Below are 230,686 nucleotides of genomic sequence, written 5' to 3'. Positions count from 1 at the left end.
CTTCAAAAGTTATTCCCATAGCTGTAAATACTACAGCAAAATTACCACCACTTAATACTTTTGCTTGTCTTGCAATCTGAGCTGCAAGTTGGTTGTGGGGAAGACCTGCTAGTGAAAATATAGGAAGTTTTTGTCCACGCACTAGGGTATTTAACCCATCAATAGATGAAATTCCTGTTTGAATAAATTCTTCCGGATAATCACGGCTTACAGGATTTATTGGAGTTCCATTTATATCTATTTTTTTCTTAGCTATAATTTTTGGACCGTTATCTATAGGATTTCCTAGACCATCAAAAACACGCCCTATCATATCAGGGCTTACGCCAAGCTCAAGTGGTTTTCCTAAAAATCTAACTTTGGTTCTTGTAAGATTTATTCCGCTGGAGCCTTCAAAAATTTGTACCATTGCCTTGTCCTCATCAATTTCAATTACACGGCCACGTCTTTTTTCTCCAGTTTGTAATTCTATATCTACTAATTCTTCGTAGTTAACTCCCCCAACGCCTTCAACAACCATTAGAGGTCCCACAACTTCAGCTATTGAGTTATATTCCTTAAGCATCTTCTTCGGTACCTCCTCTTTCTAATGATTTCATTTCTTTTGCTATTTCCTCTTGCAAAGAATCTATATTTGAAATATTTTCTTCAGCTATATATTTCATTCTTGCTATCTTATCAATGACAGGAGATTGTTCAATCTCTTTTAGATAAGCTCCTTTTTCTAAAGCTTTTAATCCTGCATCATAGAATTTTAATATAGTATCAAGCATTTTATATTGTTTATTTAATGAGCAGTAGGTATCAATGTCATTGAAGGCATTTTGTTGCAAAAAGTCTTCACGCAAAGATTTTGTGATGTCGAGCTTTAGTTGGTCCCCATCTGATAAGGTATCTCTACCAACTAATCTTACTATTTCAAGAAGTGATGATTCTTCTTGCAAAAGTCCTATTGCTCTTCTCCTATGCTTTGAAAAATTCTTATCTATGTTTTCATCTAAATATTTATCTACCTTATCTTGATATAAGGAGTAAGAATCAATCCAATTTATCGCTGGGAAGTGACGTTGATATGAAAGGTCATAATCAAGTTTCCAGAATATTTTTACAATACGCAAAGTGTTTTGAGTTACTGGTTCTGAAATATCTCCTCCAGGAGGTGATACTGCACCTATAACTGATAAGGCTCCTTCCCTTTCATCAGTTCCTAAACACATTACACGTCCTGCCCTTTCATAAAATTGTGCAATTCTTGATGATAAATAGGCTGGATAACCTTCATCACCAGGCATTTCTTCCAAACGTCCACTCATTTCACGAAGAGCTTCTGCCCAACGTGATGTAGAATCTGCCATCATTGCTACTGAATATCCCATATCTCTGAAATATTCAGAAATTGTTATTCCCGTATAAATACTTGCTTCACGGGCTGCAACAGGCATATTTGATGTGTTGGCGATTAAAACTGTTCTTTTCATTATAGATTCCCCTGTTTTTTGGTCAATCAATTCAGGAAATTCCATAAGTACATCTGTCATTTCATTACCACGTTCGCCACATCCTACATAAACTACAACTTGAGCATCTGCCCATTTTGCAAGTTGATGTTGTACTACAGTTTTACCACTTCCAAAGGGACCTGGTATAGCTGCAGTTCCTCCCTTTGTAATCGGGAAAAATGTATCTATTACTCTTTGTCCTGTAATTAAAGGAGCCCTAGGATCAATTTTTTCTTTGTAAGGTCTGCCTCTTCTTACTGGCCAGCGTTGAATCATATTTAATTCTTTATCTCCATTTTCAGTTTCTAAAATTGCTATAGTATCAGCAACTGTGAAAATGCCTGATTTAATTTCTTTTACCTTACCTTTTACTCCATAAGGAACCATGATTTTGTGGGTTATTACTGAAGTTTCCTCAACTGTACCCAAGATATCGCCAGCACCTAATATATCTCCAACTTTAGCTTGAGGTTTAAATTCCCACTTTTTTTCTCTATCTAGATGTTCAAAAGTTCCCCCTCTTACTAAGAAATCACCATTTGAATTTTTCAAAGCTTCAAGAGGTCTTTGAATACCATCAAACATCTGCTCTAAAAGTCCGGGGCCTAATTCTACTGATAAAGGAGAACCTATTGATACAACTTCATCTCCCGGCCCAATTCCTGTAGTTTCTTCATAAACTTGAATAGAGGCTCTATCTCCTCTCATTTCAATAATTTCACCAATTAATTTATCTTTAGAAACTTCCACTACGTCATAAACATTGGCATCTTTCATACCATCTGCTACAACAAGTGGACCAGATACTTTTAATATTTTACCTTTACTTCTCATTGCCCCTCCTTACAATATATTAGCACCAACGGCCTTTTCAACATTTTTATTAAGATTATTAATCCCTATACCTAAAGTACCTTGATTAGAAGGAATTAAAATGATGGCAGGGATAATTTTTTCATCATATCTTTTAATTGTAGCTGGTATTTTAGCTGCAAGCTGTTCTGTAATGAAAATTACTCCATAATCTTTTCGAGAAAGTTTATCCACAATATCTCTTGTTTCTTCTTTTTCATAGGCAATAAAAACATCAATACCTAAAGCCATAAATGCAAGAACAGAATCCTTATCTCCTATAACTGCAATTTTATACATAAGTATCACGTAACCTTTCTCTAATAAATTCACTTGACAAGCCATTTTGTTTAGCTACAAAAATTATTCTTAAATTTCTAAGTTCAATTTCTTTAGCTATAACATGAGCAAAAATAACTTCGGGTCCATAGGTGATTTTTTTTGCATCTTTTATCAAATCGACCATTTCATTATCTACTAAAAGTTCAAAACGAGATAAAGACCTTCCCTTTCCAAAAAATTCAGTTCCCTGTTTTACATATTTATAGATATTTGAATATTTGAAAAGTTTACTATCAGGCTCAATTTTAGTATTTAAGTAGTTATAAAAATTATCCTTATAAATATTTCCACCATCAATTAAAATGTCTGTCAAAAACTCCAAGTCAGCACCTTCAGCATTAGCTCTCATTAAAGACCTTATATTTTTGAAATCTATTGTATCTTTTACATAAGAATAAAATATGTCTTCATCTGCCTCATCTGCAAGTTTCAAAAGAGATTTAAAATAACATCTATCAAGGTATATATCAATATCTGATGGCCTTTTTGTTTTTTCATATAGTCTTATAGTTTCTTTAACTTCTCTTAAGTATTCATTTTTAGCTGAGGTGTTTTCTTGTAAAAGTTTTCTCAATCCAAAAATGTCAAGATTACCCAAAGGTATATAAAGATGAGATAAATCTTCTTTTTGTACATATTCTTTTGCCATCACCTTTAAATTATGGTAATAATATTTTAAGACAGTAAAATCTATAGGTATGTTTGAAGGACTAATCTCATACATTTCTTTATAAAACCTTAAAAGTTCTTGAGAAAGAGCTTTTTCATAATCAGTATCTTTTTCTAACTTTGATATAGAAGTTTGATAAATTGTGTCATTAAGCATCCTCAAAGCATCTTTTAGACTAGGAGCATCTGCTAATCTCAAGAAAAATTGATGGCTAAGTAATCTTTTTTCTAAAACACGAATCCAAGAAGAACTTTGGATAAACTTACTTCTATCCATCTACTCACCTACTTTTTAAAAAGTTCATCTGATATCAAAGGCATAAGGTCCTCTCTCATAGAATCCACTATGCTGGAAAAATCACCATTATAAATCAAATTGCCCTTCTTAACAAGAAAACCACTTTCTATAAATTCTGATGAAATATTTAAATCCAAATCTGCTTTTTTAATATCTTCATAATATTTTTTTGGAATTTTAACTTCATCTTTTGAGGTCAAATTTAAATTTTTTGTCGAAGCCTTTAAATATTTTATAAAATCTTCAGAAGTCAAATCGTTAAGTTCATCTTTTACCAAATTAAGAACTCTCTCAATAATTTCTTCTCTAGCAAGAAGGATAATATCTCTAGCTTTTAAATTAGCTGTAGAATTTGCCTTTTCAATAATTGATTTACTTTCTTCATCTGACTTTGTAAGAATTCTTTTTTTAATTTCTAAAGCCTCTTCGGTCTTTTCGCCTATAATAGCTTCTTTCTTTTTATCTGCTTGGTTTTCTATGTTTTTTGCCCTTTCTTTTGCTTCATCAGTAATTTTTTTAATAATATTATCTATTCCGGGCATAAATACCTCCTAGGCTCTAAATAGTATGAAGAATGCAGTTGCAAAGGCTAGAATTGCATAAAGTTCTACCATTACTGCATAAATTATACCTTTTGTTTGTTGTTCTTCATTCTTTGCTAAAATATTAAGACCTGCAACTGAAACTTTACCTTGAGCTATAGCTGAGCATAGTCCTCCAAGACCAATTACTCCACCAGAAACCATATACATAAAACCACTTTGTGCTGCAAGGTCTGGGCTTATTTTAAAAAGAATAAAAAGTCCAATTACAAAACCATAAAGTCCTTGAGTACCAGGTAACAACTGAAGTACAAGAGATTTACCGAATTTTTCCGGTTCTTCAATTACAATTCCTGCTGCTGCTTCACCTGCAAGACCAACTCCAATAGCTGAACCTACTCCAGCTAATGCTACTGCCAAAAAAACTCCCAAAGATGCCAGGCAAAGACCTGGGTATTGTGTAAATAATTCTTTCATATTCTCCTCCTAATTAGTCTATATTAAAATATTTTGAATCTTCTACCATTTTTTTGAAGGGGATTCCTCCACCTTCATAAAATTTGTTAAACATTTCTACATATGTCAATCTTGCTGTATGAACATAAGCTGATAAGTAGCATAAAAAACAATTAAATGCTTGAAATACTAAAAATATTACTATTGCAAATAATTTTCCTATTATAGAACTTCCAAAAAGCATACCGGCAATCATATTTACTGCAAGACCTATAAATGACCCACTCAAAACAAGTGCCATAAGTCTTAAATATGAAACAAAATCTCCTATATAAGAGCTTATTCCATAAAGAGCATAAACTCCCCATCCAAACTTTGCTAGGGTTGTTTTTTCGCTCCTACCTCCTGTAAGAACTATTCCTACCATTGCAATAATCATCGCATAAAACAAAATTTTTACAACAATTGGATTCATGGAAACTGCTTTTGATAGACCAAATCCAATTGCTCCAATAAGTGCCATATACCATAAGCCTACATCATAAAAAGCATCTTTTGGTTTATTATCACGAATATCCATATATGCTTTTATGCCGAGTGCAAAAAATATATGAACTCCTCCTAAAAGCAACGATAACATAAGCATTTCCATAATATCTTCTGCTGGATTTATAAGTGTTGGTAGAGGAATAATTCCTCCGAAAAATGAACCAAATACCAATCCAAATATCATAGCCGAAATACTTAGATAATTAAAGAAAGTCATAAATCTTTTTGTAGCTTTATCGAGATTGAAAAACTTTAGAGTTAGTAAACTTCCAATAAATACTAAGAGTCCATATCCTAAATCACCAATCATTATTCCTGCAAATATAAAATAAAATGGTGCAAAAAAAGGTGTTGGATCTATTTCATTGTATTTTGGCATTGAATACATTTCAGTAAGCATCTCAAAAGGACCAACAAATTTATTATTTTTTAACATAATTGGAACTTCATGGGAATTTCTATCGGCTTCTTTTTTATATAAATAGTAATCATCACCGCAAATTAATTGTATAGCTTCTTCAAAAGATTTTAAAAATTTACTTGGTACATAGCCCTCTATCAAGTCTAAGTTTTTAGTTCTCAAAAACTTTTCTGATGAAATAACTTTAAGTTTTTCATTGGACTGATATTCGTAATATATTTTAAAATCATCAAGATATTTCAAATAATTTTTTAATTCTTTATTCAAAGTATCTATAGAATCTAAATTTTGTGATTTTCTTTCACGTAAAGAATTAATGTTTTCATTAATTGTGCCTTTTTCCTTGAAATTAACTAAGGTAAAGCCCATTTTTCTAAAAGCATCAATAACATCCTCATCATCAGATTTATGACAAATAATTAAATAATATGCATAATTCTTATCTGTATGTAGAACATTAAAATAAACTGAATCATTTTCCTTTAAAAGCTCTTCAAAATTTTCCTTATATCTTTGAGGAATTGTCCCCAAATAAATTTTTGAAAATTTTGTTAATTTTAAATCTTCCAAAGGAAGGTCTATTGCCTTATAGGGCAAAAGTTCACTAACCTTATTTAAAATTTCCTGATTCTCGGCTTCTTTTTTTTCAATCTCATCTATTATTGATGAGATTTCCTTATATATTTGCGAAAAGTTAAATTTTCTTGCCCTATTTTTAATTTCCTCATAGGTAAAATGTTTTTTTCCCTCTTTTAAAGCTTCTAGGGCAGGTTTTTTATCTTCTATTTTTTCAAGCCTTTCGATTACATATTTGGATTTATTTAAATAGTCATCTATATCTATAAGCTCCTCTGATCTTGAAACTGCACTTAAATCTTCTTTTGAAAAGTCATTTCCCGAATCAACCAGATGCACATATTTAAACTTTTGTAATTCCTTTAAAAGGCTTTCCCTTTTCTCCTTAAAGGCTAGAAGATAAAATTTACTCATATCAACTATTGCCATTCTATCACGACCTTTTCTACAATCGATTTCACAACTTTTTTCAAAGAGCCCTCATCAACGTTTTTTATTTTTTCTGCTTCTTTTTTAGCATTTTCAACAATAGGGGCTGAGTCCTCTTTTCCTTTTTGTAAAGCTTCTTGTCTTTTTGAACTAGCTTCTTCCTTCGCTTTTTCAATTGTAGTTTTATAGATTTCTTCCGCCTCAATTTCTGCATTTTCAACAACTTTTTTAGCATTCTTTTTAGCTTTTTCAACAATCAAAGAAGCCTCCTCTTCAGCTTTTTTAACTTGAGAAATTGCATCAACTGACATAAAATCACCCCCAAATCTATAATAGATTTTATAAATCTATTATATCATCAATCTAGATAAAGTTTTAGTGTTTTTCAATAATTTTCTTTTAGTTATTAATCACATTAGACAATTATAATTTAAGTGGTTATAATATTAATAAGGAGGAGCATATGAAAAAGTTTTTTATTATTTTAATTATCATTTCAACCCTGGTTGCCTGTGGCAAAAATCAAAATACTACAGAAAATCAAAACGATAAAAATAAAACCAATGTAAAGGAATCAACGCAAATTTCTGTTCCTGAATCTAAAAAATTAACTTTTAATGAATTTAATTTTGATACTATAGATATTGATGGCAATAGAATAAAATCTAGTGATTTTTACAAGGATTCAAAAATAAATGCTTTAATTATTTGGGCTACTTATGGGAATGACTGTAAGGATACTCTTGTAAGTATAAATAATCTTTCTAAAAATTATGATGAAAAAGATTTAAAAGTTTCGGCTTTTATTCTTGACACTTCCGCTGATACATCAACAAATATAGAAGAGGCTCAAAATATAATTAAAGAAAATAATTTGAATTTTAAAAATCTTTTGCCAAATCCAACAACAGAAGATGCTTTAAAAACTGTAGAAAAAATTCCTTTACTCCTAATAATGGATTCACAAGGAAAAATTTTAAATGCTTATGAAGGAAACTTATCTCAAGAAGTTATGCAAAAGATTATTGATGACCATTTAAAAAAATAAACAAAAAATCTGAGAGGATGATAAATTTTATCTTCTCAGATTTTTTTATTATAAAATTTATATATTTAGTTATTTCCTGATAATTTTTTATATCTTTCTATATTTGAATCATTTAAAAATTCATAGGCTGAATTAATTTTTTGGAATTTTTCAGTAGCCCCTTCTTCCTTATTTATATCTGGATGATATTTTTTTGCCATCTTTCTATATTGAAGCTTAACTTCATATTTATCTGCACTGTAATTTACTCCTAAGGTGTCACAGGCATCCTCATATTGCTTTTTAAAATTTAGACCCATACTCGGTCCGTAAGAATTATCTCTATAATTTCCTTGGTTTTCTCCATAATTACCATAATTATATGAGCCTGACTGAGCATTTCTAAAAAAGTCTTCAAAATCATCAAAAGTTGTCCAGGTAAATCCTCCAGTGAAATTTTCAAACCTTCTGTTCCATTCCTCTTCCTCTTGTTTTCTTCTTTCTTCTTCTCTTTTTAACCTTTCTTTTTCAAGTTTATCAATGTATTCTCTTGAGTAAGATGAAAAATCCTTATGACCATAATTTTTTCCAAGTAAATAATAATCAGCCCTATCATAAAAATATTCAGTTGCCACATAATGCAGATATTTTAAATAAGATAGGGAAATTTTACCTAAAAATGGTACTATAACTATAAGTACAATTAAAGTAAAAAGAAAAGGATTAAGTATTACCCCATATAAAAAATAAGGATTAAAAATAAAAACTAAAAATAGACAACCACCCATTGAAATAAGAAGACCGATGGCATGTCTTATAGTTGAAAATATATCTACAAGAAAATTCACTAGGCTTATAACAATTTTCAAAAATACGTCAATTATAGTGCCTAGTCCCTTATAAAAATATCCTTTAATCTTCATAGTCTTTCCACCTTTTCCTATAATCTTCCATAAATTCCTCATCTTCTATCTCTAAATCATAATTTCTAGCCAAAAATTCCAAATGATGAGTAAATTCATGAAAAAGAACATGACGTAATTTATCTTTTAAATCTTCCCTGTCTAAATATCCATACATTAAATAAACTGAACCGTAAAATATGGTTATAGATAAACCTAAAATAGACCTTTCATATTGTCCTAAAATAAGAAGGTCTTCATTATGGGATTCGGGATGATATTTCACCTCTTCAGACAAAGTTATACCCCCGTTCAAATGCTCAAAGGCATAAGAAGGCAGCTCCTCGCATATTTCATCTAAAAGTTCATTTACTTCGTCAATTCTCTCTAAAGAAACCATAAATACCTCATTTCTATTTTTATTATACAGAAAATTTTTAAAATAAAAAAGTTTTTCACTAAAATTTCCTATTCCTTAGAAACTATTTGTGTAAATGTCGTATATGATTTTTAAAATTTATATTTGATAATGTTCACTTCTAGTTTGACAAAAGATTTCATGTCTTATATAATCCCTCTCATAAGGAATGATTAAATGAAAAGATTAAAAAGTATTTTTTTTGTTGTTTTAAGTTTTCTTATTGTAGCTACAACTACAATACCTATTTATGCTTTTGAGAAAGACATAGTTATTGATAATTCTAAAATCAAGGATGAAACAGTTTTAAGAAATAACAGATACTATTATATTACAGAAAAAGATTATCCAAAAACTTATTATAAAGAATTATCTAGTTCCGACCCTAGTTTATCTAATACCATCCAAATATTTTTAGATATTATAATTTCTAAAGCTTATTGGTCAGCAGGTGTGTTTGCAACTATTATGAATATAGGTAATTCAATTTATAATTTTAATATGGATGGAGAACTTAAAGTGACAACTGTAGAGCATAATGTTTATAGGGTAGATAGATTAACAAGTGAAAAAATTTATATCCATGACAAAAGCTATCAAACTATTTTGTTAGAGCTTTTTAGAAGAACAAGTAGTGGGCTTGAATATGTAAGAAGTTACTCCCATACTATTTATTACTAAATTTTATTATGTTAGAAAATTATTCAGCATATATCCATCCTATTGAATTATCCTATATTTTAATCGAATTTCTAAACATTGTTTTAATAAATATAACACTAAGCACAGAAAAACATATATATGAGTTTATAGATAAAAAAACTTATAGAGCTAAATATATAACATATATGTTAATACTTATTCCAGCCGCTTTTTATACTTATATAAAAGTATATACTAATTTTGACAAAGTCTTCTTACTACCATATCTACTACTTGTATTTTTAATATTTTTATGGTGCAGAAAAACAAAGAAAAATTTAAAAAAATATAGAGATTGTTATAAAGATAAATAAAAAAATACGGTGTTCAAAATTAATTTTGAACACCAGTCATTATTAAAAATATTATAATCTTATATAAGCATAACCTTCATTTTCTAACTTAGCTATTTTTGTGATTACAAGCTTTTCAACTTTTACAAAATTTGGAAGCTCTTCTTCCTTGATATTATTATTTTCTAGGGCAGCCTTACCTATAATAAATTTAACCCTAGGACTATCTATAAGTCCATGAAAATCAATTCCCGAATATTTTTTAAAAATTTCTGCAGCCTTAGACATGCATACTATTGCTACTTGAGCATCAGGAATTTCGTTTATAATATCCCTAGCATTTGATAAGGTATCTTCCCATTTTTCAACTTCTACAACGTGGAATAAAACTTTCATAATAACACCTCTTTATCAAATTAATTTGTTATCTTATATGTTTTATACCCACCTTAAGCTTATTTATTAAACTTTTTTAGTAAAATCTTAACTTCTTTAACCCTTAAAATTATAAGCATAATGCCATAAATACAAGCAGCAAAAATTATTGCCAATAAAAGAGAGAGATTTGACCCTAATTTTAACTTTAAAATATTAAATACTAAATTTGAACCAGCCGCCATAATTAAAGACGCAAGTAAAATCTTTCCTAAATTTAATAGAAGATTTTTATCGAAAATTTTACCTATAAGTTTTGTTGAAGAAATTGCAAAAAATCCTCCTCCAACAACAAAAGATATGGTGGTGGCAAGTCCTAAACCTACTATACCCATAAATTTCGCCAAGACAAAGGATAAGACTATATTTACCCCTACAATTACAAGGGAATTTATGACAGGTCTTTTTGTATCATCAAGAGAATAATAAATTCTTGATAAAATTTCCCTAATCCCTATGGCAAAAACACCAAATGCATAATATCTCAAAACATTAGCAATGCTTGTAGCATCATCAAGATTTAGCCTACCTCTCATAAATAAAAGTTCCACTATTGGAAGAGCAAAAGTAAATAAGCCAAAAGTTGCCGGTATTACTAAAATAGACATAGTTGAGAGAGCATCCCTTGTTGAAATTCTTAATCCCTTAAAATCTTTAAGGCTTCCATACTTAGCCATCTGCGGATATACTGCAGTAATTATAGAAGTAACAACTATTCCCGTTACAAATGATTGAAGTTTATAGGCATAATTTAATATAGAAATTCCCCCATGAGAAAGTTCTGATGCCAAAGATTTTGAAATCATAAAATTAATTTCTATAGCTGAAGAAGATATCAATATAGGTAAAATTATCCTAAGAAGTTTTTTTATATCTTCATTTTTAAAATCAATTATCCACTTGTGCTTATAAGATGTTTTTTTGACATACGGAATAAAAATTATATATTGAAAAGTAAAGGCAAGTAAAATCCCTATACCTAAAAACTTTATTCCAAACTTGTAGGTAATTGCCAAAAACAAAATAATTATTAGATTCATTATAATTGCATGGATTACTGAAACTACAAATCTATCATGAATCTGTAAATAAGCCTTATAAATTGAGAATACAGCAGTAGCAGAAACTGATAAAAGTGCAATCCTTGTAACAAGAATTGCTGTATTAAGTTTTGAACCAGTAAAACCTTGAGCCATAAGCTTAACAAGAGGACTTGCAAAAATTATTGCCACAATAGAAATAATAAGAAAAATTATAGCTAAAATATTTGAAAGATTTGCCGTAAATTCATTCGCCTTTTCTTGTCCACTTTTAGCTTTAATGCTATTAAACATTGGTATATAACCATTTGCCACAGCTCCAGAAATTACATTAGTAATCATCATAGGTAAAGAAAAAGCCACCAAAAAAATATCAGCAAGCTCTCCCCTTCCAAAGAAATAAGCTAAAGTTTGTTCTCTAACAAGACCGAAAACCTTAGCAAGTATTGTTATTATCATTAAAATATAAGAAGTTTTCATTTTTTTCACCTAATTAATTCTACCAAAAATATCATATAAAATGAAGAAATAAATAATTTGTTAAAAAAATCCCAATTGGCTAAAGCAATTAGGATTTAACATATTTTTTAATCATTATCTCTTTGCATCAACAATAATTCTTCTTTATTCATTTTATTAATAGCAATAATTGAAGATATTGGACCTAATAAGGTGCCTAAAATTATTACTATTATTAACATTAAAAGCATAAGGAATATATTTGGTCTTAAAAAAGGCATATTCAAAAGTGATGAAAAAGCATTGTTAAATGTTATACTTAATACAAAGGAAACCACAGAACCTATGACTGCCCCTGTTCCATTAATCAGTATGGATTCACTAAGAACTATTTCACTGAGTTTTTTCTTTGTTGCTCCTAATACCCTTATGGTTGCAAATTCTCTTTTCCTTTCCTTAACTGATAAGGTATTTACAAGACTTAAAATAAAGAAAGCTAGTATCCAAATCAAAGCTATCAATATATATACATATACAAGCATATTTTTTGCTGAATCAGAAACTTCTGTCATTATATTTCTTGGCAATAAGGGATAAACTTTTTCTTTTTTAAATTCCTCATTAATAAGTTTTTGAATTTTTTTAGGATCTTTATTTTTTTCAACTTTTACTAAAATAGAAGATATATCATCTTTTTTTGCCACTGGATGATTAATAATCTTTTCATATTCCTTAGCTAATCTATGAGTTTCTTCTATTGTCATAAAAACTGAATTGTCAAAACCCATGCCGGTTTTTGCTAGCCTACCTCTTATCTCAAATTCTTGATTGAAAAATTTAACCTTATGATTAATAGTCCCCACAATATTAGCACCTACAACAACTTGTCCAGCTTTAATTGGAGATTTGATCTGTTTTTCAAGCCATGGTTTAACGCTAAAGTCATCAGAAAAGTCAATTCCTATAACTTGAATGGGAAAAGAGCAGCATCCAGCAGAAAGTGTAGCTAGATAAACTTGGCCACAAGCCTTTTCAACTCCCTGTATTTTTTTTACTCTATTTAATATATCCTTGTCAAAAAAGAATGTATTAGGTTCTCCCCTTAATATTGCGCCTGTAATTTTGGAATCATAACCTTCTGGAACTACTATAATGTCTGCTCCCATCCTATCTGATAGAGATTTCATGCCGTTTTTAAGAGAAAAAATTATAAATGATGACATGAATAATATAAAAGTTAATATTCCTACAAGAAAAATTAAGGTAATTGACCTTGCTTTTTTATTTTCTATATTCTTTTTTGCTAAATTAACTGTGTATAAATCTTTCATTATTTTGCATCAGCAAGGGCATTGTTGCAAGCTTCTATAAATTGCTTGTAGGTTTCTGTTGCCCCCGAAATAACGTCCACTCCTTCAGGACTTCCTTTTTCCACTAATCTATCTGGGTATGACTTTGCAAGATTTATAGCTTGTTGGGCTATCTTATATAGTCCTTCATTTTGGCTTTGACCATAAGATTCATCCTTTTCTTTTCCATCTCCGTCAATGTTTTGCATTGTGCAAGATTCAATCTTATTGTCTTTAACACTTATATCCACCTTTACAAGTCCGCCTCTTTCATCTTTAGCAGATTCTCCTTGATATGTGCCGTCTTTATAGCTTACGCTTGGAGCTTCTTCTTTTTTATCTCCTCCACAAGCAACTAGGACAAGCCCCAAAGATAAAATTATTAATACATTTAAAATTTTTCTCATATAAACTCCTTAAGTTTTTCGTCTTTTATTGTAGAATCAAGAACAGGTCTTTTTCTTTTCATTTTTTCTTCTTTTGTAATCTTACCATGTTCAAGAGTTATCATTCTTTCAGATTCTTCACCGACTTCAGGATCGTGAGTTACAACAATAATTGTTGAACCTGCATTGTGAAGTTTTTCAAATATGTCAAGAACTATATATTCATTCTTTTCATCCAAATTTCCCGTAGGTTCATCAGCTAAAAGTATAGCAGGATGATTAATAAGAGCTCTAGCTATACATACTCTTTGTTGTTCCCCACCTGATAATTGGTTGGGTAAGTGCTTGGCTCTTTCAGCAAGACCTACTGCAGCCAAAGCTTCCATTGCTTCTTGTGCATCTGGCATAGAATGATAGTATTGTGACATCATTACATTTTCCAAAGCACTTAAATAATTAACTAAATGAAATTGTTGGAAAATAAGTCCTATCTTATCCCTTCTAATAACTGTTAATTCCTTAGGTGATTTTTTTGCTATATCTTCCCCATCCAAAATAACTTCGCCAAATGAAGGTTTATCCATGGCACCGATAATATTCATCATTGTTGTTTTACCAGAACCTGATGGACCCATTATAGAAATCCATTCACCCTTTTCTACACTTAAATTAATTTTGTCAAGGGCTTTAAGTTCACCATAAATTTTTGAAACATCTACAAGTTTTAATATATCCATAAAATTCCTTTCTATTCTCCACGAAGCACTAAAGCCGGATCAATATCAACAGTTTTAGATACCGGTATTAAAGATGCAACTATAGTTATTACTACACAGACAATAATTGTCATAGGTACCAAAAGAGGTAAGAAACTTACCTTTCTAGCAAATACCGAAATACTTACTCTATTGGCAAATATATATCCCAACACAACGCCTAAAAGTCCACCAAAAACCCCTAAAAATGCTCCTTCACCTAAAAAGTCAACAATTACTGAGGAATTTGTGGCACCCAAAGCTTTCTTAAGACCTATTTCTTTACGCCTTTCAGTTACAACAGCCATCATTGTTGTGGATACACATATCATCATTATGAATAATACTATTATCGTTACAATGAAGACAAGGGCTTGTAATTTGTTCAAAACTATATCTTGTGATGCGGTAACTCTTTTTACCATTTGTGGAGTTAGAGATGCATCCTTTTGTGAAATATTTGATACTATTTTTGAAAGTTCATTTTGTTCGGCTTCTATTGAATATTCTACGACATCAAAATTTTTATCTTTTACAAGCTGTGAAATATCATCAATACTCATAAAAATTAGATCTTCTTCTTTACCACCTGTTGTTACAACTCCTGAAACAACAAAATTAGTATCTATAGAACCTTCCCCATGAACCTTGGGAGTATTTATAATAATTTTATCTCCCTCTTTTAATTCCAAAGCCTTTGAAACTTCATTACCTATTAAAACTTCTCTGGATTTTTCAGGCCATGAGCCGTCAATTAGCCAGTATGGAGAGTTTTCTTTCGCTCCCTTTAAATCTGTACCTGCAAGCATATAAGGTTGTTCATTAATTTTTGCGTTTGTATAAATATAGGGTGCCTGACCGACTAACTTTCCTGATGGAATTAAAGATTTAATTTCATCTAACTGGTCATTGGTAATTTTTTTATCAGGATTAGTAGGAATTACCAACATATTTGCACCATAGGACCTGAATTCCTTACCCATTTGTCTAGGAATATCATAGTAAATAGTAACAAGTCCTGAGAGAATTGTTGCTCCCATAGCTATAGCAAGCAGTGCTGTTAACATTCTTGCACGTCTTCTTGCTAGGGAAGTCATTATCATTTTTAAATAAAATTTATTTTTACTTTGTTTACCTGCCATGTAGCACCTCCGTTGGATTTAAATTCAAGAGGTATCTTATAGCTGGTATTGAGCCCAATATTGTTACAAGGATAATAAGAATTGCTACAATTGGAACTACCATAGCTGTTGGAGCTATTGCTGAACCAAAAACTGTCAGACCAATAATCTGAGTAAGAAGCAACCCAACTCCATAACCTATAACTGTTCCAAATATCGCTGTCAAAATAATTTCCACAAGAATTATACCGATTATTCTTCCATTTGACGCTCCTATAGCTTTTTGAAGTCCAATTTCATTTGATCTTTCCATTACAGATGCTGTAATAAGATTAGAAATACCAAGTCCTGAACCAATCAAAGTTAATACTGTAATTAAAACCATAAGAAGAGTTGTCTTATTTAAAATATCTCCTTCACTTTCTGCAACTTGACGAATCGGCTTAGCTACAGAATCAGTCATTACTTCTGTTATTTGATAGCAAATAGCTGAAACATAAGCTGTGCAATACCATACTTCCCATTCCTTAACGGTTAATGATAGTGGATTTTTTGCAGCCTTTCTTGCTAAATCATTATCTGGTGTAGTAAGAGCTGATACTTCAACTTTATTTACAACTCCAGTAACTCCAGCAAAATCTTGTGCAGTTTTTAAAGTGGAATATATAAATGCATCTTCATCAGAGCCTGATGAGAAAATACCCTTAACTTTTAATTTTTTGTCTAAATTATTGCTCTTTAGCTGGATTTCATCACCAACTTTAAATCCATTTCTGTCAGCAAAAATCTTTCCAAGCATAACTGAGTCCTTATCATCTTCTGATAACCACTCACCTTGAACTTCCCACCAATTTTTTAGTCTAATCATACCAGTATCAATTGACTCTCCAGTAGGCAAATCCATATGCTTATTAAACCATGTTCCTACCATCTTAGTATGCTTAGAATCATTATTACAAGAAACCCAAGTATTAAGATAGGGCGTATAATCTACAATATTGTAAGCCCAAAAAATAGTTTTAATATTGGGAAGTTCTGATTCCTTTAAATATTTTTGAACCTGCCCCTCTTTTTCTTGCATGCCATACAAATCATCAAGAAGGGAAGCTTCCTTAGGCAATACGTTAATATTTGCTCCATAAGTCTTTAATTCTTGATTAACTTTATCTCCAACACCGAGCATTGTGTTTAACATTGAAGTGGCAAGAGAAGCTCCAAGGGCAACTGTAAATGCAATAAGAGCCATCTTTCCTTTTTGTCTAAAAAGTGCTCCTTTAACTATTCTCCAAAACATAAGCCCTCCTACTTAAATACATAAGACAATGCGTCAAGATCTTTTGGCGCAATCTTTATCTTTTTATCATGGACAATGTATGGGAAAGGTATTGGGTTACATCCACCCTTAAAACCTATTGTACCTCTATTCATTACAACGTCGCACAACTTACAAATAATATCATCGCCTCTTTCAAAATATCCTGATGGACCACATATCTCGCAGGCATCAAGTACAACTCCATAAGAACCTTCTGATTTTTTAATACAGAAAAATCTCATTTGTACACCATCTTTTGCCTTATACAAATATCTGTGCAAATGCATATCCTCTAAGCTGCTTAAAGGAATAACAATCATTCCATTTTCAGTTTGATAATCTTCTGGTGGTGAAAGAGCCTGTTCCTTATTAGCATATGCCTTTCCAGCCGTTAATGAAAAAGTATTAATAAATAAAATGACAAGGAAAAAAATTGCCCAACGTCTTTTATTCTTCATTATATACTTTATTTTTCTTAACTGAGCTCTATTGCTATATTCTTCATTAACTTTAATATTTTGCTTATATAAAATTACTGGAATAGCTATCATAATTAACATTGTTGCAAATAAAAACACATTTTCATGATTAGCTATAAATGCAATAACTCTAAAAAAGTTAACATTTCTAGGAATGATTCCTTTAGAATAAAATCTTTGAATTATGACGTTAAATTGGCTGATACCTGAACATATCAAGCTCAAAAAAACAATAACCTTTAAGTTTTTACCTTCAAGTTTAACTGAAGACTTATATATGGCAAGTCCTGATAAAATCATCATGATAATCCCAAAAACAAAGCCTAAAATCCTAAAAAGTACAATAGTAGAAACAGCACTTTCGCCATAATATACAAATTTGTTTGATTGGTTAAATACATATGGTAAATAATAAAAACAAATTCCTACAAGATAAACAACAACCGATGCTGAAATGAAATTATCATAAATTTTAGCATTTATCTTATCTTCAAATATCATAAAAATTAATATTAAAAATACTGAGATAACAATGGGTACCATAGACCAGAAATTCAATTCTGTTCTATTAATAAAATTAGGTATATTTCTTATAATTATTGAAACAATTGCTGCAATTACCCCTAAAACTAAAGAAATTATAATAACATACTTTTTATATTTGCTCTCTTTAGTTGTATAATAGGCAAGTATTAAAGAAATCATTAGAGAAAAGGCTATTCCCGCCTCCATAACTTTAATAAAAATTTTTAAAATAATTTCACCCCCCATAAATGCATATAAGGGGAACGTGAATTCCCCTTCAAAATATTAAAAATTTTCAAAATTTTACCATTGTGGTCCATTCCATTCGAAATCAGTCCATTCTGCAACAATTGGTTCTGTCCAGAATCTACCTGTTACACCAGTTTCTTTATCTACGTGTAGTAAGTAGTCATTGCCTGGTGCAGCTACTTCGAATTTTACATCATAAACGCCAACACCTTCGTCAAATTTAATATTTGCACCATAGTGTGGACCATCAGATGCGTTCATTGGCATGAAAGCAACTTCTTGAACATGGTCTGAACCTTTCTTTTGTAAATAAGCTTTTACTTGTAACCATGGAACGAAATCACCAACACCGTAACCTAATGTTGAACCTTCTTGTGATGCTGTAATATCAGCTTCAATATGGCAGTCAGCTTCTTCTTTTGGAATTGAGTTTCCTGCTGGTTCCATATCAACTGGTTGGAAATATACGCCAGAGATTACTAGAGGTCCCTTAGTTTGGTCATCACCAATTGGGAATTCTTCAAATCCTGCATCTTCTCCTGGAGCTGCAGCTTTAGCATCTCCTGCTTCTTCTTTGTTTGCTTCAGCTGGTGCTTTTTCTTCTGTAGAAGTATTAGCTGTGTTATTAGCTTTTGCTTCTTCTTTTTTACCACAAGCTGTAAATGTTAATGCACATACAAGTGTCATAGCAATAAGAAATAAATTTTTCTTTTTTAACATAATACCCTCCTATTTTTTTTCTTGGCCGGCTTCAAGCTCAGCTCTGATTTTTTTGTTTCTACTACTTTGATATATAACAGAAACAATAGTTACTACTAATAGAATAATTTGTGGAATAAGATTTTCATACCTATCGTATATTCCTATAGCTTCAGCAGACCATCCATTCATCCAAGAAACTACAGTTCTGCCAATTACATCGGCTTCTTGTAATTCTCCTATGCCCTTTCCTAAGAAAGACAAGCAAAGTATAAACATTAACCAAGAAGTAAATGTAAAGAATGGTTTTAATGGTAGCCTTACAGAAACTTTAGCAATTAAATAATATACAATTGCAAGTATTATGGCAGCAACCAAAAGTCCAACCCACATATGCATTGGATTGTCAGAAATGCTTGTTCTCATACCTTGGAAGAACAAAATAAGTTCAGCACCTTCTCTTGCTACTGCTAAGAATGAAGTGAAAGATAAGGCAAAATAATTACCCTTTGAAACAGATTGTTCAACTTTGTTTTTAATGTATCTATTCCAAACTTCAACTTCAGCTTTAGAAAGCATCCAATTAGATACATAAAATAGTACGATAACGGCAAGAAACATCGCAATTCCTTCGAATATTTCTTGTCCCATTCCAGACTCAACTTCTCCCACTGTATTGGCGACAATATTAAATACTCCAGCTAGGACTGCTGAAAAAACAACACCTAGCAAGGCTCCAATATATACACCTTTTAAATAAGTTCTATTATTAGTCTTTGATAAATATGCAGCAATGGCAGCTACAACTAAAATGGCTTCAAGTCCTTCACGAAGTGTAAGTCCAAGAACTGCAAAAAATGTACCAAATCTTTTTAGCAGCTCTCCCATCAATTGACCCGTTGAAAGGCTATTGGCATCTTCTTGACTTTGACCGCTGGACTTAGAATCTCCAGAGGTTCCATCAAGAGTATGAGCATCTTCATGAAGATAAGTTATAAGTGCATCAATTTCATCTTTAACTTCTTTTGGGTCTGCATCTTCTTTAATAGAATTTTTTGCTCTATAAAATTGATGTTCAACCATTGAACCCCTTTGACCTGAAATTGCAGACATAGTTGTTTTTTCAAATCCAATTTTTTCATAGAATTTAAAGTAAGCTACGTTAACTGCATCTGTGGCTGCTTTTTTAGCATCCTTATCTCCAGGCTTGTAAACTTCCACAGCTTTTTGTAAATGTTCTGACATAGCATCAGCAACTTCAACCCAGTTAGCATACTTTGTTTCTGCTGCAAAAGCAGACATAAAAGTTAAGCTAATCATGATTACTATCATTGCAAAAATGCTAGTCCTTTTCTTTAATAAATTCATCTCTATCCCCTTTTCTTTATTAAACTTCCATCTTCCATTTGGTAAAGTATATTACCATATTTTAATATATCAAGTTCATGAGTAACTATAATAAGTGCCGTACCCTTAGAATTTATTTTTTTTAATAAATCCATAATCTCCACAGTGGTATTTTTATCCAAATCACTTGTAGGCTCATCTAAAATCAAAAGCTCAGGCGAATTAATCATGGATCTGGCTATAAGCACTCTTTTTAACTCTCCTCCAGATAAATTTCTAGGGAAATCATCTTTCAGATGCAAAATCCCCATCATATCAAGAAGCATAGCTGCTTTTTCATAAGCAGATTCATCTCTTTTAAATAGATAATAAGGAAGAGATACATTCTCTAAAACATTTAAATTTGGAAGTGTTCCTAAACTTTGTGGCACAAAACCTATGGTTTCATTCCTATATTTGCTAATTTCTCTATCAGAAAAATCACCTATATTTTTGCCCTTAGCAAAAATTTTACCTTCCGTAGGTTTTAATAAACCGGACAAAAGATTTAAAAAAGTTGACTTTCCGGAACCACTTCTGCCAATTATATTGACAAACTCTGCCTCATTCAAGGTAAAGTTTACATTTTTAACTGCAAAGAATGTATTAGAACCTCTTTTAAAACTCTTACTTAAATTTTCAGTTTTAATTATTGATTCCATTATGAATTTCTTTCTTTCATACAATAATAAATATTAACTAAAACCAATATTCCTGCCAACAATGTGCAAAATGGAATGGTTTTTGCCCTGCATGCCATATCAGCTTTCATACATCCACCGATAAGCACGTGAGCATTTAGTATCTCTAAAATACCAATTGCTATATTTGAAATAGATAATCCTAAAGATATTTTTGAATCTTTAACTATAATAAAAATGATTGCTAACACTAAAATAACTGCACCAATACCCATAGTCATATTTCCCATCCAATGGCATTTCATAAACATACCATTTTCCATAGGAGGACAAACAGGTGTTATAAATTTTGGTGCAAGCACTAACAAAAGACCTATAATAGCAGAAATATATCCAAAAATTTTCTTTCTACTCATTTTAGTCATCCTTTCTACTTATCTTTACAAGTAATATTGTAATATAAAAAGGTATTTATGTTTTTTAAAAATTACATTAATTAAATGTAAATTGTTAATTGATATCACTTAACAAGAATTCTCAATTATAATATATGATTTTTTAAATTTTTGCAATAATTTTTTAAATATATTTAATAAAATTCAAAAGCTCTTGGCAGGCTTAAATGTTAAAAATTAATAATTATCATCATAGAGAAGTGAAATAACCCTTAACTATTATGTATTATTTTTTAATTTTTTCACGAGTACCAAGAGCAAATTATATTTATAAGTATTTAATTTATTCTAAAATAAATTATAATAATCTTCTGATAAAATATATTTTATACATTTTAATATTCATAAATTCCAATTTTCACCTATAGGCGATAAAAATTAAAGAGGTAGGATTAAACCTACCTTCTTTAAAATTCACCCAAAAGTTTTCCCTGTAAATTTTCATCTAATTGAAGCTCATGGATTGAGCCTCTTGAAACAATGACATCAACCTTGCAAAAATCTCTTATCCATGTGGATATAAATGGTTCGTGGCTGATGATAATATTTATTTTATCTCTTTCAAAACCTTCTATAAAATCTCTAATATTATAATTTAGAACTTCATTATTTATAGTGAAATCTGTTTTTAAGATTTCTGACAAAATCTCAGCACTTTGACAGGCTCTTTTTAAGGGTGATGAATAAATTTTAATTTTCTTATCTTTAGGCAAAGATTTGCTAAATTCTTTATATTTATTATAGAGTTCAATCTTTCCTTGTGTTGTTAATTCTCTGGAAAAATCATCCCCGAAAACTTCTGCTTTTCCATGCCTTAGGAAATATATAATCATTTTATATTATAAAACCCATCCATTCCTGCATATTTTCCTGCACCTTCAAGCTCATCTTCTATTCTCAAAAGTTGGTTATATTTTGCCATTCTTTCACTTCTTGCTGGTGCACCTGTCTTTATGAAACCGGCATTTGTTGCCACTACTAAATCTGATATAGTTGTGTCTTCAGTTTCTCCAGACCTATGAGAAATTATAGCTGTCATATTATATCTTTTAGCTAGTTCAATAGCATCAAGAGTTTCTGTTAGTGTTCCTATTTGATTTAACTTAATAAGTATTGAGTTTGAAACTTTTTCATCTATCCCTTTTTTAAGTCTTTTAGTATTTGTAACGAATAAATCATCACCAACTAATTGAACCTTATCTCCAATTAACTCTGTTAAATATTTCCAGCCTTGCCAATCATCTTCAGACAAACCATCTTCAATTGATACAATAGGATAAGTTTCCACTAGGGTTTTATAATATTGTGAAATTTCTTTAGAGTCATAAGAAATCCCTTCACCTTTTAGTTCGTATTTATTGTCTTTTTCCTTATAAAATTCTGAAGCTGCTGCATCTATTGCAAGAACAATATCTTTTCCCGCTTTGTATCCAGCACTTTCTATTGCTTTTACAATAATATCAAGTGCTTCTTTGTTTGAAGATAAATTTGGTGCAAACCCACCTTCATCACCAACGGAAGTTGAAAGCCCCATAGATTTTAATTCTTTTTTTAGAGCCGCATAAGTTTCAGCTCCCATTCTCAAGGCTTCTTTAAAGGATTTTGCTCCCACTGGTAGAATCATAAATTCTTGAATATCAACATTATTATCAGCATGAGCCCCACCATTTAATATATTCATCATTGGAACAGGTAAAGTTTTTGCATTTACACCACCTATATAAGAATATAGGGGAAGACCTAACTCATCTGCTGCTGCACGAGCTACTGCAAGAGAAACTCCAAGAATTGCATTGGCTCCTAATTTTGATTTATTTTCTGTTCCATCTAAATCTATTAAAAGTTTATCTATTGAAACTTGATCAAAAACATAAGCATCTAAAAGTTCTTCAGCTATAATGTTATTTACATTATCTACAGCTTTTTCTACTCCCTTGCCATTATAAAATTTTCCTCCATCACGAAGTTCGCAAGCTTCATGTATACCTGTACTTGCTCCTGATGGAACAATAGCTCTACCAAAGCCTCCTTGGTCTGTCAAAACTTCAACTTCTACTGTGGGATTTCCTCTTGAGTCTAAAACTTCTCTGGCATAAACATCTTTAATAAAACTCATTTTAATACTCCTCTTTATTTTTCAATTAATGACTTTCCTGTCATTTCCTTTGGTTGTTTTATATTTAAAAGTTCGAGAATAGTTGGAGCAATATCGCACAAAGCTCCTTCACTTCTCAACTTTACATTTTCCACTCCATATAAAATAAATGGAACCTTATTTGTGGTATGGCTTGTAATAGGCTTGTTATCTTTAGTAAGCATCATATCACAATTTCCGTGGTCTGCTGTTATAAGTAGGGCACCACCTAATTTTTTTATTTCCTTTAAAATTTTTCCTATGCAATTATCTACAGTTTCCACCGCCTTTATTGCAGCCGGAATTACACCTGTGTGCCCAACCATATCTGGATTTGCAAAGTTTAAAATTATACAATCGTAAATACTTTCCCTCAATTTTTCGATCAAGTTTTCTGTGATTTCCGGTGCACTCATTTCAGGTTTTAAATCATATGTTGCAACCTTAGGAGATTGAACCAAAATTCTGTCTTCTCCTTTAAACATAACTTCACGACCACCGTTGAAGAAAAATGTTACATGGGCATATTTTTCTGTTTCAGCAATTCTAAGCTGTCTTAAATGATTTTTTTCTAAAATTTCTCCAAGTGTATTTGTAGGCCTATTTTCTGGATAGGCAATATTTGTATGTGGAATTGTATCATCATATTGAGTCATTGTTACAAGAAAAATATTTTTTTCTTTTCTGGGAAATCCATCAAAATTTTCATCAACTAAAGCCCTTACAATTTGTCTTGCTCTGTCCGGTCTGAAATTGAAAAATATTAAGGAATCTCCATCCTTTATTTTGCCCTCACAATCAATTTCCACAGGTTCTATAAATTCATCTGTAACCCCATTATCATAGGAAGATTTTATTGCATCAAGAGCATTAGGATTTGAATTATCATATTTTTCCGTAACTAAGTCAAAATATTTTTTTATTCTTTCCCATCTCTTATCTCTGTCCATAGCATAATATCTGCCTGAAATATCAGCAATCTTACCCACGCCAACTTTTTTTAAGTAATCTTCAAGTTCTTTTACATCTTCTAAACTAGCATCTGGAGAAACATCACGTCCATCAGTAATTACGTGTATATATACTTTTTTAAGTCCTTCTTTTTTTGCTAAATCTATAAGTGCAAGCAAGTGTTTGAAGTGGGAGTGAACACCGCCCTTTGATACAAGACCCATCAAATGAAGGCTTGAATTATTCTTTTTCGCATTTTCAACAGCCTTTAAAAACATTTGATTATGATAGAAATTTCCATTGTCTATTTCATTTCCTATCCTTGTTAAATCTTGAAAAACCACTCTTCCAGCTCCAATATTTAAATGACCTACTTCGGAATTTCCCATTTGTCCCATGGGAAGTCCTACCCATTTTTCGCTGGCATATATTTCTGTATGAGGACAAGTTTCATAAAGTTTATCAAGATTTTCAGTCTTAGCAAGACTTATTGCATTTCCAGGATAATCTTTATATAATCCAAATCCATCTAATATCATAAGTAATACAGGTTTCATATATTCTCCTTGTAATTAATAATCTTCAAAAACTCTTTAGCTTCTAAAGATGCTCCACCAACTAAAGCTCCATCAATATCAGGACAAGCTAGCAAATTTTTAGCATTTGAGCCTTTCACAGAGCCTCCATATAAGATTCTAATAAATTCACTTTCATTTTTATTTAACTTAGAAAGAGTATGTCTTATGAATTTACACATATCTTGAGCATCTTCAGAAGAGCAAGTCTTACCTGTTCCTATTGCCCAAATCGGTTCATAAGCTATCGTCAAATTATCTCTATTAAAATCTAAATTTTCTAAAGCTGCAAGAATTTCTTCTTTTACAAAATCATTTTGCTTATTATTCTCACGAACTTCGGCCTCTTCACCTAAACAAAGTATAACTTTTAAATTATTTTCAAAAGCTCTTAAAATTTTTTCTCTTATTGTTTGGTAATCTTCGGAGAAAATAGTACGTCTTTCGCTGTGTCCTATAATTACATAATCACAAAATTCTTTGAGCATTTTCCCTGAAACTTCACCAGTATAAGCTCCATCATTAAATTTACATATATTTTGACTTCCTATATAGATTTTGCCATTAGAATTTCTTTTAACAGCATCTAAAGAAGTAAAGGGAGGTGCTATTAAAACATCAACATCCTTAAAATCATTTTTTACAAGGTCTTTTATAAATTCTTCTGCTTCTTTTGCGGTTTTATTCATCTTCCAGTTCCCGCATATAAACTTAGTTCTCATTTGCTTCACCTAAAGCCTTAATTGCAGGAAGAACTTTTCCTTCAAGCAGTTCTAAGCTTGCTCCACCACCTGTAGAAATATGGCTTATTTTATCTTCCACACCAGCTTTTTCTACAGCAGCGACAGAATCTCCACCACCAACTATAGTTAAAGCATCTGAATCAGCCAAGATTTTAGCAATTCCCACAGTACCCTTTGAAAATTCATCTACTTCAAAAACTCCAGCAGGTCCATTCCAAACAATTGTCTTGGCATCTTTTAAAACCATCTTAATTTTTTTCAAACTATTTGGTCCTATATCTAAAACCATCTTATCTTTGTCTATGCTTGAAGCATCTACCACTTGACCCTTTGCATCATCAGAAATTTCTCTCGCTTCAATAAAATCTTCAGGCAAAATTAAATTTACACCTTTTTTTGATGCTTGATCAATAATTTGACGAGCAAGGTCGAGCTTATCATCTTCAACTAAGGATTTTCCTACTTCCTTACCCATAGATTTTATAAAGGTGTTAGCCATAGCTCCTACAATAACTATGGAGTCAATTTTGTCTAAAAGATTTTTAATAAGATTGATTTTATCAGAAACCTTAGCTCCACCAAGAATTGCTACAAAAGGTCTTTTTGGATTTTCTAAGCTTTCTTTTAAATATTTAATTTCTTTTTCTAACAAAAATCCGGCTGCAGAAGGTAAAAATTTGCTTACACCTACATTAGAAGCGTGGGCTCTGTGTGCAGTACCAAAAGCATCATTTACATAAATATCTGCAAGTGAAGCTAAATCTTTTGAAAAAGATTCTTCATTTTTTTCTTCTTCAGGACGGAATCTTAAATTTTCTAAAAGAGCAATCTCTGCGTTTTTAAGATTTTTAACCTTATCCTTAACCTCTTTATTAACAACTTCTTTTTCATCAATAAAAAGAATATCTTCTCCTAAAATTTCACTTAGTCTTTGTGCCACAGGTCTTAGAGATAAATCTTTATTATATTTTCCCTTTGGTCTTCCTAAATGGCTCATAAGAATGATTTTTCCACCTTGTTCTTTTATATATTTGATAGTGGGAAGGCTTTTTTTGATTCTATCATCACCTTTTACTTTTCCATCTTTAATAGGAACATTAAAATCAACTCTTACAAGAACAGTTTTGCCATTAAAATTAAAATCTTCTAATTTTTTAATCATTTTCCACCTTACTTTAAATTATTTAAAACTTTTTGAGCCCTTTGGACTAATTTATCTTTTCCTAAAAGATATATAATATTTGACATTTCAGGTCCATGAACATTGCCTGAAATAGCAGCTCTTACAGGCATATATAAGTTTTTGCCCTTTACACCTGATTTCTTTTGAACTTCTTTCATTAATCCATTTGCAACTTCAAGTGAAATTTCGTCATGGCTATTTACAACTTCAATAAAAGTTTTAAGTAAATCAGGAACATGTTCTTTATTTATTTCTTCCATAGCTGCATCTTCAGTTATTTTTAAATCGCCAAACAAAAATCCTATATGTTTAGGAATATCTTCCAATTTATCAATCGCTTCTTTAATTGTATCTATTAAAACTTTATACCATTCAAAATTTTCTCTTATATAAGCTTCTTTCAAAAGTCCTGAATCAACAACATAAGGAATAGAAAGCTCTGCCAATTTTTCTATGGGATATTGTTTAATATAGTGAGCATTAACCCAGTTTAATTTATCAGTATCAAAGATACCGCCACTTTTGCCAACCCTATCAAAATCAAATTTTGAAACAAGCTCATCCATATTCATAATTTCATCGCCATCTTCAGGTGACCAGCCAACAAGAGCTAAATAATTAATAATACCTTCTGGCAAATATCCTCTTTCCTTAAAATCTTCAACAGAAACATCGCCTTGTCTTTTTGAAAGTTTTTTTCTATCTTTATTTAAAACTGTAGGAAGGTGAACATATTCTGGACTTTCCCAGCCTAAAGCTTGGTATAAGAAAACATGTTTAGGAGTTGAAGAAAGCCATTCTTCTCCTCTAACAACATGAGTAATGCCCATTAAATGATCATCAACAACTACAGCCATGTGATAAGTTGGAAATCCATCTGATTTCATAAGTACTTGGTCATCAATTTCATTGGTATTAATAGTAACCTTACCACGAACCAAATCATTAAAAGTTATATCTTTGTTGTGAGGAAGTTTAAGTCTAACTACATATTCTTCTCCACTAGCAATTCTTTTTTTTGCTTCATCTAGAGGAATTTCTCTGCAAAGTCCATCATATTTTGGCACTTGTCCTTTAATTCTTTGTTCTTCACGCAAATGGTCAAGTCTATCTTTACTGCAGAAACAATAGTAAGCATAGCCATTTTCAATCAGTTGATCTACATATTTTTTATAGATATCTAATCTTTGAGATTGAATATATGGACCATATTCTCCCTTTTGAACAATTTTTCCATCTTCAACGAAGACACCTTCATCATAAGTGATTCCTGCCCATTTTAAAGAATCTATTAAATTTTCAATAGCTCCTTGAACAAATCTTGTTCTGTCAGTATCTTCAATTCTTAAAATAAATTTTCCACCCTTATTTCTTGCGAATAAGTAGTTATATAAGGCAGTCCTCAAACCACCTATATGAAGAAAACCTGTCGGTGACGGTGCAAATCTTAATCTAACTTCTTTCATTAAATAACACTCCCAAATAATGTAATTCTACATTATAGTATAGATAAAATTGGAAATTTTGTAAACTGAATAAATAAAAAATCAAGACTTAATAAGAAACTCCATGAGAGCTTTAAATTTTCTTATAATTTTTAGTAAATAAAAAAGGATAGACTTGCTATCCTTAAATTTAATATTCAAATAAATCAACTGCTTGGTAATTTTCAATTTTTTCTTCATTTTCTACATCATTTATTTGATTTTGTTGTGTAACTTGTGGTTTTTCTACAGCTTTATCCTTTTCTACTTTTGAAAATTGATATAGCCCCCAAGATTCAAGCTCAGTATCTGTACCAATCCAAACTGGATTGCCAATTTTCATCTGTGGAAAAACTGCCTCTTCTATATCGTAGTTAAACATTCTTATGCAGCCATTTGAATAATAACCTCCGATTTGATGCGGCTTTATATTTCCATGAATTCCGTAGCCAGAAAATCCTTTTAAACTTAAACCCATCCATCTTTCTCCCAAAGGATTTTTAGGATCATCAGCAGCTACTGGTTTATATTTCCCGTTCATTCCTCCCCAAGCTGGATTTTTATGCATATTTCCAATTTTACCCCTGCCCGATGGAGTTTGTGTTGCAGATGTTCCTAAAGTTACTGGATATTTTCCTAAAGACTTATCTCCCATATACATAGTCAAAATTCTTCTTGATTTATTTACAGCGATCCAATAACCCTTACTTGGTGGATTTGTTACCATATCCCAAACTTTATAATCCTTATTATATAAGGCCTCTTTAGTTTTATTGTCCAAAGTTCCGCTAATAGGAATATTCATAGTTGCTTGAAATTTTTTTATATTTGCTGTTCTTTCTGCACCTTTTTTATCTACAAAATTATTTTCCCTCACAAACTGAGCAAAAGTCATCTGCGGAACAAGGCTTATTAATAAAAATAAAATTACTGTTTTTTGTATAAATTTTTTCATAATCATAATTATAGTATGTCCTTTAAAAATTTTCCAGTATAAGATTTTTCGCACTGACAAATTTCAAGAGGTCTTCCTGTGACTAAAACTTCTCCTCCTCCATCTCCGCCTTCAGGTCCTAAATCTATTATATAATCTGCAGTCTTTATAACATCTAAATTATGCTCTATAACTACCACAGTATTACCCTTATCTACTAATCTATTTAAAACTTTTATCAATTTTAAAACATCATAAGAATGAAGACCTGTTGTAGGCTCATCTAAGATATAAATTGTAGAACCAGTAGCTTTTTTTGAGAGTTCTGTTGCAAGCTTTATTCTTTGTGCTTCACCGCCAGAGAGCTGAGTTGATGGCTGTCCAAGTTTTAAATAAGATAAACCAACATCTTTTAATGTTTCCAATTTTCTTATTACTCTTGGATGATTCTTAAAAAATTCAAGAGCTTCTTCTACTGTCATATCTAAGACCTCAGAAATATTTTTACCCTTGTACTTTACCTGTAAAGTTTCTCTGTTATATCTTTGACCCTTACAAACTTCACAAGGCACATAAACATCAGGCAAAAAGTGCATTTCAACTTTTATTATTCCATCACCCTTGCAGGCTTCACATCTTCCACCTTTTACATTAAAAGAAAATCTTCCTTTTTTATAACCACGCATCTTTGCTTCGTTAGTCATAGCAAAAATATCTCTAATTAAATCAAAAGTTCCAGTATAAGTTGCAGGATTAGACCTAGGGGTCCTCCCAATAGGACTTTGGTCAATGTCTACAACCTTGTCAAGATTTTCAAGCCCTGTAATTTCTCTATAAAGTCCCGGTTTAATTCTTGATTTATTAATTTTTTGCCCAAGAGCTTTAAATAAAATTTCATTTACAAGAGATGACTTACCTGAACCTGAAACTCCTGTAACAGCAATGAATTGTCCCAAAGGAAATTCCACATCAATATTTTTTAGGTTATGCTCTCTTGCTCCTTTTACAAAGATAGACTTTCCTGTATAGGGTCTTCTTTCTTTAGGCACTTCAATTTTTTTCCTACCTGACAAAAAATCACCAGTTATAGATTCCTTAGAATTAATTATATCTAAGACACTTCCTTGACCAACAATTCTCCCACCATTTCTGCCTGCAAAGGGGCCAATATCAACAATCTCATCACAAGATCTCATGGTTTCTTCGTCATGTTCCACAACAATTAAAGTATTTCCTATATCTGTTAAATTTCTTAAAGCTCCCAAAAGTTTTTCATTATCTCTCTGATGAAGTCCTATGGAGGGTTCATCAAGAACATAAATTACTCCCACCAATTGAGAACCGATTTGTGTTGCAAGTCTTATTCTTTGAGCCTCTCCTCCCGATAGAGTGCCAGCCATTCTTGAAAGAGTTAAATATTCTAGCCCAACAGTAAATAAAAATGAAAGTCTGTCTTTTATTTCTTTCAAAAGTTCTTTTGCAATAATTTTTTCCTTATCAGATAATTTTAAATTTTTAATAAATTCTAGAGTTTTTGAAATTGAAAGCTCTGTGAGTTCAAAAATATTCAATCCTCCAACTTTTATTGATAGAGATTCTTCCTTAAGTCTTGAGCCATGACACTTGTGGCAGGGAGAATCAATTAAAAATTCATCTATTTTATCAATCATTTTGTTTGAAGAGGTTTCTAAATATCTTCTCTTTAAATTTTCCTTTATTCCTTCAAAAGAGCCTTCATAATCCTTAATACCGGAAAAATATGAGTCAAAAGTAAAGTTTAGATTTCCTTCATATCCATTAAAAATGGCATCAATAAATTCTCTAGGTGCTTCTTTAATAGGTTTTTTTGTAGAAAAATTAAATTTATCTGCCACAGCCTTTATCATCTCATAATAGTAAGTTCCCTTAGATGAAGAATAACAAGCTATTGCCCCCTCTTCTATAGATAAGTCTTTGTTGGGAATAACTAAATCCTCATCAACTTCTTTGGAAAATCCAAGTCCCTTACATTCATCACAAGCCCCTAGGGGTGAATTAAAGGAAAATGAACGTGGGGAGATTTCTTCAATTACAATACCACATTCAGGACAAGCTAATTTTGTAGAAAAAATTAAATCTTCTCCATCAATTACATTCACCTTTACTATGCCATCAGATAAGCCGCTGGCAAGTTCTAAAGACTCAAATAATCTCGATTCTATCTTTTCTTTTATGATAATCCTATCTATTACAACATCAATATCGTGATTTTTATTTTTTTCAAGTTCTAAATCTTCAGAAATATCATGGGCTTGTCCATCTACAAAAATTCTCAACAATCCTTCTTTTCTTATTTTTTCTAAAACTTTTTTATGAGTTCCTTTTCTGTGACGCACAATTGGTGAAAGAATCTGAATCTTTTGTCTTTCTTCAAGTCCCATAAGCTTATCTACCATTTGATCAATTGTAAATGCTGTTACTTCCTTACCACACTTGGGACAAAAAGCATGACCAACTCTTGCATAAAGAAGTCTTAAATAATCATAAATTTCTGTAACTGTACCCACAGTTGAACGTGGATTTTTGGAAGTGGTTTTTTGGTCGATAGAAATTGAAGGGCTCATCCCTTCTATATAATCAACTTCCGGCTTATCCATCTGTCCCAAAAATTGTCTTGCATAGGAAGATAGAGATTCAACATATCTCCTTTGACCTTCAGCATAAATTGTATCGAAGGCAAGGGAAGATTTTCCTGAACCTGAAAGTCCAGTAAAAACTATAAATTTATTTCTCGGTATAGTTAAATCTATATTTTTTAAATTGTGTTGTCTTGCTCCCTTTATTTTTATAAATTCTTCAGTCAATATATCACCTAAACTAACGCTTCTTTTTTCTTCTCTTTGAGTTCTTTTATCTTATCTCTAATTTCAGCAGCTTTTTCAAAATCTAAAGCTTCTGCTGCTTCATACATTTGTGGCTTTAGAGCATCTATCATAGCTTGAATTTCATCCTTTGTGAATTCATCTTCAAAATCTTCTTCTTTATACGAAACATCCGATTCGGCAGCAAGTGTTGTATTTAGAACATCTCTTATATCTTTAATAATGGATTTTGGAACTATACCATGTACTTTATTATAGGCATCTTGAATTTTTCTACGCCTATTTGTTTCATCTATTGTCTCCTTCATAGATTCAGTAATATTATCAGCATACATTATTACTTTTCCTGAAACATTTCTTGCCGCACGTCCAGCGGTTTGAATTAGAGAAGTTCTAGACCTCAAAAATCCCTCTTTATCTGCATCTAAAATTGCTACAAGGGAAACTTCCGGCATATCCAAACCCTCTCTTAAAAGATTTATGCCAACTAAAACATCTATTTTTGCCTGTCTTAAATCTTTAATTATCTGCATTCTTTCTAAAGTTTCAACATCAGAATGCATATAAGTTGCCTTAATTCCTATTTCCTTAAAATGCTTAGTTAAATCTTCTGCCATTCTTTTAGTTAAAGTTGTAACTAAAACTCTTTCTTTTTTTTCAACAGTTTTATTTATTTCACTGATCAAATCATCAATTTGATTTTTAACAGGTCTTACAAAAATTTGAGGATCTAAAAGTCCCGTAGGTCTAATAATCTGTTCTGCAGAATTTTCTTCATGCTCTCTTTCATAAGGACCTGGAGTCGCAGAAACATATATACATTGCTTCATCATTGATTCAAATTCAAAAAATCTTAAGGGTCTGTTATCAAGAGCTGATGGAAGTCTAAAACCATATTCAACTAAAGTTTCTTTTCTTGACCTATCTCCATTAAACATACCTCTTATTTGAGGAATAGATTGGTGAGATTCATCAATAATTGTGATAAAATCATCAGGAAAATAATCTATTAAGGTATAGGGTCTTGAACCAGCTGGTCTTTGAGAAAGATGTCTTGAATAATTTTCTATTCCATTACAATATCCCATTTCTTCAAGCATTTCCAAATCATATCTTGTTCTCTGTTCAAGCCTTTGCGCCTCTAAGAGTTTATCTTGGTCTTTTAAAACTTTAAGCCTTTCTTCTAATTCTTCCTCTATAGTTACAATAGCCTTTTCGACTTTAGTTTTTGTTGTTGCATAGTGGGATGCTGGAGTGATATAAGCGTGAGTCAAAAGTCTTAAAACTTTTCCTGTAAGAGCATCTACTTCAGAAATTCTATCTATTTCATCTCCAAAAAATTCCACTCTTATAGATTTTTCAGAAGATGATGCTGGAAAAATCTCAAGCACATCTCCCCTGACTCTGAAAGTTCCTCTAGAAAAATCAAAATCATTTCTCACATACTGAATATCTACAAGTTTTGACATTATTTCATTTCTATCCCTAATCATGCCAGGTCTTAAAGAAATCGCTAGATTTTCATAATCTATAGGGTCCCCTAAACCATATATGCAAGAAACTGATGCGACAATAATAACATCACGTCTTTCGAATAAAGACATAGTAGCAGAATGTCTTAATTTATCTATCTCATCATTTACTGACGAATCTTTTTCTATAAAAGTATCAGTCATAGGAACGTAGGCTTCCGGTTGATAGTAATCATAATAAGACACAAAATATTCTACTGCATTTTCCGGAAAAAATTCCTTTAATTCTGAGCAAAGTTGATAGGCAAGAGTTTTATTGTGAGCTATAACAAGAGCAGGTCTTTGAACTCTTTCAATGACATTTGCCATTGTAAAAGTTTTACCAGAACCTGTAACTCCCAAAAGAGTTTGGTGCTTATAGCCCTTATTTAAACCCTCCACCAATTTATCAATAGCCTGAGGTTGGTCCCCAGTCGGTTTATAATCTGAATGAATTTTAAATTTCACAGTATCACTTACTTTCTTATATGACAAAAAGGCAACACACGTTGCCTTAGATTTTTACCCAATATAAATATTATAAAATAAAAATATGTAAAAATAAAGTTCACGAAATATATTAAAGTTATCTTATTCATTTTTACTAGAAAATATGTAAGAAAAAACAGTAAGCTTAAAAATAAGCAAACTGTTTTTCTATAATAGGAATATTTAATTATTTTTATGCAGCTTGAGCTCTTAAAACATTTATAGATTGTTTTGCAAGAATATTTCCATTCATATCTCTTAAAGATAATACATACTTATCTTTACTTGAATTTTCAGGAATTTTAACTAAAACACTAGCTTGTCCAAGGTTATCAGTTTTAACATCAGATATTTTATTTTCATCAAGATATAAAGCATATGTTGTATTAGCTTTAGCATTCTTAACTTTTGCAAAGATGCTTTCCCCAGCTTTAGCAACTTGAGGTGCTTGTAAAATTATTTCTTTTTCAGAAACTCGTGAGACAATATTTGAACTTGAACCACCCTTTAAAGTTTCAGTTACTTTATTATCATTTTCTCCTGGTTTAACAGGTTCTACAGGATCAGTTGGGTTTTCTGGTTCTTCTGGGTTTGATGGATTTACTGGATTTGTTGGATTTGCTTTTTTATAAGTTGCCTTTGATGTCATAAGGAAAGTATTTCCATAAGCATTTGTTATGGTAAGATTTACTTGAACTTCTCCTTTAGGGTCTAAAGCTTTAATTTGATCAGTTATGTTATCAGTACCCTTTAAGGTCTTTACTACTTTTCCATCAACAAGAATATCAACTTTTTCAATCTTATAATCTTTTGCAATGTCTCCACTTAATTCAAATTTTCCATCTTTTTCATTGAAGCTTGCTCCATCTTTTACATCTGAAGAATAAATATAAGAAAATTCTCCCTTGCTATCTGGTAGAAATTTATAATTATAACCCGCTGCATTTTCATCCGTCATACCATTTACAACGCTAATTGCTGCTTGGTTTATAGTGTCTCCACCAAGTTTTTTTGCTAAGGAATTAAGCATATCTTTAACAGGTCCAAGTCCCAATAATTTATTTACTATAAAAGAGCCTTCAACTTTTTCATGCTTCTTTTTATCTTTATAAATTAAGCCAGCAACCATTTCTTTTGATAATGTATCATTGACATTTTTACCTGTAATAGCTGGTGCAAAGCCAATAATAAAATTAGCAGCCCCATTATCTGGATCTTCACTCTCAATTAAATATTTTACAAATTTAGCTTCATCATTTGCTTTTAATTTTCTCAAATCTTCTGGCAATTTTTCATCAGGAATTTTATAAGCAATTTTTGAAGTTATTTCTTCAAATACTTGATCAATTGTATCTTTAGAATATTTTAAAATATCTGCAGTAAGGTCATTTTCTTTCTTACTATATTTTTCTACAACTTCTTTAATGTAAGGAGCTTGTTCTTCATCTCCTCTTAAATAAGAATTATAAGAATCATTGGCAAGGTCTTTAAGAGTCTTTACTTGACCATTTTCTTGACCAACTGGAGTTTGCATCATTTTATCAATAATTCTGTACAGCCAACCTCTAACATTTTCTCTAGTAACAATTTTTGTGTCAACTTGTTCTAGAATTGAATCAATAGCTCCTTCCAATCTTTCAGGTCTTATCATTAAAGGTGCTTTTCCAAATGCTGATTCAACATCTATAGCAATTTTTCTTCCTTCTCCATATTTTTCTTTGTTTTCTATATCCTTAACTTCTATGGTTACTTTACTTACCATATTATTACCTGTTTCAATTTCTTTCTTTCCAAGTAAACCAGCCACTATATTTAATACAGCATCTCCATAACCATTTTCAGGAAGGTCTATTCCTTTATCTTTTAACAGACCAAATATTAATTTTTTGGAATTAAAGTTATTTAAATCATATTCATCGAGATAGTACATAGCTAAGTTTGAAACAAGTTCTGCTGTTAACGAATTTTTGTGAGAATATTGTGTTGCATTATCAACTGTTACCATTTCACCTGTATCAGGGTCTTTATATTCAAACTTTTTAATTAATTCGCTAGTAATATGGGCATCAAAACCAGGTTGGTCTTTGTCAAAATTATTTACAAATGTTACGTGGCGAACTGGAAGTGGATATGTTACTGTTGAACCTGTTTGAATGTCAAAGAAATCATTTCCTTTTGCAGTTTTTGTGTGAGCTATATCATGAGCATGAAGATGACCTGTAAATAAAAATTTAACCCCTAAGTCAGCTAAAATTTCAGATGGTGTCTTACCATTTATAGCTTCATCATCATCTTTGAACTTAGTATCCCATTCATGAACAATGTAGGGGTTTAAAAATTTTTCTTGATTTTTGAAATGGGGTAAAAAGGCATGGTGGCATACAACTGCGACAATATCATTTTTAGCTTGAGCCTTTCTTACTTCATCTACCATCCATTTCATTTGTTCAAGAGTAACAGAACCGTCTGTTTCTTGATAGCCGTCTTTATGATTTTTTGTAGATTCTATTGTATAAATAGCTGTATCAAGACCAATAATAGTTAAGCCATTTCTATCTTCATACTTATTGTCATATCTTTTTACATAAGATGTATATCCGTGGGCAAAATTCTTATATTCTTCTTCTCTTTTATATTTTTCATTCACTGCTGCAAGATATGCCTTATAAATATCACTATCTCTATATTGAGAAATTATTTCTGAGTTTTTATAAACTAAATCTCCATAGATATTAATAAAATCATCAGGGCTAGTTCTTTCTGCTTCTACTCTCTCACCTGAAGAAAAATCATAAGCATTGTGATTATAAATGTCATGATTACCAGGAACTACGATAACTGACCTACCTGGTTTTTTTTCTTGCCATTCCTTTAATTTTTGCGCAAGATATTCATGACTGAGCTTTTCTCCATCTTTTGTTAAATCTCCAGAGATAATTAAAATTTGACTTCCCTTTTCTTCAATAATATTTATTGCTGAATCTAAAAGTCCAGTACTTTCAACAAAAAGCTTTCTATCTGAATTCTTTGCATTTGTAAAATCTTTATTGTCTTCTTTACCTTGCATAGATTCAGGAAGTACGTGGGTATCACTGATTATTGAAATATCAAATTTATTTTCCCCTTCATTTTTAACTTCACCATTATCTTTTTTTGCATCATCAACTTTCACTGTGTCTTCAGATGCTTCCTTATTTTCAGAATCCTTATCATTTTTTGTATCTTCATTTTTTTTAATTTCATTATCAGACTTTTTTTCATCAGATTCTGGCTTTATTTCTTCATCTTTTTTTGAATCCTCATCATCACTAACTGAAGATTTTTCTTCACCTTCATTTGAAGTATCAGTTTCAGGTTCATTGGATTTTTCACCAGAAGAATTTTCTTTTAATTCTTCCTTTTCCTTATCATCTTTTAAAGCTTCTTTAGCTTCAGTGTTTTCATTTTTTTCAGGATTTTTAACTTCTTTATTTTCTTTTTCAAGCTCAATTGGAGCTTTTAAAGAAGTCAATTTTTCATCCTCACTAACTTCAACATTCTTAATTTCTTCCTTTAAATCTTCTTTTGCTTCTTGACCAAATACGCCAATAGGTCCAAAAACAAGGAACAAGGCAATAAAGCCGAGTAAAAAAAGATTTTTTAAGCAAAATTTTTTTCTCATAAACTCCTCCCTCTAAGAATATTCCTACAGGTGAAGTATATGATTAAAAAGTAAATTACGTATTTATTTAAAGAATACTTAGTGTAAAATTATAAAAGCTTAGTTTTTTAAAAAAATAACCAAGTCCCCAAATATTAGAGGGCTTGGCTATTCAAATTTTAATATATTAATAAATAGGATTTTAGACTAATTTATTTAGCTCCCAAAGCAGCCATTGTTATATAATTATATGGCTTATTAAAATGAGGTAGGAAGAAAATATCAAGAAGTTTTAGCTCATCAATTGTTACTTTCTTATAAATTGCCAAGGAGAACATATGAATTCCCATAGACATATCATAATGTGAAGCCATTTGAGCCCCTAAAATTACTCTTGTCTTCTTATCATAAACTATTCTTATTTTTACTTTTGGATTGTCATGTTCCATAAATTCTGGTTTTTGCAAATCTTCAAAATCTGTACATTCTACATCTAAGCCAAGTTTTTTAGCTTTTTTAAGACTTAAACCTGTAGAAACCATTTTTAAATCAAAAATACAAATTCCATTAGAACCTTGAACTCCAAGAGATTCTACATCTTTTCCTAAAATATTAAAGGCTGCAACAAGTCCTGATCTAACTGCATTTGTTGCTAAAGCTATATAATTTTTATTTTCAATTGTGTTATCAAAAATTGTAGCACAATCACCAATTGCGTAAACATCTTTCACAGAAGTTCTTTGATGCTTATCAACAACATATGCTCCATTTCTGAAAAGTTCCAAATCATCTTTGCCTAGGCTTGTGTTTGGTCTAAAACCTATAGCCATAAGAACCATATCTGTTTCATATTGACCCTTATCAGTTTTAACAGCCTTAACCTTATTATTTTCATCTCCAATGATTTCCATAACTGATTGACCCAAATGAAGATTTACACCATTTTCTTTTAAATTTTCCTTCATAGCTTGGGAAAATTCTTCGTCATAATAACTTGAAAGTACAGTGTCTGCCAAATCAATAAGATCAACTTCTCTACCATTTCTTACAAAAGCTTCAGCAAGTTCTACACCAATATAACCCGCTCCTACTACTGTAACTTTTTTAATTTCTGGATTTTTTAATTTTTCAATAACTTCCTTGGCATTTTGATAAATTTTTACTCTTTGAACATTTTCAAGATCGATTCCAGGAATTTTTGGAATTATAGGTAGGGATCCTGTTGCTAAAACTAATTTGTCATAAGAATCTATAATTTCTTTTCCACTTTTGTCTTTTGCATAAATTTTTTTAGCCTTAAAATCTATCTTAGAAATTTCAGTTTCCATATGAACTGTAGCACCATTTTTTTCAAAAGTTTCCTTATCGCAATAAAATAATTTATCTCCATTTGAAATTTGTTTGCCTATCCATAGAGCCATACCACAACCTAAGAATGATAGATTATTGTTAGCTTCATAAACTACTACTTCATTATTTCCTTTTTCAGCAAGTATTGTGTTTATACAAGCTGTACCCGCGTGATTAGCGCCAACTATTATAATTTTACTCATAAAATCCTCCCAATAAAAATTATCTCATAACTATTATCCTATATAATCTATACAATTTTTATATAGATTAAAGATAATTTATTAAAAAAATCCGCCGATATAAAATCAGCGGAAATTTTCACATTTTTAAATTTTTAGATGATAGATACCATATTTGAATAAAATTAAATATGTTGACAAAAATAATAATTATAATCCATGATAGAATCCTATTATTTTTAAATAATATATTTGAAATCAGAAAACTGATTAAAACCATTAAACCTATTATAAGTTGAATAAGAAGTACCGAAAACTTTCCTTTAACAACTTCTTTAGAATTAATCCAATTTATATTTAGGGTATTTATATCAAATATTAGTCCCAATAGATTAGCAAACAAACTATAAGAAAAAGCTGCAATTATTAAAAGTAGAAAAGCTAAAAATCCTAAATTAAATTTAAGACTTAAAACAAGACTTGTAAATATCAGAGGAATTGATATAAGTATGATTCCAAGCTTAAGCTTAGCTTTAAAAACATCCCAAGCCTTTATAGGTAGAGTTTGCATCAAATAATAATTTCTACCCTCAATAGAAAGTGAACAATATGTCGTCTGACCCATTGCTGCAAAAGCAGTAACAACAAGAATTGAATTTGTTGTAAATAACTTTTCCACATCAAAATCCATCATATTTTGCAAGTTGGCCATGCCTGTAACTAGAGGAGCAACGCCTAAAATCAAAAGAAGAATCGGGCCAAGAATTGTATTTAAAATATAATTATTATATGAAAAATATAGACCAATTTCTTTTTCTAATAATGACCTCGATTTATTTTTTGTGACCATTTTCAAAGCTTTATTGGACGACTTCTTAATTTTATTAGCTTTTCTATAAAAAATTTCCAGATAATTTTTTGATAAAAATACTGATACAAGCCCAAAAAATAAGATTGAAATTCCCATAAAGATAAGTCCCTTGAGATAGTTTCCTTCAATAAAAATTTGTCCAAATGTTTTTAAAAGGCTTATTTTTGAGAGTTTTTCGATAATAATTGCCAAAATATTCAAACTTCTATCAGAAAAATAAAGCATTATATAAAAAAATATCACAATAGAAAAAAATATTATGCCGCCTATTATCTTCACAATCTTGTTAGTAAAAATTTTCCCAAAAAAAGCTGTTGCTAGTAAAGACAGGCAAAGAGGTATCATAGGAAAGCTAAGAAGCATGAGAATAGTAAACAAAGTAAAAGGAAAACCACAATTATCATAAGTCACATATAAAAAAGGAAAAATAACCATACATGCAACAATTCCTAAATTATAAACATAAATACCTAAAATTTTTGAACTAATTAATTCAAGACTTGTAAAAGGCATAGGCAACAAATTTTCCAACTCTCTTTTTTCAAACAGAGAATTATTTGAATACAAAACATTGCCCCAAAAAATCATTAAAAATACAATAACTGTTGAAGTAACGATCACCTTCAGAGGGTTTCCCTTATAAAAGGAACGAGTTAAACTGGCTGAATAAAAAATAAACATAAAAGCCATAAAAACATTGGCAGAAAGTCCAGTTAAAAATTTTTTCTTCCCCTGATTATTATTATTTAAAAGTCTTAAAATTTCAAGTTTTAATAAGATTATTTCTTTATTTATCCTTAGCATTTACAAGCTCCATAAAAATATTTTCAAGAGATGAATTTGAAATCACATCCTTGGTGTTTCCAGAAATTACAATTTTCCCATCCTTCAAAATAGCAAGTTTATTGCATAAATTTTGAGCAACTTCAAGAACATGGGTAGAAAAGAAAATAGCACTTCCTTCTTTTACCATATTTTTAAACTCTTCTTTCAAATAAAATGTCGCTTCTGGATCAAGACCCACAAAAGGCTCGTCTAAAATTAGAAGTTTGGGTTTATGGATAAGACTAGCAATTATACTTAACTTTTGCTTCATACCATGAGAATAAGAAGATATAGGTTCGTATAAAGCATCTGTAAGATCAAAAGTTTTAATCAAAAAATCTGTTTTTTCTTTGACTTCTTCCATATCAACCTCATAAACAGAAGCAATAAAATTTAAGTACTTAATGCCTGTCATAAACTCATAAAGTTCGGGATTGTCAGGAATATAAGCCGTTATTTTTTTACATTCAATTGGATTTTTCACAACATCCATACCATCAATCTTAATCAGACCTTTTTCAAAATCATTAATCCCAACAATACACTTAATAGTAGTCGTTTTACCAGCACCATTCTTGCCGATAAAAGCAAAAATATCACCAGCAAGAACTTCTAAATTAATTCCTTTTAAGATATTTTTATTTCCATAAGATTTATATAAATTTTTAATCTCTAGCATAATCACCCTCCTTTTTAACATGTTAATATATAGATAAACAAAAGTAAATGTATTTTCTCCAATTCTATTATCATTTTCTCTTTGCCAATAAAAAATGCCCTGATTTTATCAGAGCATTAATATTACAGATTAAAATTAATCAGCAATTATTAAGTTTAGAAAAGATTATTTACTTTTCTTTTCTTGTGAAGCTTTATTATTTCCCTTGTTTTGATTTTTTTCAGCGTTTTTTTCTTGTGCATTTGTTTCTTTGTTTGCACCTTCAGAGGCTTGTGAATTTTCTTTTGTGGCATCTTGTTTTACTTTGCCATAATTTTTAAATTCATCAGGAATTTTAATTTCGTCTTCAGCTTTTACATATTTTTTAACTTTTGCCTTGCTAACTACTTCTTTAATAGCTTTTTCATATTTTTCTTGAGTTAGTTTGCTCTTAATTTCATCTTTAACTTCATCAAAAGTTCTAGGTTTTCTTTCTTTTAGCTTTATTATATGGAAACCAAAATCAGATTTAATTGGGTCAGAAATTTCACCCTTTTCCATCTTTTTAATTGCATCGTTGAAACTTTGAACCATTTGACCGTTGGTAAATTCTCCTAAATCTCCACCGTTTGTAGCAGAACCTGTGTCTTTAGATTCTTTTTTTGCCATTTCTTCAAATTTTGCGCCTTTATCAATTTCATTTTTGATTTCATTTGCTTTTTTTAAATCATCAACTAATATATGAGATGCTTTTGCTTTGAAGAAGTCATCTTTATGTTCATCATAATATTTCTTAACATCATCGTCTGTTACTTTAATATTTTTATATTTTTCTTGAGTATATTTTCCTACAAGAGTTTGATTTTTCAAAACTTCTTTTAAGTAGTCAAGAGGTATTCCTAATGAGTCAAGATATGCTTTAAATTGTTCATCTCCACCAAGTTGAGCTTTATATTGGTCAAGAATTTTTTGGATCTCGCTGTCTTCTACTTTTATATTATTAGCAGCTGCATCTTGCTTTATTATTTCTGTTTCAGTTAAATCTTTAATCGTAATGTCTTTCAAATATTGATCTACTGTCAATTTTGATTGCTTGCCTGTTGGGTCTATTGGACCTTCTAAAACTGATTCATCTCCACCAGCATTGGCAACATATTGGTTCCTTCTTATTGCATAAGATTTATAAAAATCTTCCATTGGTATTTCAACATCATTAACTTTAGCTGCTACTCCTTCTGGTCCTTTACCGCAAGCACTCAAGCTTACAAGCATTAATCCTGAAAGAACAGCTACTGTGAATTTTTTTAAAAACATACATCTACTCCTTAATCTTATTATAAAACATTTATATTATACACTATAAAGTCTTATTTGTTGTGATTTTTTTGTGAACTTATTATGACTAAAGCTTTTTTTAAGTCTTCCATGGGATATTTTAACTTTTCCAATATGATTTCTGAATGCTCAGATAAATCATAGGATATATATTTAAAATTTTCTCCCATCTCTTTTATTAAGTTTAGTCCGATTTCTTCATTTAATTTAATTGTATATTTGCCATCTTTTTCAATTATTGAAATTACATTTATCTTAGATGCCTTGTATCTCAATAGGGATATATCCATAAGATTTACAACTTCTTTAGGTAAATCTGAAAATCTATCTATCAATTCATCTATCAAATCGCTGTATTCTTTTTCAGATTCTAAAACAGAAATTTTATTATAAATTTCTAGTCTTAAACGCTCATCTTCTATATAAGTTTTTGGTATATATGAATCGATTTTTAAATCAATTACAGTTTCAATGGTTTCTCTAGTTTCGATTCCCTTCAATTTATTTACGGCTTGTGTCAAATATTTCATGTAAAGGTCATAACCTATATTATCTATATGACCATGTTGCTTTGACCCCAAAATAGAACCGCTACCTCTGATTTCCAAATCTCTTAAAGCTATTTTAAATCCACTGCCAAATTCTGTAAATTCTTTAATTGTTTTTAACCTTTTTTGAGCTATTTCTGAAATTGATACATCTTTTTCATAGGTAAAATATGCGTAGGCAACTCTTGAAGACCTTCCTATTCTTCCTCTCAATTGATATAGCTGTGATAATCCAAGTCTATTTGAATCAGTAATAATCATTGTGTTGGCATTTTGAACGTCCATCCCTGTTTCAATTATTGTTGAACACAATAAGACATCTACATCCCCTCTCAAAAATGAAAGCATAGTGTCTTCAAGATCTTTTTCATTCATCTGACCGTTAGCCATCACAAAACTTACTTCTGGCACAAGTTCTCTTAGTTGCTGAAGTTTATATTCCATATTTGCAACTCTGTTATAGACAAAATAAACTTGACCGCCTCTTTCAACTTCTCTTAAAATTGCTTCCCTCACCATCAGAGGATTATATTCCAAAACATAAGTTTTTACAGGAAATCTTTCTTCGGGTGGTTCTTCAATTACAGACATATCTCTTATGCCTATCATAGACATTTGTAAAGTTCTAGGTATGGGGGTTGCTGATAGAGTTAGGGTGTCAATATTTTCCTTTAGCATTTTTAATTTTTCTTTGTGACGCACTCCAAATCTTTGCTCTTCGTCTATAATTAGTAAACCTAAATCTTTAAAGACTACATCTTTAGATAATAATCTGTGAGTGCCTACAACTATATCTACAATTCCTGCTTTTAATTTTTCAATGGTTTCCTTTTGCTCTTTTTTGGTTCTGAACCTAGAGAGTATACCTACTTCCACCGGAAAATCTTTAAATCTTTCCACCATTATATTGTAGTGCTGTTGGGCGAGAATTGTTGTTGGTACTAAAAATGCTACTTGCTTGCCATCAAGTATTGCCTTAAAGGCTGCTCTTAAAGCTACTTCTGTTTTTCCATAACCTACATCTGCACAAAGAAGTCTGTCCATAGGATGGGCTTCTTCCATATCTTTTTTTATTTCTTCAGACGATAGAAGCTGTCCATCAGTTTCTTCATAAATAAAGGCATCTTCAAATTCTCTTTGAAAACTGGAATCTTTTGAAAATTTAAAACCACTTTTTGATTCTCTAGCTGCATATAACTTGATCAAATCATCTGCCATATCATCAATGGATTTTTTGGCTTTTCTCTTTGTTTTATTCCACTCAATAGAGTTTAATTTATTCAGTTTTGGAGCCTTTTTTTCATCTCCTGTATATTTGTAAATTAGATCAAGAGATTCTATAGGTAAAAATAGCTTGTCATCACCAAAATATTTAATAACAACATAATCTCTTTTTATTCCTGAAACTTCAAGCTGCTCGGTGCCAATATATTTTCCAATTCCATGACTTTCATGGACTACATAATCTCCTACATGCAAGTCCTCGAAGTTTAAAATTTTTTCCTTTTTCCTCTTGGGCTTTTTCTTTTCCTTGTAAGTCCCATAAATTTCTGCATAGTTAATAATAACAATTTTTGAAAGGGCAAACTCACATCCTGCATTTACTGAACCTGTTGTAACGACAAAATTATTCGTAAATTCTGTATTTCTATCTTCTTTAAATTCAACATTTAAATTAAACTCTAAAAGAAAATTATGAAGTCTTTTTGCTCTTTTTAAAGAGCCTCCTAAAAGGATTACCTTGTATCCATTTGAAAGATAATAATCTAAATCCTCTCTAAAAAGTTTAATTTTAGACCTATAATTTGTAATAGATTTCATCTTGAAATTAACAATCGCCTTAGGTCTAAATTCTTTCGGTGAAGTCAACAGTGCATTTAAAGTTAATAGATTTCTTTTTCTTAACTTATCAATAATATTTAAATATGGATAGTAAATATTTTTATGGCTTGGCAGAGCCTCACCAAAAGTTATCATTTCAGTAATCGTTTCAGAGTTTTCAAGCTCTAAAGTTTCTTCTCTTTCTAATATCTGTTTTGGTTCATTTAAAATACTTATAGTATCTTCACCTATAAAATCAATAATTCCAGACAACTTATCCTCATTTAAAAAAGGAATTATAAGATCAGGGTTTTGTATATACTCATCTTCAACAAGCCTATTTTTGTAAAGTGAAAATTTTTCAAAAAGCCTATCTTTTCTTTCTCCGCTCAGCTTAGTTTTATTAATTTCATTTTCAATTTTTTTTGCAGCATTTAACCTATCATCTTGAGAAATTAAAATATCAAGAGTGGGATAAATCTTAACAGAATCAATAAAATCAATTGACCTTTGACTCTCTAGTTCAAAAGTTCTAATGGAATCAATTTCTGTATCAAAAAGTTCTATTCTGTAATTATCAGAGAATGTTGCAATATCAATAATATTACCTCTTATTGAAAATTGACCCATGCCTTCAACTTGTGGATATCTCTCATAGCCCATCTGTAAAAGTTTAGCATTTAAACTTTTTATATCAATATCCTTAGATTTTTCTAGAGTTAAGGTGTTTTTTAAAAACATATCCCTTGCTGATATTTTATCTCCTAAGGCTCTTAGAGTTGTTACAATAATGTCCCAATCGTCTGTTAAAATTTTTGAAATAGTCCCTAATCTTGTTTTCAAATTATCCCTAGACTTTGAATCCCTATCATACAAAAAAATATCCTTCTCAGGATAAAGCAAAACCCTCAAAGGAGAAATATTAAAAAGATCTTCATAATACTTTCTTGCAGACAGACGATTTTCAGCAATTATCAATAATTTTTTATTAAGTTTTCGAAAAAGTGCGTAAGAAAAAATACCACAAAATCCTTCTGTTGTGCCATAAACAGCTATTGGGCTTTTAGAATCTTTAAGGGCATCTGAAATTTCTTCAAAGGGTCTTAAATTATTAATAATATCAACTAAAAAATCCAATTTCTCACCTCAATAAATTTTATTGTTGTAAGCATTCATTGTGTATTCAATTCCCTTTTCCACAATATCAATAGCTGCATCTCTTGCGGCATCAGTTGCTTTGTCTATATGCTTAGCATCATTAGACGAAAAATTTGACAATACAAAATTTGCCAAATCTTCTCCCTCTTTTTTCTGACCAATACCTACTTTAATTCTTGGAAATCCTTTAGAAGAAAGGTGATTTACAATCGATTTTAAACCATTATGAGTACCTGCAGAACCTTCTTTTTTTATTTTTAACTGACCAAAATTTATGTCAATATCATCTACAATAACAATTAAATTCTTGACATCCACCTTATAAAAATCTAAACACATTCTTATAGACTCTCCAGAATTATTCATGAAAGTTTGGGGCTTTAGAAGAATCAGCCTGTTTTGACCGATTCTTGTTTCTCCCAAAAGCCCCTTAAATTTAATCTTATTCATATTTACAGAAAGTTTTTCTGCAATCTTATCAACTGTAGAAAAACCAATATTATGCTTAGTTTTTTCGTAATCCTTACCTGGATTGCCAAGACCTGCTATAACAAATAAATTATCCACTTACTTTGTAATCGTTCCTTTATCTTTTCTTTTCAAACATTTCACTTACTGAAGAGTTGGTATTAATTCTCTTAATTGCAGAAGCAAAAATTGGAGCTACTGAAACAATATCAATCCTATCTATTTGTTTTTCTTTAGGAAGGTGAATAGTATCAGTAATTACAAATTTTTCTAAATTAGAATTATTAATTCTATCAATTGCAGGACCAGACAAAACCCCATGAGTAGCACATCCGTAAACTTTCTTTGCTCCCTTTTCAATTAAAGAATCACAAGCCTTACATATAGTTCCTGCTGTATCAATAATATCATCAACTAAAATTGCATTTTTTCCTTTAATATCACCAATAATATTCATAACTTCACTTACATTTGGTTTTGGTCTTCTTTTTTCAATAATAGCAATAGGTAAATTTAATTCATTAGCAAAAGCCCTTGCTCTTGTAACTCCACCAAGATCAGGGGAAACAACAACAAAATCTTCTTCTTTAATAATTGACTTAAAATATCTTGCTAAATATGGAATTGCAGTTAAATGGTCAACAGGTATATCAAAATAACCTTGAATTTGTCCAGCGTGTAAATCCATAGCCACAACCCTATCTGCTCCAGTATTAGAAATTAAATTTGCAACAAGTTTTGATGTAATAGGTTCTCTTGCCTTAGTTTTCCTATCTTGTCTTGCATATCCGTAATAAGGAATTACAACATTTATTCTTCCTGCAGAAGCACGTCTTATAGCATCCATTAAAATTAATAATTCCATTAAATTATTGTTTACAGGTGAAGAAGTTGATTGAATTATATAGACATCTCTACCTCTTACAGATATATCTATATCAATAGCAATTTCACCATCAGAAAAAGTTGAAACTTTACATTTGCCTTTTTCTATTCCTATTTCCTTACAAATATTATCTACAAGTTCATGATTTGAATTACCTGTAAAAACAACAATATCTCCAATTTTTTGGTTCATTATTAATAATCCTCCTATTTGTCAAAACCTTTCTTACTTACCCAACCATCTATATTTTTTTGTTGACTTCTTTCTACAGAAAGTTGTCCTTTTTGGACATCTTTAGTAATTGTAGAACCCGCCGCAATATATCCATATTCATGAACATTTACTGGAGCAACTAAATTAGAATTAGATCCAATAAATGCATTATCTGAAACCTTAGACCTGTATTTTTTCTTTCCATCGTAATTAACAAAAATAACTCCACAGCCTATGTTTACATTTTTGCCAACATCAGCATCACCAATATAAGCCAAATGACTCATCTTAGTTCCATCACCAATATTTGAATTTTTAATTTCAACAAAATTTCCAACCTTGCAATTTTTACCCACATGAGAATTAGGTCTTAAATGAGCATTAGGTCCAACAGTTGTATTTTCTTCAATAATTGACTCTTCAATATATGAATCTGTAATTTTTACATTTTCACCTACAGAAGAATTAAATATTTTAGAATCAATAATTTTAGCTCCCTTTTTAATATGTGAATTTTTATCTATATATGATCCAGGATAAATGCAAACATCCTCTTCGATTTTTGCACCATATTCAATATATGTTCTCTCAGGGTCAATCAAAGTTACACCCTTAAGCATATATTCATTATTAACAATTTCTCTTAAAATACTAGAAACATGAGCAAGTTCAGCTTTTGAATTTACCCCTAAGATTTCTCTCTTATCCTTTAGCTTATAGGAACCAACTTTTTTGTTTTCTCCTACTAAAATATTTAAAGTGTCTGTAAGATAAAGTTCATTTTGTGCATTATCAGAATTAATTTTAGAAATAGCATATTTTAAAGATTTGCCCTTAAAGGCAAAAATACCAGAATTAATTTCTCTTACTAATTTTTCTTTTTCACTGGCATCTTTTTCTTCAACAATTTTAATAACATTAGCATTGCCATCTCTTATTATTCTTCCATAATTTGTTGGGTCACAAAAATCTGCCGTAAGCACAGTTAAATCATTATTTTTAGACTTATGATAATTTAAAAATTTGTCAATGGTTTTACTGCTTATTAAAGGAGTGTCACCATTTAAAATAATTATATTGTCCTCATCTCCAATTTCTCCTAAGCAGCATGACACAGCGAAACCTGTACCATAAGGTGCATCTTCACCTATGGGCTGAGAAATAAACTTTAAAAACTCGCTTTCTTCAAAGGCTTCTTTAATCTGTTCTTTCTTGTTACCAATAACAACTAAATTTTTTTCAATATTTGATTCTTGGCAAGCATTTAAGACATAAAAAAGCATAGGTCTTCCAAGAACTTCATGTAAAACCTTAGCTTTTTCAGATTTCATTCTCTTGCCCTGCCCAGCTGCCAGAATAATAGAAACTTCCATATTCCACCTCTTGATATTTACTATTTACATTATAACTTTTAAGGCAGGTAATATTCAAGGTAAAATAAAGATAATTTCTAGTTTTTTAAGTATTAGTATAAAAAAATTTTTATATATTTTTATTTTTGTACTTGCATAAGAAACAATATCCCTAATCTTTTTTAAGAGATTAAAGCTTAGCTGATATAAATTTATTATAAATAAATTATTTAAATATATTTTAAGAAAAATTTATTACTATGATATAATGATTTTAGGAAAATAGATAACTAAGGAGGACTATTAATGAAAAAAGTTGCCATAATGGGTTTTGGTAGAATTGGCAGAGATGCTTTAAGAATTTGGGCTTTAAGAAAAGATAAAAATTTCGAAATAACTCATGTAGCTGTCAGAAATTTGGAAAAAACTATGAAGGATAGAATTCATCTATTCAAATATGATTCTATTTATAGAAAATATCCAGGAACATTAGAACTTACTGATGATGGTATGATTCTTGACGGAAAGAAGATTACTTTTATTGAAGCTAAGGCTCCAAAAGATATGGATTGGAAAAAATATGGTATAGATCTTGTTATCGACTCTTCAGGAGCTTTTAAAAATAGAGAAGATGCACAAGGCCACATTGATTCAGGAGCAAAAAAATTAGTTTTAACTTCTCCTGCAAAGGGTGAAGATATAACAGTTGTTATGGGTGTAAATGATGATAAACTTGATTTAAGTAAACATGATATAATCTCTAACGCTTCATGCACAACTAACTGTCTTGCTCCAGTAACAAAAGTTATTTTAGAAAATTTTGGAATTGTTAAAGGTCTAATGACAACAGTTCACGCTTACACAAACGACCAAAAAATCCATGATGCACCTCACAAAGATATGAGACGTGCCAGAATGGGTGCTGAAAATATTATTCCTACTACAACAGGTGCAGCTAAGGCTGTAGGTAAAGTTTTACCTGAAGTAAATGGAATATTAACAGGTTTTGCAATCAGAGTTCCTGTTCCAACAGGTTCTTTAGTTGATGTAACTTTTGAACTTAAAAAAGAAACTACTAAGGAAGAAATAAATGAAGCAATAAAAAAAGCATCAGAAAATGAAATGAAAGGCATCTTAGCTTATAGCGATGAAGAACTTGTTTCAACTGATATTATCGGCGATTCTCACTCTTCAATTTTTGATTCAAAACTTACTTTAGTTAACGGAAATATGGTAAAACTTGTTTCTTGGTATGATAATGAATGGGGTTATACTTCAAGAGTTATTGATCTTGTAGATAAAGTTTGTAAATCTTTATAATAAATAAAAATATCAATTTAGGCGAGGTTTAATCCTCGTCTATTTTCATTTAATATAAGTTTTCTAAAATTTTACAAAGAATATAAGTATAAGAAAAAAATTTCTGATAGTTTTTCTATATTTTAGAAAATTTAATTCATTCATTTTTTAATAAAATGTTATAATCATCTTATAAAAGGAGGGATAAGATGCCATTTATACATGTTGAATTAGTTGAAGGACGTTCTGATGAAGCCAAGAAAAAAAATAGCACAAGAAATTATAGAATCTGTTCACAAACACGCAAATGCACCTAAAGAACATATTCATGTAATTTTTCAAGACATGAAAAAAACTGATTACTATAAGGGAAATTAATAAAAAAATGGGGTACACTTTAATAATGTTCCCCATTTTTATATAATAGATACTTAAATTTTCTCATTTTTTTAAAGTTTTATTTTGTAGCTGTATTTTATATATTTTCCTCATAAGAGTTTATATGGCATTAAGTACATTTTATTCTGATACTATTTTAAAATTAATAGTAAAGCCCTGCTATTTAAAATTTCAAATATATAATTATAAAATAATTCATAAGATATATTTGCAATTAAAATACCTAATATTGCTCCCACAATTACATCAGATGGATAATGAACAAAATGATATACCCTAGAAAATCCAATTAGAAAAGCTAAAAAAAGAAAAAATATACCTATGCCTTTAAAATATAAAAATATAGTTGTTGCTGCTGCAAAAGAAGACGTTGTATGACCTGAGGGAAAGGAAAAGTCTGTGGGATTTTTAATTAAAAGTTCAACCTTATCTATCCATGATGGTCTTTTCCTTCTTAAAATTGGTTTTAATGTCAGGTTGCATACAATTCCATTAATAAAAAGGGCAAAAATAATATTCATAGATAATTCTTTTTTACCTGTAAAATAAAAAATAAAACTCATAAGTAACCAAACAAAGGCACCCGTTCCTAAATGAGTTATAAAAATCATCAAACTGTTGAGTCTTTTTGTCCTTAACTTTGAAATCCAAAGTACAAATTTTTTATCCATAAAATAATCACATTTGATTTTGCTTATCCACCCATTCTTTTGCTTGTTCTACTGCCTCATCTGTGGGAATTTCTACTCCAGTTTCAGGATCCTTACCCTCAGTCTTTGAATAAATATCTCCTGATGGACGATTAGAATTTTTAATTTCCTTTTCTTGTTCCAACCTTGCAGAAATTTCTTTTTTCTTTTGTTCAGACAAAGTATTGGAGTTTTCAAGAATTTCTTCAAACTTTTTATCTTTATTTACCATAATTCTACCCCCTATATTTATAGTGATAAGATAAAATATTTTTACTTTCAATAAATTCAAATTTACCTTACTTTAATATCTTTACCCTTAAATATGAATCAATAAAGCTTTTTTTATAATAAGTTTATTTTTTTCATATTTTAACAGTAATTTCTTTTAAAACTACATAAAATAGGGTAAATTTAAATTTAAGTATAAAAATGGAGGTGTTAAATGTTTAAAACTTTTTTCCCATATTTTGGTCAATACAAAAAGTATGCAATTTTAACTCCAATTCTTGTAATCATTGAAGTTTTTATGAATATAGCTATTCCCTATCTTATGTCTTTATTAATTGATAGAGGAATCCTTGGCTATTCAAAAGATCAAATACTTAAGATTGGCATCATTTTAATTATAGCAACACTTATATCGCTTTTTTCTGGCATAACTTCAGGAATTACAGCTACTCGTGCTTCTGCTGGGCTGGCAAAAAATCTGAGATTTAATATGTTTAAAAATATTTGTAATTTTTCTTTTAGGAACTTAGATGAATTCAAAAAAGGTTCAATAGTTACAAGAATGTCTACTGATGTGCAATATGTTCAAATGGCTATGCAGATGTCAACAAGAATTGCTGTTCGTGCACCTTTAACTCTTTTATTCGCATTTATTATGTCCTTTAGACTTCAAAGTCATCTAGCTATATATTTTGTCTTAATCATTCCCATTATATCTTTAGGTATGGCTTATATAACAAGAAGGGCTTATCCAATTTTTCAAAGGGTTTTTAAAATAACTGATGACTTAAATACCATGGTTTCAGAAAATTTATTAGGTATCAGAGTTGTTAAATCTTATGTCAGAGAAGATAAGGAAAGAGAGAATTTTAATCATATATCTCAAAAAATGTTTAGAAATTATAGACTAGTTTCAAGACTTATCGCTTTGTCAGGTCCTTTAATGCAATTTTCCACCTATCTTATGTCATTAATTATTGCATGGCTTGGCTCTCATTTTATTGTGCGTGGAACTATGAGTACAGGGGCTCTTACATCAATGATAACTTATTCAATTCAAATTCAAATTTCTCTTCTTATTTTATCAATGGTAATAGTACAATTGACTATTGCAAAAAATGCTTCCCAAAGAATTATGGAAGTTATAAATACATCTTCCGATATTTTAAATCCAATAGAACCAATAAAAGAAGTGGTTGATGGCAGCGTGGAGTTTAAAAATGTCAATTTTTCCTATAATGATGACCCTAATAAGTTAGTTTTAAAAGATATAAACCTAAAAATTTCTTCTGGGGACTATGTTGGAATTATTGGACCAACTGGCTCATCAAAATCGACTTTAGTTCAGCTAATCCCAAGACTATATGATGTCTATTCAGGAAGTGTTTTAGTGGGAGGAATTGATGTCAAAGAGTATGATCTTAAATCTTTAAGAGATGAAGTTTCTTTTGTCCTTCAACATAATGTTTTATTTTCCGGCACATTAAGAGAAAATTTAAAGTGGGCTGATGAAAATTTAAATGATGAAAAAATGCTTAAAGCTCTTAAGGTTTCTAATGCTCTTGATTTTATTAATGCTAAGGATGGACTTGATACAATTGTTGAAAGAGGTGGCACAAACTTCTCAGGAGGGCAAAAACAGAGATTATGTATTGCAAGAGCAATTTTAAAGAATCCTAAAGTTTTAATTATGGATGATTGCACATCAGCTCTTGATAATTCTACCGAAAGTTCCATTATTAATTCTATAAATACTTTAAATCCTCATTTGACAAAAATTTTAATTTCTCAAAGAGTTAATTCTTTAAAAAACTGCGACTATATAATTGTTTTAAATGAGGGGAAAATTGAAAATATAGGTAGTCATGAGAATTTGATAAAATCTTCTGAAATTTACAGAGAAATATATGAATCTCAACAAAAGGGAGGCGATTTTGATGTCAAAGAATAAGAAGAAAAAAAATATTGATGAAAATTTATTAGCTGGTAAAAAAGTTTTGTCTGTAGTTTTTGGTGAACATAAACTTAAACTTGTAATTGTAGCTTTTCTTGTAATTTATTCTACTCTAACAAATGTTGGGCTTTCTTTATTTATAAGAACTCTCATTGATAATTATATTTTACCCATGACCAAAATGGCTTCTCCTTCTTATAAAGGTCTTCTTAATATTATAAGTAAAATGGCACTGATGCTATTTTCAGGCGTGCTTGCAAACTTACTTTATTCAAGAATGATGGTTGATATTTCTGAAGGTGCAGTTAATAAAATAAGAAAAAATATGTTTGACCACATGGAGTCCCTTCCTGTTTCTTATTTCGATAAGAAAAGCCATGGGGATATTATGAGTTATTATACAAATGATGTTCAAACCCTAGGTCAAGCTATAGCCAATTCTTTACCTTCATTTTTGTCATCAATCATGACCATAACTTTTGTAATTATTGCAATGATGTTTCAATCATTTGTTTTAAGTCTTATAATTTTTGTAACCATGGGACTTATGATTTTTGTAATGAAAACTGTAAGTAAAATTTCTACCAATTATTTTGTAGACCAACAAAAATCTTTAGCTGAAACTAACGGCTTTGTGGAAGAGATGGCTTCAGGAATGAAAGTTGTTAAAATTTTTAACCATGAAAAAGAATCCATTGATATATTTGAAGATATTAACAATAGACTTGAATCAAATACTTTTCGTGCTAATAGACTTTCCTTGTCCCTTATGCCTATTATATTTGGAATAGGCAACATTCAATACTCACTTTTTGCAATAATAGGTGGACTTTTTGCTATCAACAATGTTGCAGGTATTAGTGTGGGGCTTGTAGCATCATTTTTACAACTTTCAAGATCTTTAACAGGTCCTATGTCCCAAGTTGCCAACCAATTAAATCAAGTTGTTCTTGCTCTTGCAGGTGCTAGGCGAATTTTTGAATTTTTAGATGAAGAACACGAAAAAGATGGTGGAGTTGTAGAAGTTGTGAGGGTAGAAGAATACGAAAAGGGAAAGCTTAAACAATGTTCTAAGAGAACTGGAAAATGGGCTTGGAAAGACCCGGAAAATAATAATTCCCTGACTCCCCTTTTAGGAGAAATCAGATTTGAAAATGTTAATTTTTCCTACGATGGAAAAAATTTAATATTAAAAAATATTAATCTTTACGCAAAACCTGGTCAAAAAATAGCTTTTGTCGGACCAACTGGTGCTGGTAAAACAACAATAACTAATTTGATCAACAGATTTTATGATATTGACAGCGGAAAAATAACTTATGACGGTATTGATATTAAAAGAATAAAAAAAGATAGCCTTAGAAAAACTTTAGGTATGGTGCTGCAAGATACCCACCTTTTCACAGGAACTGTTTCAGAAAATATAAAATTTGGTAGAGATAGTGCCACAGAAACTGATGTGGTAAAAGCCGCAAAACGTGTTCAGGCAAATACTTTTATTGAAAATTTACCCCATGGATATTTCACAAAAATTTCCGGCAGCGAGATGGATTTGTCCCAGGGTCAAGCTCAACTTTTATCAATTGCAAGAGCTGAAATATATAATCCACCTCTTATGATATTAGATGAAGCTACATCAAGTATAGATACAAGAACAGAAAAAATTGTGCAAAAAGGTATGGATGAACTTATGAAAGGTCGTACAACTTTTGTTATAGCCCACAGAATTTCTACTATTATGGATGCTGATGTAATATTAGTTCTTGACAAGGGTCAAATTGTAGAGAGAGGAAATCATGAAGATTTGATAAAAGAAAAGGGAATTTATTACAAACTTTACAATGGTGGTTTCAAAGAAAATAATTAAATTCACTTTCAAATTTTTAGTATATAATAATTTTAGGAGGTCAAATTATGGCAAAAAATATTTTAACGGCATATTTTTCAGCTAGCGGAAACACAGAAAAAATGGCAAAAAAAATTGCAGATTTTATCTCTTGTGATATTTTTAAGATAAGTCCACAAGAAGATTATAAGAGTGAAGATTTAGATTGGAGAAATGAAAATTCTCGTGCCTGTCTTGAAAATAAAAATCCTTCCACTAGACCAAAAATTAAAAATAATGTAGAAAATTTCAATTCTTATGACTTAATACTTTTGGGTTTTCCTATATGGTGGCATAAGGCACCTTTAATTATTAATACTTTTTTGGAATCCTATGATTTTTCAAATAAGAAAATTATTTATTTTATGACTGATGAAGGCTCAGTTAATTTAGAAGTCCAAGAAAATTTAAAACCAAGCTTAAAAAGCAACGTAAAAATTGAAGAAGGACTTTTAATGCAGGGACCAATAAATGAGCAAGAATTAAAAAATTGGCTTAAAAAAATTGGCTTAATTAAATAATGTTTCAAAATAAAAAATCCTATCTAGAAAACTCTAGAAAGGATTTTTTTTATATATCTTCTTCTATACAACCTGCTCTTTTTAAAGCAAATTTTGCAACTATAGGCCCAATAAGTTCATAGCAAATTGTTCCTGCAAGTATTATTGTTCTAATCATTGAACCGTGAGGTTCCGGTATTATTTTTTCAGCAATTAAGGATAAACCAATGGCAACACCAGCTTGAGGGACTAAAGTAAGACCCAAATTATTTTGAACTTCTTTAGAAAATCCTGTCAATTTTGTAGATGCCATAGCCCCGAAAAATTTCCCCAAAACTCTTGCAATAACATAGGCAAATCCTATTAATCCTGCCGCTTTTAAACCGCCAAGATTTAAATCTGCACCAGACAGAACGAAAAAAGCTATAAAAATCGGTGGCGTTATTGTAGAAATAAGTTCCTGATATCTTCTATCCACACTTCCCATATTGGAAATCACTATACCGCTCATCATTAAAGTAAGTAGACTTGATAAGCCCCATTTATCGGTAACAGTTGTAACAATGAATATCATAGCTAGTGTAAAAGTAAGAGTTTCTGTATCATTTTTCAGCCTTTTAGACAATAAAATAAAAATAATTCCGGCAACAAATCCAACAATTAAAGCTAAAAATATTTCTTTTACAGGTTCAAAAATCATATTAACAAAATTAAGATCAGATCCACTCATAATGGTAATAGCAATAGATGAACAAACTCCAAAAGCCATGATACAAATAGCATCATCAAGAGCAACGACTGGTATTAATACATCTACAAGTCCACCTTTTGCATTATACTGTTTTATTACCATTAAAGTTGCTGCAGGTGCAGTAGCTGAAGCTATGCTTCCAATGGTAATGGCAAAAGCGACATCTGTTTTAAAAAATAAAAGCATTGTTAAGGTAACAAATATAAGAGCTCCCATAGCTTCAAAAAAAGTAACAATTAAAATCTTTGTGCCCATTTGCTTTATACTTTCAAAATTCATTTCACTACCTACGGAAAAAGCAATAAAAGATAAGGCTAGCTGACTTATTGCATCCATGCTATCTACAGCTTCTTTAGATAAAAGTCCCAAAACGCAAGGACCAATTATTATACCGCCTATCAAGTATCCAGTTACATCTGGAAACTTAAATTTTCCAAAAATTCTCGCAAATAACAGTCCACTTAAAAAGAGGACTGCAATATTAAATATTATATCCATTTTTTACTTTGTCAACCCCTCAAAAGAATCTACATCAATGGTAAACATAATCCCTACATTTTCCCTGTTTAAATTTCCCACAACATGCCTTACACATTCCTTGGCTTCTTCAACCTTGTCATCTTCAAGAACCAAAAAAATTGTTTTATTGTAAGGTCTCCCAGAATTTAAAAATAATCTGAAATAATTTAAACCTAATTCCGGAGCTATTTCAGCCTGAGATGCTGCAAGACCTTCACTAGAGAGAATAGTACCTCCACGAATACCAGTTTTTCCAAATTCTTTTAAGAGTTTTCTAAAATGTTCTTCATGATTTATTGTAATAAATAAAGCTTTCATACATACCTCCTAAATTTTAAAACTTACAAATACCTCATAAATAATGATATTCTTATTTTTATACAATTGCAAGAAAACAATTCTCCATATAAAAAGTTTTATATGGAGAATGATAACAAATTCTTTATTTTAAGAGATTTGATATAAGTGATAAAAATATAGGATTATAAATGTCATCAATTAAAACCGCAAATGATGGATAAAGTATCCAAGCTATATGGTGATAGCCATATTCGTCCATAACAGCCTTAATATTTGCTACTGAATTTGGTCCTGAACCGCAAGCCCAACCTACATTTCCTGATGCCATAACGGCTGCACCATAATCTCTTCCAAACATATTAAAAGAAATAATTATGGCAAATAATCCTACTAAAACTGCTTGAGCAAGTAAAATTATACCCATCTTACCAGCAACTGGAATTAATTTTGTAATATCTATTGTCATAAGAACAAGTGCCAAGTACAAATCTAAAAACATACTTTCAATGGCATTCATTTCATTGACATAAGTTTCCTTATCCATTTTTTCCAAAGCATTTCTCATTATTGCACCTGCGAAAAGGCAACCAATAAACTTTGGCATTTCAATATAAGGAATATTGTCTAGTAAAAAATAAATTGGCATTCCTAAAGCACCAATTAATAGGGCTAAGGCAAAGGCACTAACCATATTTTTATCTTTAAGTTCATAAACTGAGTCTGATAGTTCTTGTTCTGGTTTATCATTGGGATCAGATTTTAAACTGTATTTTGAAATTAAATATGCTGCAACAGGTCCTCCTATTAAAGACCCCATAATATTTCCCATAGTTCCAGCAGCAACACCAACTTCAGTTACATTAGCAGGTGCTCCCATTCCTTCAAAAACTTTTCCCATAGCTGCAGCCGTTCCAACTCCACCACTCATAGAAGAAGATGAACATTGTAGAGCTAAAAATGGATCAAGATTTATCAGTTTTCCGACTAAAATTCCCACAACATTTTGCAAAGTTATCAGCAAACATGCAGCAAAGGCAATTTTAACTAAAAATTTACCGCCAGCATTTTTTATAAGACCTGCTGAAAATCCGTAGCCAACTGCCAAGAAAAATATATTTTGTGCCAAATCTTTTGTTAAATCTACATCAAATTCAAATCCAACTATTCCTAAGGACTTAATAATTGCAACTAAAATAGAAAACAAAAGACCTGCAACAACTGGTGCTGGAATGGCATATTTTTGTAAAAGTTTTGATTTTCCAACTATAAACTTACCTAAAAAAATTACAATAGCTGCAATACCTAAAGACGTCAAATATTCAAATTTGAAGGTAGATACAGCTCCATCAACCCCTCTTGTATAAGTTCCAAAATAATCTAATGCACTTTTCACATTCATCTCTTTTCCTCCTTCAAATATCTAATTTTATTTTACCCAGAGAAATTCTATTTATTTATTTCTATGTAAAAAAAATAAATTTTATTTAATAAAAAAGAGGATTTAGTAAACTAAATCCCCATTTATTTTATTAAACCTATAAAATCTTTAACAAACTCATTTTTTTCATCTAAATATTTCTCCAGATCTTCAATAATTTCTTTTGGACCATAAGGGTTCATAAAATTATAGGTTCCAACTTCAACTGCACTAGCACCAACCATCAAAAATTCCAATACATCCTTATAAGATGTAACTCCTCCCATAGCAACTATTGGAATATCAATTGCTCTTGAAATCTGATGAACCATTCTTAGAGCTATTGGCTTGACACATGGGCCCGAAAGCCCTGCATAATCATTATTAAAAACATTTTTTCTTTTATCAAAATCAATTGCCATGCCTAAAATAGTATTAATTAAAGAAACTCCATCTGCCCCAGCTTCTTGACAGGCTCTTGCTACTTCAACCATATCTCTTGCATTAGGAGATAATTTTACAATCAATTTTTTCTTAGTAACTTTTCTGACATTTTTAACCACCTCAAAGAGTGGCCCAGCTTCCAATCCGAAAGCCATCCCTCCCTTTGACACATTTGGACAAGATACATTTAATTCTAAAAAATTAAAATCTAAATCTTCAAGAATTTCTGCACCTTCAACATATTCATCGAGAGTATTTCCACCTAAATTTACAAAAATTTCGCTTCCTAATTTTTTCATTTTAGGAAAGTAATCTGTGCAAAATTTTTCCACTCCAGGATTTTCCAAACCTATTGAATTTAAAATTCCTGAAGGTGATTCCCAAATTCTTACTCCTTTATTTCCATCCTTAGCAATTCTTGTGATTCCTTTAGAAACAATTCCACCTAAAATTTTCGTGTCATAATAATCAATAAATTCTTCTCCAAAACCAAAGGTTCCAGAAGCAGTGATAAGGGGATTTTTAAGCTTAATATTACAAAGTTCAACTTCCATCCTATTCATAAATATCACTTCCCATAAATACTGGTCCATCTTTGCAAGACCTTTTTCTGCCATTTTTTGTATCAACTGAACATGAAAGACAAGCACCAAGTCCGCAGCCCATTCTTAAATCTAAAGATATATAAGAATTTTTATTATTTGCCCGACAAAGTTCATGAGTTTTTTTCATCATAATTTCTGGTCCGCAGGCATAATAAAGCTTATGCTTATCAAAATCAATTATATCTGTAACAAAGCCACCTTTTTTAACCTTAATATCTATAGGTAAATCTGAAAATAGACTTTCTAAATTTTGTCCTTCTCTTTCTCCAAGGTATAGGCGTAATTTTGCATCTTTATTTTTTTCTAAAATCTTTTTTGAAAGATAGTAAAAAGGTGCGACTCCTACTCCGCCGCCAACCATTGCCAAACTATCCACATTTATATCAAAACCATTTCCATAAGGACCATAAACATTTATAGGTGAGCCTTTTTTTAAATTTTTTAAAATTTCTGTACCCTTACCCACGACTTGATACAAAAACTCCAAATGCTCTCCAACATTAAAGATAGAAATGGGCCTTGATAAAACTGGATATTTATCCCAGGCTCTTAACATAAAAAATTGTCCAGGTCTTGTATTTTTTACCCCATCAGTTTTTAATAGATAAAAATTATCCGTTATTTTAATATTATCTATAACCTTATTCATCTTCTTCATAGGTGCAAATTGTGTCGCAGTATTCACACCTAAACTCCCTTTTTTCCTTATTGTAAAGATAAAATACCTGACCAGGAATCACTCTTTCAGAATTTGATACGCAACGTGGATTGTGACATTTTAATACACCTTCAACAGCCTTAGGAAGTTCCATTGTGAATTTTTTAATTCTCTTTCCATCTTCAATATAATTTACAGTAATATCCGGTGCAATAAGACCTAAAACTGTGAAATCTAAGTCAAAATCTGTTTCTATTTTTATTAAATCCTTCTTGCCCATTGAGCTTGAAGGGATATTTTGCATTAAAACAACTGTATCTTCAATTTTATTTAATTTCAAAGCCTTATAAATCTTAAAGGCTTCCCCCCTATTAATATGGTCTAAAACTATACCCTTTTTTATTTTTGAAACATTAATCATTATACCAACTCCAATAAGAATAAAATTAGCGCCATCCTGCCATACATACCAAACTTCATTTGCTCAAAATAACAAGCCCTTGGATCCTTATCAACTTCAACAGAAATTTCATTAACTCTAGGCATAGGATGAAGTATGCACATATCGTCCTTAGATCTTTTCAGTTTTTCTGGTGTCAAAATATAGAAGTCCTTTAATCTTTCATATTCATCAGAAGAAACAAATCTTTCCTGTTGAACTCTTGACATATATAAAATATCAAGATCTGGCAAAGCATCTGTCAAAGAATCTGTTTCATCATAAGATTTTAAAAAAGACTTGAATTGGTCGGGCATCTTTAATTCCTTAGGGGAAATAAAAGTAAAATTCACATCTTCATATCTGTTCAAAGCACGCACTAAAGAGTGAATTGTCCTACCAAATTTCAAGTCTCCGCAAAAACCAATATTTAAATTTGAAAATGAGCCTTTGTGATGTCTTATAGTTAAAAGATCAGCCAAAGTTTGTGTGGGATGAAAATGACCACCATCACCAGCATTAATTATTGGCATCTTTGTCGAAACTTTACTAGCAAGTGTAGCAGCACCTTCTTTAAAATGCCTCATGGCACAAATATCTGCATAATTTTCTACAGTTTTAATAGTATCTATAAGAGTTTCTCCCTTTGTCGTTGAAGTTACTTTTGAATCAGAAAAACCAATAACGCCTCCGCCAATTCTTAACATAGCTGTTTCAAAAGATAACCTTGTTCTTGTAGATGGTTCAAAAAAAAGACTTGCCAACAATTTACCCTTTGCCCTATCTAAATATTTACTAGGGTCTAAAATAATATCATCAGCCAGTCTAAAAATAAACTCAAATTCATCTGTTGTTAAATCTAAAGGTTCTATTAAATGTCTCATAAGCCCTCCTTTATTCTTAAATATATTACTTTAAAAAAAGGACTTTGTAAAGATAGAATTTAATATTTATTGAATGTCCCACTTCTCAAAATCCCAGGGATAATTATTTATATAGGAATTTGCATAAGGTATAAAAATAGAAAGTATTGCAAAGAATAAAAGTGCAAACTGATACCACAGATAAGGCATAATAGAAAATACATTAATTTTTCCTCCAGCATAGGAAACAGCCATCAAAACTTGAGCCCCATAAGGAATAAACCCTTGCATTACAGCCGAAAAAATATCCATTAAAGATGCAGACCTTCTAGGGTCTACCTTATATTTTTCTGAAATCTGTCTTACAACTGGACCAACAACAATAATTGCCACTGTATTATTAGCAGTCGCAGCATCAGTCAAAAGCGTGATAAGACCTATACCAAACTCCGCAGACTTAGAGGATTTAATAAAAGATTTAACCTTTGAAATAAGATAATCCAAGCCTCCACCATACTTAACAAGGCTTGCCAGACCACCTGTTAGCATAGACAAAAGAAAAATTTCAAACATAGAAGTAAAACCATCGTAGATATGATTTGTAAAAGTTAAAAGAGAAAAATCTCCATAAATAATTCCAATAATACCAGAAAAAATTATACCGCAAGTTAGAACGATAAATACATTTACCCCGCTTATAGCTGTAATAAGTACAAAAATATAGGGCAAAACCTTAATAAAATTAAAAGCTTCTTTTTCAATAATAAGATTTTTATCAGGCCTTGCAAAAATTAAAAGCAAAACCACAGTAACAGCCATTGCCGGAAGAGAAATAGCAAGATTTGTTTTAAACTTATCCCTCATATTAACACCCTGAGTTCTAGTGGCAGCAATAGTAGTATCAGAAATAACAGATAAATTATCACCAAACATTGCCCCACTTATCAAAGTTCCGATTATAAGAGCAAGGCTAATAGACGATTTTTCTGCAAAACCAACAGCTATTGGTCCAAGCGCCACAATAGTCCCTACACTTGTCCCTGTTGATAAAGAAATAAAACAAGCAATCAAAAAAACACCAAGACTTATTAAAGACGCAGGGATGAGATTTATCCCCAAATTAACTGTGGCCTCAACACCACCCATTTTACTTGAAACATTAGAAAAAGCTCCAGCCAAAAGGTAGATCATACACATTAAAATAATATTTTCATCGCCACAGCCCTTTAAAAAAATAGATATTTTTTCGTAATAATCTCCACTAATTAAAATAAAAGCAAAAATAATACCAATTATTACAGCTATTGGAGATTTAAACATATAAAATCCATCATTTTTACCATTTATTACAAAAAATAAGCCTATGCCCAAATAAGAAAAAATAAAAATTAAAAAAGGCAAAAGACTTATAAAATTCCCCTTACTTTTCTTTATCATTAAAAACACCCTTCCTATAACAAATATAATTATATCACAATAAGTGGTAATAAATTTAATAACACAAATGACTTATAAATTAAAATATTAAAGAAAAACATTGTTTTTGACGGTAAAAGTTTTAAATCTAATAAAGTTAGTGACATTGATACGTAGTTAATTTCTGTAATAATTAAAAGACTAATACATACTTTCTATGTAAGGTTGATATTATAAATAATTCTACAATTATTTATAATAAGTTAAATAAAATTATAATAGATTTATTTCATTATTTTAGATTGAAAATTATATTGTATTTTAATATAAAAATATATGGTTAAAGATTTGCATCCCTAACCATGTATAAATAATTTAGGCTCTATAATATCTGTTGTGGAGTAAATCTCTAACAGATATTTTTAAAATATTAATTGTGATTTAATTTGAAATATCCACCTTCATGAATATGATATTCTTATAGACCTATTTCAAAATGTTACAATATAATTTTTGCCATATTTTTTAAATGTCTTTATTTTTTAAGACAATTTCCTCATATAAGAGCTTTTTTATTTTAATGAAGATCCATTGCTGATTCTGGTAGGATTTGTCCTCCGTCTACTACAATCGATTGACCTGTTATATATTTTGCTTCATCTGATGCTAAAAATAAGACTGCGTATGCAATATCTTCTGATGAGCCAAGCTTTCCAAGTGGAATTATTGCTTCTTGGTCTTTAATATATTTTTCTCCCAAGACTCCTTCCATGCCTGGTGTCATAATGTTTCCTGGTTCAACTGCATTTATATTTATGCCTAAAGTTGAAAGTTCAAGGGCGGCTGTTCTCATAAATCCGTTTACACCAGCTTTTGATGCGCTGTAATGAGAAAGTCCTGGATTTCCAACTCTATTGCCTGTGATGGAAGATGTTATAACTATATGAGAGCCGCTTTTTAAGTATTTCATTGCTTCTCTTGTGTTTAAAAATACTCCCTTGAGATTTATGTCAGTAACTTTTTCCCAATCAGATAACTTCATTTGGCTGATTCTATTTTGTGGATAGTAGCCTGCATTTAAAATTACTATATCAATTGAGCCTAAGAATTCATTGGCTTCTTTAAAAAGTTTTACGGTGTCTTCTTCTGAAGATACATCGGCTCTTATAAATTTTACTTTTTCGTTAATTTTTTTAAATTCTTTTTCGGCCTCTTTTGCTACTTCTACATTTCTTCCTGTAAAGACAAGATTTGCTCCTTCTTTTAAGAAAACTTCTGCAATACCTTTACCTATGCCTTTAGCTCCGCCTGTTAATAATACATTTTTACCTTTTACTGAAAATGCCATAGCTCCTCCTTTATTCTTGGTTTTTAAACAAAAATTCATTTTCTATATAAATATGTCTTCTCATATCGTTATCAAGTTTAAACAAGTCTTCGTTGACATCTTTTATTTTTTCATAATTTGCTTTTAGTGAAAAATCATGAGATAAGTATTTTATTCTGTCAAAAAGCCCTATCGTTTTTTCGTGTTCTGCTATTAGAGAAGAAAAATCCACATTATCATCTGATAAAAATTCTTCAAATTCTATTTCTTCCTTAGAGAAATGATGAACAAGTTCAGCTTTTATTAACAATAATGTTTCATAAATTGTAAATAGTTGCTCTCCATTTTCTAAATAATGGTCGTGTATCAGTTCTCTTAATTCTTTGTCTAGTTTTTCTATCAAATTTATTTCAAAGGTATGAATTTCTCTTATTATATATTTTATAATTTCTTTCTTAGACCAAGTCTTAATTTGTTCAATACCTTCAAAGTCTTGCTCCCCTTCTATTTGTTTTACAAAAAAATCAAAGTCAATTCCATTTTCTTTTAAAACAACTTCCAATTTTTCTGCTGCAACAAAATCATAATTGATCCCTAAGTTATTTAGTTTTTGCAAAACTCTAGAGTCTGTCATCACCGCATCTTCTACTGTCATAGCTCTTTGTATCATATTATCACCTTTTATTTATTTTATACTTATGAATTTATACCCAATAAAAGTAAATATAATTATTTATAAGTTTCTACAAATTTGCTATATAACATATGAAATTTTAGTCTTTTTCTAAAAGAGATATTAATTCTAAATTTACAGTTCTAGGAAACTGGTCGAGCCCCACAATTTTTTTTAATTTATATCCTCTCTCAATAAATCTTTTGACATCCTTAACATAGCTTATAGGGTTACAGGATATATATAAAAATTCTTCTGGTGAAAAATCTATAATTTTATCTAATGCTTTGGGGTTATTTATTCCTACCCTTGGGGGATCAAGAATTATTATATCTGCTTTAATGTCTAAATCATTAACAACTTTTGCCACATCTCCAGCTATAAAATCTACATTGGAAATATTATTATATTGGGCATTTTCTCTTGCTGCATTCACCGCTTCTTCTACAATTTCTACTCCCAAAACAGATTCTGCTTTTTTGGCAAATACTTGGCTTATAGTTCCCGTTCCGCAATAAAGGTCTAAAACTTTTTTGCCTTGTAAATTATCAATCATATCAAATGCCAGTTGGTATAAATATGCAGCAGAGTAGGTATTGGTTTGAAAAAATGAAAAAGTTCCTATTTTAAATTTCAAACCTAAAAGTTCCTCTATAACATAATCTCTTCCATATAAGATGTGGAAATCTTCCTTTATAATAGCATCACCTTGTGAGTCATTAATTGTATGGCATATACCTTTTATTTGCGCCTCTAATTTGAGAGATAAAAGTTCATCAACATAAGATTTTAAGTCTAAATCATTGTCTTTTGTTGTAACTATATTGACTAAAATTTCCCCATAATTTGTCCTTCTTATAGCTAAATGTCTTAGGGTTCCCTCATGGCTTCTTCTGTTAAAAAATGCTTTATCTTTGAAAAAATCCCTTGTCTTTTCCCTAATAATATTGAAATCTTCGTGGGCAATGCGGCAATTATTCGTGTTTTCAATTTCATAAAATCTATTTTTTTTGTGCAAGCCTAGGGCTAAGGGGCTACCCTTGTAAGTATCTCCAAAGGTAAATTCCATTTTATTCCTATAATTTTCAAAAATTCCAGCAGAATAAATTTTAACATTGTCTAGATTTAACTCCTCATGCAAAAGATTATTTAGAAGTTTTTCTTTATATTCAATTTCTTTGTCATAAGAAAAGCCGTCATAGGTGCATCCTCCACAATCAGTATGAGGGCAAGGTTTGATATTTTCCCAAGAAGATTTTTTTATAGTTTCTATTAATTTTCCTTTTTTTCTTCTAGATGGCTTAAATCTTACTTCAGAGCCTATAATTCCACCCTTAATTTTGTAGTCCTTTTCTTGACAAGTTACTGTATTTCTATTGGGAAAAGTCCCATCTTTAATTATTCCTTCAAGTATTATATTTTTCATATTCCTCCACTTTCTAGATAATTTTAATATAGAAAAATTTATTATGCAAATTTGTTTATTTAATATAGTATAATATAAGCAGGTGATGATATGTGTTCTCCGTTAAGTAATGGGATTATTTTTATTATTAATGCTTTATTTTTAATTATAAGTATCTATTTATTTTTAATTTTTCCAAGAAATGAAAAATCAGAAATTAAAGATCCTCTTAAATTACCTTATTATATGGCAGGATTTTTAATCAAAGGCAAAAACTCTGCACCCGACTTTATTATTTCTAGTCTTATTAAATTTATAGAAAATGGAAATATAAAAATAGATAGGAATGATTATATTAATAGTAGGGGTAAAGAAAGAATAAACTATAATATATATGCAGATAATTCAAATAATTTGGATAAAGAAGAAAAATTTTTATATGATTTGATTTTTTCTCTTGATGAAAATATCTCTACAAGAAAAATAAATAATTTAAGGATTAAAGAAGGTATAGGCTTCAACCAAAAATTTTCCTCTTATTTGGATATTTTGGAAGAAAATGCTTATGAATTAAATTTGCTTTATAAGGCTATAGATAGAAAAAAATTCTTCATCTATGTATTTATGGCTCTTGTTGATGTACTTGTGGGTGCGGTGCTTGCCAATAAGGGCTTATATCCTGCTTATGTCCTGATCTTTTTTGGTTTTGTTTTACTTCTGAGTAGTTTAAAACTTTTGGGGCAAAATCCTCCCGCCGGCATGGCAACTTATAAATATTATAGGGATTTTGAAAAAGAATTGAATGAAAAAGATAATTTTCACGGTGATGATATTTACTATGCCCTTGCATTTGCCATGGACTTAGAAAAAATAAGGGATAAGGATATAAATATTGATAAATATATTAGCTTTATAGAAATATTAAAAGATTCTTTAGTTGGAAAAATCGGTTTTTAGATATAAAAAATACATTGGCTATACAGATTATGTCAATGTATTTTTATTTTTATTTATAAAATTTTTACTGGTCTTTATTCATACTTTTAAATAGATATTGATGTTATACTTACTAAATAAAAAATACCAGGTGATCCCTAGTATTTTATAATATCTGACATATTATTATTTTGCCACAACCCTTGATTTCAACTTCTTCATCTTCAATATATAAAGCTGAAAATTTTGGAAATATTTTTTCATTATATGTTAAAAGAGAATCGTAATTAAAAATTATAGATTTTCCTTTAAATTTATATTTTAAATCTTTAATATTTAATGAATACATTTGGGCTTTTAAGTCTTCTCTGTAAATAAGATTAAAATCCCTAACATCACCTGAAGAATAAGTATTGTCATTACCATGAAAAAACATAACTTCCATAGGTTTTAAAGAAAATTTGCAATCAGATGTAGTTATATTCATTGTATTATCCAAAGGGCATATATATCTTAAGAAGCCATCATAAGCTGTGTAATTGGATTTTTCTAAATTACAAGTTGCTGTAGAAATTCTAAAGTCAAAATTTTTTTCTGAAACTTTTGCATTTTCAGGATATATGAAGATTTCAGAAGTTACTCCACCTGCCCATTTAGAATCAATAAAATTTTCACTCTTAATTAATTTCATGATTTAAAATTTTCCAAAAGATCTCTAAGCTCTCCCTTTACCTTATATTTTACATTGCGAAGATCTTTTATATCTTTTGCTCCTAATAAAAGCATTATCATTTTTGATTTGTAAATTAAATTTCCAAGATATTTTAAGGTATATTCAACCCCACCATGAACTAAATAGGAAAGAATTTCTCCAGAAATAGCAGTCATATCTGCTCCTGCCACTATGCTTTTTATAAGTTGTTCAGAATTTTTAATACCGCCTGAACCGATAATTGTCAAATCGTCTAGACCTAAGCTTTTAGCTTCGATAATTGCAAGGGCTGTCGGAATTCCCCAACCATAAAGTTCTGATAGATCAGAATCAGGTGTCCTTAAATTTTCAATTTCAAAAAAGTTTGTGCCGCCAAAACCGGAAACATCAACATCTCTAACCCCAATATCGTAAAGCCTTTTCACAACATCAGAGCTTAATCCAAATCCAACTTCTTTTACTATTATAGGTACATCTAGACCATTTACTAGCTCTTCAATATTTTTTAAAATATTTTTAAATTCTCTTTCGCCTTCAGACATTGCTAGTTCTTGTGCAGGATTTAAATGCAGTTGTAAACTGTCGGCTCTTATAATATCTATTGCCTTTTTTGCATCTTCAAGGCTAGTTCTAGCACTTAAATTTCCGATTACTATTCCTTTTTCTACTATTTCTCTAACTACTGAAAAAGATTCAACAGTATCCGGATCTTCCAAAGCAATAGTTTGAGAACCTACAGCTATAGGAATATTAAATTCATTTGCGACTTGTGCCAGTTGTCTATTTATATCTTCAGCAAAGTCACTGCCACCTGTCATCGCATTAATCATCAAAGGAAAATTTACTTTTTTATTCAAAAAAACAGTAGATGTGTTTATTTCTGAAAAGTCAACTTCAGGTAACGAATTATGGTATAAGAACATATCATCAAATAATGGATTTCCCACATAAGTTGAACGCAAGTAATTTTCAATATGCTCCCTTTTCCTAAATTTCCTCATCTTTTTCACCCCTCACCTATTGTAATAAAATAATAACATTTTTATAAAAATTTTACAATAATTACAAATACTAAAGCCTACAGATTATATCGGCTAAATTTTCAAAATTATGCCTAATCAATTTATTTTCAATATATATCAAATCGCCCTCAATCAATCTAATTGATCTTTCTTTTAAAAATTTTTTATCCTCATCATTTGCATAAATTGGGCAAGTTTCTTCGAATGAATAATATGAATTAAAAATATCTTTAGGTTTTTTATTGTTATTAACTATTGCAATATCAAAAATCCCCTTATAAGAATGTTCTTCTATAGCTTCTATATGGTCCTTAAGGCTATATTTTAAAGTTTCTCCTCTTTGAGTCATAATATTAGCTATGTAAATTTTTTTTGCTTTTGACTTTTTTATGGCACAAATTATTCCTTTTATAATCAAATTTGGAATTACAGATGTGTATAAAGAACCTGGTCCAATTATTAATATATCTGAATTTTCAATGGCATTTATAGCTTCTTTGTTGGCTTTTGGTATACGAGGAAGCATAGAAATTTTTAAAATTTTTCCACCTAATTTATATGCCATTTTAGGAATAATTGACTCTCCCACAATTTTATCCCCTGTAGAAAGTTCTCCTACAAGATGAGTGTCTTCTAATGTTACAGGTATAACCCGCCCTGTTATATTAAATGCCTTAGACATTTCATTTAATGCCTTATCAAAAGAACCGTAAATATCATTTAATGCTGCAATTATAATATTGCCTACATTCTGTCCGTCTAAACTTCCGCCCTTGAATCTATATTTCAATAAAACTTCTAAAGATGGGGTCGCATTTGAAAGAGCTAAAAGACAATTTCTGACATCTCCTGGAGGAAGCATTTTTAAATCTTTTCTGAGAAGTCCTGAGCCACCTCCGTCATCAGACATTGTTACAATTGCATTTATGTCTGTGGTATAAGATTTTAGACCTTTTAATATTGTGGAGATTCCTGTACCTCCTCCTATTATGCTTATTCTTTTATCCATAATTTTTTCTTTCTATCTCTGTGAGAAACATAAAGGCTTTTGTAATCCTTCTTTAAAATTCTTGCAACTTCTTCTGCAATTACAACTGATCTGTGAAATCCTCCCGTACATCCAAAACCAATATTTAATACGCTTTTTCCTTCTTTTATATAGTTGGGAATTAAAAATTTTAAAAGATCAATAACCTTATCTATAAAAGTTTGGCTTACATCCCACTTTAATACATAATCTCGAGTTTCTTTACTTAAACCATCTTTATCTTGTAATTCTTTAATATAATATGGGTTTGGTAAAAATCTAACATCAAAAACTAAATCAGCATCCTTTAATATATTATTTTTATAGCCAAAGCTTGTAATTTGGATAGTTATTTCAGTTTCTTCATTATTAGTTAAAACTTCAATTAAATATTTTTTTAAATCCTTTGCAGAAAAAAGAGTGGTATCAATAATATAATTAGATTTTTTCCTAATTTCCCCTAAATTTTCTTTTTCCATCTTGTAGCCTTCAATTATTGAAGGGTTTAGGGGGTGAGGACGTCTGCCTTCTTTGTATCTGGCAATTATTGCGTCTTGTGAAGCTTCTAAAAAAATTATTTTATATGAAATATTTAGATTCTTGAGTTCTTCAATAGAAGAGAATAGACTTTCAAAAAATTCTCCACTTCTTAAATCCATAACTGCTGCAATTTTATCTACAGATTTTGATTGAGTCGCCATTTGGCAAAATTTGGGAAGAAGTTCCGGTGGCAAATTATCTATGCAATAATATCCTAAATCTTCCAAGGTATCAAGTGCCTTACTTTTCCCTGAACCGCTCATTCCTGTGAGAATTATAACTTCAATTTTGTTATCCAATTATCTTTACTTCCCTTTCTAGTTTTACGGAAAACTTATCGTAAACAACTTTTTGAACAATTTCTATAGTTTCTAAAACATCACTTGCGCTTGCATTATCATAATTAACAACAAAACCGCAGTGCTTTTGAGAAACTCCTGCTCCATTATGTCTAAAACCTCTAAGTCCCGAATCATCAATTAATTTACCTGCAAAATAACCTTCTGGTCTTTTAAAGGTAGAACCTGCTGATGGCAAGTCTAAAGGTTGTTTTTCACTTCTTCTTCTATCAAATTCTTGGAACTTTTCTCTAATTTTTTCCTTGTCGCCTTTTTCTAAGACAAAAGTTGCTGAAAGTACAATTAAATTTTCATCACCAACCTTAGAATGTCTGTAAGAAAAATCCATTTCTTCATTTGAATATTCTCTTATATTTCCAAGGTTATCAATAAATCTTACTGATTCAACAACATTTTTCATTTCTCCGTCATAGGCTCCAGCATTCATAGTCATTGCTCCTCCCACTGTGCCTGGTATGCCGTTTGCAAATTCTATACCGCTCAAGGAATTTTCATAAGCTGTTTGAGAAAGTTCTTTTAAAGAAAGTCCTGCTCCTGCCGTGATTTTTAAACCATCAACCTTCACATCTTTTAATCTATTTTTAATAGAAATAATTATTCCTTTATAGCCTTGGTCCTTAACGATAACATTTGTTGCGTTACCAAGAATATAAAAATTGTAATTGTTTTTTCTAATTATCTTTAAAATTTCTATCAAGGACTTTTCATCTTTAGGTCTTACAAAAAGTTCACATGGACCTCCTACTTTAAAGGAAGTATGATTTTTCATAGGTTCATTTTCTAAAAATTCTCCTAAGTTCTTATCAAAATTATATTTCATTTTTCCTCCTAATTGGCAAAACCTATATTATCTAAAGAAATCTGACCTATGCTTTTATCAAAATCAAATTCTATATTAGATATCTCCTCTAAATTAATAAGAGGATTATTATTTTTAAAATCTTCAAGATCAATCCTTAAAGATATGGGAGCTGAATAATTTTTATAATCATCAAAAACATGATCGCTTTTATAAAGATAAACTTTTGTAGGTGGGTAAGCTGGAAAATAATCTTTAATATTAAGGCTCGCACTTTCTCCAACCATATCAGAAATCTTTATTTTAAAACCATCATAATCATTAATTTCTTCAAAATTTTCCAGATCGAAGACCAAAAACTGTCTTTTTTGAGGAATGTTTCTCAAGAAAATTTGGTATCTTGACTTATCATTTGTAGATAAAAATACACAATTGTTTTTGCCTTTATCTTCTCCATAGGAATTTGCTCCTTCGTAAATATCAGAAAAATTTGAAAAATCTATATAATCTCCAAAAGTCGATGCACTTTGAAGGTTTGTATCTTCTTCAAAATCACAAATATTTTCATAGGTCGAATCTTTATATCTTGAATAATAAGTTGTCTTTGGAAAATCTTTGTAATTATAAGGACCATATTTGAATAAGTCCCTGTTGAAAGATTTGCCAAAAATATTCTCCAAAAAATTATAGGTGTAAATTGATAATATTCTTTTTTGACTCAATTGGTTTAGAAGTTCTTTTCTGTTTATATCTAGTCCTTCTGGGGGTTGTAAATCAAAATCTCCCCACAAGGAATTAAAATTTCCGTGATTTGCATAGCCAACATAAACAGCTGTTTTGAATTTATCTGAGTTTGGAGAAAATCCTATATTATCATATTGCATCTGACCTTCAAAACTTGTAACATCACAGTCATTGGTGCCAGCAATTGTTAAATAGTTTACATCCCAAAGTTTCAATTCTCTATCACATGGCTCATATTGACCAAAGGTAGGTGCAACTGCAATTAAACCCTTTATATTAAAACCATAATTAAATCTTATATTACCATTATCGGGATTTTTATTTAGTTTGTTAAAATTATTTGCTATACAAATTGCTTCTCCACCACGAGAATGTCCCATTAGGGCAATATTTTCACTGTCAAAAGCCTTATAAAATTTTGAATTTTCATTTCTATTTTCGCTTAAAAGATATTTTATATTTTCTAACAAAAGAACAGCCCTTGCATCATTTTCGTTTTTTAGGGAATATTTATAAAAACTGTTTAGCATGTTCATGTCAACTGATACAACAGCCACACCTCTTTGAGATAAATATTTGCCTAAATAATCATAGCCTAGATAGTTTTTTGTTGTCATTCTATGATTTCCGTGAACAACAAATAAAAGAGGGGCTTCTTTTTGATTTTTTGGCAGATAAACTTTTCCTTTGACTTCAACTTGATTTAATTTTTTCTTAAAATAAAAATCTCTCACTTTTTTTGTAAGTCCGCCATAGGAAACATAGGAATTTAAAGATACCTCTGGACCCTTATAAAAAATCTCTTTACTTTCATAAGCTGTTGCTCTTTCTACAACTTTGTCCTTTTTAAATTCAGCTAGCTTTAAAGCACTCCTTTGAAAACCAGGAAAGCTATAAAAATATATGCCTAAAAATACAAGGCAAAATGATGGCAAGAAAAAGATAAGAGCGAGATTTCTCTTGTTTTTAAATAAAGATATAAAGGATTTTGCAAAAATTATTAATATTGCACAGGCACAAAATAATAATAGGTAACTTTGCCAATCTTTCAAGTATAGGTTTAAAGAATTATCTAAAAAATATTTGCCCCCTATGAATAATAATATATAAACCGTTAAATTTATGGGTTTTGTTCTTTGCAATAAAATAATCAGATATTTGCCCAAAAAACTTATAATGCTTAAAATTAAATAAATAATAAAAGCAAAAATAATTATAGATATTATTGTTGGAACCTTAAAATCTGTAAGGTAAGAATAATGGTCAGTGGCGTAAAAAAGGGAGATAAAAATTTTTAAAATTCTTTCTGCTCCCTTTGTGCTACCAAAATTACTCCTAAATAAATCTTTTACTTTGTTGTAAATTTTCAAAATAATATTTTCTATTTTCATTGTTACTCTTTTTCCAGTTCAGACAATTCCTTTTCATCATAAGTTTCTTTATTTTCTGCCGTCACATCTAAGAAATCTCTATTAAATTTACCTGTTCTTTTTATATCCTTAACATCAAAATAAGAAACTACAGTTTCGTCATTAACAATTAAAGAAGCCTTAATAAGTTCTTGAATTGGGTATGTTGAAATTACAGTTGCTTTGCCATCTTCTGTAATAATAAACTCTCCAACTTTTGGCATGATTTTATTGATGCATTCATATCCTTTTTGCTCATATTTTAAGCAACACATTAATCTTCCACACACACCTGATATTTTAGTTGGGTTTAATGATAAATTTTGGTCCTTTGCCATTTTTATAGATACTGGTGAAAATTCTGACAAAAAAGTTGAGCAGCAAGTTGGTCTTCCACAACAACCTAGACCGCCAACAAGTTTTGCTTCATCTCTTACGCCGATTTGTCTTAACTCAATTCTAGTTTTAAAAATGGCTGCAAGATCCCTAACCAGTTCTCTAAAATCTACCCTTCCATCAGATGTGAAATAAAATAATAATTTTGAATTGTCAAATGTATATTCACAGGATATCAATTTCATATCCAGATTATGCTCTTTAATTTTTTTATCACAAAGAATAATTGCTTCTTTAGACTTATTTCTATTATCAATATTTTTACTTTGATCGTCTTGTGTAGCTATTCTTATAACAGGCTTTAATTCAGTCGAAAATTCTTCATCTTCAAAAGACCTAAAAAGGATAACATTTCCGAATTCAAGCCCCCTAACCGTTTCTACAATAACATCATCACCAACTGAGGCTCCGCTATCAAGTGGGTCAAAATAATAGATTTTTCCGGTTTTTTTAAATCTAACTCCAGCTACATCTATCATCTACATTCCTCCTATATACATAAGTAGAGCTTCTATGCTTAGATCATAATTCATATTTTTAGATAGGTTTTCTTTAGTTAATAGAATTTTATTATATATAAAAAGTATCCTATCCAAAGTCAAATCTTCAAGCTCAAGTATATTTAATTTATCTATATTAATTATCTTTTCTTTCTTATTAATTTTTATAAATGCTAAATCTCTAAACCACAAGCTAAAAAAATTTAAAATATCTTCTATATTTTCCTTATTTTCTTTAAAAAAATCCAAATACGAAAAAATATAGTAGGAACCTGTCCTTATAAGATTATCTAAAATCCCAATAAGCTCATCCCTTTTTTTCAAAAGTTCAACATCTTCTTTATATCTTTTTGCAAGACTTATGCTTCCGCAAGATAAGTTTGAAAAAAGCCTAGCATTTTTTTCTGACAAGCCAGTTTTTAAAAGATAATCATAAATTCTTTCAACTGAAATATTTTGAAATTTCAAAATTCTAGCCCTAGATCTAATAGTTGGTAAAATATTTTTAATATTAGATGAAACCAAAATAATTATCAGATAATCCTCAGGCTCTTCTAAAGTTTTTAATAGAGCATTTTGTCCTTCGATTGTAACATTATCAAAACCATCAATTAAAATGATTTTTTTATTAGATTCAAAAGGCTTGGTCCCAGCTTTTTCAATCAATTCCTCAATTTGTTCTTTTTTTATAGTTTCTTTCGAAGAAACTTCAATTAAGTCTGGGTGAAAATAATCATATAAAAGATTGCAAAAGGACTTATCATTTTTATTATCTCCACAAAGAATCGCTCGGGCAAAATTTTTAGCTTGTGCATATTTTCCTATTCCTTTTGGACCAACAAATAAATAGGCATGAGAAAAATCTTTATTTTTTAAGGCTAAATCCAGTTGACTAGAAACATTTTTATCTTCTAAGAAAATTGAATTGTCATTTTTCATTATATTCTTTTAGATTCTTCCAAATCTACTACAAACATTGTTGCTCCTGCAACTTCAAAAGAACCTTTTTCAGAAACTACTTCTTCTTTTTCAGTTATTTCTTTGAATATATCTTCAATTGCTTTTATTTCATTATCTTTACAGCCTAAAAGAAGTGTTGTGTTACCTGATTTAAAAAATCCACCAGTAGACGAAAGCCTTGTTACATAAATATCTTCAGTTAAAAATCTATCAATAAGATCATCAATAAATTTATCTTGAACTATTGCTATTATCATCTTCATTTTTATCACCTAAAATCTCTTATAATCTACTACATTCATAACAAAAATTGTAGCTCCACCCACTTTAACTTCAACAGGTACAGGAATCATTGCTTGTCCTGGAATATTAATAGGTGCTATTGTTTTATTTACTATACGGGTTTTTGAATTTTCTTCCATAATTTTCATAAATTTAGGATACACATCTTCCTCAACACCTGACAAAAGAGTAGTATTTCCAGCCTTTAAAAAACCACCTGTTGAAGAAATTTTAGTTACTCTAAAACCCTCTTCATTTAATCTCTGAATTAAATTTTCACTATCAACATCTTGAACAATTGAAATAATCAGTTTCATTTCAAACCTCCTACATTGTCAAGTACCTCTAGGGTATCTGAAAAAACTTTATCTATGCTTTGCCATGCGTCTATAAAATAATAATTATCTTTTTTTTGCAAATTTTTGTAAAAATCACGGACTTTGTTATGAAAATCATCTCCTGCCCTCTCTAGTCTGTCAGCATTTTCTAATTTTCTTGCTAAAGTTTCTTCCTTATTTAAAAATATAAAAACTATATCTGGCTCAAGACCCATAGTTGCATATTCGTTTATGGCTTTTATGTGGTCTAAATTTTGATTTCTTCCAATACCTTGATAGGCAAGAGAAGATAAGACAAATCTTTCACACAAAACTACCTTACCACTTTTTAAGGCAGGTTTAATTTTTTCTTCTACGTGTTGAGCTCGACTAGCTGCATAAAGTAGGGCTTCACACCTATAATCCATTTCCCTATATGAGTTATTTAAAATAATATCTCTTATAGCTTCAGAAATTCTAGTGCCACCAGGCTCTCTGGTTTTTATAACTTCTATATTTCTTTTTAATAATTCTTCATAAATGAGATTTGCTATGGTGGACTTTCCTACACCATCAGCACCCTCAAAAGTTACAAATAGACTCATCAACTACCTCTATTTTTCCTTGATTAATCCCTACAACTTCAATACCTTCATCTAAATTATTTAATATTATATCAATAATTTCTTTTGTAATCCTCTCACCATAACTTATAATAGGAATTCCCGGTGGATAAAAAGCTACATTATTTGCTGAAATCATTCCACAGGAATCTTTTAAATTTTTATAAATTGACGGACTGTCAAAAGCTTTTCTAGGAGAGATTATTCTTTTACTTGTAGGAAATTTAAGCTTAGCGATTTTTTTATACTCTCCATTTCTAAGAGATAAAATAACATCTATAAATTTTCTCAATTCACAAATTTCTGTCAAGGGAGAAAATATAGCTAAAGCATAATATAAATCCCCCATCTCTAACCTAATATTATATTCTAAATGGAATTTTTTTACAATTTCAATACCGCTCAAAATAGGCAGTCTGAAAAGAAATTTCATAGTATCATATGAAGCTATAGTAGAATCATTAATATTATAACTCATAATGCCCGTATCTTTACTTATTTTGTCTAATTCTTTTCGTAAAATTTCTAATTTTTTATAACCTTCTTTAACCATATAGTCTATTCCTTCTTCTTGGGATATTAGAAACAAATATGATGGTGAAGTTGTGGTATAAATATTTATAACTTTTTTCAGTTTATCAACATCAACCCTATCGTTATTTACATGCAATAAAGCTGTTTGAGTTAAGGATGGTATAGTTTTGTGAGTGGAGTTAATAACTATATCTGCACCTGAAAAATTAGCACAAAATTCTTTCATATGAGAAAAATATAAATGACTTCCATGGGCTTCATCAATAATTACATAAACATTGTGTGAGTGACAAAGTCTTACAATTTCTTTTAACTTTAATATGCCACCATAATAATTGGGGCTTACAAAAATTGCAAGTTGAATTGAATTTTCTTCTAAAATATTTTTTAAATTTTCGAGTTCGATTCCTAAAAATAGGGCATTTTCCTCATCATATTTTGTATTTATATAAATGGGATTTAGATCATTAATTATTATGGAATTCATAACAGACTTGTGAGTATTTCTCTGCACAAGAATATTATCTTTTCTTTTAGCAAGGGTTGATATTGCAATATTTATAGCTCCTGATGAACCGTTTGGAATATAAAATGAGTATTTAGATGAGAAAATTTCACTTACTTCTTCTTGGGACTTTTTTATTGCTCCTTGAGGGTTTAAAAGATTATCCGTATCAAGAAATTCCGTCAAGTCCCTTTTAATGTCAAGGTCAAAATATTTTTTACCCTTGTGAGCCGGCATACCAAAAGCATAGTCATTTTTATATTTGTCAACGGATTCTTCTATATATTTTCTCATATGGCATAAACTTGGCAGGAATCTAATACATCAAGTGCTGCTTTGTGTTTTTCTTTATTAAGACCCGCACACAAATCTTTATAAATTAAAAGTTCAATTTCGGGAAGAAAAGCCTTAATTAATAAAGCATTAGAAACTACACATATATCAGTACAAACACCTGTAAAATAAATCTTTCCTATATCTTCTCTTTTATCTAAGTCAACTAAATATTTAACAAGATCCTTAGAACCAAAAGTATTTTTCTCAAAAAATTTCCCGTGATTGAAATTTTTACAAGCCTTAAATTCATCAATAATTTCATGACCCCAAGTATTTTTAATACAATGTTTTATCGGCAAATTTCTGCCTTCTTGACTTTGTAAATAATTTTTATCATGAGTATCAAGTGTATAAATCACTTGACCTTCAAAATTTTCTATCTTTTCTTTTAATTTATCAACAATTTCTAATGCCTCTTTTGTATTTAAAGTTTCCTTAACAAAATCATTTTGCATATCAATTACAAGTAAAATATCCATAAAAAACTCCTTTTTTCTAATTATACTATATTGTTAAATTTTATTCTTAATTAAAAAAATTAAAAATATTTAAAAATTTAACAATTTCTTAATAAAAATTTTAAGATTATTGTGTACAATATAAAGAGTGAAAATTATTAGAGGGAAGAATGAAAAATATTACTTACAATTCTAAAGAAAAACTGATAAAAGAAATAAAATTTTTAGAAGAAAATACCCGTTTTAAAAATAACAAGAATTTTATACAGCATGGGACTACAAGTATATATGACCATGTTATTAAAGTTGCCTGGCAGGCAATTTATATTAGTGAAAAATATAAATTAAGGGTGGATTTAGATTCACTTATAAGGGGAGCTTTACTTCACGATTATTTTTTGTATGATTGGCATAAACCACATAAATATAGACATATTCATGGCTTTACTCATCCTTATACTGCCTATAAGAATGCAACAAGTGAACTAAAGCTTAATAAAATTGAAAAGGATATAATAATTAAGCATATGTTTCCATTAACAGTAATTCCACCAAGGTATTTAGAATCCTGGGTGGTTAGTTTAGCAGATAAAATTGTAACTGTTAGAGAAACTTTAAATCCTAAAGAAAATAATTATTATCTATTGGAGGCTGATATAAGTTGACTTTTATAAAAATATATATTTGTTTTTTTATATATTCTATAATAGGTTGGATTTGGGAATCATTTTTATGCTCATCAGTAGAATTAAAAAAATTAGTAAATAGAGGATTTTTTCTTGGACCTTACTGTCCTATATATGGACTTGGTGCCACTCTATCCTATTTACTCTTAAGAGATATAGGCTCCGCTACACTTATATTTATTTTGGCTTCAATAGTTTCTTGTACTATTGAATATATTGTTGGCTATATTTTAGAAAAAATGTTCAAAGATAGATGGTGGAATTACGACAATTATCCCTTCCAACTTCATGGAAGAGTGTGCCTTTATGGCTTAGTGATTTTTGGCTTGGCAAACGTAGTAATAATAAAATTTTCTACACCTTTTTTGATGTTTTCCCTATCAGTAATTAAGGATTCAATCTTAATTGGTCTTGCTATTTCCATAAGCCTTGTATCCTTTGTTGATTTGATAATTACAATATCAGCAAGGAAAAAACTCAACAAAAGACTTTCAAATATTCATGAAAGATTGGAAGAAAAGGCAGATATTTATTTTGAAAATATGACTAACAGTTCTGCTTTTTCTAATGAATATTTATTAGAAAGAGGAAAGATTCTAAGAAATAAGGCTATGAATATTAACGAAAAATTAAAGACAACTGAAGATAATATAAAATCTTATAGAGATGAATATTTTTCTTAATGAAGATTTTAATTAAAATATAAAACTGACCTTAAAGTTAAATTAAAAACTTAAGGTCAGTTTTTTAAATCATATTTAATTTATAATTTTCTTTATTTTTAAAACTCTACAGATTAATCTTCTTTGTAAAGTTTTCCAGCTATTGGACCTGAATCAAGAGTATAAATTTTTTCAATTTCTATAATAACACAAGCTTTTTTAGGAGCTACTCCCACTTTTTCTTTAGCAAGATTCATATGTTCATCATCTGTATAGCTTGTAGCTTTTCCCACAAAACGATAGCCGTGATTATTTTCTCTATCAGCAAAGGCCACTGCAATTTTCCCATTTTCTTTTATGTTATTAAAATGCTTTCCGCCTGTATTTTCGCAAAAGATTAAATGATTTTCATCTAAATATCTCATTGTACGTTTTGGTCCAATGTTAGGATTTGAATCCCCATCAACTGTAGCAACATAAGCTAATTCTTTTGCTATTATTTTTTTCATATCTTCATTTATTTTCATAATACACTCCTTAAAAAAATAATCTTTTTATAAATATACTTCCTAATGATATTATATATCACTAATATTATACCACTTTTTTTCTCAATTAATTTAATTATTTCTATATCTATTAATTTTCTTTTCTTATTGTTAAAATATATGAGGGGGTGATATTTTGCAAAATTTTCACGGGGCTAATTTATTTGAAATTGCCCAAAAAAATCATGTTGATATAAATGAAATTATGGATTTTTCTTCCAACATAAATCCTTTAAGCCCCAGTCCAAGGGCTTTAAAATTTTTAAAGGAAAATCTGGATTTAATAAGGACTTATCCTGACCCGTCCTACAATAATTTGAAAAATTCTATATCATCTTATGTCCATTGTCATAAGGACCATATAATATTAGGCTTAGGAGCTACGGAACTTTTAATTAACTTTATAAATATAATAGATCCAAAAAAATCTCTTATCTTATCACCTTCATATAGTGAGTATGAAAATAATCTCAGAAATATCGGAAGTCAAATTTATTATTATCAGCTTAATTTCGATAATAATTTTAAAATATCATGCGATTATATAATTGATTTTATAAATAAAAATAACATTGAACTTTTTGTATTTTCTAATCCCAATAACCCTACTGGTTCTATTCTCACTAATACTGAGATTAAAAAGATATTAAATAAAACTAAAGCTTATATAATTGTTGATGAAACTTATATTGAATTTACTGACATGGATATTTATTCCTGTACAAACTTAATTTCTTCTTTTGATAGGTTAATAGTAACAAGAGGAACTTCAAAATTTTTTGGTATTCCAGGACTTAGGCTTGGTTATTCATTAAATTCTAATGTTGAAATAATTGAAAAATTCAAGAAAAACCAAGTGCTTTGGCAAATAAATATTTGTGCAGATATAATGGGTCAAGAAATGTTTAAGGATAAGGAATATATTGAAAGGGTCTTTAAATATATTACAGACCAAAGGCTAAAATTAACTGATGAAATCAAAAAAATCAATAATTTGATGCCTATAGAATCTAAGGGCAACTTTATTTTGGTAAAAGTTTTGAAAGGAACTAATAAAATTATTGTTGAGAAATTAAAAAAAGACCTTATATTTGTAAGAGATTGCTCAAATTTTAAGGGACTTGATGATACATATTTCAGATTTTGTATCTTAGATACCAAGTCCAATGAAATTTTTATTAAAAAACTAAAGGATATTAAATTATGAAAAAACTTTTGAGATATTTTATAATTTTTAGTGTTCTATTTTCCTTTATATTTGTAAATGCAGGAGTTAATAATTCTTATCTTAATGATAATCTACCTATAAAATCAGAAAATTATTACACTAAAAAAGCTAAAATAAAAAATAATATAAAATTAAGCTACTGGGCTCTTTATGATATTAATGACAGCCAATTTTACGGCATATTTCCTTTTGAAAGAAATAAAGAAAATATGGATTTCACAAAAAATTTGACCCTTGACGATGCTAAATACTTATATAAAAATACAAAAGACAAGTTAAATTCTCTTAATATAAATACAAACGATAAAGAATTTAACTTCAAAAATCTAAATAGGAATGAAGTTATCTCTTCAATTTTATTCCTTGTCAATAAAGACGAAAGCTTCAGGCAAAAATTTTTCTATGGTTTACAAGATAAAGATTATTTAAATAAAAAAATCTCACTTCAAGAAAGTATCTGCCTATATACAAGGGCTTGTAAAGAAATCATAGGTGAAGAAAATAAAGAATCTCAAGGATATTTTTATAAAGTTGAGAAAGGAAATAATAAAATATATCTTTTAGGCTCAATTCACTTAGGCATAAAGGAAATGTATCCCATTAGGTCTGAAATCATAAAGGCTTTAAATGAAAGTAAAGAAATCTATTTTGAAATTGATCCAACAGATCCTGAACTTTCAAAAATTTATAAGACAAATATGTACTATGACTCTAAGGGTAATTTGGAAAATGATCTGGGTCAAACATACAATAGGCTTCTACCTCTTCTTTTACAAAGAGGCATACCTAAAGAAAGAATAAATAAAATAAGACCTTGGGCTATATATAATATGCTTTCTTTAGATGATAAAAATATTTATGGGTCAAGCTACGGTATAGAAAATTATTTTTCTAACCTTGCCCTTATTAATAATATTCCCATTAAAGAATTGGAAAGTGCAAGATTTCAGGCAAAGCTCTTAAAAAATTTTGACACTGATATGTACGCATCAATGATTGAAGATTTAATTTCTGAAATCGAAATTAACGGATACAAAAATATTAATCAAAGTCTATATCTTACACAAAAGGATTGGATAGATGGAAATACAAAAAACCTTAAGGCTCTAACTGAAGATGACGGTTATTCACAAGCTCAAATTTCCTTTGACAAAGCACTTTTAGATAAAAGAGATATTGACATGGCAAAAAAAATTGATAAGCTTTTGAAGGAAGAAAACAACAAGACTATATTCGTTGTTGTAGGTGCCGCCCATTTAGTCCCCCAAACTTCTGCAAGAGGTATCTTGGAAGATATGGGCTACAAAGTTATTAAATTATAAAAAATTCACCCCTAAATTATTTTAGGAGTGATTTTTTTTATTTCATAGAAGAACTACATCCGCATTCTTTGTTGTTATTTTCGCTCTTAGAATTATTTTCTTTTGCTTCTTTATTTTCCATTGATTTTTGACATTTTTTGCAGTGAGGACATTCTTTTTCACCCTTATCGTTTAATTTACATTGGCAAGTACATCCCTTTTCTTTATCTCCACTGCAAGTGCAAGTTTTTTCTCCACAACAACAGCATTTCTTTTCTTCAGTTTTTAATTCAACTATTTTCTTTTCATTATTAAAATCAATTTTTACTCCTACAAGTTCAGCTAAATCTCTTATAGGCAGATAATTATTATCCATAATATTTGCAGTTTGAACTTTAACTTCTTTGTTGTCTAATAAAACTATTTGTTCAGAAAAAATTGCCTTAGCGCTTGCTTCTTTATTTTCTTTTAAATCTTTGTCTGTTTTGTTGTAAGCTTTTCCGCTTTCAATAACTACGGCTTTTTTTTGCTTATCAAAAGAAATATCAAACTTTTTATTAGTTTTAGATAAAATAGCAGCAAAATCACGCAATTTTACATAATTTTTTCCTTGGATAATATATGCTGGTATTTGAACTTCTTCACCATCTAACTGAATCTTTTGTGGTGTTTTTTGTGCAACTTGTTTTTCTGTTCCAGCAAAAATTGTGCAAGGAATAAGTACAGTAAAAATTAAAAGAAATGATAATATTTTTTTCATAGTTTCCTCCTAAAATTTCAAATATTTTTACTAGGATATTATAAAGCCATCTTTAATAATATTCAATAGTTTTTGAAAATAATTATCATTTATTTTTTTGTAAATAAAAAAGAAATTTAGAATTAATCTAAAATTTCTTTTAAATGGTCTATGGATGTTTTGTTGGTTGTATCATAATATAAGGGACTAACTGTTGCATAACCCTGATTCAAATAATATATATCTGAATCTTTATCTCTTTTAAGTTCTTCTGGAAATCCTTTGAGCTTTAAATTATACTCATTTCCTTCTGAACTTATATCATAAATACTCATGACATCTCTTCCTACTTTTGCAACTTTTATTCCTTTTATTTCATCATAATTTAAAAAAGGCACGTTTAGATTATAAACCTGTAAGATATTTTCATCTTTAATCTTATCAAAAAGTTCCATGGAAATTTTTGCTGCCGACTGATAATTTACTTGACCTTTTACATAGGATGCTGATACAGCAACTGATTTTATATTAAATAAATTAGCTTCTATGGCAGAAGAAACTGTTCCTGAATAAAGAACATTGGTCGCTGCATTATAACCAGAATTTATGCCAGAAAAACAATAATCAAATTTTTTGTCGCACAGATGAACTGCTGCTCTAACACAATCTGCTGGCGTTCCAAAAACCGAAAAAGCTTTTACCCCCTTAAGAGAATCGAGTTCTATATTTTGTACAACTAGAGGAGTTTTAAAAGTTATGGCATGGCTTTTGCCTGAATTTTCCACGTTGGGAGCTGCAATTGTAACTTGATGGCCCTTATCTATTAAGGTCTTGGCTAGAGTCCTTATTCCCTCTGCCATGATTCCATCATCATTTGTGACTAATATGTTCATAAAACCTCCTATAAGTCATAGACTTTTCCTGCCTCGTATCTTGGTGCTACATCTAAGGTGTAGTCCACATCTCTAATAATATATTTTGAATTTAAATATTGTTCATTTGTTTTAGCTGCAATTTCCGGATTATTATTTTCATTAGAAAGATGGCCTAAAACAACAATTTCTTGATTTTTAGATAAAAGTTTTTCTAAAACTTCTGCACAATTTTCATTGGAAAGATGCCCCTTTGTAGACATGATTCTTTTCTTGCTAGCCCAGGTGTATCTTCCGTTTATCAACATATCTACATCGTGATTTGATTCCAAATAATATAGGGATGAGCCTTTCATACTTTCAAAAGCATTTGAATTTACCCAACCTGTATCTGTTAAAAGAGATATCTTTTTGTTACCCATGATTACAAATCCGCAACCTTTTTGACAATCATGAAAGGTATCAAAAGCTTTTATTTTTAAATCTTTAAAATTAAAAGCCCTGTTGTTTTCAAAAATATAAATATTTTCAGAATTTATTTTTTTTACCACAGGTGTCATCGCTTGGGCAGTTTCTATGTTAGAAAAAACTTTTATATTGTATCTTCTAGACAAAACTCCCACTGAAGTTACATGGTCCCTGTGTTCGTGAGTTACAAGAATGGCATCAATAGTAGATGGATCTATGCCACGAGATTTAAGATTATTTTCAATTTTCTTGCCTGAAAGTCCGGCATCTATTAAAATTCTTGTATTTTTATACTCAACAAATTGACAATTTCCGCTTGAGCCGCTGGCAATTGATATATATCTCATAACTACCTCCACTGATAAATTCTATCATATTAGGAAATTATTGTTAAGCTAGAAAGTATCAATTACTATATTATCTCCATCTGAAAATTCTATTTTCCATGCAGGAATGGCTCTACCTTGCAAGGCTTTTGTTATATCTTCAATATATCCTTGGTCTTCTGGATTAAAATAATAACATGGGACTATTCTTTTTACAATTTTCCCATAAGATTCTTCCTTATCAATAAGAGCAAGTAAAGCCCTTGGTGCTGATGATAATCTAAACTTTGCTTTTGATTTTTTTAAAACATTTAGCCACAATCTATCCATACTTACAACGCCTCTATTATCTATTACAAAATTTGTGTAAGAGGATTCCAAAGAGTTTTTCTCAAATATTTTGGAATAATTGAGATAGTACTTACCCTCATCAAAATAAGAATATGAAAGTTCCATGTCATCAATATTGTAGTTATTATTAAGCATAAAATTTTCACATATTTTTTGGGCCTTTTTTAAGGAATCAACATCATAAATTTTTACTTTTGCGGAATTTTCATAAAAAATTCTCCTGTAATTAAATAAATTTATATGCTCGTTGTTGTAATTAATCTCAATTCTGTCAGTAGAAGGATGGGTAATTATTCCTAAACTGTCAAAAAATCTTCTGTTTAAAGATTGTTCATCGTAAGACTCAAATTCAACTAAAAGTGAAGAGAGTCTGGGGTGTTTTTTTGGAATTTTACAATCAATTTCTATTTCAAAATTTGCAAGTATATCCTTAGTGTTTGCTATAGAATATTTTGACAACGATAAATCTCTGGTATTAGAATAAGATACCAAAAGAATTATTGATAGTATCAGGTTTGTTATTATAAGAGCTATTATTAAAATTGTTTTTGATTTTTTCCAATCCATAATATCACCTTATTAATATTAATTTACCAAGACTAATATCAAAATAATATTTCTTGCCATTAATTAAAAGTTCGTAGGCAAGTTTTAGCTTAGATGAATCTGTTGTGCTTTCATTTATATATACTATAGAAAGATTATTTAATAAATTTAAGATATCTTCAGTTTTTTCTTGAGGAAAAATTTTCAGATTTCGATCAATTATAGTTTTTATATCTAAAACTTTTACCCTCAATTCATTATAAGATGGGTCATCAGCTCTTTTAAAATAGTATTCTCTATAAAATTTAACATGATTTGAAAATACATCCATCTCAATGAAAGAATTATCCTTGGAATTTAAAACTAGATTCTTGCCTGATTCTCTCAAGTTAAAGAAAAACTTATAACCTAAAGAGCCCTTATATTCTATTGGATTTGTGCTGTCTAAATAAACATTAGATGTCATGCCGGAATTTCTTGATAAAAATTCAAGGGCTGTTATTATTGATGTATATAAGTTCCTATCAGTAACATTAAATTCTTCCTCATTGGAGTATTCCACAATTCCATTCTTATTAAAGGATATATATTTATTTTCATAAATGTATGAAGTTTTTTCGCTCTGTTTAATTTCCTTTATATAATCAAGATCTGTTTGTAAATATCTTACCGCTAAATTATTTCTTATATCATCTGTCAAGGCATCTGTTGCTATATTATAATAAATTTTTTGAGTTTTTATGAAATCAGAATCAGGAATTAAGGTATCCTTATAAATTCCATACCTTTCAAAAAAGTTTATATATCTTGTTCCTAAATTTTTTGCATTATCAATGAGTCTATTCATTTTTAAATTTGTTTTTAAGCCCAATAATTTATAAAAATTATTGGATGCGCAAAGATAAACATCATTATCATCAGATATATATATGGAATTTATTGATAAATTAATATTATTATCCTTTTTATTTTCCCCAATAAGATTAATTAATATTGATGCAGAAATGGGGGATGAAAATTTAAAAACTAAAGATTTTTTGTTCTGTAAGTTTAGATAGGTTTTTTCATCTATCATTATAAGATTTTCAGAACTTGCATTTTCAAGAATTTCCGAGATGTCAGATGAATATAATTTCCAATAATCCTTGAAATTTCTTAAAACATAATGTTCTCTATATCCTAAATTTACAACAAGCATTGAAGGCATAAATACATCCATAGATGCATCCTCAGATTTAAAGACTAAATCTTCCACCTTATTGGGCATAGAAAAACTAATCCATAAAAATCCCGCTTGAATAAGTAATAAAATTATTAATAGCAAAAGAACCAAGTTTATAAAAAAATCTCTCTTATTTAAATTCATAATAATCACCAGCTGGGAAGAACAATTCCACATCAGTTCCCACATTTAAAGTTGAGGATATTTTTATGCTTCCTCCTAGGGATTTAATCATCTCATTTGCAATAGATAGACCTAATCCAGTACCTCCCATTTCACGAGATCTTCCCTTTTCGACCCTATAAAATCTTTCAAAAATCATCGGCAAATCTTCTTTGGGTATTCCTATACCATTATCTTTTACTGAAATTTTTACAAAATTATTTTTACCATTTTTATAATTTTCGGCAGCAATTAAAATCTTACCGCCTTCTTTTGTGTATTTTAAAGCGTTAGAAATTATATTAATTAAAATTTGACTGGCACCATGCCTATCTGAATATATGGTTCTTATTTTTATTGGAACGTCTATAGAAATATTATGAGATTTTTGTGAAATTAATAAACTTTGACTTTCCACAGCTTCTTCAATAAATTCATAACAATCAAAGCTTTCTTTATTTAAGTGTTCTTTTTTGTAATCAATATTAGAAAGAACAAGAAGATCTGAAACTAATCTTGCCATCCTTGCGTTTTCTCTTTCTATTACCTTTAAAAAATGATCTATATCTTCTCCAGCAACTCCATTTAATAAAGTTTCTGTGTATGAGCCTATAGTTGTAATTGGTGTCTTTAATTCATGGCTAACATTAGCTACAAATTCTTTTCTCAAAATGTCTAATCTGTGCTCCTTATTTATATCTGATAAAACTATGATTAGCCCTTCATTTTCCTTTAAATCTGACTTATAGGGAGCATATTTTAACTTATAAAAATGATTTTTTATTTCTGCAAGCACTTCTCCCTGTAAACTTTTTTCAATATCGTAATTGATATCTTTTAAACCAATTTTCTTAAGATTAATTTGAGTATTAATCCTGCTATCATCAAGAGATAAAAGGTTTTTAGCTATACTATTAGCATGAATAAGTTTATTTGTCCTGTCAACAGCTATAACTCCTTCAGCCATATAATTAAATATGGTGTTGAGTTTTGACCTTTCCAAATCATTTTTTGCAATAGTATTTTTTAATTCATCGGTCAAATAATTAAACATATTACCAAGTTGACCAATTTCATCATTACTTTTTACATCAACTCTTTGATCAAAATTTCCCTTAGCCATTTCACGAGCTTTTCTTGTAACATCTCTTATTGGTGTTGTTATAGAATTTGCAATAAAATAACCAAGAATTGAAGTGATCAAAAGGGAAATAACAGTAGCATAAGAAATAATAATTTTTGCTTCGCCAATTAATTCATAAATAGAATTTAAATTTTCTGTCATATAAACTATAGCTATAACATTTCCCTCATTAGATAAAATTGGGCTTGCAATATGTTTACTGTAAAGATTTTGCGATTTATTTAAAACGATTCTTTCTTCCTCTCTACCTTTAGAGGCATCTGTTAGAAGAGAAGATTCCAAAAATGCTAAAGAATATGCACTTTTTCCCCTTAAATTCTCATCAGAATTTAGTGATGTAGAAATTACTTTAGGATTGTCACCACTAGATAAGATATAAACATTTTGACCAGAAGTTAAGCCCCAATTTTTTAAATTCTTATCAAGAAAAATATAATTATCTTCACCACCCTTAATGGTGGCAGAAACAGCCGTAGAAATTGATGATATTGTTTTTTTCATATTCTCTTCGACTTTTTCTCTTTGTATAACTTCAAGCCTTTGTATGATAAAAGAACCTACAATAGACATACAGATAAGCACAAGAACAAAATATATTAATACAAATCTGAATTTAATACTTTGAAAAGTATTTTTGAGCATTATTTAACCTCTCCGTCAAAATAATATCCTACTCCTCTTTTTGTAAGAATATACTTATAATCTTTAGAGGTATCTTCAACTTTTTCACGCAAACGTCTAATTGTTACATCAACAGTTCTTATATCTCCATAATATTCATACTCCCAAACTTTTTCTAAAAGTTCTTCACGAGAAAAAACTACACCTGGATTAGAGGATAAAAATTTTAAAAGTTCAAATTCTCTCAAAGTTAAGTCAATAATTTTACCGTTTTTCTTAACTTCATATTTATTTATATCTATTTCAAGTTCACCCACTGTTATTATTTCATCTTCAGAGCCTTCTTCTTCAGTCGGTGGACCAAATCTTCTTAATACAGCCTTTACCCTAGCTATAAGTTCTCTTATAGAAAAAGGTTTAACAACATAATCATCTGCACCAAGTTCAAGACCTAAAACTTTATCTACTTCATCTTCACGAGCTGTAAGCATAATAACAGGCGTTTTATGTGACTTTCTTATTTCTTTTAAAGTATCAAAACCATTTAATTTAGGCATCATAATGTCAAGTAAAATCAAAGAATAAGTATTATCCTTTACAAAATTCAAAGCTTCTAAGCCGTCTTTAGCAATATCAACGCCGTAACCTTCACGTTCAAAATTAAATTTTATAATATCGGCTATTGCTTGCTCATCATCAACTACAAGTATTTTTATATCCATTAAATCACCTACTTCCTATTATAACATATAAGATTGAGAAAATTATTTAAGAAAATTCCATAAAAAAAGAGCCTTAAGGCTCTAAAAGATAACTAGGCATCTTTATTATCTTCATAAAAAACCTTGTTATCAAATTCTTCACTTTTTAAAATCAAAAGCGTTTTTGTGTCTAGAACTCCATCAAGTTCCAAAACTTTATCATAAAAACGTCTAAGGTCGCTAGTAGTAATAGTTTTAACTCTTAACATGATACAATGTTCTCCAGTTACTCTGTAACATTCAAAGATTTTAAATGAGTGATCTTTTATATTTTTAATATCTTTAATAAGTTGAGGAAAACTGCTTGTATTTACCCTAACAAGCACAAATGTATCAACGTTATATCCTATTTCCTCCCAGTCAATTATTACCTTATAACCTTTAATAAGCTTTGCTTCTTCCATTTTGTAAATTCTTCTGTGAATAGCAGGCCTTGTAAGATTTAAATGTTTTGAAATCTCTTCATGACTCATTCGGCCATTTTCGGAAAGTAGTTCCAGGATTTTTAAATCAATATCATCCAACATAATTTGCTCCTTTTTAATCTATTACTAAATTATAAACTATTTTCTTATATTTTACTATAACTCTTTATAATAGTAAATTTTTTTATTTACTTTACAAAATAAAGTAAATAAAAATATGATTTTTTTCTTTTTATTTTATATCAAAGTTCAAAGAAATAAAAGCAAAAATGTTATATAATAATATCAGGTGATAATATGCTTGTGGGTAAGTATGTGAGTTTAAGAGAATTAATATTAAAGGATGTTTATACCTTTAAAAATTGGTCAAAACACAGCTCTTATTTACTTCTTGATTATAATTTCAATGAGGTGGAAGAAAAGAGCATAAAAGATTGGTTTATTTGGAAAACCCATAGCCCTTTTTCTAAATATTATGTGATTTTAAAAGATTCTTACCCTATAGGATATATATCTTTTAAAAATATTTCTTATTTTTTAAAAAGTGCGTGTTTAGGAATAGCTTTAAATCCTACTTATATAAACAAAGGTTATGGAGGGGATGCAATTAAAACCATGCTTAAATATTTTTTCGACGAACTTAAATTTAAAAAAATTAGCCTAAAAGTTGCATCATATAATAAAAGAGCCCTTCATCTGTATGAAAAAATTGGTTTTAAAAAGAGATGGACGATTTTAATGTCTTTTCCCAATGGGGATTTTGATATAAATATTAAAGATTTTTATAATAATAAAGAATGTTTTAAGAAAGTTTTTGGCAAAACTTTTTTCTACGCATATCAGATGGATATAAGAAGAGAGGATTTTATAAATGGAATTTAAATTAGAAAAAAATAAATATGATTTAGGAGAAACACCCATATCTAATATATTTTTTAATGATTTTATGCCTTTAGCCAATGGGGACTTTGTTAAAGTATATCTTTTGGCTTATAAGCTGTGTCTAAAGGGCGACAAGGAAAAAACTAACAATGAATTTTTGGCAGATATGTTGGGCATGCTTGAAAGTGATATAGTTAGGGCATGGAATTATTGGCAAAAACAAGGAATTGTTAAAATCTCAGAAGAAGGCGATATTGAGTTTGTAAACTTAAAGGAACTTTATATAAGAGATGTATATAATTTGAAAAGCCAAGAAAAAACTTCAAAATATTCAGATATAGTTCAAGATCCAAAAATCGCAAATTTGTTGGCAAAAGCTGAATTTTTGATGAGAGAAAACATACCTTCTGTCAAAAAAATGGATATAGCTTCATGGATTGATGTATATAACGAACCGGCTGAAGTTATTGAAGAAGCTTTTTATTATGCCACAGAAGTTCAAGATGTTTATGATTTGAAATATATAGAAAAAATTGTAAGAAACTGGTCTAAAGATGGTATAAGAACCGTAGAAGATGTTGAAAACTCTTATATCAACAGAGATCAAAAATATTATAGATTCAATAAAGTTAGAAAATTTATTGGAATTGAAAGAAAAAAATTCAATCTTGTGGAATTTAACATAGTAAATTCCTGGTTTGATGATATGGGTTTTGATATGGATATGGTCACGGAGGCTTGCAAAAGAACTGCAAATATTTCTAAACCAAATATTAATTATGTTAATAAAATTCTAAAATCTTGGAAAGAAAAAGACATAAAAAGTCCTGAAGAGATTCCTTTTAAAGATAAGATACAAAAAAATAAAGTAAAAACTAAGTTTCATAATTTTAAACAAATTACTGATGCTTACAGTGAAGATGAGCTTGAAGAAATTGCAAGAAAGAAAAGAGAAGAATCATATAAAAGGTTGGGTATTTAATGGAAGTTAATAGAAAAATATCTCTGCATTATGAAAATATTAGACGCAAAAATGAAGAAATTTTAAAAAACAGAAAAAAAGAAATATATAGAAATATCCCACAGATTGCTGAAATTGATAAATATATAAATCAACTAGGTCTTAAATCTTGCAAGAGCCTTTTTCTTAAACCATCATCTTCTCTTGTTATGGATGTAACAAGAGAAATTAGCGACTTGAAAAAAGAAAAGGAAAGGCTTTTAACTGAAAACGGCTATGATATAAATTACCTATCTATGCCTTATGACTGTGAATATTGTAAAGATAGTGGTTTGTTAGAAGATGGAAGTAAATGCTACTGCCTAAATAAATTAATTATAGATAAGCTTTATAAGACATCAAATCTTGACCATACTTTAAAAAAAGAAAATTTTCTTCACTTTGATACAAATATTTTTTCTGACAAAATTGATGAAAAAGAGGGCATAAGTCCCAAGGAAAATATTTTAAAAATAAGAGAAATATCTAAAAGATTTATAGAAACTTTTAAAGAAGATAATGATTTTAATTTATTATTTTACGGACCTACAGGACAAGGTAAAACTTTTACTATAAATTGTATAGCAAAGGAACTTTTAGATAGAAATATTTCAGTTATATATTTAACAGCCTATGAAATTGTTGAATTATTAGAAAATAAGAGATTTAAAAAAATTGATGATGATAGATATGATTATCTCTTTGAGGCTCAGCTATTAATTGTTGATGATTTAGGTATAGAGCTTGTAAGTAGCTTTACAAATTCTGAAATATTTAATATCATAAATACTAGACTTATTAGAGGTAAAAAAACTGTGATTTCAACTAATTTGTCGCCAAAAGAACTCTCAGAAACTTATACTGATAGAGTTTTCTCGAGGGTATTTCAAAAATTTATGCCCCTTAAATTTTTTGGTGAAGATTTAAGATGGCAATAGAGGAGGAAAAAATAATGAAAATATCAAATAGAGTCCAAAAAATTCAATTCTCTGCTATAAGAAAATTAACTCCTTATGCTCAAGAAGCTAAAAAAAATGGCAAGAAAGTATATCATTTAAACATAGGAGCACCCGATGTTGAAGTACCACAAGCATTTTTTGATGCTATAGGAGATTTCCAAGGAAAAGTACTAAAATATCCTTCTGCTCCAGGAATTGATGAATTAAGAGAAAGTTGGTCAAATTATTATAAAAAAAGAAATTTAAACTTTGAACCAGAAAATATATTTATAACCTCTGGTGCTAGCGAAGCTTTGCTTCTTGTTTTAATGACAATAGCCGATGAAGGTGATGAAATTATTACAACTAATCCATTCTATTCAAACTATAAAACATATATGGACCAACTTAATTTAAAGATTAATGCTTTTAATACAAGTCCAGATAATGGTTTTGCTCTTCCATCAACTGAAGAAATAGAAAAAGTTATTTCTGATAAGTCTGTTGCTTTTTTAATTTCAAACCCAACTAATCCTACAGGAGCAGTTTATTCAAGAGAGGAACTTGAAAGACTTAAAGAATTAGCTATAAAACATGATATGTATATAATAACTGATGAAGTTTATAGAGAATTTATTTATGATGGATTAAAATACTTATCTTTCGCTGAATTAGAAGGAATTGATGATAGACTTATTTTACTTGATTCTATATCAAAAAGATTTGGAGCCTGTGGTGCAAGAATCGGAGCTATTGCCGCAAAAAATAAAGATATATTGACATCAATTAATAAACTTGCAACAGGAAGATTAGCAGTACCAACATTAGAACAAATAGGAGCTGCAGCTTTATTTAATTCAGATGAATCTTATTTCGAAGAAGTTAATAAGGAATACGAAAAAAGACGTAACACTATTTATGAAGAACTTAAAAAGATTGACGGAGTAAGTGTTTATAAACCAAAGGGAGCATTTTACATCATGCCAACCCTTCCTGTAGATGATGCTGAAGATTTTGCCAAATGGCTGTTAACTGATTTTGATGTAGATGGTGAAACTCTAATGATGGCACCTGCTGACGGATTTTTCTATAATTCCAATGAAGGTAAAAACAAGGTCAGACTTGCCTTTGTCTTAAATGTAAATGATATTAAAAAAGCCATGAATATTCTAAAAGAAGGATTGAGGAAATATAATTCTTGAATAAAGAAAAATTAAAAAATCTATTAGAAAAGCTCACCTTATTTTTAACTTTTTTAATAGTTGTTGTTACATGGACAGGAAGAATAAAAAAAACAAATATTGGTTATGTACCTTCTTCCATAAGAAACTTGCAGATCATTTTAGTACTCTTTACCATGGCGGAGATTTTACTTTTAACATATCTAGATAAAAAGAAAAATGCCCTTTATCTATCAATATTTTATATAATAATGGCTGTTGTATATATAGCCTTTAAAGGGGCAGGAAGAATATAGATTATAAGTTTGAAAGACGAGGAAAAATAATTCCTCGCCTTTTTTTGTAATATATAGATAAAAATTTTTATTCCTGTGATAAAATATTTTATTGTAAGGTGAACTTTATGGAAAAATATGTAAAAGTTTCCGGTGGCTCAAAAATTTATCTAAGAATTTTAGGTCAAGGAGAAGCTTTAATTCTCCTTCACGGAAATGGAGAAAATTCTCATTATTTCGACAAGCAAATTAGGGATTTTGCTAAATATTTCAAAGTTATAGCTATAGATACTAGAGGACACGGCAAAAGTGACCCTATAAAAGAAAAATTAACTTTTGAAGATTTATCCAGGGATTTGTTGGATATTCTTAATTTTCTAAAAATAGATAAGGCAAATATTTTAGGCTTTTCGGATGGAGCAAATATTGCTCTTGTTTTTGCAAAAAATTATCCTTCAAGGATAAAAAAATTAATTCTAAATTCGCCTAATAAAAATGTAGACCAAATAAAATTACTACCTAGAATTTTCAGTTTTATTTTCTATTACTTATTAAAAATCGTAAGTAACTTATGTAAAAGATTTAGAAATTATTTTTCTGTTTACAGCCTTATTTTTGATACTATAAAAATTAAAGATTCAGATTTTAAAAAAATCGACTTTCCTGTTCTAATTATTGCTGGAGCAAAAGATTTAATTTATATTGACACTTTTTATAAGATTGCAAAAAAAATAAAAAAATCTAAATTATCAATAATCAAAGGGCATGGTCATAAAGTTGCACATACAAATCCAAAAGAATACAATAAAATAATCTTAGATTTTTTAAGAAGAAAGGCAGACTAATGAAAATTATAAAAAATATTTTGAAATATATAAAAGCAATATTTTTGATTGGTGTAGTTTTTTTAGTTATATTTGAACTTTCAAAGTTAAGACGCGAATTTTCTTATGATGAACTTTCAAATATTTTTACAAGCATAGGATTTTTTAAACTAACTTTTTTGATGGTTTTAGGTTTCTTATCCTTTATACCTATGATAAATTACGATTTAATCTTGAATAGATTTGCCAATTGTGAAAAATCTATTAAATATACAATAAAAAGAAGTATTATAATAAATTCTTTTAACAATTTAATAGGTTTTGGAGGCCTAATAAATATGGGTCTAAGATTTAGATATTTTGCAAAGGAAAATGACGATAAAAAACTTCTGAAATTCTTGGCGAAATCTTTTTTATTTGATTTAACTGGCATTTCCTTTTTATCTTTAATCACTTTAATTTCTCTTATAATTTATAAAAGTACGATTATTATAAATTATAAATATTGGTTAATTGGTGGGATTTTATATGGACCTTTAATTTTAATTGTTTCTTTATATAAAAACACAGACGAATTTCATATTTCTAAAAAATATAGCCTAGATGTTTCACTAACTTCTATTGTAGAGTGGACAAGTGCTATGTTATTTTTCATAAGCATAGCTTATGTTTTAAATTTAAAAATAAAGTTTTTCCCTGTGGCTGCTATTTTTGTTGTGGCAAACTTAATAGGTCTTATTTCTTTTATCCCAGGTGGTTTGGGCTCTTTTGACCTAGCAATAATTACCATTCTTTCTTCTATAGGAATAAATACCAATGAAGTTTTTACTTGGTTAATTTTATATAGACTTTTTTATTACATTGTGCCTTTCATAATAGGAATTTTATTTTTTATTTCAGATTTAGGAGAAAGTTTTGATTTAAAAAATGATAAAATTCCATCAAAAATAGTTAAGTCTATTGGGCTTGATCTTCTTTGCCTAATACTTTATATACTTGGGGCTTTAATGGTAATTTCTATTTCTGTACCTGATAATTTATCAAAAATTCGACTATTTAAAGGATTTAACCTTCTAAATGCCAATTTAATTTATCAATTTTTAAGTTTGCTCTTGGGTTTTTCTTTTATTCTTCTTGGCAGAGCCAACAGAAAAAGAGTAAAAAGTGCAGTTAAGGCAACAATTATTTATTTATTAATAGCTTTATTTTACTGCATTTTATCAGGATTTAGTTTTATAGAAATAAGTTTAATAATAATAAGTTTAATTCTTATTACTTTCACAAGAGAAATCCATTTTCGTAAACAATTTGTTTACTCTATGGAAAATATAACACTAGATTCAATAGTTTATTTTGCTATTGGAACTTTAACAGTAATTTTAAGTGTAATAAATTATGGTATAAAAATTAAAAGGACCAGATACTTTATTTTAATTCCTTTTGAAAAATCTTTTGTAAATATAATTATAATTACAGGAATTGTATATTTTGCAACGAGAATTTTAATGGATTATTTAAAGGGAAATAAGGAAAAATTAGGAGAAAAATTAAATAGACAAACCGTTCTTGAAATTTTAAATAAATATGATTGTTATGCTGAATCTGCCCTGGCTCTTGTAGGGGATAAGGATATTTATTATTATGAAAATGAAAACGGTGAAAAAACTTGTGCTATGTCGATATGTACCTACAGAGATAGGGTTTTAGTTATGGGAGATGCTTTTGGAAAGAAAGAAGATTTTAAAAAGCTTATAGAAAATTTTGTAACAGATGCAGATAAACTTTGTTATAATCCAGTATTTTATGAAATAAAAGAAAATCAAACCATATATCTTCATGACTTTGGCTACTCTTTTATAAAATTTGGTGAAAAGGCAAAAGTTAAACTTTCAGACTTCGTAATGGAAGGCCCTAAGCGTAAATCTCAAAGAAATGTAATAAAAAAATTTGAAAAAAAAGGTCTAAGCTTTGAAATTGTAAGCCCTCCTTACCAAGATGATTTTATGGAAGAACTCAAAAAAATATCGGATTCTTGGCTTGATGGCAGAATCGAGAAAGGATTTTCTCTTGGATTTTTTAACGAAGAGTATTTAAAACTTTGTCCAATGGCCTTAGTTAAAGATGGAGAAAAAATCCTTGCTTTCTCAAATATAATGCCCACCTCAGGAGAAACTTGGGCAACAATAGATTTAATGAGATATAACAGGGAAAATGAGCAAAATGGAATCATGGATTTTTTATTTATAAATTTAATTTTATATTTTAAAGATTTAGGCAAAAAATATTTTGACTTTGGCATGGCTCCCCTTTATAACGTCGGCATAAATTCCAACAGTTTTATCGAAGAAAAACTCGCATATTTAGTTTATAAATTTGGCTATAAATTTTATTCTTTTGATGGTCTAAGGGCATATAAGGAAAAATTTAACCCAGAGTGGTCTTCTGTTTATTTAAGTTATACTAAAAATACTTGGTTATTATATAGTGTAATAACAATTTTTCTTATAGATATAAAAGCCAAGGAAAATTACGATAAAAATAGAAAATAATTTTTTCAAATTAATTCATATCAGAAATATTAAAAGTCCCCATATTTAGGGGACTTTTTGTTTGCAATAATTTTTATTAAACTAATAAATATTTAATAATATAAAATAATGAATAATAAATTTATTGATGATTAAAACTATTTATCCTCATCAATTTTTTTATATTTTCTATTTCTATTTTCACGTTTCCTCTTTTTTCTAAGACTGATAATGTTTTTATCTCTAAATAAATTTACAGTCATATACAAAATATCTACAACATTCATAAAAATAATAACCCTGATAGGAAAAATATTTGGTATAGCAAATTTTAAAAGAATAGCGAAAATAGATATAGTAAGTAAGTCAAAAATATAAGCCACATAAACAATATTAGATACTGTTGAGTCCTCGCTAATTCTTAGTGTATCCCTTAAAACATTTATAAAAAAGAGCAAAATAATAATATTATAGGTACTTTTTTCAATATTTCCTGTTTTTGTATAAAGTTGTAAAAGAAAAAACATTGATGAATATATTAGAACAAATATAATGCCATATATAGAATGTTTTATAGAAGATGATTCATATAGGTCATCAATGCTCCAAGCTTTCATAAAAGTTTTTAAAATTTTTGTACTCTTCACTTTTTCACATATCCATGAAGGTATAAGAGCAAGCATAAAAGCCGTAAGAATTATAGTTTGTAATATTTCAAAAAAACCGAGCTTCGATATTCTTGCAAAATAGTTGAAGAAAAAAAGAATTAGGGAAACTGCACCTGCAGAAAAAAGCATGTAAATCATGGAAATAAATATCTCATAAGACTTACCATTTAATAAAAAATTACCCTTATTACTATATTTAAGACCTATCTCATAAGGATTTCCCAGTCTATTTAGCTCATCTTTAATGTCTTTATCGGTATAGGCTATAGGAAGTCGCCTTTGTAAAATATCCATAATTTCATCCTTAGCCAATTCCTTTTTATCATAAGGAATATAACGACACAAATAATATATATATCTATTAATAATTTCATTATCTATAAGTTTCATTCAATCACCTTTAGTTCTCTATAATATATTATAAGGGATAAATTACCTCTTGCAATAAATAAGATAAAATTTTCTAAAAAAAAATCGGCATAAAAGATAAAACCTCTTTGCCGATTAAATATCATAAAATAATATCAAATTAAGATAAAATTCTTATATCAATTTTATTTTCCCAAAACATAAACTTTAACAGTTCTTCTGCCGAATTTGTTAGCCGTTGCATTTGAATTAAAGAATAAATCAATTCTATTACCCTTAATAGCTCCGCCTGTATCTTCAGCTACTGCATAACCATAAGATGGCCATGAATCAGTTGATTCAATATAAAGTTTTGAACCTAAAGCAATTACTGATGGATCAACTGCAACTGCTCCTACTCTTGCTCTAGTTCCTGAAGCAGTCCTTGAGCCTGCTGATGGGTCATAAGCTGTTGCCTTCATTGTATAAACAGCTATTACATTATCTCCTGTAGGACTTTTGCTAACAGTGTTTTTAACTCCAATTTCTTCTACTTGTGTTACAGGTTCTTTAATAACTTTTCTTGAAACAAGCTCTTGAGAACGAAGTTGGTCATTAATGTAAACACTTTTTACTGTGTCTTCTTGTAGACCTTTTTGTCCAGGAGTAATGATGTTTTTTTCTCCCTGTTCTAAATCTTTATTCTCTTTTGATATAATTTGAAAATCAATTTCTGTTTGATTCTTAGTAACTTCTTCTTTAACCCTATATATAGTTATTTGAAATTCATCTTCTATAGTATCTGTAGCTGTATCAAGAGATGGTTTTACAATATCAAGTTTGTTAACTTTAATTCCTAAATTGTTTAAAACTTCTTGAACACTTGCGCCCTTAGCTTTAACTACAATTGTTCTGTTATTAATTTTAATTTTATATGTTTTTATTTTCCTGATATTAATTTCCATTCCTTCAGTAATTTCTTCTGAAAGTGAAGGATTAACCTCTTCGTCATCTTTAAGTTCAATTTTTTCTTGATTTAATAAAGTTTCTACATCATTAGCATAAGTAAAAACTTCTTTTACCTCTCCATTTATATTTATAACAACATCCTTACCAAGGACTGTTGAGAAACCCATTGTAATAATAGAAAGGAGAAATATTGCTATAGTTAAAATTTTAAAATAGCTTTTTCTTCTTTTGTATTTATTCAATTAATTACCTCCCAAATTGAAAAATTATAAATAGTTACTAAAAATTGTTACTAATTTGTAACTTTTCTATATATTAGTATAAAGAAAGGCTTTTTATTTGTCAAGATTTTTGTAACTATTTTGTAACCTTTGATAAACACTGGGTTTCATGGGATTATTTCGACCTAAAATACAATAAAAAAATAAATAATAAAGGCTCCATTCCCTAAAAATGGAGCTTTTATTGCTTGTATTACAGTTTTATTACAATTAATATACATTTTTTATGAAATTCCTCAACATTTTTGCTGTAAATCCCCAGATAACTATGTCCTTATAAACATAAAAATCCATTTCTCCCTCAGCTCTTTTCCACTTATAATTCCTACCATTAGGAATAAGTTCGTAGGGAAAAGAATCTTCTCTAATTAGATTAATTTTTGTTTTATAGGACTTGGGTTTATTAATTTTAAAAAAATCCAAGGGTATAGTAAAAATACTTTCTACCTCTTCTTTTGAAGGGCTTATAGCATCAAATTCAATATTTAATATGCCTACATAAGAATAAATAATGGCTGAATAAGGATTTACCAAAAAATCTCCCTTACCAATTATTGATAAATCTCTCTTATTAATTAATAATTCCTCACAAGTTTCTCTGATCGCAGCATCCCTGGAATTTTCTCCTCTTTCAATTCCACCTCCTGGAAATGAAATTTCTCCAGGCTGATTTTTTAAGCTTAAGGCCCTTTTTTCAAAAAGAATATGAACTTCATTATCTCTTTTTATTAGAGGAATCAAAACTGAGTATGCATTCCTAACATCTATTGCTCTTGGCTTTTTATGTCTAAATTTTTCTTTTATTGTAAAAAGCTCTCTATCCACTAATTATTTCACCTACAAGTTCATCTACACTATAAATTTTTAGCCTATCAATATGCTTTTTCTTGGCCTCTCTCTCAATTAAAAGATATAAGATATCTCTATAATCGTAATCATTTTTTACATTAAATTCTTTAGCCATTTTGGGAATAAGATTTTCAACTATATATCTCATCAATAAATTTTCATTCTCTTTGAGGGAATTTTTTAATATCATATAAATATACTTCAAGGAATCTTCTTCAGGAATTTCTTTGATGTAATAATCATAACCCTTAAGATTTTTTATTTCTTTATAGGTATCAAAATATCCCAATCTAATTAAATTATCACTTTTTTCTGGGTCAAAATCCATTATTTTACCTAAAGAATGTTTTGGACTGATAATATATTTTGCTTGTGAGAGATCATCATTAATTGGAAGATTTTTAAGCCTTATTACTATTGGGGTAAGTCCCTTTTTTAAAACCATGTTTATTGGGGCTTGTGAGTGAAATCCACCATCTAAATAATATTTACCATTGATGGGCCTCATTTTAAATATAGGTAGATAACAAGAAGCTATTATATAATTTTTAATCTGCCCCTCAGGCATATCTTCACAAAAAAGTTCTTCACTTTTAAAATCCGAAATATTTACTGTGCAAAGTCCAAAATCTATTTGGCTATTTCTAATCTTATCTTCACAAATAAGTTTATCTACAAGATCAAATAAGGGCTGTGGTGATACTCCTATATCGGTTATTTTTTTTGTAATTTCATTTAACCTGTTTTTTATAATTTCAATTAAATCTAAATTTTTAAAGTTTTTGTTTGAAATCTCTATATTTTTATTGAAATACTCAAGGTCCAAAGACCTCCAAGCTCTCAAACAATCATAAGAATCTCCTGACACAAACATTGCCGCATTTATTGCACCAATTGAAGAGCCAACTATTGCTTGGAATTTAAATCCCAATTCACAAAGAGCAAGATATGCTCCAACGTGGTAGGCACCTCTAGCCCCTCCACCTTCTAAAACAAGACCGTACTTATCCATTTTATCACTTACTTAATTCTGATGTACAATGTGGACATCTAATAGCTTCAATAGGTATTTGTGTAAAGCAGTAGGGACATGATTTTTCTTTCTCTACTTTGGGTTCTTCTTTTTTCATCTTTGAAGTTAGTTTTCCGATTTGTTTAATAACTAAGAATATTACAAAAGCAATTATTAAGAAATTAACTATACTTTGGATAAACATACCATATTTAACTTCAGCACCACCAACTGTTATTGATAGAGATTCAAAATTAATTCCTCCTATAAGTATTCCTATAAGGGGCATAATAATATTATCTACTAGAGAAGTAACAATGGCTCCAAAAGCTGCACCAATTACAACACCTACAGCCATATCAATAACATTGCCACGTGCAATAAATGCCTTAAATTCTTTAATAAATTCCTTCATTATTCCTCCTAAATTTTCTTTAAACTGACATTATTTCTTTCCAAAATTTCCAATGCATAATCATCTACCCTATAAGCTTCATGATAATAAATTGCAGATATTCCAGCTTGAATCAAAGCTTTTGTGCAGTTAAGGCAAGGAAAATGCGTTACATAGCATATGCTTCCCTTAGCCGGTATCCCTTCCTTAGCACAGTACAAAAGAGCATTCATTTCTGCATGAATAGTTGCAATGCAATGACCATCCCTCATCCTGTGACCCACATCAATACAGTGAGGGTTTCCTGAAGCCGTGCCGTTATAACCAGTTGAAACAATCCTATGATCGCTATTAACAAGAACACAACCTACAAAAGCCCTATCACAAGTAGATCTTTGGGCTACAAGCTGTGTTATTTCCATAAAATACTCATCCCAAGACTTTCTCATTTTGCCTCCTTTGCTAACTTATCAACAAGCTCATTAAATTCCACTCCGCTATGAGCCTTCACTTTAATAAAAATAACTTTTAACCTATCTTTTATTGAATCGAAATAATTTTTGTATGAAATTGTGCCTTCTTTATTGGTTTTCCAATTTCCTTGAGGCCAAGCCCTTATACCTTCATAATCATAATGTAGATAAAGAACTTTTTTATTTTTCTCCAAGGAAACTTCCATAGCCTTCATGGCACCTTTAATCTCACCACAAACATTTCTCATAGTTGAATCTTCATCGTGAAATCTTTTGGAAAAAGAATAACTTTCCCTCTCATTAAAGATATATACCCCATAAGAGAAGGACTTATCACTATTTCTGTAAGACCCATCAACATAAGCTATAAATTCATCATCTTTTACCTTTATATCTTCCTTATCTTCTAAGGAAAAACTATCAGTTTTAATAAAATTTTCAGCATCTTCTAAATTTGAAAACTTTTTATATATAGCACCCTTAAAGCCTTTAACTTCTTTATTGCACTCATCCCAAGTTTTATAAATTCCAGGATTTCTTCCACACCTCACAGCGTAATAATTCAAATAATCACCTCAGTATTGTAATTGTAATATACTTATAAAATTATACTATCTTTAGAAGAACTATAGTAAATAATTTTGCCAAATATATTTAAAATTATTTTATAAATTTTACTTATGAAACTCGGTATTATATAATTAAATAAAGACTAGGAGGTATTTATGAATAGGCAACAATTTGAAAGAATGAAAAGTGGCAAGGGTTTTATAGCTGCTCTAGACCAAAGTGGCGGTTCAACACCTAAGGCTTTAAAAATTTATGGCATAAACGAAGATGCGTACAAAAATGATGACGAGATGTTTGAACTTGTACATGAAATGAGAAAAAGAATTATAACAAATGAAGCCTTTACTTCTCAAAGAATTTTGGCTGCTATTTTATTTAAAATTACTATGAATTCAAAAGTTGGAGAACTTTACACTGCAGATTACTTATGGGAAAAAAAGGGCATAGTTCCAATTTTAAAAGTTGATGAAGGTTTAGATGTATTAAAAGACGGAGTTCAACTTATGAAGCCTTTTAAAAACTTAAATAGCCTGCTTGAAAATGCAAAACAAAGACATATATTCGGCACTAAGATGAGATCAGTTATAAAGGAATTAAATGAAGAAAGTATTAAAAAAGTTGTCAAACAACAATTTGATTATGCAAAAGAAATTTCTAAACAAGGTTTTGTACCTATTATAGAACCAGAAGTGGATATACATTCAAAAGATAAGGAAAAAATTGAAGAAGTCCTAAAAAAAGAATTAATAACTGAACTTGAAAAGCTCGATAAAGAAACTTATGTAATGTTTAAACTAACTTTACCTGAAAAAGCAAATTTATATCACGATTTATATAATTACGAAAATACTCTAAGAGTTGTCGCTTTATCTGGTGGATATTCAAGAAAAGAAGCTAATGAAAAGCTATCAAAAAATAAAGATGTTATAGCATCTTACTCAAGAGCCTTAACAGAAGGTTTAAATGTAGATCAATCAGAAGAAGAATTTACAAAAACACTAGATGATTCAATAGACAAAAATTATAAGGCTTCAATTGCAGGCTGACAAAAATGGACTTAAAGTCGAAAAAGCTTTAAGTCCATTTTTTAATCAAAATATTTATTTTTTTTCAATCAATTGGGGATTATATTTAATCCTTATTACACCTTTATTTATAAGCGGTTCTCTAATCTTAGTTGTTAAAAGATTATAAGCTGAAATAGCAAGTTTATCTATAGAATAATCCACGCTAGTTAGGGAATAACTTTTAAGATATGCTAGAAAAGAATTTCCAAAACTTGCAACGGGTATCTTTCTTTCATTAATATAATCAAGCTCCTTACAAGCGTCAACAATTCCGCATGCTAAAAAATCAGAAGAACCAATAAATGAATCTATATTAGGTTCTTTTTTTAGTATTGATAGAGCTAAATGATAACCTGTTTGATATTCTATGATATATGGGTCTAAATCGCTTTCAAGCTCAATATCTTTTTTATAAAAACTTAATTTCACATGCTCATGTAAATCTGCTTCTTTTTTCGCACCTTTTATAGCTTTTAATCTAGTCAATGAAGGATATTTGTAAGTTGTATAAACATAGGCTATGTTTTTGTGACCCTTTTCTACTAAAGATTTAACTATTGTACTTGCAGCTATTTGATCGTTAGTATCTATAGAATCAAAAGAATCCTCATAATCAAAATTATTTAGAATAACTGTTGGAATTTGCTCATTGATAGCTTTTGCAACTTCTATATTTAAAGGATAAGCCGAATATATGACTCCCATAACTCTGTGTTCTCTTATAATTTCTAAAAGTTCTTCTTCCTTTTCCTTATTGGCACAATTATTAAAAATAAGAACCTGATAATTATCCTTGGATGCTAATTTGCAAATATAATGAGCTACACTTAAAGAAAGAAGCTTATTAAAATTAGCAGAAATAATTATTAGTCTTCCACCTTCTAAAAAAGTTTGTCTATCTTTTTGAGTTTTTACCTTATAACCTAATTGTTCTGCTGCTTTAAAAACATTTTCCTTTGTATCCTCTTGAAAGCTTACGCCTTTTTTATTATTTAATATCATAGATGCTGAAGAAGTAGAAACACCTGCTAATTTTGCAACATCTATTAGTGTGGGTCTTCTTTTATTACTTTTCATGATTCCAATCCCCTGTTAAAATATATAAATTTTCTAACTGATTAAGGATATTATACACTATATCGTAAGAAAATTTAATGTAATAATTTAATAGATATTAAATTTTTTGCAAATTTTGAAAATATTTTCCTCTTTTAAATTAATACTAGAATCTGAAAAAAGCATCAAAAATTTGAATAAAAAAATCGACCTTAAAATAATTAAGGTCGATTTAACTTATTTTATCTTACATCATGCCGCCCATACCTGGATTCATTGGTGGTTGTGGATTATCTTCTTTGATATTTGCAACAGCAGCTTCTGTTGTTAAAATCATAGCTGAAGCTGAAGCGGCATTTTGAAGAGCTGATCTTGTTACCTTTGTTGGGTCAACAATACCTTCTTCAAGCATATTTACATATTTATTTGTGAAGGCATCATAGCCAATTCCTTTTTCTTTGTTTCTAATATTTTCAACTATAATAGAACCTTCAACACCAGCATTTTCTGCAATTTGTCTTACTGGAGCTTCTAGTGCTTTAAGGATAATATTAGCACCTGTTTTTTCATCACCTTCAAGAGAGTCAACAAGTTTTTGAACTTCATCACAAGAATCAAGAAGTACAGTTCCACCACCTGGCACAATTCCTTCTTCAACAGCAGCTCTTGTTGCTGATAGGGCATCTTCTATACGAAGTTTTCTTTCTTTAAGCTCAACTTCTGTAGCTGCACCTACTTGAATTACAGCAACTCCGCCAACAAGCTTTGCAAGTCTTTCTTGTAATTTTTCTCTATCGAAATCAGAATCAGTTTCTTCAATTTGTCCTCTGATTTGACCAATTCTTTTATCAATAGCTTCCTTTTCTCCTGAGCCATTAACAATAACTGTTAATTCTTTTTCTACTCTAACCTTGCCACAATGACCAAGCATTTCTATTGTGGTATCTTTAAGGTCTTGACCAAGATCAGTAGAAACAACTGTGCCACCTGTTAAGATAGCAATATCTTGTAACATATCTTTTCTTCTGTCACCATAACCTGGAGCCTTTACACCAACAACATTTAAAGTTCCTCTTAAAGAGTTAACAACAAGTGTAGCAAGAGCTTCTCCATCAATATCTTCAGCAATAATTAAAAGTGGTCTAGATTGTTGAAGAACTTTTTCAAGTAAAGGTAAAATTTCTTGAATATTTGAAATCTTCTTATCAGTAATTAAAATATATGGGTCATCAAGTTCAGCAACCATTTTTTCAGAATCAGTTACCATATATGGAGAAAGATATCCTCTGTCAAATTGCATACCTTCAACAACATCAAGACTTGTTCCCATAGATTTTGATTCTTCAACAGTAATAACACCGTCGTTGCCTACTTTTTCCATAGCTTCTGAGATAAGCTTTCCGATTTGTTCATCAGCAGCAGAAACAGCAGCAACTTGTGCTATTTCATCTTTAGAATCTACAGATTTTGAATATTTTTTAATAGTTTCAACAGCCTTATCTACAGCTTTTCTTATACCTTTTTGTAAAACCATAGGATTTGCACCTGCTGCCAAGTTTTTCATACCTTCAAGAGTAATAGCTTGGGCTAGTAGGGTAGCAGTAGTTGTACCATCCCCTGCAACATCATTAGTTTTTGTTGCAACTTCTTTTAAAAGTTGAGCACCCATGTTTTCAAATTTATCTTCACATTCAATTTCACGAGCAATAGTAACACCATCATTAGTAATAAGTGGAGTTCCATATTCCTTATCAAGGATAACATTTCTTCCCTTAGGTCCAAGAGTAACTTTTACTGTATTTGCAAGTTTATTAATACCTTCAATAAGGCCAGCTCTTGCATCTTCTGAAAATTTAATTTCCTTTGCCATATTATCACCTTTCTTCTTATTCAATTACAGCTAAAACATCAGCGAATTTTATTATTGTAAATTTTTCTTTTTCAAGTTCAATTTCTGAACCAGCATATTTAGAAAATACTACCTTATCTCCAACTTTAAGAAGACCTTTCATATCTTCATCTTTATCAATTTTATTGCCAAGAGCAATAATTTCAGCTACATTTGATTCTTCCTTAGCGCTTGAAGGTAAAACAATACCTGAAGCGGTTCTTTCTTCCATTTCTATTTTTTTAATAACAATTTTGTCATCTAAGGGTCTTAAATTCATATTATACCTCCAATTTCTTTTTAGCACTCACCGCCGAGTACTGCTAACACTTATTATAATAATACATATTCTGTAATTTTGCAAGAGATAAATATATAAAATATAAATTTCAATAAATTTTCACACACCGACATAAATTATGAATATTTAAATCAGTTTTCAAATTTCATGTAGATTTAATTAATTTCTTCATTTTTATAAACAATATAAATGCAATTAATTCAGCTATAAGGGAAATAATGATAATGGTAGTAATTGAAGACTTGTCATAAAGCAGACCCATTATTGAGGAACCGCAAAAAAGTGCAAGTCCATAAGAAGTATTAAATACACCATAACCGCTACCTCTTTTAGAAAAAGGAACTAAATCTCCTATGGCAGATTTCATTATTGTTTCATGAGTGCCCATAACCATTCCCCAAATAAACATTCCTATTATAATAAGGGGGATTTTATAGGAAAGTGTCAGAAAAGGAAGCAGACAGGTTAATAGAGGAATTAGGGCCAAAACTAAAATACCTCCGGTTTCAAGGCCTGTTTTATCTTTTAACTTATCGTATAAATGACCAACTAAAAGGGCAAAAAAAGCATCAACAATCATTGCAAAAGAATAGATCATTGCGATTGACTTATCACCAATTATTGCTTTTGCTTTTAAATGATAGCCGATAATAGAAAAGTTTACAAAGCCTAAGCTGGCAAAAAAGGCAAAGAATGTATAAATCCAAAAAATACTTTTTAAATTATCCGACCTGTATTCTTTAATATTTATTTCTTTAATAATATTTTCTCCGTTAACTTTTCTATAAGCAATATACACAAAAACCATTAATAAAATAAAAGGCACAAATAAAAGTTTGTATGAAAACTGATATTCATTGATTGTATTTTTACCGGTAAAATAAAAGACAGCAGTAAAAATCAAGGGACCTAAAAAAGCACCTACCTGATCAAGAGCTTCCTGCAAACCGAAGGCAAAGCCAAGGCCGACTTCATTTTTAGCAATGCTTGATAAAATTGTATCTTTGGCAGGATTTCTTAAAGATTTGCCAATTCTTTCCAATAAAATTAAGATGATTAAAATATTCCAATTTTGACTAAAGCCAATTAATGGAATAACAAATAATAAGCCATAACCAACAAAAATAAAAAGCCAATGTTTTTTTGTATAATCAGACAGGTATCCTGCAAAAAGTCTTAAAAAATAACCTAAAAATTCACCAATGCCAAATACTACTCCAACTTTTGTTGCACTGATGCCTATTAAATTTAAATATTGGCTGTTTACGCCCCTTGCAGATTCGTAAATCACATCACCCAGCATGGAAATAATTCCGAAAATTAGGATTATTTGAATCGCTGGAGATATATTTCTTTTTTTCATATAATCACCTTGTTTAATTATACACTAATAAAATTTATAAAAACTTTTGTAATATTAAGTTATTGTAAAGAAAAATCTTATAAAAAAATATAAATATAACTTTAAACATAAAAAAAGATGCTATCTATAATATAGAAAGCATCCATTTATAATAAATATAAGAATATTATAATTTTTCATTAAGAATTAAATATGGCTTAGATTATTAATAAACTAACTTATTTTGTGAAAAGATTCTAAAAAACTTTTGAATTTTCTTTCGGATCCCTTAATCTTCTTAGAATTTTTAAATAAGATCTGTTTCTTTTCTTTATTTATAACACATATATTTGAACAATTTACTAAAATAGACCTATGGATAAATAAAAAGTCGGGAAAATTTTCCTTTATATGATTAAGATCTACTCTTATTTTATAGTCTTTGTCTTGAGTGTAATTATTTTTTTATTTTTCTTAAAAATTCCGCCAAGATTTGACCCATTAATATTAATAGCAAAAATAAGATTTTATAGACATGATCGATATTTTGACTCAGGGAAATAATTGCCAGTAAAATAAATGCTGTTAAGAAAGTAAATATAAGAGTTTTTTTACTTAGATTTTTAATATCTACTGCGAATAGATTCAAGAAATATCCCAAAAGAATTATTTGAAAAGCTTGTACCAGCAAAGATGAAATAAAAAATTTATGGTCAAAACTCTTTTTAAAATAAATAGAAAACCTATTTAAAATTAAATCACTTATAAGGTATAAAAATGTTATAAATGAATAACTAATTATTTTTGAAAATTTTTTCATATATTAAAGTCCTTTCTTTATAAAAAATACATAATAAAGAAATAAAGAGCTAAAACTCATTAATTAAGCAATAATATTTAATATAAGTTGATAAATTAAGGGAACTAAAAGGGCAGGCAGGGTATTAGCAATTTTAAAATTTTTAATTTTCATCATTTGTAGACCTATGGCAAAAATCATAACTCCCCCAATTCCAGATATATTTGCTATTACAGCTTCTGAAAAAATTGGGGCTAAAAAACTTGCTAGTATGGTCAAAGTTCCTTGATAAATTAAGAGGGAAAATCCTGATACAGCTACTCCTATGCCCATTGTTGAAGCAAGTATTAAGGCTGTTATTCCATCTATTGAAGCTTTTGCTAGCAAAATGTCGGAGTTTCCTCTTATTCCTGCATCAAGAGAACCTAAGATACCCATTGAACCCATGCAAAATATAAGGGTTGCAGTAACATAGCCCTCAACAAATTTTGAATCATTATCTTCAGGATTTTTTATCAGTAATTTTTTGAATTTTTCTCCCAATTTGTTTACAGAACCTTCAAGGTCAAGTTTTTCTCCTATTACAATTCCTATTACTAGGGACACAATAATAATTAGAGTGCTGCCCTTTAAACCTGCGTTTACACCTATCATCATTATAGCTATAGGTATAAATGCTAAAATTGTATCTTGTAAGGATTTTGAAATTTTATCTCCAATTTTTGAGCCTGCAAATCCAAGTATTAAAACGGCTAAGGCATTTGCAATTACTCCTATCATTTTTTTACTCCTATCTTATTTTCACGTCCATAATAAAAAAGATATTGATTAGCAAAACCCGCATAGGCTCCGAAAATCTCTCTGCCTTTTTGGGCAACTTCTTTTTTTTGTATTTCTTCTTTTATATATAATTCTTCCATTACTCTTTTAATCCATACATCTACTGGAAAGGATTCATTTCTTTCAAAAGAAAATAATAGTATGCAGTCTGCAACTTTAGGACCAACTCCTGGAAGTTTCATCAGTTCTTCTCTTTGAGATTGTAATGAAAGTTTTGAAATTTCTTCTATGTCTATATCTTTATTATAAATCATTTTTGAGCTTTCAACTATTCTTTTATCTCTAAAACCCACCTTTGTTTTTTCTCTTATTTCTAGCGGGTCTATATCTTTTAATACTGATGGACTAGGAAAAGAGTAGTAGCTTCTGTTTTTATCTTCTGTAATATAATTTCCATATAAATTTGAAATTTTTTCTATAGATTTTCTTATTCTTGAAATTCCATTATTTGCTGATATTATAAAAGAGATTATGGTTTCAAATTTTTCCTGATTTAGAATTCTTATACCCTTGCCGTAGGAGATTGCTTTTTTCATAACAGGGTCTATAGAAAGAGCTTTTTCAATTTTTTTGTAATCTTTTTCTAAATCAAAATATTTATACCAAATATTTTTGAAATCTTCTTCGTTAGAGCCAATAATATAAATATCATCTTCTTCTTTTTTTATATTAAGGACTTTTCCGTAAGCTACTATTGTAAAAGATTCATCATCTTCTTCATAAAACCTAAAGCATTGACCACAGGTAAATATATCTTTAGGATCAAATTCTATCAAATTTTTTATGTGCACATGGTCTGAATAATAAGTAATTTCCATATAATCTTCCTTAATAATTAATTTAAAATAACTACAGAATAAATACCCTGTAGTTAGTTATTTGATTTTTAAATACAATTTAAAATCTTAAGTAGTTTCTTATTTATCTATATTTTTCATATAATATGATAATATAAGTAGTGAATCATTTAATCTTATGTTTTCTACAACAACATCTTTAGGTGCTTTTAAATCAAAGGGTGCAAAATTCCAAATTCCCTTTATACCTGCATCTATCAAATCTTTTCCAACTTTTTCAGCTTGTGATTTAGGCACTGTTATTATAGCTATTTGAATTTTATTTTCTATTATAAAACTTTTTAACTTATCCATAGGTAAAACTGGAATACCTTCAAGATTCGGGAGATTTTTTACATCAAAAAGGGCTTTTATATTAAAACCCGACTTGCTAAAACTAATATATCTTGCAATAGCTGAGCCTAGTCTTCCTGCTCCTACCAATATTGTATTATAAGATTTATCAACGCCTAAAATTAAATCTATCTGTGATTTAAGTTCGTAAGTATTGTATCCGTAACCCTGTTGACCAAAACCACCAAAATTGTTAAAATCTTGTCTTATCTGTGAAGCTGTAAATCCTGTTAGTTCACTTAATTCTTGGGATGAAACTCTATTGATACCTCTATTTATCAAATCTTCCAAATATCTGTGATAGACAGGCATTCTTCTTATTACCGTATCTGATATTTTATTAGATAATTTAGCCACATTTCACCTCCAACCTAAATAATTATAACAATCTTTTATTGCTTTGTAAATTCTGTTAGAATAAGAAGTGGAGGATAGTATGGCAGAAATTCTACTAAAAGATATTAAAAAAATTTTTATAGATAAGATAATTTTACAAAAAGCTAATTTGACTGTTGAAAGTGGAGATAAAATTGGACTTATAGGTGCAAATGGTGCTGGTAAAACAACTCTTTTTAAAATTATTTTAGGAGAAATTTCTTATGATGATGGAGATATTTTTGCCAAAAAAACTTTAAAAATTGGATATTTAGAACAGCAACTTAATCTTTTAAATTCCGGTAAGGTTTACGATACTTTGCTGGAAATTTTTTCTGATTTAATTGCTATGGAAGACAGATTAAAGCATTTAACTGAGCAAATTTCTAAGGACCCCCATTCTAAAGAATTACTTGAAACTTATTCCAAGCTTCTTGAAGATTTTAACAACAAGGGTGGCTATTCCTATCCCTCTATGATAAGGGGTACTTTAATTGGTCTTGGATTTAAAGAAGAAGATTTTGATAAAGATATTGGAACTCTTAGTGGAGGACAAAAAGCAAGGGTTGCCCTTGCTAAGCTTTTGCTTGAAGATTCTGATATTTTACTATTAGATGAACCTACTAACCACTTGGATATAGAAGCAATTAATTGGCTGGAAAAATTTTTAAAGGACTACAAAAAGGCTTTGATCGTAATTTCTCACGATAGATATTTTTTAAATAATGTAGTTAATAAAATAGTTCTATTGGAACATGGAATTACCACTACTTATAAGGGAAATTATGATTATTATGTAAAAAAGAGAAAACTAGATTTAGAAATCTTAAAAAAGCAATATGAGGATCAGCAAAAAGAAATTAAAAGACAAGAGGAAATAATAAAGAGATTTCTAAACCTAGGCAGAGATAGATTTATTAAACAAGGCAAGTCTAGAAAAAAACTTTTAGATGCCATGACAAAAATGCCAGCTCCAACTAATGAAAAAAAGACCAAAATTTCTTTTACAACAGAAATTGAATCTGGTAAGGAAGTTTTACAAATAGAAGGCTTGAAAAAAACTTTCAAAGATAAATTGTTATTTGAAAATTTATCCCTAAAGGTTTTTAAAAAAGATTTGATCGGCTTAATTGGTCCTAATGGAATAGGAAAGTCAACTCTATTTAAAATTATATTAGGGAAAATACAAAAAGATCAAGGCAAGATAGAAATTGGAACTAATGTTAAAATAGCTTATTTTGACCAAGAGCTAAAAAACCTAAATAAAGAAAATACAGTAATTGATGAAATTTGGGATGCTTATCCTAAATTAGACCATTTTCAGCTCAGAAAATATCTTGCCCAATTTTTATTTGTTGGTGATGATATTTTTAAAAGTATATCTGAGCTTTCAGGTGGAGAGATGGGCAGACTTAGCCTTTTAAAAATTATGCTTTCAAAGGCAAATTTTCTCCTTCTTGATGAACCCACTAACCATTTAGATATAGACTCAAAAGAAATTCTTGAAGATGCCCTAAATTTATATGAAGGAACTGTTCTTGCAATTTCTCATGATAGGTATTTTTTAAATAAAGTAGCTAATAAAATTTTTGCCATGGATAAGTGTGGAATTGATGAATATTTAGGTAATTATGACTATTATTTAGAAAAGACCCAAAATACAGTTGAAAATGAGGATGAATATATTTCAAAAACTCAACTGCAAAAAAAGAAAAAAGAAGACCAAAAAATTCGTCAGGAAAAAAAGTTACTTAAGGGTAAAAAACAAAAAATGGAAGACGAGATAAAAACTCTAGAAGAAAACTTATCCACAATTGATGAAAAACTGACAAATAACAGTAATTACGAAGATTATAAAGAAATTTTAAAGCTTACAGAAGATAGGCAAATGCTTGAAAATAAGCTGAATTCTCTATATGAAGAATGGATTTTGTTAGATGATAAAGTCTAAAAAAACTTTCCACTTTTATTATTTGTTTCAAAGTTACTTATGGACTTTATCCCCAAACTTATGCACATTATCCACATACTTTATAGGATTTTTAAATGATACTATTAACATTTGCTGTGAATTTATACTTATTCACAGCAAATCTCATATTTTATAGTTTTCCCACCGTTTTTTTACAAAAAATATATAAACTTATCCACATTTTTTATAATATTATCAACATTTGTTAATAAATCGCTATTTTTTAAGATTTTATACTTATCATGAATTGAAAAATTTTTTAAAAAGTTTTGTCAACTGATAAATGTAATTTTATCTTAAATTTTAAGAAATTCTTATATTTAATCACTAAAAAGTTTTAATTCCTTTGAAAAATCTTTTTTGCCAATATAGATATACCGAGAGATAAAAAAAGGATTATGAAAAGATCTATAAATAAAATTAAAATTTTCTCTATTCCAAAAAAATTAATATAATCTAAATCCATATTGTGAATAAAATCTGTAAATAAAACATGAACAAGATATATACCCAGAGTATTTTGGCTAACAAGTGTCAAAATTTTTTTAATTTTATTGGAATTTATTTTAACCTTTAAGGCAAGAACAAATAAAGAATAAGACATAAGGAAAGTAAAAATATTAACGCTGTCCCATATAGAATAATCGCTTTGTCCACTAGTTTTTGATAGCTTCCACATAATAAAAACTACACCTAAATATCCAATCAAAAATCCTAAGATGCAAAGAATAGTATTAAAATTTAGATGGATTTTTTTGTACTTTCTTATATATGCTCCCAGCATTGCGTAAATAATAAAATTGTATGCTCCATAAAGAATATAAATATTAAATATTTTAAAAAATCTTATATTAACAATATCTGCCAAAAAAAGCGTACACATTGATAAAATTATCCATAATTTTAAAAGATATGAAAGTTCTTTATTTTCATTTTTTACAATTAATATTCCCAAAGGTGCAAATAAGTACACCAATGATATAATTTGCAAGAAATACAGGTGAGGTTTTATATTTCCTTGTAAAATATCTTCTATTATATTATGTAAAACAATTTTTTCCCCATACAAATATTTCATATATGGACAATAACTTATCCTATATACTATTTCTGCTAAAACAAAAATAATTGCAAATTTTAAAACTTTTTTTAAAATCTTATTTATATCTATGGAATCTTTTGTGTATAATAAGTAGCCTGTTGCCATGCAAAATACTGGCACACAAAACCTTAGTAAAGAGCCGAATAATACAAAAAAATTCCAAGTTTTTGAATAAATTTGGCATATTGATCCACAAGCATTTAAGTGAATCCCCACTGTTGCTATTATTGCTAATGTTTTTATCAAATCTAAATTATAATCTCTTTGTTTCATCTTATTCTCCTTATTTGAAAAAATTATAGCATAAAACTAAGCTTGAGGTTTTATTATATTTCATATCAGATTAAAATAAATAAAAAAGACTCGCAACGAGCTGAACCCCAAAATCTGGAATACGGATGGAGGGGTTTTTGTATGCCAAAATACACAAAAGAATTTAAAATAAAATTAGTACTAGAATACTTATCAGGTGAATCAGGAGGACTTAAATCAATAGCTAAAACATATAAAATTCCTAAAAGCACGTTAGAACTATGGATAAACAAATACAAGTCTGGAGGTTTTGATAACTTATCTAAAAAGTTAAAAAACAATAAATTCACTAGTGAATTTAAGCTATCTGTAATACAATATAGGCAAATCAATAATACTTCGCTTAGAGAGACTGCTGAGTATTTCGATATCGCTAATGGAGCAATGATTTGTAATTGGGAGAAAAAATACAAAGAAAGTGGTTTATCTGGGTTAGAAGGCAATAGAGGAAGGCCTAAAAAAGAAATGACCAAATCAAATAAAAATTCTAAACTAAGTAATCCAATAAACGAAAGCGAAAGAGAAGAATTAATAAGACTAAGAGAAGAAAATAGACTTCTTAAAATGAAGATAATCTACGAAAAAAAAGCTACAAGCCTTGCTACTGGAAGAGGAAGCAGAAGCAAGGAAAAGACAAAGATAATCCTCAAACTACAAAAAGAATATCCAAAAAGCAAAGTAAGTGAATGGATAGAAATAGCTAAGTTACCAAAATCATCCTACTATGAATGGAAGATAAAATTAGAAAATCCAACAGATAAAGACAAGGAAGTTAAAGGTGAAATTAAAACCATAGTAAAAGCATCAAAAGGTAGATATGGCTACAGAAGAGTAACTATGGTATTAAAAAATAAAGGATTCAATATCAACCATAAAAGAGTATTAAGAATAATGAGATAAGAATCCTTGCTATGTACTAAATTCAAAACTAGATCAAGAAAATACTCATCATACAAGGGACAAATAGGCAAAGTAGCAGATAATGTAGTAAGAAGACAATTTAGCGCTACTAAACCAAATCAATTATGGTTAACAGATGTAACAGAATTTAGATTGAGAGGCAAAGAAGAAAAACTCTATCTATCACCAATACTAGACCTATACAACAGCGAAATAATTAGCTATACATTAAGCAATCACCCAACAACTAAATTAACCAATACGATGTTAGAAAAAGCAATAAATAAAACAAAAGATATAAGTAAACTAATAATACACTCAGACCAAGGATTTCATTACCAACATAGTACTTGGACAAATAAGTTAGAAAAAATAAATATTAGACAAAGTATGTCAAGAAAAGGGAATTGTCTAGACAATTCTCCAATGGAGAACTTCTTTGGGATATTAAAGCAAGAAATTTTTTATGGAGAAGAGTTTAAAAGTTATGACCATTTGATAAGTAGGATTGAAAAATATATCAAATGGTACAATGAGGATAGGATTAAAACAAAATTAAACGGAATGTCCCCTGTTATGTACAGATTACATTCCGCTTAAAATATTATTAAATTATTCCGTGTTTACGGGTTCAGCTCATTCATTACTTATTTAGTTAGAATCTTGGTCTTTTTTTATTTAATATGATGATTAAAGATATAAAAGCTTGTAAAATGATAGAGAAAGAAAATATTATAGGGGGAAATTATGAATCGTAAAAAATATTTGATTATAATAAGATATATCTTCATTGTATTATTAGCTTTGTTTGCAATAATTGCTATAAGTTCTATGTATATAGTTTTAAAACTTGGTAGTGGATATTATCGAGAGGGAATGGAAGGTTTCATAGCTGACATAGTTGTTCGTGTTTTTATGAGCATAGTTGTTATTATTTTTCTTATAGGAACTTTTTTTGTAAGAGAAAGTACTAAAACAATAGTTATTTGGTGGATTTGTTTAATAATTTCTATAGTGGGTATTTTTTATGCCTTAAGAGCACCAATCCTCGATTTAGCCTATCTAAATCATCCCCAATCTATAAAACTTGATTATGTAAGCTTTGAGGTGGATTGCAATCATGAATATATAGTAACTCATAAATTAAAGGGTTATACAGAAAATGGCGATATTGAAATTTTTGACATTAATAGCGACACCTTAGATATCGAAAAAGAAAAATGGAAAGATGATGAAAATGTTTTGGCAAATGTAAAATATCTTCCTCACACAGGGGTTTTGATGAGCTATAAGACATATAGGGAAAAATCACGATAAGGTTTTTGAATTAAAATTGAAGAAAGAACTATGATAAAATTATGTGAATTTTGGGATAATATATATAAGAGAAATTTATGTCTATAAATATTTAACAAAAAGCTTTAATATAGCCTATTTAAGAATTGGTGCTAATATAATATTTTTAGATATTCTTTTTACCTCCGTTCATTACTATTATAACCTATTTTACTCGATTTTAATACACTTGTGACTAAATAGGGTATACCCTAAGTTATCACCCAACATTAGAATTAACAAATACAATGCTAGATAAGGCTTTACACAAGTTAAAAAACAAGAATAACTTAACATTACACTCAGACCAAGGATTTCACTATCAGCATAATTCACGGACTAATAAGTTAGAAAAAATAAATATTAGACAAAGTATGTCAAGAAAAGGGAATTGTCTAGACAATTCTCCAATGGAGAACTTCTTTGGGATATTAAAGCAAGAAATTTTTTATGGAGAAGAGTTTAAAAGTTATGACCATTTGATAAGTAGGATTGAAAAATATATCAAATGGTACAATGAGGATAGGATTAAAACAAAATTAAACGGAATGTCCCCTGTTATGTACAGATTACATTCCGCTTAAAATATTATTAAATTATTCCGTGTTTACGGGTTCAGCTCACAAGAGCCTTTTTTATATTTAGATTTTCCTAACAAGCCAATACCAAGCTCAGGCTTTATGATGAAAGTTTCTCTTAAATCTTGGCTTTAGGTTTTACCACCACTATATTCTCAATAAACTAATTTTTTAATAATTTTATCATTTCAGTAGCTGGGTCTATAATATCAATTGAAGTATATTTTTTCAGCTCATCTTTTAAATAAGGAAAATGAGTACATCCTAAAATTATTGCTTGAATCTTATATTTTTCATCCTTGATATTGTTAATATAATTCATTAGTCCTTTTAAATTTAATTTTTCAATAATTTCTTCTGCAGGCATATCCACTTCTATATTTTCTACAATCGAAAGATTACCCATGCTTATTATATTTCTGTGAAAAGTTTTACTTAAAATTTCATCTTCCTTATATGCTGCTAGGGCATTTGCAGCTAATATAAATATATTTTTATATTTTTCATCTAAATTTTCATATACATCAAAGGGAGAGATAATTTGAATATCTAGCTCCTTTGATAATCTTTTAACATCTAAAGCTGCAGAAAGTGAATTACAATATATAAAAAATTTTTCAGCTCCCCAAGATAAAGCTTGTCTACTTAAATTTTTGAATTTTTTTTCTAACATATCTTTAGAATAATATTGAAGCCTACTTTGTTCTTTTGGTGAATCTGCTAAGAAAAACTTTCTAGCTTCAAAATTATTTTCTATAAGAATGTCTTGACCCATCTGGCTATCTTTTGGAGTTCCAGCAAAAACAGCTACTTTCATTTTTTATCACCTCAATCTTTATTATTTTAGCCTATATTAATTTTCATGTAAATATTTTACTATAGTTTCGCTCTATTAATTTAACCCAATTATAACATTACTAAAATTTACTTAACTCACCTATAATTTTCCAAAATTATGAGTTTATTTATTACGATTCGTATAATATTTCATCAAATGAAAAAATTGTGTAAAATTTAAGAAAATTTTGTTTTAAAAAAATAAAAATTCTGCTATACTATGTAACGTTGTTAAAAATTATACATAGGGAAGGAGAAATAATATGTTAACAATTAAACTTAATATGATGCAAGCAGTTGCTCTTGCAATCGTTGTGTATTATATAGGAAAATTTTTAAGAGGGAAGATAAAGTTTTTTCAAACTTTCTGTGTTCCTGCACCAGTTATTGGTGGTTTTTTGTTCGCTTTAGTTCACTTAGGATTAAAACTTGCAGGCATTTGTCAATTTGAAATGGACACTACACTTCAAGATCCATTTATGATGGTATTCTTTACTGCTATTGGTGTAGGTGCAAATCTAGAAACTTTGAAAAAAGGTGGAAGAGGCTTCGTTTTATTTCTAATTATTTCTGTAATACTTGTATTTTTACAAAATGCAATTGGTATGGCTATTGCATTAGGTCTTAAAGAAAATCCTTTGATGGGACTAATCTGTGGTTCTATTTCAATGGTAGGTGGCCACGGCTCAGCGGGAGCTTGGGGTCCTAATTTTGAACAAAACTTTGGTTACCAAAATGCCACAGTTTATGCAATGGCAGCCGCAACATTTGGTGTAATTATGGGTTCTTTAATTGGTGGACCTATTGGCTCATCTCTAATTAAAAGACATAACTTAAAACCTGTTGAAGATAGGAAAAAAATTGAAAGTTATGACGAAGTCCTTGAAAATCTTCATGATCAAGAAAATGGCTATGAACATTTACCATTAACAGCAGAAGATTTCATCAAAGTTTTAGGACTTATATTTATTTCTATAGGATTGGGAGCAATTCTACAAAAATTCATTTATGACCATATATCTATTAAAGGAACACCTCTTTCTTTACCAGCATATGTAACATCAATGATTATTTCAGGTGTTTATGTTAATACTATTGGTAAAAAAGGAAGAATGGCTGTAGATCAAAGAGCTGCAGGAATTTGCGGTGATGTTGGTTTAAATGTATTTCTTGTAATGGCTCTTACAAATATTGACCTTTTAACATTAAAAGATGTTGCTGGAAATATGCTTATTATTTTAGGAGCACAAACACTTTTAATGGCTTTATTCTCATCTATAGTATGTTTCAGAGTTATGGGCAAAAATTACGATGCTGCTGTTTTATCTGGAGGAATGTGTGGATTTGGAATGGGTGCTACTTATAATGCCCTTGCAAATATGGACTCTATTACTGAAAAATACGGCCCTTCTCCAACAGCATATTTCATATTGCCAATGGTTGGAGCTTTTGCTATTGATATCATAAATTCTTTGTGGATAACATTCTTTTCAAACTTATCCTTCTAGGATTTATAAACTATATTTTTAAAGCTGATTTCTTTTTGAAGTCAGCTTTTTTTATTTTTATCTTTATGTTATTGTAGAAATTTTCTCAATAATTTTTTCCAATTCTAATTTTCTTTAATTTATGAAAAAATATTGGTGTAAATTATCAATTAAAATGCAATTAAAAATGCCCTAAAACTAGGGCATAAGAACCTTGTTGGAAATCCAACCATAATAACTTTTTTCATTTTCTATATTTTTTGCTTGAACATAACACCAAACTCTTGTTGAGCCTTCAATCTTTGTCTTTTCTATATAAAGCTCACTTCCTTGGGGAAGAGTTGTAATTATATCAGAATCAGCATCTGCTTCTTTCCTTAAATTTGCCATCTTCATTGTAACTTTTTGATAAGTATTTAGAAGAGAAGAAGCAAGCTCTTTCATAGAAACTGCATTGGCATCATCGGTAGATTTTTCATAATCTTCATCAATTACTTCAGAAACTTTTATTAAATTTTTGTTGGTATTTATATCTTTTAAGAGATTTTCAGCTCTAACAGACAAAGGCTCAGCTTGAATATATGATTTTATTAAGCTTATAGCATTATCTTTATCTCCTTTTTGATAAAACACTATAGCTTTTTGTAAAATTATATCTTCAAGTTCTTCAAGTTTTTCACCAGCTTTGGTGAAATTTTTTTCATCTTGAGGAATGACTTTATTTAAAGATTTTACAGCCTCAATATAATCGCCATCTAAAACTTCTCGATTGGCATTTTTAAAATAATTATCAGATTTAATCAGACTATTAGCTTTATCAAATTCCTTGCTCAAATCTATTGAGGGATTTATTCGGCTAATATTTTTGTAGATATTTTCTGCACGAGTATAATCTCCCTCTTCTATAAGAATCTCAGCCTTTGCAAGTCGATTTTTTTCATAAATTTTACGGCCAAATAGAAATAAACCGAAGAAAATTAAAAGGGCCAATAAAATTTTGAAAATTGTATTAAAAATATTTTTGGTTTTCTTAATTGTTTTTTTATAGCTTAAAGATAAGTCATTAATTCTACTTTTTGTAATGCTTTCTTTTGTAGGGGCAACCTTGGTTAGATTTGAACGTGTCATGTTTCTTTCCAAAGATTCCATTTCAATAACTGATTTATCAGATGTCTGAAGAATTTCATTAACAATTTTTGAATTAATGAGAGCCTCTGTTAAATTATTTAAAACAAAATTTTTATTTCTTTTACAAAATCTACATTCTTCAATATCTTTTGGATTAATTGCCCCACAAATACATCTCCAATAGTCAAGGAGATTTTCACCATAGGTATTAATATCAGGACCTAAAATTTCCTTTATTTTTTCTAATTTTTTTTCAGGTATTATTGGCTGCAATATTTGCACTTCGCCATCCATACTGATTTTTTTTACCCCTTTATTTGCATTATAAGAAGCTATTCTAATATCAATAGACCTGCTAGAAGAAAACCTCTCATCAAGAGAAAAGGGCTTAAGATAATATTTTGAATGAGGCAAAATTTCAACATCTGAAGAAAAATAAAATTCTCCTCCATTAAATAAATATTCTCCAGAAAAATTTTTAAACTTTACAGATAGGGTAATCTTATTTACTGTTTCTTCACCCATATTTAAAATATCTATGGCTAAAGAGAATTCTTCAGATAAAAGTTCCGCCTTTGAAATTTGAAGAGTTTCATTTGGATTAAAATATATAGTTGTTGGTAATGTTCTAAAATTTTCCACTGTAAACTCCTTTCAAGACCTTTTAATTATAAACTAGGAAATTAAAATTTTCAATCAGATAAGCTTATAGGTTAAATTATTAAATTAATTACTATTCCACATACTGCTCCCATGATAATAAGTTTGAAAAGTCCAACTTTTTTATAATACATGATCAGTGCTGGAATAAAGGTTAATAGAGCCGCAAAATTAATAGAAGAAAAAGAAATTTCATCAGCAAAAACTGATGATCTAAATAAATCTAAAGCAGTAATAAAAATTAAAGATACAATTCCTGCTTTAATTCCATTTAGACCATAGTCTAAAATCTTGAATTTTTTATTTTTTGTAAATAAAAAATGTCCCAAAACTAACATTAAAACAAGCTGCGGCAAAACAAAACCTGCTGTTGCAATAATTGATCCAACTAATCCGTAAACTTTTTGACCTACAAAAGTTGCAGAATTTATTGCTATTGGTCCTGGTGTCATCTGAGAAATAGAAATTAAATCAATAAGCTCTTTCATTGAAAGCCAAGCATTTTCTTCAACTACAAATTTTGAAATAAGAGGTATGACGGCATAACCTCCACCAAAGGCAAAACAACCTATTTTTACAAATACTAAAAATAAAGCTATCATGAATACCTCCTATCTACAAAAGAGAAGAATCCAACACCTATTAAAGCTAATATTAAAATTATAAGTGCGGCATTAATTTTCGTAAAATATCCAAGGACAAAGGCAATAACTATTAATAAAATGGTAAATCCTGGATATTTGCTATATGACTTTAGACCCATTCTAATTACAGTAACAAAAAGTACGGCAGAAATTACACCGCTTATCCCTTGCAAGGCTGCATTGATGTAAAAATTTTCTTTAAATTCTTGATAAAAACCTGCTATCAGAGAAAGAATAATTAAACATGGCAAAACACTTGCCACCAAACAAATAAAGGCACCAATAGGGCCTCTTAATTTATAACCTGTTAAAATTGATGCTGAAATTGCCATAGCACCAGGCCCACCTTGAGCAAGAGCTACAATATCCATCATATCATCTTCATTAATTAGCTTTAAATCTTCAACAAAAATATCTTTTATTACGGGAACAATTGTATATCCGCCCCCAAAAGTAATTGCATTTATTTTAAAAAAAGTGAAAAAAAGCTTAACTAAAGATATTTTTTTCATTAAATCACCTTACTTCCAATTAATTATAACATAATAATTAAAGCTTTAATATTAATTAAGGCTCAGCTGTAGTATAATGAGGTTAGGTGATAAAATGAAAATAGGAATAATTGGACTTGGATCAATGGGAGGAGCTATACTAAAAGGTTTAACTCAATCAGGAATTGAAGTGAACTTTCACAGCCCCCACTTTGATAAAAATGAAAAGATAAGAAATGCAAGTTTTTATGAATCAAATTCTCTAGTTGTAAAAAATTCTGATCTTATAATACTTACTGTTAAACCAAATGTTTACAGGCAAGTTTTAGAAGAAATTAAGGATTTTGTTGAAGATAAAATCATTGTTTCTGTGACATCTAAATTTGGTTTTGAAGAATTAAGACAGATACTTGGAAATAAAAGATTTATTCAAATGATGCCCAACACTCCAGCTTTAGTTAAAGAATCAATGACAGGAATATGTCCTGACCAAAGCATAAAAAAAGAGGAAGTAGAAGAAATCATTAAACTATTTAATTCTTTCGGAAAAACTGTTGTAATTAAAAAGGAAGATTTTTTAACTTTTGAAGCTGTGTGCGGATGTCTACCAGCTTTCATATATGTAATAATTGAAGCCTTAGCTGATGGAGCTGTTTTAAATGGTATGAAAAGAGATGAGGCTTACCAATATATTTCTCAAACAGTTTTAGGTTCTGCTAAAATGATTTTAGAAACTAAAACTCATCCAGGAATATTAAAAGATAAGGTAACAACACCTGGAGGTTCAACAATAGTTGGTATAAAATCTCTTGAAGATAGTGGCATCAGAGGTTCTTTAATAGATGCTATTTGTAATATTATAAATAGATAGGTTTATAAATATACTTTTAGGGTATAATATCTAATAAAGAAAGGAGACATCATGAAAGATTTATTGGTATTTTTAGCAGATGGGTTTGAAGAGGTAGAAGCTTTAAGTGTAGTTGATATTCTTAGACGTGGTGGTTTAAGTGTTGATACTTGCTCAATAAAAGATAGTAAGAAAGTAACAAGTTCTCACCAGGTTACAGTTTTAGCTGATGTTCATATTGATGATATCAAAATTGATAATTACAAGGCTTGTTATATACCTGGTGGTCAACCAGGAGCAACAAATCTTCAAAATGACCGCCGCGTAATTCAAATAGTTGAAATGTTTAAGGAACAAGGAAAATTTGTAGCGGCCATTTGTGCAGGTCCTCAAGTTTTAGACACAGCAGGAGTTTTAACCGATGAAAAGTTTACATGTTATCCTGGCGTTGAAGAAAGATTGAAAACTAAAAAAAGACTGGATGTTCCCGTAGTGGTTGATGATAATATTATTACGGCTATGGGTCCTGCCATGGCACCTTTTTTAGGATACGAATTGCTTAAAATTTTATCTGGAAAAAAGAAGGCAAAAGAAGTAGGAGATGGATTCTTAATTAATAAGATTAAAGAGTTTATCAAAGAAGATATAATTTAATATTTCTTGAGGTCGGCGTGATTTGCCGACCTATTTTTTTATATATTTTACAGTTTTTTCACAAAATTTACATTTCATCTTTAAAAAAGATTAAATTTATTATATTATAAATATATAATTATTTATTGGAGGATGCAATGTCTATAAATTATATATTCGGTCTTTTAGGTGGATTAGCTTTATTTTTATATGGGATGGAGCTAATGAGCAGAGGACTTGAACTTGTAGCAGGTGCAAGACTTAGAACTATAATAGAAAAAATGACATCTAATCTATTTAAATCTATTTTAGTGGGAACAATTGTAACCGCTATAATTCAGTCTTCATCAGCCACTACAGTTATGGTTGTCGGATTTGTAAATGCTGGTGTAATGAATATTTACCAAGCTGTCGGTATCATTATGGGAGCTAATATTGGTACTACAATTACAGGTCAGTTAGTGGCTTTAAATATTACCTTAATGGCCCCACTTATTGCCTTTATAGGCTTTGTTATGTTTACATTTTCCAAGAAAAAAACAAAAAAATATCTAGGACAAGTCATTATTGGTCTTGGTTTTTTATTTATGGGTTTGCAATTTATGTCAGAATCTATGGAACCTTTGAGATATTATGAAGGTTTTATAAATTTAATGACTAAATTTTCAAACCCAATTTTAGGTGTGCTTGTTGGTGCGGGAATTACTGCTATTATCCAGTCTTCATCAGCATCAGTAGGTATTTTACAAGCGATCAGTAATCAAGGGCTTATACCCTTATCCTCTTCAATGTTTATCGTATGTGGATTTAATATAGGTACTTGTATAACTTCAGTTCTTTCAGCAATTGGTACTTCTAAAAATGCTCAAAGAACTGCAGCCGTTCACGTTTTGTTTAACTTAATTGGTACAATAATTTTTATAATAATTTCATTTTTCATTCCAATAGATAAAATTATCATCTCTTTTACAAGAAACTTGCCAGCGGCTGAAGTTGCAAACTTGCATACACTTTTTAATGTTGGTACTACAATTTTACTTTTCCCATTTTCTAAAAAACTTGCTGATTTATCAAAATTAATAATCGTTGGTGATGACAATGATTATGATGAAATGAAGCTAAAATATATTAACCCATCTGTGAAAAAAGATCCTACAATTATGCTTACAGATATAAAAGCTGAAATAAATAGAATGTTTAAAATTTGTAGGAATAATTTTATGGAAACAGTATCTTTGATTGGTAATTATAGCGAGGAAAAATATGATGGTATCTACAAAAGAGAAGATGTAATAAACCTCCTAAATAAAGAAATCACAAGATATATAATAACTGGCCTTGGTAAGGAAATGGATGAAAAAACATCAAATAATTTTGCTGGATATTTAAGAATAGTAAGAGATCTTGAAAGGGTTGGTGATCACTGTAAAAATATTGCTGATTCTACTAAGCAGATGGATGAAGAAATGCTAAGTTTTTCTTCTATGACTTCTGGAGAAATTGAATCTTTGAGAGATACAATTTACCAAATTTTTGAAACTTTAAGAGAAGATTTAACAGCTCGTGAAGTTGATATTGATGTAAAAAGAGAATTACAAACTCTTGTTAAAGATGTGGATACTATAAGAAATGCCCATATGGAAAGAATGAAAACAGGAGTATGTAATCCTGAAAGTGGTCTTAATTACGAAAAAATGCTCACTGCTTTTGATAGGATAGGTTCTTATCTTTCCAATGCAGTAAGGCTGTATTGTAATTAATTTTATTAATGATTGGTTGTAATTTTGGTGATTGAATGATTAATTTTGATACAAAAAATAAGAGAATTTCAGATTTAGATTCTTATATTAATAAATATTACAATGGAGCAGAATTAATTGAAGAAAAATCTATTGACCTTCCAACTTATACCATAAAAGATATTACAAATGATAGGAATGCTTGCTCGCTTGTTTCATTAACAAGGCTCATAAATTACTATTATAAAGATATTGATCCTATGGAAATTTATAATTTCATAATAATTTTTGCCAGAAAAAGAGGTTATTATGAAGAATATGGAACATTCCCAAATTTTATATCTGAAATAGGAAATTCATACTTTAAACTAAAAAAAATTCCTCTTAAATGCAAAGGAATTTATTTTACAAATTTTTATATTCATGTGAAAAATCAAATTGATAAGGATAGACCGGTAATTATGAATATAGGCGAGGGATATTACAAAAATCATTCCTTGACTGTAAGAGGTTATAAAATATTTTTATATAAGAAATTGAAAATAAAAATATTAGAAGTTATAGATGGTTGGTCAAAAGAAAAAAGATATATAGATTATTCAGCCTTAAATGGTCTAAATTCTTTAGGTGCTTATTCTTTTAATTTAATTAAATTTAATGATTAGCTTAAACTTTTGGCAATAGATATATTTAAAGCTTCCTCTAGGGAGCCATATAGTTCCACATAATCATTGTAAATATTTTCAAGTCTTTTGAGATTATAGATTATAGCATCTGAATCTTCTAAAAGGCTTATTTTATTTAAGGGAAAACTTCTATATAAATCAGATATTTCTATTTCAAGTCTAAATCTTAAATTTTCAAGTTCTTTAGTTGATAATTTTAATTCTAAATGACTTTTATAGGAATCCATATTTTTTAAACTCACCAAATCATAGGCATAAAAAGCTTGTCTTATGTTTTCAAAGTTTTCCAAAGGAAATTCATAAAGTTTTGGAGAATATTTACTTATTAAAGACCTATATAAATCTTGGCATTTCTTTTTTCTAGATTGAGGTATTTTTTCAAAGGGATAAGTGAAAATTCTTTTATTTTTCTTTATTTTATTTTCTTCAATTTCTATTTTAAATTCCTTTTCCACTTTTTCATTAACATAAAGTGAATCACATTCTCTCAAAAGATCGAGTTTTCTCCTTATAATCCTGATATTTAAATTTAAGTCATTACATATATCTTCAAGCTTAGCAAAAATCTTGTTATATTGACATTCTGTTTTTGGGATAAGATGCATTATTGTATCGTCTTTTAAAAAGAGTAATTCAGAAACTAAAAAAGATAAATATTTTCTGTTCAAATTCATCACCTTCTCTTTATTGTAACATATACCCTTCTTTACAAAATTCATTTATTTTTAGATAATAATCTTTGAGGTGATTAGATGAAATTTTTTACAAGAAAAATACTCACAAAAGAAAATTACAATAAGGCTCTTGAACTTTTAAAAGAATTAAGAGATAAATCAAGGCTTGAGCAAGGCTGTATTTACTATGATTTATATAGTGATGTAGACAGTCCATATACCATAATAATAAATGAAGAATGGGAAAATTTAGAATTTCAACAAAAACATACCCAAAGCGAACATTTTAAGAGAATTGTTCCTTTAGTTGCAGAATTAGTAAAAGAAAAATCTCCATTAATAAGATTCGATGAATTAAAAGAGATTAAATAATTTCTGCAAAGATTTTGTAAAAATTTCATTATTTGCTATACTTTTTAAAGGTGATTAAATGAATTTTGAATTTAATATTTTATATTTTATCCACTCGTTTCAAAGTCCACTTTTAAATATAGTAATGAAATTTATTACAAAGCTAGGAAATGGAGGTATGGTTTGGATAATTTTAGCATTGGCATTTTTTATTAGTAAAGATAAAGAAAAAAAACGATTAGCCCTTACAATAATACTGGCCTTATGTATAGAATTAGTTTTGGGCTCATTTATTTTAAAGCCAATAATTAAAAGGCAAAGACCATCGTGGATAGTAAATATTCCACTACTGATAAAAAATCCTAGAGATTATTCCTTTCCATCAGGACATACAGCCTCATCAATAGCTGCAAGTTTTGTAATATATAAATATAAAAAATCATGGGGAATAATATCCTTTATACTTGCAAGTCTTATAGCTTTTTCAAGGCTCTATCTTTTTGTCCATTTCCCAACAGATGTGCTTGGCGGAATAATACTTGGATTGGTATCGGCAAACTTCGCATTATTAATAAAAAATAAGATAGAGATGAAGAATAAAAAATTACCCTCACACTAGTGAGGGCATTTTTATCGCTATTTACTTTCTACATTATCAGATGAATTTTCATCTGCATTTTTTTCTTGAGATGGCTCTTTTTCTATTATGTCTTTAGGGTCAAGTACAGATACCCAAGTTTGTCCTGGACTAAGAATTATTTCTTTTCCGTCCTGTGTCGTAAATTTTGTTCTTTGACTTGGATCATCTTTTTGCCAATTAATATTTATTATCTTACCATTTGTTAAAAGTAGACCCTTTCCTTGACCTACAATATCTATTGTCAAAGTTCCCAATGGTCCTGTTACCTTTGATGATGCAAATTCAACTATCAAATTAGAAACAAGAACATCTTTTCCATCTGCTTCATCTGTTACATTTTTTTCATTTCTTATTATCCTATATTTGTTTGTATTTGCATCATATTCATACTTTTCCTTATAATGTTTGAAAAAATTAAGGGTTATAGAATTGCAAATTTCATCTCCCATTTGTTTTTTTATTTCATCTAGGTTTTCGCTTGTATCAAAATTAAAAGCCTTATTGTCAGAAACTAAATCATATTTATATTTTTCTGATTGCTTTGTCATTAAATCAATGGAGCTGTAACCGTCATGGGGTCTTTTTTTCTTTACATCCTTATTTCTATAAAAAGTTATTCCTTCAAGGGCTATTCCATCTAAATCGTCAACTTTTATTTTAGGAATTTCAGCATAACCCATTTCACTTCCACCCCAATGAGCATAAATTGCGTTATATTCCTTAGCTGTGTCTACAAAATATGGTCTAGCACTTCTTATTGGTCCAATAACAGATGGACTTTGTGATTGAAATATTGCCATATATCTTGTAAATTCGCCTTCAGCCTTAAATTCATAAATCATATCACTTTGGTTAAGACCAGATTGAGGTATGGCATCAAAATGATTATCAAGCATAACAGCAAAAGGACGTCTTCTAAGAGTATCCTCTGTTGTTTCTAGTCCTGTAAAGGGACTTCTTATTACTTCTTTTTCATCAATACTTTCTTCTTTTTTTACATCTTTTCCACTATTGGCATCCTTATCATTACGCAAGTCTTTGCATGCACTCAAGGTAAAAATTAATAATCCAACACCTATGAAAAGAACAAGTTTTCTAGCTTTAAATTTCATCAATTAAATCTCCTCATTTAGTTTTTCTTTTGTAAAATCAATAAAATCCTCTACAACTTGGCTTATTTGTCTGTCTTTTTTTACTATTGCCTTATAGGATCTTTGCAAATTGACATTTTTAATAGGTATGCTAACCAAATCTTCAAAATGACTTAAGAACTTTGGAAAAAAGCTTATAGCTTGACCGGATTTTACAATATTTAAAACCATATCATTACTTAAACACATAAATTTTAAATCAATAATTACTTCATGGTCTCTTAAAATGCTAAGTAATGCTTTTCTATCCTCGTCATCAAACTCTCCCAATACAAACTTCTCACCATTGATATCCTTAATATCAATTTCTTTTTTATTTGCCAGCCTGTGATTTTTATTCACTATAAGACAAAATTTATCTTCATAAAGATTATAACATTGACACCCATCTTCTGCTATATCACCTTCAACTATACCTAAATTTATAAAGCCCTGGCGACTATCTTTTATTATTTCAGTTTTCCCCTTAACACTTGTCCTAATTTGCACCCTAGGATTTAGTTTTTCATACTCAAAAACTATATTTTTAAGGAAATCACTTGAAAAAGACGAACTTAGACCTAAGTTTAAGTCATAGATTTTTGAGGAAGATTGTAGAAAAAGAATTATCTGGTCGAACTTTTCAATCAGTTCCATTGCATAATCAAAAAGTTTAAGGCTGACATCAGTTAAATATAGCTTTTTTGAAACTCTATCAAATAATTTTACTGAATATTCCTTTTCAATTTGTGATATTGCATGAGATACTGTAGGTTGAGATATAGATAAATTCTTTGCAGCTTGGGACATATTTTTAGTCCTGACCACTTCCACAAAAATTTCAAGATCTCTTATAGTCATTATCCTCCCCCCTTTATTTTAGTTTAATATGTAAGCTTTTAAAATGCAATATTATATATATAAAAACAGATCTTTAATAAAATTACAAATATTTTAAAGTTATTTTTAAATAAATATGAATATTTATAAATTTTTACAAATTTTTTGATGATTTTTTTTCATTTTGTGATAGAATAAGAATCTATAGAAATTTTATACAAAATTTCATCTAATGTTTGAATTTTAAGTGTTTTAATCATTCCATAAACTGGAAAAAATAATAGAAAAGAGGATAGATTGACAAAATTAAAAGAAAAATTTAGTAAAAATATTTCATTAACAGAAGGTAGTATTTTTGAAGGGCTTATAATTTTTTCAATTCCTTTAATTCTTACTAACTTTCTACAACAACTTTATAACACAGCCGATTTAATGATAGTTGGTAGGTTTGCAGGAAAAAATCCTATGGCAGCAGTTGGGGCAACAGGACCCTTATCAACTCTTCTTGTAGGACTTTTTTTAGGTCTAACCACTGGGGCAGGTGTAATAATTTCAACCTATTATGGTATGAATGATGCTAAAAAACTAAGAGATTCCGTAACTTGTGCATACTTTTTAGCAATTTTATCTGGAATTATTATTACTGTTGGAGGAATTCTAACTACACCGTTACTTTTGAGGCTTTTGGGAACGCCAGATGAAATTATGACTGATGCCATAAATTATATGAGAATATTTTATCTTGGAGCTACCCCCCTAATAATTTATAATATGGGTGCTTCTATTTCTATTGCCACAGGTGACTCTAAGCGTCCATTTAACTTTTTATTAGTAGCCGCTCTAGTCAATATTGTTCTTGACTTTGTTTTTGTCGGATATTTCAAAATGTCTGTAATAGGTGCTGGTATAGCAACCTTTTCAGCTCAAGCAGTTTCTGCAATTCTTGTAACTTTAAACCTAACAAGTTCAGACAGTGCTTTTAGACTTAGAATTAAAAAAATTTCTTATCACAAAGAAATAGCAAAGCAGATATTTTTAATTGGAATACCAACAGGCCTACAATCATCATTTATCTCCTTCACAAATGTAGTTATTCAAGCAAAGATTAACTCCTTTGGTTCTAATGTAATAGCTGGTATTGCCGCAGAGGGAAGAATTGATGGATTTGTCTTTATGACCCTACAAGCCGTGGCTCTTGCTGCTACAACTTATGCTGGGCAAAATTATGGGGCTAAAAAAATTGATAGAATTAAAGAAGGTGTAAAAGTTACTGTTAATATAACTTTGGCAATAGCTCTAGCTCTGTCATTAATATCAATAGTATTTGCAAATCAATTAATTGCAGCCTTTAATCCAAATGAAGAAGTAGTATTTTATGGAGCTAAAATGCTTAGAATAATATGTCTAGCAGTTTGGGCTTTTGGACTATCAGAAAGTTTATCTGCTTTCATTAGAGGAAGTGGAGAAGCCCTTGCACCAATGCTTATATCTTTTGTATGGCTTTGTATTTCAAGAATAGCTTTTATTTATTTACCAATTAAAGGCTGGTCAGAAAGTATTGACCCCTTATGCTGGTCTTATCCTTTTTCATATATATGTAATTTTATAGTAACTTATATATATTATAAATTTGGAAAATGGAGAAAAAAAGCTTCTTTATAAAAAAACCTTGGATCTTTAAATCCAAGGTTTTTATTAATTAAAATTCATTGTAGTGAACTTTACTTGTAACATCAAAATCTTCATGAGCCTTTGTGCCACGTTTTTTATAACCAACAGGTATTAAGCACATCGGTTTATAAGGTTTTTTAACTCCAAAATTCTTTTCAAAATATTCGTCATAAGAAATTTTTCCTGAAGTATTTCCACGAACTACGTTTATCCATGAAGTAGATAGACCTTCTTCTTCAGCTAAAAGTTGGAAGTAAGATGCATCTATTGCACATTCTTCAAGCCAAGTTGTAGAAAGTTCAGTATTTCCCATAAAAAGAATTACACAAGGACATTCCTTTAAGTATAGGGTAGAATATGAATCCATATTAGAAAGCTCATCTATTTTTTCTTTATCATCAATAACTAAAAACTCTACAGGATGAGCATTACCATTAGATGGAGCCATTGAAGCATACATTAAAAGTTTTTCTAATGTTTCTCTTTCAACTTTTTTATCCTTAAAAGCCCTAACAGTTCTACGATTCTTTATAATATCAGTTAACATTAAATCAACTCCTTAAATTTTATTAATTATATTCTACCATATTATTGAAATAACTTCTTCTTTAAAAAATTATTTTTATAATAATTATATGGAATATACCTGCAAACAATATCAAAATGATAATTTACAAGAGCTTTTAAAAAACTTAAATCTGTTAATTTTATTGAATTTTTAAGCTTTTATAAGAATAAAATAATAATAATTTTTTTTGAAAATATTTTCATAAAAAACTTGACAAATTTAAAATAGTAGGTTATTATATTAGAGAAGTGAAAACTTCATCATCTTTTTTCTTCCCTGGAGGGTGCTGTGTTAGTACATATAAGCACCCTCTTTTTATATTTCACTAATATTACAAAAGCTAAAATCTGTAACAGAATCTTAAACTTAATTTTTACTATACTTGTTATAATATAGATAGAAGTTCTTAGAAGGGTTGATGTCATGAAAAGGAAGTTTGTAGTAATTGCCTTTTTGTCTTTGACTTTGCTTACAGGTGGAGTTTATGCTAAATCTTTTAAAGACACCAATAATCATTGGGCTAAAAATGCTGTAGATAATATTACTAATTTAAATGTAATGAATGGTTATGAAAATTCTTATTTCAAACCTGACCAACTTATGAAAAAAGTTGAATTCTATTCTCTTGTAAATAAATTATCAAGTTTGAATAAAACTTATACAGTTACTTTTTCAGATGTAAATCCCAATGATTGGTATTACAATGATGTAGCTAAAGCTATAAAGGCAGGATATTTAATACCTACTATGGGAAAACTCTATCCAGATGAACCGATCACAAGGGAAGAAGTTTGTGAAATTTTAGGTTATATGTATGGTTTGAGAAAAAACAAAGATGTTTTAAAAGAATTTCATGATTATAATGAAATTTCTGAATCTGCCAAGGGATATGTTGGCGCCATGGTTAAAGCCAATATAATTAATGGTTACTCTCAAAACATTTTTGCACCAAAAAGAGGTATGACAAGGGCCGAAATTGCTACAGTTGTTAACTCTCTTATGGAGGAATATAATCGTCCTCAAGGAAAAGTTGTAATTGATAGCAAGATTAAATTTGGCAACAGAAATCTATATGAATAATTTGAACTCAGAAAAAAGCACTATAAATAGTAAATCTACTTATAGTGCTTTTTTCTTTTATATTATAAATTTATCTAGAAGAATTTCTTAATTTTTCAAAAAAGGAATTTAAAAGTCTAGCTGATTCTTCTTTTAAAATTCCTCCTTGGTAATTTGTTTTATGATTAAAACCCCCATCTTTTAAGAGTTCAACATGAGATAATACAGCTCCGAATCTGTAATTATAAGATCCAAAATATAAATTTTTTATGCGGGCATTTATTATTGCTCCAACACACATGAGGCAAGGCTCCAAAGTAACATACATATCACAATCTTCTAAATGATATGAATTTAAATTTTTACAAGCAGAATTTATAGCATTTATCTCTGCGTGACATAAGGGATTTTTATTTTTCTCCTTTTGATTATATCCTTGACCTATTATTTTTTTATCTTTAACTATTACACATCCTACGGGAACATCAAAATTTTTATAAGAAATTTTTGCTAATTCCAAGGCTTTTTTCATAAAATAAACTTCCATAAATTTATTATATATCAATAAAAATTTATAGTAAAATTTTTAATTAAATTATCGCTATAGTATAATATTAATATAATTAATTTTACACAAAATAAAAAATTTACAAGATAAAATGAAAGAGAGGTTCTTATGAAACAAGATAATTTAGGAAATAGGATTGAAGAATTAGCTATAGAATATGGCAAAGTTGTTACTCATACTGGAACTGAGCTTGAACAAAATAGTGTGAACTTTTTTCAAAAATGGTTTAAACACCTTGAAAAAATAGCAAAGCTTCCTATAGAAACTAAAATTTCACCCGTTAAAAATGACCATCTCAATAGGTCAGTTTGTTATGCACTTTTACAAGGCAAGAGTAAAGATACTGTTGTACTTATCGGTCATTCAGACACTGTTGATGTTGAAGACTTTGGAAAAATTAAAGATATAGCTTATGAACCCGAAAAAATTAAAGAGGGTTTCAAAAATGGCCAAGTTGATGTTTTAGACAAAGTAAAAAAAGATTTAACAGACGAATGGCTTTTTGGTCGTGGTATTTGTGATATGAAGGCTGGTGGTGCTATTGAAATGGCTCTATTTGAAAAGTATGTTCAAGATAAAGATTTTCCGGGTTCAGTACTCTTAGTTGCTGTCTGTGATGAAGAAAATCTATCTGCCGGTATGCGTCATCTTTCTTATATTTTAGATGATCTAAATAAAAGATATGGTCTAAATTATAAGCTAATAATTGATGGTGAACCTCATGAAAGAATAGACAAAAATACAATGATTATTTATGATGGCTCCATAGGAAAAATTATGCCAATATGCCTAACTCGTGGAAAACTTACTCATGTTGGACAAGTTTATCAAGGACTAAATCCAATTTCTTTATTATCTGAAATTGTAAGTTTAACTGATCTTAATCAAGACTTTATAGAAACTAGAGGAAATACTACTTCTCCTGCACCAACATGGCTATATCAAAAGGATAGAAAATATGTATATGATGTATCTCTTCCTATTACATCTGGTGGATATATGTCAGTATTACCCCTTACCAAAACTCCTAAAGAAATCATGGAAAAATTAAAAGAAATTTCTGTTGAAGCCTTTGAAAATGTAATTAAGAGAACTGACAAATCCTTTAAAAAATATTTACAAGCTAGTGGAGAAGAAGGAAAAATTGAATATCCAACAAAAGTTTTTATTTTTGAAGAATTAGTCAGGGAAATAAAAAATGAAAATAAAGTAGATATAGAAAAAATTCTAAAAGATACAGAAGATAAATTAACAAAAATGGTTAATGATGGAGAAATATCTATTCCTGAAGCTGTCTTTAGATTAATGGAAGAACTTTTATCAAACTATTCATATAGGGGACCTGTAGTTTTATGGGGAATTTGTCCACCATACTATCCTTCAGTAAATAACTTAGATTTAAAGAATTACAAAGAAATGCAAGAACTTGTGGAAAAAATGAAGGATTTTACGAAAGAAAATTTAGATTTAAAATTAGATGTTCAAAATTATTTTACAGGTATCTGTGATTTATCCTATGCAATGCTTACTCTAGATGATGAGGAACTTTCATATGTTAAAGATAACTTTTTAATGTGGAATACTTATCCTATAAATCTTGATTTAATTAGAAAATATTCAATGCCTGTATTTAACATCGGTCCATGGGGTAAAGACCTTCACAAATATACTGAAAGAGTTTCAAGATCAGATTTAAAATCCAATACTCCTAAACTTATGGATTTTGTAATAAAGGAAATTTTAAAATAATACTTATTACTTATGGATAATCTTATAATTTTAAGGTATCATATCTAATGAGGGAAAATATGAATATTAAAATAATAGCGGATAATGCATGTGATTTAACAAAACAAGAAATTAAAGAATTTGATATAGAAATAATGCATATTGCTTTAATTTCATCAAAAGCTGATGAAGTTGATAGGAACATAGAAGTTGAAGAAATTTTTCAAAGGCAAGGACAAGGAGAAAGTTTTAAAACATCTCAGATACCTGAATTTGAATATTTAGAATGCTTTGAAAAATATGCTAAAGAAGATATACCTTTTATTTATCTAAGTCTTTCAAGTGGACTTACAGGCGGCTATGCCAACTCCTGTATGGCACTAAAAAATATAAAAGAAAAATATCCAAATATTAAGGCTTCTGTTATTGATACAGGATCTGCTTCAGTTGGCTTTGGATTATTTACTTATCTTATGGCTAAGGCAAATAAAAAAGGTAAAACTTTTGATGAACTATTAGAATTTGCAGATTTTTTACAAGAAAATATAAGCCATATATTTACAGTTTTTGATTTAAAATACCTCTACCAAGGTGGTAGGATTATTAAAGTAGGAAAAAATATTACTAAAATGTTAAATATTATGCCTATTATCACCTTTTCTAATAAAAAATTAAAGATAGCAGAAATTGTTAGAGGTAAGAAAAAAACAATTAAATCTATGGTAAATACCATGGAAAGGGATATGAAAAGACCCTTTAAAGACGAAATAATAATGCCTGTTTACGGACAGGATATGGAAATCATAGGAAACTTTGAAGAACTTTTAAAAGAAGCAGGTGCTAATAAAATTATACCCCACCAAATGGGAACTGTAATAGCATCTCATGTAGGTCCTGACATAATTGGGGCAAGCTATTTAAAAGAAGAAATTCCTGAAAAATTTAAAGATATTTTATAAAATGGCCGCTTTTGCGGCTATTTTTCTACATAATAAAGGAGTAAATATGAAAAAATATATTATGGCATTTGATGCTGGAACTACAAGTGCAAGAACTATATTGTTTAATAAAGATGGAGAAATTGTTTCACAAGCTTCAAAAGAATTTACCCAATATTTTCCCCATCCAGGATGGGTGGAAGAAGATGCATCAGAAATATGGTCATCTCAAATAGGAACTGCTGTAGAAGCTATGTCAAAAATTTCTGCAACAGCCGATGAGATATCAGCTATAGGAATAGCTAACCAAAGAGAAACAACAATAGTTTGGGACAAAAATACAGGTGATGCCATATATAATGCAATTGTTTGGCAATGTAAGAGAACTGCTCCCTTGTGTGACAAATTAAAAAAAGATGAACTCACAGATATGATTAAGAAGAAAACTGGACTTGTAATTGACCCATATTTTTCAGCAACAAAAATCAAGTGGATTCTTGATAATGTTCCTTTGGCAAGAGAAAAAGCTCAAAAAGGTGAACTTTTATTTGGAACAGTAGATTCCTATTTAATTTATAAATTAACTGGTGGACTTTGCCATATTACTGATTATTCCAACGCCTCAAGAACCATGCTATTTAATATAAAAGACTTGAAATGGGACGATGAGCTTCTAAAAATTTTTGACATACCAAAATCAATGCTTCCTCAAGTAAAAAATTCTAGCGAAATCTATGGAAAAAGCTCTTCTAAATTTTTAGGTGGAGAAATCCCCATAGCTGGAATTTTAGGAGATCAACAGGCATCACTTTTTGGTCAAGCTTGCTTTAACAAAGCTATGGCAAAGGCTACTTACGGAACTGGTGCTTTTATATTGATGAATACTGGAAATGAAATTGTAAATAGCAATAATGGACTTGTAACAACAATTGCTTGGTCCTATAAAGATAAAGTTACCTATGCTTTAGAAGGATCAATATTTGAATGTGGCTCTGCAATAAATTGGCTTAGAGATGATTTAAAAATTCTTGATGCTGCTGATGATTCAGAATATATGGCAACAAAGGTAAAAGACACCTGTGGATGTTTTGTTGTTCCTGCTTTTTCAGGCCTTGGAGCTCCTTATTGGAATCAATATGCAAGAGGGACAATAGTTGGTCTTACAAGGGCAGTAAGTAAATACCATATAGTAAGGGCAACATTAGAATCTTTAGCCTATCTTTCAAAAGATGTATTAAATGCCATGGAAGAAGATGCAGGATTTAAAATTGAAGAACTAAAAGTAGATGGTGGAGTTAGTAAAAATAATTTCATAATGCAATTTCTTTCAGATATGACTGGTATCTCAGTTTTAAGACCAAAAATTGTTGAACTGACAGCCTTAGGAGCAGCTTATATGGCAGGGCTTGGCACAGGTTTTTGGAAAGATTTAGAAGATGCAAAAAATATTTTAAAAATAGATATGAGTTTTAAATCTAATTTTGATGAAAAAAATCGAGAAGAAAAAATAAAGGCTTGGCACAAGGCTGTAAAAACTTCACTATATTATAAGGAATAATAATGGCTATTACTTATAAATTTGGGTAATAATGAAAAAGGAGTGTGATTAAATGTATGATATCATAATTCTTGGAGCGGGACCTGCTGGTTTGAGTGCAGGTATTTATGGAGCCAGAAGCAAGAAAAAAGTATTAATAATAGAAAAAGCAATTGATGGCGGTCAAATGGCTGAAACCATTTCTATAGAAAATTATCCTGGAATAGATAAAATTTCAGGAGCAGAATTAGGTCAAAAAATGGCAGAGCAAGCAAAATCTTTTGGAGCTGAAATTGCTTCAGACCAAGTTGAATCAATAGATATAAAGGGAGATATTAAAAAAATCCAAGGAAAACTTGGAACTTATGAAGCTAAATCCTTAATAATTGCACAAGGTTCAATTCCTAGACCTCTTGGTGCCAAAGGTGAAGAAAAATTTAAGGGCAAAGGAATTTCTTTTTGTGCCACTTGCGATGCAGCATTTTATGAAGATTTGGATGTTTATGTAGTTGGTGGTGGAGATGCCGCTATTCAAGAAGCACTTTTTATAGCAAATTTTGCAAAAAAAGTTCACATAATTCACAGACGTGATAGGCTTCGTGCAGCTCAAGATATTCAAGAAAGAGCCTTTAACAATAAAAAAATAGACTTTATATGGGATACTTGTGTAGATGAAGTAAAAGGCGATAAAATTGCAAATGAACTTGTAATAAGAAATTTAAAAACAGGGGAAGTTAAAAGCATAAAATCTGATGAACCCTTTGGCATATTTGTGTTTATAGGATACCTGCCAAATACCGATTTATATAAAGATATACTTGATTTAGACGATAAGGGCTATATAATTACAGATGATGAAATGAGAACAAAAATAGATGGAGTATTTGCGGCAGGAGACATTCGTAAAAAAACAATAAGACAAGTTGTAACAGCAGCTGGAGATGGTGCCATTGCTGCAATGAATGCTCAAAAATATGTAGATGAAAAAGAGGGCAATCTCTATGAAGGATTTAAAGAAAATAAATAAAATTTATTAATATAATATTTTCAAACTAAAATAAGTGTCAGTTTTATTTCTGGCACTTATTTTTTATGATAATTAATAAATTTTGAAATTATCTATACCTTTTACAGATTCTAAATATTTTATGAAATCTTCTTTTTCTTTACAATCTTTTGCTATAAATTGAAAACTTAATATAAATTTTTCATTATCATAGGTTAAATTGTATGATTCTTTTTCTATCCTTATATTTTCAATATATTTATCTATATAGTTTACTGTATCTGAAATTTTAGACTCAATAATTACTGTATAAACCATATAATGAAATTTCATAAACTCTCCTTTGTAGAGAAATGTTTGTAAAATTAAGATAATAAATGAGGATATTATACCTATAAAATACATTCCTGCCCCAAATGCCATTCCAATTAAGGAAGTTGTCCAAATTCCAGCAGCGGTTGTAAGTCCTGTAACGTTATTATTGTAGACAAAAATTATTCCTGCACCTAAAAATCCTATGCCTGAAACTATTTGAGCCGCAACTCTTGCTGCATCAAATTCTGCAGAATCAGCAAAACCATACTTTGATATAATCATACCTATACATGCACCTAAAGCTACAATTGTATGAGTTCTAACTCCTGCAAATTTATGCCTATTTTCTCTTTCAAATCCTATTAAAAAGCCACATATACAGGCTATTAATATTCTTATAAAAAAATCAAAATAAATATCAATTTTATAATACATTTAATCACTACTTTTCTAATCAATAACCTTATTATAATACATTATAAATTTCTTTGAAACTTTTATATATTAAAAAACCTTAAGATGGGCTTAAGGTTTTTCCTTTATTATTGTAATAATAATATATATTTAGCAATATAAAAAATCAATTTATCATACTTCCATAGTTTTTTTAATTTCTTTTCTCATTTTTTCTAAAACTTTTTTTTCTATTCTTGAAACTGTCATCTGAGAAATATTTAATTTTTTAGCTATAACTATTTGAGTTTTTTTGTTAAAATATCTGTCTATTAATATAGTCTTTTCAACTTCATTTAGATTTTTCATTGATTTTAGAAGAAAATCTTTTAAATCAATTTTATCAAAATATTTTTCATTTTCGCCTATTAAATCTTGCAAAGACATCTTCTTATCATCACCAGAATCATAAACTATATCTAAGGACTGAGGAGTATAAACTTTAGATGCTTCCATTGATTCTATTATTTCTTCAGGACTAGCATTTAAAAATTCAGCTATATCTTCTACTGTTGGTGTCCTTTGATATTCTTGAGATAATTTATTTTTGGCAATCATAATTTTTTTTGAGAGTTCTTGAATTCTTCTAGGTACTCTTATAGTCCAACCCTTATCTCTAAAATATTTTTTGATTTCACCTATAATTGTTGGTGTGGCAAAGGATGAAAATTCATAACCCTTAGTTGGGTCAAACCTATCTACTGAATAGATTAAGCCTATAGAAGCTACTTGATATATATCGTCATAGTCTATGCCTTTTCCAATATATTTTCTTGATAAGATTTCCGCTATATATAAATATTCTTCGATCAATATAGTTCTTAAATCTTGATCTTTTGTTTTATAGTATTCTAAAAAAAGTTCTTTTTTCTCTTCTTTTGTAAGTTTCTTATCTAATTCTTTATATTCTTTTATATTCATAAGCTTATAAATTTTTAATTAAATGAATACTCATATCTTGAAAATAAACTTTATCAACTAAGCATTCAATTATAGTTATGGCAAGTTTAAGTTCATCAAAATTATCTAATAAATTTGAATCTATATTAGATATTTGAATTTCTAAATTATCTTTTTCAATTTTAAATTCTATATCTATTTGTGGAGATAGACTTAAAGCTAAACAGATATTTAAACATTCTGTTACAGATATTTTCATATCTTCTATTTCTTCTATATCTCTTTTTAAAGTATTTAATATACCCCCTACAACAAGCCTTACAGAAGAAAAATATATTGCGTTGTTTGGTATAGAATATAATATATTTTCCATCTTAACTCCTTATTTCAAACATTTCGTCTAATTTTGTTATTTTAAATAATTTTAAAATTTGTTTATTTAAATTACTTATGGAAATAGTATTATCGTCATCATTTACAGTTTTCAAAAGAAATATTAAAGCTCCTAGACCTGTAGAGTCTAAATATTCAAGTTTTGAACAATCAAGTTCAATATCAAATTTGTTATCATTATAAGCTTTAAGGGCTTCTTCTTTAAATTTATCTGTTGAATAAACATCAAGTTCTCCTGATGGTATTAATATTAACTTTTTATCTTTTACTAAAGAACCAATTTTAAAATCCATAATTCCTCCTAGTCACCTATATATTTAGCTATGGCTACAATTTTAGAATCATTAAGATTCATGAGTTTTACACCCATTGTATTTCTTGATGTTACAGAAATATCATCTATTAAAAGTCTAATAATAATTCCTGAATCTGCAATTAGCATTATATCATCTGATTTATTTACTACACTTGCTGCACTTACCTTACCTGTTTTTTCACTTATCTTATAGGTGAATATACCTTTACCACCTCTATTTTGAGGTCTGTATTCTTTAAGTTCAGTTAGCTTTCCAAAACCATTTTCAGAAACTGTTAGTAAGTAATTTCCATCTCCTACAATATCTGATGATACGATAGTATCATCTTCATCAAGATTCATAGACTTAACTCCCATAGTGTTTCTACCTTGATCTCTTAATTCATCTGTAGAAAATCTTATAGATTTTCCTTCTTTAGTTACAAGAATTATTTCTTCATCGCCTCTAACCAGATGAACACTTATTAATTTATCATCATCTCTAAGTTTAATACCTATTAGACCATTTTGCCTAATATTTTTAAATTCTTTATTAGATGTCTTTTTAATCAATCCTTTTTCTGTTACCATCAATAGATAATGATCAGGGTCAAATTCTTCAACATTTATTACAGATGTTATTTTTTCACCCTTATCAAGATTTAAGAGATTAACCACTGCTGTTCCCTTAGCATTTCTTCCAGCTTCAGGTACTTCAAAGGCTTTTAGCCTATAAACTTTTCCTTTATTTGTAAAGAATAGTAGTCTATCATGAGTTGAAGTAACAAATAATTCTTTAACAAAATCATCTTCTTTTTGTGTTAAAGCTGTTATACCTCTTCCTCCACGTTTTTGTGGTTTATAAGTTCCCTCTGGCATTCTTTTTATATAACCAAATTGGGTTAATGTAATTATAACATCTTCTTCTTTAATAATATCTTCAATATCAATATCAGATTCACTTGATTTTATTACAGTTCTTCTCAAATCTCCATATTTATCTTTGATTTCTAAAAGTTCAGTTTTTATCAGTTCCATCAAAACATGATTATTTTCAAGAATTTCTTTAAATCTCTTTATATCTTCTAATAATTTATCATATTCATTTTGCAACTTTTCTCTTTCAAGTCCAGTTAGCCTTTTTAATCTCATATCTAAAATAGCTTGAGATTGAATTTGTGTTAAAGAAAATTCCCTATCAAATTTTTCTATTACTTCCTTATCATCTTTTGATGATCTAATTATTTTTATAACCCTATCTATATTATCAAGGGCGATAAATAAACCCTCAACAATATGAGCTCTAGCTTCTGCCTTATTTAAATCAAATCTTGTTCTTCTAGTAATAACTTCAACTTGATGGTCAACATAATATCTTATAAGTTCTTTTAGATTTAAAATTTGTGGTCTTCCATTAACTAAAGCTAGATTAATAATTCCATAAGTTATTTGAAGTTGAGTTTCTTTATAAAGTTTATTTAAAACTACATTGGCATTGGCATCTTTTTTCAGATCAATTACAATTCTTATTCCTCTCTTATTTGAAGAATCTGTAATTTTACTGATTCCATCTATTATCTTATCTTTTGCCAATTCTGCGATTTTCATGACTAAAGCAGATTTATTAACTTGGTAAGGAAGTTCTGTTATTAAAATTTGTTCCCTTCCTTTTTTGGGCTCAACAATTTCTGCAACAGCCCTTACTGTTATTTTTCCTCTACCTGTTTTATAAGCTTTATTTATACCATCTCTTCCCATGATTAAAGCTCCTGTTGGAAAATCAGGTCCTTTAATCACTTCTTGAAGATCACTGATTGAAATATCATCGTCATCAATATATTTTACAATTCCATCTATGACTTCATTCATATTGTGGGGTGGCATATTTGTAGCCATACCAACAGCTATACCAGAAGATCCATTGACAAGTAGGTTTGGAAATCTTGAAGGTAAAATCGATGGTTCTTCTTGGTCATTATCAAAATTAGGAACAAATTCAACAGTATCCTTATTTATATCCCTAAGCATTTCCTCTGCAAGTTTTGTCATTTTGACTTCAGTATAACGCATAGCTGCTGCGCCATCACCATCTATATTACCAAAGTTACCTTGACCATCAACAAGAGGATATCTCATGTTAAAATCTTGGGCAAGTCTTACAGTTGCTTCATAAATTGATGAATCACCATGAGGGTGGTATTTACCCATTACATCCCCAACAAGTCTTGCAGATTTCTTGTAGGAACCTCCTGAAACTAAGTTTAATTCACTCATCCCATAAAGAATTCTTCTGTGAACTGGTTTTAGTCCATCACGCACATCAGGAAGGGCTCTTGCAACTATTACAGACATTGAATAGTCTAAATAGGAGGAACGCATTTTTTTACTTATATCTACATCAAATATTCCATTTTCAAATTCTTTTGTATCTGTCATATTTCCTCCTATGCATCTATATAATCTGCATATTGTGCATTTTCACTAATAAATTCACGTCTAGGTTCAACTTCTTGACCCATAAGCATTTGGAATGTATCATCTGTTTCATCAAAATCTTCAATATTTACTCTTAAAAGTAGTCTGTTGTCAGGATTCATTGTTGTTTCCCAAAGCTGGTCATAGTTCATTTCGCCAAGACCCTTATATCTTTTTATATTAATGTTTTTTTCACTCTCATGAGCTTTTAAGGCAAGATTTAATTCTTCTTCATTATGACAATATCTTAAAATTTTAGAATTTTTTTCAAGTCCATAAAGAGGAGCTTGTGCCACATAAACATGACCATTTTCTATTAATGGTCTCATATATCTGAAGAAAAATGTTAGAAGTAGGGTCATTATATGAGCTCCATCGACATCGGCATCTGTCATAATTATAATTTTATTATATCTCAACTTGCTAATATCAAATTCACCTGCATATCCTGTACCAAAAGCTGTAATCATAGCCTTTATTTCTGATGAATTTAACATTTTTGCTTCTGTAGCTTTTTCAACATTCATAATTTTTCCACGAAGAGGTAAAACAGCTTGAAATTCAGGATCACGACCATCTTTTGCACTACCACCAGCGGAATTACCTTCGACTAGGAATATTTCACTTTTTTCGCTACCAACATCACTACAGTCAAAAAGTTTTCCAGGCAAAGTCATATCTAAATTATTTTTTGCCCTTGAAATTTCTCTAGCACGTCTAGCTGCATCTCTTGCACGTCTGGCTGCGACAGCTTTTTCTAAAATTGCCTTAGATGTTTTTGGATTTTCTTCTAAAAACATAGAAAGTTTTTCAGACACTACAGAATCTACAACACCCTTTGTTTCAGAGTTACCAAGTTTAGCCTTAGTTTGTCCCTCAAATTGAGGATTAGGAAGTTTGACACTTAAGACCGCTGTCATACCTTCTCTTATATCATCACCAGATAAATTTTCTTCTTTTTCTTTTATAAAATTATATTTTCTTCCATAATCATTTACAGTTTTAGTAATAGCTGATCTAAATCCAGATAAGTGACTACCACCTTCTTCTGTATTTATATTATTTGCAAAAGTCAAAACTTCTTCTGAATATGATTTTGTATATTGAATTGCTACTTCTATAGAAGTATTTTCTCTTATTTCGTCAATATATATAATTTCATCATGGATGGGTTCATATTTCTTTTTGCTATTTATATATTCAACAAAAGATTTAATTCCACCTTCATAATGGTAAATTTCATTTTTATTTATTCTTTCATCAGTAAAATCAATTTTTATTCCCTTATTTAGAAATGCCATCTCTCTAAATCTTTTTGAAAGAATATCAAAAGAAAACTCTACAGTATCAAATATCTCAGGATCCGGTGTAAATTCAATTTTAGTTCCAGTTTGATTTTTATCCACTTTACCAATTTCTTTTAAGCTTGAAATAGCTTTGCCTCTTTGAAATTCTTGCGAATAAATTTTCCCGTTTCTTTTTATTGTCGCTTTTAAATGAGTTGACAAGGCATTTACAACTGAAACGCCAACTCCGTGAAGTCCTCCTGATACCTTATATGCTTTGTTATCAAACTTACCACCAGCATGAAGTATTGTAAGTACTGTTTCTACCGTTGATTTTCCTGTTTGTGGATGTATTTCTACTGGTATACCGCTACCGTTATCTTCCACATAACAAGAGCCATCTTTAGTAATAACAATTTTTATATGGTCACAGATACCTGCAAGGGCTTCATCAATAGAGTTATCAACAACTTCATATACAAGATGATGTAGACCTTTTTCTCCGGTAGAACCTATATACATCCCAGGTCTTTTTCTTACAGGTTCAAGTCCCTTTAAGACTTGTATATCTCCTGCATCATAATGTCTCTTTTTTTCTGCCATTATTTCTCCTATTCTTTATTTATATCTTCTATATTGTAAGAACTGATATTTAAATTTTTAAAATAATCTTTAAATTCAGTAGTTGTAATAAATGTCTGTGTATCTTTAATTGAATCTAAAAGATACATAGTCCTTTTTTCATCTAATTCTGAAAAGACATCATCTAATAAAAGTATAGACTTATCATTAAATTTTTTATAAATTAAATCAAATTCAGAAAGTTTAAGGGATAAGACTACACTTCTTTGTTCGCCTTGTGAGCCAAAAGCTTTTGTTGATTTATCATTAATTTTAAAATCTATATCATCTCTGTGAGGACCTATACTTGTATTTTTTCTTTGAAAATCTTTATATTGATTTAATTTTAAAAAATTATAAAAATTCTCTCTTATTTCTTCTTCATTTGACGATAGAGGAATGGTTGAAAGATAAGTAGTTTTTAATCTATCATTTTTTGAGAGATTTTGGTAATGCTTATTCGCATATTTATTAAGCTCTTTTATAGCTATTAACCTCATAATAATTATTTTTGAGCCAATTTTTGACAATTCTCTATCATAAATTTCAAGCAAAGACATATTTTTAGAAATTTTTAAAAGTTTATTTCTTTCCATTAAAATCTTTCTATATTGAGATAAATAATAATCATAAGAAAGATCTATGTTTGAAAGACTCTCATCTATGAATCTTCTTCTATCCGATGGGGAATTTTTTATAATATTTAAATCCACAGGTGAAAATAAAATTATATGTCTTGCTTGTCTAAAATCTTTAGAATTTGTTTTTTGTTCATTTATAAAATATTTTTTTACATTATTTCTTGTTATCTCTATCCTATAATTGTCTTTATAGCAATTATTTTCATAAGTTCCCAGGATATAAGCCTCATTTTTTGAAAAATTTATTAAATCATTATCCCTGGGATTTTTAAATGAATATGCTTTACATGTCATATAAATAGCTTCTAAAAGATTAGTTTTCCCACTTGCATTTTTACCATAAATAATGTTAATTTTGGGACCAGTATTTAATTTTAAACTTTTATAATTTCTAAAATTATATAGACCTATAAAGCTTAGGTTCATTTCTCACCTATTACATATTCTTTATTTTGAAATTCTACAATATCTTTTGGATAAAGTTTTTTGCCACGCCTATATTCAACTTCACCATTAACTTTGCAAAGACCTTCTTTTATAACTTGTTTTGCAAATCCTCCACTTTCAACTAAACCTTGAAATTTTAAAAAAGAATCTAATTTTATATATTCATCTTTAATTATTACTTTTTCTTTCATTATTGTGCTAACCTTACAGGAAGGACTAAATATATATAATCTTTATTATCTTCTTCTTTTATAATGCAAGGATTAATAAAATCAGTTAAATTTAAAATTATATTATCTGTTTCCATAATCTTTATGCCTTCCAAAATATATCTTGAATTAAAAGCTATCTTTAAATTTTCACCAATTTGTGAACAATTTATTACTTCATGAACATTTCCAATTTCAGATTTAGAATCAATATATATTTCTTCATTATTTAAAGTCATCTCTACCAAATTTGCTCTATCTTCTCTTGCAAGAAGAGAAGCTCTTTCAAAGGCTGATTGAAATTCACTTCTTATTACACTTGTTTGAATTTTATAGGAATCTCTTAGTAAATTTTCATAGTCAAAAAATTTACCACTTATTAGAGTTGAGTAAAATACTGTATTGTCAAATTCAAAAACTATATTGTTTGATTCCAAATTTATAACTATATCTTTTTTATCATCATCTAATATTTTTTCAAGTTCTACAAAGGACCTTGATGGAACTATAGCTGAAGATGTAAATCCTGTATTTTTATTTATTTTCATAATAGCCATTCTAAAACCATCTAGGGCTACAAAATTTATATGGTCTTGTAAAAAGTCCATATAAACTCCCGTAAATTCCATTCTTGTTTCATCAAGTGATACAGCAAAAGATGTTTTTCTAATTGCTGATTTTAATTCATCTACAGAAAGAGAAAATACTTTATCCTTTTTAATATTAGGAAGAGCTGGATATCCTTCAGCATTTTGAACTGAAATATTAAATTCAGAATTACCACATTTTATATTCATGTTGAAGTTTTCAACCTTGATGAATATATCATCATTATTTAATTTTCTAATAATATTTCCAAATAGTCTTCCATTAACAACTATTTGACCTTCTTCTTCAACAAGAGCTGAAGTTTCAGTGACAATTGATATTTCTGTATCAGTTGCAGTTAAACTTATTTTATTGTCCTTTGATTTAATAAGAATTCCTTCTAATATCTGCATAGTTGTTCTAGCAGATATTGCTCTTTGAACTATAAAAATATGTTTAGCTAAATCCTTTCTATTAATTTTAAATTTCATTTTTTTCCTCCTGAATAAAGTATATTAATTAGTAATAGTAGTAGGCCTTGTTAATATGTGTATAAGTATTAGAAAATTCCAAATATTAAAAAAGTTTCCTTTAATAACTTGTGGATAAGTTACTTATATTTTTGTTATTTATTCACTACATTTTTATTTTTTTTATAATATCATTAACTTTAATTTTAAAAACTGGGTCTTCCTGCATATCCTTTTCTATTTTATCATATGCATGAATAACTGTTGAATGGTCGCGCCCTCCAAATTCTTCTCCAATTTTAGGAAGAGAAAGTTCTGTTATTTGTCTAGTTATATACATAGCTATTTGCCTTGGATAAGCTATCTGTCTAGTTCTTTTTTTAGAATCAATATCACTGATTGTAATATCAAATTCTTTGCAAATAACTTCCTTTATAAGTTTTACATTTATAACTTTCTTCTTTTTAGATTCAAAAATATCTGCTAAAACTATAGCTGTATTTTCTATTGAAATATCTCCGCTTGTAAGCTTAGAATAAGCTACAACCCTTGATAAAGCTCCTTCTAACTCTCTTATATTACTTTTTACATTTTCAGCAATATAATTAATTACATCTTCACTAACATCAAAACCTTCAACATTAGCTTTAGATCTTAATATAGCAATTCTAGTTTCAAGATCTGGTTGACCAATGTCTACCACAAGTCCCCAGGCAAATCTTGAGATTAACCTTTCCTCTAAAGATTTAATTTCTTTAGGAGGTTTATCTGATGTCAAAACTATTTGTTTATTAGCCTCATGAAGCTCATTAAAGGTATGAAAAAATTCTTCTTGAGTCCTATCTTTATCAGCTATAAACTGAATGTCATCAATTAGAAGTAAATCTACTTTTCTGTATTTATTTCTAAATTCTTCATTCTTATTTTTTTGAATTGAATTTATTAATTCATTTGTAAACTGTTCACTTGTTACATATAATATTTTCTTTGTGGGGTCCTGATTAATAATAAAATTACCTATTGCGTGCATAAGGTGAGTTTTTCCAAGTCCCACTCCTCCGTAAATAAATAAGGGATTTGAATAAGACTTTCTGGGATCTTCATAATTTTCCGCAACAGCAAGAGAAGCAGCATGGGCAAATTCATTAGATTTACCGACTACAAAAGACTCAAAACTATATTTTGGATTCAGTCTAGTGCTTTGAAAATTATCATCAAAGCTATCATTATTTTTATTCAAAACTACATTTTTTGCTTCATCTTCAGAAATAATATTTAGGTCAAAGTCAATCCCTGTAACTTCAAAAAGACACTTCTTAACCAAATCAAAATGCCTCTTGTTGTTTACTAAATAATCTCTTATGAATTGAGATGGTACACTAATTATTATTTTTTTATTTTCATAATCCCAGGATTTAGGCAACATTCTGGAAAACCAAGTATTATATGTAACAGATGACATGGATTTTTTTTCAATATCTTTTAAAAAAAGTTCCCAAATAGTGGAAAAATCATTATCCATATAGCCTCCTGTTAACAATTTAATATTTGTGAATAAAAATAGAGTATAAACTTATCCACAAATGTTCATAAATTGTGAAAAATTTTTATTAAATTTCAAAAATATATTTAATAATATAAATTAAACTGTGAATAAATAAAGAAAACAAAAAATCTATTAAAGTTATCAACAAGTTATTAACAGATTGTTAATAAATATATTTATTAACAATTTTTAAATTTTCCACAAGATTAAATAATTATCCACATATATTTTAACAAATTTACTATAACTTATCAACAAGCTAACTCTGTTATTAGGGTTAAAATGACATTATTTCTTGACAAATTGCTAATTCATACATATAATTTTAAGGATGAAAGAGGTGAGATTATGAAGAGAACTTTTCAACCAAAAAACAAACAAAGAAAAAGAGAGCATGGTTTTCGTGCAAGAATGAGAACTAGAGCAGGAAGAAATGTAATTAAAGCAAGAAGAAGAAAAGGAAGAAAGAGACTTTCAGCTTAATTTTAAATGGATAGGGATTGTTTTATAAGAAAAAATAGTGAATATCAAAAGGTTTATAGGGCTAAAAAAATATCTTCTTGCAGATATATAACTTTATTTACAAAAAAGAATAATTTAAATATAGCAAGGGCTGGCTTTACTACTACAAAAAAGATAGGCAATGCTTGTAAGAGAAATTTTGTAAGAAGAAGATTTAAAGCAATATATAGGGATTTGTATCCTTTAATCTATAAGGGTTATGATTATGTTTTTGTTGCTAAAAAAGAAGCAGTAGATTGTGACTTTACAGATTTTAAAAAAGACTTTTTGAATGTTTTAAAAAGACAAAGGAAAGTGAAAAATTGAAAAATATTTGTGTGCTTTTAATTAAATTTTACCAAAGGGTTATATCTAGATATTTATTGCCTGGAAGCCACTGTAGATTTACACCGACTTGTTCACAATATAGTATTGAAGCCTATGAAAAGTATGGTTTTTTTAAAGGAACTTACCTTACACTTATAAGATTAAGTAAGTGCCATCCTTTTCACAAAGGTGGTTACGATCCTCTTATCTAAATTTTGGAGGGATAAATGACAAAACCGATTAGTGTTGTTTTAGGTATATTTATTCGTTATGTCTATAATCTTATAGCTCAAATTATACCTAATGAACCTACAAATATTTCTTATTATGCTCTTTCTATTATTATTACTACATTAATTTTAAAGATATTAGTTCTACCATTGACTATATCACAGATGAAAAACCAAAAGAAAATGGCTGAACTACAACCAGAGATAGCAAAGATCCAAAAGAAATATAAAAATGATCCACAGACTCTTGCTATGAAGCAACGACAACTATATAAAAGTGCTAATTATAATGTTCTTAGCGGATGTTTACCAATGATTGTACAGTTGTTAGTTTTAGTTGGTTTTTATCGTTGTTTTTATAAACCACAAACTTATATTTTTAGTCAAGCGGGTTTTTATCAAGCAATGAATAAAAATTTCTTTTATATAAGTAATTTAGGAGTTGCTGATAAGACAATGATATTACCAGCACTAGCTGCTATTACAACATTTTTTACAAGTTATTTAGCTACTAAATCTCCAGCAGCAGGAGCAGGTCAAGATCAAGCAAAATCTATGATGAATTCAATGATGGTTGCAATGCCTATTATGATTTTCTTTATGGGTAGAACTTTACAAGCTGAACTAATTATTTATTGGACAGTATCTAATATTTTTGCTATTGTTCAACAACTTGTAGTTAATAATTTTGTAAAAAAATCAGTGGAGGAGTCTAATGAATTACGTAATTAAAACGGGAAAAAATGTCGATGAAGCCGTAAATGAGGCTCTAAAAGAATTAAATATTTCAAGAGAAGAAGCTAATATCGAAATTTTAGAAGAAGCCACAAAAGGATTTTTGGGTATTATAGGTACCAAAGATGCTACTGTAAAGGTCACTAAAAAAGAAGAATCTACAAGTGACATTTTAAAAGAAATATTTGATAATGATATTGAACCAGAGAAGAGCCAAGAACAGGTAAAACCTGAAAAAGAAATAGAAAATAATTTTTCTTCATATGTTGATTCAAGTGATGAAAAAAACACTTCTGATGAAGCAAGTTTAGATTTAGATGAAGAAAATGAAAATATTATAAAAGTTGCCAGGGAGTTTATGAATAAAATTATAAATGTCCTTGGCTTAGAAGCAGACCTTTCTTTAGGTCTAGAAGATAATGTTTTATGTGTAAATATTATAGGTGATGAAAATAAACTCGGAATCATTATTGGAAAAAGAGGCGTAACTCTTGATTCTATACAATATATTTTAAATTTAATTGTTAATAAACACAGTTCAAGATATATAAAGGTTAACCTTGATTCCAGTGGTTATAGAGAAAAAAGAAGACAAACTTTAAGGGAACTTGCCATTAAAATGGCAGATAAGGTAATAAGAAACAATAGGTCCATAAGACTTGAACCTATGAATGCTTATGAAAGAAAAATAATTCATGAAGCACTTCAAGATTACGAAGGTGTTATTACACATTCTGAGGGTAAGGATCCTTACAGAAAAGTTGTTATTCAAAAAGAAAGAAAGTATTGATTAGAGGGACCTTAAAAGTCCCTTTTTATTTTAAAGGAGCTTTATGGATACTTATGACACAATAGCTGCCATTTCAACTGCTGTCGGCGAGGCAGGAATTGCCATTGTAAGGACGAGCGGAGATAATTCTGTTGAAATTGTAGACAAAATTTTCAAGGCTAAAAGCAAAAAAAAGTTAAAAGATAGCGAGAATAGAAAATTTATTTATGGTCATATCTATGACAATGATAAGATTATTGATGAGGTTTTGGCTGTAAAAATGCTTGGACCTCATTCCTACAGTGGAGAAAATATTGTCGAAATTCACTGTCATGGAGGTATTGTTGCTGTAAGAAGAATTTTAAATTTACTTTTAGCTAATGGAGCTAGGCTTGCTCAAAAAGGAGAATTTACAAAAAGAGGATTTTTAAATGGAAGAATTGATTTATCCCAAGCTGAAGCTGTAATTGATTTAATCAAAGCAAAAACAGAAGATTCTTTTGATATAAGCATGAAGCAATTAAAGGGTAGCATCTCCAAAGAAGTAGAAAAAATTGAAAAAAATCTTGTAGGTATGCAGGCTCTTATTGTTGCTAATATTGATTTTCCTGAAGATGAGGTTGAAGATGCCACTTATGATGAATTAAAAAGAAGAAATGATGAGATTACTTTAAATATAAGAGAACTTCTAAATAATGCAGGCAGAGGAAAACTTTTGAGAGAAGGAATAAACACATTAATATTAGGTAAGCCTAACGTAGGTAAATCTTCACTTCTAAATGGAATGCTTAAATATGAAAGAGCCATAGTAACAGATATACCCGGAACAACAAGAGATACAATAGAAGATTATATCAATCTAGATGGTTTATTACTTAAGGTTACAGATACTGCAGGGATCAGACAAACTGATGATGAAGTAGAAAAAATTGGTGTTAAAATTGCAAGAGATAAGATTAAGGAAGCTGATCTTGTAATTGTTATTTTTGACTTATCTAGGCCTTTTAATAAAGATGACAGGGAAATTTTAGATTTAATTCAAAATAAAAAAGCACTTTTCATTATGAATAAAGATGATTTACAAGCTAGAGTTAGCGATGAAGATATAAAAGAATTATTAAATGATAGAGATTACCTTAAACTTTCAGTTAGAAATCCTGAAGAAATTAAGCTTGTAGAAAATGCAATAAAAGATATGTTCTTTTCAGGAGAAATTATTCAAAAAGACCAAGTCTATGTCAATAATATAAGGCACATAGATGCCTTAAAGAAAGCTTTGAAAACAATGGAAGAAACAAGACTAGACTTGGAAAATGAAGTTTTTTTAGATTTAGTTGAAGTTAATTTAGAAGAAGCTCTGGAAGAGATTTCAAAAATCACAGGTGAAATTACCACTGAAGATGTTTTGGACAGAGTTTTTAGTGAATTTTGTATTGGGAAGTAGGACTTATGACACAAGTAAAATATTTTGATGCTGGAGATTATGATTGTATAGTAATCGGAGCAGGTCATGCAGGAAGTGAAGCAGGTCTTGCTGCCGCTAGAATGGGCTGCAAGACTTTAATTTTATGTATTAATTTAAATGCTGTAGCTAATATGGCATGTAATCCAAATGTAGGTGGTACTGGCAAGGGTCATTTAGTTAGAGAAATTGATGCACTAGGCGGTGAAATGGCTATAAACATTGACAAAACTTTTATTCAATCAAGAATGTTAAATACTTCTAAGGGGCCTGCTGTCCACTCTTTAAGAGTTCAAGCTGATAAAAGAAAATATCACGAAACAATGAAAAGAGTCTTGGAAAATCAAGAAAATCTTGATTTAAAAGAAGATGAAGCTGTAAGGATTTTAAAAGAAGACAACAAGGTTTGTGGTGTTTTAACAAGAAACGGGGCTAGATACAAGGCTAAAACAGTAGTTTTGTGTTCAGGTACCTACTTAAGAGGTAGGGTTTATATGGGTGAGGTTAATTATTCATCTGGACCGACTGGTTTTGGACCTGCAAATGAACTCTCAAAATCTCTAGAAGAAGATTTTTCTATGAAATTAATGAGATTAAAAACTGGAACACCCGCAAGAGTATTGAGATCATCAATAGATTTTTCCTGTATGGAGGAACAAAGGGGAGATGAGAAGATCGTTCCCTTCTCTTTTAAAAACTATGATAAAGATATGAATATTGACCAAGAGCTTTGTCATTTGACATATACCACAGAAAAATGTCATCAAATTATCAGGGATAACATAAATAGAAGTGCATTAAGCCTTGGAGATATTACAGGAAAAGGTCCAAGATATTGCCCATCTATTGAAGATAAGGTTACAAGATTTAAGGATAAAAACTCTCATCAAGTTTTTATAGAACCAGAAGGCTTAACTACTGATGAAATGTATATCCAAGGAGTATCATCCTCTTTACCAGTTGAAGTTCAAAATGAATTTTATAAGGAAATTATAGGTTTAAAAAATTGTAAGATATTAAGACCAGCCTATGCCATTGAATATGACGCAATTGATGCAACTCTATTGAAAAGAAATTTGGAACACATGGACTATGACGGTTTATTTTTTGCTGGTCAAATTAACGGTTCAAGTGGATATGAAGAAGCAGCATCACAAGGGCTTGTCGCTGGAATAAACGCAGCTTTAAAAGTTCAAGGAAAAGAACCCTTTATCATTGATAGGTCCCAAGGTTATATTGGTGTCTTAATTGATGACTTAGTAACAAAAGGCACAAAAGAACCATATAGAATGATGACTGCTAGGGCTGAATATAGACTGACATTAAGACAAGATAATGCTGATCTAAGACTTACTCAAATTGGTTACGATTTAGGGCTTGTAGATGAAGATAGATATAAAAAATACCTTTATAGAAAAGAAAATATAGAAAAGGAACTTGATAGGGTAAGAAGTATCCGAATAAATCCAACTGAAGAAAACAATAATATAATTAGAAAATTAAATTCAACTGAGCTTAAAAATTCTTTAACCCTTGCTGAACTTTTGAGAAGACCTGAGCTTAACTACGAAAAACTTGCAGATTTAGACAAAGATAGGCCAAAACTTAGAAAAGATATTATTGACAATGTTGAAATTGAAATCAAATATGAGGGATATATTAAAAAACAAGAGATACAAATTCGTCAATATAAAAAATTGGAGAATAGAGTGCTTTCTAAAGACTTAGATTATAAAAAGATTGATGGTTTAAGACTTGAAGCAAGAGAAAAATTATCAGATATAAGACCTGAATCTATAGGTCAAGCAGGAAGAATAACAGGAGTTTCTCCTGCAGATATCAATGTTTTGTTGATATATTTGGAAAGTCAAAGGAGAAGGCATGACGCTTAAAGATTATTTTATAGAATATAAACTTAATAATGAAAATATAGAAGATTTTGAAAAATTCAGAAAATTTTTATTAGAATATAATAAAATAACAAATATAACAAGAATTGTAGATGAAGATGAATTTAATGTAAAGCATTATTTAGATTCTCTCTCTATCTTTAAGACGGGTCTTATAAGAGATAATATGAAAATATTAGATTTAGGGACAGGCGGAGGCTTTCCTGGTGTGCCTTTAAAATTATATAAAAAAGATCTAGATATCTCTCTTGTAGATTCGTTAAATAAAAGAATTGTTTTTTTAAACAAAGCAATAGAAGAGCTTAATTTAAAAAATATAAAAGCTATACACGCTAGAGCCGAAGAATTAGCCTTTGATAAAGACTATAGAGAAAAATTTCAATTAGTAACATCAAGAGCAGTTGCAAGATTAAGAACTCTACTTGAATATGCACTTCCCTTTGTAGAAGTTGGAGGCTATTTCATAGCTATGAAAGGTCCAGAATATAATGAAGAAATAAAAGAAGTTTCAAATACCTTTAATATTTTAGGTGGCAAATTAATAGAAGTTATGGAAATTGATTTACCTTTGGACATTAAACATTATTTATTGATAACAAAGAAAATAAAACCAACACCTATGAAATACCCAAGACAAGGTGGAAAACCAAAAAGTAAACCATTATAAATTAATAAATGCTCCACGTGGAGCTTAAAAAAATTAATGCTCCATATGGAGCATTTTTTAAATTTTTATCTATTTAAAAAAATTTGTAAATCTGTTATTATTAATATAGAAATGAGGTTTGAAATGGCGAGTGTATTTACTGTATTTAATCAAAAAGGTGGAGTTGGGAAAACAACTACTGTCGTAAATCTTTCTCATGCCCTTGCAAAAATTGGTAAGAAAGTTTTAATTGTAGATATGGATCCTCAAGGAAATTCCACATCGGGATTAGGATTCTATGATTTTGACCTTATGATATATGACTTTTTGATGGAAAATAATGGCAAAGCCCTTTATAAAACTAATTATGAAAATGTCCATATTATACCTGCAAATAGAGAATTTTCTGGAGTTGAAATTGAACTTGCAAAAGGTGGAGATTGGCAATTTAAGTTAAAAAATGCCATTGAACCTGTTATAAATGATTATGATTATGTATTAATAGATTCCCCACCATCTTTAGGGATATTATCAATGATGAGTTTGATTGCGTCTAATTATATAATAATTCCTGTTCAGTGTGAATATTATGCCTTAGAGGGAGTAAGTCAGCTTATGGATACAATTAATCTTGTAAAGGATAATTTTAATCCAAACCTTGAAATTGGTGGAGTTCTAATGTGTATGTTTGACAGCAGGACTAATCTTTCACTGCAAGTTGTTGAGGAAGTAAAAAATTTCTTTAAAGGAAAAGTTTACAAAACAATAATTCCTAGAAACGTAAGATTAGCAGAGGCTCCATCATTTGGAATGACTATTCTTCAATATGACCCTCTCTCAAAAGGAGCAAAAGCTTATTTGAATTTAGCAAAAGAGATAGAAGGTGAAGTATGACAAAAAAAAGGTCTTTAGGTAGAGGTATAGGAAATTTTTTATCATCTGAAGAAAATATAGCACAAATTATTAATTCGGATAAGGAAAGGAACCTTTTATATATAGATATAAATTTAATTGAAAGAAATTCTGACCAACCGAGAAAAGTTTTCGATAAAAAGTCATTGGATGAATTGGCAGAATCTATAAAAAATTATGGAGTAATTCAGCCTTTACTTGTAAAAGAAAATGGTGATTCTTATATAGTAGTTTCTGGCGAAAGAAGGCTAAGAGCAGCTAAAATTGCTGGATTAGAAAAGGTACCTGCAATAATAAAAGATGTTGATGAAGAAATTTCTGATAAGATTTCTTTAATAGAAAATATACAAAGAGAAGATTTAAACCCAATAGAAGAGGCAAAAGCATTTAGATATTTGTTAGATGAATATAATTTAAAACAGGAAGATTTAGCTAAAGAGATAGGTAAATCAAGGCAATATGTTGGAAATACTATAAGACTTTTAAATCTTGATTCTAGGGTAATTGATTTGATACTAAATGGAGAATTATCCCAATCTCACGGAAAAGCTCTTCTAGCCATAAAAGACAAGGAAAAGCAGTATAAAGAGGCTTTAAAAATAGTTAAAAACTCAATTTCTGTATCAAATACTGAAAAAAACACTTCAAAAAACAGATATGAAAAGCTAGATATTTTTACAAGAGATATTAAAGATAGATTAAGTTCTCACCTATCTACTAAAGTCAATTTTAAAGGTAGAGGTAAACATAAAAGACTGGAAATAGAATATTATAGTGAAGAAGATCTAGAAAGAATTTGTGATTTAATATTGGGAGGAAATTTAGAAAGATGACTAGATTTTATAATATGTACTTGGTTTCCGCCTTTACAGATAAGCCCTTTAAAGGCAATTCTACAGGTGTAATTATTGATAAAGGAGATTTAACTGAAGAAGAAAAGTTAAATATAGCTAAGGATATTAATCAATCAGTTACAGTATTTATAAGAAGAATGGATACTGGTGTTTATGAAACTAGATTTTATACTCCTCATGGAGAAATAAAACTCTGTGGTCATGCCACAATGGCAACTTTTTATGCAATAGCTAAAAATGAATATATATTACCCATTGAAGAAGGAATAAACAAAATAAAGCAATTTACAGCTTTAGGAAAGGTAAGTGTAGAATTAGAATACGAAAACTATCAGATTAAAAACATCTATATGAATTTGAAGATGAAAAATGAAGAGAAAGTTGAAAATTTGGATAAAGTTTTATCTATTTTAGGTTTAAAAAAAGAAGACATAGGTCTACCCTATGTAGATTGTATGCCTAAAAAAATTTCTACAGGACTTTGCGATATAATAATTCCTGTTAAAAATGAAGATATTTTAAAAAATGTTCAAGTTGATTTTAAAGAAGCAAAAAAGCTTTCCGAAATTGAAGACATAATTTCCTACCATGTATTTACTACTAAAGATGGGATAAATATTCATCAAAGAACATTCTCTCCTGTTATAGGAGTTAATGAAGAAACAGGATCAGGTACATCAACTGCTGCTACTATGTATTATCTTCATAATAATTCATACACTAAATCAAATGTGATATATTCAACACAAGGAACCTATGTGGATAGAGTTTCTAAAGTTATTGCTCAGTACAAGGAAAAAGACGGTATAGTGAGAGTCGGAGGTCGTGCTTATACTTTCATGAACGGGGTTTTAGAAATATAATGAGAAAAAATAAAAAGAAGAGTAATTTGTGGAAAATAATTTTAATTTTATTTTTTGTTATACTTCTATTTGTTGGGACTTCAATAATATCTTCCAGAAATAAATTGGTAGATATTGAAGTAAAAGATGTAGATTATATAGAAATTATTGCAAATAAAAGTCAGGTTATGCAAACTATAAAAAATAATAAAGAAATTAAGGAAATTGTATACTCATTGAACAAACTAAGAGGAAAAAAATCCAACAGAGATACTTCTGCAGATACTATAAATTATATCAATGTTTATTTCAACTCAGGTAAAAAAATTGAATTCGTAAAAAGCGGACAAGTAATTAGAGTTGATAATAAGTGGTATGCTTTAAATAGAAGATATTCTAAATTAATAGAAAAAATAATAAATAAATATCAAACAATTGATTAAAGTGATCTTTATCAAATATCCTTGGTAAAGATGAGTTTATAAAAATATGGTCTGAGAAATAAAACTTGGACCATTTTTTTATGGGATAAATTTCAAATAAAAATATTTTTTATAGTTTCTCACCAAAATAAAAAAAAGACTCCATAAAAATTTTTTAATCAAAAATCTATGAGCCTTCTTCCTTTTTTATATTTAAAAAATTCTAACTTAAATTTTTTAAATTGGTCTTTTATCTGCAGGAATAAAGATATCAACAATTCCTAAAATTACGGCACCAACAACTGCTCCAATAATAGTAACTTGGAAACCATCAACCAATTTACCTGTTATGAAAAGAATAATTGCAGCTGCAATAAAACCTACACTACCTCTACCAAATGGTGAAGCATCAATTCCTGTGAATCTATTTATTGCCCAGTCAAGTAATCCAATAACAACGGCAGCGCTAATAGCTACACCAAAACTATCAACCTTAAACCCTCCTGGTAGCCATGAAGCCACCAAAATAGCTAGTGCACTTACTAAAATTTTAATAATTAATTTAAACATAATTACCTCCTATAATTTTTATATCCCAAATATAGGTATTTCAAACATTTTTATGTATAATTAATTAAGGTGATACTATGAAATATTATAAATTTGAAGTTTTTATTCCACAAGAAAGTTCCAAAATTTTAATTAAGGCCCTTAATGATAGAGGTTTACTTAGGGATGGTTCCTATGATTATTGTTATTCCAAAACAAGTGTAAAAGGTCATTTTAGACCACTTAAAGGAGCAAACCCCTATATAGGAGAAGTTGGAAAAATAGAAGAGCTTTGTGAAGATAAGTTAGAATTTAGGATAAGAGAAAAAGATAAGGATATAGCTTTAAAGATAATAAAAGAAAATCACCCTTATGAAGTTCCAGTAATTAATATAATTCAACTCTTAGATTTATAAAAAAATTATTGGAAAATATAAATAACAAAATAATTTAATATAAAATTGTGAAAGGATGATATTATGTGTACTACAATTCTTGTAGGCAAAAATGCAAGTTATGACGGTTCTACCCTTGTTGGTCGTATAGAAGATTCAGGTTCAGGTATGTTTAAGGCTAAAAAATTTATAGTTGTAAGCCCTGAAGAACAACCTATAGATTACAAATCTGTTAGAACTGATTGTCAAATTAAATTACCAGAAAAATCTATGGCATACACCTGCCTACCAAATGTAAAAAAATGGAGAGGTGTTTGGGGTGCTTGTGGTGTTAACGAAAAAAATATTTCAATGACAGCAACAGAAACTATAACAACAAATGAAAGAGTTTTAGGAGCAGACCCCTTAATAGAATACGAAGAAGGAGTAGTTAAAAAAGGTGGTATAGGCGAAGAAGATTTTGTAGTTATAACCCTTCCCTATATTGAAAGTGCCCGCCAAGGAGTTGTAAGGCTTGGGAAATTAATAGAAGAATATGGAACCTATGAAAGTAATGGTGTGGCTTTTCAAGATGTAAATGATATTTGGTGGTTTGAAACAATAGGAGGACATCATTGGATAGCAAAAAGAGTACCAGATGATGTTTATGTTGTAATGCCTAATCAATTCGGTATTGATGACTTTGATTTCGATGATGCCTTTGATAAAAAAATAAATTATATGTGTTCTGATGACCTAAAAGAATTTATAGAAGAAAATCATCTTAATAGAACTTTAAATGGTCAATTTAATCCAAGAGAAGCTTTTGGAAGTGACACCTATAATGATCTTTTATACAACACTCCCCGCGCTTGGGCAATATATAGATATTTCAACAGAAATTCTTATATTTGGGATGGTCAAGACGCTGAATTTTTGCCGACTAGCAATAATTTACCATGGTCTATGGTTCCTGAAAAAAAGATAACCATAGAAGAATTAAAAACAGCATTCTCAAATCACTATGAACTTACACCTTATGACCCCTATATGATATATGGTGATAAATCACAAAGCGGAAGATTTAGACCAATTGGCATTAACCGTTCAGATGTTCTTGCTTTAACTCAAATAAGACCCTATGTAGACGAAAAAATAAGCGCAATAGAATGGTTGGCATTCGGTTCTAACGTATTTAATGCAATAGCACCTTTTTATGCAAATATAAAAGATACACCACAATATCTAAAAAATACTACACTAAAAGTAACGACAGAAAATTTTTATTGGGTAAATCGAATTATAGCGACTATGGCTGATGCACATTTTCAAGAAACAGCAGCAGATGTAGAAGAATATCAAAGTGACATCGCAGCTAAAGGACATTACATCATTAAAAAATATGACAAAAAATTCAAAGAAATTAAAGGACAAAATGATGATGTGCAAAAACTATTAGAAGAAGCAAATCAAGAGATGGCAGATTATTTAAAAGAAAGAACAGATAAATATTTAGATTCAATACTTTACACTGCATCTATGGGTATGAAAAATTCATTCCAAAGATCAGATGCTTAAAAATTAAAAAATATAAAATAAAAGGTCAGTTCAAAAGCTGACCTTTTGTGGCATTTGTAAAAGAAGTAGAAACTGTGAGCAAAAATACAGAAAATACTTTGCAAGAAAAATAAATAGGACGCAATTTTATAAAGGTTTGTATAGCTGTTAAAATATTGGAAAATACAGCATTGCAAGACTTACAAAATATAAATCACTTTTCAAAACTCTAATTTTACTATAATTTATTTATTAAAAATCTAATTAATTAAAAAATTTTTTGGCAATTAATCTGCTTACTATATATTTTAATTTTTCTTAGTTATAAATAATTTTTCAATTCTTTTTTGGACATTTTACTAATATCTTTTTTTCTTATTTGTTTTGTAGAAAGGCGGTGTTGCCTTATTATCTTCTTAAAAATGTGTCATTAATAGTCATTTTGGTTATTTTTATAAATAATCTTGTAATTCTTTTTCAGACATTTTACTAAAGTCCAAATCAGATAGTGGTGTCAAGCCATTTTTTCTATCTTCTTCCATTAATCTGTCCCCATCCAATTCATTTTTTATGTTTCCATTAATTAGTTCTGGTGCCCATTTTTCATAACAACCATACCAGCGTGCATTTGGATCTGTAATGATACCATTTACCCTATCTAAGTATGCTTGTCCGTATTCTTGTAGTAAGTCTGGGTTTACGATTGGTTGTTTCTTTATTTTATCTGTGATTTCTGGGTCATTGTCAAATGCTGTTGGCCTATTTTCTGGATATTCGTCTACTATTGATTGTTGTATTTTATATGGATTTCCATATTTGTCTTTACCTTCTAATGGTAAAGGAAAAGTTCCTTGTGCTACTGGTTTTTGGTCTGCTTTCTTTGCTTTTTCTACTGGTTTTCCTTCTCCACCTAAGCCTTTTATGATTACTGCTGTTTCTGCACGAGTTAATGATTTTGATCCATTAAAGTTTTGGTTTTCATCACCTTTTATGAGTCCAGCATTTACTACACTTGCCACCAAATCTTTGTATTCATTTGGAATGCTATCAAAGTCTTTTATACTTGCTGGTGTTGTTGTATCTATCTTTTGATTTTTTAGTTTTTCTAGTCCTAATGACAAATATTTTGCCATTTCGTTACGAGTGATTTTTGCGTTTGGGTTTTGGATGTTTGTAATTACTCCCTTTTGTTTTAGATAATCAAATGTTGGCTTGTACCATTCTTCTGAGTTTTTGTAATCTGGTGTTTGTTTTTCTCCTATTGAGTTGTTTAGTAGTGTTAAAAATTCAGCATAAGATACGGATTTTTGTGGTTTGAATGTATTATCTTCATAACCTGAAATGATGCCTTTGTCTGATAATTCATTTACAACACTGTAAAACCAGTCATTATTATTAACATCACTAAAAGTCTTTGCCAAAATATTTGTAGGTACTATTAAAATAGCACTAAGTGTAATGGCTGAAATTAGTTTTTTGTTCATTGGTTTTTCTCCTTTATCATTATAAATCGTATATAGCTTATTTTTAATTATAAGCTTTAGGTAGGTTTAATAAAAGTTTAATATATGATTATTTTAAACAGATCTTTATTAGCAAAAATAGCCTCAATTCTTTTATTCATTTCTCTAAGCAGTTTATTGTAAATTTTAAAAAATTGTGAAAAAAAATCACCTGCTAATGCAAGTGATTTGTGGCGTCCGCGAGAGGAGTCGAACCTCCGGCCCCACGCTTAGGAGGCGTGTGCTCTATCCAACTGAGCTACGTGGACATAATAAAAATATTTTAAAACATTAGTAAAATTATGTCAAGTAAAAGACTACTTGACATAATTTTTTAATTTTTAAATGAATGAATTGGGCTTGGTATAAAGCCACCACGATTAGAAAAATTAGTTGATTTGCTTTTTCCAATATCCATTATAGGTGCATGACCTAATAATCCACCAAATTCAGCACTTTGTCCTACATCTTTACCTATAACGGGGATAAGTCTTACGGCAGTTGTTTTTCCGTTAATAACACCAATAGCGGCTTCATCTGCAATAATTGCAGCTATAGTTTCGCTAGGAGTTGAACCAGGAATTGCAATCATATCAAGACCAACTGAGCATACACATGTCATGGCTTCAAGTTTATCAAAGGAAATATATTTATTTTGACTTGCTTCTATCATACCCTCATCTTCTGAAACAGGAATAAAAGCACCGCTAAGTCCACCAACATGAGAAGAAGCCATGATGCCACCTTTTTTCACAGCATCATTTAGCATAGCAAGGGCAGCAGTTGTGCCATGACCGCCAACATGTTCTACTCCTATTTCTTCTAAAATTCTTCCAACGCTATCGCCTACGGCTGGGGTTGGGGCTAGAGATAAATCAATTATGCCAAAAGGAATGTTAAGCTCTTTTGCAACTTCTTTTCCAACAAGTTCGCCCATTCTTGTTATTTTAAAGGCGGTTTTTTTGATAGTTTCAGAAACTTCTGTAAAAGATTTATCCTTCACTTTTTTTAAGGCACCAAGAACAGTTCCTGGACCTGAAACTCCAATATTTACTGTGGACTCTTTTTCACCTACTCCATGAAATGCTCCAGCCATAAAAGGATTATCCTCTACTGCGTTAGCAAAAATAACTAGCTTTGCGCAACCAGATGAATCTGAATCTTTAGTAAGTTCTGCAGTTTTTTTAACAATTTCACCCATTTTTTTGCAGGCGTCCATGTTTATGCCTGATTTAGTTGAGCCTATATTTACAGAAGAACAAACTAAAGAAGTTTCTGCCATAGCTTGAGGAATAGAATTTATTAAAACAAGATCAGAATCTGTGTATCCCTTTTGGACCAGGGCAGAAAAACCACCAATAAAATCCACTCCTAAGTTATGGGCGATTTTATCAAGAATCTTTGCATAGGGTACATAGGATTTTTCTGAAGTTGCAGCACCTATAATAGATATTGGACTTACAGAAATTCTATTGTTGATAATAGGAATAGAATATTTTTGTGAAATTTTTTCTGTTACGTTTAATAAATTATATGCAATTCTATTTATTTTTTCATAAATTTTTTTACAAGACTTATTGATATCAGGATCTATACAATCAAGAAGTGAAATGCCTAGAGTGACAGTTCTGATATCTAAAAGCTCGTTATCCAGCATATTTATAGTTTCTAGGATATTATCTTTATTATTCATAAGAAAAAAACCTCAGATCTTGTGCATAGCATTGAAAATATCTTCATGCATTACTTTTATCTTAACTGATAAGTTTTTTGATAAAATATCATAATCATTAATTAAATTTTCAAATTTATCACCTAAGTTAGAAATATCAACAATCATAATCATTGTGAAGAAATCTTCTAATATTGTTTGGGTGATATCAATAATATTAATATTATATTTAACTAAAAGCCCAGTAGATTCATGAACTATACCGGGTTTATCTTTTCCAATGATGGTTATAACAGCTTTCATAAATACCTCCAAGAATAATATCTATTATATATTATTGACATAATATTTTCATTAGTATATATAGAAAATAAAATATTTTATAAAATAAAAAGAATGAATAATTATTTTATAGACCTTACTATAACCAATAATAATTATTCATTCTTAATAAAGACTCACTTGCAATTCCATCCTATGAAAATTTTCTGGTTCTATCACTTATTCTATCACCTATTACTTTCGAATATTAAACTTATATGATTAGGACAATTTATTATGCTAATACTCAAATTTCTAACTCTCAAAATTTGTAGCCATCTAAAAGTCTTATCAATATAAGTAATACTTTATATATTTTTATATAATCAACAAATTTGAATTTAATTTATATTCAGAAACTTTTAACATACAATTCAAAACCTAAATGTTTTAAATTTAATTTATATCAAAGTCAATGACTGATAAATTTTAGCACATATTATTCTGTTCTGGTCTTTAATCTCTCAATACTGCTCAATTTCTTAATTAAATTTTTGAAAAGTTTATCTTTAAATATAATAAACACAACTACCTATGCTAATTAAAATTTTAGTAAAGGTTAATTATATTACAAATAAGCTCTGATAAAATTTTAAAATCTTTACTAATTTTAAAATTTATATCTGGACTATTAGTTTTAAATAAATATTTAAAAGCTAACATCTTTAAATTTAATTTCAAGAACTAAAAAATGATTAAAGTCACAAAATAAATATTTTTTGAATAGGATGGAATTGTCATGATTCGAGCCACCAAGATGCGCTCTCTTTATCGCACTAATGAGTTACCGTTCTTGGTATTTATATTATACCCTAAATAAAAAAAATAAACAAAATATTTAAAATTTTTGTTTATTTTTTTATTAATCTTATAAAATTAATTTTTATATTAATATAAATTGAGATTTTCTTTAAAGAAATTTTTTGGAAACTTCATTTTTAATTTTTGCCAATCTTTATCATCAATTTTTAAAATCTTAATGAAATCTTTATCAGCCTTTATATCTTTTGCAAAGGCATAAAAATTGAATTTAATATCTTTATATTTATATGGTCCTTCTACATTGATTTTTGAAGTAAAATAATAATTTTTTTCTAAGGAATCAAATTTAATTTGAAACCTTTCTATCCTATTCCAGGCTAATATTTTATAGTCTTGCGGATAGTAAGAAATTCTAAAAAACTTTCCTTTGTAGTAGCCTTTAATCATGTTTCTGTTTTCATAATTTTCTCTTATAAAATCAAGAGATATTGTTGGAAATTTAAAATTAAATCCATTAGTGAAATCTAGCAAGTATTTATTATCTGCTGTATATATTTTTTTTATTTCTTTATTCTCATCTATACTAACATTTAGGATAATAATAGAATTATCCTCTATTTTTTTCATAAGTCTATTAAATCTTATTGAAATATTAGGGTATCTGTCAAAAATGTAAGAGTTTTTTTCCTTAAGATATTCAAAAGTTTTTAAGAAAAGAGATTTGGAATCCCTACTATTTAAAATAAGTTGGAAAGAATTATCATCAAGTCTTTTGACCCTTGTGGTCTTTATAAACTCAACCCATTCTTTTGCTACATATTTTTTAAAATCAACCTTTAAATCCTGAAAGCTTTTAGGATAGGAAAAATTCTCTTCTTTACTAAAATCCCAGCCCATATCCTTAGAAACATTATTATTTTTTGAAAAGCTTTCAGCAGTATTTTTGTCTATGTAAAAACTTTTATCTAATATTTGAGGATAGGCAATATAAATATCTGAATTTATAATTTTCTCACTATATTCATTAATATTTTTGTCCTCAACCTTCTTATAATACAAATATTTTCCCTTTTTAGTGGCATCAGAAGTATAAATAATATTAATCTTATCATTATTTGAATTTTCTGTATTTCCCAAAAGGGAAAAAGTAAAATTTCCAGAATCACTTATTTTATCAGCCATATTTTTTATTCCTATATTAGGGAAAAAATTATCTATAGATATTAATATTTTATCGTCAAGGGAATAAAATGCTTGAGCAATAATTTTTTTGGGATTATTTTTATAAGAATTGTAGCAATAGGCACAAGCTAAAAGCACTATAATTGATAAAATTATATATTTTTTCTTTCTTTTCATCTCAACACCTGTAATAAATTATTCTTACAAATTAGTTATCTTCATTTATTTCAATATTTAAAGGTATTAAAATAAATTTATTTAAAAGTGCAAGGGCAACAATAAGGGTAATAAATTCTGATATTGCCAAAACATACCATATATTATCTCCACCTGAGAATTTTTCATACAAAAACATAACCATACTTATATTTATAGGAGTTCTAAGTAGAGAGATTATAGTTGCAATTTTTCCCTTTCCAAGAGAGGCAAAAAGAGTAACCATTAAAATATTGGCACCAAGAAACAAAAAGGCTAAGGCGTATTTCTTCAGAGCCTTGTCCGCCAAGTTTAAAAGTTCAACATCATCACTTAAAAATATAAGTGATAAATCTCTGGAGAAAAAGTAACATACAAGTATTAGAATTATTGCGATGCTTGTAACAAATATCAAACCTCTTTTAAGAGATTTTTTTATGTAAGAGTAATAAGCTCTGCCATAATCATATGCAAATAAAGGAGCAAGCCCCTGACTGATTCCAGACATTGTAGATTGACCAAAGGTTGATATATAAGATAAAACTGTATAAACAATTACACCCCTTTGACCAAAATTTCTTAAAAGAACATTATTAAAAAGAAAAACAGTATAACCCATTGAAAGTTCAGAAATGGAATCACCAAAACCTAGGGGTATTATTTTTTTTAATTTTGAAAAATCAAGTTTTTTAGAAAATCTCAACCTACCTTTTTTTAAAATAAAATGAGAAAGCATAAGAACAGTTGAAACAATTTGACTCATTCCCGTAGCTAGACCAGCTCCAAAAACTCCCATTTTAAAAGGAACAATAAATAGATAATCTAAAAAAATATTAGATATAGCAGCTACAACCACAGAAGCAACCGCAAGTTGGGGATATCCATCCACCTTTACAAGAACTTCTAATTGATATGTAACCATAAAAAACACGCCAAATACAAGTATTATTCCCAAATATTCTAAAATAAAATTGTGAGTCAAATTATTAGCACCTAATATGGTTGAAATGGGAATTAAAAATATTTTAAGCAATATGGATACAATAATACCAACAATTACAAGACTAATAAGACCAGTTGAAAATACTGTATTTGCAATATCAAATTCCTTTTTGCCCAGCTCATAACCAACTATTGCCTGAGTTCCTATAGAGAAAAGAATACCCAGGGCAAAAAGCAGAGTAACCAGGGGCATAGAAATATTTACGGCTGAAAATTGTATTTCTCCCACATAATTAGCCACAAAAAAACCGTCAACCATTGTATATAGGGAATAGACCCATAAAGACAAAATTGACGAAATTGTAAACTTAAAAAAACGTTTCATGATTAACCCCATATATAGTATATTACATTAATATTATAGCATAGGTAATTTTTAATTGAAATAGAGGGATTTGTTAATAATAAAAAGATATATTAGTTTGGGAAAATATGAACTTTTAAAATATCCATAATTAAAAGAATAAAGATAATATTTTTAAAGAATTTACTTTGATCATCTCCTATATATGTATTAAAAAGTGTAGTTTTGTTGTATAATATATGTGTATAAGCATTTTTATGAATAAATTAGAAATAAAAAATTTTTCATTGAAAAAATATAGGAAGGAGTAAAAATATAATGAAAAATTATTTGAAGAGGACAACGACATTTTTCTTAGCATTACTAATGCTATTGTCAGTCCCACTACAAGCATTTGCTGAGGTGACACAAGGAGCGGCTCCTCCTAAAGAGGAAAAGAAGATAAATTACGACAAAACTCCTATACGCAAGGGAGACTACGTAAACAAAGTAGACAAACTCCCCGTAGTACCTGCAAAACCAGGAGAAGGACAAACGGCTGAGGAATTTATTAAAAATCCAGACCAGCCGGCTATTTATACCCTAAGGACAGACTACAAGGTCCAAAGAGGTGAGGAGTATCAGGTTGACTACCAACCTTATATTTCCAGTGTAGGTGCAGCAGCAACTCAAACAGAAAAAGACAAGGTCAACAAGACTATAGACCTACCTGACATTGCAGGTTATGACAAACTACAAGATAATTTTACAATTAATTACGATACAATTGTGAAAAAGGCAAAAGCAGGCACTGAATCTAAAGACGCCAATAATGGCGATAGGTACAATGCCAAGCAAGAGTTTGACTACAAAGCTAGAAGCAATAGCATTAAAATCAAACACGTTTTCCAAGACCTAGAAGACTTTACTAAATACACAAATCCAGATGGAAGCGTTGGAGAAACTGGAGAGCTTATTACCACTCAAAACGGAAATACTGGTTCTACCATGGAAGTAAGTCCATTGGACAAAAATGATCCGAGAGTAAAAGGCTTTGTTCCGGAAGCTGACTCTATAACAATGCAAGTTCCAGAAAATGCTGAAAACTTCATCTTGGAATACCGCTACAACCGTGCCCACTACGATGTAGTTTACGATACTGCAGGTGGAACAGAGCTTCCAGCTCGTACCCTTTACTATGGACAAGCCATTCCTAAAATTGCTGATGAATCTATTCCAAAAAAAGTCGGCGGTGACTTTTTAGGATGGAAACCATCTGTAGAATTGAAAACAAAGGATGGAAAAACATTTAAGGCCAATGAAATAATTGCAGTCGGAACCGGCGGTGCTATCAAAGATCTTAATGCCAATTTAATTATGCCTGCAAGTAATATTACTTTCACCGCTGTGTGGAAGGACAAGGAAAAGGCAGACTACGCAGTACAATTCTGGGCAGAAAAGGCAGACCACTCCGATGGTGCTTCTCTAGCTGATAAGTACGACTATATAGGTACTCGTGTCTATAAAGACAAAGACACAGGCATGAGACCGGACCTGGATAATGAACCTGTAAAAGACATAGTCTTTCCTGACCTAGACCAAGCTCGTCTAAACAAGATATGGGCAGGCAAAAGATTTAATCGTGGCAGAGATCCTTATCTAAACAAGTTCTATGTTTACAACCAAGTCCTAACTCATGACCAAAACAAAGACCCTGCAAATGTAAACTTAGTTAAGTCTGTGGATGCAACAGGTAAGACTGTCTACAACATCTACTACGACAGACAAGTCTACGACCTATACTTTACTAAGTCCAATGCACAACCTGCTGAAAATACCTTCTACCCTGAAATTTGGGGCTACGACAAAGCAAAGGGGGAATCGGTCATGCTAGGCGGACCTGGTAAGCCTTACCACTACAAGGCGAGATTCAACGAGCTTATGTATGAGTGGCCAAACGATGCTAAGCAAACCAAGGGCTTTACCCCTGGCTATCAATCCTTTGGCTGGGGACCAAACTATACTACGCCAAATTGGCCTCTTTATTTAGACACACCACCATACAGGCTAAATGCCGAAGAATTCCTAGACATGGCAAACTACACCAAATGGGGCGGCTATGTGAAAAAGATAGATAAGGGTGATGGAACAAGCATCGATTTGGATAGATTCGATTTTAAAACCCTTTCTTTCGGCATAAAACAAGATAAACCTTCTATCCCCCATCACATGGACTTTTGGATGGATGGCTTTAAGAATGGCGAAACCATCATACGTTACGACCTTGTAAGAACTAAGGCAGATACCGATAGCCTGACCTATGGCCACAAGTACCCTGAAGTTCTAGGATTTACACCTTATGACTATAATCCTAGAGCTGCATGGCCGTTTATCGAAGAGGGTCAACAGGAAAATGGCCGTGTGAACGGAGATGAAATTGACACTCTAAACGACGAACGTGAAGAAATCACACCTAACAATAGTGGGTCATACTATAACAACCAAGGGATCAGATTACCTATAGGTCAGCTGGACTTTATATCGGTCTTCTTTAGCGATTCCGATGAATTTGGCGACGTAAAGGAAGGCGGTCAAGAATTTAAAGAAAATGGCTACCTACGCTTTAAATATCATCGTAACAAGTACCAACTAAGGTTTAACTTCGACCCATCAATTATTAGGGATGATAGTTATTTTAATTCTAAAAATCAATTAGATACCTTCTACCAATTCCCTCTAAAGGTTTTAAGCCCTGACTTAGTGCCTGATGGTACTGAAAGAAAAGATAGAGAATATTTCAAAGAAGACCCTAAAAACTTTATAGATAATCCGGAAAACTTACAAAAATTAGGCCTTACAGACCTAGTGTTTACTGATCCAAAAGATGGCAAGTTAAAAGTTAAGCGTCCAGATAACTTATCAGACCAAATGGTCTTCAAGGGCTGGGCACTAGACCCTGCCGGCACTAAGCTTATCTGGGAGAACCCGGGCGAAAAGATGCCTTCTCACCCAGTAAACCTTTACGCTAAGTGGGGCGAACCAGACTACAAGTGGAAGGTTACATTCGACCCGAACGGTGGATCTTTAAGAAATATTAAAGAAGAGAACTTAACTACAAGCCGCAAAAAGTTACAAGAAGGCGATATAGGTCAAGAAGAAATAAATACCTATGCGAAAAAAGAAGAGAGTGTTGGCGACAAGCAAGTCTTTACCGTTATTCAAAGGCAAAAACTTGTAGAACCTAAGAAGCCTACAAGAAAAGGCTACGACTTTATGGGTTGGGAAGTAATTCGTTATAAAAAGGATAATAAAGGCGACTATACAGACCAAATAGATACTTCCTATAGAGATACCTATAAAGTTCCTGAACTTTATAGCTTTGGTAATGACGTAGTAGCTCCAGTTTATCTAAAGGCAATTTGGGTTCCAAACAACAGGGTAGATGTAAAGGTAGAGCACCACTTTTTAAGCTTGGATTTGAGCAAAGAAACAAAAGCACCGGTTAAAAAAACTTTAGCTGATAAGCGTGCAAACTACCTTGTTGCTACAACAGGTGACCAACAAGACGATGAATATATCTTGGCAACACATGAAGAGCTTACAGAAAAATTAACCGGCGACTTAAAGACTCTATATGATGAATATAATAAAAGAGTAAAGGCTAATAACACCTTCTTCCAACAATTCCGCGTAGAACCTGAAAAGAAATTAAATCCAGAAACCAACCAAGTAGAAGCTAATCCTGATGTAAAAAACAATGTCTTCCACTTCTTCTACAGACCATTTAGGACTCGTGACTACAAGGTTAACTATATAGATGAAAGATTTAAAGACGATCCAGAAAAAGGAAAGATTATTGACCAAGAATTAGTTACAAATGGTAACCGTCACTATGATGCAAGAAACTATAGGAGAATCCCAGGTTGGGTATTGGTAGGAGATCCACAACAACAACTTTTCTTCGATGTAGATGAAGATACTAATGCATTTAAAGGCATCAATGGCACAGGTAAAGATGAAATAACCTTCTATTATAAAGACGTAAGAGTAATTGAAATAAAAGACCCTAATGAAGCAGTTCCAGATGGTTATGTAAGAGTAACTTTTAAGGCAGACAAAGGCGGATCCTTTGGTAAGGACGCTCAAGGTAAAGATATTACAGAACTTAATTACGATGTAATAAAGGGACTTAAGTCCGACCTACTTCCAGTTCCAAAAGAGTTAGAAGAAGGCAAAACAAAAGAAGAAGGCAAGTACTATATCACTCCAGAAACTGGAAGGAAATTTATTAAGTGGGATGAAAAACCATTATTAAACAAAAATACAATCATTGAGAACGATGCAAAAGACTTCTATGTATTTACTGCGAAGTTTGAATGGTCAGGCTTAACAGCATCTGGTCTAGTAAGAACAGAAGCCTTTAAAGATAAAAATGGCAAGTGGACAAATGACTTTGCTCCTACTATTGATCAATTAAAGAAACAATTAGTCTGGAGAGAAAAAGATGAGGTTAAAGATCTTCCAGCAGGAACTGAAATAAAATTATATGACGAAGCTGGCAATGAATTAACAACAGACGAGCAAGTTTATGAATTAGTAAATGAAAAGAACAAAGCTGACAAGGACGAACTTGTTCGCACAGTAAATATCAAGGCTAAAGTTACTTTCAAAGATGGCAAAGAGCCACAAGAGCTTGATATACCAATTACAGTTTACAAAAACGTCTACGAAGCCCTTAACAAGGAAGGCGACAAACCACTATTCTTAAAAGAAGCTGAAGGAAAAGAAGCAAAAGACGGCGGACTAAAAGACGTAACTGGCGATTATGTAAAAGTTACAGTTCAACCTACTGAAAAGAATACAAATAAAGATGCTAAGGTTTATTATGTTAATCCTAAAGCTTGGGTTAATATTCCTGAAGTAGCATGGTCTGAAGCTGACAAGGATAAGACTGACTTCTTAAAGTGGACAGCAGATAAAAAAGATCAAAACGAAAATAAAGAAGAGAATGGTGTATTTGACTTTAGTAAACGTCATAAGTTTACTGAAAATACAGTAATTTCGCCAGGATTTTCTAAAGATGTAGTTCCTCAAGAGGGACAAGACAAGCCAAAAGTTCCTGATAATTTTGTAAAAGTTATTGTAGACAAGACAACAAATGCTAAACTTGGAACTGAAGAAAAACAAATACAAACATTCTGGGTTAATCCTACTAAGGAAGTTACTATTCCAGTAACAAATCCCACAGGAAAAACTGACCAAGAAGTAGATATACCAAAACTTGGCAAGAAGAAAGTCAACTATGTATTTAACGAATGGCAAAAAGTTAAAGCTGGCGAAGCTGATGATAAATTAACAGAAGTAAAACCAGCAGCTAAAATTGATTTATCTAAGAACCAATATACAGACAAGGTAACAGTAATCAAAGCTGCTTACTATGAAAGATTTGCAGCTACACCAATTGTTAAGCCTATAAAAACAGAAGAGCTTCATACACCTGAAGGTAAAGAAATTACTGATAAAGATTTAATCAAAAAGATTACGCCTCCAGCGAATAAAGAAATTGAATCAATAACAGTAGTTGAAAAACCAGACCCATCAAAACCAGGCAAACAAGAAGCAAAAGTAACCATTAAATACACAGACGGATCAACTCAAGGAACAAAGGACAATCCAGTCGTAATTCCAGTTGAAGTTCACAAAAACATAATTCCAGAAGCACCTGGCGGACAAAAGCCAAAAGACGCTTTAGAAAATTATGTAAAAGTAATCTTCAAAGCAGGCGAAGGTGGAACAGTATCAGGAGATTTAGTTTACTATGTATCACCAGAAGTAGAAGTCGACATGACACAATCAGCTACTAAGATTACAAAAACTCCAGATACTGGATATATTGTAAATGGAGAAAAGTGGAATAACAAAGATAATAAAACTTTAAAGGGAACATTCACTGATTCAGAAACAGAATTTGTATTTACTTTTAATAAGTCAAAAGATGTAGTAGAAAAAATTGATGAAAAAACAAAAAAACCAGATGGATATGTGACAGTTATCTTTAGAGCTGATGATCATGGTAAGCTTGAAGGTGATAAAGTAGAAAAAACTTACTATGTAAATCCAAATGCAGGCATCAAGCTTGTTGAATTAGAGGATGGAGAAGTAGCAAGCGAAAAAGAACTTGCAGTTCCAACTACTATTCCTAATAAAGATTATGGATTTGCTTATTGGTCTGAATCTTTAGACTTAACCAATACAATTACAGGTGATAGAGAATATGTTGCCCACTTCACAAAGGGTCAAGTTACCTTGACTTATGATGCAGGTGGTGCTACAGGAAGTGTACCTGACCCAGAATCTACAAAAATTGGTGGAAGAATAAATCTTTCTTCTCCAAGTGGACTAAGTAATGGAAACAAGAACTTTATAGGTTGGATGGTTGATGGAAGATTATACCAAGTAGGAAGTCAATTGACATTAACAAAAAATAAGACAGCTGTGGCTAAATGGACAGAAGACATATATCCAGCAGATGAAAATGGAAATAAGACAGAAGAAACACCAGAAAATTATGTTAAGGTTACTCTTGTTCCAACAGAAAAGGCCATAGATTCTGCTAATAAGATTTATTATGTAAATCCAGATAAATACCTTACAATACCAGCAGAAGACCCTACAGTAAAAAATGATTATAAAGAAAAGGGATATAGTTTCTCACATTGGGATAAACCTTTATTTGGACAATTCACAAAAGATACAACAATTACTGCTAGATATAAAATATCATCAAGTCCAATCACACCGTTAGAACCTTACGCAGGAATTGTTGAAACTAGGGTTGGAATTCAACCTAAGGAAAAGGACTATAAGGATAAAATCACTCCTCCTAAGGGAAAGACAATTGAAAGTGTTGAAATAATTAAAAAACCAGACGTAAGTAAAGAGGGAGTAAGCAGTGCTAAGGTTAATGTAAATTACACTGATGGATCTTCTAGCCTAGTTGACGTTACGGTTGTGGTTTATGGAAAGATACCAGAAAAACCTGACTATCCATCTTATCCAGATAGACCTGATTATCCATCTTATCCAGGCAGACCTATACCAATGTATCCTGAAGTAAGGTATGAAACTATAATTAAAGAAAAGATTGTTAAGGTTCCTGTACCTGTTACTGACGGCTACTTTAAAGAAGTAAGATACATGCAAGGTTTTAATGGTTACTTCAGACCTAATGATGGACTTACTCGTGCTGAGGCTGCACAAATTCTTGCTAACGCTCTTGTTGAGGACGGCTACAAATACAATCCTAACTTCAAGATTTCTTACAAGGACGTTGGAGAGGCTTGGTACACTAGGGCTGTTAAGATTGTAACTGAAGCAAAAGTATTTACTGGTTATGATGATGGCAACTTTAAACCACAAGCTAAGATCACAAGGAACGAATGGATTGCAACTCTTAAGAGGTTCCAAGAACTTGGAAGTGCTAGTGGTAACAACATGAAGTTAAGAGATGGCCACTGGGCTAAGGCTGAAATCCAAGCTGCTTTCAATGAAGGTTGGCTAAAGATTTACACTGATGGACTTGCAACTTATAAGGGAGATGAATTTATCCCAAGACAAGAAGTTGCGGCTGTATCTAACAAGGCCTTTAAGCGAATTGTCGACAAGACTTACATTGGCAAGAACAACTTGAGTCTTGTAACTTACAAGGATGTTAATACATCTATGTGGGCATACGAAGATATACTTTGTGCAAGTAACACTTTCTTAGATAGAAAAGATCGTTACATTGCTCACTGGGTTAAGGAAGACAAGAATCAATTTAATATTGACACTAGTGATTTTAAGATTGTTCAAAAGAACTTTCAAAGAAATCCTAGATAGATAGAGAAGGCTTAAGGGGATCTTAATTAGGGATTTATTTCCTTAAAACTTAATCGGCATGAAGGTATTAACCTTTGTGCCGATTTTTTTAGGATCTATGTAAAATATTGGGGAGGCTCGTTAGATCGAGTCTCTCTTTTCGTTTAAAAATCAATACTTAGACGTTAATATAATAACAAAAGTAAAATAAAGGAAATACTACTAAAAATAAAGATAGCAAACAAAACCCCTAGGAGTTTTGCGGAAATTTCCTAATTTTCTATCACTACTTACAAGCAAACATAATTCTTTTTCTAAACAAATTGAAATTTTTCATACCAAAATAATTTCTCTTTAAGGTCTTTATCTTAGTATGAGTACCTTCTAAAGAACCATTAGACCAAGAGTAATCAAATGAATTACATATCTCATCAAACCAATTTTTAAATGCTGTTATACAAGATTTTAATTCTTTTAAATTTGATTCTTCAGCTCTTATTATCCATTAGCGTGGCATCTAAGTATTCTTGCATAATAAAGTCTTGGTGTTGTTTAAGAATAAACATCTCATATAATCTTTTTATTGTTGGATGTTGACTTTCAAGATTCTAGTAGTTTGAAAGGTCTTCAAAAGCCATAGGCTTTGAAACTGCATCAATGTCTGTCATAAAGTTTGAGATTAGAATTTCTTTTCCCATGAAATTGCCACGATTTTGATTCTATAGTGACTTTCTTTTAAACTTTGAAGATAAAGGGCAGTGTTTTCATTCATTTAAGAGCACCAGGAAGTGCAGACGAGGTTGTTACAAATGATACATTGACTGTTTAGAAAAAGTTTTAAATTATATAGTAAAATAATATTAGCATCAAAAATATTTAGGTTTAGGTATATAAAAAGGGCTATGAGAATTTATACTCATAGCCCTTTATCTTGCCACCTAAAGGCTCTCCAAATCAGTTTTTCTAAAACACCTAATTCAATGAGCCTTAGCGGGACTTTAATTTTAAATTATCTAATAACTGAAAATAAAAGTTTAGAAGCTTCTTTTGCAGAATCTTTGATATCTTCACTTACATCTTTAGATTCTTTTTTATCTTCTTCTTTTTTTACATCTTTATCATTTGCTGGAGCTTTATCTTCTTTTTTAGCTTCTTCTACTGATTTTTTAGCTTCTTCAAGTGCCTTTTTTTCTTCAGCCTTTATAAGTTCATCAAGTTTAGAATCTTCAACATTATATAAATCAACAGTACTAAAGAAATCTTCTTTTTGATATTTAACCTTATAGCCTAAAGATTCAGCTACAAATCTTACAGGTAAATAAGTTTTGTTTTCAATTATTGTTGCAGGAGTATCAAGCTTAACTTCTTTGCCATTAACAGTTGCAACATTTTTTCCTATAGTTAATTTGATTTCATTTTTGTCAGATTTTAAAGTAACTTCTTTTTTAGCTTTGTCATAAGAAACTTTAGTGCCTAAGCTTTCAAATAAAGATCTGCAAGGAATCATTGTTCTGTTATTAACGATTTTAGCTTGGTCAGGTGTATCAAGAACTTTGCCATTAACTCTTATAATAACAAAACTTTCCATGTCTGAACCCATTATAGACATTAAATCTTTTTGTGTTAATTTCTTAACGTCTGTAGGAATAATAACCTTGGCATTTTCATCTTTTTCAGTAACTGCTTTCATATCTAGAGTAAATTTAAATGAATTTTCTACATTAACAGTTATTTTTGAATTTTGTGTAACTTTGTTGTCTTCAAAAGTTGTAGTTTGATTGATGCTAGAACCTTTTAAAATATTTTTAATTTCAGCGAAAGTTTTATTTAAATCTTCTTTTTTATAAGAATCTTTAAATTTAGAAATTTCATCTTTATTGATAAGTTCGTTTGGCATTTGAGCCTTTTCAAGCATTGGCATTAATTTTTCAACAACTTTATCCCAATTAGATACTGAAAGTTCAATAGCCTTAGAAAGGTCGGCTAAAATATCATCAATATTTGCTTTATAAGTGTAAGTATTTCCTTTTACTTGAATATCAGTGCTTGGTTTGAAGTTTGGAAGTGCAGTTTTATAAAGATCTATTAAATCTGCCTTGAATTCTTCAGAATCAAAATATTTTATTGAATTTTGGTTTTGACCATAAGAACTTGGAAGTTCAATATAGTTTTCCTTGATATCTTTAGCAAATTCAGGACTTAAAGATGTGAATAAATCTTTAGAGAAGATAACTCTATCATTATCAACAAAGATATCAAAAGATAAACTATCTTTTACGTTTTTAAGTTCTTCAGCTTTTGCACCCAATTTTGTCATTTGAGCTTTAAAGTCTTTAAGATTAGCTGTTACAGTAACTTTAGCTTTTTCTTGACCTTCGCTTTGTCCCTTAAGGCTAGCAGGTAATTTGAAAGTTACTTTTTGACCATTTTCAGGGTTAGTAACTTCAAAATTATAAGTGAGTTCAGCATTTACATTTGAACCTTTCCAGCTTGATACTTTTTTACTAGCATCTAAATAAGCTGTAGTATTTGGTGTACAAGCAACTAATGACATAAGCATTGCTAGTACTAGAAATATACTAATTAATTTCTTTTTCATATAGATCCTCCTAATTCATATATTATAAGCTAATTTTAACTTATATCCGTACAAAATACAATAAATTAATCAGTAAGTAAATATTAAGTTTTTATTAAGAACCAGAAAAAATGAAAATAATATTTGCAAAAATTAAGAATTAAAATTTAATTTATTTTGGTCAAGTTTTCCATTTTTTGCAGCATCTTCTAAAATTAGTACAGCACGGGCTGCAGAATTTAAAGAATCAATGTTTACCCTATAAGTACCAAATTGGTCTTTACCTTTTATAAATATGCCAATTTTTTTCTTAGCAGTAGCACATGATTTAATTGATTCATAGGGAAAATAATAATCACCTAAGACAATCCCATCATCATAATAGCCAACAACTGTCGCATACTTATCTCTTCCATTTTTAAAAGAACCTTTAGCAAGAATAGTATAAACATTAGTTTGTCCATCTTCTTTTATTGGGAAATTTCCAAATTGTAGGTTCATTATATAAAATATAAATAGGAATATAAGCACATAAGGGCTGGCTAAATTTTGGAAGAGCTTATCTTTTGGGAAAAATAGCATTGCAGAAAAATAAATATTTACAAAAATAATTATCAAAGAGTAAAGAATCATATTAGTGTAATATGTAGCTTTTCTAATTTTTAATCCCGGAAGACTTAAAATTTTTTTATAAGATGAAAAAATACTTATGATTGTTGATAAAAATAAGTAATTTATCATGACCCACATAAACAGATATAAAACTCCGCCTTCTCCTACAATATTGGTATTATAAAAAAGCTCCAGTCCCAAGGGTATGAGAGCTGAAATAAACATAATTAATAAAGTTTTTGATTTTGGCAAAATTATCCCTCCATAAAAAAATTATATCATTTATAATATTATTAAAAAAGAGGTCTTATATGAATTTTAAAACTTATGGAAATATAACAAATGAGAAAATTTTACTACTCGCACCAGTTCTTCCTAAGGATCAAGAACTTACAAATATTTTAAAGCCCTTAAATGATTATTATTTAATAATTCCAGATTTAGCTAGCAGAGATGAAGATTTTATTTCATTTCAAAGAGATGTAGATAGCATTTATAAATATTGTAGAGATGAGAATATAAAAAATTTTAAATATATATGTTCTTTTTCATATTGCTCAAACATTGCTATTTATATGCTAGAAAGAAATTTAGTAAAGGTGGAAAAAGCTGTATTAGAGGGAGTTATAAATATAAATATTAATTTTATTTTTAAAAAAATATTAAAAATGAAATTTTCAAATTATAGGAAAAAAATTGAAAAAGATGAGCATACAATTGAAAAGATAAATAATCTTTATCCCAATATGTATAAAGAGATAAAGGAACTTGCAGAAAATATAAATGACAAAAGTTTAGACAACTTTTTAAGCGAAGTTTCTAATTTTAAATTTAGTAAAATAAAAAATACAAGTCTTTTATTTATATATGGGAAAAAAGATTCATCTTTAAAAAATATTGAAAAATTAAAAAAGAAATACCTTCAAGCAGACTTTTTGAGCCTGGAAGGTATTGAACATGGAAATATAATTTTTAAAGATTCAAAAACTTATTTTAATCTTCTCAAAAGTTAGGTCTATCAAATTGACCTAAGTGGTATTTTTCAACAATTGCAATAATTTTTTCTGCGTAATGATTATCTGTAGCATAACCTGCATCTTGAAGATATTGAGAAGCTTCTCTAAAATCACGAGCTTCTTTAACTTTTTTGTATCTTTTGCTTTGACTTATAAGTTTACCATAATGGTTGAATGAGTCGCTTTTTGAAAGATATTTTTTAAAAGCCTCATTTACAGAAGTTGTCTGTCCATTTATAACTTCATTTGTTTTTAAAACTACAGAATCTTCATTAGACCTTGCCTTGATTCCAAAATAATTATTATATTCAAGCGATAACAAACTCCTGCCATAATCACTTTCTAAGGCTGATTGTGCCAAGACAACTGAAGTGAAAAGTCCAAACCTATCGGCTGTTGATTGGGCAAGTTCAAGAGTTTCATCGAGATATTCTTTTTTGTAGTCACTAAAATTATTAGGACTTTTAAAAGTTAGGAAGAATAAGGCAAAAAGCACACATATTATAAGTGGAAAAAATAGTAAGCATCCACAACCTTTTCTGATCATAAAAAACCTCTCTTTTATTTTATTATAGCATAGCTTATTAGGTTAAATATTTAAGAAATTCTTAAAATCATTGTCTTATATGGTTTTACAATTAAAATATTATTTGTTAAAATAAGTACCGAGGTGCTTTATGAGAAGATTTACAGCCCTATTTTTATTAGGAATAATACTTATTTTAAATATAAATGTCTTTGCACAAAAAGATGTTTCTATTGACAAGAATACTTCAGTAAAAGCTACTGAAGAGGCTAAGGAAGAAAAAAAAGAAATTAGAGATCAAAATATTCTTGTACCTACAAAAGACGGAGTGCAAAAAGCAACGGCTGAAGAAGCTGGAAAAATTGAAGAATATGAAAAATATTCTTTAGAAGAATTATCTAAGTCTTATCTTTTGGGAGATTATCAATCAGGAAAAATTCTTGAAGCCTATAATATTGACGAGGTTAGACCCATGGCTTCAACATCAAAACTTGTAAGTATTTTTGTAGTTTTTGATAAGATTAAAGACGGGACCATTTCAAAATCTGACGAGCTGACAATAGATAGAGAATCATCAATCTTAGGAGGCTCAACTTTTAAACTTAAAGAAAATGATAAGATGACAGTGGATGATTTAATTAAGGCTAGTATGGTAGTTTCAGGAAATGATGCTATTACAGCCCTAGCTAAACATATTTCTGGTTCTGTTGAAGCTTTTAGTGTTCTTATGAATAAAAAATGTAAAGATTTGGGACTTAAAAATGCACATATGGTTAATCCAACAGGACTTACTAATTATGCTATTGAGGATTACAACAAAATGACCACAAGGGAAATGTTTATCCTTTCCTGCGAGCTTATAAAATATTATCCTGAAATTCTTAATTATACTAAAGAGGCTTATTTAAAAGATGAAGACAGAAACTTTTTGGAGTACAACACAAACCCGATTTTGGGGATAGTACCAGAAATTGACGGATTAAAAACAGGATATACTAACGCATCAGGAAGGACAGTAATTTCTACAGGTTTAAAAAAAGGAATTGAAGGCAAGTCAAAAGATTTAAGATTAGTAGGCATTGTAACAGGATGTAACGGCGATTGGCAAAGATATGTTGCAATAAAAAGATTAATGAGCAAGGGCTTTGACAATTATGAATATACAATTTTTGGGACTGAATCAAAACCCATTCAAAATATAAATGTTGAAAATGCACAAGACGCGCAGACGCCAGTATTTATTAAGAGCAAAGGCTATGCACTTGTAAATAAAAAAGAAAATATTAAAAAAGATATAAAAATTATCAGTGAACTTAAGGCTCCTATTGAAGCCGGAAAAAAAGTTGGAACCATTAAATATTACTCTTCAGGAGATTTAATTTTTGAAAGTGATTTAATAGTTAAAGATAAAGTTTATGAAAAAGGCATATTACAAAGATTTGTAAGAATTTATGAAGATATATTTAAGAATATTGAAAGGGAAGTTAGTTGAATATAATAGCAGTTTCTTTGGGAGGAGCTTTAGGTTCAATATCTAGGTATCTCTTAGGCTTTATACCAATAAAAATATATGACAATAATATTATAACTATAATAATAAATATTTTAGGCTCATTCTTAATAGGTCTAATAGTAGCAGCAAGTTTAAAATCAAGCATAAGTGAATTTAAGATTAATTTTCTAAAAACTGGATTTTGTGGAGGATTTACAACATTTTCCACCTTTTCCCTCGAAATAATTAATTTATTAGAAAAAGGGAAAATAATATTAGCCCTATCATATTTGTTGTTATCAGTAATATTTAGCCTTATAGCAATATACTTTGCATTTAAGCTTGTAAAATAACCACACCACCAATTAAATTTGGTGGATTTTTTTGTTTTTTTTAGAATATATTATTATTAAAATTCTAGTCTTATTAAAAAAATATAAATTAAAGTAGTAAAAATATAGTGAATAAATTCTTTCATCTTTACACTCCACTAGAAAATTTTTATTTAATAATATATTCTAAATCAATAAAAAAATCTCGAGATTTTTCTCTCGAGATTTAAAAAAATATTTTATTCTTCTTCTGATTCTAATATTTTGGCAGCCATTTCTTTACCGAGATTAATCAAGTCTTCTAATTCTTCTCTAGTTGCAGCGCCTTGAATTTCTGGTTGATGTTCTAATACATTGTACTTTCCATCTTCCATATATTTTTTAAGATTCTTTAAGGCTCCACCGCTCCATGAGTAAGAACCGAATATTGCCCAGAAATTATTTTTCATTCTTTGGTGAGATATTTCTGTAAGAAGGAAATTCATTGGTGGGAATAGAGAATTATCGTAAGAACAAGAACCTAAAATAACACCTCTATATCTCCAGGTATCTGTTAATAAATAGGATAATGGAGTTTTTGCTACGTCCCTAATTTTCACATCATTAAGCCCGCCACGAACTAGACCTTTTGCAACGGCTTCAGCCATTCTTTCAGTATTTCCATACATTGAGCCATAAATTACAACACAGCCCTTAACTGTTTCTTGTTTTGCAAGAGAAATATAAAAATCTACAATTCTTTTTGGGTCTTTTCTCCAAATTGGGCCATGAACGGTACAGATTGTAGAAATTTCTAAATCTTTAAGTCTTTCTAAGGCTTTAAGAGCTTGTTTTGCATATTTACCAACTATATTTATAAAATATCTTGCGGCTTCTTCTTTGTAGTGGTCATCAAATTGAATTTGATCATCGAAAATGCCACCGTTTAAAGTTCCAAAACCACCGAATATATCTTGTGAAAATAAAACTTTACTTGCTTTTTCGTATGTTACCATGGATTCAGGCCAGTGAACCATCGGTGTAAGATAAAAATCAAATTCTCTATCTCCTAATTTTAAATGTTCCCCATCTTTAACAACCCTTACATTTTCTGTAACTCCATAGAAATTTTTAAGCATTGGCACAGCCTTTGGTGAAACTATTATTTCTACATCGGGATATAGATCTATAAGTTCAGGAACAGAAGATGAATGGTCGGGTTCAAGGTGGTTCATAATAATGTAATCGACTTTTTCATCACCAAGAATTTCCTTAATTTTTTCAATATAAACGGAAATAGTATTTATCTTTACCAAATCCACTATAATGTTTTTTTCTCCCTTAATTAGAAATGAGTTGTAAGCAACTCCGTTAGGTAGTGGCCACATTCCTTCAAATTTTTCTGTTTGCCTATCATTAGTTCCTATATAATAAATATTATCCTTAATGGGGGCGGTTACTAAATATTCCATATTTTCTCCTTTCAACAAAAATTTTAATTTATACATATATTCTCTTTCAATAAAGGGAATATAGATTTGTATTTATATTATTAAGTATTGATAAATTTAACTATGCTTTATAACATATATTTTTTATTGAAAAATATAAAATTATTCATAAAATTCTGTAAATAAATGTTTTTGTCCTTTATGTTTATAGCCTAGAATTTGACCTAAATTTACATTTTCGCTAGATCTTAGTATGTTAATATCAGCATTTTCATTTTCTTTAAGCAGACTCTTTACAAGTTCTTTAACATAATATCTTTTGTTACCTGATTTTTTCTTTGTTACTGTGCAGGCACAGTCAAGAGGATTAAGACCTGTTGATTTCATGAATCTAATTATAGCTTCTTCCTTAACAAGATACATTGGTCTTATGAGTTCCATATCAGAGAAATTTTTAGCCTTTAATTTTGGCATCATAGTTTTATAATCTCCTGCAAAGATTATATTTAATAGTATTGTTTCAATAACATCGTTAAAATGATGACCTAAGGCTAGTTTATTACATCCAAGCTCCTTGGCTTTTGAGTAAAGATTACCCCTTCTCATTCTAGCACACATATAGCAGGGAGAATCCCCATTTGTTAATTTTTCAGCAACTTCAAAAATATCTGATTTGTATAGTTTAACGGGTATGCCAAGTTTTTTGCAATTATAAAGTAGATTATCAGAATTTTCTTTTATATAGCCAGGATCCATTGCTATAAATTCTAGAGAAAAATCCACCTGCCTATGTCTTTTTAGTTCTTGCATTAATTTTGCAAGAGTTAGGGAGTCTTTTCCTCCGGAAATGGCAACAGCAATTTTATCTCCGTCTTGTATAAGTTCGTATTCTTTACAAGCTTTAATAAATTTTCTAAATATATCTCTTCTGTAAGTCTTAATTAATGACTTTTCTATATCTTTAATTTCTTTAACTTCATTTTCTTTTTCCATCATATTACACTTTCCCATTTAATAGATTATATCATAATATTAACTTATTTTTTATAAAAATTACTAAGACATTGTTGCAGATAATACTGGCTAAAAGTTATTTTTTTGCCCATTTTTGTTAATGTGTTATAATTAAAGAGAATATAATTTTATAAGAAGGGAAAAAATGAATAAATATAATATTGAAAAAAATTTCACCCTATTAACCGATTTTTATGAATTCACCATGGCTAATGGGTATTTTCAAGAAGGCATTGGAGAAAAAATTGTTTATTTTGAAATGTTTTTCAGAAGCGTTCCTGATGACGGTACATATGCTATTATAGCTGGGCTTGAACAGTTAATTGAGTATTTTGAAGACTTGCATTTTGCAGAAGATGATATTGAATTTTTAAGAACAAAAAAAATATTTTCAGAAGAATTTTTAGATTATCTTAGAAAGTTTGAATTTAAATGTGACGTATGGGCATTAGAAGAAGGCTCTGTTGCATTTCCGCAAGAACCTCTAATTATTGTTAGGGGACCTGCCATTCAAGCTCAAATGCTTGAAACTATGGTTTTGTTAACCATTAACCACCAATCAATGATTGCTACAAAGACTAATAGAATTGTAAAGGCTGCTGGCGGAAGACCTGTTTCTGAATTTGGTTCAAGACGTGCTCAAGGATATTCTGGAGCAAATCTTGGAGCAAGGGCTGCTTATATAGGGGGAGTTATAGGTTCTGCTAACACACTTTCCGATAAACTTTTTGGAGTTCCAGCTCTAGGAACAATGGCTCATTCTTGGGTACAAATGTTTGATTCAGAATTAGAAGCGTTTCGTGCCTTTGCAAAAGTTTATCCGCAAAACTGTTTATTGCTTGTAGATACTTATGATACTTTAAAAAGTGGTGTTCCAAATGCTATTAAGGTATTTAATGAAGATGTACTACCAAAGGGATTTAGACCAAAGGGCATAAGAATTGACTCAGGAGATATAGCTTATCTATCTAAAAAAGCTAGAAAGATGCTTGACGATGCAGGATTCGAAGACGCTTTAATTATGGCATCAAATTCTCTTGATGAATTTACTATAAAAAATATATTGGTTCAAGGTGCCAAGATTGATGCCTTTGGTGTTGGTGAAAGACTTATCACTTCAAAGTCTGACCCTGTATTTGGTGGAGTTTACAAGATGACAGGAATTGAAGGAAAAGATGGTAAAATTATTCCAAAGATTAAAATTTCTGAAAATGTAACAAAAATTACAATACCCGGCTTTAAAGAAATTCATAGATTTTATGATAAATCTTCAAACAAAGCTATTGCAGATGTTGTTTCTTTGCATGATGAAGTTTTGCCTGAAGATAAACTTGAAATCTTCCACCCAATTTATACATGGAAGAGAAAGACTTTAAATAATTATTACAGCAAAAAATTGTTAGTACAAATTTATGATAAGGGTAAGTTAGTATACAAGATGCCAAGTCTTGATGAAATTAGAAATAAAGCTCAATCTGAAATTGATTCTCTTTGGGATGAAGTTTCAAGAATTGACAACCCAACTGAATATATAGTGGATTTATCCGAAGAACTTTGGAAGACTAGAGATGCATTACTGAAAAAGTATGGCAAAAACTAGCTTTTAAAAAATTTAAAAAGGAAAGAAATAAGACTGATTAGAAAAGAGGAAGTATGCAATATTACGGAAATGTTTTTAGACCGCCCAGTGAGGCAAGATCTTTAATTATTCAAGCAACTGTTGGATGTGCTCACAATAAATGTAGCTTTTGTTATATGTATAAAGATGATAATTTTATAATTAGACCCTTAGAAGATATAAAAAAAGACCTTATAGAAATGAGCCAATATGGAAGTTACTGGAGAAGGATTTTTCTAGCTGACGGTGATGCTCTTGTTTTAAAAACAAGCGATCTTTTGGAGATTTTAAAAACCATTAAGCAATATTATCCCAATATTGAAAGAGTTTCATCTTATGCTACAGCAGGGGATATAAATAGAAAATCCATAGAAGAACTTAAGGCTCTTAGGGATGCAGGCCTTGAAATGTTATACATTGGATTTGAATCTGGTGATGATGAAATTTTAAGAAAAATAAATAAGGGTCTAACTTATAAGGATTATGTATCTGCAATGGCTAAGTGTAAAGAAGTTGGTTTTAAAACTTCAATCACTATAATAGCTGGTCTTGGTGGAGTAGAACTTATGGAACAAAACGCTAAAGGTACAGCGAAAATTATTTCAGAAACTAAGCCTGATTATGTGTCTTATCTTACTATGAGAATATATAAAAATACACCACTTTATCTCGATTATATAAATGGCAAATTTAATATGCCAAATGCTGAAGAGATTTTACAAGAAATGAAAATATTTTTAGAAAATGTGGACTCAGAAGGAACAATTTTTAGGTCCAATCATGCCTCTAATTATGTATTATTAGCTGGTACATTGAACGAAGATAAAAAGGGACTAATTGAAGCTATAGACAAAACCTTAAAAAAGAAGAATTTTGTTCCTGAAGTTTTAAGAGGTTTTTAACATATGAAAGTTTACAGATTTAACTTAGATTTAGAAAAATTTGATAATTTTATAAACACAAATAGACTTTTTATTCTTGAAGATAAAAATATTTCAAGCAAAAAAGATTTAGATGAATTTTTGCTAGAAGAAAAAAACAAGAAATATAAAAGCCTTGTCAATAATTTTTTGAAATTAGATGTGGGTGATTTTGTTTGGCTAAGGGCAAAAGAAGAGTATGCCCTTGGCAAAATTAAAAGTAATGTTTTTTATAATGAAGCTTTGGAAGTTTCTTTAGATATTAAAAAAGTTTCTTATGAAGAAGTCCCACAAAAACTTAAAAAAGTAACAAGGGGTTCAAAACTTATCGGTATTAATGATGAGTATATATTTAGTGAAAGTAAGAAAATTTATGATAAATCTTACGACTATTCATCTTATGTGGACAGCGGACTTATAACTATAAAAAATAATAGGGCTGCCTTAGATGTAGGTTATGAAAATACCAATAGAGGAAATTTCCCACCAGCTTTAAGAAAAAGTGGGCAAGTTGCTATATATAAAGACAGGGAAAATATTAAAATAAACTATAAGAACCATAAAACTCCAGAAAAAGAAAAGCATGAGGAAAAAAATTTTGACTTAATTTTTGAGATGAATCCAAAGGAAGAGAAGGAAGAAAAAAGCTTACTTCCATTGAGAGCTTCTGATATAAATATGGAAAGTCTTCCCCTAGTTTGCTCAAAATTTTTAAAATTACAGTTTGATTTTGCCAAAGAATTTACAAAAACTTCCATGGAAAATTTAGCTAAAGTAAATATTAAATTTTGGCAAGAATATTTAAAGTTGTTAAAAGAATGAAATTAATACTAAGTTTGGAAAAATTTCTCATTGACTGCTCAATGGGCATGAAAAAAGCTGCACAAATTGCTGGTTCAGTGATGGACTATAAGCCACTAGATGAAATTGATCTAGAAAAGTTTTGTTCTCCATCTATAATTAAGAGTGCTATGGAAGTTTATAATATTAAAGAAATTGAGGCTAAGGTTTTTTTCAAGTGGTATGGAGATTATTTCAACAGGATTGGTAAATATGAAAATGAATATTATAAAGGTGCTTTAGAACTTTTAAATGATTTAAAAAAAGATTATGATATTTCTGTATTTACCGAGCTTTATAGTCTTCAAGCCAGACAAATTTTGAGAAAAAAGGATATTCTTAAAGATTTTGAGCTTGTTGGCGGAAAAGAAAAAGATAGAGAAAATAATGAAAAATACCATATTTTGGAGACTCTTGTTAAGAATTTAAAAACAAAGGATGAGATTGTTTTTATTTCCTCTGATATGGAAGATATAAAAGTTGCAAGTGAATTGCTTCTTAATAATATATATTATGATTTTAGTGAGAATAAAGAAATAAATGTAGATTTTATAAGGGATAAGTTGGAGCAAATAAAATGAAAATTAATAAGGATGATAAAGATAAAGATTTAGAAATTGAAGAAGAAAAACTACACTTATCTGAGGGAAAAATAAGTTTTTCCAATGATGTATATAGAAATATTTTTCTTGTGCTTTTAGGTTTTTCTACAGTATGTTACTTATTTTTAAATCAAAAAGGAATTTCAAAAATTTTTGTAACTTTACTAAGTATAATGTTTCCCTTTATACTTGGTGGAGTTCTCGCATTTATGATAAAAATTGTACTAAATTTCTTTGAAGAAAAATTATTTAATAAGATAAAAAGTGCTAGATTTCAAAAACACAAAAGAAAAATTTCAATATTAGTTTCAATTTTTGTAATATTTTTAATAATTTTTATAATTTTAAGAATAGTTGTACCTCAATTTATATCATCTATATCAAAACTGCAAACTGCTCTACCGCCTTTAATTCAAAAGGCTATAGATAAAAGTAGAAATATAGCTTTTATAGATGAGTATTCAGATAAGATGCAAAAAATATATGATCATTTGTCTGTTTCAAAGATTTTTGATCAAATTAGAGAATTTGTTAAAAACCAAGGAGATAATTCTTCAATAAGCACGGCTTTTCAAAGAGCTTATTCGACGGCTACAAATATCTTAGGTGGTATAGTTAATTTTGTTCTTGCCCTTATAACGGCAATCTACATTTTATCAGATAAGGAACACTTGGAATATCAATCAAAAAGAATAGTTTATTCAATTTTCTCCAAAAAAACCTCAGGAAAAATATTTCATGTATTTAAACTTTTACATCAAAATTTTGAAGGATTTATCAGGGGACAAATCATTGATTCAACTGTTCTGGGAATAATTGTATTTATATTTTCTTTTTTGGCAAAAATGCCGAATGCTACAACTCTAGGAGTTCTTGCAGGAGTTACAAACCTTGTTCCTATTATTGGACCATTTATCGGTGGCTTTATGGGATTTGTTTTGATTGTAATTGATGATTTTTCAAAGGCTATAATATTTGTAATTTTTATTTTCATTATGCAGCAAGTTGAATCAAATTTAATTTATCCAAAGCTTGTCGGTGGTGCCGTTGGTTTACCAGCCCTTTGGACACTAATTGCAATTACTGTTGGTGGTAGCCTTTTTGGAGTTGTAGGAATGTGGGTTTTCATACCTTTAACTTCAACTATATACACCCTTATTGGCGAATATACCAAATATAAGATTGATAAAAAAGATATTGATTTAAGAATGCGAAAGGTATAAAATAATTTGTCAAAAGTTAACATAATTTTAAGAAAAAATCTATTTAATATTAAATCACTATAACTATAGTGATTTTTTACTTTTGAAAGGAAATTGATAATAAAAATCTATTAAATCTAGTTTTCTTCTGCTACAATAATTATAAAAAGGTGGTTTATGACTGATAATAAATATAAAAAAAATATAGGAAAAATAAATAGGGTAAATGAACTTACAAAGACTTCTGTATTAGGATTATTAAGTAACTTATTTTTATTTATGACTAAAGTTTTAATGTATTTTTTTACCGGTTCAATGTCTATTTTATCCGAAGCTTTAAATAATCTTAGCGACTGTTCATCATCTATTATTTCAATAATGGGTGTAAAATTTGCTCAAAAACCCAATGACAAATCGCACCCCTATGGACATGGACGTATAGAGTATTTAATAACACTTGTTATTTCAGGCATGGTTTTAGTTGTAGGGGGGAATTTTGTTTACTTTTCTTTTAAGAAGATAATCCATCCCCAAGCCTTAAACTATCCGTTTTATACTTTGGTACTTTTATTTTTATCTTTACTTGTAAAAATTTGGCAGTCAGGTTTTTATTTAAAAAAATCTAAACTTCTTAATTCTTTAGCTTTGAAAGCGCAAAGCAAGGATTCTTTATCAGATTGTCTTATAACTTCTGTAGTTTTAATTGGTGTAATAATTCAAAAATTTACCGGACTTAAAATAGATAGCTATATAGGTCTTTTAGTTGCACTATTTATAATATATACGGCAATAGAACTAATTAATCAGACAATTTCTATTTTAATCGGTAAGGGTCTAAGTGAAGAATTAAGACAAGAGATTATTTCTAAGGTTTCATCTTATGAAGGAATATCTAATGTTCATTCCATTATTGTAACTGATTTTGGACCGGAAAATATCATAGTTATACTTGATGCTGAAATAGCCTACAACTTAAGCCTAGAAGAAGCGCACAATATTGTAGATAAGGTAGAAAGAGAAGTTTCAAAACTTTTAAATATTAAGCTAATAATTCATACTGATCCTCATGGCTCAGCAAGTAAATTAATTGAACAGATAAGGAAAAAACTCCATATAATAATAAGAGAAAACTTAAATCTTTATTCTGTATATGATATAGTAAATGATGGTGATACTTTCCATATTGAGTTGGATTTTAACGGAAGAATAATAAAAGATGAAAATGCAAAGGAGGAGCTTAAAGAAACTGTTGTAAAATCTTTGAAAGAAGAATTTCCTGATTATAATTTTGTGATCAGATTACTAGCAGTTTTTTGATTATTATGAAGGCATTGATTGTTGGAGTAGGTAAACTTGGCTTTAAACTTGCCGGTGCCCTACTCGATGAAGGTTATGAAATTTGCGTTATAGATAACAATGAGGATGTAATAGAAAACGTTTCAAACGTGTTGGATGTATTTTCAGTTTGTGCAAATGCTCTAGATTTCGGGGTGTTAATGGAACTAGACATATCTACTTTTGATATAGTAATTTCTACAACAACTAATGACGAAGCTAATGTAATTTTATGCTCCATTTCTAAAAAATTAGGGGCTAAATATTCTATTGCAAGAGTTCGTGACCCTGAGTACAGAAAATATTTGAAATTTATGTCTGATGAGTTAGACATTGATTATATAATAAATCCTGAATATGCTACTGCAAAAGTTATAGATAAATATTTATTAAAAAAATATCAACTATATGCTAATGAAGTTGCGGGTGGAAAAATAAGGCTTGTAGAGTTTAATATTGGTCAGGATCCGGAATTTATTGGTAAAAAACTTATAGACTTAAATACTTTTGATAAGTTAATTGTAGCTGCTATTTCTAGAGATGGGAAAGCCATAGTACCTAATGGTATGACGGAATTAAAAGCTGATGATGTTATACTTCTTTCTGGAATCACTGAGGATATTGAAGCTTTTGATAAAAAATACTCTGGCATATCTAAAGAAAAAACAGTCAGAAAAGTTATGATACTAGGGGGAGGTAAGGTTGGATTTTACCTTGCAAGCCTTCTTGTCAATGAAAAAATAGATGTTACAGTTATAGAACTTAATAGGGATAAGTGTGTAAACATTAAAGAGAAACTTCCTGGTGTTGAAGTAATAAATGGAGATGGAACAGATATAAATTTATTAGAAGAAGAAATGTTTCATACTTTTGATGCCTATGTTGCAGCAACAGGCATTGACGAAGCAAATTTACTTATGAGCCTTGTAGTTAAAAGAGCAGGAATTTATAAATCTGTTGCAAAAATTTCCAGGACAAATTATGACGGTATTATTGATAAGCTAAATATTGATGCTGTTTTCAATAAGTCTTATATTACAGCCTCAGAAATTTTAAAGGTTATTAGGGGTAATGACTCCCAAGCAGTCAGCCTTCTTTTAAACGCACAAGTTGAATGTAATGAATTTATTTTAAAAAAGAAACTTGCCATTTGTGGGCAGTCACTTAAAGATTTAGCCTTACCCAAGGGTATACTTTTCATAGCCTTGATTAGAGGTGAAGAAACTATTGTGCCAAATGGCGATACTGTTCTTGAAGATGGTGACAAGGCAGTAGTTTTTGCAACAAAAAATGAGATAAGTAATATGAAAAATTTATTTAAACGTACAAAAATTATTGATGGAATATATAATAAACTAACTAAGAATTGATATAGAGGTTAAAATGAATCGCTCTTTAATTGTTAAAATTTTAGGTATAATTTTGTTAATTGAATCCTTTTTTATGATTCCTTCTTTAGCTATATCACTTTATATGCAAGATGGCTCATCGATAGGTTTTATAATCACAATAATTCTTCTGATTATAGTTGGTGCTTTAACAAGATTTATAGAAACTAAACATAGGACACTTGCACCGGCAGATGGCCTTGTAATTGTAACTTATGCTTGGATACTTGTTTCAATTTTTGGATCTTTACCATTAATTATTGATATGAATATGTCTTTTCCAGATGCTTTTTTTGAAATAGTTTCAGGTTTTACTACAACAGGTGCTAGTGTAATAAATAATATTGAATCTTTTCCAAAATCTGTTGTATTGTGGAGAAGTATAACTCACTGGATTGGTGGGATGGGGATTTTAGTTTTTACAGTATCTCTTCTACCTAAACTTGGTGTTGGTGGTTTTCAAATTTTTAAAAGAGAATCTCCTGGACCTGTAAAGGGAAAAATTGAGGCGAAAACTTCAGACACAGCTAAAAAATTATATATTATTTATGTTGTTATAACTATTTTACTTTTTCTATGTCTTAAATTTTTTGGCATGGATGTTTTTGATGCCTTGGTACATACCCTAGGTGTTGTAGGTACTGGAGGTTTTTCTTCTAAAAACACATCTATTATGGGATATTCAACACCGATTATATTTACTATGTCCTTTTTTATGATTGTTTGTGGAAATAATTTTTCAATATATTATTCTCTTTACAGAAGACGATTTAATGAAATTATTAAAAATGAAGAATTGAGATTATATTTATTCATAACTATAGCAGCAATTTTACTTATCAGTATAGATTTATATTTAAAAGGAGTCGCAAGTCCCTTTAAAAGTTTTAGAGATGCAACATTTCAAGTGACATCAATTGAGTCTACTTCAGGTTTTGTATCTACAGATTATGACTTGTGGCCTTCATTTTCAAAATATATATTATTTGTACTTATGTTTATAGGTTCTTGTGCAGGTTCAACTGCAGGAGGTCTTAAGGTCATAAGAATTGTCGTTTTATTTAAGTCAATAAAAAGAGAAATAAAAAGAGTTATACATCCTAGGGCAATACTTCCAATTTCTTTAAATGGCAGAATTTTAAGTGAAGAATTGGTTCAAGGCATAAATGGATTTTTTGGAATTTATATGATTGTTTTTGTTTTTTCAGTAGGTCTTATTACTTTGTCAGGAGAGGACCTAATAACTTCAATGTCTTCAGTTGTAACAATGTTATCTAATGTTGGACCAGGTTTTGCATCCGTTGGTCCTACTAAAAACTTTTATTACTTCAATGATTTCTTTAAAATTTATTTTGCTTTTTTAATGCTCTTAGGAAGGCTTGAATTTTTCACAGTTCTTGCAATTTTCTCAAGAAAAAGATATTTTAAAGAGAAGGTATTGAAATGAAAATATTGATAATAGGAGCAGGACGTGTAGGTAGCGAGCTTGTAGATGTGCTTTCTTACGAAGATGCTGAAATTTTAGTTATAGATAAGGATTCAGGAAATCTCCCTTCATTAAAGAAGTCTAATGTTTCATACATTAACAAGGATATATTAGACGGGGACATATTAAATGAAATAGATTTTTCGTCATTTGAATATGTTTTGGCAGTTACCAATAAGGATAGGACAAATATCTTAATTGCCTCATTAACAAAAAATTTATCTACTAAGACGATAATTAGACTTAATATTGTTGATTCTTTAGATGAAATAGAATATCTTAAAAAATCTCTTAATATATATGAGATTGTAAATCCCGAATATGAAGTTGGAAAATTTATTAAAAACATAATCGGAAATTCATCATATTACACGGCAGATTATTTTGGCAAGGGGAAAATAGAAGTAGCAGGTCATTTAGTTGATACAGACGGGGAATTTGATAATATAGCTCTAAAGGACATCGGCTCTTTGGCAACAATTTTAGTTGTTGCTATTTTAAGAGATGGCAAATTTTTTACACCCAATGGTCAGACAATTTTACAAAAGGGAGATTATTTGTATCTCATGGGTCTTTCTAAAGATATTTCCAATTTTAAGATGGAGCATTTTCTAATAAAATCTACTAGAAAATCAAGAGATGTAACAATAATTGGTGGAAATCTCATAACCAATACAATGATTAGTGAAATTGAAGACATCAATTTAAAAATTATAGAAGAAGACAGCAAAAAAGTTAGGCTTTTTAGGGACAAAATACCAAAAGCTTTTGTAGTAAATAGACCTTATAGGGATGAAAATTTATTAAATGAGGAAAATATAAGAGAAGATAGTATTTTTATTTCTATGACAGATAATGATGAGTTAAATATAGTTTTAGGACTCATGGCAAAAAGCTTGCGCATAGAAAGGACAATAATCTCTTTAAACACAAATATTTATTCAAAAATTTTAGACCCCTTAAATATGTATAGCCATGTTGAACCTTTTACAGTAATGGCAAATGAAATTGTCAACAAAGTTTCACAAGGTTCAAAAATTTCTGTTAACTTTATGTTTGCAGGTAAGGCTCAAGTTTTTGAAATCTCAACGAGCGAAAAATTCCCTCACATAAACAAAAAAATTAAAGAGATGAATATTCCTAAGGGAATTATAATTGGTGGAATAATAAGAAGTGATGGTTTGGCTATAATTCCTAGGGGAGAAACTATTATAGAAAAAAATGATAAGCTTGTAGTTTTTTGTACAGATGATAAAAAAGAAGAATTAAAAAATTTCATAGATACAAAAAAGAAAAATTATCTTTCGTCTTTATTTAAGTAGGAGAATTTATATGGATTTTTTAAAAAATGATTGGCAAGAGCTTTTAAAAGATGAATTTCAAAAAGATTATTACAAAAACTTAAGAGAGCTACTGATAAATGAATACAAAAATTATCAAATATATCCCAAGGCAAGTGATATTTTTAATGCCTTTAACTATACTTCATATAAAGATTTGAAAGTGTTAATTTTAGGTCAAGACCCCTATCACAATCCAAATCAAGCTCACGGACTCGCCTTTTCTGTTAATAAAGGTATAAAAGTTCCTCCATCTCTTGTAAATATTTATAAGGAGCTTCATGACGATTTAGGAATAGGACCTTTTAAGGATGGTTATCTAAAATCATGGACACAAGAAGGAATAATGCTTTTAAACACAACATTAACAGTTAGAAAAAATGCCCCTATGAGTCATTCAAAAATTGGTTGGGAAATTTTTACAGACAGGGTAATTGAAATTATTGATGAAAAAAAGGAACCTGTAGTTTTTATCCTATGGGGAGCTCATGCAAGAAGTAAGAAGAAATTAATAAAAAATAAAAATCATCTTGTTATTGAAGGACCACATCCATCACCTCTTTCAGCACATAGGGGATTTTTTGGCTCAAAGCCATTTTCAAGAGCAAATAAATTTTTAATGGAAAGAGGAATTGATTCACCAAGCTGGGAGGTAAAATAATGGCAGAATTATATATAGGAAAAGGAAAAGATAAATTCACAATATCTTCAGATAAATTAAATCAGCATGGAATCATAGCCGGAGCAACTGGAAGCGGAAAAACTGTGACTGTAAAGGTATTAATTGAAGAATTATCTAAAATTGGAGTACCTACATTTGTTTCAGATGTTAAGGGTGATTTAACTAATCTTTGTAAAGAAGGAAGGGAAAATGAAAATATAAAAAAGAGGCTTATTGCTATTGGACAAGAAAATTTCGAATATTCATCTTATCCTGTAAATTTATGGGATATATATCAAGAAAATGGAATTAATTTAAGAATATCAATTTCAGAACTTGGACCACTACTTCTGTCACAAATTTTAGAATTAAATGAAGTCCAAGAAGGAGTTTTAAATATTTTATTTAAGCTAGCTGACGAAAATGGACTTTTACTTTTAGATTTTAAAGATTTAAACTCTATGCTGGGATTTTTAACTGAAAACGCTAAGGATATTTCTGCAAAATATGGGAATATTTCTTCTGCAAGTATTTCTGCCATAAGAAGAAAATTATTAGTCTTAGAAGAAGAAGGGGCAGATAATTTTTTTGGAGAGCCCTCTATTGATGTAATGGATTTTCTGCAAAAAGATTCAAGGGGTTACGGTTTTGTAAATATCTTAAATTCAAAAAAACTTATAAATTCACCAAAATTATATTCAATATTTTTGATTTATTTATTTACAGAACTTTTTCAAATATTAGATGAAGTTGGCAATCCAGAAATTCCCAAGGCTGTATTTTTCTTTGACGAAGCACATCTTTTATTTGACGATATTTCTAAAGTTTTACTTGAAAAGCTTACAAAAGTTGTAAAACTTATTCGTTCTAAGGGTGTGGGTATTTTCTTTATAAGCCAAAATCCTTTAGATATTGACCAAGCAGTTTCTTCACAGCTTTCAACAAAAATTATCCATCAACTTAGGGCATTTTCACCAAAAGAATTAAAAAATCTTAAAGAAATTAGTTTGTCTTTAAGAGAAAACAAAGATTTTAATACTATGGATACTTTAACAAGTCTTGGTACGGGAGTTGCAATAATTTCTAGCCTTGATGAGAATGGAATACCAAAACCTGTTGAAGAGGTTATTATTAGACCCTTACACTCATCTTTTGATGTCCTAACAGAAGGGGAAATAGATTCTCTTTTAGAAAATTCTAATCTATATAGAAAATATCAAGAAACTATTGATAGGACATCTGCTTATGAAATTTTACAAGAAAAATTGCTCAAAAAAGAGGACGAGGAGAAGAAACTAAAAGCTAAGTCAGAAGAAGAAAAAAATAGACAGATTGAAATGAGATATATAAATAAGGGCATAGATTCCATGCTAGGTACCATTACAAGGACTATAGGAAGAGAGATAGCAAGAGGAATTTTAGGTTCTCTTAGAAAGAAATAGCTCATTAAAAACTATAGCCTTAATTTAAGGCTATTTTTTATAAAATGTTTTTAAATAAAAAGTTTTTATAAAAAAGACTTGTTTTTTTTATTTTATATGATTATAATGTTAAAAAGCTTTGAAGAGAGGAGTACCTTTAAGGAAGATTTTAGAGAGTGCACATAAGGTGAGAGGTTGCATAGTTGGAATTTTAGGGAATAAAGGCTTGGAGCTTAATCGTTTGGCTTACGTTACAAAGCTCACAATGAGGCTTTATGCAAAATTGGGTGGTACCACGAAACTTTCGTCCCATAGGGATGGAAGATTTTTTTATTTTAGGAGGAAAAAATCATGAGAAAAATTTTAAAATTATTAGTAGCTTTATCATTAGTTCTGACATTGGTGGCGTGTGGTAAAGATAAAAAAGAAGATGAAAATGTTCTTAAAGTAGGAATGGAATGTGGTTATGCACCATTTAACTGGACTCAACTTGATGATAAAAATAATGGGGCACAAATTGATGGAGCAAATGAATATGCAGGTGGCTATGATGTTATGATGGCACAAAAAGTTGCACAAGCTTTAGGAAAAAAATTGGTAATCGTGAAAACAGAATGGGATGGTCTTCCACCAGCTTTACAAGCAGGAAAGATTGATTTAATTATGGCAGGGATGAGCCCTACACCAGATAGAGCAAAAGAAGTTCAATTTACTGAACCATATTGGCAAAGTCAATATGTAATGATAGTAAAAAGAGGTTCTAAATATGAAAATGCAAAATCATTAAATGATTTTAAGGGTGCAAAAATTTCTGCTCAACTAAATACAGTTCACTACGATATTATCGATCAAATAGATGGAGTTATAAAAGAAGAAGCACAAAGTTCTTTCCCTGAACTTAGAGTTGCTTTACAATCAGGAGTTATTGATGGATATGTTGCTGAAGTGCCTGAAGCAAAGTCAGTAGAATCTGCAACCAAAGATTTAGTTTCAGTAAATTTCCCAGAAGGTCAAGGATTTACAGTTAAAGATAATTCAAACCTTGTGTCTGCAGCAGTTAAAATTGGCAATAAAGAATTATTAGATGCTTGTAACAAAGTATTCTCAAATATTAGTGAAGATGAAAGACAAGAAATAATGAATACTGCAGTTAAGAATCAACCAGCTAATAATTAAGGTGAATTATGACAAAAGTATTAGAACTTTTTACTAGATACAAGCCCTTATTTTTTAATGGCACTTTAAATACTTTAAAAATATCAATTGTAGCTACAATTTTTGGACTTATTATAGGACTTATCACTGGAACAATAAGAACTCTGCCAAAGAAAAATGGTTTTGGAGGATTTTTACAAAAAGTCGTTAATTTATTAATTTCGGCATATATTACTCTTTTTAGAGGAACACCAATGATGGTTCAAGCATCACTTTTATTTTACGGATTTCCCTTGTTCTTGGGAGTAGATGTAGATAAGATACTCACAGCTTATATAATAGTTTCTGTAAATACTGGAGCTTATATGTCTGAGGTTGTACGTGGAGGAATTATATCGATAGATAAGGGACAATGGGAAGCCTCAAGAGCATCAGGACTTAGTCATATACAAACAATGCTATATGTAATAGGACCGCAAACTTTGAGAAATATCTTGCCTGCAACTGGAAATGAATTTGTAATAAATATAAAAGATACATCGGTATTAAATGTAATTGGAGTTGGAGAATTATTCTTTGCTGCAAAAACTGTAGCAGGTCAATCTTATTCATACTTTGAAACTTACTTTATAATTTTAATTATTTATTTACTGCTAACTACAGTAATTACAGAAATTTTGAGGCAAATAGAAAAAAGATTAGAAGGTCCTGTATCTTTTGAGTTAAAAATGGGAAATCAACAACAGGTGTAAAATGGAAATATTAAGAATTGAAAACTTAAGAAAGAAATTTGGGACAAATGAAGTCTTAAAGGGAATTTCCCTTAATGTAAATAAGGGAGATGTAATTTCTATAATAGGCAAGTCAGGAAGTGGCAAGTCCACATTTTTAAGATGTATAAATAGGCTTGAAGAAGCAAGCGAAGGGAATATATATTTTGAAGGAAAAAATATCATGGATAAGGACTGTGATTTGAAAAAAATCAGGTCTAAGATGGCAATGGTTTTTCAAAATTTTAATCTATACAATAATTTAAATGTATTAGATAACTGCACTCTTGCTCCTACAAAAGTTCTTAAAATATCAAAAAAAGAAGCAGAAGAAGAGGCTATAAAAAATCTTTCAAAAGTAGGAATGGCTGCTTATGTAAAAGCTCGTCCATCTCACTTATCTGGAGGTCAAAAGCAAAGAGTTGCAATTGCTAGAGCCTTGACAATGAATCCTGATATAATGTTATTTGACGAACCCACATCAGCTCTTGATCCAGAAATGGTTGAAGAAGTTTTAAACATTATGGTAGAGCTTGCAAAAGAAGGAAGAACAATGATTGTTGTAACCCATGAAATGGAATTTGCAAGAGATGTTTCATCTAAAGTTATATTTGTAGATAAGGGTATAATAGCAGAAGAAGGCTCCCCGCAAGAAATATTTAATAATCCAAAAGAAGATAGAACAAAAGAATTTTTGAAAAGAATCTTGTAAAAATTCTAATTGAATTATATAAAATAATCGGCATAAGAAAAAACTTATGCCGATTGTTTTTTGGAAAAATTATAAAAATAACCAATACGAAATTTATTAAATTTTTTAAGATATACTTTCATCATCTAATATTTTATATATTGCACTTTTTGTTTTTCTTTTCTTTTCTCTTAATTCATCATCTTTGCTGTAGCCAAGAGCAATTACAAGTCTTATTTTTCCCTTAAACTTTAAAAGCTCTCCAAGTTCTTTTTCATCAAACCAACCCATGATACAAGTTGAAAGTCCCAAGCTTGTTGCTTCAGATGTTAAATAGGCAACAGAAATTCCAATATCTATTGATTTGTAATCCTGATTTTTAACAATAGATCCTATCTTTGCAGTCAAATTATAATTTTCTTCACAGACAACAATTATTACAGGGGCATCTTTAGAAAATGCATTCATTTTTCCTGTAAGTTTTGCGGCTTTTTTCGCTTTTTTACCTTCAAGAACATAGTAAAAATAAGGTTGGGCATTACAAGCCGATGGAGATAATACCATAGCTGATAAGCACCTTTCTAACAATTCTTGAGGGACTTTTTTTAAAGGGTCAAAATTTCTTGTTGATTGTCTTTTCTTTGCTATTTCTAAAAAATCCATTATTTTTCTTTAAACTCCTCAAAAGTATAGAATTTATTGCCCTCATCTTCAATAAATAGAGGGATTCCAACATTTCCATCTTTTTTTATCTTATCAAAATAAGGATTATTATCCCTAAATGAAAGATAATATTTAAGATTTTTCATTGATGATGTAATATCAATGATTTCTAAATTAATTTTATTATCTTCTACATATTTTAAAGCTGGTGGACAATCAGGGCAATGGCTGGAAACAAGTAATTTTAACATTTTTTTATTCCTCCTTAAAAATTCTCTTAAACTTGATTCAAAATTTATATTTTCAGACTTTTTTCTTTTTTTGAAGTGGGTATATATTCCTTGTTCTCTCATCAACCTGCTCATGTGTCTAGATGCTAAATATGAATCTATATTTAAGTTATTAATAGTATTACCACCAAAATCCATTACATAAGCAAGTCTTGCAAGGGCAAGAGATGATAGTCCCTTGTCGTTTGTAAGGACTAAATCTCCTTTTTCAAGATGATTTACAATGTATAAATCTGCTGCATCACTTTCAACATCCACATTAATTATTGTGCCATAATTTGTAGAAAAATCTTGGCTATAGTTTTTAACAAGTATTATTTCAATTTTTTCTTCTTTGCAAACTTCAACAGCCAAATCTCTAATAGATGCTGCATCTGAATCTAAATATACTTTCATATATCAATTATACCCATAAAAATAAAATTTGCAGGCAAATCTTACATTTTTCTAAAATAATAAAAAAACTATTGAAAAATATGATTTATTTATATAGACTAAATTAGAGGTGCATCAATGAAGCGATTTTATACCATATTTGTAAGCCTTGTAATATTAATTTTATTGAGCGGCTTAGCACTTGCATTTTTAATGGTTCCCAGAGGAGAAGAAGTAGCTACAACTACAACTACAAAAAAAGAAGAAGTTAATAAGGAGCCAAGAAAAATAAATGTTTTTAATCAAAATAAAGACCCTATTAATGTTTTAATGATTGGACTTGATTCTTCTAGGGTTACCTATGAAGTGGATGAAAATTCTAAAAGAGCAGATACTCTTATGCTTTTAACTATAGATCCTAAGAAAAATAAGGCACATATTATCTCGATACCTAGGGACACATATTATAAATTAAAAGGTTATGATAATTATAAGATAAATGCAGGATATTCTCGAGGAGGATTGGAACTTCAGATATCTTCTGTTGAGGATTTTATGGACTGCAAAATAGACCACTACATTGTTGTAGAATACGATGCTGTTAAGGAGCTCGTAGATGCTATAGGGGGTGTTGAAATTTATACACCAGAATATTCTTACAATGACCCTTCAACCATCCCACCTCTTGAAATTAATTTTCATGAAGGCGTCCATAATTTAAATGGAGAAGATGCTGTTAAATATTTAAGAATCAGAAAATATTATGAAGATCAGGATATAGGTAGAATTCATGCCCAACAGGGATTTATAATGAAAGTATTTGAGAAGTTAAAAAATCCTTCTACAATTTTTAAATTACCAAAACTTGTATCTATAGCAAATAGATATGTAAAAACTGATTTTTCTTATGGTCAGCTTTCTTACCTTGCCTATTATGCAATGAGCCTTGAAAAAGATGATATAGAATTTAATACTCTTCAAGGTCAAAGAAAAGTTTTAAATAATATAGATTATTATAAGGTGGACAAGGATTATGCAAGAGGAGTTTTGAAAGAATTTTTAAATAGAGAAGAAAATGAAGAGAATTTAACAGAAGAAGAATTAGAAAAGAAAAAAGAAAATGAAAAGGCTAGAAGTCAGCTAAATTTTGAAAGTCAGTAAAATTTAGCTGACTTTTTTATATAAAATTTATGATTAAAATTTAGGATGTAAAAAGTCAAAAAAAGTCAAAAAAATTTCTAAAAAAAGCTTGACAATCTTTGACCAACATTTTATAATATAGATAGATTAGCAGAAGAAGTGAGTGGCTGCTAATGAGTATAAAAATAAATCCACTTTAAATATTAGAAAATAGATTCAAATAAAATTTATGAAAGGAAGATGGATATGAGTATTAAACCTTACACTGGAAGCTTATTAGACCAAAGATTTGGTGATTTTTATGATATGATTGATTCATTCTTTAATGATGAATATTCTAAAGAAAGAGCACTTAGGTCCAGTTCTTTCAAAGTAGATATTTCTGAAGAAGAAGGCTCTTACAAAATCGAAGCTGAACTTCCAGGATTTAAAAAAGATGAAATAAGTATTGGACTTAATGACGGCAGATTGACAATATCTGCTAAGAAATCAGAAGAAACGAAAGACGAAAAGAAAAATTATATACACAAGGAAAGAAAGACACAAGAAATGTCAAGGTCAATGTTTTTCAAAGACATTGATGAAAATGGCTTAAAAGCAAAGCTTGAAGGCGGAGTTTTGGAAATCACAGTTCCCAAAAAACCTCAAGTGCAAACTTCTAAAAAAATTGAAATAGAATAAGATGAAAAAACCTGCACTTTCAAAAATCTGCAGGTTTTTTTATTGGTCTACATATTTTAAGATATCACTTACCTGACAATCAAGAGCTTTACAAATTTCAGATAAGGTAGAAAACCTTATTGCTTTTGCCTTACCTGTTTTTAAAATAGATAAATTGGCAATGGTTATCCCTACTTTTTCTGAAAGTTCAGTCAAGGTAATATTTCTTTTTATAAGCATTAAATCAAGTTCCACTTTTATCATATTGTTAAATCCCAATCCTTTTTTATTTTTTCTCCTTTGTAAATTATATCAGCTATTAAAAGAAATATTTGAGATAAAATAAAGTAAAAAAGTATAACAATTTTTACAAAAAAATTTGTAATTGGATAGGGAACATTAATATGACTATAAATGTGGATTAGAATTTCAAAAATTATTGCAATATATAGGCTTTTGCTTATATTTTTTAAATTCTTATATAGTTTTATGGTAAATATTTGATTTTTTTCATAGTTTAATAGGGCAAAAAATGCAAAAATTATTGCAATAATTGTAGATAAACTAACACCCATACATAAAATAAACATGGGTAATCTCATATATGAAAGTTCAGGATATTCTTCCGCTAATTGGAAGGAAAATTCATGTAGGACGTAAGAAAGTAAAAGTATAGCTAATATACAAATAATTAGTCCAATTTTAATTATAAGGGGTCTATAGTTTTTCATATCATCACCTCATAAATTATTATAAACATAATTTTATTGAATATCAATAAAAATTTATCAATTATCAATAAAATTATTAATTTTATAAAGCTTTCAACAAAGTCTTATATGTGGTAGAATGGATATAATATTAATACGTTATAAATGTATAAGGAGATGATTTTTTGAGTATAGTAAAACCGTCAACTTTGCCTGGTTTTATGGAACTTCTTCCTAAAGAGCAAATTTTGTTTAATCAAATGCGTGATATTATTAGGAAAAATTTTGAAAGAGCAGGCTTTTTACCTATAGATACTCCTGTTATTGAAAAGTCTGAAGTGCTTTTGGCAAAGGGAGGAGGAGAAACCGAAAAGCAAATCTATAGATTTACTAAGGGTGATACAGATATGTCTTTAAGGTTTGATTTAACTGTGCCTCTTGCAAGATATACAGTTGAGCATTTCTCAGAACTTTCTTTTCCTTTTAAGAGATATGCTATAGGTAAGGTTTATCGTGGAGAAAAGGCTCAAAAAGGAAGATTTAGAGAATTTTATCAATGTGATATTGACACCATAGGAAATGGTGAACTTTCAATTGCAAATGATGCCGAATTTCCTGTAGTTATTTATCATACTTTTAAAGATTTAGGATTTTCAGATTTTACTATTCATCTTAATAACAGAAGAATTTTAAAGGGATTTTTCGCATGGCTTGGAGTTTCTGATTCACAAAATGCACTAAGAGCTGTTGATAAGATAGAAAAAATAGGACCTGAAAATGTGCTTAAAGAACTTGAAGAGTCAGGAATAGATAGAGAAAAAGGTAAAAAAATTCTTGAATTTATTGAAATAAAAGGTACAAATGACGAAATTATTCAGGCTTTAAAAGACTTAAACATTGATGAAGAAACTTTCAACCAAGGTTTAGATGAGATGAGTGAACTTATTTCATGTATTAAAGCTTACAATATTGATGAAAAAAATTACAGGATTGATTTGAAAATAGCTAGAGGTCTAGACTATTATACGGGAACTGTTTATGAAACAACTCTTGATGATTATCCAAAAATAGGCTCTGTTTGTTCAGGAGGTCGTTATGATAATCTTGCTTCATATTATACAGAAAAAACCCTACCTGGAGTGGGAATTTCAATCGGTCTTTCAAGATTATTCTATCAATTAGAACAAGCAAAAATAATTTCAGCCGAAGATAAATCTTTAATTGATATTATTATTTTGCCTATGGATGGTTTTATCCATGAAGGAATAAAACTTTTAGCTAAACTTAGAGAAAAAAATGTTAAGGTCACAATTTATTCAGAAGATGCAAAACTAGGAAAAAAATTCAAATATGCCGACCAAATAAAAGTACCTTATGCTATTGTTTTAGGCGAAAATGAAGTAAAAAATGGTCTATATTCTTTAAGAAATATGGCTACAGGCGAGCAAGAAGAAGTTGATTTTAATAAATTAGTAGAAAAATTTTCAAAGTAAAATTATTATTTAGTGCAAGGCTCTAAATCTTGCACTTTTTTTATTTAAATATTACAATATAAAGGAATTAAAAGAAAGAAGATGAAATATGAACTATAGAGAAGATATTAGAAATATAGCAATTATTGCCCATGTTGACCATGGTAAAACAACTTTAGTTGATGCTCTTTTAAAACAATCGGGAATTTTCAGAAAAAATCAAGTCGTAAACGAACGTGTTATGGACTCTAATGCCATTGAACGTGAAAGAGGTATTACAATTTTATCAAAAAATACCGCAGTTCACTATAATGGAGTAAAAATTAACATTATTGATACACCTGGCCATGCTGATTTTGGTGGAGAAGTTGAACGTGTACTTAAGATGGTAAATGGAGTTGTTCTTTTAGTTGATGCCTTTGAAGGTCCTATGCCTCAAACAAAGTTCGTTCTAAAAAAATCCTTCGAACTTCATTTACCTGTTATTGTATGCATAAATAAAATAGATAGACCAGAAGCAAGACCTGAAGAAGTTGTAGATGAAGTTTTAGATTTATTTATTGAACTTGGAGCTAGTGAAGATGTACTTGATGCACCTTTTGTTTATGCTTCTGCTAAAAGGGGAATTGCTGGCAAAAAATTAGATGAAGAAATGACATCTATGGAACCACTTTTCCAAACAATTCTAAATTATATACCAGCTCCTGTTGAAGCAAGTAACGAATCTTTTAAACTATTAATTTCAACAATTGACTATAACGATTATGTGGGAAGAATTGGTATAGGAAAAATTGAAAGTGGAACTTTGAAAGAAAATGATAGTGTTTATATAGTAAATTCTACAAAACCGGGTTATGAAGAAAAAGTTAAGATTTCTAAAATATATGAATTTGAAGGTCTTGAAAGAGATGAAGTAGAATCATCAAGTTCAGGTTCCATTGTTGCCATTACAGGTATTGAAGATATTAATATAGGAGATACCTTAACAAGTGAACAAGACAAAGAACCCCTTGAATTTGTAAAAATTTCAGAACCAACACTTTCAATGAATTTTTCAGTAAATGATTCACCTTTTGCCGGAAAAGTTGGTAAGTTTGTAACTTCAAGGCAGTTAAGGCAAAGACTTTTTAGGGAACTTCAAACTGATGTATCTTTAAGAGTTGAAGAAACAAATTCTACAGATTCTTTTAAAGTTAGCGGTAGAGGGGAACTTCACTTAAGTGTATTAATAGAAAATATGAGACGTGAAGGATATGAATTCCAAGTTTCCAAACCTCAAGTTTTGTTTAAAACTATTGATTCTAAAAAATATGAACCTATTGAAAGAGTTACAATAGATGTTTCATCAGAATATGTAGGAGCGATTATTGAAAAGCTTGGCAGACGTAAGGGAGAACTTGTAACAATGCAAGAACCTCAAGGAGGTTATCAAAGACTAGAATTTTTGATTCCAGCCAGAGGTCTTATTGGATATAGAACAGAATTTATGACTGATACCAAAGGAAATGGGATTTTAAATTCAGTATTTGAAGATTATGCACCATACAAGGGTGATATTCCAAGAAGAGTTAATGCATCTATTGTGTCTTTTGATACAGGAGTAGCTTCAACTTATGGATTAAATAATGCCCAACAAAGAGGAAGTCTTTTTGTAGGTCCTGGAGAAGAAGTTTATGAAGGTCAAGTAGTAGGAGAATCTCCAAAGGGTGTTGAAATTGAAGTTTCTGTAACTAAAGAAAAGAAACAAACAAATGTCAGAGCCTCAGGTTCAGATGAAGCTTTAAAACTATCACCGGTTAAAAACTTAACCTTGGAAGAAGCTTTAGAGTTTATTGAAGATGACGAATTAATAGAAATTACACCAGAGGATTTTAGAATTAGAAAAGAAATTTTAAGCTCACAACAAAGATACAAATCAAAAAATAAAAAGAAGTGATTCTATGCTAAAGATGTATTTTGATGCAATAAAATCTTTTGCACAATTTTATTCAATAATATTTTTAATAAATATAATTTTTTCAGCAGCAGTAGTGTTTTTTCAAAGGAAAAAACCTACTTCAACCTTGCTGTGGGTAATGGCAATTAATTTTATACCCATAGTGGGTATTATATTATATTTATTAATAGGTCAAGATGTATCTAAATCTAAGATGTTTGATTCAAAAACACAAGCAGATAGGATAACTAAGAATAAATACAGGGACACGATTGAAAATATACAGAGTAGAGAATATAAGTCTTCCAATGCAAAAACTAAAGAATACAAAGAAATAGTTAAGATGTTTAATAACGCTGAAGGAGAAATTCTCTATTCAGAAAATGATGTAAAAATTTTTAACAACGGATTGGAAAAATTTAAGGCTTTATTTGAAGATATAAAAAATGCAAAAGAAAGCCTTTATATTCAATACTATATTTTTAAATCTGACCAATTATCAAGCCAATTTATTGATTTATTGATAGAAAAAGCAAAAGAAGGGCTTGATGTTTACTTATTAGTAGACGGCATGGGTGCAAGGCATTTAAAATCAAGTGATAGAGAAAGAATAAGGAGTGCAGGCGTTAATTTTGCTGTATTTTTTCCAGGGATTTTGCCCAAAATAAATACTCACATTAATTACAGAAACCACAGAAAGATAGCAATAATAGATAGAAAAATAGGCTATGTAGGCGGTTTAAATGTTGGTGATGAGTATGTGGGAAATGGAAAATTTGGGAATTGGAGAGATACACATTTAAGAATCTTAGGTGATGCAGTCAATGGACTTTCATGGAGATTTTACCTTGACTATAAGTTTGCCAGTAAAAAAGACATAAAGAATTTTTCAACTATATATTTAAAAGAAAAGGGAAATAAGGATGTTTCCATTGTTACATCAGGTCCAGATACAAAAGCCGATTCAATAAGAAATGGTTATGAAAAACTTATAACTAGAGCTGAGAAAGAAATCTATATACAAACACCATATTTTGTACCAGATGAGGGACTTTTTAAATGTCTAAAAGTAGCAGCTCTTTCAGGCGTTGAAGTTAATATAATGATACCTCAAAAAAAGGACCATCTTTTTGTTCACTGGGCATCTCTATCCTATGCTGGAGAATTATTGGACTGGGGTGTAAATGTTTATATGTATCAAAAAGGATTTTTACACACAAAAATTATGATTTCAGATGATTATCTTTCTTCAGTAGGAACGGCTAATTTTGATATAAGATCTTTTGAGCTTAATTTTGAGGTTAATGCTTTTATGTTTGATTATGAATTAAATCAAAAACTAAAAAAAGATTTTAAAAATGATTTAAAAGATTGTAAAAAAATAACTAAAGAAATCTATGAAAAAAGAGGACTTTTCACAAAAATTAGAGAACAGATCTCAAGACTTTTGTCACCCTTATTGTAATGAAAATTAATATAGATAGAAAAAATATAAAAAATGTAAAAATACGAGTGGAAGATGGAGTTGTAAAAATTTCTGCCCCTCAAAATTTAAGCACATCTCATATACTAGACATATACGAATCAAATGAGGCTATTGTCGAAAAACTAATAGAAGACGATAAGAAAAGGTCAACTTATAAAAATCACCTCTTTGGTGAAAAATTAAAGGAAAATTTTAGCCAAAAGGAAATTGATGACTTATATAGAAAAGAGCTTTCTTATATACTTTTTCATATATTTAAAAAATATGAAAAATTGACAGGACTTGCCCCTAAAGAATATAAATTAAGAAAGATGAAAGCTAGATGGGGTACAGCTTATCCCAATAAGAGGCTTATTATTCTTAATATTTATTTAGCCCAAAGACCTATAGAAGAGATAGAGGCGGTGGTTTTACATGAACTTATTCATTTAAAATACCCTAATCATTCTAAAGATTTTTATAAGGAAATAGAAAAATATATGCCTAACTATAGGGATTTAGACAAAAAACTTAAGCATACATAGGTGATAATATGTTAAAAAAATTTTTAAAATTACTGATAGTTGTATTCCTAGTACTGATACTTATGCAAATATTTAATATCACTATATTTATAGGAACAAAAAGGATAGATCCTGAGTATTTTGCTGACAAAATAAAATCTGTGCCTTATCATGTAATTTGGAATAAAACAAAAGAAAAGGCAATAGAAGTAAAAGAAGTATTTAAAAAAGATAAAAAAGATGATTCAGAATCTGATAAAAGTGATGATAAAATTACAACTACCGATAAAAGTGTTAATGAAAATAAGGAAAAATCAACAAAAAATATGTAAAAAATTAAGCTCCAATCATGGAGCTTTTTTATATGAGTTAATATTTAAAAATCATAATAAAAATGAAATTTATTTTGTAAATTCAAATGTAAAATTATCTTTTGCCTTGAAGTGATATTTATAAAAGGCTTCAATGGCATCAACCATATATTTAGCATCCTTAACACCTGCTGTTTCATATGTTGAATGCATAGATAGTTGTGCAAGACCAATATCTACAGTATTTAGGGATACATGATTTTGTGAAAGATTTCCTAGGGTTGATCCACCGATTTTATCAGACCTGTTTGAGAAAAATTGAAGGGGTATATTTTCATCTTTACAAATTTTTTTAAATACTGATATGCTTTGACCATCACTTGTATATTTTTGTCCAGCATGAGATTTTATAACTATACCACCGTTCATATATGCGTAGTTTGTATCATCAGTTAGCTCTTTGTGGTTAGGGTGAAAAGAGTGAGCGTTATCAGCACTAATCATAAAAGATGAAGAAATAGCCTTGTAATAATCTTCTTTACAATAAGATAAATTTTCATTAATTCTATTTAAGACATCAAATAAAAATGTAGATAGGGCACCTTGTTTAGTTTCAGAACCAACTTCTTCATTATCAAAAGATGCGTAAATATCAATAGATTTTGAATTATAACTATTAATAAATCCCAAAAGACTTGTAAAAGCACATTCTAAGTTATCAATTTGCGGACAGGAGAAAAATTCTTCATTAGCTCCCCAAATTGTTCCTGGAGTCCTGTTGTATAAAAATATATCTCTTGAAATAATATCATCAGGGTCTATATTAAGTTCTAAAGCCAATATCTTATTAACAAGATTTTTCCCATCATCCTTGGAAGTTTGAGAGATTAAAGGTAAAAGGTCAATTTGTTTGTTATCTGTAGAAGCTTTCATATCTTTTGAAATGTGAATTGCAAGGCTAGGAATAAGGAGTAAATCCTTGTCAATCTTCACAAGGGTAGAGAAAATACCATCGGGCCTATTTATAAAGACCCTTCCAGCTAAGGATAAGGGTTTATCAAACCATGATGAAACAATCATTCCTCCATAACCTTCAGTATTTAGTTTAATATATTTATTATCAACAGAAATTTCAGCATTTTCTTTTAATTTAAAAGTTGGAGAATCGGTATGGGAAGCCACAATATTGAAAGAATAATTTTTTATATCTTCTCCAATTTTGAAAGCTATAATTGAAGAATTATTTCTTGTTACAAAATAATTTTTTCCTTTTTCTAATTTCCAAGTTTGTCCCTCAAGAAGCTCTATAAAATTTTCACTTTTTAAAATATTTTTCATATTTTTGACTGCGTGAAAACAAGTTGGGGAATCTTTAATAAAATTAATAAGTTTTTTTACGATTTCTTTAGACATTTCTTTTCCTTTCCTTTTTATCAAGATTAGTCAAGATAAATCCAAATCCCAAGTATTGAAGAGTAATTATATTAAAAAATATTTCAAAATTAATGAATTTAAACATACTCTTAATACATATAGATAAACTTTTCATTAAATAAATTTGTTAAGTACTTATTTTAGATTTTTCTTTACTAATTTATATATATTATAATTAGTATAAAATTAATTTGAAAACAAAGCAAGGAACTTTCATATAGGAGAATAGGCAAGGCATAAAATTAATGCAAATATAAAAAGTTCGGTAAAATTCTCATAATAATAGGTCATAATAATGATATTTACATAAAGAAATGATATAATTATTTTTGTAGAGGGGGAAAGAATATGAAAGAATATAGAGCCTTTGAAATTTTGGGTCCTATTATGGTAGGCCCTTCATCGTCCCATACAGCAGGTGCATGCAAAATAGCCAGGGTAGCATCTAGAATTTGCCCTGAAAATTATAAAAAAGTTATATTTTATTTACACGGTTCTTTTGCCATGACCTATAAGGGTCATGGGACAGATAGAGCCTTATTAGGCGGAATATTAGGTTTTAAAACCTATGACGACAGGATCAGAGATGCTTTTAAAATAGCAGATTCCAAAAAAATAAATTATGAATTTGTAGCTACTGATTTGGGAGAGGATTTTCACCCAAATACAGTTAAGATTTCTTTTGTATATGAAGACCACGAAGAATATGTTATAGGTTCTTCTATTGGTGGCGGTAATATGATTATAGTTGATATTAACGGAATTCAAGTTGAATTTGACGGAACTCATCCCACTCTATTATTTAGATATAATGAGCAAAAAGGAATAATATCTGAGATCTCATCTATTCTTTATAAAAATGATTATAATATAGAATCTATAAATACAATAAAAGATGACCTTACAGAAATTGTTAACTTAACTATAGAATTAGACCAAAATTTATCTATTGATTTAGTAAAAAAACTGACAACAAATTCTAAGTTTTTGATGGCTAAATATGTGGAGGTATAAATGTTTAATACTGCAAAAGAAATTATTGAATATTGTCAAAAAAATAATTGCCATATTTATGATTTAGTTCTAGAGGATGAATTAAAAAATTCATCTTTAACTAAGGAAGAAATTTTTGAAAAGATTTTAGAAATTTTACAAGTTATGAAAAAATCTTCCACAAATACTCTTGATAAAAAATTTACCACTAAATATAAAATGATTGATGGATTTGCTAAAAAGTGTTTTTCTTATCAGGAAACGAGTGAGCCCATTGTTGGAAAGTTCTTAATGAAAGCAATGGCAATGGCTTTTTCCACATCGGAAACAAATGCCAATATGGGAACAATAGCAGCAGCTCCGACGGCTGGTTCTTCAGGAATTATGCCGGCAACCCTTATGTCATTAAAAGAAAAATATGACTTAGATGATGAAGTGTTAGTAAAAGGACTTTTAACCTCTATAGGCATCGGTCAAATTATTGGCAAATATGCAACATTTGCTGGAGCTGAAGGAGGATGTCAGGCAGAATGTGGTTCTGCCTCAGCAATGGCAGCTTCTGCTGCTGTGGAAATACTTGGAGGTTCACCTAGTGAGGCATTAGAAGCTGCAAGTATAACTCTTATAAATGTTTTGGGTCTTGCATGTGATCCTATTGCAGGACTTGTAGAATATCCTTGCAATTTTAGAAACGCATCTGGAGTTATGAACGCTTTAATTTCTGCTGATATGGCGATGGCAGGAATTAAATCAATTGTACCTTTTGATGAAGTTGCAAGTGCAATGGGAGAGGTTGGAAAGCTATTAAATGTTTCTATTAGAGAAACAGGACTTGGCGGTCTTGCCGGAACCAAAACAGGATGTGCAATAAGAGCACAATTTTTAAATTTAAAGGAGGAAGTATGAAAAAAAAGACCCTTGGTTTGATACCAAAAATTATTATAGCAATTGCTTTAGGTATTGTAGTTGGTAGATTTTTACCTGACTGGATGACAAGAGTTTCCGTAACATTTTCAACAATGTTCGGTGCATTTTTAAATTTTATTATACCACTTATGATTCTAGCTTTTGTATCTAAAGGAATCGCTGATCTTTCAGAAGGAGCAGGCAAGCTCCTACTTGTAACAGTTATCTTATCCTACTGTTCAACACTAATAGCAGGCTCTTTATCATATGTAATGAGTTCAAATATTTTCCCATCATTTATAACTCCAGATTTGGTGCAAAAAATTCAAGAAGCATCATCAAAAACTCTTGACCCATATTTTACTATACCTTTGGGACCAATAATTGAAGTAACCAATGCCTTAGTTTTTGCTTTTATGCTTGGACTTTGCGTATCAGTGCTCAGAAATAAGGGTAAGGGACAAGGACTTTATAACATAATTAACGAATTTTCTGACATTATAAACATGGTTCTTGCTAAATTTGTAATTCCTATCTTACCATTCTTTATTTTTGGTAATTTCTGCGGACTTTCTAATTCAGGTTCAGTTTTTGCAATACTCGGAATTTTTGGAAGAATATTTGTGTGCATAATAGCACTACATTTAATTTATATTTCAGCTCTATTTTTTGTATCATGTATTTATGCAGGAAAAAATCCTTTCTCAAGCATAAAAAAAGCAGTACCTGCTTATTTAACAGCAGTAGGAACTCAATCATCAGCCGCAACTATTCCTGTAAATGTAAATTGTAACAAAAATATGGGAGTAACAAGACAAATTAGGGAATTTGTAATTCCTCTTTGTGCCACAGTTCACATGCCAGGCTCAATGATAACATTAACGGCTTGCGTATTTACCCTTTTAACGATGTTTAAAATGAACGCATCTTTTGCGATTATTATGAGATTTATTTGTATATTAGGAGTAGCAATGGTAGCAGCACCTGGTGCACCGGGAGGAGCAGTTATGAGCGCACTTCCGTTTTTACCCTATGTTGGAGTAGAATCAACTGGAACTATGGCAACAATTTTAATTTCACTATATTTGACACAAGATTCTTTCGGAACAGCTGCAAATGTAAGTGGAGATAATGCAATTTCTATAGCAGTTGAAAAAATTTATTACAAATATATAGTAAAAAGACCAATTCCCGAAGAAGATGATAAGGAAGAGGTAAAAATAGAAGGATAAAAATTCAGATTATTTTAGAATTGGCATAAAAATTTATATCTACCCTCTTTACTGGTCAGAACAGTTGAGAGGGTATTTTATATCCTTTATATTTTTAAAATTTCATAATATACTGTTAAGAATGAGAAATTAGTAAATTAAAAAGAGGTAGAAAATGAGTAAAAAATTAATGTATTTAGGCTTTAGTGAAGAAGAAAAAAGAATTTTAACTGAGCTTTGCAAAGATTTTGAAATTAAGGCTAGAGAATTAAAAAAAGAAGACTATAATGAAAAAATTGGTTATCTTCTCGGTATTGAAAATTTTAAACACAATGAAGATATAAACAAAAATGATTTTTCACAAATTCAGTTTGCTTTATTTTCAGATTTTGATAGGGACTATATGAAAAAATTCCTATTGGAATTAAAAGAAAGAGGACTTGTAATAAGCCATAAGGCAGTTCAAACACAAAAAAATATAGATTGGACTCTTTCTTATCTATTAAAACATATAGAAGATGAAAGAAGACTACTGATCAAATTTAAAAATTTAGGCATATTAGTTAAAAAAGCTCAAAATTTGATTGAAAAAGATTGTAGTAAAAAGGACTTAAAAATTTTATTAGACAGGGCATACGCCTTGCAAAACCAAGTAATTGATGAAAAAAAACTTGATAAGATAAGAGAAGATTTATCAAAATATTTACAAAAATTCAATAGATAAGATGAAAAAAATCTATTCATTTATATGTTATATTTTAAATGGTGATGTAGATGAGAAAACGACAAGACCAATTTAGTGGACTTTCTAAGGATAGATATAAGAAATTTTTAAAAAATGATATTTTGTCCCAAAAATGTAACGATGGTTATTGCTTTGCTGATGCAGAAATAAAAGAATTTTTTTTGAAAGATAAAAATAAAGACTTATCTTTTTATATAAATAAGGAAAAGTTCGGGCAGGTTCTTTATAAATCAAACTCAAAAAATGAAGATATTTTTGATGGAAATTGTCCTTATATTGATCTTATAGGCAAATGGGAATATTTGAATAATGAAATTCTAAGACTACCCTTGGAGGCTTGGAATAAATTTGACCAAAGCCCGCCAACTTGGGAAGTTGAAATAATTTTTGATAATAATTATACAGTTTCTTCTCAAGGCAAAGAAAATACCCCACTAGCATATGATAATCTAGTGGAGCTATTAAACAAATTAATTTAGTTATTTGTGGTAAGTTTTATTGTTAATTATAGTAAAAGCCCTGTAAATTTGTTCCATTAAGATAACTTTCATAAGTTTATGAGGGAAGGTAAATTTAGAAAATGAAAGGCTGTAATTTGCTTTATCTTTGACCTCTTGACTTATACCTAAGGATCCCCCTATTATAAAATCAATTGAACTTATGCCATCAAGCATTATATCATTAATTTTTTTGGAAAACTCAACAGAATCAATACTTCTGCCCAATATGTCAAGGACAATAATAAAAGACCTCTCTTTTATTTTTTCTAAAATTCTTTTGCCTTCCTTGTCTAAAATTATATCAATATCCTTGTCGGATAAATTTTTCCCTTCAGATTCATCTTTTAGCTCAATAAAATTAACCCTACAATAAGCCTTTAACCTTTTTTCATATTCTTCAATGGCTTTTTTAAAATAATCTTCCTTAATTTTGCCTACAGAAATTATATTTATTTCCATTATATTAAAGCTTTAACAGCATCAAGAGCTGCCTCAAAATTCACTTCATTACTAACTTCTTTTACATATTCAGTGTAGGCTATTTTACCGTTTTTATCTACAATTACAACCCCTCTTGATAAAAGAGCCAAATCCTCTATTAAAAATCCGTATTTTTTACCAAAATCATGATCCTTGTAATCAGAAATGCTTATAGAATTTTTTATACCTTCTTGAGCACAAAATCTTTTTTGAGCAAAGGGAAGGTCACAGGAAACTGTAATTACAATTACATCGTCGCCTAGTTTTTCAGCTTCTTCATTAAAAGTTCTTGCTTGAAGTGAGCAAACTCCCGTATCAATGGAAGGGACAACTGAATAAACAACAACCTTTCCTTGGTTTTCTTTAGAATCAAAGGAAGACAGATCATTATTTACTGCCTTAAAATCAGGAGCCTTATCTGAAACTTTTACCACTTGGCCATATAAATTTAATTTTTTTCCTCCGAATGTTACTTGCATATTAACCTCCTCAATTATTTTAAATCATATCTATGTTATTTATATCCCAATATTTGAAAAATATTTAAAATCTAGGTAAAATATATAGAGAAAAATTTGGATGTGATAATATGAAATATAAAAATAAAGCCGTAGTTTTAGGGACAAATTATTATATAGGCCTTGGAGTAGTAAGAGCCTTAGGAATGCAAGGAATTTATGTGGTTTCTGTTGACCATGACAAAAAAAGTCATTATGGAGTTTCAAAATATGTAAAAGAAGCCCTTATTGGTCCTCACTACAAAAAAGAAGAAAAAAAATTAGTGGAATTTTTAATTGACTATGCAAAAAAAGAAGAATATAAGCCAGTTCTTTTTCCAACAGCCGACCTTTATGTTGAATTTATGGAAAATAATTATGATGAACTAAAAAAATATTTTCTGTGGCCAAACGATAAAAAAGGTCTTTATAAAAAAATTATGGATAAGAGAACCCTTGTAGAATTTACAGAAAAATACGGCATAAAAACTCCGGAGATTTTAGACATAGATGATGAAGATTTATTAGAAAAAGTTGATAAAGATTTCGGCTATCCTTGTCTACTAAAGCCTAGAGATTCTATGAATTTTGTAAATACCTTTAGACAAAAAGCCTTTAAGGTTTTTAACAGAGGGCAATTAGAAGAAAAAATCAAAAAAGTTAAAGAAAAAAATCTTAGATGTTTTGTTCAAAGAATCATTAAAGGACCTGATTCAAACTGTTATTCCTTCGATGTATATATGAAAGATAAAGAAGCAAAAGCCTTTATGACAACATCAAAGATTCGCCAATGGCCTATAAATTTTGGAGCATCAACTTATGCTAAGCAGGTTTATATTGAAGAACTTTATGATTTGTGTATGCCTCTTTTTAAAGGAGAAGATTTCCAAGGCTTTGCAGAAGTCGAACTAAAAAGAGATGAAAAAACAGGGGATATATATCTTATAGAAATAAATGTAAGGTTTGTAAATTTTGTGTGGCTCCAACATGAAATGGGCATGAACACACCTTTGTATTACTATTTGCATTCAATAGGAGAAGATTTCCAAGGTCCAAAGATAAAAGAAAATAAAGAAGTATATTGGAAGTACCAATATGAAGATTTTTCAGCCATAAAAGCATATCTGAAATCAGGACAGATGACTTTAAAAGATATAATAAAAGATTATAGATTTAAAAAAGTTTCATCAACATGGAATATAAAAGACCCCATGCCAGGAATAAAATTTTTCCTATGGGCAATAGGGCATAAAATTTTTAGATAATTTTTTGAATAATAATAATGGGTAAAATTAAAAAAAACAAAGAGCTTTTATAATAAATTATAAAAGAAAAAATAAGTTTCATATAGTCATATGAAAGTTTTTAAAATTTTAGGAGGGATTCAATTATGAATGAAACTTTGAAAAAATTAGTGTAAGGGGTATTAATTTGTACTACAATTTTGAGCTATACAAGTATATTTGCACAAAATTATAATTTTGAAAAAAATGATTCAGAGTCTCTTAATTATGAATTAAGAGATAATAGATATCAAAAGATTGTTGAATACGAATATTGTGGACCTAGAGGAACAAACAGAAATCACTTTGGAAGAAATGAAGTTAAGTTAATGAGAGCGATGGGTGTGGGAGTTGCTAGCATTTTAGCATATGCTATTGGCGGAGGAGCCGGTGCATTCACAGGTGCATTTGCAGGCGTTATATTAGATTCAGATGTTAGATCTTTGGACTTAATATATACATATACAGGAAGGGTTAGATGTACTTATATGCAAGATAGAATAACAGGAGAAAAACATTTAGTTTTAAGAGAGTTTGAAATGGAAGTAACCATATATACAGGATATGGAGATGAAGCAAATATGCTTAAATATCAAGGTATAGCTTATCAAAGAGGTAAATGAGATGTTATTTTTTATTTCAATAGGCGTTTATATTTTAACTAAAATATGGGAGCTATTTAGAAAAAATAATTTAAAATTAAAATCTTTCTATAAGTTAAAAGGATTGGATAGGGCGAAATTAATCTTTTATATCTTTATGGCTTTATATTATTTTTTAATTCCAAGTATATATTGGTTTAGTAGTGATGATTATTGTTATGCTAAACTTAACCCACAATTAGGAATTAATATAAACATAAGAGCTTATCTTTTTTGGATAGGAAATAATTATTTAACAAGAACTTTAGCCATAATATTGTTATTGGGATTACTTTTTTCAGGTCTATATTATTTTAACAGAAAATTTTTTGAATAAATTAAGGACTGCTCAAAGGGGCAGTCCTTTTAAAATTTAAAAATCCTTTAATATATTTTTTAAGTCCTTAGTAAAGGTTATATTATTCCTATGGATTTTGCAAATATTTTACATTTATTCATATGAATAATGCAAAATAAATACACTTTTTCATATGAATAAATGTAGTTGAATTATTATATTTATTATTATCTAATATTTATAATATTTACCAATATTTCTAGAAAAATCGACAGGGTCATCAATATCAAGACTGGAAATAAGCTGTGCATACTTATATTTGAAAAAAGGAACTGTCCTTTAGGACTGTCCCTTAAAAACTAAAAAGTATAAGAAATGAAAATAAATTAAAGAAGTTTGCCAATGTTTCTAGAAAAATCGACAGGGTCATCAATATCAAGACCTGCAATAAGTCTTGCACAGTTGTATAGAAGTTCAGTATAAAGTTTGAACTTATCCTTGTCAGTTTTTTCAAATTCCTTTAATTTTTTAAAAGCAACGTGTTTTGGATTGATTTCCAAAACTTTTTCTGCTTTAAAGCCTTCTTGACCAGGCATATGAGCAAGAGTTTTTTCCATATCAATAGAAATTTCTCCCTGACTTGAAAGGAAAGCTGCATCTGTAGTCAAGTTTTTGTTTTCCTTAACATCAACAACTTCATCTTTTAAAATATCTTTCATACTAGATAGAAGTTTAGAATCTTCATTAGATTCATCCTTATCCTTGTCGGAGGATTCTTCTGCTTGAGATATAGACTTAAATTCTTTTTCTCCATAAGTTCTCAAAACTTTTACCACAAACTCGTCAATAGGATCATCAAATAATAAAACTTCATAATCCTTGTCCATAATTGATTTTATTTGCGGAAGTTCTTTGATTTGGTCGACACTTTCACCTGTTGCATAGTATATATATTTTTGATCAGGTTTCATATCCTTAATGTATTCTTCTAAAGATATATAATCCCTTTTTGTTGTCTTATAAATTAAGAAATCTTTTAACTTATCTGCATCTTGACCAAAGTTTGCATAGGCACCGGATTTCAAAATCACACCAAAGTTTTGGAAAAATTTTATATAATCTTCTCTCTTATCTTTAAAAAGCCTTTTTAACTCTTCAAAAACCTTTTTTTCTATAGAGCGTCTGATAAGTCTTAATTCTCTAGTATTTTGAAGCATTTCACGAGAAATATTAAGAGAAATATCTTCGCTATCGCATACACCTTTTACAAAAGACAAATAATCAGGCAAAAGCTCTTCACAATTTTCCATGATCATAACCCCGTTGGAATATAGTTCCAAACCTTTTTTTCTGTCTACGTTGAAAAAGTCAAAGGGTCTTTGAGATGGAATATATAAAACCGCCTTAAAGGAAACATTTCCTTCGAGATTTAAGTGTAAATAGCTTAAAGGCTTATCGTAGCCGTAGTGTCTTTCGTTGTAAAAATTATCGTAATCTTCTTCTTTTAATTCATTTTTATTTTTTCTCCAAAGAGGAACCATAGAATTTAGAACTTCATCTTCCTTGTAAGTTTCAAACTTGGGGTTTTCGTCAGTGGAATCTTTAGAGGGCTTATTTTTTTCTACAAGCATCTTGATAGGATAACGAATGTAGTTGGAGTAGCGTTTAACAAGAGATTTTATTTTGTATTCATCCAAAAATTCATCATAGTTTTCATCGTCAGTATTGTCCTTTAAGCTGAGGGTGATTATAGTTCCAAAATCATCTTTTTTGCTTTCGGAGATATTATAATCTTTAGCTTCTTCGCTGACCCATAAATAAGCCTTGTCACTTTTATAAGATTTAGTCAAAACTTCAATTTTTTTTGCCACCATAAAGGCAGAATAAAATCCCACACCAAATTGACCTATGATTTGATGATTATCATCCTTATCTTTTGAATTATTATTTTTGAAATCTAAAGAACCTGATTTTGCAATAGTGCCTAAATTATCTTCAAGCTCTTTTTTATCCATACCAATACCGTGGTCAGAAATCCTAATAGTTCTATTTTCCTTATCTGGACTTATTCTTATATAATAATCGTCCTTATTAAAATTTATTTTATCATCAGTTAGAGCAATATAATACATTTTATCCATAGCATCAGAAGCATTGGAGATTATTTCCCTTAAAAATATTTCTTTATTTGTATAAATTGAATTAATCATGAGATCCATAAGTCTTTTGGACTCAGTTTTAAATTCTTTATTTTTCATATTATCACCTTTCTTTAGCACTCAAAGAATGCCTCTGCTAATAATATATAACTTTTTTCTTAAATAGTCAAATTTTCCTATAAAACTAAAAGCACAAGGTAGATAGTTAAGGCATACAAAATTGTTGTGTAAACTACATAATCTTGAGCAAGTTCTGTATCAGCCTTATAATTTTTTGCAAAAGTATAGGATACTATTGCGGTGGGGCAGCCAAAAAGAATTATAGATATAGATTTTTCTAAAGTTGTAAGATTAAAAAGTTCTGTAGTCAAAAAAGCAATAGCCGGAAGGCAGATAAGCTTAGAAAAAGCAATAACTAGGGTATTTTTTATATTATTTTTGTTGTAAGTAAAAATAAATCCGTGCCCCAAAACTATAAGCCCAAAAGGACTTGCAGTTTTGCCAATAGTTGTTAAAGGCTTTTCTAAAAATAATAAATTAATACCTAATAAATTTATTATTATGCCTAAAAATACACCAATTAACATTGGAGTTTTAAGGACATTAATAAATAATTTTTTAAAAGCAACCTTTCCAAGGCTCGCTCTTTCATAAAGCCAAGCTGTAGTAATGTTATAAAAAACTTGAGAAACGGCAACAATAATTCCCGCATAAATAAGTGCTGAGGATCCAAATAAAGATTCTAAAATGGGAAATCCCATAATAATAAAATTACCCCTATAAATAGCAACAGTTGACACAGCTCTTGTGAGTGGGTTTGTATGTAATATTCTAGCGACAAATTTAGCAAAAATAAAAGTTATAAGAAAAGTTAAACTTATATATAAAATGAAAGATAAATTGATAACCTCTTTTAAGTCAACGCCATAAAAAGACATAATAACATTTAAAGGAAAGGCTATTTTGAAGACATAAGAATTTAATTCTTGAGCAGTCCTGTTTGAAAATAATTTTATCCTTTTTAGTATATAACCTACTACAATGAATGTTATTAAATTAAGTATTGTGAATAAAAGTTCCATCTAATCCTCCCCTTTATATTGTATAATAAAAATTATTGTTTTTAAATATATCTATATCAATAGTTTAAATTGATTTTATCGTGAAAAAACAATAAATTAAACGAAACGTAAATTTTTCCTTTATATATTTTTTTTCATAACTTAGAGTGTATAATATAAATATAGTAAAAAACAGGGAGGTAAAAATGAAAAAAAGAAAAATTATTGCAACAGGATTAGCTGGTACTGGCGTTATGGCTATGGGAGAATTACTAGCCTATGGCAGCATGGATGAAGATAAAAATATTATTTGGCTTCCCAACTATGGAAAAAAATCACCTAACATGGCAAAGTTTTGTTTAATTTATTCTCAATCTGAAGGAGAAAATTGCCTAGAAACTGATTTATCTGACTTGATAATAATAAGTGGAGATGTTTCAGAAAAACTTGTAGAAAAACTGGAAAAAGGTGGCAATTTATTTATAAATGAAACTATAATAGATTACATACCAAAAAGAGATGATATAAATATTTATAAAATTCCCGCAACAGAACTTGCAAGAAAACTGGGATATCAAAAAACAAGCCATATGATTATGTTGGGAGCATTCCTAGAAGTAACAGAAGCCCTAAACTTTGGAACAGTTGTTAAAGCATTTACAAAAGTTTTCGGCTATGATTTAAAAGATTTATTACCAATTTATCAAAAGGCAGTAGTTACAGGTGCAGGAGCTGTAAGAAGCTCAAGTGCAAAAGAAAAACATATTGAAAGACAATCAAATGCTGAAGTCAAAACAAATAAATATAATAAAGAAAAATTTGAATTTGAAGAATTAAGCGAAGACTTTAAAGATTCTATAGATTCAGAAACCTTTAAAGATGATCTTTCCATAGCTGAACATGCTTTAGAAAATGAAATAATAATGGTAAGGTTTTATAATAAGTCAAAGGAAATTTTAAGGGGAAATATTACTTCTGAAGTTTTTGGTTCACTAGCCAAACAATCTGATGAACATTTACTCTATCTGAAGGGTTTGATAAAGAAATTAAAAGGTCAATCAATTTATATTGACGAAGTCGATAAAACACCTATAGAAGAGGAAAAAATAAATTGGAAAGAATTTTCTGATGAAAAGAGGATAATGGCACTTTCAATATTTGAAGAAGCAATAAAATTAAAAAATAATTCCATAGAATTTTATAAAAAAGCTTCTGAAAAAGCGAAAAAAGACTTTGCAAAAAGACTATATGATGAATTGAAATATTGGGAAAACTACCAACTTCAACAACTTGAAGGACAATATCAAATATTAAAAGAAGAAAATGAAGAAAGTATTTAATAAAGCTTATAAATAATACTTAAATATTAAAGGGCTGCCTAAAAGGTAGCCCTTTTTGTAGAATAAAATTATCTTTTCATAAAATCATTAGGCAAATACTCAATCGAAGATATGATTAGCAAGGCTAGTCACAACAGTATAAATTAAAATTGAAGCCATATTTGCAGTGATACTATCATGGTCAAACCTTGGGCTGACTTCTGCAATATCAAAAGATAAAACCTTGCCGCTTTGCAAAACTTTTTTCAAAAGAATAAGAATTTTTTCAGGGTCAAGACCTAAGGGTTGAGGCGCTGAAACACCAGGAGCATAAGCAGTAGATAGGACATCAGAGCAAATAGTTATATAAATTTCATCAAGATCTTTAATATAATCTTCAAGTTTTTGTTCAATTTTATGAATATCAGAATTAATTATATCCTTTGCAAGAATATAATGAGCTCCTAAATTATCTGCAGTATCAAAAAGGCTTTGTGTATTAGAATGTTTTTGGATTCCCATTACAAAATAATTATACTTATCGCCTCTTTCTTCACACAAATCAGCAATTTGCCTAAACATTGTGCCACTGGTTCCACCCTTTTCTTTGTCATAGGGTCTTAAATCAAAGTGAGCGTCAAAAGAAACAATACCTAAATTTTTCTTTTCCTTATCCATTAAATAATTTGAAAGTCCCTTGTAATGACCGAAAGCAATTTCGTGGCCACCACCTAAAAGGATAGGAAATAAATTTAAAGATAAGATTTTTTTCACAGCATCTGCCAAAGCATTTTGCGCTTCAACAAGGCTTGTATATTTACTTGTAACATTACCGCAGTCAAAAATCTTAGTGTTTTGGTTGAACTGACATGGAAGTTTGCTTAGCTCTTTTCTTATAGCAAAAGGCCCTGCTGATGCACCATATCTACCCTTGTTAAGCTCAATACCCTGATCAGATTCAAAACCTAAAATTCCAAAACCGAGCTTTCCATCAAAGGGCTTCAGACTGTCATCATTTAGATCAATTCTTTGAACCCATTGATGCCACCTAAAAGCTGAAAAATCATTTTCATCATCAATTCTACCACTCCATAAAGTCATGTCTTGTGGAGTATAATATTTAATCATAATAATCTCCCTTTTTAAAAATTAATTAATTCTTGTTTTGACATTATTTTTAATTTTTGAATTGAATAAAAATTTGCAAAACATTTTTATGATTTTATCCTTGGTCAAAGGATTTTTACTTTCATTATACATAATAGTAAAAAATTCTTTAAACTTTTTATAAATCTTATTAGGAAATTTTGAAATAATAAACAATATCATATAATTAACCTAACTAAGTATATAATAATTACAAAACCCTATTTTTACAATATTAAACTTGTTCAAAATAAGAAAAATCCGAAGATTTTCTCTAAAATTCTACAATAAACACTTTATAATAAATCCTTAAAAACTTTAAAAAAAAATATTTATAAGGTAAAATAGTTATGTTTATAAAGAAAGGAGAACTATGGAAAAAATAAAAGAAAATAAATTAGGAATTGACCCCATAGGTAAGCTACTTTTTACAGTATCTTTTCCAATAATAATTTCAATGCTTATCCAAGCTTTATATAACATGGTTGATTCCTACTATATAGGAAAAATTTCAGAAGAAGCCTTCACAGCAGTTTCTATAGCCTTTCCACTTCAAAATATAATGGTAGGAATAGCAGTAGGCACAGGAGTAGGTACAAATTCTTTGCTTTCTAGGTCATTGGGAGAAAAAAACTTCGACAAAGCAAACCTATCTGCAGAAAATGGAATATTTTTATCAATTTTATATGGCATCATATTGCTAATTCTTTCATTTGTATTACCAAGATATTATTATATATCACAAAATGTTTCACAAGAGATAGTAAATTATGGAGTGGAATACTTATCCACAATAATGGCGTTTTCCATGGGGGTTTTTATACAAATCAATTGCGAAAGACTACTTCAATCCACAGGACGCTCAATGCTTACCATGTTTACTCAAGGCATAGGAGCATTAATAAATATTATATTTGATCCTATCTTTATTTTTGGGTATTTCGGTTTTCCAGCAATGGGAGTAAAGGGAGCCGCCATAGCGACAGTCGTGGGGCAAATTATAGGGGCACTTTTTGGAATATATTTTAATTTTAAACTCAATAAAGATATACAGATAAAAAAAATAAGACCTAGATTACAAATAATAAAAAAAATATACGAAGTGGGTTTGCCATCGATCGTAATGATATCAGTAACATCAACAACAATTTATTTTTTAAATAAAATTTTATCCATATATTCAACCAGCGCCATAGCGGCATTGGGTGCATACTATAAAATACAATCCTTCATATTTTTACCGATATTTGGCTTAACAAATGGGATGGTTCCAATAATAGCCTACAATTATGGAGCTGAAAATAAAAAAAGAATAATAAAAACAATAAAGCTAACAATGATTGTAGGAACAATAATGATGATTTTAGGCACAGCTATATTATGGATATTTCCAGAAGAACTTTTAGATATTTTTTCTGCATCAGATGCTATGAAAGAAGTAGGCATAACAATGCTTAGAATTATAGCTTTATGTTTTATCTTTGCAGGAATATCAATAATGGGAGGTTCAGTATTTCAAGCCTTGGGAAACGGTATATTAACATTAATAGATGCTGTAATAAGAAATATTATAATTATTTTGCCCTATACCTATATAGTCAGCAGAATTGCCCCAATAGAATATGTTTGGTGGTCATATCTTCTATCTGAAACTTCATCTATAATTTTTGTTTCATACTTTATGAAAAATTTTGCAATGAAAAGAATTGATTTAATAAAAGAAAGTATATAATTAGACCGAGGGGATAGCAACAAAATTCTATCCCATTTAAATTTAAAATCATTTATAATAATATTAGAAAAAAGATAAATGATCTTTTATTTCTATATAGGCTAAAAATTGTTAATTTTCTTAAAATCTTGAAAATTCTATACATTTAATGTATTATAAAAGCAATAAGAAACTCTAGGAGGAAAATTATGGCAAAAGCAAAATTTGAAAGAAATAAACCCCACGTTAACGTAGGAACAATAGGCCACGTTGACCACGGTAAAACAACATTAACAGCAGCAATAACATTAGTATTAAATAAGAGATACGGCAGCGGAGAATTCATAGACTATGCCCACATAGACAAGGCACCAGAAGAAAGAGAAAGAGGAATCACAATCTCAACATCTCACGTAGAATATGAAACACCAAACCGTCACTACGCACACGTAGACTGTCCAGGCCACGCCGACTACGTAAAGAACATGATAACAGGAGCAGCCCAAATGGACGGAGCAATCCTAGTAGTAAGTGCAGCAGACGGACCAATGCCACAAACAAGAGAACACATCCTACTAGCAAGACAAGTAGGGGTACCAAAAATCGTAGTATTCTTAAACAAAGAAGACCAAGTAGACGACCCAGAACTAATCGAACTAGTAGAAATGGAAGTAAGAGATTTACTATCAGAATATGATTTTGACGGAGACAACACACCAATAGTAGTAGGCTCAGCCCTAAAAGCCCTAGAAGATCCAGACGGAGAATGGGGAGATAAAATCGTAAAACTAATGGAAGAAGTAGACGAATACATTCCAACACCAGCAAGAGATGTAGACCATCCATTCCTAATGCCAGTAGAAGACATCTTCTCCATCACAGGAAGAGGAACAGTAGCAACAGGAAGAGTAGAAAGAGGAACAGTAAAAGTAGGCGACACAGTAGAAATCGTAGGACTAACAAACGAAA

219 protein-coding genes, 1 tRNA gene and 2 pseudogenes (1 of these 222 cut by a window edge) are annotated in these 230,686 nt (G+C 29.5%); 89 read left to right on the top strand and 133 right to left on the bottom strand.

The window, feature by feature from the left end; genetic code table 11:
- The 8 genes in view from F594_RS0101115 to F594_RS0101080 are tightly spaced (at most 13 nt apart) and all read right to left on the bottom strand, a layout consistent with a single transcriptional unit that may run on beyond the window.
- On the bottom strand, positions 1–565 hold the 5' portion of the coding sequence (locus F594_RS0101115; RefSeq protein WP_009344852.1) for a V-type ATP synthase subunit B. 830 nt of this gene lie to the left of the window's left edge; 565 of the gene's 1,395 nt are visible here — the first part of the coding sequence; its start codon is at positions 563–565; its stop codon lies beyond the left edge, outside the window.
- Positions 558–2,333: a V-type ATP synthase subunit A gene (locus F594_RS0101110; protein WP_019034258.1), complete on the bottom strand. Its 1,776-nt coding sequence runs from the start codon at positions 2,331–2,333 to the stop codon at positions 558–560. The genes F594_RS0101115 and F594_RS0101110 overlap by 8 nt, the downstream gene beginning before the upstream one ends.
- Positions 2,334–2,342: 9 nt before the next feature.
- Positions 2,343–2,651 carry a V-type ATP synthase subunit F gene (locus F594_RS0101105; protein WP_004824224.1) on the bottom strand — a complete coding sequence of 103 codons (309 nt, stop codon included), beginning with the start codon at positions 2,649–2,651 and terminating at the stop codon, positions 2,343–2,345.
- The gene (locus tag F594_RS0101100; RefSeq protein ID WP_019034257.1) at positions 2,644–3,639 is read right to left on the bottom strand and encodes a V-type ATP synthase subunit C; all 996 of its coding nucleotides are present in this window, start codon (positions 3,637–3,639) and stop codon (positions 2,644–2,646) included. Before F594_RS0101100 ends, F594_RS0101105 begins: the two co-directional genes overlap by 8 nt.
- An 8-nt stretch (positions 3,640–3,647) precedes the next feature.
- Complete coding sequence (locus F594_RS0101095) at positions 3,648–4,202, bottom strand: V-type ATP synthase subunit E (RefSeq protein ID WP_019034256.1); 555 nt, start codon at positions 4,200–4,202, stop codon at positions 3,648–3,650.
- Positions 4,203–4,211: 9 nt separating this feature from the next.
- Positions 4,212–4,679: a V-type ATP synthase subunit K gene (locus F594_RS0101090; RefSeq protein WP_004824197.1), complete on the bottom strand. Its 468-nt coding sequence runs from the start codon at positions 4,677–4,679 to the stop codon at positions 4,212–4,214.
- 13 nt (positions 4,680–4,692) lie between these two features.
- Positions 4,693–6,633 (bottom strand): V-type ATP synthase subunit I, encoded by a 1,941-nt coding sequence (locus F594_RS0101085; protein WP_019034255.1) that lies wholly within the window; start codon positions 6,631–6,633, stop codon positions 4,693–4,695.
- A complete protein-coding gene (locus F594_RS0101080) occupies positions 6,624–6,944 on the bottom strand; it encodes a V-type ATPase subunit subunit G family protein (protein ID WP_019034254.1) in 321 nt (106 codons plus the stop codon). Before F594_RS0101080 ends, F594_RS0101085 begins: the two co-directional genes overlap by 10 nt.
- Positions 6,945–7,096: 152 nt before the next feature.
- Here F594_RS0101080 and F594_RS0101075 point away from each other — a divergent pair, with 152 nt between their 5' ends.
- Complete coding sequence (locus F594_RS0101075; protein WP_009344816.1) at positions 7,097–7,681, top strand: thioredoxin domain-containing protein; 585 nt, start codon at positions 7,097–7,099, stop codon at positions 7,679–7,681.
- Positions 7,682–7,746: 65 nt separating this feature from the next.
- Here F594_RS0101075 and F594_RS0101070 read toward each other — a convergent pair whose 3' ends face one another.
- Together F594_RS0101070 and F594_RS0101065 are read right to left on the bottom strand one after the other, a co-directional pair.
- Positions 7,747–8,583 carry a DnaJ domain-containing protein gene (locus F594_RS0101070; protein WP_004824245.1) on the bottom strand — a complete coding sequence of 279 codons (837 nt, stop codon included), beginning with the start codon at positions 8,581–8,583 and terminating at the stop codon, positions 7,747–7,749.
- Positions 8,573–8,962, bottom strand: coding sequence for a metallopeptidase family protein (locus tag F594_RS0101065; RefSeq protein ID WP_004824265.1), 390 nt, complete (start codon positions 8,960–8,962; stop codon positions 8,573–8,575). The genes F594_RS0101070 and F594_RS0101065 overlap by 11 nt, the downstream gene beginning before the upstream one ends.
- A gap of 195 nt (positions 8,963–9,157) precedes the next feature.
- On the opposite strand from F594_RS0101065, the gene F594_RS0101060 reads away from it, so the two are divergent.
- Both F594_RS0101060 and F594_RS0101055 read left to right on the top strand, forming a co-directional pair.
- Entirely contained in the window at positions 9,158–9,661 is a 504-nt protein-coding gene (locus tag F594_RS0101060) for a hypothetical protein (RefSeq protein ID WP_019034253.1), read from the top strand.
- A gap of 8 nt (positions 9,662–9,669) precedes the next feature.
- Positions 9,670–9,996, top strand: coding sequence for a hypothetical protein (locus F594_RS0101055; protein WP_019034252.1), 327 nt, complete (start codon positions 9,670–9,672; stop codon positions 9,994–9,996).
- A gap of 51 nt (positions 9,997–10,047) precedes the next feature.
- Here F594_RS0101055 and F594_RS0101050 read toward each other — a convergent pair whose 3' ends face one another.
- The 30 genes from F594_RS0101050 to glmU all read right to left on the bottom strand — a co-directional run bounded on the left by F594_RS0101050 (position 10,048) and on the right by glmU (position 49,462).
- Entirely contained in the window at positions 10,048–10,371 is a 324-nt protein-coding gene (locus F594_RS0101050) for a DsrE family protein (RefSeq protein ID WP_009344854.1), read from the bottom strand.
- A 59-nt stretch (positions 10,372–10,430) separates the two neighbouring features.
- On the bottom strand, positions 10,431–11,930 hold the full coding sequence (gene murJ, locus F594_RS0101045; protein ID WP_019034251.1) for a murein biosynthesis integral membrane protein MurJ: 1,500 nt from the start codon (positions 11,928–11,930) through the stop codon (positions 10,431–10,433).
- A gap of 107 nt (positions 11,931–12,037) precedes the next feature.
- Positions 12,038–13,240, bottom strand: coding sequence for an ABC transporter permease (locus F594_RS0101040; RefSeq protein WP_019034250.1), 1,203 nt, complete (start codon positions 13,238–13,240; stop codon positions 12,038–12,040).
- Positions 13,240–13,665, bottom strand: a complete 426-nt coding sequence (locus tag F594_RS0101035) for an FMN-binding protein (RefSeq protein ID WP_009344811.1) — start codon at positions 13,663–13,665, stop codon at positions 13,240–13,242. The genes F594_RS0101040 and F594_RS0101035 overlap by 1 nt, the downstream gene beginning before the upstream one ends.
- On the bottom strand, positions 13,662–14,381 hold the full coding sequence (locus tag F594_RS0101030) for an ABC transporter ATP-binding protein (RefSeq protein ID WP_004824231.1): 720 nt from the start codon (positions 14,379–14,381) through the stop codon (positions 13,662–13,664). Before F594_RS0101030 ends, F594_RS0101035 begins: the two co-directional genes overlap by 4 nt.
- Positions 14,382–14,392: 11 nt before the next feature.
- Complete coding sequence (locus F594_RS0101025; RefSeq protein WP_019034249.1) at positions 14,393–15,541, bottom strand: ABC transporter permease; 1,149 nt, start codon at positions 15,539–15,541, stop codon at positions 14,393–14,395.
- The gene (locus tag F594_RS0101020; RefSeq protein WP_019034248.1) at positions 15,531–16,814 is read right to left on the bottom strand and encodes an ABC transporter permease; all 1,284 of its coding nucleotides are present in this window, start codon (positions 16,812–16,814) and stop codon (positions 15,531–15,533) included. Before F594_RS0101020 ends, F594_RS0101025 begins: the two co-directional genes overlap by 11 nt.
- Positions 16,815–16,822: 8 nt before the next feature.
- Positions 16,823–18,085 (bottom strand): DUF2318 domain-containing protein, encoded by a 1,263-nt coding sequence (locus F594_RS0101015; RefSeq protein ID WP_019034247.1) that lies wholly within the window; start codon positions 18,083–18,085, stop codon positions 16,823–16,825.
- Positions 18,086–18,142: 57 nt separating this feature from the next.
- Positions 18,143–18,808 (bottom strand): iron transporter, encoded by a 666-nt coding sequence (locus F594_RS0101010; protein ID WP_019034246.1) that lies wholly within the window; start codon positions 18,806–18,808, stop codon positions 18,143–18,145.
- A gap of 9 nt (positions 18,809–18,817) precedes the next feature.
- Positions 18,818–20,155: an FTR1 family iron permease gene (locus tag F594_RS0101005; protein WP_019034245.1), complete on the bottom strand. Its 1,338-nt coding sequence runs from the start codon at positions 20,153–20,155 to the stop codon at positions 18,818–18,820.
- A gap of 2 nt (positions 20,156–20,157) precedes the next feature.
- Entirely contained in the window at positions 20,158–20,835 is a 678-nt protein-coding gene (locus tag F594_RS0101000; protein ID WP_004824215.1) for an ABC transporter ATP-binding protein, read from the bottom strand.
- Entirely contained in the window at positions 20,835–21,230 is a 396-nt protein-coding gene (locus tag F594_RS0100995) for a DUF4418 family protein (protein ID WP_004824202.1), read from the bottom strand. The genes F594_RS0101000 and F594_RS0100995 overlap by 1 nt, the downstream gene beginning before the upstream one ends.
- Before the next feature lie 446 nt (positions 21,231–21,676).
- Positions 21,677–22,102 (bottom strand): SixA phosphatase family protein, encoded by a 426-nt coding sequence (locus F594_RS0100990; protein WP_019034244.1) that lies wholly within the window; start codon positions 22,100–22,102, stop codon positions 21,677–21,679.
- Positions 22,099–23,385: a phosphopyruvate hydratase gene (eno, locus tag F594_RS0100985; RefSeq protein WP_019034243.1), complete on the bottom strand. Its 1,287-nt coding sequence runs from the start codon at positions 23,383–23,385 to the stop codon at positions 22,099–22,101. Before eno ends, F594_RS0100990 begins: the two co-directional genes overlap by 4 nt.
- A gap of 14 nt (positions 23,386–23,399) precedes the next feature.
- The gene (gpmI, locus tag F594_RS0100980) at positions 23,400–24,911 is read right to left on the bottom strand and encodes a 2,3-bisphosphoglycerate-independent phosphoglycerate mutase (protein WP_019034242.1); all 1,512 of its coding nucleotides are present in this window, start codon (positions 24,909–24,911) and stop codon (positions 23,400–23,402) included.
- The gene (gene tpiA, locus F594_RS0100975) at positions 24,908–25,651 is read right to left on the bottom strand and encodes a triose-phosphate isomerase (RefSeq protein ID WP_019034241.1); all 744 of its coding nucleotides are present in this window, start codon (positions 25,649–25,651) and stop codon (positions 24,908–24,910) included. The genes gpmI and tpiA overlap by 4 nt, the downstream gene beginning before the upstream one ends.
- Complete coding sequence (locus tag F594_RS0100970; RefSeq protein ID WP_009344863.1) at positions 25,641–26,834, bottom strand: phosphoglycerate kinase; 1,194 nt, start codon at positions 26,832–26,834, stop codon at positions 25,641–25,643. The genes tpiA and F594_RS0100970 overlap by 11 nt, the downstream gene beginning before the upstream one ends.
- A gap of 8 nt (positions 26,835–26,842) precedes the next feature.
- Positions 26,843–28,321 (bottom strand): glutamate--tRNA ligase, encoded by a 1,479-nt coding sequence (gltX, locus tag F594_RS0100965; protein ID WP_004824208.1) that lies wholly within the window; start codon positions 28,319–28,321, stop codon positions 26,843–26,845.
- Positions 28,322–28,490: 169 nt separating this feature from the next.
- The gene (locus tag F594_RS09370) at positions 28,491–29,294 is read right to left on the bottom strand and encodes a L,D-transpeptidase (RefSeq protein WP_248612678.1); all 804 of its coding nucleotides are present in this window, start codon (positions 29,292–29,294) and stop codon (positions 28,491–28,493) included.
- Positions 29,295–29,302: 8 nt separating this feature from the next.
- Complete coding sequence (gene uvrA, locus F594_RS0100955) at positions 29,303–32,116, bottom strand: excinuclease ABC subunit UvrA (RefSeq protein WP_019034239.1); 2,814 nt, start codon at positions 32,114–32,116, stop codon at positions 29,303–29,305.
- An 8-nt stretch (positions 32,117–32,124) separates the two neighbouring features.
- A complete protein-coding gene (uvrB, locus tag F594_RS0100950; protein WP_019034238.1) occupies positions 32,125–34,113 on the bottom strand; it encodes an excinuclease ABC subunit UvrB in 1,989 nt (662 codons plus the stop codon).
- 214 nt (positions 34,114–34,327) lie between these two features.
- Positions 34,328–37,795: a metallophosphoesterase family protein gene (locus F594_RS09365; protein WP_019034237.1), complete on the bottom strand. Its 3,468-nt coding sequence runs from the start codon at positions 37,793–37,795 to the stop codon at positions 34,328–34,330.
- A 191-nt stretch (positions 37,796–37,986) separates the two neighbouring features.
- The gene (nox, locus tag F594_RS0100940; RefSeq protein ID WP_019034236.1) at positions 37,987–39,327 is read right to left on the bottom strand and encodes a H2O-forming NADH oxidase; all 1,341 of its coding nucleotides are present in this window, start codon (positions 39,325–39,327) and stop codon (positions 37,987–37,989) included.
- A 118-nt stretch (positions 39,328–39,445) separates the two neighbouring features.
- Positions 39,446–40,981, bottom strand: a complete 1,536-nt coding sequence (locus tag F594_RS0100935) for a hypothetical protein (RefSeq protein ID WP_019034235.1) — start codon at positions 40,979–40,981, stop codon at positions 39,446–39,448.
- Positions 40,965–41,681 carry an ABC transporter ATP-binding protein gene (locus F594_RS0100930; RefSeq protein ID WP_019034234.1) on the bottom strand — a complete coding sequence of 239 codons (717 nt, stop codon included), beginning with the start codon at positions 41,679–41,681 and terminating at the stop codon, positions 40,965–40,967. The genes F594_RS0100935 and F594_RS0100930 overlap by 17 nt, the downstream gene beginning before the upstream one ends.
- 165 nt (positions 41,682–41,846) lie before the next feature.
- Positions 41,847–42,974, bottom strand: coding sequence for a peptidylprolyl isomerase (locus tag F594_RS0100925; protein WP_019034233.1), 1,128 nt, complete (start codon positions 42,972–42,974; stop codon positions 41,847–41,849).
- Positions 42,975–43,027: 53 nt separating this feature from the next.
- Complete coding sequence (gene mfd, locus F594_RS0100920) at positions 43,028–46,501, bottom strand: transcription-repair coupling factor (protein WP_019034232.1); 3,474 nt, start codon at positions 46,499–46,501, stop codon at positions 43,028–43,030.
- A gap of 9 nt (positions 46,502–46,510) precedes the next feature.
- Positions 46,511–47,089 (bottom strand): aminoacyl-tRNA hydrolase, encoded by a 579-nt coding sequence (gene pth / locus F594_RS0100915; protein ID WP_009344962.1) that lies wholly within the window; start codon positions 47,087–47,089, stop codon positions 46,511–46,513.
- A 19-nt stretch (positions 47,090–47,108) separates the two neighbouring features.
- Entirely contained in the window at positions 47,109–48,068 is a 960-nt protein-coding gene (locus F594_RS0100910; RefSeq protein WP_019034231.1) for a ribose-phosphate diphosphokinase, read from the bottom strand.
- A gap of 14 nt (positions 48,069–48,082) precedes the next feature.
- Positions 48,083–49,462 (bottom strand): bifunctional UDP-N-acetylglucosamine diphosphorylase/glucosamine-1-phosphate N-acetyltransferase GlmU, encoded by a 1,380-nt coding sequence (glmU, locus tag F594_RS0100905; RefSeq protein ID WP_004824176.1) that lies wholly within the window; start codon positions 49,460–49,462, stop codon positions 48,083–48,085.
- Positions 49,463–49,747: 285 nt separating this feature from the next.
- Between glmU and gap the strand changes: the two genes are divergently transcribed.
- Positions 49,748–50,761, top strand: a complete 1,014-nt coding sequence (gap, locus tag F594_RS0100900) for a type I glyceraldehyde-3-phosphate dehydrogenase (RefSeq protein WP_019034230.1) — start codon at positions 49,748–49,750, stop codon at positions 50,759–50,761.
- Between the two features lie 228 nt (positions 50,762–50,989).
- Entirely contained in the window at positions 50,990–51,118 is a 129-nt protein-coding gene (locus F594_RS09125) for a tautomerase family protein (RefSeq protein ID WP_019034229.1), read from the top strand.
- Between the two features lie 152 nt (positions 51,119–51,270).
- Here the strand turns inward: F594_RS09125 and F594_RS0100890 are convergent, their stop codons facing one another.
- Both F594_RS0100890 and F594_RS0100885 read right to left on the bottom strand, forming a co-directional pair.
- Positions 51,271–51,810: a phosphatase PAP2 family protein gene (locus tag F594_RS0100890; RefSeq protein WP_019034228.1), complete on the bottom strand. Its 540-nt coding sequence runs from the start codon at positions 51,808–51,810 to the stop codon at positions 51,271–51,273.
- A 7-nt stretch (positions 51,811–51,817) separates the two neighbouring features.
- Entirely contained in the window at positions 51,818–52,060 is a 243-nt protein-coding gene (locus F594_RS0100885) for a CDIF630_02480 family spore surface protein (protein WP_019034227.1), read from the bottom strand.
- A 213-nt stretch (positions 52,061–52,273) separates the two neighbouring features.
- Between F594_RS0100885 and F594_RS0100880 the strand changes: the two genes are divergently transcribed.
- From F594_RS0100880 to F594_RS0100870, 3 genes are read left to right on the top strand one after another with little or no spacing between them, the layout of a single operon-like run.
- A complete protein-coding gene (locus F594_RS0100880; RefSeq protein WP_019034226.1) occupies positions 52,274–54,010 on the top strand; it encodes an ABC transporter ATP-binding protein in 1,737 nt (578 codons plus the stop codon).
- On the top strand, positions 53,997–55,880 hold the full coding sequence (locus tag F594_RS0100875) for an ABC transporter ATP-binding protein (RefSeq protein WP_019034225.1): 1,884 nt from the start codon (positions 53,997–53,999) through the stop codon (positions 55,878–55,880). The genes F594_RS0100880 and F594_RS0100875 overlap by 14 nt, the downstream gene beginning before the upstream one ends.
- A 47-nt stretch (positions 55,881–55,927) precedes the next feature.
- The gene (locus F594_RS0100870; protein ID WP_009345688.1) at positions 55,928–56,419 is read left to right on the top strand and encodes a flavodoxin; all 492 of its coding nucleotides are present in this window, start codon (positions 55,928–55,930) and stop codon (positions 56,417–56,419) included.
- A 49-nt stretch (positions 56,420–56,468) separates the two neighbouring features.
- Here F594_RS0100870 and F594_RS0100865 read toward each other — a convergent pair whose 3' ends face one another.
- From F594_RS0100865 to rlmD, 11 genes are all read right to left on the bottom strand, one after another.
- The gene (locus tag F594_RS0100865; protein ID WP_009345656.1) at positions 56,469–57,647 is read right to left on the bottom strand and encodes a cation:proton antiporter; all 1,179 of its coding nucleotides are present in this window, start codon (positions 57,645–57,647) and stop codon (positions 56,469–56,471) included.
- A 3-nt stretch (positions 57,648–57,650) separates the two neighbouring features.
- Entirely contained in the window at positions 57,651–57,986 is a 336-nt protein-coding gene (locus F594_RS0100860) for a hypothetical protein (protein WP_019034224.1), read from the bottom strand.
- A 124-nt stretch (positions 57,987–58,110) separates the two neighbouring features.
- Entirely contained in the window at positions 58,111–59,367 is a 1,257-nt protein-coding gene (locus F594_RS0100855) for a sodium/glutamate symporter (protein WP_019034223.1), read from the bottom strand.
- Between the two features lie 122 nt (positions 59,368–59,489).
- Positions 59,490–60,392, bottom strand: coding sequence for a dihydroorotate dehydrogenase (locus F594_RS0100850; RefSeq protein ID WP_009345684.1), 903 nt, complete (start codon positions 60,390–60,392; stop codon positions 59,490–59,492).
- The gene (locus F594_RS0100845; RefSeq protein ID WP_004824199.1) at positions 60,385–61,119 is read right to left on the bottom strand and encodes a dihydroorotate dehydrogenase electron transfer subunit; all 735 of its coding nucleotides are present in this window, start codon (positions 61,117–61,119) and stop codon (positions 60,385–60,387) included. The genes F594_RS0100850 and F594_RS0100845 overlap by 8 nt, the downstream gene beginning before the upstream one ends.
- Entirely contained in the window at positions 61,076–61,513 is a 438-nt protein-coding gene (locus F594_RS0100840) for an aspartate carbamoyltransferase regulatory subunit (RefSeq protein ID WP_004824181.1), read from the bottom strand. The genes F594_RS0100845 and F594_RS0100840 overlap by 44 nt, the downstream gene beginning before the upstream one ends.
- Positions 61,513–62,415 (bottom strand): aspartate carbamoyltransferase, encoded by a 903-nt coding sequence (gene pyrB / locus F594_RS0100835; RefSeq protein ID WP_004824177.1) that lies wholly within the window; start codon positions 62,413–62,415, stop codon positions 61,513–61,515. The genes F594_RS0100840 and pyrB overlap by 1 nt, the downstream gene beginning before the upstream one ends.
- Positions 62,416–62,481: 66 nt before the next feature.
- On the bottom strand, positions 62,482–63,831 hold the full coding sequence (locus tag F594_RS0100830; protein WP_019034221.1) for a Na+/H+ antiporter NhaC family protein: 1,350 nt from the start codon (positions 63,829–63,831) through the stop codon (positions 62,482–62,484).
- A 556-nt stretch (positions 63,832–64,387) separates the two neighbouring features.
- Positions 64,388–65,158: an SDR family oxidoreductase gene (locus F594_RS0100825; RefSeq protein WP_026302275.1), complete on the bottom strand. Its 771-nt coding sequence runs from the start codon at positions 65,156–65,158 to the stop codon at positions 64,388–64,390.
- 10 nt (positions 65,159–65,168) lie between these two features.
- Complete coding sequence (locus F594_RS0100820) at positions 65,169–65,807, bottom strand: ScdA protein (protein ID WP_019034219.1); 639 nt, start codon at positions 65,805–65,807, stop codon at positions 65,169–65,171.
- Positions 65,808–65,910: 103 nt separating this feature from the next.
- Positions 65,911–67,236 (bottom strand): 23S rRNA (uracil(1939)-C(5))-methyltransferase RlmD, encoded by a 1,326-nt coding sequence (rlmD, locus tag F594_RS0100815; RefSeq protein WP_019034218.1) that lies wholly within the window; start codon positions 67,234–67,236, stop codon positions 65,911–65,913.
- A gap of 90 nt (positions 67,237–67,326) precedes the next feature.
- On the opposite strand from rlmD, the gene F594_RS0100810 reads away from it, so the two are divergent.
- Positions 67,327–68,172, top strand: coding sequence for a DUF2207 family protein (locus tag F594_RS0100810; protein ID WP_019034217.1), 846 nt, complete (start codon positions 67,327–67,329; stop codon positions 68,170–68,172).
- Positions 68,173–68,317: 145 nt separating this feature from the next.
- Here F594_RS0100810 and F594_RS0100805 read toward each other — a convergent pair whose 3' ends face one another.
- The 13 genes from F594_RS0100805 to F594_RS0100745 form a co-directional block, all read right to left on the bottom strand.
- Positions 68,318–68,842, bottom strand: a complete 525-nt coding sequence (locus F594_RS0100805) for a HutD family protein (protein WP_019034216.1) — start codon at positions 68,840–68,842, stop codon at positions 68,318–68,320.
- Positions 68,839–69,864 (bottom strand): type 2 isopentenyl-diphosphate Delta-isomerase, encoded by a 1,026-nt coding sequence (gene fni, locus F594_RS0100800; protein ID WP_019034215.1) that lies wholly within the window; start codon positions 69,862–69,864, stop codon positions 68,839–68,841. Before fni ends, F594_RS0100805 begins: the two co-directional genes overlap by 4 nt.
- A 70-nt stretch (positions 69,865–69,934) precedes the next feature.
- Entirely contained in the window at positions 69,935–70,894 is a 960-nt protein-coding gene (locus F594_RS0100795; RefSeq protein ID WP_019034214.1) for a gluconeogenesis factor YvcK family protein, read from the bottom strand.
- Entirely contained in the window at positions 70,879–71,751 is an 873-nt protein-coding gene (rapZ, locus tag F594_RS0100790; RefSeq protein WP_019034213.1) for an RNase adapter RapZ, read from the bottom strand. Before rapZ ends, F594_RS0100795 begins: the two co-directional genes overlap by 16 nt.
- Positions 71,744–72,631 carry a UDP-N-acetylmuramate dehydrogenase gene (gene murB / locus F594_RS0100785; protein ID WP_019034212.1) on the bottom strand — a complete coding sequence of 296 codons (888 nt, stop codon included), beginning with the start codon at positions 72,629–72,631 and terminating at the stop codon, positions 71,744–71,746. Before murB ends, rapZ begins: the two co-directional genes overlap by 8 nt.
- An 8-nt stretch (positions 72,632–72,639) precedes the next feature.
- Positions 72,640–74,745 (bottom strand): alpha/beta hydrolase family protein, encoded by a 2,106-nt coding sequence (locus tag F594_RS0100780; protein ID WP_019034211.1) that lies wholly within the window; start codon positions 74,743–74,745, stop codon positions 72,640–72,642.
- A 2-nt stretch (positions 74,746–74,747) separates the two neighbouring features.
- Positions 74,748–75,638 carry a PSP1 domain-containing protein gene (locus F594_RS0100775; RefSeq protein ID WP_019034210.1) on the bottom strand — a complete coding sequence of 297 codons (891 nt, stop codon included), beginning with the start codon at positions 75,636–75,638 and terminating at the stop codon, positions 74,748–74,750.
- Positions 75,639–76,598 (bottom strand): DNA polymerase III subunit, encoded by a 960-nt coding sequence (locus tag F594_RS0100770; RefSeq protein ID WP_009345657.1) that lies wholly within the window; start codon positions 76,596–76,598, stop codon positions 75,639–75,641.
- Positions 76,598–76,882, bottom strand: a complete 285-nt coding sequence (locus F594_RS0100765) for a cyclic-di-AMP receptor (protein WP_004824247.1) — start codon at positions 76,880–76,882, stop codon at positions 76,598–76,600. The genes F594_RS0100770 and F594_RS0100765 overlap by 1 nt, the downstream gene beginning before the upstream one ends.
- A gap of 9 nt (positions 76,883–76,891) precedes the next feature.
- Positions 76,892–77,218: a cyclic-di-AMP receptor gene (locus F594_RS0100760; RefSeq protein WP_004824239.1), complete on the bottom strand. Its 327-nt coding sequence runs from the start codon at positions 77,216–77,218 to the stop codon at positions 76,892–76,894.
- Positions 77,215–77,823 (bottom strand): dTMP kinase, encoded by a 609-nt coding sequence (tmk, locus tag F594_RS0100755; RefSeq protein WP_009345679.1) that lies wholly within the window; start codon positions 77,821–77,823, stop codon positions 77,215–77,217. Before tmk ends, F594_RS0100760 begins: the two co-directional genes overlap by 4 nt.
- Complete coding sequence (locus F594_RS0100750; RefSeq protein WP_019034209.1) at positions 77,801–79,174, bottom strand: aminotransferase class I/II-fold pyridoxal phosphate-dependent enzyme; 1,374 nt, start codon at positions 79,172–79,174, stop codon at positions 77,801–77,803. The genes tmk and F594_RS0100750 overlap by 23 nt, the downstream gene beginning before the upstream one ends.
- Positions 79,171–79,695 (bottom strand): cysteine hydrolase family protein, encoded by a 525-nt coding sequence (locus tag F594_RS0100745; protein ID WP_009345671.1) that lies wholly within the window; start codon positions 79,693–79,695, stop codon positions 79,171–79,173. The genes F594_RS0100750 and F594_RS0100745 overlap by 4 nt, the downstream gene beginning before the upstream one ends.
- Before the next feature lie 149 nt (positions 79,696–79,844).
- On the opposite strand from F594_RS0100745, the gene F594_RS0100740 reads away from it, so the two are divergent.
- Both F594_RS0100740 and F594_RS0100735 read left to right on the top strand, forming a co-directional pair.
- Complete coding sequence (locus tag F594_RS0100740) at positions 79,845–80,339, top strand: HD domain-containing protein (RefSeq protein WP_009345674.1); 495 nt, start codon at positions 79,845–79,847, stop codon at positions 80,337–80,339.
- Complete coding sequence (locus tag F594_RS0100735; protein ID WP_019034208.1) at positions 80,336–81,043, top strand: putative ABC transporter permease; 708 nt, start codon at positions 80,336–80,338, stop codon at positions 81,041–81,043. Before F594_RS0100740 ends, F594_RS0100735 begins: the two co-directional genes overlap by 4 nt.
- 113 nt (positions 81,044–81,156) lie before the next feature.
- On the opposite strand, the gene F594_RS0100730 is transcribed toward F594_RS0100735, so the two are convergent.
- On the bottom strand, positions 81,157–81,549 hold the full coding sequence (locus tag F594_RS0100730; RefSeq protein ID WP_019034207.1) for a pyridoxamine 5'-phosphate oxidase family protein: 393 nt from the start codon (positions 81,547–81,549) through the stop codon (positions 81,157–81,159).
- 157 nt (positions 81,550–81,706) lie between these two features.
- On the opposite strand from F594_RS0100730, the gene F594_RS0100725 reads away from it, so the two are divergent.
- Both F594_RS0100725 and F594_RS0100720 read left to right on the top strand, forming a co-directional pair.
- Positions 81,707–82,777, top strand: a complete 1,071-nt coding sequence (locus F594_RS0100725; RefSeq protein WP_019034206.1) for a pyridoxal phosphate-dependent aminotransferase — start codon at positions 81,707–81,709, stop codon at positions 82,775–82,777.
- Positions 82,774–84,120 carry a TraB/GumN family protein gene (locus tag F594_RS0100720; RefSeq protein ID WP_019034205.1) on the top strand — a complete coding sequence of 449 codons (1,347 nt, stop codon included), beginning with the start codon at positions 82,774–82,776 and terminating at the stop codon, positions 84,118–84,120. The genes F594_RS0100725 and F594_RS0100720 overlap by 4 nt, the downstream gene beginning before the upstream one ends.
- Before the next feature lie 37 nt (positions 84,121–84,157).
- Here F594_RS0100720 and F594_RS0100715 read toward each other — a convergent pair whose 3' ends face one another.
- The 8 genes from F594_RS0100715 to F594_RS0100680 all read right to left on the bottom strand — a co-directional run bounded on the left by F594_RS0100715 (position 84,158) and on the right by F594_RS0100680 (position 91,838).
- Positions 84,158–84,859: a stalk domain-containing protein gene (locus F594_RS0100715; RefSeq protein WP_019034204.1), complete on the bottom strand. Its 702-nt coding sequence runs from the start codon at positions 84,857–84,859 to the stop codon at positions 84,158–84,160.
- A gap of 122 nt (positions 84,860–84,981) precedes the next feature.
- A complete protein-coding gene (gene surE, locus F594_RS0100710; protein ID WP_019034203.1) occupies positions 84,982–85,731 on the bottom strand; it encodes a 5'/3'-nucleotidase SurE in 750 nt (249 codons plus the stop codon).
- A gap of 8 nt (positions 85,732–85,739) precedes the next feature.
- Complete coding sequence (locus F594_RS0100705) at positions 85,740–86,525, bottom strand: MBL fold metallo-hydrolase (RefSeq protein WP_009345665.1); 786 nt, start codon at positions 86,523–86,525, stop codon at positions 85,740–85,742.
- Between the two features lie 48 nt (positions 86,526–86,573).
- Positions 86,574–87,422: a two-component system regulatory protein YycI gene (locus tag F594_RS0100700; protein WP_019034202.1), complete on the bottom strand. Its 849-nt coding sequence runs from the start codon at positions 87,420–87,422 to the stop codon at positions 86,574–86,576.
- A gap of 4 nt (positions 87,423–87,426) precedes the next feature.
- Positions 87,427–88,767, bottom strand: coding sequence for a hypothetical protein (locus F594_RS0100695; protein WP_019034201.1), 1,341 nt, complete (start codon positions 88,765–88,767; stop codon positions 87,427–87,429).
- Positions 88,754–90,571: a HAMP domain-containing sensor histidine kinase gene (locus tag F594_RS0100690; protein ID WP_019034200.1), complete on the bottom strand. Its 1,818-nt coding sequence runs from the start codon at positions 90,569–90,571 to the stop codon at positions 88,754–88,756. Before F594_RS0100690 ends, F594_RS0100695 begins: the two co-directional genes overlap by 14 nt.
- The gene (locus F594_RS0100685) at positions 90,571–91,272 is read right to left on the bottom strand and encodes a response regulator (protein ID WP_004824365.1); all 702 of its coding nucleotides are present in this window, start codon (positions 91,270–91,272) and stop codon (positions 90,571–90,573) included. Before F594_RS0100685 ends, F594_RS0100690 begins: the two co-directional genes overlap by 1 nt.
- Positions 91,273–91,364: 92 nt before the next feature.
- A complete protein-coding gene (locus tag F594_RS0100680; RefSeq protein ID WP_004824386.1) occupies positions 91,365–91,838 on the bottom strand; it encodes an Lrp/AsnC family transcriptional regulator in 474 nt (157 codons plus the stop codon).
- Between the two features lie 195 nt (positions 91,839–92,033).
- Between F594_RS0100680 and F594_RS0100675 the strand changes: the two genes are divergently transcribed.
- The 7 genes from F594_RS0100675 (at position 92,034) to mprF (ending at position 99,385) form a co-directional block, all read left to right on the top strand.
- Complete coding sequence (locus tag F594_RS0100675) at positions 92,034–92,618, top strand: GNAT family N-acetyltransferase (protein WP_019034199.1); 585 nt, start codon at positions 92,034–92,036, stop codon at positions 92,616–92,618.
- Positions 92,608–93,600, top strand: coding sequence for a DnaD domain protein (locus F594_RS0100670; RefSeq protein ID WP_019034198.1), 993 nt, complete (start codon positions 92,608–92,610; stop codon positions 93,598–93,600). The genes F594_RS0100675 and F594_RS0100670 overlap by 11 nt, the downstream gene beginning before the upstream one ends.
- A complete protein-coding gene (locus F594_RS0100665) occupies positions 93,600–94,556 on the top strand; it encodes an ATP-binding protein (protein WP_004824378.1) in 957 nt (318 codons plus the stop codon). The genes F594_RS0100670 and F594_RS0100665 overlap by 1 nt, the downstream gene beginning before the upstream one ends.
- Before the next feature lie 14 nt (positions 94,557–94,570).
- Positions 94,571–95,758, top strand: coding sequence for a pyridoxal phosphate-dependent aminotransferase (locus tag F594_RS0100660; RefSeq protein ID WP_019034197.1), 1,188 nt, complete (start codon positions 94,571–94,573; stop codon positions 95,756–95,758).
- Positions 95,755–96,033, top strand: a complete 279-nt coding sequence (locus F594_RS0100655) for a hypothetical protein (protein ID WP_019034196.1) — start codon at positions 95,755–95,757, stop codon at positions 96,031–96,033. Before F594_RS0100660 ends, F594_RS0100655 begins: the two co-directional genes overlap by 4 nt.
- 107 nt (positions 96,034–96,140) lie before the next feature.
- Positions 96,141–96,857, top strand: coding sequence for an alpha/beta fold hydrolase (locus F594_RS0100650; protein ID WP_009344976.1), 717 nt, complete (start codon positions 96,141–96,143; stop codon positions 96,855–96,857).
- A complete protein-coding gene (mprF, locus tag F594_RS0100645) occupies positions 96,857–99,385 on the top strand; it encodes a bifunctional lysylphosphatidylglycerol flippase/synthetase MprF (RefSeq protein ID WP_019034195.1) in 2,529 nt (842 codons plus the stop codon). Before F594_RS0100650 ends, mprF begins: the two co-directional genes overlap by 1 nt.
- A 137-nt stretch (positions 99,386–99,522) precedes the next feature.
- Here mprF and F594_RS0100640 read toward each other — a convergent pair whose 3' ends face one another.
- The 7 genes from F594_RS0100640 to F594_RS0100605 all read right to left on the bottom strand — a co-directional run bounded on the left by F594_RS0100640 (position 99,523) and on the right by F594_RS0100605 (position 104,924).
- Positions 99,523–100,422: a membrane protein gene (locus F594_RS0100640; protein ID WP_019034194.1), complete on the bottom strand. Its 900-nt coding sequence runs from the start codon at positions 100,420–100,422 to the stop codon at positions 99,523–99,525.
- A gap of 164 nt (positions 100,423–100,586) precedes the next feature.
- Positions 100,587–101,591 carry a 3D domain-containing protein gene (locus F594_RS0100635; RefSeq protein ID WP_019034193.1) on the bottom strand — a complete coding sequence of 335 codons (1,005 nt, stop codon included), beginning with the start codon at positions 101,589–101,591 and terminating at the stop codon, positions 100,587–100,589.
- Between the two features lie 249 nt (positions 101,592–101,840).
- Entirely contained in the window at positions 101,841–102,455 is a 615-nt protein-coding gene (locus F594_RS0100625; RefSeq protein WP_019034191.1) for an NUDIX hydrolase, read from the bottom strand.
- Positions 102,448–103,491 (bottom strand): patatin-like phospholipase family protein, encoded by a 1,044-nt coding sequence (locus F594_RS0100620; protein ID WP_009345404.1) that lies wholly within the window; start codon positions 103,489–103,491, stop codon positions 102,448–102,450. The genes F594_RS0100625 and F594_RS0100620 overlap by 8 nt, the downstream gene beginning before the upstream one ends.
- A gap of 4 nt (positions 103,492–103,495) precedes the next feature.
- Positions 103,496–103,906: a large conductance mechanosensitive channel protein MscL gene (mscL, locus tag F594_RS0100615; protein WP_009345388.1), complete on the bottom strand. Its 411-nt coding sequence runs from the start codon at positions 103,904–103,906 to the stop codon at positions 103,496–103,498.
- 8 nt (positions 103,907–103,914) lie between these two features.
- Positions 103,915–104,334, bottom strand: a complete 420-nt coding sequence (locus F594_RS0100610) for a deoxycytidylate deaminase (RefSeq protein WP_004826371.1) — start codon at positions 104,332–104,334, stop codon at positions 103,915–103,917.
- Positions 104,331–104,924: a ribonuclease H1 domain-containing protein gene (locus F594_RS0100605; protein ID WP_019034190.1), complete on the bottom strand. Its 594-nt coding sequence runs from the start codon at positions 104,922–104,924 to the stop codon at positions 104,331–104,333. Before F594_RS0100605 ends, F594_RS0100610 begins: the two co-directional genes overlap by 4 nt.
- Before the next feature lie 159 nt (positions 104,925–105,083).
- Here F594_RS0100605 and F594_RS0100600 point away from each other — a divergent pair, with 159 nt between their 5' ends.
- Positions 105,084–105,974, top strand: a complete 891-nt coding sequence (locus F594_RS0100600) for a fructose bisphosphate aldolase (protein WP_019034189.1) — start codon at positions 105,084–105,086, stop codon at positions 105,972–105,974.
- A gap of 54 nt (positions 105,975–106,028) precedes the next feature.
- Here F594_RS0100600 and F594_RS09120 read toward each other — a convergent pair whose 3' ends face one another.
- The 8 genes and pseudogenes from F594_RS09120 to F594_RS0100560 all read right to left on the bottom strand — a co-directional run bounded on the left by F594_RS09120 (position 106,029) and on the right by F594_RS0100560 (position 113,768).
- Entirely contained in the window at positions 106,029–107,072 is a 1,044-nt protein-coding gene (locus F594_RS09120; protein WP_019034188.1) for a LacI family DNA-binding transcriptional regulator, read from the bottom strand.
- Positions 107,073–107,298: 226 nt separating this feature from the next.
- Complete coding sequence (gene groL, locus F594_RS0100590; RefSeq protein ID WP_019034187.1) at positions 107,299–108,921, bottom strand: chaperonin GroEL; 1,623 nt, start codon at positions 108,919–108,921, stop codon at positions 107,299–107,301.
- Positions 108,922–108,937: 16 nt separating this feature from the next.
- The gene (locus F594_RS0100585; protein ID WP_004826402.1) at positions 108,938–109,219 is read right to left on the bottom strand and encodes a co-chaperone GroES; all 282 of its coding nucleotides are present in this window, start codon (positions 109,217–109,219) and stop codon (positions 108,938–108,940) included.
- A gap of 166 nt (positions 109,220–109,385) precedes the next feature.
- A complete protein-coding gene (locus tag F594_RS0100580) occupies positions 109,386–110,603 on the bottom strand; it encodes an MFS transporter (protein ID WP_019034186.1) in 1,218 nt (405 codons plus the stop codon).
- A gap of 213 nt (positions 110,604–110,816) precedes the next feature.
- Positions 110,817–111,026, bottom strand: a pseudogene (locus F594_RS10020) (LytTR family transcriptional regulator DNA-binding domain-containing protein); the annotation flags it as partial.
- A 439-nt stretch (positions 111,027–111,465) separates the two neighbouring features.
- Positions 111,466–112,161, bottom strand: a complete 696-nt coding sequence (locus F594_RS0100570) for a DUF554 domain-containing protein (protein ID WP_019034184.1) — start codon at positions 112,159–112,161, stop codon at positions 111,466–111,468.
- On the bottom strand, positions 112,158–113,039 hold the full coding sequence (locus F594_RS0100565) for a DNA-3-methyladenine glycosylase family protein (RefSeq protein WP_019034183.1): 882 nt from the start codon (positions 113,037–113,039) through the stop codon (positions 112,158–112,160). The genes F594_RS0100570 and F594_RS0100565 overlap by 4 nt, the downstream gene beginning before the upstream one ends.
- Before the next feature lie 99 nt (positions 113,040–113,138).
- Entirely contained in the window at positions 113,139–113,768 is a 630-nt protein-coding gene (locus F594_RS0100560) for a redox-sensing transcriptional repressor Rex (RefSeq protein ID WP_009345419.1), read from the bottom strand.
- A 79-nt stretch (positions 113,769–113,847) separates the two neighbouring features.
- Here F594_RS0100560 and F594_RS0100555 point away from each other — a divergent pair, with 79 nt between their 5' ends.
- Positions 113,848–115,737, top strand: a complete 1,890-nt coding sequence (locus F594_RS0100555) for an ABC-F family ATP-binding cassette domain-containing protein (RefSeq protein WP_019034182.1) — start codon at positions 113,848–113,850, stop codon at positions 115,735–115,737.
- A gap of 358 nt (positions 115,738–116,095) precedes the next feature.
- Here F594_RS0100555 and F594_RS0100550 read toward each other — a convergent pair whose 3' ends face one another.
- Positions 116,096–117,133 (bottom strand): acyltransferase, encoded by a 1,038-nt coding sequence (locus tag F594_RS0100550; protein WP_019034181.1) that lies wholly within the window; start codon positions 117,131–117,133, stop codon positions 116,096–116,098.
- A 141-nt stretch (positions 117,134–117,274) separates the two neighbouring features.
- On the opposite strand from F594_RS0100550, the gene F594_RS09115 reads away from it, so the two are divergent.
- The 4 genes and pseudogenes from F594_RS09115 to F594_RS10015 form a co-directional block, all read left to right on the top strand.
- Complete coding sequence (locus F594_RS09115) at positions 117,275–118,072, top strand: IS3 family transposase (protein WP_019034180.1); 798 nt, start codon at positions 117,275–117,277, stop codon at positions 118,070–118,072.
- A 6-nt stretch (positions 118,073–118,078) separates the two neighbouring features.
- Positions 118,079–118,672, top strand: coding sequence for an IS3 family transposase (locus tag F594_RS09110; protein WP_019034179.1), 594 nt, complete (start codon positions 118,079–118,081; stop codon positions 118,670–118,672).
- 147 nt (positions 118,673–118,819) lie between these two features.
- Entirely contained in the window at positions 118,820–119,389 is a 570-nt protein-coding gene (locus F594_RS0100535; protein ID WP_019034178.1) for a hypothetical protein, read from the top strand.
- A gap of 218 nt (positions 119,390–119,607) precedes the next feature.
- Positions 119,608–119,991 (top strand): annotated as a pseudogene (locus F594_RS10015) (transposase); the annotation flags it as partial.
- 157 nt (positions 119,992–120,148) lie between these two features.
- Here F594_RS10015 and F594_RS0100530 read toward each other — a convergent pair.
- A complete protein-coding gene (locus F594_RS0100530) occupies positions 120,149–120,802 on the bottom strand; it encodes an aspartate/glutamate racemase family protein (protein WP_019034177.1) in 654 nt (217 codons plus the stop codon).
- Between the two features lie 283 nt (positions 120,803–121,085).
- Between F594_RS0100530 and gltS the strand changes: the two genes are divergently transcribed.
- On the top strand, positions 121,086–122,330 hold the full coding sequence (gene gltS, locus F594_RS0100525) for a sodium/glutamate symporter (RefSeq protein ID WP_019034176.1): 1,245 nt from the start codon (positions 121,086–121,088) through the stop codon (positions 122,328–122,330).
- 177 nt (positions 122,331–122,507) lie between these two features.
- Here gltS and F594_RS0100520 read toward each other — a convergent pair whose 3' ends face one another.
- The 3 genes from F594_RS0100520 to F594_RS0100510 form a co-directional block, all read right to left on the bottom strand.
- On the bottom strand, positions 122,508–124,079 hold the full coding sequence (locus F594_RS0100520) for an SH3 domain-containing protein (RefSeq protein ID WP_019034175.1): 1,572 nt from the start codon (positions 124,077–124,079) through the stop codon (positions 122,508–122,510).
- Positions 124,080–124,150: 71 nt separating this feature from the next.
- The gene (locus F594_RS0100515; protein ID WP_019034174.1) at positions 124,151–124,699 is read right to left on the bottom strand and encodes a chromate transporter; all 549 of its coding nucleotides are present in this window, start codon (positions 124,697–124,699) and stop codon (positions 124,151–124,153) included.
- On the bottom strand, positions 124,696–125,253 hold the full coding sequence (locus tag F594_RS0100510) for a chromate transporter (protein ID WP_004826438.1): 558 nt from the start codon (positions 125,251–125,253) through the stop codon (positions 124,696–124,698). The genes F594_RS0100515 and F594_RS0100510 overlap by 4 nt, the downstream gene beginning before the upstream one ends.
- 94 nt (positions 125,254–125,347) lie before the next feature.
- Here F594_RS0100510 and proC point away from each other — a divergent pair, with 94 nt between their 5' ends.
- From proC to F594_RS0100490, 4 genes are all read left to right on the top strand, one after another.
- A complete protein-coding gene (proC, locus tag F594_RS0100505) occupies positions 125,348–126,103 on the top strand; it encodes a pyrroline-5-carboxylate reductase (RefSeq protein WP_004826389.1) in 756 nt (251 codons plus the stop codon).
- Positions 126,104–126,154: 51 nt separating this feature from the next.
- Entirely contained in the window at positions 126,155–126,736 is a 582-nt protein-coding gene (locus tag F594_RS0100500) for a DJ-1 family glyoxalase III (RefSeq protein ID WP_019034173.1), read from the top strand.
- A 137-nt stretch (positions 126,737–126,873) separates the two neighbouring features.
- Positions 126,874–128,475 (top strand): Na/Pi cotransporter family protein, encoded by a 1,602-nt coding sequence (locus tag F594_RS0100495; RefSeq protein ID WP_009345420.1) that lies wholly within the window; start codon positions 126,874–126,876, stop codon positions 128,473–128,475.
- A 35-nt stretch (positions 128,476–128,510) separates the two neighbouring features.
- Complete coding sequence (locus F594_RS0100490) at positions 128,511–129,119, top strand: C39 family peptidase (protein WP_019034172.1); 609 nt, start codon at positions 128,511–128,513, stop codon at positions 129,117–129,119.
- Here the strand turns inward: F594_RS0100490 and F594_RS0100485 are convergent.
- A complete protein-coding gene (locus F594_RS0100485; protein WP_233428274.1) occupies positions 129,116–129,814 on the bottom strand; it encodes a hypothetical protein in 699 nt (232 codons plus the stop codon). The two genes, F594_RS0100490 and F594_RS0100485, sit on opposite strands and share 4 nt — an antisense overlap.
- A gap of 78 nt (positions 129,815–129,892) precedes the next feature.
- On the opposite strand from F594_RS0100485, the gene F594_RS0100480 reads away from it, so the two are divergent.
- Both F594_RS0100480 and F594_RS0100475 read left to right on the top strand, forming a co-directional pair.
- Positions 129,893–130,186, top strand: coding sequence for a putative quinol monooxygenase (locus F594_RS0100480; protein ID WP_019034170.1), 294 nt, complete (start codon positions 129,893–129,895; stop codon positions 130,184–130,186).
- Between the two features lie 58 nt (positions 130,187–130,244).
- A complete protein-coding gene (locus tag F594_RS0100475; RefSeq protein ID WP_019034169.1) occupies positions 130,245–130,784 on the top strand; it encodes a phosphatase PAP2 family protein in 540 nt (179 codons plus the stop codon).
- 17 nt (positions 130,785–130,801) lie between these two features.
- Here the strand turns inward: F594_RS0100475 and F594_RS0100470 are convergent, their stop codons facing one another.
- Both F594_RS0100470 and F594_RS0100465 read right to left on the bottom strand, forming a co-directional pair.
- Positions 130,802–131,917 carry a DUF3048 domain-containing protein gene (locus F594_RS0100470; RefSeq protein WP_019034168.1) on the bottom strand — a complete coding sequence of 372 codons (1,116 nt, stop codon included), beginning with the start codon at positions 131,915–131,917 and terminating at the stop codon, positions 130,802–130,804.
- Positions 131,918–131,920: 3 nt separating this feature from the next.
- Entirely contained in the window at positions 131,921–132,796 is an 876-nt protein-coding gene (locus F594_RS0100465) for a LysR family transcriptional regulator (protein WP_009345385.1), read from the bottom strand.
- A 276-nt stretch (positions 132,797–133,072) separates the two neighbouring features.
- Here F594_RS0100465 and F594_RS0100460 point away from each other — a divergent pair, with 276 nt between their 5' ends.
- A complete protein-coding gene (locus F594_RS0100460) occupies positions 133,073–134,437 on the top strand; it encodes an MATE family efflux transporter (RefSeq protein WP_009345400.1) in 1,365 nt (454 codons plus the stop codon).
- Positions 134,438–134,474: 37 nt separating this feature from the next.
- On the opposite strand, the gene F594_RS0100455 is transcribed toward F594_RS0100460, so the two are convergent.
- Positions 134,475–134,993, bottom strand: a complete 519-nt coding sequence (locus tag F594_RS0100455; protein WP_009345416.1) for a nitroreductase family protein — start codon at positions 134,991–134,993, stop codon at positions 134,475–134,477.
- Between the two features lie 444 nt (positions 134,994–135,437).
- On the opposite strand from F594_RS0100455, the gene F594_RS0100450 reads away from it, so the two are divergent.
- Complete coding sequence (locus F594_RS0100450) at positions 135,438–136,094, top strand: S-layer homology domain-containing protein (RefSeq protein ID WP_019034167.1); 657 nt, start codon at positions 135,438–135,440, stop codon at positions 136,092–136,094.
- Positions 136,095–136,164: 70 nt separating this feature from the next.
- Here F594_RS0100450 and F594_RS0100445 read toward each other — a convergent pair whose 3' ends face one another.
- Positions 136,165–136,605, bottom strand: coding sequence for a nucleoside deaminase (locus tag F594_RS0100445; protein WP_019034166.1), 441 nt, complete (start codon positions 136,603–136,605; stop codon positions 136,165–136,167).
- Between the two features lie 144 nt (positions 136,606–136,749).
- Here F594_RS0100445 and F594_RS0100440 point away from each other — a divergent pair, with 144 nt between their 5' ends.
- Genes F594_RS0100440 through trxB form a run of 4 tightly spaced genes read left to right on the top strand, consistent with a single transcriptional unit; the run spans position 136,750 to position 141,871 of the window.
- Positions 136,750–138,390 (top strand): M20/M25/M40 family metallo-hydrolase, encoded by a 1,641-nt coding sequence (locus F594_RS0100440; RefSeq protein ID WP_019034165.1) that lies wholly within the window; start codon positions 136,750–136,752, stop codon positions 138,388–138,390.
- A 59-nt stretch (positions 138,391–138,449) separates the two neighbouring features.
- On the top strand, positions 138,450–139,328 hold the full coding sequence (locus F594_RS0100435) for a DegV family protein (protein ID WP_019034164.1): 879 nt from the start codon (positions 138,450–138,452) through the stop codon (positions 139,326–139,328).
- Positions 139,329–139,374: 46 nt separating this feature from the next.
- The gene (glpK, locus tag F594_RS0100430; protein WP_019034163.1) at positions 139,375–140,865 is read left to right on the top strand and encodes a glycerol kinase GlpK; all 1,491 of its coding nucleotides are present in this window, start codon (positions 139,375–139,377) and stop codon (positions 140,863–140,865) included.
- A 52-nt stretch (positions 140,866–140,917) separates the two neighbouring features.
- Positions 140,918–141,871 carry a thioredoxin-disulfide reductase gene (gene trxB, locus F594_RS0100425; protein WP_019034162.1) on the top strand — a complete coding sequence of 318 codons (954 nt, stop codon included), beginning with the start codon at positions 140,918–140,920 and terminating at the stop codon, positions 141,869–141,871.
- 72 nt (positions 141,872–141,943) lie between these two features.
- Here the strand turns inward: trxB and F594_RS0100420 are convergent, their stop codons facing one another.
- The 10 genes from F594_RS0100420 to dnaA form a co-directional block, all read right to left on the bottom strand.
- On the bottom strand, positions 141,944–142,600 hold the full coding sequence (locus tag F594_RS0100420; RefSeq protein ID WP_009346184.1) for an MgtC/SapB family protein: 657 nt from the start codon (positions 142,598–142,600) through the stop codon (positions 141,944–141,946).
- A gap of 153 nt (positions 142,601–142,753) precedes the next feature.
- Positions 142,754–143,539, bottom strand: a complete 786-nt coding sequence (locus tag F594_RS0100415) for a SigB/SigF/SigG family RNA polymerase sigma factor (protein ID WP_019034161.1) — start codon at positions 143,537–143,539, stop codon at positions 142,754–142,756.
- A 4-nt stretch (positions 143,540–143,543) separates the two neighbouring features.
- Positions 143,544–143,891: an ATP-binding protein gene (locus tag F594_RS0100410; RefSeq protein WP_019034160.1), complete on the bottom strand. Its 348-nt coding sequence runs from the start codon at positions 143,889–143,891 to the stop codon at positions 143,544–143,546.
- Position 143,892: 1 nt separating this feature from the next.
- Positions 143,893–144,204: an STAS domain-containing protein gene (locus tag F594_RS0100405; RefSeq protein ID WP_009346171.1), complete on the bottom strand. Its 312-nt coding sequence runs from the start codon at positions 144,202–144,204 to the stop codon at positions 143,893–143,895.
- A gap of 8 nt (positions 144,205–144,212) precedes the next feature.
- A complete protein-coding gene (gyrA, locus tag F594_RS0100400; protein WP_009346135.1) occupies positions 144,213–146,642 on the bottom strand; it encodes a DNA gyrase subunit A in 2,430 nt (809 codons plus the stop codon).
- Between the two features lie 8 nt (positions 146,643–146,650).
- Positions 146,651–148,570, bottom strand: a complete 1,920-nt coding sequence (gyrB, locus tag F594_RS0100395; protein WP_019034159.1) for a DNA topoisomerase (ATP-hydrolyzing) subunit B — start codon at positions 148,568–148,570, stop codon at positions 146,651–146,653.
- 8 nt (positions 148,571–148,578) lie between these two features.
- A complete protein-coding gene (gene recF, locus F594_RS0100390) occupies positions 148,579–149,655 on the bottom strand; it encodes a DNA replication/repair protein RecF (RefSeq protein WP_019034158.1) in 1,077 nt (358 codons plus the stop codon).
- Positions 149,652–149,867 (bottom strand): RNA-binding S4 domain-containing protein, encoded by a 216-nt coding sequence (locus F594_RS0100385; protein ID WP_019034157.1) that lies wholly within the window; start codon positions 149,865–149,867, stop codon positions 149,652–149,654. The genes recF and F594_RS0100385 overlap by 4 nt, the downstream gene beginning before the upstream one ends.
- Complete coding sequence (gene dnaN, locus F594_RS0100380) at positions 149,867–150,964, bottom strand: DNA polymerase III subunit beta (RefSeq protein ID WP_019034156.1); 1,098 nt, start codon at positions 150,962–150,964, stop codon at positions 149,867–149,869. The genes F594_RS0100385 and dnaN overlap by 1 nt, the downstream gene beginning before the upstream one ends.
- 145 nt (positions 150,965–151,109) lie before the next feature.
- Positions 151,110–152,465, bottom strand: coding sequence for a chromosomal replication initiator protein DnaA (gene dnaA / locus F594_RS0100375; protein ID WP_019034155.1), 1,356 nt, complete (start codon positions 152,463–152,465; stop codon positions 151,110–151,112).
- A 372-nt stretch (positions 152,466–152,837) separates the two neighbouring features.
- Between dnaA and rpmH the strand changes: the two genes are divergently transcribed.
- The 12 genes from rpmH (at position 152,838) to F594_RS0100320 (ending at position 162,120) form a co-directional block, all read left to right on the top strand.
- The gene (rpmH, locus tag F594_RS0100370; RefSeq protein WP_004823743.1) at positions 152,838–152,972 is read left to right on the top strand and encodes a 50S ribosomal protein L34; all 135 of its coding nucleotides are present in this window, start codon (positions 152,838–152,840) and stop codon (positions 152,970–152,972) included.
- Positions 152,973–152,978: 6 nt separating this feature from the next.
- Positions 152,979–153,317 (top strand): ribonuclease P protein component, encoded by a 339-nt coding sequence (gene rnpA / locus F594_RS0100365; RefSeq protein ID WP_009346178.1) that lies wholly within the window; start codon positions 152,979–152,981, stop codon positions 153,315–153,317.
- The gene (gene yidD / locus F594_RS09410; protein ID WP_004823744.1) at positions 153,314–153,529 is read left to right on the top strand and encodes a membrane protein insertion efficiency factor YidD; all 216 of its coding nucleotides are present in this window, start codon (positions 153,314–153,316) and stop codon (positions 153,527–153,529) included. The genes rnpA and yidD overlap by 4 nt, the downstream gene beginning before the upstream one ends.
- A gap of 15 nt (positions 153,530–153,544) precedes the next feature.
- The gene (locus tag F594_RS0100360; RefSeq protein ID WP_019034154.1) at positions 153,545–154,279 is read left to right on the top strand and encodes a YidC/Oxa1 family membrane protein insertase; all 735 of its coding nucleotides are present in this window, start codon (positions 153,545–153,547) and stop codon (positions 154,277–154,279) included.
- The gene (gene jag, locus F594_RS0100355; RefSeq protein WP_019034153.1) at positions 154,263–155,072 is read left to right on the top strand and encodes an RNA-binding cell elongation regulator Jag/EloR; all 810 of its coding nucleotides are present in this window, start codon (positions 154,263–154,265) and stop codon (positions 155,070–155,072) included. Before F594_RS0100360 ends, jag begins: the two co-directional genes overlap by 17 nt.
- 43 nt (positions 155,073–155,115) lie before the next feature.
- Positions 155,116–156,495, top strand: coding sequence for a tRNA uridine-5-carboxymethylaminomethyl(34) synthesis GTPase MnmE (gene mnmE, locus F594_RS0100350; protein ID WP_009346140.1), 1,380 nt, complete (start codon positions 155,116–155,118; stop codon positions 156,493–156,495).
- Positions 156,496–156,500: 5 nt separating this feature from the next.
- On the top strand, positions 156,501–158,405 hold the full coding sequence (mnmG, locus tag F594_RS0100345; protein ID WP_019034152.1) for a tRNA uridine-5-carboxymethylaminomethyl(34) synthesis enzyme MnmG: 1,905 nt from the start codon (positions 156,501–156,503) through the stop codon (positions 158,403–158,405).
- A complete protein-coding gene (rsmG, locus tag F594_RS0100340; protein ID WP_019034151.1) occupies positions 158,395–159,090 on the top strand; it encodes a 16S rRNA (guanine(527)-N(7))-methyltransferase RsmG in 696 nt (231 codons plus the stop codon). Before mnmG ends, rsmG begins: the two co-directional genes overlap by 11 nt.
- A gap of 123 nt (positions 159,091–159,213) precedes the next feature.
- Positions 159,214–159,963, top strand: a complete 750-nt coding sequence (locus F594_RS0100335; RefSeq protein WP_019034150.1) for a ParA family protein — start codon at positions 159,214–159,216, stop codon at positions 159,961–159,963.
- Positions 159,960–160,814: a ParB/RepB/Spo0J family partition protein gene (locus F594_RS0100330; protein WP_019034149.1), complete on the top strand. Its 855-nt coding sequence runs from the start codon at positions 159,960–159,962 to the stop codon at positions 160,812–160,814. The genes F594_RS0100335 and F594_RS0100330 overlap by 4 nt, the downstream gene beginning before the upstream one ends.
- The gene (locus F594_RS0100325) at positions 160,811–161,698 is read left to right on the top strand and encodes a PhzF family phenazine biosynthesis protein (protein WP_009346157.1); all 888 of its coding nucleotides are present in this window, start codon (positions 160,811–160,813) and stop codon (positions 161,696–161,698) included. Before F594_RS0100330 ends, F594_RS0100325 begins: the two co-directional genes overlap by 4 nt.
- Positions 161,698–162,120, top strand: coding sequence for a hypothetical protein (locus F594_RS0100320; RefSeq protein WP_019034148.1), 423 nt, complete (start codon positions 161,698–161,700; stop codon positions 162,118–162,120). The genes F594_RS0100325 and F594_RS0100320 overlap by 1 nt, the downstream gene beginning before the upstream one ends.
- A gap of 216 nt (positions 162,121–162,336) precedes the next feature.
- Here the strand turns inward: F594_RS0100320 and F594_RS0100315 are convergent, their stop codons facing one another.
- Complete coding sequence (locus F594_RS0100315; RefSeq protein WP_019034147.1) at positions 162,337–162,669, bottom strand: phage holin family protein; 333 nt, start codon at positions 162,667–162,669, stop codon at positions 162,337–162,339.
- A gap of 77 nt (positions 162,670–162,746) precedes the next feature.
- Here F594_RS0100315 and F594_RS0100310 point away from each other — a divergent pair, with 77 nt between their 5' ends.
- Positions 162,747–163,064 carry a YqfO family protein gene (locus F594_RS0100310; RefSeq protein ID WP_009346146.1) on the top strand — a complete coding sequence of 106 codons (318 nt, stop codon included), beginning with the start codon at positions 162,747–162,749 and terminating at the stop codon, positions 163,062–163,064.
- Positions 163,065–163,127: 63 nt separating this feature from the next.
- On the top strand, positions 163,128–164,600 hold the full coding sequence (locus F594_RS0100305) for a C69 family dipeptidase (protein ID WP_019034146.1): 1,473 nt from the start codon (positions 163,128–163,130) through the stop codon (positions 164,598–164,600).
- Positions 164,601–165,031: 431 nt separating this feature from the next.
- Here the strand turns inward: F594_RS0100305 and F594_RS0100300 are convergent, their stop codons facing one another.
- The 6 genes from F594_RS0100300 to F594_RS0100275 all read right to left on the bottom strand — a co-directional run bounded on the left by F594_RS0100300 (position 165,032) and on the right by F594_RS0100275 (position 171,540).
- On the bottom strand, positions 165,032–166,063 hold the full coding sequence (locus tag F594_RS0100300; protein ID WP_019034145.1) for an S-layer homology domain-containing protein: 1,032 nt from the start codon (positions 166,061–166,063) through the stop codon (positions 165,032–165,034).
- 210 nt (positions 166,064–166,273) lie between these two features.
- Positions 166,274–166,350, bottom strand: a tRNA-Arg gene (locus F594_RS0100295).
- 65 nt (positions 166,351–166,415) lie between these two features.
- Positions 166,416–167,774 (bottom strand): PFL family protein, encoded by a 1,359-nt coding sequence (locus F594_RS0100290; RefSeq protein ID WP_019034144.1) that lies wholly within the window; start codon positions 167,772–167,774, stop codon positions 166,416–166,418.
- A gap of 12 nt (positions 167,775–167,786) precedes the next feature.
- Entirely contained in the window at positions 167,787–168,056 is a 270-nt protein-coding gene (locus tag F594_RS0100285) for an ACT domain-containing protein (RefSeq protein ID WP_019034143.1), read from the bottom strand.
- Between the two features lie 906 nt (positions 168,057–168,962).
- Positions 168,963–170,195, bottom strand: a complete 1,233-nt coding sequence (locus tag F594_RS0100280; protein WP_019034142.1) for a hypothetical protein — start codon at positions 170,193–170,195, stop codon at positions 168,963–168,965.
- 31 nt (positions 170,196–170,226) lie between these two features.
- Complete coding sequence (locus F594_RS0100275) at positions 170,227–171,540, bottom strand: MATE family efflux transporter (protein ID WP_019034141.1); 1,314 nt, start codon at positions 171,538–171,540, stop codon at positions 170,227–170,229.
- 297 nt (positions 171,541–171,837) lie between these two features.
- On the opposite strand from F594_RS0100275, the gene F594_RS0100270 reads away from it, so the two are divergent.
- Positions 171,838–179,379: an S-layer homology domain-containing protein gene (locus F594_RS0100270; RefSeq protein WP_019034140.1), complete on the top strand. Its 7,542-nt coding sequence runs from the start codon at positions 171,838–171,840 to the stop codon at positions 179,377–179,379.
- A 265-nt stretch (positions 179,380–179,644) separates the two neighbouring features.
- Here the strand turns inward: F594_RS0100270 and F594_RS10010 are convergent, their stop codons facing one another.
- From F594_RS10010 to F594_RS0100255, 3 genes are all read right to left on the bottom strand, one after another.
- Positions 179,645–179,815, bottom strand: coding sequence for a transposase (locus F594_RS10010; protein ID WP_407675533.1), 171 nt, complete (start codon positions 179,813–179,815; stop codon positions 179,645–179,647).
- Positions 179,816–180,367: 552 nt separating this feature from the next.
- A complete protein-coding gene (locus tag F594_RS0100260; protein WP_019034138.1) occupies positions 180,368–181,957 on the bottom strand; it encodes a copper amine oxidase N-terminal domain-containing protein in 1,590 nt (529 codons plus the stop codon).
- A gap of 132 nt (positions 181,958–182,089) precedes the next feature.
- Complete coding sequence (locus F594_RS0100255) at positions 182,090–182,800, bottom strand: hypothetical protein (protein WP_019034137.1); 711 nt, start codon at positions 182,798–182,800, stop codon at positions 182,090–182,092.
- A gap of 59 nt (positions 182,801–182,859) precedes the next feature.
- Here F594_RS0100255 and F594_RS0100250 point away from each other — a divergent pair, with 59 nt between their 5' ends.
- A complete protein-coding gene (locus F594_RS0100250; protein WP_019034136.1) occupies positions 182,860–183,561 on the top strand; it encodes a hypothetical protein in 702 nt (233 codons plus the stop codon).
- Here the strand turns inward: F594_RS0100250 and F594_RS0100245 are convergent.
- Positions 183,551–184,111 (bottom strand): glycoside hydrolase family 73 protein, encoded by a 561-nt coding sequence (locus F594_RS0100245; protein WP_004826235.1) that lies wholly within the window; start codon positions 184,109–184,111, stop codon positions 183,551–183,553. The two genes, F594_RS0100250 and F594_RS0100245, sit on opposite strands and share 11 nt — an antisense overlap.
- A gap of 130 nt (positions 184,112–184,241) precedes the next feature.
- On the opposite strand from F594_RS0100245, the gene F594_RS0100240 reads away from it, so the two are divergent.
- Both F594_RS0100240 and crcB read left to right on the top strand, forming a co-directional pair.
- On the top strand, positions 184,242–185,582 hold the full coding sequence (locus F594_RS0100240) for a D-alanyl-D-alanine carboxypeptidase family protein (RefSeq protein WP_009346180.1): 1,341 nt from the start codon (positions 184,242–184,244) through the stop codon (positions 185,580–185,582).
- Positions 185,579–185,935 (top strand): fluoride efflux transporter CrcB, encoded by a 357-nt coding sequence (gene crcB / locus F594_RS09105; RefSeq protein ID WP_036746160.1) that lies wholly within the window; start codon positions 185,579–185,581, stop codon positions 185,933–185,935. The genes F594_RS0100240 and crcB overlap by 4 nt, the downstream gene beginning before the upstream one ends.
- A gap of 218 nt (positions 185,936–186,153) precedes the next feature.
- On the opposite strand, the gene F594_RS0100230 is transcribed toward crcB, so the two are convergent.
- Complete coding sequence (locus tag F594_RS0100230) at positions 186,154–187,365, bottom strand: FprA family A-type flavoprotein (protein WP_009346150.1); 1,212 nt, start codon at positions 187,363–187,365, stop codon at positions 186,154–186,156.
- A 141-nt stretch (positions 187,366–187,506) separates the two neighbouring features.
- Positions 187,507–188,340, bottom strand: a complete 834-nt coding sequence (locus F594_RS0100225; protein ID WP_019034133.1) for a tRNA 2-thiocytidine biosynthesis protein TtcA — start codon at positions 188,338–188,340, stop codon at positions 187,507–187,509.
- Positions 188,341–188,503: 163 nt separating this feature from the next.
- Between F594_RS0100225 and F594_RS0100220 the strand changes: the two genes are divergently transcribed.
- The 14 genes from F594_RS0100220 (at position 188,504) to F594_RS0100150 (ending at position 203,808) form a co-directional block, all read left to right on the top strand.
- Complete coding sequence (locus F594_RS0100220; protein WP_019034132.1) at positions 188,504–189,958, top strand: nicotinate phosphoribosyltransferase; 1,455 nt, start codon at positions 188,504–188,506, stop codon at positions 189,956–189,958.
- Between the two features lie 53 nt (positions 189,959–190,011).
- Positions 190,012–190,878, top strand: coding sequence for a radical SAM protein (locus F594_RS0100215; protein WP_004823833.1), 867 nt, complete (start codon positions 190,012–190,014; stop codon positions 190,876–190,878).
- 3 nt (positions 190,879–190,881) lie between these two features.
- Positions 190,882–191,718: a hypothetical protein gene (locus F594_RS0100210; RefSeq protein WP_019034131.1), complete on the top strand. Its 837-nt coding sequence runs from the start codon at positions 190,882–190,884 to the stop codon at positions 191,716–191,718.
- On the top strand, positions 191,685–192,317 hold the full coding sequence (locus F594_RS0100205; RefSeq protein WP_019034130.1) for an HAD family hydrolase: 633 nt from the start codon (positions 191,685–191,687) through the stop codon (positions 192,315–192,317). Before F594_RS0100210 ends, F594_RS0100205 begins: the two co-directional genes overlap by 34 nt.
- Positions 192,314–193,561 carry an AI-2E family transporter gene (locus tag F594_RS0100200; RefSeq protein ID WP_019034129.1) on the top strand — a complete coding sequence of 416 codons (1,248 nt, stop codon included), beginning with the start codon at positions 192,314–192,316 and terminating at the stop codon, positions 193,559–193,561. The genes F594_RS0100205 and F594_RS0100200 overlap by 4 nt, the downstream gene beginning before the upstream one ends.
- Before the next feature lie 156 nt (positions 193,562–193,717).
- Positions 193,718–194,857: a cation diffusion facilitator family transporter gene (locus F594_RS0100195; RefSeq protein WP_019034128.1), complete on the top strand. Its 1,140-nt coding sequence runs from the start codon at positions 193,718–193,720 to the stop codon at positions 194,855–194,857.
- A 5-nt stretch (positions 194,858–194,862) separates the two neighbouring features.
- Positions 194,863–196,245, top strand: a complete 1,383-nt coding sequence (gene trkA, locus F594_RS0100190) for a Trk system potassium transporter TrkA (RefSeq protein ID WP_004823842.1) — start codon at positions 194,863–194,865, stop codon at positions 196,243–196,245.
- A gap of 13 nt (positions 196,246–196,258) precedes the next feature.
- On the top strand, positions 196,259–197,710 hold the full coding sequence (locus F594_RS0100185; RefSeq protein ID WP_019034126.1) for a TrkH family potassium uptake protein: 1,452 nt from the start codon (positions 196,259–196,261) through the stop codon (positions 197,708–197,710).
- The gene (locus tag F594_RS0100180; RefSeq protein ID WP_019034125.1) at positions 197,707–199,071 is read left to right on the top strand and encodes an NAD-binding protein; all 1,365 of its coding nucleotides are present in this window, start codon (positions 197,707–197,709) and stop codon (positions 199,069–199,071) included. Before F594_RS0100185 ends, F594_RS0100180 begins: the two co-directional genes overlap by 4 nt.
- 10 nt (positions 199,072–199,081) lie before the next feature.
- On the top strand, positions 199,082–199,750 hold the full coding sequence (locus F594_RS0100175; RefSeq protein ID WP_019034124.1) for a uracil-DNA glycosylase: 669 nt from the start codon (positions 199,082–199,084) through the stop codon (positions 199,748–199,750).
- Positions 199,750–201,192 carry a helicase HerA-like domain-containing protein gene (locus tag F594_RS0100170; protein ID WP_019034123.1) on the top strand — a complete coding sequence of 481 codons (1,443 nt, stop codon included), beginning with the start codon at positions 199,750–199,752 and terminating at the stop codon, positions 201,190–201,192. Before F594_RS0100175 ends, F594_RS0100170 begins: the two co-directional genes overlap by 1 nt.
- Before the next feature lie 330 nt (positions 201,193–201,522).
- Positions 201,523–202,347 carry a transporter substrate-binding domain-containing protein gene (locus tag F594_RS0100160; protein ID WP_019034122.1) on the top strand — a complete coding sequence of 275 codons (825 nt, stop codon included), beginning with the start codon at positions 201,523–201,525 and terminating at the stop codon, positions 202,345–202,347.
- An 8-nt stretch (positions 202,348–202,355) separates the two neighbouring features.
- Positions 202,356–203,078, top strand: coding sequence for an amino acid ABC transporter permease (locus F594_RS0100155; protein WP_004823819.1), 723 nt, complete (start codon positions 202,356–202,358; stop codon positions 203,076–203,078).
- Position 203,079: 1 nt separating this feature from the next.
- The gene (locus tag F594_RS0100150) at positions 203,080–203,808 is read left to right on the top strand and encodes an amino acid ABC transporter ATP-binding protein (RefSeq protein WP_019034121.1); all 729 of its coding nucleotides are present in this window, start codon (positions 203,080–203,082) and stop codon (positions 203,806–203,808) included.
- A 105-nt stretch (positions 203,809–203,913) separates the two neighbouring features.
- Here F594_RS0100150 and F594_RS0100145 read toward each other — a convergent pair whose 3' ends face one another.
- The gene (locus tag F594_RS0100145; RefSeq protein ID WP_019034120.1) at positions 203,914–204,450 is read right to left on the bottom strand and encodes a nitroreductase family protein; all 537 of its coding nucleotides are present in this window, start codon (positions 204,448–204,450) and stop codon (positions 203,914–203,916) included.
- Positions 204,450–205,136: a DUF188 domain-containing protein gene (locus tag F594_RS0100140; RefSeq protein WP_019034119.1), complete on the bottom strand. Its 687-nt coding sequence runs from the start codon at positions 205,134–205,136 to the stop codon at positions 204,450–204,452. Before F594_RS0100140 ends, F594_RS0100145 begins: the two co-directional genes overlap by 1 nt.
- A 117-nt stretch (positions 205,137–205,253) precedes the next feature.
- Here F594_RS0100140 and F594_RS0100135 point away from each other — a divergent pair, with 117 nt between their 5' ends.
- Positions 205,254–206,276 (top strand): LCP family protein, encoded by a 1,023-nt coding sequence (locus F594_RS0100135; RefSeq protein WP_019034118.1) that lies wholly within the window; start codon positions 205,254–205,256, stop codon positions 206,274–206,276.
- 225 nt (positions 206,277–206,501) lie between these two features.
- Positions 206,502–206,936: an Hsp20/alpha crystallin family protein gene (locus F594_RS0100130; protein ID WP_009344956.1), complete on the top strand. Its 435-nt coding sequence runs from the start codon at positions 206,502–206,504 to the stop codon at positions 206,934–206,936.
- A 39-nt stretch (positions 206,937–206,975) separates the two neighbouring features.
- Here the strand turns inward: F594_RS0100130 and F594_RS0100125 are convergent, their stop codons facing one another.
- Together F594_RS0100125 and F594_RS0100120 are read right to left on the bottom strand one after the other, a co-directional pair.
- Entirely contained in the window at positions 206,976–207,179 is a 204-nt protein-coding gene (locus F594_RS0100125; protein ID WP_004823838.1) for a helix-turn-helix domain-containing protein, read from the bottom strand.
- Complete coding sequence (locus F594_RS0100120; protein ID WP_019034117.1) at positions 207,176–207,646, bottom strand: DUF2975 domain-containing protein; 471 nt, start codon at positions 207,644–207,646, stop codon at positions 207,176–207,178. Before F594_RS0100120 ends, F594_RS0100125 begins: the two co-directional genes overlap by 4 nt.
- 164 nt (positions 207,647–207,810) lie before the next feature.
- On the opposite strand from F594_RS0100120, the gene hisS reads away from it, so the two are divergent.
- The 5 genes from hisS to F594_RS0100095 all read left to right on the top strand — a co-directional run bounded on the left by hisS (position 207,811) and on the right by F594_RS0100095 (position 213,354).
- The gene (gene hisS, locus F594_RS0100115) at positions 207,811–209,118 is read left to right on the top strand and encodes a histidine--tRNA ligase (protein WP_004823846.1); all 1,308 of its coding nucleotides are present in this window, start codon (positions 207,811–207,813) and stop codon (positions 209,116–209,118) included.
- Between the two features lie 88 nt (positions 209,119–209,206).
- A complete protein-coding gene (gene typA / locus F594_RS0100110) occupies positions 209,207–211,033 on the top strand; it encodes a translational GTPase TypA (RefSeq protein WP_019034116.1) in 1,827 nt (608 codons plus the stop codon).
- A 4-nt stretch (positions 211,034–211,037) separates the two neighbouring features.
- On the top strand, positions 211,038–212,498 hold the full coding sequence (gene cls, locus F594_RS0100105) for a cardiolipin synthase (RefSeq protein ID WP_019034115.1): 1,461 nt from the start codon (positions 211,038–211,040) through the stop codon (positions 212,496–212,498).
- Positions 212,498–213,043: a M48 family metallopeptidase gene (locus F594_RS0100100; protein ID WP_019034114.1), complete on the top strand. Its 546-nt coding sequence runs from the start codon at positions 212,498–212,500 to the stop codon at positions 213,041–213,043. Before cls ends, F594_RS0100100 begins: the two co-directional genes overlap by 1 nt.
- Before the next feature lie 8 nt (positions 213,044–213,051).
- Positions 213,052–213,354 (top strand): hypothetical protein, encoded by a 303-nt coding sequence (locus F594_RS0100095; protein WP_019034113.1) that lies wholly within the window; start codon positions 213,052–213,054, stop codon positions 213,352–213,354.
- Between the two features lie 69 nt (positions 213,355–213,423).
- Here F594_RS0100095 and F594_RS0100090 read toward each other — a convergent pair whose 3' ends face one another.
- A complete protein-coding gene (locus F594_RS0100090) occupies positions 213,424–214,746 on the bottom strand; it encodes a M18 family aminopeptidase (protein WP_019034112.1) in 1,323 nt (440 codons plus the stop codon).
- A gap of 369 nt (positions 214,747–215,115) precedes the next feature.
- On the opposite strand from F594_RS0100090, the gene sdaAB reads away from it, so the two are divergent.
- The 5 genes from sdaAB (at position 215,116) to F594_RS0100065 (ending at position 219,101) form a co-directional block, all read left to right on the top strand.
- Positions 215,116–215,781, top strand: coding sequence for an L-serine ammonia-lyase, iron-sulfur-dependent subunit beta (sdaAB, locus tag F594_RS0100085; protein ID WP_019034111.1), 666 nt, complete (start codon positions 215,116–215,118; stop codon positions 215,779–215,781).
- Entirely contained in the window at positions 215,782–216,666 is an 885-nt protein-coding gene (gene sdaAA / locus F594_RS0100080; protein ID WP_019034110.1) for an L-serine ammonia-lyase, iron-sulfur-dependent, subunit alpha, read from the top strand.
- Complete coding sequence (locus F594_RS0100075; protein WP_019034109.1) at positions 216,663–217,898, top strand: dicarboxylate/amino acid:cation symporter; 1,236 nt, start codon at positions 216,663–216,665, stop codon at positions 217,896–217,898. The genes sdaAA and F594_RS0100075 overlap by 4 nt, the downstream gene beginning before the upstream one ends.
- 154 nt (positions 217,899–218,052) lie before the next feature.
- Positions 218,053–218,601 carry a DUF3783 domain-containing protein gene (locus tag F594_RS0100070; RefSeq protein WP_019034108.1) on the top strand — a complete coding sequence of 183 codons (549 nt, stop codon included), beginning with the start codon at positions 218,053–218,055 and terminating at the stop codon, positions 218,599–218,601.
- 50 nt (positions 218,602–218,651) lie between these two features.
- A complete protein-coding gene (locus tag F594_RS0100065; protein ID WP_019034107.1) occupies positions 218,652–219,101 on the top strand; it encodes a hypothetical protein in 450 nt (149 codons plus the stop codon).
- Here F594_RS0100065 and rlmH read toward each other — a convergent pair whose 3' ends face one another.
- Positions 219,102–219,581 carry a 23S rRNA (pseudouridine(1915)-N(3))-methyltransferase RlmH gene (gene rlmH, locus F594_RS0100060; protein WP_019034106.1) on the bottom strand — a complete coding sequence of 160 codons (480 nt, stop codon included), beginning with the start codon at positions 219,579–219,581 and terminating at the stop codon, positions 219,102–219,104. It lies immediately after the preceding gene.
- Positions 219,581–220,081 (bottom strand): thiol peroxidase, encoded by a 501-nt coding sequence (tpx, locus tag F594_RS0100055; protein WP_019034105.1) that lies wholly within the window; start codon positions 220,079–220,081, stop codon positions 219,581–219,583. Before tpx ends, rlmH begins: the two co-directional genes overlap by 1 nt.
- Before the next feature lie 110 nt (positions 220,082–220,191).
- Here tpx and F594_RS0100050 point away from each other — a divergent pair, with 110 nt between their 5' ends.
- From F594_RS0100050 to F594_RS09600, 3 genes are all read left to right on the top strand, one after another.
- Positions 220,192–221,364: a carboxylate--amine ligase gene (locus F594_RS0100050; RefSeq protein WP_009344741.1), complete on the top strand. Its 1,173-nt coding sequence runs from the start codon at positions 220,192–220,194 to the stop codon at positions 221,362–221,364.
- A 179-nt stretch (positions 221,365–221,543) separates the two neighbouring features.
- Complete coding sequence (locus F594_RS0100045) at positions 221,544–222,005, top strand: hypothetical protein (RefSeq protein WP_019034104.1); 462 nt, start codon at positions 221,544–221,546, stop codon at positions 222,003–222,005.
- Positions 222,006–222,141: 136 nt separating this feature from the next.
- A complete protein-coding gene (locus F594_RS09600) occupies positions 222,142–222,360 on the top strand; it encodes a hypothetical protein (RefSeq protein WP_147285951.1) in 219 nt (72 codons plus the stop codon).
- A gap of 347 nt (positions 222,361–222,707) precedes the next feature.
- Here the strand turns inward: F594_RS09600 and htpG are convergent, their stop codons facing one another.
- Together htpG and F594_RS0100030 are read right to left on the bottom strand one after the other, a co-directional pair.
- The gene (gene htpG / locus F594_RS0100035) at positions 222,708–224,579 is read right to left on the bottom strand and encodes a molecular chaperone HtpG (RefSeq protein WP_019034102.1); all 1,872 of its coding nucleotides are present in this window, start codon (positions 224,577–224,579) and stop codon (positions 222,708–222,710) included.
- 77 nt (positions 224,580–224,656) lie between these two features.
- Entirely contained in the window at positions 224,657–225,562 is a 906-nt protein-coding gene (locus F594_RS0100030; RefSeq protein ID WP_019034101.1) for an AEC family transporter, read from the bottom strand.
- A gap of 185 nt (positions 225,563–225,747) precedes the next feature.
- Between F594_RS0100030 and F594_RS0100025 the strand changes: the two genes are divergently transcribed.
- Complete coding sequence (locus tag F594_RS0100025; RefSeq protein WP_009344737.1) at positions 225,748–226,881, top strand: 2-oxoacid:acceptor oxidoreductase family protein; 1,134 nt, start codon at positions 225,748–225,750, stop codon at positions 226,879–226,881.
- A gap of 99 nt (positions 226,882–226,980) precedes the next feature.
- On the opposite strand, the gene hutG is transcribed toward F594_RS0100025, so the two are convergent.
- Positions 226,981–227,988: a formimidoylglutamase gene (gene hutG / locus F594_RS0100020; RefSeq protein WP_009344747.1), complete on the bottom strand. Its 1,008-nt coding sequence runs from the start codon at positions 227,986–227,988 to the stop codon at positions 226,981–226,983.
- A 391-nt stretch (positions 227,989–228,379) separates the two neighbouring features.
- Between hutG and F594_RS0100010 the strand changes: the two genes are divergently transcribed.
- Positions 228,380–229,738 (top strand): MATE family efflux transporter, encoded by a 1,359-nt coding sequence (locus tag F594_RS0100010; protein ID WP_019034099.1) that lies wholly within the window; start codon positions 228,380–228,382, stop codon positions 229,736–229,738.
- A 188-nt stretch (positions 229,739–229,926) separates the two neighbouring features.
- A partial coding sequence (locus F594_RS0100005; protein ID WP_019034098.1) for an elongation factor Tu occupies positions 229,927–230,686 on the top strand: 760 nt, incomplete at its 3' end.

Source organism: Peptoniphilus lacrimalis DSM 7455, from assembly GCF_000378725.1.
In the GTDB taxonomy this organism is placed as follows: Bacteria; Bacillota; Clostridia; order Tissierellales; family Peptoniphilaceae; genus Peptoniphilus_A; species Peptoniphilus_A lacrimalis.
Note: the sequence above shows the minus strand (reverse complement) of the source record. Positions and strands in the feature narration are given on the sequence as shown.

What these genes read in the sequence shown, in the direction of transcription:
- F594_RS0100325 (WP_009346157.1), top strand. Translation starts at nt 160,811, where the DNA reads ATGACTAGATTTTATAATATGTACTTGGTTTCCGCCTTTACAGATAAG.
- F594_RS0100935 (WP_019034235.1), bottom strand. Translation starts at nt 40,981, where the DNA reads ATGCTAAGGATAAATAAAGAAATAATCTTATTAAAACTTGAAATTTTA.
- F594_RS0100160 (WP_019034122.1), top strand. Translation starts at nt 201,523, where the DNA reads ATGAGAAAAATTTTAAAATTATTAGTAGCTTTATCATTAGTTCTGACA.
- F594_RS0100995 (WP_004824202.1), bottom strand. Translation starts at nt 21,230, where the DNA reads ATGAGTAGAAAGAAAATTTTTGGATATATTTCTGCTATTATAGGTCTT.
- F594_RS0100665 (WP_004824378.1), top strand. Translation starts at nt 93,600, where the DNA reads ATGGAAGTTAATAGAAAAATATCTCTGCATTATGAAAATATTAGACGC.
- F594_RS0100580 (WP_019034186.1), bottom strand. Translation starts at nt 110,603, where the DNA reads ATGAAAAAAAGAAATATATCTCCAGCGATTCAAATAATCCTAATTTTC.
- F594_RS0100990 (WP_019034244.1), bottom strand. Translation starts at nt 22,102, where the DNA reads ATGATTATATATTTCCTAAGGCATGGAAAAGCAGAAGTTTTCGGGGAT.
- htpG (WP_019034102.1), bottom strand. Translation starts at nt 224,579, where the DNA reads ATGAAAAATAAAGAATTTAAAACTGAGTCCAAAAGACTTATGGATCTC.
- F594_RS0100290 (WP_019034144.1), bottom strand. Translation starts at nt 167,774, where the DNA reads ATGAATAATAAAGATAATATCCTAGAAACTATAAATATGCTGGATAAC.
- F594_RS0100475 (WP_019034169.1), top strand. Translation starts at nt 130,245, where the DNA reads ATGAATTTTGAATTTAATATTTTATATTTTATCCACTCGTTTCAAAGT.
- F594_RS0100245 (WP_004826235.1), bottom strand. Translation starts at nt 184,111, where the DNA reads ATGATCAGAAAAGGTTGTGGATGCTTACTATTTTTTCCACTTATAATA.
- F594_RS0100445 (WP_019034166.1), bottom strand. Translation starts at nt 136,605, where the DNA reads ATGAAAAAAGCCTTGGAATTAGCAAAAATTTCTTATAAAAATTTTGAT.
- mnmG (WP_019034152.1), top strand. Translation starts at nt 156,501, where the DNA reads ATGACACAAGTAAAATATTTTGATGCTGGAGATTATGATTGTATAGTA.
- hutG (WP_009344747.1), bottom strand. Translation starts at nt 227,988, where the DNA reads ATGATTAAATATTATACTCCACAAGACATGACTTTATGGAGTGGTAGA.
- F594_RS0101025 (WP_019034249.1), bottom strand. Translation starts at nt 15,541, where the DNA reads ATGGCAGGTAAACAAAGTAAAAATAAATTTTATTTAAAAATGATAATG.
- gltS (WP_019034176.1), top strand. Translation starts at nt 121,086, where the DNA reads ATGTTAACAATTAAACTTAATATGATGCAAGCAGTTGCTCTTGCAATC.
- F594_RS0101010 (WP_019034246.1), bottom strand. Translation starts at nt 18,808, where the DNA reads ATGTTAAAAAAGAAAAATTTATTTCTTATTGCTATGACACTTGTATGT.
- F594_RS09600 (WP_147285951.1), top strand. Translation starts at nt 222,142, where the DNA reads ATGGCTTTATATTATTTTTTAATTCCAAGTATATATTGGTTTAGTAGT.
- F594_RS09120 (WP_019034188.1), bottom strand. Translation starts at nt 107,072, where the DNA reads ATGAAAAGTAATAAAAGAAGACCCACACTAATAGATGTTGCAAAATTA.
- F594_RS0100810 (WP_019034217.1), top strand. Translation starts at nt 67,327, where the DNA reads ATGTGTTCTCCGTTAAGTAATGGGATTATTTTTATTATTAATGCTTTA.
- typA (WP_019034116.1), top strand. Translation starts at nt 209,207, where the DNA reads ATGAACTATAGAGAAGATATTAGAAATATAGCAATTATTGCCCATGTT.
- rpmH (WP_004823743.1), top strand. Translation starts at nt 152,838, where the DNA reads ATGAAGAGAACTTTTCAACCAAAAAACAAACAAAGAAAAAGAGAGCAT.
- F594_RS0100465 (WP_009345385.1), bottom strand. Translation starts at nt 132,796, where the DNA reads ATGACTATAAGAGATCTTGAAATTTTTGTGGAAGTGGTCAGGACTAAA.
- F594_RS0100315 (WP_019034147.1), bottom strand. Translation starts at nt 162,669, where the DNA reads ATGTTTAAATTAATTATTAAAATTTTAGTAAGTGCACTAGCTATTTTG.
- F594_RS0100775 (WP_019034210.1), bottom strand. Translation starts at nt 75,638, where the DNA reads ATGATAGATGTAGCTGGAGTTAGATTTAAAAAAACCGGAAAAATCTAT.
- nox (WP_019034236.1), bottom strand. Translation starts at nt 39,327, where the DNA reads ATGAGTAAAATTATAATAGTTGGCGCTAATCACGCGGGTACAGCTTGT.
- F594_RS0100270 (WP_019034140.1), top strand. Translation starts at nt 171,838, where the DNA reads ATGAAAAATTATTTGAAGAGGACAACGACATTTTTCTTAGCATTACTA.
- F594_RS0100185 (WP_019034126.1), top strand. Translation starts at nt 196,259, where the DNA reads ATGAATCGCTCTTTAATTGTTAAAATTTTAGGTATAATTTTGTTAATT.
- F594_RS0100455 (WP_009345416.1), bottom strand. Translation starts at nt 134,993, where the DNA reads ATGTTAACTGATATTATAAAGAATCGTAGAACTGTTAGGGCTTTTAAG.
- F594_RS0100890 (WP_019034228.1), bottom strand. Translation starts at nt 51,810, where the DNA reads ATGGATAAAAAATTTGTACTTTGGATTTCAAAGTTAAGGACAAAAAGA.
- pyrB (WP_004824177.1), bottom strand. Translation starts at nt 62,415, where the DNA reads ATGAGACATTTAATAGAACCTTTAGATTTAACAACAGATGAATTTGAG.
- F594_RS0100420 (WP_009346184.1), bottom strand. Translation starts at nt 142,600, where the DNA reads ATGTATTATAAAATTGATATTTATTTTGATTTTTTTATAAGAATATTA.
- F594_RS0100305 (WP_019034146.1), top strand. Translation starts at nt 163,128, where the DNA reads ATGTGTACTACAATTCTTGTAGGCAAAAATGCAAGTTATGACGGTTCT.
- F594_RS0101110 (WP_019034258.1), bottom strand. Translation starts at nt 2,333, where the DNA reads ATGAGAAGTAAAGGTAAAATATTAAAAGTATCTGGTCCACTTGTTGTA.
- F594_RS0100650 (WP_009344976.1), top strand. Translation starts at nt 96,141, where the DNA reads ATGGAAAAATATGTAAAAGTTTCCGGTGGCTCAAAAATTTATCTAAGA.
- F594_RS0100760 (WP_004824239.1), bottom strand. Translation starts at nt 77,218, where the DNA reads ATGAAACTGATTATTTCAATTGTTCAAGATGTTGATAGTGAAAATTTA.
- F594_RS0100275 (WP_019034141.1), bottom strand. Translation starts at nt 171,540, where the DNA reads ATGAAACGTTTTTTTAAGTTTACAATTTCGTCAATTTTGTCTTTATGG.
- F594_RS0100700 (WP_019034202.1), bottom strand. Translation starts at nt 87,422, where the DNA reads ATGGATTGGAAAAAATCAAAAACAATTTTAATAATAGCTCTTATAATA.
- F594_RS0100285 (WP_019034143.1), bottom strand. Translation starts at nt 168,056, where the DNA reads ATGAAAGCTGTTATAACCATCATTGGAAAAGATAAACCCGGTATAGTT.
- F594_RS0100125 (WP_004823838.1), bottom strand. Translation starts at nt 207,179, where the DNA reads ATGATAAAAGTGGAACTTGATTTAATGCTTATAAAAAGAAATATTACC.
- F594_RS0100070 (WP_019034108.1), top strand. Translation starts at nt 218,053, where the DNA reads ATGAGTAAAAAATTAATGTATTTAGGCTTTAGTGAAGAAGAAAAAAGA.
- tpx (WP_019034105.1), bottom strand. Translation starts at nt 220,081, where the DNA reads ATGCAAGTAACATTCGGAGGAAAAAAATTAAATTTATATGGCCAAGTG.
- jag (WP_019034153.1), top strand. Translation starts at nt 154,263, where the DNA reads ATGAATTACGTAATTAAAACGGGAAAAAATGTCGATGAAGCCGTAAAT.
- F594_RS0100685 (WP_004824365.1), bottom strand. Translation starts at nt 91,272, where the DNA reads ATGGATATAAAAATACTTGTAGTTGATGATGAGCAAGCAATAGCCGAT.
- F594_RS0101095 (WP_019034256.1), bottom strand. Translation starts at nt 4,202, where the DNA reads ATGCCCGGAATAGATAATATTATTAAAAAAATTACTGATGAAGCAAAA.
- F594_RS0100610 (WP_004826371.1), bottom strand. Translation starts at nt 104,334, where the DNA reads ATGAGAAAGTCTTGGGATGAGTATTTTATGGAAATAACACAGCTTGTA.
- mprF (WP_019034195.1), top strand. Translation starts at nt 96,857, where the DNA reads ATGAAAATTATAAAAAATATTTTGAAATATATAAAAGCAATATTTTTG.
- F594_RS0100680 (WP_004824386.1), bottom strand. Translation starts at nt 91,838, where the DNA reads ATGTTGGATGATATTGATTTAAAAATCCTGGAACTACTTTCCGAAAAT.
- rsmG (WP_019034151.1), top strand. Translation starts at nt 158,395, where the DNA reads ATGACGCTTAAAGATTATTTTATAGAATATAAACTTAATAATGAAAAT.
- F594_RS0100675 (WP_019034199.1), top strand. Translation starts at nt 92,034, where the DNA reads ATGCTTGTGGGTAAGTATGTGAGTTTAAGAGAATTAATATTAAAGGAT.
- F594_RS0100765 (WP_004824247.1), bottom strand. Translation starts at nt 76,882, where the DNA reads ATGAAGATGATAATAGCAATAGTTCAAGATAAATTTATTGATGATCTT.
- F594_RS0100865 (WP_009345656.1), bottom strand. Translation starts at nt 57,647, where the DNA reads ATGGATATAATATTTAATATTGCAGTCCTCTTTTTAAGTGGACTGTTA.
- F594_RS09125 (WP_019034229.1), top strand. Translation starts at nt 50,990, where the DNA reads ATGAAGCCAAGAAAAAAAATAGCACAAGAAATTATAGAATCTGTTCAC.
- F594_RS0100120 (WP_019034117.1), bottom strand. Translation starts at nt 207,646, where the DNA reads ATGAAAAACTATAGACCCCTTATAATTAAAATTGGACTAATTATTTGT.
- F594_RS0100830 (WP_019034221.1), bottom strand. Translation starts at nt 63,831, where the DNA reads ATGATAAAGAAAAGTAAGGGGAATTTTATAAGTCTTTTGCCTTTTTTA.
- F594_RS0101005 (WP_019034245.1), bottom strand. Translation starts at nt 20,155, where the DNA reads ATGAATTTATTAAAGAAAAGGACTAGCATTTTTGCAATGATAGTAATC.
- F594_RS0100155 (WP_004823819.1), top strand. Translation starts at nt 202,356, where the DNA reads ATGACAAAAGTATTAGAACTTTTTACTAGATACAAGCCCTTATTTTTT.
- mnmE (WP_009346140.1), top strand. Translation starts at nt 155,116, where the DNA reads ATGGATACTTATGACACAATAGCTGCCATTTCAACTGCTGTCGGCGAG.
- F594_RS0100135 (WP_019034118.1), top strand. Translation starts at nt 205,254, where the DNA reads ATGAAGCGATTTTATACCATATTTGTAAGCCTTGTAATATTAATTTTA.
- rnpA (WP_009346178.1), top strand. Translation starts at nt 152,979, where the DNA reads ATGGATAGGGATTGTTTTATAAGAAAAAATAGTGAATATCAAAAGGTT.
- F594_RS0100030 (WP_019034101.1), bottom strand. Translation starts at nt 225,562, where the DNA reads ATGGAACTTTTATTCACAATACTTAATTTAATAACATTCATTGTAGTA.
- F594_RS0100405 (WP_009346171.1), bottom strand. Translation starts at nt 144,204, where the DNA reads ATGGATTTTAAAATTGGTTCTTTAGTAAAAGATAAAAAGTTAATATTA.
- surE (WP_019034203.1), bottom strand. Translation starts at nt 85,731, where the DNA reads ATGAACATATTAGTCACAAATGATGATGGAATCATGGCAGAGGGAATA.
- F594_RS0100585 (WP_004826402.1), bottom strand. Translation starts at nt 109,219, where the DNA reads ATGAATTTAAGACCCTTAGATGACAAAATTGTTATTAAAAAAATAGAA.
- F594_RS0100485 (WP_233428274.1), bottom strand. Translation starts at nt 129,814, where the DNA reads ATGAATTTGAACAGAAAATATTTATCTTTTTTAGTTTCTGAATTACTC.
- F594_RS0100100 (WP_019034114.1), top strand. Translation starts at nt 212,498, where the DNA reads ATGAAAATTAATATAGATAGAAAAAATATAAAAAATGTAAAAATACGA.
- F594_RS0100435 (WP_019034164.1), top strand. Translation starts at nt 138,450, where the DNA reads ATGAATATTAAAATAATAGCGGATAATGCATGTGATTTAACAAAACAA.
- F594_RS0100050 (WP_009344741.1), top strand. Translation starts at nt 220,192, where the DNA reads ATGAAATATAAAAATAAAGCCGTAGTTTTAGGGACAAATTATTATATA.
- fni (WP_019034215.1), bottom strand. Translation starts at nt 69,864, where the DNA reads ATGAGGAAATTTAGGAAAAGGGAGCATATTGAAAATTACTTGCGTTCA.
- F594_RS0100910 (WP_019034231.1), bottom strand. Translation starts at nt 48,068, where the DNA reads ATGAACCAAAAAATTGGAGATATTGTTGTTTTTACAGGTAATTCAAAT.
- F594_RS0101065 (WP_004824265.1), bottom strand. Translation starts at nt 8,962, where the DNA reads ATGGTTTCTTTAGAGAGAATTGACGAAGTAAATGAACTTTTAGATGAA.
- murB (WP_019034212.1), bottom strand. Translation starts at nt 72,631, where the DNA reads ATGAAATATAATTTTGATAAGAACTTAGGAGAATTTTTAGAAAATGAA.
- F594_RS0101075 (WP_009344816.1), top strand. Translation starts at nt 7,097, where the DNA reads ATGAAAAAGTTTTTTATTATTTTAATTATCATTTCAACCCTGGTTGCC.
- gpmI (WP_019034242.1), bottom strand. Translation starts at nt 24,911, where the DNA reads ATGAAACCTGTATTACTTATGATATTAGATGGATTTGGATTATATAAA.
- F594_RS0100860 (WP_019034224.1), bottom strand. Translation starts at nt 57,986, where the DNA reads ATGAAAGCTTTATTTATTACAATAAATCATGAAGAACATTTTAGAAAA.
- mscL (WP_009345388.1), bottom strand. Translation starts at nt 103,906, where the DNA reads ATGAAGGAATTTATTAAAGAATTTAAGGCATTTATTGCACGTGGCAAT.
- F594_RS0100660 (WP_019034197.1), top strand. Translation starts at nt 94,571, where the DNA reads ATGAAAATATCAAATAGAGTCCAAAAAATTCAATTCTCTGCTATAAGA.
- F594_RS0100880 (WP_019034226.1), top strand. Translation starts at nt 52,274, where the DNA reads ATGTTTAAAACTTTTTTCCCATATTTTGGTCAATACAAAAAGTATGCA.
- F594_RS0100150 (WP_019034121.1), top strand. Translation starts at nt 203,080, where the DNA reads ATGGAAATATTAAGAATTGAAAACTTAAGAAAGAAATTTGGGACAAAT.
- F594_RS0101070 (WP_004824245.1), bottom strand. Translation starts at nt 8,583, where the DNA reads ATGAAGATTAAAGGATATTTTTATAAGGGACTAGGCACTATAATTGAC.
- F594_RS0100320 (WP_019034148.1), top strand. Translation starts at nt 161,698, where the DNA reads ATGAGAAAAAATAAAAAGAAGAGTAATTTGTGGAAAATAATTTTAATT.
- F594_RS0100500 (WP_019034173.1), top strand. Translation starts at nt 126,155, where the DNA reads ATGAAAGATTTATTGGTATTTTTAGCAGATGGGTTTGAAGAGGTAGAA.
- F594_RS0100140 (WP_019034119.1), bottom strand. Translation starts at nt 205,136, where the DNA reads ATGAAAGTATATTTAGATTCAGATGCAGCATCTATTAGAGATTTGGCT.
- eno (WP_019034243.1), bottom strand. Translation starts at nt 23,385, where the DNA reads ATGAGTTTTATTAAAGATGTTTATGCCAGAGAAGTTTTAGACTCAAGA.
- F594_RS0100170 (WP_019034123.1), top strand. Translation starts at nt 199,750, where the DNA reads ATGGCAGAATTATATATAGGAAAAGGAAAAGATAAATTCACAATATCT.
- F594_RS0100480 (WP_019034170.1), top strand. Translation starts at nt 129,893, where the DNA reads ATGAAATTTTTTACAAGAAAAATACTCACAAAAGAAAATTACAATAAG.
- F594_RS0100025 (WP_009344737.1), top strand. Translation starts at nt 225,748, where the DNA reads ATGAAAAAAAGAAAAATTATTGCAACAGGATTAGCTGGTACTGGCGTT.
- F594_RS0100260 (WP_019034138.1), bottom strand. Translation starts at nt 181,957, where the DNA reads ATGAAAAAGAAATTAATTAGTATATTTCTAGTACTAGCAATGCTTATG.
- F594_RS0100730 (WP_019034207.1), bottom strand. Translation starts at nt 81,549, where the DNA reads ATGAAAATAAATGAAGATATGAAAAAAATAATAGCAAAAGAATTAGCT.
- gyrA (WP_009346135.1), bottom strand. Translation starts at nt 146,642, where the DNA reads ATGACAGATACAAAAGAATTTGAAAATGGAATATTTGATGTAGATATA.
- F594_RS0100410 (WP_019034160.1), bottom strand. Translation starts at nt 143,891, where the DNA reads ATGGAAAATATATTATATTCTATACCAAACAACGCAATATATTTTTCT.
- F594_RS0100840 (WP_004824181.1), bottom strand. Translation starts at nt 61,513, where the DNA reads ATGATTAATGTTTCAAAAATAAAAAAGGGTATAGTTTTAGACCATATT.
- F594_RS0100175 (WP_019034124.1), top strand. Translation starts at nt 199,082, where the DNA reads ATGGATTTTTTAAAAAATGATTGGCAAGAGCTTTTAAAAGATGAATTT.
- tpiA (WP_019034241.1), bottom strand. Translation starts at nt 25,651, where the DNA reads ATGAGAACTAAGTTTATATGCGGGAACTGGAAGATGAATAAAACCGCA.
- F594_RS0100565 (WP_019034183.1), bottom strand. Translation starts at nt 113,039, where the DNA reads ATGGAAATTACTTATTATTCAGACCATGTGCACATAAAAAATTTGATA.
- F594_RS0100095 (WP_019034113.1), top strand. Translation starts at nt 213,052, where the DNA reads ATGTTAAAAAAATTTTTAAAATTACTGATAGTTGTATTCCTAGTACTG.
- F594_RS0101050 (WP_009344854.1), bottom strand. Translation starts at nt 10,371, where the DNA reads ATGAAAGTTTTATTCCACGTTGTAGAAGTTGAAAAATGGGAAGATACC.
- F594_RS0100570 (WP_019034184.1), bottom strand. Translation starts at nt 112,161, where the DNA reads ATGATAGGAGTAATTGCAAATGCCTTAGCCGTTTTAATACTTGGATTT.
- glmU (WP_004824176.1), bottom strand. Translation starts at nt 49,462, where the DNA reads ATGGAAGTTTCTATTATTCTGGCAGCTGGGCAGGGCAAGAGAATGAAA.
- F594_RS0100690 (WP_019034200.1), bottom strand. Translation starts at nt 90,571, where the DNA reads ATGCTCAAAAATACTTTTCAAAGTATTAAATTCAGATTTGTATTAATA.
- F594_RS0101040 (WP_019034250.1), bottom strand. Translation starts at nt 13,240, where the DNA reads ATGAAAGATTTATACACAGTTAATTTAGCAAAAAAGAATATAGAAAAT.
- F594_RS0100720 (WP_019034205.1), top strand. Translation starts at nt 82,774, where the DNA reads ATGAAAAAACTTTTGAGATATTTTATAATTTTTAGTGTTCTATTTTCC.
- F594_RS0100885 (WP_019034227.1), bottom strand. Translation starts at nt 52,060, where the DNA reads ATGGTAAATAAAGATAAAAAGTTTGAAGAAATTCTTGAAAACTCCAAT.
- F594_RS09115 (WP_019034180.1), top strand. Translation starts at nt 117,275, where the DNA reads ATGCCAAAATACACAAAAGAATTTAAAATAAAATTAGTACTAGAATAC.
- F594_RS0100745 (WP_009345671.1), bottom strand. Translation starts at nt 79,695, where the DNA reads ATGGATATTTTACTTGTAATTGATATGCAAAATGATTTTGTTAAGGAA.
- F594_RS0101035 (WP_009344811.1), bottom strand. Translation starts at nt 13,665, where the DNA reads ATGAGAAAAATTTTAAATGTATTAATAATTTTATCTTTGGGGCTTGTC.
- F594_RS0100250 (WP_019034136.1), top strand. Translation starts at nt 182,860, where the DNA reads ATGAATTTTAAAACTTATGGAAATATAACAAATGAGAAAATTTTACTA.
- F594_RS0100600 (WP_019034189.1), top strand. Translation starts at nt 105,084, where the DNA reads ATGAATAGGCAACAATTTGAAAGAATGAAAAGTGGCAAGGGTTTTATA.
- F594_RS0100010 (WP_019034099.1), top strand. Translation starts at nt 228,380, where the DNA reads ATGGAAAAAATAAAAGAAAATAAATTAGGAATTGACCCCATAGGTAAG.
- F594_RS0100970 (WP_009344863.1), bottom strand. Translation starts at nt 26,834, where the DNA reads ATGATTAAAAAATTAGAAGATTTTAATTTTAATGGCAAAACTGTTCTT.
- sdaAA (WP_019034110.1), top strand. Translation starts at nt 215,782, where the DNA reads ATGTTTAATACTGCAAAAGAAATTATTGAATATTGTCAAAAAAATAAT.
- F594_RS0100670 (WP_019034198.1), top strand. Translation starts at nt 92,608, where the DNA reads ATGGAATTTAAATTAGAAAAAAATAAATATGATTTAGGAGAAACACCC.
- F594_RS0100090 (WP_019034112.1), bottom strand. Translation starts at nt 214,746, where the DNA reads ATGTCTAAAGAAATCGTAAAAAAACTTATTAATTTTATTAAAGATTCC.
- F594_RS0100240 (WP_009346180.1), top strand. Translation starts at nt 184,242, where the DNA reads ATGAGAAGATTTACAGCCCTATTTTTATTAGGAATAATACTTATTTTA.
- F594_RS0101105 (WP_004824224.1), bottom strand. Translation starts at nt 2,651, where the DNA reads ATGTATAAAATTGCAGTTATAGGAGATAAGGATTCTGTTCTTGCATTT.
- F594_RS0101000 (WP_004824215.1), bottom strand. Translation starts at nt 20,835, where the DNA reads ATGGAATCAATAATTAAAACTGAAAATTTAAGTAAGAGTTTTAAAAGA.
- F594_RS0100805 (WP_019034216.1), bottom strand. Translation starts at nt 68,842, where the DNA reads ATGAAATTAATTAAGAGTGAAAATTTTATTGATTCTAAATGGGCAGGT.
- F594_RS0100210 (WP_019034131.1), top strand. Translation starts at nt 190,882, where the DNA reads ATGAAAGTTTACAGATTTAACTTAGATTTAGAAAAATTTGATAATTTT.
- recF (WP_019034158.1), bottom strand. Translation starts at nt 149,655, where the DNA reads ATGAACCTAAGCTTTATAGGTCTATATAATTTTAGAAATTATAAAAGT.
- F594_RS0100925 (WP_019034233.1), bottom strand. Translation starts at nt 42,974, where the DNA reads ATGTTTTTAAAAAAATTCACAGTAGCTGTTCTTTCAGGATTAATGCTT.
- F594_RS0100230 (WP_009346150.1), bottom strand. Translation starts at nt 187,365, where the DNA reads ATGGAATATTTAGTAACCGCCCCCATTAAGGATAATATTTATTATATA.
- F594_RS0100415 (WP_019034161.1), bottom strand. Translation starts at nt 143,539, where the DNA reads ATGAATATAAAAGAATATAAAGAATTAGATAAGAAACTTACAAAAGAA.
- F594_RS0100705 (WP_009345665.1), bottom strand. Translation starts at nt 86,525, where the DNA reads ATGAGATATATATCAATTGCCAGCGGCTCAAGCGGAAATTGTCAATTT.
- F594_RS0100300 (WP_019034145.1), bottom strand. Translation starts at nt 166,063, where the DNA reads ATGAACAAAAAACTAATTTCAGCCATTACACTTAGTGCTATTTTAATA.
- F594_RS0100535 (WP_019034178.1), top strand. Translation starts at nt 118,820, where the DNA reads ATGAATCGTAAAAAATATTTGATTATAATAAGATATATCTTCATTGTA.
- proC (WP_004826389.1), top strand. Translation starts at nt 125,348, where the DNA reads ATGAAAATAGGAATAATTGGACTTGGATCAATGGGAGGAGCTATACTA.
- F594_RS0101030 (WP_004824231.1), bottom strand. Translation starts at nt 14,381, where the DNA reads ATGGATATATTAAAACTTGTAGATGTTTCAAAAATTTATGGTGAACTT.
- F594_RS0100820 (WP_019034219.1), bottom strand. Translation starts at nt 65,807, where the DNA reads ATGATACAAAGAGCTATGACAGTAGAAGATGCGGTGATGACAGACTCT.
- F594_RS0100930 (WP_019034234.1), bottom strand. Translation starts at nt 41,681, where the DNA reads ATGCTAGAGATTAAAAATTTATATAAATCTTATGGAAATAAAAATATC.
- F594_RS0100195 (WP_019034128.1), top strand. Translation starts at nt 193,718, where the DNA reads ATGACTGATAATAAATATAAAAAAAATATAGGAAAAATAAATAGGGTA.
- F594_RS0101080 (WP_019034254.1), bottom strand. Translation starts at nt 6,944, where the DNA reads ATGTCAGTTGATGCAATTTCTCAAGTTAAAAAAGCTGAAGAGGAGGCT.
- gap (WP_019034230.1), top strand. Translation starts at nt 49,748, where the DNA reads ATGAAAAAAGTTGCCATAATGGGTTTTGGTAGAATTGGCAGAGATGCT.
- F594_RS0101085 (WP_019034255.1), bottom strand. Translation starts at nt 6,633, where the DNA reads ATGGCAATAGTTGATATGAGTAAATTTTATCTTCTAGCCTTTAAGGAG.
- rlmH (WP_019034106.1), bottom strand. Translation starts at nt 219,581, where the DNA reads ATGGAAATAAATATAATTTCTGTAGGCAAAATTAAGGAAGATTATTTT.
- groL (WP_019034187.1), bottom strand. Translation starts at nt 108,921, where the DNA reads ATGGCAAAGGAAATTAAATTTTCAGAAGATGCAAGAGCTGGCCTTATT.
- F594_RS0100360 (WP_019034154.1), top strand. Translation starts at nt 153,545, where the DNA reads ATGACAAAACCGATTAGTGTTGTTTTAGGTATATTTATTCGTTATGTC.
- F594_RS0100130 (WP_009344956.1), top strand. Translation starts at nt 206,502, where the DNA reads ATGAGTATTAAACCTTACACTGGAAGCTTATTAGACCAAAGATTTGGT.
- F594_RS0100280 (WP_019034142.1), bottom strand. Translation starts at nt 170,195, where the DNA reads ATGAAAAGAAAGAAAAAATATATAATTTTATCAATTATAGTGCTTTTA.
- F594_RS0100490 (WP_019034172.1), top strand. Translation starts at nt 128,511, where the DNA reads ATGATTAATTTTGATACAAAAAATAAGAGAATTTCAGATTTAGATTCT.
- F594_RS0100440 (WP_019034165.1), top strand. Translation starts at nt 136,750, where the DNA reads ATGAAACAAGATAATTTAGGAAATAGGATTGAAGAATTAGCTATAGAA.
- F594_RS0100875 (WP_019034225.1), top strand. Translation starts at nt 53,997, where the DNA reads ATGTCAAAGAATAAGAAGAAAAAAAATATTGATGAAAATTTATTAGCT.
- trkA (WP_004823842.1), top strand. Translation starts at nt 194,863, where the DNA reads ATGAAGGCATTGATTGTTGGAGTAGGTAAACTTGGCTTTAAACTTGCC.
- F594_RS0100740 (WP_009345674.1), top strand. Translation starts at nt 79,845, where the DNA reads ATGAAAAATATTACTTACAATTCTAAAGAAAAACTGATAAAAGAAATA.
- tmk (WP_009345679.1), bottom strand. Translation starts at nt 77,823, where the DNA reads ATGAGTCTATTTGTAACTTTTGAGGGTGCTGATGGTGTAGGAAAGTCC.
- F594_RS0100225 (WP_019034133.1), bottom strand. Translation starts at nt 188,340, where the DNA reads ATGATGGAAAAAGAAAATGAAGTTAAAGAAATTAAAGATATAGAAAAG.
- F594_RS0100220 (WP_019034132.1), top strand. Translation starts at nt 188,504, where the DNA reads ATGAATAAATATAATATTGAAAAAAATTTCACCCTATTAACCGATTTT.
- F594_RS0100855 (WP_019034223.1), bottom strand. Translation starts at nt 59,367, where the DNA reads ATGAATGTGAAAAGTGCATTAGATTATTTTGGAACTTATACAAGAGGG.
- dnaN (WP_019034156.1), bottom strand. Translation starts at nt 150,964, where the DNA reads ATGAAATTTAAAATTAATAGAAAGGATTTAGCTAAACATATTTTTATA.
- F594_RS0100075 (WP_019034109.1), top strand. Translation starts at nt 216,663, where the DNA reads ATGAAAAAAAAGACCCTTGGTTTGATACCAAAAATTATTATAGCAATT.
- F594_RS0100780 (WP_019034211.1), bottom strand. Translation starts at nt 74,745, where the DNA reads ATGAAAATAGAAAATATTATTTTGAAAATTTACAACAAAGTAAAAGAT.
- F594_RS0100620 (WP_009345404.1), bottom strand. Translation starts at nt 103,491, where the DNA reads ATGGATAAGTACGGTCTTGTTTTAGAAGGTGGAGGGGCTAGAGGTGCC.
- F594_RS0100310 (WP_009346146.1), top strand. Translation starts at nt 162,747, where the DNA reads ATGAAATATTATAAATTTGAAGTTTTTATTCCACAAGAAAGTTCCAAA.
- F594_RS0100870 (WP_009345688.1), top strand. Translation starts at nt 55,928, where the DNA reads ATGGCAAAAAATATTTTAACGGCATATTTTTCAGCTAGCGGAAACACA.
- sdaAB (WP_019034111.1), top strand. Translation starts at nt 215,116, where the DNA reads ATGAAAGAATATAGAGCCTTTGAAATTTTGGGTCCTATTATGGTAGGC.
- F594_RS0100510 (WP_004826438.1), bottom strand. Translation starts at nt 125,253, where the DNA reads ATGAAAAAAATATCTTTAGTTAAGCTTTTTTTCACTTTTTTTAAAATA.
- F594_RS09365 (WP_019034237.1), bottom strand. Translation starts at nt 37,795, where the DNA reads ATGAGAAAAAAATTTTGCTTAAAAAATCTTTTTTTACTCGGCTTTATT.
- F594_RS0100795 (WP_019034214.1), bottom strand. Translation starts at nt 70,894, where the DNA reads ATGGATAAAAGAATAAGCATAATAGGAGGAGGTACAGGAATCTCCACA.
- F594_RS0100330 (WP_019034149.1), top strand. Translation starts at nt 159,960, where the DNA reads ATGACAAAAAAAAGGTCTTTAGGTAGAGGTATAGGAAATTTTTTATCA.
- F594_RS0101100 (WP_019034257.1), bottom strand. Translation starts at nt 3,639, where the DNA reads ATGGATAGAAGTAAGTTTATCCAAAGTTCTTCTTGGATTCGTGTTTTA.
- F594_RS0100695 (WP_019034201.1), bottom strand. Translation starts at nt 88,767, where the DNA reads ATGAATTTAAATAAGAGAGATTTTTTTATAAACTTGGTTCTTTTGCTA.
- F594_RS0100715 (WP_019034204.1), bottom strand. Translation starts at nt 84,859, where the DNA reads ATGAAAAAAATATTATCATTTCTTTTAATTTTTACTGTACTTATTCCT.
- murJ (WP_019034251.1), bottom strand. Translation starts at nt 11,930, where the DNA reads ATGAAAACTTCTTATATTTTAATGATAATAACAATACTTGCTAAGGTT.
- F594_RS0101055 (WP_019034252.1), top strand. Translation starts at nt 9,670, where the DNA reads ATGTTAGAAAATTATTCAGCATATATCCATCCTATTGAATTATCCTAT.
- F594_RS0101060 (WP_019034253.1), top strand. Translation starts at nt 9,158, where the DNA reads ATGAAAAGATTAAAAAGTATTTTTTTTGTTGTTTTAAGTTTTCTTATT.
- rlmD (WP_019034218.1), bottom strand. Translation starts at nt 67,236, where the DNA reads ATGAAAAATATAATACTTGAAGGAATAATTAAAGATGGGACTTTTCCC.
- F594_RS0100470 (WP_019034168.1), bottom strand. Translation starts at nt 131,917, where the DNA reads ATGAAATTTAAAGCTAGAAAACTTGTTCTTTTCATAGGTGTTGGATTA.
- F594_RS0100215 (WP_004823833.1), top strand. Translation starts at nt 190,012, where the DNA reads ATGCAATATTACGGAAATGTTTTTAGACCGCCCAGTGAGGCAAGATCT.
- dnaA (WP_019034155.1), bottom strand. Translation starts at nt 152,465, where the DNA reads ATGGATAATGATTTTTCCACTATTTGGGAACTTTTTTTAAAAGATATT.
- F594_RS0100145 (WP_019034120.1), bottom strand. Translation starts at nt 204,450, where the DNA reads ATGGATTTTTTAGAAATAGCAAAGAAAAGACAATCAACAAGAAATTTT.
- gyrB (WP_019034159.1), bottom strand. Translation starts at nt 148,570, where the DNA reads ATGGCAGAAAAAAAGAGACATTATGATGCAGGAGATATACAAGTCTTA.
- F594_RS09370 (WP_248612678.1), bottom strand. Translation starts at nt 29,294, where the DNA reads ATGAAAAAATTTATACAAAAAACAGTAATTTTATTTTTATTAATAAGC.
- F594_RS0100770 (WP_009345657.1), bottom strand. Translation starts at nt 76,598, where the DNA reads ATGAAAAATGACAATTCAATTTTCTTAGAAGATAAAAATGTTTCTAGT.
- F594_RS0100550 (WP_019034181.1), bottom strand. Translation starts at nt 117,133, where the DNA reads ATGAAACAAAGAGATTATAATTTAGATTTGATAAAAACATTAGCAATA.
- F594_RS0101020 (WP_019034248.1), bottom strand. Translation starts at nt 16,814, where the DNA reads ATGTTTTGGAGAATAGTTAAAGGAGCACTTTTTAGACAAAAAGGAAAG.
- F594_RS0100065 (WP_019034107.1), top strand. Translation starts at nt 218,652, where the DNA reads ATGAGAAAACGACAAGACCAATTTAGTGGACTTTCTAAGGATAGATAT.
- F594_RS0100750 (WP_019034209.1), bottom strand. Translation starts at nt 79,174, where the DNA reads ATGAGAAAATATATAGAAGAATCCGTTGACAAATATAAAAATGACTAT.
- F594_RS0100335 (WP_019034150.1), top strand. Translation starts at nt 159,214, where the DNA reads ATGGCGAGTGTATTTACTGTATTTAATCAAAAAGGTGGAGTTGGGAAA.
- trxB (WP_019034162.1), top strand. Translation starts at nt 140,918, where the DNA reads ATGTATGATATCATAATTCTTGGAGCGGGACCTGCTGGTTTGAGTGCA.
- F594_RS0100200 (WP_019034129.1), top strand. Translation starts at nt 192,314, where the DNA reads ATGAAAATTAATAAGGATGATAAAGATAAAGATTTAGAAATTGAAGAA.
- F594_RS0100530 (WP_019034177.1), bottom strand. Translation starts at nt 120,802, where the DNA reads ATGAAAGTAGCTGTTTTTGCTGGAACTCCAAAAGATAGCCAGATGGGT.
- F594_RS0101090 (WP_004824197.1), bottom strand. Translation starts at nt 4,679, where the DNA reads ATGAAAGAATTATTTACACAATACCCAGGTCTTTGCCTGGCATCTTTG.
- F594_RS0101015 (WP_019034247.1), bottom strand. Translation starts at nt 18,085, where the DNA reads ATGGGGGGTGAAATTATTTTAAAAATTTTTATTAAAGTTATGGAGGCG.
- F594_RS0100850 (WP_009345684.1), bottom strand. Translation starts at nt 60,392, where the DNA reads ATGAATAGGATGGAAGTTGAACTTTGTAATATTAAGCTTAAAAATCCC.
- F594_RS0100495 (WP_009345420.1), top strand. Translation starts at nt 126,874, where the DNA reads ATGTCTATAAATTATATATTCGGTCTTTTAGGTGGATTAGCTTTATTT.
- F594_RS0100555 (WP_019034182.1), top strand. Translation starts at nt 113,848, where the DNA reads ATGGCAGAAATTCTACTAAAAGATATTAAAAAAATTTTTATAGATAAG.
- F594_RS0100515 (WP_019034174.1), bottom strand. Translation starts at nt 124,699, where the DNA reads ATGATAGCTTTATTTTTAGTATTTGTAAAAATAGGTTGTTTTGCCTTT.
- gltX (WP_004824208.1), bottom strand. Translation starts at nt 28,321, where the DNA reads ATGAAAGAAGTTAGATTAAGATTTGCACCGTCACCGACAGGTTTTCTT.
- F594_RS0100640 (WP_019034194.1), bottom strand. Translation starts at nt 100,422, where the DNA reads ATGAAACTTATAGATAATGAAATTATTAATAGATATATATATTATTTG.
- F594_RS0100385 (WP_019034157.1), bottom strand. Translation starts at nt 149,867, where the DNA reads ATGAAAGAAAAAGTAATAATTAAAGATGAATATATAAAATTAGATTCT.
- F594_RS0100825 (WP_026302275.1), bottom strand. Translation starts at nt 65,158, where the DNA reads ATGGCATTTTCAGTAAAAGGTAAAAATGTATTATTAACAGGCGGAGCT.
- F594_RS0100180 (WP_019034125.1), top strand. Translation starts at nt 197,707, where the DNA reads ATGAAAATATTGATAATAGGAGCAGGACGTGTAGGTAGCGAGCTTGTA.
- glpK (WP_019034163.1), top strand. Translation starts at nt 139,375, where the DNA reads ATGAAAAAATATATTATGGCATTTGATGCTGGAACTACAAGTGCAAGA.
- cls (WP_019034115.1), top strand. Translation starts at nt 211,038, where the DNA reads ATGCTAAAGATGTATTTTGATGCAATAAAATCTTTTGCACAATTTTAT.
- F594_RS0100450 (WP_019034167.1), top strand. Translation starts at nt 135,438, where the DNA reads ATGAAAAGGAAGTTTGTAGTAATTGCCTTTTTGTCTTTGACTTTGCTT.